The sequence below is a fragment of the Arthrobacter sp. zg-Y40 genome, assembly GCF_020731535.1.
Classification (GTDB): Bacteria; Actinomycetota; Actinomycetes; order Actinomycetales; family Micrococcaceae; genus Arthrobacter_B.
Genome location: NZ_JAJFZS010000003.1, coordinates 55,175 through 246,714, shown reverse-complemented (window position 1 = coordinate 246,714; position 191,540 = coordinate 55,175). Strand labels below are relative to the sequence as shown.

Here is a 191,540-nt window from a genome sequence, read left to right as displayed (position 1 = left end):
CCGCCCCGGGGCGGCGCAGCCTTCGTCAACAGCTGGGGCCGCAACCCCGCGGGTGGCCGGCCACTGCTGCACTGTATTCCCTAAACCTCAGGGCCGCCCGTTGAGCTTGGTCAGCAGGTCCGCGAGCTGCTGTACCTCGGCCGGATCCCACGTTTCCAAACGGCCCCGCAGGCGGGATCGCTTCGTTGAATGCGAGGACTCGAACCGGGCCCGTCCCTCGGGGGTCAGGTCCAGGAGCTGGGCCCGCCCGTCAGAAGGATCCGCGCGCCGGCACACCAGGCCCAGGGCCTCCAGCTGTGAGACGGTCCTGCTCAACAGCGCCTTGTCCACCTGCAGGGCTTCCGCCACCGCCCCCTGCTGGCATTCCGTGCCCTGGTACAGGGTCATCATGACCGTGAACCCGAGCGGCTGCAGCGAGGGGTGGACGGCCAGGGCTGCGTCCTTGAAGGTCCGCCGCGTTGCGGTCAGCATGTGCGCAAACTGCCGCTCGACTGCCGCGATCGAGGATTCCATGGTCGCCTCAGCGGCTTCCTCGGCCGCCGGCGTCGTCACGCTAGTTCTCGCGCTTTCCGGCAGGAACATCCGGATTCTGGCCGGCAGCGGCCTGCGCATCCGCGGTGATCCGATCTGTGGTGTCTCCCGCGGTGTGCTCAGCGGTTTCGAGGGCTGCTTCGCCGTCGACGGCGGTGGTGGCACCCTTCGATTCCGCCTGCATCTTCTCGTGCCGGGTCATGCTGCCCAGTTCCAGGTTTGGCAGGAACAGCACGGCCAGCAGCGTGAGGAGGCCCAGCGGAGCGGCGATCATGAAGATGTGCGCAACGGAGGAACCGTAGACGGATTCCACGATTACCCGCACCGGCTCCGGCAGGGCGCTCACAGCTGGGATGGCCCCGGAAGTCAGGGAAGCGGCAACTTCCTTGCCCTGTTCGCCCAGCGACATGATGGCGCCCATCAATTCGCCCTGCTTTTCCGCCATCCGGTCGGTGACCTGGGTGGCAAGCACGGCGCCCAGCGCCGAAACGCCGATGGTGCCGCCGATGGTGCGGAAGAAGTTGATGCCGGAGCTGGCCACACCCAGGTCACGGGTGGGGACATCGTTCTGCACCACCAGCACCAGGTTCTGCATGACCATGCCCACGCCGGCACCCAGCAGGAACATGTAGAGGGAAACCAGCCAGAAGTTGGTGTCGTATTCGATGGTGCCCATCAGCACCAGGGCTACCGTGAGGATGACCGCACCGGAGACGACGTAGGCCTTCCACTTGCCGGTCTTGGTGATCATCTTGCCTACGAGGGTAGAGACGATCAGCAGGCCGCCCATCATCGGAATGGTCATGATGCCGGACATGGTTGCCGAAGCACCGCGGGCCAGCTGCATGTACTGGGACAGGAACACAGAGGTGCCGAACATTGCCACGCCGACGGCGAGGGAGCCGATCACCGAGAAGGTGAAGGTGCGGTTACGGAACAGGGCCAGGGGGATGACCGGCTCGGAGGACTTCAGCTCCACGAACACAAAGGCGGCCAGGCCCACCAGGGAGCCGCCCACCATCCATGCGGTGGCAGCACTGATCCAGTCGAAGTCGGTGCCCACCAGGGAGACCCAGATCAGCAGTACCGAGACCGAAGCGGCCAGCAGGATGATGCCGGCGTAGTCAATGGTGACCTTGCGCTTCTTCAGGGCGGGCAGGTGCAGGGTCTTCTGAATCATAAAGAGCGCGACGGCGGCCAGCGGCACCGCGACGTAGAAGTTCCAGCGCCAGTTGACGGAGTCGGTGATGACGCCGCCGATCAGCGGGCCGCCCACGGTGGACAAAGCCATCACCGCGCCGAACAGGCCCATGTAGCGGCCGCGCTCACGCGGGGAAATGATGTCCGCCATGATGATCTGGGTCAGCGCGCCCAGACCGCCGGCGCCGATGCCCTGGATCACGCGCATGGCGATCAGCCAGTCCGTGTTCTGCGCAAAGCCTGCCGCGGCACTGGCGACAATGAAGATGATCAGTGCCAGCTGGACCAGGACCTTGCGGTTGAGCAGGTCGGCCAGTTTGCCCCAGACCGGAGTGGACACAGCGGTGGCCAGCAGCGTGGCGGTGACCACCCAGGTGAAGGCGGCCTGGTCGCCTTCGAGGTCGGAAATGATCACCGGAAGCGAGGTGCTCACCACGGTGCTTGCCAGCATCGAGACGAACATGCCCAGCAGCAGGCCGGTCAGGGCCTGGAGGACTTCGCGGTGTTTGCGTTTTGCCGCGGCTTCAGCCTCGGCGCGGGCATCCTGCAGGGCAGGGGAGACGGACATGCACACTCCAAAAGTGGTTGACGGATGTCAAAGGTTGATTTAAGTCAACGATACGCCGCCGCCCGGTGTGCGCTGTACATATCCGGCGCCAGTGTGAGGGAACTAATACCCCTTCGTAGGCAAGTTTCCAGGGGTCGGTGGCGAGGGCCGCAGCATTGGCCCCGGCGGTGCCGCTTCCTATCAAACCGCTGATTTGGCTGTCCTTGCGTTAAACCTGCGCCTTTCTTGAGAGTTCCGTGCAAGTATCGGTGCCCCGTGGGAGGTAGAGACCCCGCGGAGAGGCGGTGCCGTTCTGTGCCCCGCGCGCGGTGGGCTCCGTCTGAGAAACGGAGCCCTCCGCGCAAAACCCTGTCCCGGCCAAAACTGCCGATTTCGTTGCCGTGCGGCAGTCTGCAAGAATTTCAGCGGGGATAAGCGTACTTACCAAGTGCGTCTCCACTGCCGGCCTCTCATCGGCAGCAGGCACAGTCTCAACGTAAGGTCTCTACTTCAATGCGTACCGCTGTCCGCAGGCTCTCCGCCGCCGCGAGCCCCTGCGCTTCGCTGCCCTTTTTCCCGCCAAACCTTTCGGCGGCAGCATGAACGCTGATGCAGTCATCCGGAGAAACAACGTCCGGGTGCTTGGACGCCCCGACGGCCCGGTGCTCGTGCTGGTACAAGGCTTCGGCTGCGACCAGGTGGTCTGGGACCCAATCCTGCCGGAATTCACCGATACCCACCGGGTGGTGCTGCTGGACCACGTCGGCACCGGCGGCGCGGATCCGGAGGCCTACGACCCGCTCCGGTACGCATCCCTGGAGGCGTACCTGGCAGACCTGATGGAGGTCCTGGAGGTCCTGGACCTGCAGGACGCGACCATTGTGGGCCACAGCATCGCGGGCATGATGGGATTGTCCGCAGCCACCCGGACCCCGCGGATCGGACGGTTGGTCCTGCTGGGCGGTACGGCCCGCTATCTGAACGACGACGGTTATGTGGGCGGTTTCGAGCCCGCAGAAGCTGAGGAGCTGCTGCGCTCCGTGGACGCGAACTACCCGCTGTGGGTGGCGGCCGTCGCGCCGGGAGTGGCCGGCAAGGAGCCCGGCCTCAGTTCATACTTTGCCGACCGGCTGTGCCGGTTGCACCCGGACTATGTCCGCGACTTCCTGCAAATGTCCCTGGCCGCGGACGTACGGCACCTGCTGCCCCGGGTACGGGTTCCGGCCTTGGTCCTGCAAACCCGGGATGATCCGCTCAGCCCTGCGTCGGCCTCCAACTATCTGTTCGAACATCTTCCCGCCGGCACCCGCACGATGCTGGCGGTCCGGGGAAACCTGCCCCATCTCAGCGCACCCCGCCTGACGGCGCAGGCCGTCCACGACTTCCTGAAGACGGAACGACATGCCTAACGACTACGAGGCCCATTTCCACGAAGCGGCTTCCGGATATCTCGTCCTCGAAACGGACGGCACGATCCTGGACGTCAACCGCAAGCTGCTGTCCTGGACCGGGCATACGCGTGAACACCTCCTGGGCGGCAGCATCCTTGACCTGCTGCCGGTGGGGGACCGGGTGCTGTTTGCCTCCCACGCCGTGCCGCAGCTGGCGGTGTCCGGCTGCTTCAACGAGATGGCCGTGGAGCTCGTGGCTGAGGACGGCAGCCGGATTCCGGTGCTGCTCTCCGGTGTCCGTGCCCCCGGAGCCGGCAATGACGGCGACGCCGGCCCGGACCGGATTTCCGTATTCAATGCCTCCGAGCGCACACGCTACGAGCGGGATCTGGTGGAGGCCCTGCGGAAGGCCGAAGCGGCCGACAATGCCCGCGCCGCGGCAGAGGCAGAAGTGCGAAAGAACCAGAAGGCCCTGGTGGAAAAAGACGCCATCCTGCAGGAAAACCTGGCCGCGAGCCGGAAGAGCCAGGCGCTGCTGGAAACGATCCTGAACGCCGCCGACGTCGGCCTGCTCGTCCTGGACGCACACGGCGAAAAAGTGCTGGCCAACACGCACCTCATGTCCACCTGGGGCCAGATCATGGGGAACACGGAGGTCTTCGATCGAGGCAGGATCCTCTTCGGTCCGGACCGGGTGACCCCCGTCCCAGCCCTCGAACGGCCCGTACGCCGTGCCGTCGCGGGCGAGTCCTTCTCCGACGAAGTCGTCTGGTTTGGTCCCGGCAGCGGCAACCAGTTGGCCCTGAACATTTCCGCCCGCCCCATCCGGACGGACGAAGAGCTCACCGGCACCGTGATCGCCTTCACCGACGTCACCCGATTGGTGCACGCCGTCACCGCGCAGGAGGAATTTGTAGCCAGCGTCTCGCATGAACTGCGCACCCCGCTGACCTCGATCCTGGGCTACCTGGATCTCGCCCTGGACGAAGAAGGGCTGCCGGAGCACGTCGGTGCGGCGTTAAAGGTTGCACTCCGCAATGCGGAACGCCTGCTCGGCCTCGTTTCGGACCTGCTGTCCGTGGCGTCCGGCAATACCAAGATGGAGCGCCGGCCGGTGAACCTCGCGGAGGTGGTGCGGGCCGGCATTGTGTCGGTTGCGCCCAAAGCCCGGTCCAACCTGGTGGAGCTGCAGCCGGACCTGCCCGAGTCCCTCACTGCTGATGTGGACCCGCACCGGCTGGCCCAGGTGGTGGATAACCTGCTGTCGAATGCGGTGAAATATTCGCCGGGCGGCGGCATTGTCAGCGTGCGGCTGTGGCAGGACGCGGGGAATGTGCTGCTGGAAGTGGCAGACACCGGGATCGGCATGAGCCAGGCCGAGCAGGAACAGGTCTTCACGAAGTTCTTCCGCAGCCGCGGGGCGGTGGCCTCGGCGGTTCCCGGCGTCGGGCTGGGCCTGGTGATCACCAAGAACATTGTGGAAGCGCACGGCGGTACCCTGACCTTCACCAGCGCGCCCGGACGGGGGACGACGTTTACGGTTTCCCTGCCCCAACCCTGAGTGGAAGCGGCGCCGGCTTCCGGGCAGACTGAAGGTACGCGAAAGTCCCACCTTTAGAGAGGCTCCGATGGCTCAGCCAGCGCATGGTTCCACCACCGCCGCACCCGGTCCGCGTGTTCCCGAGCCGCGGTTCCGGATCACCCGGGACGGACTGCGCGCGTCCATGTGGTTCTGGCCGAGCTGTGCTTCCCTGGCGGCGCTGCTGGTCACCCTGCTGCTGATGCCGGTCCGGCCGGGCGACGACGTGGCCTGGGCCCGCTGGATCTGGCCCACCGGCGTCGACGCCGCGTCCAGCCTGCTGCAGACCGTGGCCACCAGCGTGATGACCGCCGCGACCGTGACCTTTTCCCTGACCGTGGTGGCGCTGCAGCTGGCTTCACAGCAGTTCTCGCCCCGGCTGCTGCGCGAATTTGCCCGCGACGTACGCACCCAGGCGGTCCTGGGCGTGCTGCTGGGAACGTTCCTGGTCAGCATCACCGGCTTGCACGGGATGGACGCGGACCGGCCGGTGCCCGTGCTGGTGGTGGGCCTGGTCTACGTGCTGGGCATCGCCTCCGGGATTGTGCTGCTGCTCTTTATCGGGCACATTGCCCGGTCCCTGCGGGTGGACACCATGATGCGCAGCGCGCACCAGAGCTGCCTGGCCGTGCTCCGCGACACGTATCCGCTCTCCGAAACGGGCGAGGTGCAGGAATTCCCGGTGCCCGACGGCGGCACCCTGGTTCCCGTGGGCCGCAGCGGGATTGTGCAGACGGTGGACTGGAAGCCGCTGATGGCCGCCCTGGAAAAGCACGGGCTGAAAATGCGGATTATGGTCCAGCCCGGCGACCACGTGACGCTCGGCTCCCCGGTGGCCCGGGTGTGGGCCGACGACGGCGGCACCGTGCCGCTTGCAGCGGTCCGGAACGCCTTGGCCGAGTCCCTGGAAATCGGGTACGAACGCACTCCCGAGCAGGATGCGGCGCTGGGGCTGAGGCAGCTGACCGACATTGCGGTGAAGGCCATCTCGCCGAGTATCAATGACCCCATCACTGCAGCCCATGCCACCGGGTACTGCGCGGACCTGCTGGTGGACCTGCAGCGCCGCCGGCTGGGACCCGAAGCGCACCAAGACGCCCACGGGGTGCAGCGCCTGGTCACCGACGGCCGGGACTACCGCTATTTCCTGGACCTGGTCTGCGGCCCGGTGCGCCGCTTCGCCCATTCCGAACCTATTGTGCTCACCGCCGTGCTGCGGCTGCTGCGCGACTGTGCGGCCACCGCCGTGAACGAATCGCAGCGGGCGGAGCTCCGCCGGCAGAACTCGCTGGTACTTGAGACCGCGCGCAACCAGATGGTGGCTGCCGACGACGAGGAGATCCGTGACATGGGCCGCCGGGTGGAGGAGGCGCTCGCGGGGAACCTGACGGCCGCTTTCACCGACCGGGCCGGCGAGACCCGGTCGGTCTAAAAGGGCTCGCCGAGGTTCCCACGGAGTGTGGCTGCAAGGCGGTCAGCACGGCGAAAAGGCAAAACTTACCGATATTCGGCTTCAAAACGGTAAATTTTGCCTTTTCGATTCCCGGGACGGCCCCCGTGCCGGCTTGGGACGCTCCTAGCGCAGGCCCAGCAGCTCCTGGGCCAGGACGAACATCCCCATGACCAGCACAAAGATGCCGAAGCCGCGCCGAAGTGCGGCTTCCGGAATCTTTCCGGCCAGCCGGGCGCCGATGAGGGAGCCGAGGACGGCCAATACGGTAACTGCGCCTACCAGCGGCCAGTTAAGGTTCACGGTGGTGAGGTAGCCGCCCAGTCCGGCCAGCGACTGCAAGGAAATCACCACCAGCGACGTTGCGACGGCGGCTGGCATGGTCAGCCCGCCCAGCAGCGCCAGCGCGGGCACAATCAGGAAACCGCCGCCTGCACCCACTAGTCCTGCCGCCAATCCGATGACCAGCCCATCAGCAGTACCTTCGGCGCCGGTTGCTCGCCCGTCCGACTGTCGGCCGGGGCACCCCTGCGGCCGCGGATCATGGCCACGGAGGCAGCCAGCATCATGGCGGCGAACGCCACCATCAGGACGGTCTCCGGCAGGCGGCCTCCCACCTGGCCGCCGCCGAAGGCGCCGACCATGCCGGCCGCGCCGAACAGCAGCCCGGTGCGCCACATCACCCTGCCCTTGCGGGCATGCCCGAGGACACTCACCGCGGAAGTCGCGCCGACAACGAACAGCGAGGAGGCAATTGCCTCGCGGGGATTCAGCCCGGCGACGTAGGTGAGTATCGGCACGGTGAGGATGGACCCGCCACCGCCGAGCAGGCCGAGCGAAAGCCCGATCAGCACGGAGAGCAGCAGGGTTGCCGCGAAGGCGACTGTCATGGAACGGTCCTTAAAGAGGGAGGAACAAGAGCGGAAACGCCGCTTAGCGGACGGCGGGCAGCTGGGCGATGGCCGAGGAAGCCGTGGGATCGGCGGCGCTCTTGTTCCAGGGCATCTTGGACAGGGCCTGGCCCATGGCGCAGGTGTTGGTCGCAGCCGAGAAGGCCAGCCCGGCTCCGATGCCGCCGGCAAGGAACCCTGGATGATGGAACAAGTGCTTTAGCAAGTCGAAGAAGGAGTTCAAAATGTGCCGAGCAGTCAGCTGCCGCAAGTGCGGCAAGACCACCTGGGCCGGATGCGGCAACCACGTGGACCAGGTCATGAACAATGTCCCCAAGGCGGACCGCTGCACGTGCAGCACCAATGCCGCGACGTCCGTGGGCGCCCAGGCGGGCGGATCGAGCTGGCTCGGAAAGCTGTTCGGCCGCAAGTAAACGCACCAATACCGGGAATGCCGGCGCCGGGCGTGGCAAGCTATGCCCATGGAATCCAGCACCGGCATCCCGCCCTGGCCCTCGACCGACCCGCAGTACGGCAATGTGCGCCTGGTGGCTTTCCGCGATGAGGACGCCCCAATGGTGATGGAGATGGCCCGGGACGAGTACTTTCCCACCGTCGGCAGCCTGCCCGCCAACGCGGACCACGAGCAGGCGCTGGAGTGGCTGGAGCGGCAGCGGCAGCTCCACGACAAAGGATCGGGTTTCTCCTTCGCCATCACCGACGCGGAGACGGACACGGTAGTGGGACAGGTCGGCCTGTGGGGCTGGGAACTGCCGCACGGCCGCACGCAGGCGGGCTACGGAATCATCCCCGCTGCCCGCCGCCGCGGCTACGCCGGAAACGCCCTGCGCGCGGTGGCGGAGTTCGCCTGGTCCATTCCCGAAGTGCAGCGCATGGAGCTGTACATCGAGCCGTGGAACGCCGCTTCCATCCGCACCGCCGAATCCGCCGGTTTTGAGCGTGAAGGCCTGCTGCGCAGCTACATGGTGATCGCCGGGCAGCGCCGGGACCTGCTGGTTTTCTCGTCGCTCAGACAGCCTTAGGGTACGGAGTGGCTGCCGTCGCCCGGCATGTCCGCCAGGCCGCGGCCCCACACCCCGTGGAAGTGATTGACGGGTCCATGGCCGGTCCCGACGTCCAGCTCATCAGCGGTTTCCAAGGCCTCCTGCAGCCAGGTCTTGGCCGCCTGCAGCGCCACTTCCCAATTCCCGGACCGCGCATACAGCGTGGCGAGTGCGGAGGACAGCGAGCAGCCGGTGCCGTGCGTGTTCACGGTGTCCACCCGGGCCGAGCTCACCTCGGCGGTGCGTACCGCGCCGTCGCCGCCGATGCTGACCAGCGCATCCGGGGCCGCCGGGCCGGCAAGGTGACCGCCCTTCACCAGCACCGCCACCCCGTGGGCCCGCGCCAGGCGGACGCCCTGGTCCAGCGCCTCGTCCCAGCTGCCGGCGCAGGCGTCCCCCACCAGTACCGCGAGTTCGGGAAGGTTGGGGGTCACCAGATGCACCCCGCCCAGCAGCCGCCGCATGGCATCCTCGGCATCGGCGTTCAGCAGCCGGTCACCGCTTGTGGCAATCATGACCGGATCCAGCACCACGGCGGGCGGACGGACGGCAGTCAACCATTCAGAGACGGCCTCAATAGTTTCCACATTGCCCAGCATGCCGATCTTCACGGCGTCTATAACGACGTCGTCGCTGACGGCGGTGAGCTGCTCGCGGAGGAACGCCACCGGAGGCGTGTGCACCGAGCGCACGCCAACGGTGTTCTGCGCCACGAGGGCGGTGATTACGGCCATACCGTAGCCACCGGTGGCCGCAATGGATTTCAGGTCGGCCTGAGTGCCGGCTCCGCCCGTGGGATCGGTGCCGGCAATGCTCAGCACCCGGGGGACTTTCACCGGTTCCATGCCGCCACCAGTTCCTCTGCCGCCCTGCGGGGATCAACAGCAGCGCAGACAGCTGAAACCACGGCAATTCCGGAAGCGCCGGCGGCGCGCAGCGCAACGACGTCGGCGGGCTGGATTCCGCCGATCGCAACGCACGGCAGCGGCGAGGAGGCAGCGAAGGATCGGAAACCGCTTATTCCCAACGGTTCGGGGTGGTCCGGTTTGGTGCTGGTGGGCCGGATGACGCCGGCACCCAGGTAGTCCACGGTCCCGGCGGGGAGCGCGCCAACGGCAGCCAGATGCCGCTCCGTGTTGGCGGTCAGCCCGACAACGGCGTCCGGTCCCACCAGCCGCCGCACCGCGCCGGCGGGCAGGTCGCTTTGGCCGACGTGCACCCCGTGCACTTCGGCGCCCGCGGTCCGGGCAGCCAGGTAAATGTCCACCCGGTCATCAACCAGTACCAGGGCGCGGTCCCCGACCGCTGAAGCCACGGCCAACACCAGTTGGTAAAAGTCGGCAGCGGAAGCCTGCTTTTCCCGGACCTGCACCGTTCGGATGCCGCCGGCCACGGCGGCCCGCACGGTTTCGGTCACGCCCCGGGCCCCGCACAGGAGGGTGTCGGTAACGAGGTAGATGCCGGTGTTCCGAGCGCGTTCGCGGAGGCGGCCGGAGTCCGGGAAAGATGCAGTGTTCACGCGGCGGCCAGCCGTTCGGCTACGAGCTCCGCATCCAGGTGCCAGAGTGTGTCGAGGAAGATCGGAGCGAAGCTGCCCGGGCCGGACGCGGAGACTGCGGCATGCTCGGCTGCCACGGTATAGGCCGCAGTGGCGGCGGCCGCCGCCACCAGCCCGCCGCCGTCGGGCCCGGCGTCGCCGGCAACTGCAAGGAACGCCGCGGTAACCGCGCCCAGCGCGCAGCCGCCGCCGGTGACCTTAGTGAGCAGGGAGGTCCCGTTGCTCAGCCGCAAGGTGTCCGTGCCGTCAGTGATGACATCGGTGGCGCCGGAGACGGCCACGATGCAGCCGTACTTGGCTGCAAGCAGGGACGCGGCAGGCAGGGCGTCCTCGGGGTTATCGGTGGCGTCAACACCGCGGCCGCCCGAGCCGAGCCCGGCGAGGGCCATTATCTCCGAGGCATTGGCGCGGACGGCGGTGGGGCGCAGGGCCAGCAGTTCCGCGGCCAGGGCGGTGCGGACCGGAAGGCTGCCCACGGCCACCGGGTCAAGCACCCAAGGCGTTCCGGCGGCATTGGCTGCTTCGGCGGCTTCGAGCATGGCTGTGCGCTGGTCGGCATGCGGAGTGCCAAGATTAATCAGCACGGCGGAAGCAACCCGGGCAAACGGGCCCGCCTCGCCGGGGATATCCGTCATGGCCGGTGCGGCGCCGAGTGCCAGCAGCACGTTGGCAGTGAAGTTGGTGACCACGGCGTTGGTCAGGCACTGCACGAGCGGCGGTTCGGCGCGCAGGCGCGACAGGTGGTCGGAAACGGTTAACGGTGTCAGGCGAATAGTCATCCGCGACATCCCTTCGCTAGTTCTAACTAGATCAGGTTCAACGGGTTTCATCTCAGCCTTACGGCACCCCGTGTCACTGGAACCGACTCTACGAGCACGGCTGGGGAAAGGCAAAGGGGCGGTGCCTATGCCCGGCGGCCCTCCACCGGCACCAGACCCAGGCCGGCGCAGCCGCTGGCCAGATCCTCGAGGCCGAAGGCGCTGAGGGGACTGGCCACACCCGGGTCCAGGTCCTGCCGGTCCCGCAGCTGCTCCGCTCCCCAAGCGATCAGCTCACCGGTCAACGTGTAGACATTGGGCCCGGTGAGCTGCACGGCCGAGAGCAGGCTTCCGTCCCTCCCGGTCACGGCGGCCACCACCTGTGTACGGGTTTTTGCGCGCCGGGCGCTGTCCGGTCCGCCGGGTTTCCCGATCAGGGGAGCGGACAGGTTCTCCAGCAGGCGGCGGCCCCGGGCCGACTTTCCGATCGCATGGCTGGCTGCGGATGCCAGGCTGATTGCCCGGCTGAGGGAAGGGAACCAGCCGTTGTACACCGACACGCTATCCAGCTGGGGGAAGGCATCGGGTAGGAACAGGACTTCCGTTCCGGGAACCAGGAAGCCCGCTTTGTGTCCCCGGCGGGAACCGCTCACCGGGAAAACATGGACATCTGCTGCCGCCCGTTCTTCCACCAGATGCCCGTCCCTCAACCGCACTGCGGGCAGGAACAAGCCGTCGCGCATGGTGGTCCGGGTACCCTGGCTGAGCCCTGGACTCAGCGCGCCCGCGGTGAAGTATCCGACGTCGAGCCTCCGTCCGGCTTCTCCGGCCTGCTGCGCCGCCAGGGCGCCGGCCAGGATGCCCGGTACGTAGTCATATCCGAACGCAGGCAACAGCACGGCGCCGGCTTCCTCTGCCTGCCGTCCGAACCGCTCCTGCAGGGTGCGGACAAACCCCACCTCGCCGGTGGTGTCGATGTAGCGCGCACCGGCCTGCACGGCAGCTTCCGCCACCCCCAGGCCGAACCGTTCAAAGGGCCCCACGGTGGTGATCAGCACGTCGCCGGGATTCAGCAGCCGCCGGATACTGCCGGTATCGCCGGCATCTGCGGCAGTGAACTCCAACCCGCCGTGGTCCCGCGCCAGGGAAGACAGTGCGGCGGTATTGCGTCCGGCGAGGACGGGACGCACGCCGCGCCGGATCAGCGCGTCCAACACCAGGGTGCCGGTATATCCGCTGGCACCGAGAAGGACGAGGCGGCCGCTCACTTCCGGTCCTGTGCCTTCGGTTCGTAGCCGATCAGCCAGTGCAGTCCGTATCGGTCAATGACCTGACCGTCCGAAGCGCCCCACGGCTTGGGGCCAAGCGGGTCCACGATCCGGCCGTCGGCCGCAAGCCGGCTAAACCAGCTATGCAGGAGTTCCGGTTCGCCGGTCCCGAGCAGGGAGAGCATGACCCCCTCCATCCGGACGTTCTGTTCCGGCCCGTCGGTATCTGCTCCGGCCAGGGCGACAGGGCCATCCAGGACTCCGTGCGCAACCGCGTCCGGCGCGCCGCCGCTGCCGAAGTCCCGGTTCGTATGCAGCGATAGCTCACCGCCGAACACTCCGGCATAAACGGTGAGGGCTTTGCGCGCAGTGCCCGGAAACAGGACGTAAACCATGGGTGCCGTCATGCCGCACAGCATACGCTGCCGATACCGCTGCGGGGACCGTGGCCGTTGACTCCCCGGCATGGCCAGCGGACAGTGGACCCATGCCAGGCATCGGTGCACCGCTGTGGGACAAACTGTCCGAGACCGTTGAATCCGGCTGGTGCCCGGGGCTGGTGGCGGGTATCCGGCTTAACGGGCAGACAGAGATCTTCGCGACCGGTTCGCTGGGTGTTGGGCGGTCCGCGCCAATGGGCGAGGACACCCCGTTCCGCATTTCCTCATTGAGCAAGCTGCTGGGCGGCGCCCTGGCCCTGAGCCTGCTCGCAGACGGCACCCTGGAACTGGATGAGGACGTGTCCCGCATGTTCTCCGTGCTGGGGCACCTGCGCGTGCTCGCCACACCCGATGCGCCACTGTCCGTCTCGGTCCCCGCCCGCGGGCCGATCACCCTGCGTCACCTGCTGACCTTCACCGCAGGATTCGGCATCGACTTCGCGCCCACACCCTACGCCGCCGCCACCCGCGACCTGCTGTGGGGTCCGAACCCGCCGGACCTGACTCACGAGGAGTATCTGGCCCGCCTCGCTGCTCTGCCGCTGGCGCATCAGCCGGGGGATCTGTGGATGTATCACTCATGCGCGGACCTCCTCTCGGTCGTGATGGCCAAGGCCGCCGACAGCTCAGTTGGTCAGTTGCTGCAGGAGCGGGTCAATGGACCCTTCGGGCTCACCGGCACCGGGTTTCCTACCGGAAAGGACACGTTCCCTACCGTGTACGAGGCAGTGGACGGTCAATTGAAGGAAGCGGTCTCCTACCGGGACGCCATGGCAGCGCCCCCGATATTCGAATCACTGGCCGGTGGCCTGGTGTCCACCGTGCCCGACTATTTGCGGTTCCTGGCACAGCTGGCCGACGACGCCGTGCTGCCCGCGTCCCTGCGGCAGCAGATGACCGATGACCAGCTCACCTCCCCGCAGCGGACCGGCATGATCGAGATGTCCGGGCCGGATGAATCCTGGGGGTTCATGACCGCGGTGCAGACCGGGCCGGGCGCCCCGTGGTCCGAACCCGGGATGTGGGGTTGGGCCGGCGGTTCCGGCACCAGCGCCGCGGTGTATCCCAACGGCGACGCGGGTGTGGTTTTCACCCAGCGGTTTATGAGCGGACCGCAGGACAGCTTCGACTACTTCTGGGAACCGTTCGGTGCGCTGCGGGCGAGCGTCTGCCGGTAAGGACTATCACCAGGGCGCCGTCACCACGGAGCGAGAGCCGGGGCGGCAGCCAAGGGCCCGCGGCCCGCAAGCCAGGCCATGAACATCCGCCGGTCCGACGCCGAGCCAAGCCGCTCCGGAACCGTGGCCAGCAGCACCGGCAGGTCCCATTCCACGTATTCTTCGGGCCAGTCAGCCGGTCCGTATCCCAGTCCGAGGTCGGCATGGTGCATCTCCACTTCGCGCAGCCGGTGCGCCGGACAGGCCGCCACCCCGTAGTGCTCGCCGCCCAGGAAGTGTCCGTTGGGGAAACCTGCCTCGGCATATCGGGCCAGGACGGTCTCGAGCATTGTTTGGCTGGACGCCAGATCGCTGATGATTTCCTGTGCGGACCTGCCCGCCCCGGCCTCGATGTCACCTTCCCGCTGCGCTGTGCCGCCCGGGTACTTGGGGACATCCCGGCCGTCGAGGGCGCCGTCGATCCGCCGGCCAAGGCCGTCGGCGTTGCGTGCCAAATGGGTGAGGACGTGTCCAACGGTCCAGCCCGGCAACCTGCTGGGCCCGCGGACCTCGGCGTCGGTCAGGCCCGCCACCGAAGCCATCAGCCGCTGCTGCGCCTCGGCGCACAGCTGGGCTGCGCGTTCGGGATTCGCGTCAAGGGTGAGATTCCCGTCAAGAGTCATGGGGCCACCAGTTTTCCTCCCTCACCGCCCGCGTTGGCAGTGACGGACGCCAGCCTAGCGCGGGCGGCCGGGCGCGTGTCCCGTTGCACCACCTCGGGATCCGGGCGGAGCAGGGATAACCCCCCGTGTGAAGCTTGCGCGACGCGATACTTGACCCTGACACAGTGGCAGGCAGGAGAACTGAAGCATGTTATCCATCGGAGCGTTCGCACAGATCGGGCAGGTGACCCACCGCATGCTGCGGCACTGGGACACCGCCGGGCTGCTCGTTCCCGCCCACGTGGATGAGTTCAGCGGTTACCGTTCCTACGATCCCGCACAGCTGGAGCGGCTGCACCGGATTGTCGCCCTCCGTCAGCTCGGTTTCGGCCTGGAGGACATTGCCTCCATCCTCGAAGCCGGTGTGGACGCAGGCCGGATTGCGGACATGCTCCGTGTCCGGCGCGCCGAGGTGGAACGCGAGCAACGGACGGCAACCGCACGGCTCATCGACGTCGAGCGCAGGCTCCACCTCATTGAAAAGGAAAATGCCATGTCCCAGATCGAAATCATCTCCAAGTCCCTGCCCGCCGTCCGCCTGGCCGCCCGCACCGCCGTTGTTGCCGAACAGCCGGAGGTGGCCGGCGTTGTTGGGCCGCTTTTTGATGCAGTGGGGGCGGCGCTGTCCGCGGCGGGTGCTTCCCTGGATACACCGATCGCCCAGTACGAGATGGGCGAAGAGGGTATGCGCATCCTGGCCGGCTATGTCGTCGGCCCGGCCACTCCCGAGGGCGTGGAAGTGGTGGACCTGCCCTCGGTGCCCGCGGCCATCTGCGGTGTGCACTTGGGCGCCATGGACCGGATTGGGGAAAGCTGGCAGGCCGTCCATGCCGAGATCGTTGCCCGAGGGTTTGCACCCTCCGGACCGTGCCGTGAGGTGTACGTCCGTGCGGTATCCGATGACCAGGCGGACTGGGTGACGGAGCTGCAGCAGCCGGTGGAACGGGTCTAATCTCCCGCGGGCCGGCGTGCCGGCCTGCGGACCTCCCCGAGGGGGAAGGCACTGATAAACACCCCGGGTTTCCGGCAAAAACAGTGCTGTGCGTAGACAGAAATCGTGCATTTCAAATACGCGTAAAAAAGTTAGAACTGCTCGAAGCAGTATGGGCAAATACTCTATTGCGCTACTTGGCTCCCGCGTAGTCTCAATCCCGCTACCAGCAATTCACCCGGTTTCTGTCACCACTGCCGGGCCGGCGGATTAGCGAACGGGCCGAACTCCGACATCGGTGCTGGGCCCATTCCCCGCCAGGCCTGCATCCGGCCATGTCTACCGCCTGGTGGGCATGGCTCACGAAGCGCACCCTCGTCGGTAGGAGCATCCCCGCCATGAAACGAACCCGCCAAATCCCTGTCTTCAGTTTTCTAGCTGTTTTTGTGCTCGCTCTACTTGGCTTGGCCGGACCCGCACAGGCCGTGACTCTTCCGGCACAAACGTCCCCCGCCCTGGGGGCCGGCAAAGTCAGCATTTGCCACCACCCGCAGGGCCAGCCGGAGGATGTCTACAACTATCAAAACGTGAGTACGTCCAGCGTGTTCGGCGGCAACGGGCATGACAGCCATCAGGGGGACGTAGTGCCGCCGTTTGAGGGCTACAACGGAAGCGCGAAGTGGCGTGAGGACCCGGCCCGGGCCGCGCAATTCCTGGCCAACGGCTGCTCTGACACGCCACCTACCACCTCACCCGCTCCCACCCCCTGCCCCACAACGGATACGCCGACGCCGAGTCCGACCACGGGCACGCCGACGCCGGGTCCGACCACGGGCACGCCGACGCCGGGTCCGACCACGGGCACGCCGACGCCGGGTCCGACCACGGGCACAGCGACGCCGGGCCCGACCACCGGCACAGCGACGCCGGGCCCGACCACGGGCACAGCCACCCAGGGTGGCGGGGGTGCAGCATCTGGCGGCGGAGGCGCAGCCAACTGCACCTGTCCGGACGCTGCAGCGGCAATTTCAGCTGCTGAAGCTGCAGGGCTTCCGGTTGCCACGGTGGGACCTGATGGTGCGCTGGTTGACCCGGTAAGCGGCAACACGGTGCGACCCTGCCGCAGTGCGCTGGCCTATACCGGCACCGACGCCAGCGGCTCCCCCTCCCAGATGGCGGTCCTGGGTCTGGGCGCTCTGGCGGCCGGCGTTGTGGTCATTGCGCTCACCCTCTTGCCACGCGGGCGGCACGGCTAAGCGCCGGAGCATCTCCGGGAGAACGCGGCAGCCGGGGCCACAGCGCGCCTCCCCCCTCCCGCATCAGCCCGCACGCTTGTAGTGTCGGAGGGGTCCACGGAGTCCCGTGCCGGTTCAAACGGCACGCCGGCTGCCGCATCCCCAAGGGAGATCCCATGGAAGTGGAACCGCGCCACCCGAGCGTCAAAGGTCCGGCCAACATGTTCACCGGCGACGTCTGGTTTGAGGTCATCGCAGCACCGAAGCCGGCCCCCTCGCGGATGCGGGTGAACGCCGTGCATTTTGCCCCCGGTGCCCGCACTGCCTGGCACGCCCACGCCGTCGGGCAGACCCTGCACGTCACCGAGGGGTACGGGCTGGTCCAGTCCCTGGGCGGACTCATTGTCCAGGTGCGGCCCGGCGACACCATCTACACGCCGCCGGGGGAGTGGCACTGGCACGGTGCCGCCCGGAACAGCCTGATGACTCATCTGGCCATGTGGGAGGCGCCGCCGGTGGGCCAGGAATCCGAATGGGGAGAGCTGGTCACCGACGCGGAATACGGCGCCCTGTAACCACGGGCAGTATCCGCTGCAGCCCCGCCACGAAAGGAAAACCCCGATGGATACCTTCACCCTGAATAACGGCGTGGAAATGCCGGTCCTTGGTTTCGGCGTTTACCAGGTCCCGCCGGAGGACACCGAGCAGGTGGTGGCCAACGGGCTGGAAGCGGGTTACCGCTCCCTGGACACGGCGGCCGCCTACCAGAATGAGGACGCCGTGGGGCGGGCCGTCCGCAGCAGCGGCATCCCGCGGGACCAGCTGTTTATTACCACCAAGCTCTGGATCCAGGACAACGGAGAGACGGGCACTGGCCCGGCGTTCCAGAATTCGCTGCAGAACCTGGGCATGGACTACGTGGACCTGTACCTGATCCACCAGCCCTTCGGCGACGTGTACGGGGAGTGGCGGGTGATGGAACAGATCTACAACGACGGCGGCGCCCGGGCCATCGGGGTCTCCAACTTCACCTCGGACCGGCTGCTGGACCTGATCATCCACAACGAGATCACCCCGGCCGTGAACCAGATCGAAACGAACCCGTTCTATCAGCGGGCGGTCGAAAACGAGATGATGACCGAGCACGGTGTCCGGCAGGAGTCCTGGGCCCCGTTCGCGGAGGGAAAGAACAACCTGTTCTCGCATCCGACACTTAGTGCCGTTGCGGAAGCCCACGGCAAGTCCATTGCCCAGGTGGTGCTGCGCTGGCTGATCCAGCGCGGCATCGTGGTGATTCCCAAGACCGTGAACCCGGACCGGATGGCAGCGAACCTGGACTCGTTCGGTTTCGAGCTCAGTCCGCAGGAAATGGCAGCCATCGCCGATCTGGATACCGGGAAGTCCATGTTCTTCGACCACACCGACCCGGAGGCCGTGGCCCGGCTCAGCGGCGTGAAGATGGAGTGATTACTCGCGTACGGGCGATATATGCAGGTCCCGCACCAGATACAGCCAGGGAAAGGCCCGGCAGCCCAGCTGCCAGCCGTCCGTTTCGTAGTAGTGGACCGGACGGGTCCAGAGGACACGGCGGTGCTCCCACTGGGTGTCGGTCTGCAGCATCCGGTGCCGCAGCAGCTCGGCCCCCACGGTCCGCCAGCCCCGCCGCCCCGCGAGCTCCAGTTCGCGCAATTCGTCGAAGGCGGTGACGGGACCAAGCCAGCGCTCGCGGGCATCGGGCTCCGCGGCGTCCGGGTGTCCGCCGAACCGCTGCTGGACCGCCTGCCGCGTCATGCCAAGCTCCCGGCCCAGGGCAGCCCAGCTGACGCCTGCACCGCGGGCCGCCATGACGGCCCGCCGCTGCAACTCCTGGCTGGCCCGCTCCGCTGCGGCGGCCCGTGCTACCAGGGCTAGATGCTCCTCCTCACTGAGGGCACCGGCTTCGCCGCGGTCCCCGAGGATCAGGCTGCCGATCTGTTCCTGCAGATCGGTGACCGGTTTGCTGCCGCTCACGGCTGCCCGCCGCCCTTGGGACCCGGCAGCGGCCCGGCGGAACCGCCGGTGTCCCGGCTGGGCAGCCAGTATTCGGTGCCGCTGGCGTCCGTGCTTCCCTTCCACACGAAGGCCGCGGCGACGTAAATCCCGGCCGCAAGCAACGTAATCCCGGCGCCCAGGCAGAAGCCCTCCCACAAGCTGGCCATGTCCAGCAGCAGCCAGGCAGCCAGGAGCGCGGCGCCCACAAGGATGAGGGCGACGGCGTAAACAATGTTGAAGGTTCGGGATGCTCTCATGTGTCAATTAGAACTTGACATCACGCAGGCGTCAACGGTTTCTTGACATCGTTTCTTGGCATCGACTGATCCTGGACGAGTCCGGGACAGGCGCCGCCTGCCGGGTTAGGGTAGGGGCGTCGAGGCGATACGCCGGGACGGAAAGGGTCAGCATGGAACGATCGGTGTTATCGCTGTGGTCCTCGGGGTCGGTGCTGTCCGTCGGTTCCAAGAACTCCGTGCTGTCCATTGGCAGTGTGGGATCCGTCTGCTCTATTGGGTCGATCGGTTCCTTCGGGTCCCTGCTGGCGATCGGCTCCGCCCTGTCCGCCGCCGCAGTGATGTCCTGGCTGTCCGTTGGGTCCGTGATGTCCTCCAGGTCCAGGGCGGGGATCATGGCCTCCGGTGCTGGAACCCCTCCGCGTATCCAGCCGGGCCCCCGTACTCCGGCGCAGTCCCGCTCTCAGGCACGGTCTCGCTCTCAGGGACAGTCCCGCCGTCGTACGCGCTCGCGCCGCCGCCGTTCCGCCGCCCCGAACCGCTGATCGAAAGGAACCACGTGCCGCAGCAGGACATGTCCCGGCAGGACACCCCGGCCCACCCATATGCTCCGCAGCAGGGAGCCCCCGCAAGCGCGCCGGACGAACAAACGCCCGGGACCGAACCGGTCCGGCTGGGCTGGTCCGGCGGGATTGCGCTGACACTGGGATTGGCCGGTTTCTTGCTCACCATGCCGATTGCGTACGGCTTGTTCCGGCTGTCCCTGGAGGTGGACGGCTGGACTTTCGGCACCGTGTGGATGGGGCCGGGATGGCTGGCCGGGCTGCTGATCAGCGGTGTGGTCCTGCTCCTCTCCTGGCGCGGCGGCAATCCCAAGGCCGGTGCCTGGTTGTTCCTGGGCATGTTCCTGCTCTGGGTCCTGATGTGGCCGCTGATGGCACTGGCCGGCACGCCCTAGCCCGCCTGCTGTGCAGGAGCCAGTGCCCGGCGCAGCTCACTGCATAGTTCTGCCAGCGCCTGCGGTGCGCTGCGGAACAGGCGCGGAAACGCGAGGTAGCCGTGCGGCATGCCCACGTAGGTGCTGACGCGCACCGGTACACCTGCAGCCCGCAGTGCCGCCCCATAGCGCAGGCCGTCGTCGCGCAGCGGGTCGTGCTCGGCAACCTGGATCAATGCCGGCGGCAGACCGGTGTGGTCGGGAGCGAGCAGGGGAGAGGCATAGGGGTGCTTCCGGTCCTCCTTGTCCGGCACGTAGAGGTTGCCGTAGCGGTGCATGTCGGACTTCGTGAGGATGGGGGCTTGCGCGTTCTCCTCAATGGAGGCACTGCCCATGGTCAGGTCCGTGGCGGGATACACCAGGCCCTGGAAGATGATTCCGGGCCCGGACCGGTCCCGGGACATCAGCGTCAGGACCGCAGCCAGGTTGCCGCCGGCACTGTCGCCCACCACGGCGAGGCGGCCGGCGTCGGCGTTCCATTCCGCGGCCCGCCCCGCGACATCACAGAGCGCGGCGTAACAGTCCTCCGCCGCGGCCGGCCACGGGTGTGTCGGGGCCAGCCGGTAGGCCAGGGAGACGACGACGGCGCGCGCGTCCCGGGCAATGGTGCTGGCGATGCCGTCATAGACATCCAACGTCCCGGTGGTCCAGCCGCCCCCGTGAATCAGGACTACCAGCGGCAGTGCTTCCGCGGAGTCCGCCGGCCGGTAGACGCGGACGGGGATGCGGCCCTCGTCGCCGGCGGCAGCGTCTTTCCGGACGTCGACTCCGGGTGCAAGGCCGCCCAGCAACCAGTCGGTCACGGGGTTGTGCCGGATGCTCCGCTGCTGGTTCGCCAGGATCTGCTTCTCGCTCAGGCGTGAAACCGAGACCGCCCCCAGCACCTTGCCCACCAACCGGACCCGTAAATCAAGCTTCACCATGCCCGCGCCTTTCGTTGCACCCGTCCTGCCGTGACAGGGCTGAATATAGCCCTACTGCATGGAGGTGCCGGGTTCCGGCAACGGCACCGCGTGGCCGAAGCGGAAGAGGTTCTGCGGGTCATAGACGGCCTTGGCCTCCTGCAGCCGCTCGAAGGCTGCCGGCGCCCATGCGCGCCGCCGGTCCCGGGGATCCCCGGCCGGTCCGTGCATGTTCACCATGGTGCCGGTGGAGTACGCGGCCGTGGCCGCACTGAGCCGTTCCATAGCGGAAGCAGTCGCGTCAGCGACGGGCGGTGCGTTGAGCCCCACTGTAAACAGGTGGAACGCGGATCCGCGGCCGGGCACCACATCCTCAATGTCCGGCTCAGTGTCCATTGCCCCTCCCATCAGCCGGATCTCGGTCATCATCAGCGGGGTGTCCGAGCCCGGGCCCACCTGTTCCAGCAGCTCCGCAGTGGGCAGCGAGGACAGCAGGGCGCCGCGCTCCATAGTGGGCATCGGGCCGTCCGGATCCATGTGGATGCTGCCAATGCCTGAGTAGTCCATGGGGCCGGTGGTGTCCATAAACGGGACGGACACCCTTCGCATGGGTTCAATCAGCAGGTCTCCCTCTTCGCGGCTGCCGAAGAGCGCGAACCGCACGTGCACCGGCGCCGTGCCGCGCAGTTCCTCGGGCAGGAACGGGACATCCGGCAGATGCAGGAAGGCGAGAGATGCGGAGGCGTCCGAGGGCAGCTGCGCCGTCCAATCCAGGAAGGCCTGCAGCACCTCCGGTCCGGCGGCTTCCGGATACATCAGGCCGCCGCCGTAGAAATCCTGGAACGGTGTCAGCTCGTGCGTCATGGCGGTGATGATGCCGAAGTTTCCCTTGCCGCCGCGCAGCAGCGTGAACAGCTCGGCGTCGTCGCCCTCCGATTCCACGTGCCGCATCCGGCCGTCCGGGGTCACCACCTCGATGCTGCGCACATGGTCGCTGCCGAAGCCCAGGGCGCGGCCCATCACCGGCAGCCCGCCGCCGGCGGAATATCCCACAATGCCCACGGTGCCGGAGGAGCCATGGGCTCCGGTTAGGCCCAGCGGCACGGTCTGCTGCAGCAGGGTGCGCCACCGGACGCCGGCCCCTACCGTGGCGGTGCCGTCGTCGGGGTTGATCACCACGTCCTGCAGCCGGGAGGTGTTAATCAGCAGGCCCTCCTCCATGGGCGAGGAAACGGAATGTCCGGTGGCCTGGACCGCCAGCGGAATGCCGCGCTCGCCGGCCCAGCGGACCGCGGCCTGCACGTCGGTTGCGCCGGCCGCGCCGAGCACCGCCTCGGGATGGTGCATCAGGGTGGGGTTCACTGTCATGGTGTCAGTGTCATAACCCGGATCCCCGGGGAAACTGACGGGTCCCCGGACGGCGACGCGGAGGTCTTCGAGGTCGGTGTCGGTAAGCATGGTCGTTTTCCTGGGTCGGGCGCGGCTGCGCGGTGCGGGAGACCACCCCGGGGCCGGTTAAACGCTAAACATGATGCGGCCGCCCTGTACATATCCCCTCAAAAACTGGGGTCAAGCCAGGCGGGATATGCCCCGGTTTCGCAAGCCGTTGCCGCGCCCTCCGGGACCGGGCAGAATCGGAACGACGACGGGGCGGGTCCCGGCGGCGGAGGGAGCACCAATGAGCACGGACACCGGCGCGCGCACGGAAACCGAAGCGGGGCATGCAGCGGACCGCCATGACGTGATCCGGGTCCAGGGGGCTCGGGTGAACAACCTGCAGGACATCAGCATTGAGATCCCCAAACGGCGCCTGACCGTGTTTACCGGCGTGTCCGGGTCCGGGAAAAGTTCACTGGTGTTCGGCACCATTGCCGCAGAATCCCAGCGGCTGATCAACGAAACCTACAGTGCCTTTGTGCAGGGTTTCATGCCGTCCCTGGCCCGGCCGGACGTGGACCTGCTGGAGGGGCTGACCACGGCGATCATTGTGGACCAGGAACGGATGGGCTCCAACCCGCGCTCCACCGTGGGCACTGCCACCGACGCGAACGCCATGCTGCGGATCCTGTTCAGCCGGCTGGGGCAGCCGCACATCGGCCCGCCCAACGCCTACTCCTTCAACGTGCCCTCCGTGCGCGCTTCCGGTGCCATCACGGTGGAGCGCGGCGACGGGAAAACCCGGGCAGAGAAAGCCACCTTCAACCGGCTGGGCGGCATGTGCCCGCGCTGCGAGGGCACCGGAGCAGTCACCGACTTCGACCTCACCGCGCTGTACGACGATGCGAAGTCCCTGTCCGAGGGGGCCATCACCATCCCGGGCTACAGCATGGAGGGCTGGTTCGGGCGGATCTTCGCCGGCTCCGGCTTCTTTCGGATGGACAAACCCATTGCGAAGTTTTCCAAGCGCGAGCTGCATGATCTGCTGTGGAAGGAACCCACCAAAATCAAGGTGGAGGGCATCAACCTCACCTATGAGGGCCTGATCCCCAAGATTCAGAAGTCCATGCTGTCCAAGGACCCGGAATCCATGCAGCCGCACATCCGCGCCTTCGTTGACCGGGCCATCACCTTCAGCACCTGCCCGGACTGCGGCGGCACCCGGCTGGCCCCGGAAGCGCGGTCCTCGAAAATCGGCGGGAAAAACATTGCCGATGTCTGTGCCATGCAGATCAGCGACCTGGCCGGCTGGGTCCGCGGGCTGAAGGAACCCTCGGTGGCGCCGCTGCTGGCCGGACTGCAGCACCTGCTGGACGCGTTCGCGGAGATCGGGCTGGGCTACCTGTCCCTGGACCGGCCCTCGGGCACCCTGTCCGGCGGCGAATCGCAGCGGACCAAGATGATCCGCCACCTGGGCTCCTCCCTCACCGACGTCACCTACGTGTTCGACGAACCCACCATTGGCCTGCATCCGCATGACATTGCCCGGATGAACCTGCTGCTGCTGCAGCTGCGGGACAAGGGCAACACCGTGCTGGTGGTGGAGCACAAGCCCGAGACCATTGCGATTGCCGACCACGTGGTGGACCTGGGTCCGGGCGCCGGAACCGGCGGGGGCACAGTCACCTTCGAGGGGAGCCTGGCCGGGCTGCGGGACAGCGGCACCCTGACCGGCCGGCACCTGGGGGACCGGGCGCGGCTGAAGGAGGCGGTGCGGCCGGCGTCGTCGTTCTTCCAGGTCCGCGGCGCGGACACCAACAACCTGCGCAACGTCGACGTCGACATTCCACTGGGCGTGCTGGTGGTCCTCACCGGGGTGGCCGGCTCGGGCAAGAGTTCGCTGATTTCCGGGTCCGTGTCCGGGCGGGAGGATGTGGTGACCGTGGACCAGGGCGCCATCCGCGGCTCCCGGCGCAGCAATCCGGCCACCTACACGGGCCTGCTGGAACCCATCCGCAAAGCGTTCGCCAAGGCCAACGGAGTCAAGCCGGCCCTGTTCAGCTCCAATTCCGAGGGTGCGTGCCCAACCTGCAACGGCGCCGGGGTGGTCTATACCGAGCTGGGCGTGATGGCCACGGTGGAATCGGTGTGCGAAACCTGCGAGGGCCGCCGGTTCCAGGCTTCCGTGCTGGAGTTCCGGCTGGGCGGCAAGGACATTGCCGAGGTGCTGGCGCTCTCGGTCACCGACGCGCAGGAATTCTTCGGCGACGGCGAGGCCCGCACCCCGGCCGCGCATAAGATCCTGACGCAGCTGGCCGACGTCGGGCTGGGCTACCTGCACCTGGGCCAGCCGCTGACCACCCTGTCCGGCGGCGAGCGGCAGCGGCTGAAACTGGCCACGCACATGGGCGGCAAGGGCGGCATCTACGTGCTGGACGAGCCGACCACGGGCCTGCACCTGGCCGACGTCGAGCAGCTGTTGGCGCTGCTGGACCGGCTGGTGGAGTCCGGGAAGTCGGTGATTGTCATTGAGCACCACCAGGCGGTGATGGCGCACGCGGACTGGATCATTGACCTGGGTCCGGGAGCCGGGCGCGACGGCGGCACGATCGTGTTCGAGGGAACGCCGGCGGACCTGGTGGCCCAGCCGTCCACGCTGACCGGAGAGCATCTGGCCGCATACGTGGCCGGCTAGCTTTTCCCTCCGTTTTGGGATTCTGCTGCCGGTTTGGGAAATCCCTCCGCTGCGGAACGGCAGGAATTTCCCAAACCGTACGGTTTTCCCCAAACCGCGGGGTTTACCCCGACGTATGCCGGAAACCGGCCCAGAAGAAGCCGTACTTGTCGCTGCCGGCCCCGGGCAGGTCGTCCTTGAACTCGCGCACCACCGCCGCCAGCTGGGCCCGGAAGGCTTCGAGCCGGTCCGGGGTCAGGTGCAGGGTGTAGGACGCTTCGCCGAAACGGTCCGCTTCCGGTGCCGCCGCATAGGAATCCAGTCCGGAGCGCAGGATGGCGTTGCGGACGCTCATCGACTCTGCGCTGGTGCCCGGGAAGGACAGGGTAGCCGTTTTGCCGGTGGCCAGATACGGCACTTCCCGCGCTCCGCGCCTGCCGGTGCGCTCGGCCTGGACCACGATGAACCCCTGGTCCACAAGGCGGTTGATGTGGTGCAGGGTCGCCCCCGGCGTGGTGCCCAGCTCGGCGGCAATTTCCTTGTTGGTTTTGGCTTCCCCGCGCAGTGCCTGCAGAATCCGGATGCGCACCGGGTGCGCCAGTGCTTTTGCTTCCGCTGCCGTGGCGTCCCTGTCCCGCTCCATGGGAAAAGCATAGACGGCACCGCCGAACTGATCTATTGTTCTGGATCACAAGTGATCTGGACGTCTGGATCAGTTCAAAATGGGGGGATACGCATGAGCTCTGCCAGCACGGACCTGCGCGCTGCGCACCAACCCACCCGGCTGCCGGGGGCGTACCGCTGGTGGCTGTTCGGGTTCATCTGGACGGTGGCGGGCAACGCCGTGCTGACCTTCGGCTTGGCCTGGGTGGCGGCCGGGACCAGCGGCACCGCAGCCGGACTGGTGCTCAGCGCCGGACTGTTGCCTCGCCTGCTGCTGTCGCTGTGGGGAGGGTCGGTGGCGGACCGGTTCGGGGCCTGGGCGGTGATGGTTACGGCAGACGGTCTGATGGCGGTGGTCTGTGCCGCACTGACCGTGGTGGTGCTGTTGGTGGGAACGCCCTTGTGGGTCCTGATGACGGCTGCCGGGCTGATGGGTGTTGCGGATGCGTTTTACCGCCCGGCCTCTGGCGCCTTCCCCCGCTATCTGGTCCCGCCCGGCCAGATGCGGCAGGCCGCCGCAGCCCGGCAGATTGTGCTCCAGCTGATCGGCGTCGCGGGACCGGTGCTGGGAGGAGCGGTGGTGATGGTGCTGTCCCTGCAGGGCGGCACCGCGGCAGCCGCGGCCGGGTTCGCCGTCATGTTCCTGATACTGCTGACCCTCCGGACCCGGCGGCTTCCCGTGGCCCGTGCCTCCAGCGGCAGGAACCTCTCGGTGGCGGTCCGGGACGGCCTGGCCTATGCCCTCCGGACACCGGCGGTCCGGGTGATCCTGGTGCTGCTGGCCTTCATTGCCGGCTTCGTCATTCCGCTGACCGGGCTGCTGCTGCCGCTGCTGGCCCGGGACCAGGGCTGGCCCGGCGCCGCAGCCGGCAGCATGGCCGGAGCCTACGGCGCGGGCGTGCTGCTGAGTTCGGTCCTCTTCCTGCTCCGCCCGCACTCCCGCCTCACCCGGATGCCTGCACTGGCCGGCACCGCGGTCACGGGACTGGCCATGCTCGCCGTCGCGGTGGTTCCGACGCCGGGGTGGGCCGGGGCGGCCTGCGTGGCGGCAGGCTGCGGAACCGGGTACTTCGTGGCGAAGGCGGCGCCGGTGCTCCTGACCGAGGTGCCGGACGAATACCTTTCCCGGATCCAGTCCATCAGCCTGTTTGTGCAGACGCTGCCGGTGCTGTTCGCGAACAACCTGCTGGGCTGGCTCAGCGATACAAGCGGTGCCGGCACTGCCGTGCTGGTTTCCGGCGGCGCACTGGTGGCCGTAACCCTGACATGCGGCACCTCCGCTGCAGCCCGCCGGTTGTAGTGCGGGCAGCTGATTTTCCCTGCCGGTTCGGGCTTCTGCTGCCGGTTTGAAGCGGCAGCAGAAGCGGGAGACGGCAGCAGAAACGGGAAGCTGCAGCGTCACGCCGTGTGCGGACCGATCCCGGCGTTTGCCCCACCACCCGCAGGAAGGCCCGGGCGGAGGATGCCCCGGATCGGTAGCCGAGCTCGCCGGCCAGGGCGGAGATCGACGTCGAGCCCTCCAACAACCGGGACTGCGCCAGACCCATCCGCCACCTGGTCAGGTAACTCATGGGCGGTTCGCCTACCAGTGCGGCGAAGCGCGCGGAAAACGCGGTGCGTCCTTCCCTGCGGTTTGGGATTCTGCTGCCATTTTGGGAAATCCCTCCGCTGCAAACCGGTCGATTCTTCCCAAACCGGTCGATTTCCGTCCCAACGGAACGGGCTGGGAAATTGTGACCTGCGTCATGCCTCCCGTACAGTGGCTACACCCCTCCGGCTATCGAACGGCGTGCCCGAATATCGAACACGCTTGAAGAAAGCCGTGTGGCGGCACCTACGGCACAACGAAGTGAGGACATCCGTGCAGTTCCACCACCACGGCTACGTATCCGGCGACCCGCGCATCGAACCCGCCGCCGGCGTCGGCGTCGACCGGCCCGCAGACTTGCCCGGGGAAGTGGACGTGCTCATTGTCGGCACCGGCCCCGCCGGCATGCTCGCCGCGGCGCAGCTGTCCCAGTTCCCCAACGTCACCACCCGGATTGTGGAACGCCGTGACGGGCGGCTGGTGATCGGCCAGGCCGACGGCATCCAGGCCCGCAGCGTGGAAACCTTCCAGGCCTTCGGATTCGCTCAGGAAATCACCGCCGAGGCGTACCGGATCACCGAAATGTGCTTCTGGCGCCCGGACCCCGAGGACCCCTCGCGCATTGTCCGCGCCGGCCGCGCCCTTGATGATCCGGCCGGGATCAGCGAATTTCCGCACCTGATTGTGAACCAAGCCCGCGTGCTGGACTACTTCGCCCGGTTCATGGCCAACTCGCCGGCGCGCATGGCCCCGGACTACGGCCTGGAATTTGTGGGACTGGAGGTCGACGACGACGCCGAGTACCCGGTCACCGTCACCCTCCGGCATACCGCCGGCCCGCTCGAGGGCACCGAGCGGACGGTGAAAGCCAAGTACGTGGTGGGCGCCGACGGCGCGCGCAGCAAGGTCCGCGACTCCATCGGTTGCACCCTGGACGGTGACCAGGCCAACCACGCCTGGGGTGTCATGGACGTGCTGGCCACCACGGATTTCCCGGACATCCGCACCAAGTGCGCCATCCAGTCCTCCAACGGCGGGTCCATCCTGCTCATTCCGCGCGAGGGCGGGCACCTGTTCCGCATGTACGTTGACCTGGGCGTGGTCCCCGACGACGACAACGGGGCGGTCCGGAAGACCACCATCGACCAGATCATCACCAAGGCCAACGGCATCCTCGCCCCCTACACGCTCGATGTCCGCAACGTGGCCTGGCACAGCGTGTACGAGGTGGGCCACCGGCTCACGGACCGGTTCGACGACGTGCGGCCCGAGGACCTCGGCGCCCGCAGCCCGCGGGTGTTCATTACCGGCGACGCCTGCCACACGCACAGCGCCAAGGCCGGGCAGGGCATGAACGTGTCCATGCAGGACGGCTTCAACATCGGCTGGAAGCTCGGCCACGTGCTGGACGGCCGCAGCCCCGAGGCGCTGCTCTCCACCTACTCGGCCGAACGCCAGGTGGTGGCAAAGAACCTCATCGATTTCGACAAGGAATGGTCCAGCCTCATGGCCAAGAAGCCCGAGGAGTTCGAGAACCCCTCGGACCTGGAGGACTTCTACGTGCGCACCGCCGAATTCCCGGCCGGGTTCATGACCGAGTACACGCGCTCCCTGCTGGTCGCCGAGGGTACGCACCAGGATTTGGCCGCCGGCTTTACCCTCGGCAAGCGCTTCAAGTCAGCGCCGGTGCTGCGGGTCAGCGACACCAACCCGGTGCAGTTGGGCCACCAGGCCCGGGCCGACGGCCGTTGGCGGATCTACGTGTTCGCGGACGCCGCGCCGGCCGGCACGGACTCGGCCCTCACCGCGTTGGCCGACTGGCTGGACACCGCCCCGGAGTCGCCGCTGGCCGCTACCCCGGCAGGCCTGGACCGCGACGCGTGGTTCGACGTCAAGGTTATTTACCAGCAGGACCACACCGGCATTGACATCAACGCCGTGCCGGCCGTGTTCAAGCCGCAGGTCGGACCGTTCCAGCTGCGCGACCTGGCGAAGGTCTACGGCACGGACCCGGCGGCGGACATTTTCGAGGCCCGCGGCATCTCCCGCAGCGGCGCCGTAGTGGTGGTCCGGCCGGACCAGTACGTGGCCAACGTGCTGCCGCTGACGGCCACCGCGGAACTGGCGCAGTTCTTCACCCCGCTGCTGCCGGCCCGCCAAGTGCAGCACTAGGCAAGTTCCACCGCTGACGACGACGGCGGCACCTCGGGCGGTACCGCCGTCGTCGTCGAAGTGGTCAGTATTTTGTGGAGTCGTCCAGGAGGGCAGCTATTGCGTCCAGGGTTTCATTGTCGACTTCGGCCAGCGTCCGCGTGGCGAATTCCTTGACCTTGGCGCGGCGCATGGCGGCCAGCAGTTCCAGTTCATGCTGGATACGCTCAGGTACTTTGCCGTCCGATTCGAGCAGGTAATCGGGATTAACGTCGAAGAATTCGGCCAGGGCCGCCAGGACTTCCGAAGGCTGCCGGACGGTCGCGTCCCCGGCCTTGATGTGGTGCCAGCGGGTGCGGGACAGTTTGACGCCTTTGTCCGCCAGGGCGGACTGGATGTCCTGGAATTCGTAGGGCCTGCCCTCGGCGGCGACCACCACGTCCAACAGCAGATCGATTTTCCGGGCAAGGATCTGGGCGTCTTTTAGGTTGCGCTGGGCGGCGCTCTCACCGGTCACGGTTTTATTTCGCCTCCGAAAAGTCTTCGATGGAGTGTTCTCCTGCCAGCCCGAGGGAATGGCACCAGGCAGTGACGGCCTCATCCCATAACGCCGGGGCGGAATTCCATTCCAGCGTGTGATGGGCACCGGCAAACTCAATGAGCTGCACAGAGGCCAAGTGCTTGGATGCGAATATCCGGGAAAGCTCTACGGGAACTGATTGATCATCTGAGCCATGAAAAATCATAGTCGGGGTCGCTGGATAGCTTTGCATGGTGACGCCCGGCATCTGGTGCCACCGGATTACCGGTTCGCCCCGGGGGCGAAGAATATTGACGGTAGACGGCAGCCAACGGGCGGCGAATTCCGGGCAGCCGGCCTTCCGCAAATGTGCGGTGATGATGGCGGGCCAGTCCAGGGCGGGGGAGACGAGGAGGGCACCCGCCGTGCTCCCGCCCGGAGATTCCTGCAGAACGCGCGCGACAATGGAGGCGCCCAGCGACCAGCCAACGAAGATGATCCTGCGGGCTCCACGGGCCAGAGCGTAGCGGCGTGCCGCTTCGATTTCGGTCCACTCGCTGACGCCCAGGTGGCTGCGCCGCGGCCGCCCGGGAAGGTCCAGGGATGTCCGGTAGGAGGGAAGCAGCGAGGTGTAGCCGAGCCGGGAAAACGCCCGGACTCCACGCAGGCACTGGCTCCGCGAGCTCCCCAGTCCGTGGACGTGAATGACCCATACATCACCGGGACCTTCGGCGGGGAGAACCCAGGCGGGCAAGCCGCCGATCTGCACGTCCTCGTACCGGAAACCGAAATCGGCCGGGGTTTCCCCGAGGTGGCCGCTGAGTTGTCCCTTGCCGTCGCGGAGAACACGGGCGGGATCGCCTCGTTCCACGGTCCGCCGCAGTCCCCGGAGCGGCTGTCCAGGGAAAACCCGGGGTGGGGTGGCACGGGTTGCGGCGGGCGGTTCGAGGACGGGAGGCCCGAGGACGATGAGTTCGCCCCCGGACGCGGCGCGCATGCTCAGGCGCCCGGGGTGGGCCGCGAACCCGGCGGGATCAAAATCCAGGTACACGCCTGAATCCTGTTGGCCGTGGCCGTGGCAGTGGCCGTGGCCGCGGACCGGAACCAGCCGCCTGCTCTGCGCGGCATCGGTTGCCTGGGCGCGGATGAGAGGCCCGGCCAGCAGCGGGAGCGCGGCGACGGCTGCGGCGGAGGCCAGAAGCGCCGCCTTGAACCGGTTCACCGGACGGCCCGGCCCTGCTGCAAGCAGAGCGCTTCCGCTCGGGCCAGGACGGACTGATGCTCCACGGACAGTGCGGGCTGGCCGCTGACATTCATCCAGTCATGGATCTCGATCACCAGGCGGTGAATCGTGTCGGTGGCGTCCCGCGCGGTTTTCTCGGGACCAGCGGCAACACTCCCCGCCGTGGTGCCGAGCAGGCTGACCGCCGGAGCCATGGCTACGGTGGACAGCCACAGGGCTTTTACCTGCGGTTCCAGTTCCTGAATCTGCCGGCGGACGCTGAATTCGCTCAGGACCCTGCCCAGTGGCGGAACGGCCAGGCCGGACGCCAGCAGCAGCACCGTCAGGGCATAGGAGATGTCATAGACCGTGCCGACAGCCCGCATCAGGCTTTCGGCACCCGCTACGTGGGCTACATCCATCACGATCACCGATGAGCACAGCACCATCCCGGCGCAGCAGCCCCAGCCGATGATCCTAAACCCGGCCCGGAAGCGCCGTCGCCGCATGTGCGGCACATTCCGGATGCAGGTGAGCAACGTTCCCGCCAGCACGGCAAAGAGGTACAGGTACTGGATACCCGAATAGATCGCCGCGGCCGTCTGATCCCCGTAATCCAGCATAAAAGTGGTTGATACAGCCGGATCGTCAATGAAAGCGAAGCTCACCACCATAACGAGGATGGTGGCGCCAGCAGCGGCGGGAATCCAGTGCTGCCCCGGAGCCGCGCCGGTGTCTCCGGCCGCTGCTCCGCGGGCGATTGCGCGGGACAGATAGTAAATGCCGGCAATCAGGAAAATATTCGAGACCAGGTCCAGGGCATTGGGCCAGGGCAATTGATGCGCCGCCCACAGATAAACGCCATTGATGTTGGTGGTAAGCGACGCAGCTATGACGACGGCGGCTTTCAGCATGGTGTTGTCGGGTCGGGAACGCGCCCGCAGCAGCAGGGTCAGGACAAGCAGCCACATAAAGACGGAAACAAGAATAGTGATCATTCGAAATAGGCCTCGTAGCTGTAGATTTCCTGGCTGGATTCCCTGATGGCGGCGGCTAGGAGGTCTGCCAGGTATTCGGCGGTGGCTTCCAGATCGGACCGGAAATCCCCGCGGGCCAGGGCCTTTGCCACCACTTCACCGGAAAGCTCCTGGAAAGCCTTGATGCCCTGCCAGGTGGCGCCTTCAGCTTCATCGTGCCTGAGGATCATGTGGGCCAGTTCGTGGAGGATCATTTGCTGGCGGTGCAGCACGCCCCTGGTGGCGGAGTGATAGACCACGTCCACATGCTCCCGGGGAATCCACAGTCCGCAGATCTTGGTGCCCGTGAGTTTGTCGCTTTCAATGATCACCATCCGGCGGTTACGCAGCACCTGAACACGTTCAATCAGGGAATCAAGGGTGACACGGGCAGGCAGCCGGAGGCGCTGAAACGCTTCCTGTGCCGTTTCGTGCAGGGTCTTGGACAAATCTGGATCCTCAATTTCCGGGCTGAGCAATTAGTCTATTTCGGAACATGTTCCGATCATGTACGGTGAGGGTGTCGGCCCGCAGCAAATCGTCGCGAAAGTTGGGGGACTTGCGAGTTTTCGCAGCCACGGTCATTTGCGGGCCGACATCCTTCTCCGGCATGTGCTGAAAATAGCGCACTTTGATGCGGAAAGGGTTCAAGGATGGCTTTGTCCAGGCCGGGAGTAACGGCAGTGGCAGACTTGCCGGTATGAATGAGCCTTTTTCGCCGGAGCTGGACTTCGACGCCGCCGCGAACCTCTGGGATGCCTATGCAGCAGCTTTCCCTGCCCAAGCGGCTGCCGCCGGAACCTACAACGTCGAGGCGTTCGGTGACTCTCCGGCCCTGGCCGACGAACTGCTGGCCCTGGTGCTGGACGGCACCAAATGCGCCACTTCCTCGCACGTTGCCGAATACGTGGACGAGGGCGAGCCCCTGCCGCGCATCGGGCTTCACTGGATTGTGTGCGACGGCGACGGCGTGCCGCGGGTGATCCTGCGGACCACGGAGCTTAGGCTCGGCACATTCAACGATGCTGATGAAGCTCTCGCCCGCGATGAGGGGGAGGACGATCTCAGCCTGGACTCCTGGCGGCGGGAACATCAACGGTTCTGGGAGCGCACCGCAGCCGCGCGGGGCGGCAGCTGGTCCGAGTCCGACGAGTTGGTGTTCGAGCGCTTCGAGGTGGTTTGGCCCGCCCAATAGGGCGGTGTCATCGGGAACACGCTCTTCCCGATTCAGTTTGCGGCCGGCTCCAGCCCGCGTTGGGGGAGCCTGAACCTGGTCCCGCTGCAGAACGCAGAGTGGGATGACATTTTGCAAAACATCCTGGTGTTCATCCCTCTGGGCATGCTCCTGCCGCTCATCTCCCGCATCCGTTCGGCACCACGGGTGTTGCTCGTGGGGTTCCTGGTCAGCCTCACCATGGAACTGCCGCAGTACGCCAACGCCGTTTTGTGGAACGGCGGTCATGTTGCGGACGTGAATGACCTGCTGGCCAATACCGGAGGAGCTCCCCTCGGGTACGGCATCTACCGGGGAATGCTGCTCCTGCCCGCCTTTCGCCGAAGGCTTCCGGCCGGAGCGGGCCGCCCCGGTTAGGATCCCGGATGCGCCGCCCGTTGAAAGGCCGAGCAGCTGCCCTTGTAGTACTCCCGGAGTTTTGCGGGATTCCCGGCCCTGGCAGGCTCAACTACGGCTGCGTCAAAGACCTCCGGGTTAACCATGTATTCCCGGGATGCCGGCAGGCTCGTGTACTTGGCCAGGTAACCCATGCTTTGTTCCTGTGCTGCCGCGTCACCGGCGTCTGAGGCTGAGATATAGGCGTCCATCCAGGCGCAGAGCCAGTAGGCGGCCACATCGTTGTCCTGGTTGCCGTCCGCGATGCTGATGTCGCCCAGCTTCGCCCGGACCTCGGGGTCGCTGAAGTCGGTGGTTTCAACCTGCCATTCCACACCGGCAGGCAGCGGCTCCGGGAATTCGGCGATGGCTTCGGCAACGGCCTGGTCGTAGCATTCCGGCCTAATGCTCTGCATGCCGGACGGTTCCGTACGCAGAATTTTCCCGCCCGGGCAGGGACGCAGGGTCCTTTTTGCCTGCGACGGGCTTGCACTGGCCTCGGCGCGGGCGCGGGCCTCGTTCATCTCGGCATCGGTGGCACCGCACCCGGCGAGCAGACCGGCCAGCAGCAGCGCCGCGAAAATACCTGAACTCCGAGTTTCCAAGCCGATCCATCCCCCGATAGCGGAGCCCACGGCGGGAACGCGTCCGGCACGTCCGGCACAAGCGTGCCGCAGGCTATCCAGACCCTAACCGCCCGGCGTCGGCATGGCTAGTACCGGTTTTGAGCGGACACGGCGGCAAGGCCGCCTGGTCCGGACCACCCTGCCCCGCCGCCCCAATCCGGTACGCCGTTACCAGGGCAGCGGGCCGTCTTCGTCGCTGAACGTGCCGGTGGGACCGTTGGCGGGAATGGTGGACATCCGCACCGCAGCCCGAGCGCCCTGTTCCGGGGTGCGGGTACCGCGGAAACCATTCAAGTCCGTGGCCACAAAGCCGGGGCACACCGCATTGACCAGGATCCCTTCCGGCGCAAGGCCCTTCGCGTACTGCAGCGTCAGCGAGGTCAGTGCCGTCTTGGAGGGGGCGTAGCCGGCCGCGATCGGGTCGGTATTAGCCGGATCGGAGACCGCCGTGAGCGATCCCGCCACGCTGGAGACGTTGACGATCCGCGGGGTCCGGGACAGGCGCAGCAGTGGCAGGAACGCCGAGGTTACGTTGATGACGCCGAAGAAGTTGGTGTCGAAAACGGAACGGATCTCATTGACGTCCACCGAGCCGGGCTGCTGGGCGGCAAAGCTGACCCCCGGCGTCGCGACGATGCCGGCGTTGTTGACCAGGGCATCCAGACGGCCGAAGCGGGTTTTGACCGCGTCGGCGGCGGCTTCCACCGAGTCGCGGTCAGTGACATCCAGGACCACGGCAAAGGCGTCGCCGCCCTCGGCCCGCAGCTCTGCCGCTGCCCGTTCGCCGGCGACGGCGCTCCGTGCGGCCACCACCACGGTGTGGCCAAGCGCGGACAGCTGCCCGGCGATCTGCCGGCCAATGCCCTTGTTGGCGCCGGTGACGAGGGTAATCATGCTGTCATTCATGGGAACTCCTAAAGAAAACCTTTCCTCCGAACTGGAGGACGCCTCCCAGTCTGCCCGCGAAAATCTGTACGCGGAATAACTTAAAGTCCGCATTTATTGCTCTAGAGTACAAACATGGCGAATGACCGGTTGTCGGAAGTGCTGGACTTCATTGAGGTGCGCGGGATCATCTCGGGCAGTACGGCGGTGCACGGGCGCTGGGAGTCGGAGACCCTGCTGGAGGAGGACCTGAAGTTCTTCGCCGTGGTGCAGGGGTCCATGCGGGTGTCCACCAACGGCGCAGAAACCCCGCTGCTTTTGGAAGCCGGCGAGGTGGCCGTGCTCAACGGCCGCACCTGGCTCCGGTTAGAGGGCTGCACGGGGGACGGCGCCGGGGGCGGCGCCGGGGAAGGCGCCGGGGACAGCGTGCCGGTCCGGCTGGATCCGCCGGCCAGCGGCACCTTTGTCCGCGTGGGGGAGGGGGAACCCGGCGAGGAGGACATCATCATCGGCGGCCGGATTGCCGTCAATGATGCCGGGCGGGAACTGCTGCTGCAGGCCCTGCCGCCCGTGGCGCACATCCGCTCCGGCTCCGCAGCCGCCCCGCAGATGCACGGGCTGATCGAGCGGCTCTTCGCGGAGGTGTCCAACGCGCGGATGGGATCGGAGTTCGCGGTCCGGCAGTACGGGCAGCTGCTGCTGGTGGATGTGCTCCGGGCCTTCCTGGAAGAGGCGGAGCTGCCCATCGGCTGGCTGAAACTGCTGACCGATGACCGCCTGCGGCCCGCCGTCGCCCTGATCCACTCCCGGCCGGACAAACCCTGGTCCCTGGAAGAGCTGGCGCGTGCGGCAGCGATGTCCCGCACCGCCTTCGCTGAACGGTTCCGTGAGGTGGCCGGCACCCCGCCGCGCACCTACCTGAACAACTGGCGGATGCTGGTGGCGCAGCGGGAGCTGCGCTCCGGGGACGTCCGGATCCGGTCCCTGGCCCTAGACCTGGGCTTTTCCTCGGAGAGCTCCTTCAGTACGGCGTTCAAGCGCAGCATCGGGGAGTCCCCGCTGCGCTACCGGACCAGGATGCGCGGGCTGGCGGCGTCGAACTAGGCGGCTGGCGCCGTTAGGCTGTCCGCAGCACTTCCGGGAGCGGTCCGGCGCGGTGCCCAACAGCGGGGGGAATTCCATGAGTCACAGCGCAGCGCAGCCGGGCCGGCCCACTCACGACGACGACGAAGCCCGCCCAGGCAAGGCCGGCGGACCGCAGCACCCGTTCCCTGCGCTGGTGCTGATCGCGCTGGGAATCGGCGTGTTTTCCGGGCTGGCGGGATTGGCGCCCTGGGCCGGTACCGGCATGGTGCTGCCGTTGCAGAATCTGTGGGCCTTCCAGACCATGCCCGAGGATATGCCCGTGGCATTGCTGCCGCTGAGCCAGTACATGGCCATCCGGATCGTAGGCCTAATGGTCACCGGCGGACTGGTGGCAGCCATGGCACTGCGGCTTTGGGCTCCGGCCCACCATTGGGTGGCGGTCGGCTGGGCGGCCACGGGACTGCTGCTGGTGCAGGTCATTGCCGCGGTGCAGGCCTTTACGGTCCTGGGTGACGGGCTGCTCATGGGCAGCCTTGGCGACCTGTACTTCTACGGGCTGCTGGCCGGGGTGGTCGCGGCAATGGCCGCCGCGGTGCTGGTACTCCTGGCCGTTCGGTCGCGGAGTAAGGCCGTGGCGGCGCTGGGGATCGGGCTGGCGGCGGTGCCGACGGGGGAGTGGTTGTTTGCGTGGGGTGAGGTGTTCTGGGAGTCCTTCGCCCTGCCTCCGGTGGTCTCGATGCTGGGCCACTGGTTCCCGGCGGTGCTGGCGGGGCTGGCACTGGCCTGGTGCCCGCCGGACCGGATGGGCCGCGCGGCAGTATGGGTGGTGGATCTGGCACTGCTGTGGACGGTCCCGGTCCTGTTCGACGCCGTCGCCGGGGCACTGGGCACACGCGTTTTCCGGGGTGACCTGGCGCTGATGCAGGAATACGCCGCCGGAACCTTTACGGCAGCGCTGGATTCGCCCGGAGCCGTGGGGACGGTGGTGCTGGCCGCAGCGCTGGCTGTGGCCGGGGTGCTTGTGCGCATGGTTTCCCGCCGCACTGCCTAGCCGGTCTGCCTAGCCGGTCTACGCCGCCTCGCCCGCCTACCCAGTCTGCTGCGCACGCCGGTGCAGGTGGCGGCGGCCGTGCATACGGGCGTAGATCCTGGCCCGGCTGCTGGACAGGGCCAGGATCAGCAGGATGTCGAAGGAATACCCGAACAGGTTCGAGCCCAGCGGCACCCCGGGCTGGCTGAACACCGTAACCATCTGCAGGATGATGGCCGCGCAGCTCAGGGACATGGCCGTGACCCGGGCAACGTTGCTGCCGCGCAGGATCAGCACGGCCAGCACCGCTTCCACGCCGGCGAACACAGTCAGCGAGACGCTGGCCGGAGCGTAGGCGCTGCCCATATCCGCGAGCCCCTGGCTGTCTTCGCCCAGCAGTTGGGTCACCCAGGGCCCATTGGCAAACCGGGCCAGGAACGGCGAGGCCACCGTGAAAGCCGCGACTCCGCGCAGGAACACCAGGACGGCGCCGAAGACCACCGGAGCAGGCCGGTGAAGTGGCAGCCGGGAGAGGGCGCCGGAACCGGTCCGGTTGATCGCCGCCAGCTCCTCCTGTTCTCCGGCCTCCTCCGGTATGCGGGCCAGGTCTACCACCGGCAGGTCACCGTCGGTGGCGATCGAATCACCGCCGCCGTTGCGCGAGTGGTAGCCCGAGGAGAAGTTCTTGATGACCTGCACCGAGATCTCCGGGGAGTTCTCTTCCATGGTGGAGACGAGGTAGTCCCGTTCGGCGTCGATGTTTTCGCCGACCCGGTGGGTGATTTGCAGCGTGAACAGGGACAGGCCGACGGCGCGGTCGAAGGACGCTGCCGCCAGCCAGTCGCAGGCAATGCCTCCAGGCAGCATCCAGCCCTCCGGGCAGCGCCAGAACCGCACATGGTGGCGTTGCCGCGGGTTGCCGTCCACTTCCTGCTCGTAGGCGAAATCCTGTTCCCGGCCAAACAGCAGCAGCGGACTCACCGGCGCATACGGGTAGCTGCGGTGCAGCAGGGTCGAGGAGACAATCCGCCAGCTGCTGGACAGCGTCACCGGGTCCGCCAGATGCCAGCCGGCCCGGCCCAGCGCTCCGCGGAGCTGTTCCCCGGTGCCCAGGAACGCAAGGTTGACGGCGTCCCCGAACAAACCGGCATTGGTGCGCGTCCGTCCCATGAAGTAGTCCGGGATGAAGATCTGCGTCAGGATCCGGTCCACCCGCGGCAGCACCAGGTAGGCCAGCGCCGCCCAGAACACGATAAGGAACCCGATGTGCCCCAGCCCCAGCTCCAGCGATCTTTGGAACAGCAGGACGGCGAACCAAATCGCGGCGAGGCCGCTGAAGGCGAAAAAGGCTGAGTCCAGTGCGGTAGCCGCAGGCCCCGGCCCCGGCCCCGGGTCAGTGTCCGGGCCTGGGGCGGCGGCATTTCTGCCTGCGCCTGCAGCGTCCGGTTCTGTCATGAATCCACGCTGACCGCCGCCCCGGCTCACGTCAATGCGCGGTGCTTCCTGCAGGGGCCGGACGTGTCAGAGCTTCAGCCCGCGGTGCCTGGACCCGTGGAGATGACGTACTTCCGCAGTATCGCGCCGCTGCCGCCGCCGCCAGTGGCGCCGACATCGGGACCGGCGTCGGGACGGGCCGGGATGCCGCCGGCCCGTTCGATGGTGCGGGCGGAGGCGGTGTTCTCCTTCCCGCAGATCAGCAGCACTTCGGGCAGGCCCAGCTCCCGTGCTTCGTCGAGCATGGCCCGCAGCGCGGCCACCGCATGGCCCTGCCGCCGGGCGGAGGGGCGGAGGGGCGGATGCCGTAGCCGATGTTCCCGGCCCGGCGCACCGCGTCGGCGTCGCCGTGACGCAGGGCGATCCCGCCCAGCACCTGCCCGCCGGAGACGATCCACCGGTAGGTGCAGCCGGTGTCCGCCGCCAGCCGCCGGAGCCAGGCCGAAAACCCGGCGGAGGTCTCGACGTCGTCCTCCGGCCGCAGCCCGAACCCGTCCTCGTGGATACCCGGGCCCCACTCCGCGCGCGCCTGGCGCCAGGCACCCTCCAGCGCTGAAGTGGGGGCGATCAGCTGCGGCATGCGGCCACTCTAGTTGCTGCGGGTGTCGCCCGGTCGAAACGAGAAGGCACAAATTACCGGTTTTCGACCCGGAAACCGGTAATTTGTGCCTTTTCGATCCCCGTGACGGTAATTTTTGCCTTTTCGTCCGCACCGGCAGCACGCCTCGCCCCGAGTTGCCCCCGGCACCCGTGCGTGCGACCGTGGAAGGGAGGCCGCGACACGGTCTCCCGGACGAGGGGTGCCGTACCCGGTGTGCGACAAGACGGCCCGTGGGAGATTGCCATGTCATGGATTGTTCTAGTTCTGTCCGGTGTCCTGGAGGCAGTGTGGGCCACCGCCCTTGACAAGTCGCAGGGGTTCAGCCGGTTCTGGCCGTCCGCCATCTTCGTCACCGCGCTGGTCGCGAGCATGGCCGGGCTCGCGTACGCCATGCGCGAACTGCCGCTGGGCACGTCGTACGCCGTGTGGGTGGGGATCGGCGCCACCCTGACCGTCATTTACGGCATGGCCACCGGCGCCGAATCCGTGTCCCTGCTGAAGATCCTGTTCCTGGCCATGATTGTGGGCGGCGTGATCGGGTTGAAGTCGCTGCACTAGACATGTCCTTGGCCTGAACGGCCCGCCCGTCCCGCTACATTGGTGGGCATGACTGCTGCCGGGCCCGTGCTCGAGATTTCCCAACTGCTGGTGGGCTACGCCGGCGCTCCCGTCTGCGGGGCCATCACCGCCTCCGCGTCGCCCGGGGAGATCCTCGGCGTCGTCGGTTTCAACGGGGCCGGAAAGTCCACTGCCGCCCGCACGATTGCCGGCAAACAGTTGATGCTCGACGGCGAGGTGCGGGTGCACGGCCTGCCCGCCAATGAGGACGCCATCCCCTTCCGCCGCCAGGTCGCCGCCCTCTTTGATGAGGACGCCTTCTTCCCGTCGCTGTCGCTCCGCGAACACCTGCAGCTGGTGGCCCGCGGCCATTCCGTGCCGGACCCGGACGCCGCCGTCGACGCGGAACTGGACTTCTTCGGGCTGCAGGACCGCGCCGACGCCGTGCCGGATTCCGTCTCCTCCGGCCAGCGCCGCCGGCTGCTGCTCGCCTCGGCCCTGATCCGCCCGTCCTCGCTGCTGATCCTCGATGAACCCGAACAGCGCCTGGACCCGGTGATGCGCGAACGCGTGGGAGTCCGCATCCGGGATTACGCCGACGACGGCGGCACGGTCCTGCTGGTGACCCACGATCCGGCGCTGCTCCTGGCGACGGCGGAGCGCTGCCTGCTCATAGATGACGAGGTGCGCGAGATCGAACCCGCCCGCGCCGCCGCCGAGATCGCCGGTAAATAGCGCATGGCCCGCACCACCGCGCCTGCTCCGCCGCAGTTCAACCCAGCCAGCTACACCCGTACCGTGTCGCGGAGCCACCGCCGCGGCAGCACCCGCCTCCGGGACGTGCTGCTGGAGGCTTACACCACGCTCCTGGGGGTGGGCACCATCCTGGCGCTAGCCGGGGGACTGGTCCTCGCGCTGCGGAACGAGGTGGCGCGGGCCCTGGGGTCCGGTGCCGGCGGCCGCCGCACCATCGTTGCCGCTGAATGGACCGGCCTGCCCGACGGCGCGGCCGTCACCGTCCTGCTGTTCGCTGCCCTGGCGGCGGTGCTCACCGGGGCCCGGAAGCTGGGGCCGGTGGCGGTGACTTCCGCCGAGGGGTACTGGTGGCTGGGCCTGCCCGTGGACCGCCGGCCGTTCCTCACCGGGAGGCTGCTGCGCCGGGGCGGCATGGTGTGGGCGGCCGGTGCGGTGCTGTATCTGCCGGTCGGGGTGATTACCGACCTGCAGGCGGCATTCGCCGGCCAGCTCGCCGGGGCAGCCGTCTTCGGCTTGGCCGCGGTATGCGCGTTGCTGCTGGCGGCCGTGGGGCAGTCGGCCGGGAACGGCCAGGTAGGCGGGCAGCAGGTAGACGGACAGCCGGGCGGAAACCGCCCGGCCGCAGGACATGGCATCCCGGCCGGACCCTTCGGTACGGCCGGTGCGTTGGTGCTGCTGGCATTGCTGGGTTTCCTTCCCCGGCTGGCTGCCGCCGGCGAGTGGTGGCCCGTCCCCGCGGCGCTGGCCGCCGTCGTCGGACTGGGGCTGTGGGTCCAGACGCGGTTGGAGCGGATCCCGGGAGGTGAACTGATCCGCGGCGGGGGAGTGTCCGGCCACGCCGGGGCGGCGCTGTATTTGATGGACACCAATGAGCTGGGGCGGGCGTTCGCCGCCGCCCCCGGCGCCCGGACCTCCGGCCGCGCCCGACGCTGGTATGCCAAGGGTGCCCGTACACCGTTCGGCGCACTGCTGCGCGCCGATGCCACCGCGTTCCTGCGCACCCCCGGACTATGGGGGCGTCCGGTGCTGCTGCTCCTGCTGTGCGTCGCTGTCCTGCTGGCAGCCGGACAGCAACCGGCCCTGATGCAGCTGGCCGTCATCCTGCTCACCATCGGCGCGGCTGTCCCGGCCATGGGCGCCCTGGCCCGGCAAACCGCCATCACCCCCGGCCTGGACGCCCTGCTTCCGCTGTCCCCGGCACTGGTGCGGTTGAGCCGGATGACGCTGCCCGCCGCTGCTATGGCCCTGTGGTCCGCCGCGTTCTGTACCGTCCTGGTCCTGCTGGGGGCGGGCAGCCCGGGGCTGATCGGGCTCGGCGCACTCGCCGGAACCGGGCTCGGCGCCGCCGCGGTGCGGGGCGCCTACCGGCCGCTGCCGGACTGGACGGTTCCGCCGTCGGACACCGTATTCGGCCCGGTCCCGACGGCGCAGGCCGGGTCCCTCGCCCGCGGCCCGGACACCATTTTGCTGGCAGCGGTGCCGTTGCTGCTGGGCCTGTTCCTGGGCTACGTTCCGGGTGCGCTGCTGCTGGGCCAGGCTGTGTTTTCCGCCGGCTGCGTCCTGCTGGTGATGTTCTCGAACCCTCGATAGGACGGCCAAATAGGACCCACCACGTAAAGCGGCTTACGGTGCGCCGGGGAACTCGTCATTGCCGGCGTCCTCGATCCAGTCGATGCCGGCGTCCGAGAAGTAGAAGCCGTCGTCGTCGCTGGTGCCTACCCACCAGTCCTCCCCAACCACAGTGCCGCCCGCACCGATAATCTCCTCCTGGATTTCCAGCGGCACCGCTTCACCGTTGTGGTTCACCAGCCACCGCTGGGCCGCGGCCGGCAGCTGCGGCCACCAATGCTCCATATCAGGGTTCGAATCAGCCATGCCAGCACTGTGCCACCGCCACAGTTGACCGGTCCAGACCCGGCGGGCTGCGGCCGGTAAACAGGCCGGTAATTCGCTGGCCGGGACCTGCGGCACCCTTGTGCAGGGCGGGTCCGGGCGCTTTGCTGGGCCGATGGGATCCCTGATGTATTCGTTTAACTGTTCACTGGACGGCTACAGCGCCGACGCCAATGGTGACTTCTCCTGGATGCCGCCCTCCGAGGAAATGGTTCTCTCCCACACCGAAGACATGGAAGACGCAGCCGCCGTCCTGTACGGACGGCGGATGTACGAAAGCATGGCCGTGTGGGAAACGGATCCGGCCGCCGTGGCGGGCTCACCCGGGGCCGAACGGTTCACCGCAGCATGGCAGGCGACGCCGAAAATCGTGTTTTCCTCCACCCTCACCGAGCCTTGGACGGACCGGACTGAACTGGAACCGGCGCTGACCCGGGAGGCGGTGGAGCGGGCCAAGGCGGCCGGGAATGTCACCATCGGCGGGCCGACGCTGGCCAAGAGCGCCCTGCAGATGGGACTGGTCGACGCCGTCTCGCTGGTGGTTTATCCGGTGATTGTTGGCGGCGGCACCCGGGTGCTGCCGGACGGCCTGCGCCTGAACCTGCGCCTGCTGGGGGAGCGACGCTTCGGGAACGGAGCGGTGCGGCTCAACTACGCGGTGGAATGACCGCCCAGGGCAAGCACCCGCTCGGCAGCGCGCAGCATGGCGACGTCGATAAAGGTCCCGTCCGCCAGCACAAAAGCGCCGGTGCCCTCCCGGGCTGCTGCACGCACACGCTCCACAATGCCCTGCGCCCGGGCCAGCTCCGCTGCATCCGGGGTGAAGGCCCGGCGGATCACCTCCATCTGGCGCGGATGCACCGCGGTCCGCCCGGAGAAACCGAGCGCCCGGCCCGCACGGCAGCTGGCGGCCAGCCCGTCCACGTCCCGGACGTCGGCGTAAACCGCCATCAGCGGAGCGGGCAGGCCCGCCGCGGCAGCAGCATTGATGATGCGGCTGCGCGGCCAGGCCAGGCCCGCCTCGCCGGCCGGCCCGGCAGGAACCCCCAGCTCGGCCCGCAGATCCGCTTCACCGGCGGCGATCGAGGCAACACCGGAACCGGCAATCTCAAACGCACGCTCAATGGACAGCGCCGATTCGAGCAGGGCATGCACCTGCCGCCCCGGCAGCACCGCGCGGAGGGCGGCAACGTCCGCGCCCGACTGCGTTTTCGGCAGCCGCACCCCGAACTCCGGGGGCAGTGCTGCAACGGCGGCGAGGTCGGCGTCGTGGGCCCGGGACCCGCGCGCGTTCACCCGGACCTGGACCGCCGGAGCATCCCCGCCGCCCGCATCCCCGCCCGCTTCCCGGCACTCTTCCCAGCACGCCGCGAAGTCGGTCAGCGCCGCGCGGGCAGCGTCCTTGCGGGAGGCGGCGACGGCGTCTTCCAGGTCCACGATGACCGCATCCGCCCCGGCCTGCAGCGCTTTGCCGAACCGCTCCGGCCGGTCCGCCGGCGCATATAAGGCCACCATGACCGGCCGGCTCATCCGATGCTCCCGTCCGCCCGCAGCGCGGCGAGTTCCGCGGCCGTGTACCCCAGCCCGGTCAGCACATCGTCCGTGTCCGCGCCGTGCGCCCGCCCGGTGAACGCAATGGTTGCCGCATCCCGCGACATCCGGAACAGCGGCCCCTGCATGGCCAGGTCGCCGAGCTCGGGGTCCTTGATCCGGTGGATGGTGCCCAGTGCGTTGAACTGCGGATCGGCAACAATGTCCGCGGGATCGTACACCGGCGCCACGGCGGCTTCGGCGGCGTCGAACGCGGCGATGACCTCCGCACGGGAGCGCCGGGCAATCCAGGCGCCGACGACGTCGTCCAGCAGGTCCGCGTGCCCGGCCCGTCCCGCGCCGCTGGCGAACCACGGCTCGTCGGCGAGTTCGGGCCGGCCGACCAGGGCGACGACCCGCTCCGCAATGGACTGCGCACTCGTGGACACCGCCACCCAGGACCCGTCCTTGGTGCAGTACGTGTTGCGCGGTGCGTTGTTGACGGACCGGTTTCCGGTGCGCGGCTGCACGGTGCCCAGCTGGTCCCAGCGGGTGATCTGCGGGCCGAGCATCGCCAGGATCGGTTCGATGATCGCGACGTCGAGCTCCTGGCCCCGGCCGTCCGGGTCCCGGTCCCGGGCGTGCAGGGCCACCATGACCGCGTACGCGGTGGCCAGGGACGCGACGCCGTCCGCCAGGCCGAAGGGCGGCAGCGTGGGCGGCCCGTCCGGCTCCCCGGTGGAGGACGCGAACCCGCTCATCGCCTCGGCGAGCGTGCCGAATCCGGGGCGGTTCCGGTACGGCCCGATCTGCCCGAATCCGGTGACCCGCGCCAGGACCAGCCCGGGGTTCTGTGCGGACAGCGCGGCATAATCCAGCCCCCAGCGTTCCAGCGTCCCGGGGCGGAAGTTTTCAATCACGACGTCGGCGGTGCGGGCCAGGCGCAGGAACGCGCCGCGTCCACCCGCCGTGTGCAGGTCGATGGCCACTGTGTGTTTGTTCCGGCCCAGCGTTTTCCACCAGAGGTTCTGCCCGTCCTTGGCTGGTCCGTGGCCGCGTGCCGGGTCCGGGCGGCGGGGATGCTCCACCTTCACGACGTCGGCGCCCATGTCGCCCAGATGCATGGCGGCCATCGGGCCGGCAAACAGGGTGGAAACGTCCACGACCCGCAGGCCCTCCAGCGGACTCATTGGGGGCCTCCACCGTCGTCGGACTGGTCCCGGCAGATCCGGAACCCGATGGATGCGGAGGCGTCCAGCCCCAGTCCGGGCAGGAGCAGCTTGGCCGTGAACTCCGGCGGCTGCACCCCGCCGTCGAAATACCAGTTCGAGCCCCTGCTGCGGTGGGCGCTGCCGCCCTTGAGCATCACGAAGCGGGTGCGGCCGTCGGAGTGCTCGGACTCGGTCCAGTTCCACACTTCCGGGGTCCTGCGCCGGAAACCCGGATCGGCGGCCGCGAGCTGCCACTCATCCTCACTGGGCAGCCGGCCTCCGGCCCAGGCCGCGTACTCCCGGGCCCGGGCCAGCGTCACCTTGGTGGCGGGACGCTCCGGATCACGGGCTTCGGCGTGCTCGCCGACGGCGTCGAGGAAGCGGGCGTATTCCGCTTCGCTCACCTCCTCGGCGGCAACATGCACCGGCCGTGGGAGCGTCACGAACCGGTCCAGCGTGCGCTGGTCATGGAGCCGCGGGGACAGCGGCTTCCACTCGTCTACGTAGGGCGCTCCGCCGTACATCCCGGTTTCCCGCATCCGGTAACGCACGGTCAGCGTGTACTCACCGGCCGGCACAGTGACGGCCGAAACGGCGGCGGCCGAAAAGGCAGCCGGTGCCGCCGGTCCCGGCCAGGGCGGGGCGCTGAGCCGCCGGGCGCGGCGGTGCCGGAAGGAGGAATTCCGGACGGCAGGCTCACCGGCGAGGGCGGTTTGAACGGCAGCGATCTCCCCGGGAACCGCGGCGCCGGCGCTGACCTGGACCGCTGCGGCTATGCCGTTGGCCGGCACGGTGACCACCTCGGAAGTGTCGCCCGGGTGCAGCGGATCCCACCCCGTTCCGGCCAGCTGATGCTTGGCATCGGTGTCCGAGGTGTTGGCCAGGAGCAGCAGTTTGACGCCGTCGAGGTCGAAGCTGGAGCCCACCACCGGCCCCTCGGTCACGGTGAGCGGTGTCCATTCGCCGTCCACGAGCCAGCGGTGGAAACCGCGCTGGACGGGAACCATGCGGCGCAGCGTGGCCGAATCCCGGTCATTCCAGCCCACCCAGGCGCCGAACACCACTTCCCACACCAGGACGCCGACGCCGTTGAGCCAGGCGGCGCGGAGCTCTTCGGCGTGGTCCCGGTGCCAGCGGCGGATGTGGTGCTGCATGTGCCGGCGTTCAAACCACCGCGCCCGCAGCACGCCGGGAACCTCGGAATCCGCGAACCACTGCGCCCAGGACAGAGTGTGGTCGGCAATGCGGTCGGTGGAGAGTTTCGATTCGCCCTCCAGACCGATCCCGGGACGGGCCGCATCCAGGGCCGCGACGAGCGAGCGGTCGGCCTTTTTCAGGGTGTCGAGGAAAACGCTGTCCGCCCTGAGCCGGCGGACGGTGGCGGTGAGCTCGGCCGCGTCGTCGCCGCTGCGGCGCGTGCCGATGTCCCAGGGCATGTAGCTCAGGAACACGGCAACGCCGGCGCGGCGCAGCGCGGCCGAAACATCCGCGAGGCCGGGCACGTTGTAGTAATCCCACTGGTTCCGGTCATCGATGCCGATCACCGGATACGCATGCCACAGCACAATGCCGTCCAGCCCGCCGAAACGCTCGCGGGCATCGGCGAGGAACCGTTCGGGCGTGAACCGCTGTGCCTCGAAGTCAAAGAACAACTCGTCCCACAACCAGACCTGCGCCACGGTGAAGCACCGGCTGGCCCAGGCGGCGGCGCCGTCGTTGTACCGGGTGGGTTCGCCGTGCCGCTTCCGTGCCCCGTCCCGCCAGGCCGTGAGCTGCAGGCGCCACTGCACCAGATCACCGGCGTCCGCCGGCGCGGCAAAAATCTTGGCGTCGTCCAGCGAGATCGCCACATCCCCGGTGCTCAGGTCCCCCTTGAGCGGCACCCGGGTGGGCAGGTCGACGTCGCGCGGATGCAGGGGATCGAACCCGCCACTCATGCGTTAGTCCTTTCGATGAGACCCGTTGCGTCCGGTACCCCGGTCCGGGACAGCCGGAGTGTGCGTTCGGCCAGGTTCCGGATGGACCGTTCCGCGCCGCCGGGAAGCGATGTTGCGATGCGGTCCTGCAGCGGATCCGTCCACTCCGCACCAATTGCGCCGGCGCCCAGCAGCCCGCCGGCCACGGAGCCAACGGTTGCGCCGTCCGAGTCGGTGTCCCACCCGCCCGCGACGGCGAAGGCAATGGCCGCGCCGAAGTCGCCGCCGTGTGCCTGCAGGGCGCAGGCAATGAGTGCCGCGTTGTTGAGGCAGTGGACCCAGTGCATCCCGGCGAACCCGGCGTGCAATACGTCCAGGGCGGCAGCGTCCGTGATGGTTTCGCGGGCGAGTGTACGCCCGGTGTTCCGCCCCAGGCGCACTGCGGCGGCCAGCCGCGACGACGGCGGCACCACCGTGTCGGCGGCGTCCAGCACGGCGTCGGCGCTGGTTTCGGTGAGGGACGCGGAGCACAGCGCGGCGGCCCACATTTCGCCGTAGATGCCGTTGCGGGTGTGGCTGAGCCGGGCATCGGCCCAGGCTGAAGCAGCAGCGGCGCGGACGTCTCCGGGATGGACCCAGCCGTGCACGTCGGCGCGGATAAGTGCACCGATCCATTCGCGGAACGGATTGTGGTGGGTTGCCGTCTCCGGCGCCGGCCGGGCGTCGAGGATGTTCCGGTACGCGGCGCGCTCGGCGGTGAACACCCGTCCGGCGGGCAGCGCCGCCAGCCATGCCTGCGCGAACTGGTCAGTGGCCAGGGCCCGGCCGGAGGTTTCCATCAGCTCCAGGGCGAGGATGGGAAAGTTCAGGTCATCATCCTCGGGCATCCCCTGGATGTTCTCCAGCAGCGAGTTGGGGGCGGACCGCCGGTTCCACGGCCAGCGCTGCACGATGTCTGCGGGCAGCCCGGCCGCGGTGAAATACGTCCGGATAGGCCAGTTCCCGGTGGCCCGGGCAATCTCTTCAATGCCCTCTCGGGGGATCTTCTCCACCGGTTTGCCCAGCAAACATCCGGCCGCCCGGCCGAGCCAAGCCCCGTGCACCCGCTCGAACGCCGGGGATGTTTTCGCAGCCAGCCCCTTCGCCGCCGGGGCCTTCGCCGCCGCGGCCCCCCGCGCGGCCGGCGGCAGCAGGGCGGCCGGCGGCAGCAGGGCGGAAATCTCCAGCCAGTCATCCGGCTCGGCATCGCTGCGCACCTGCAGGACCGCCAGCTCATCGAGCACCCGCCGGGCCATGGCGCGCACCGCCGGGCCCGGGTCCGCAACCGCGGCCCCGGACGGCTCCAGCCTGGTGGGTCCGCCGGCGGCGGCCCACCGCCGCTCGATCGGAACGAGGTCCTCCTCGGGAACGCCCTGCTCGCGGAGGGCGGCGAACTCGGCCGGAACCAGGTCCTCCGGCTGCGCCCAGGTCAGCCTCACCGTGCCTCCTCCCGGCTGAGCAGCGACTGAAGCGCCGCGGTTCGCCGGGCGGCGCGGTCCAGATCGGCCCGCGCCACCTCCCGCACCGTCTCCGTCATGGCGGTGACCACGGCGTCCAGGTCGAGGCGGCTGGCCGCCGTCACGTCCGCCACCCAGTCCGCCGGGACGGCGTCGATCCCGTGCAGGCCGCCGCAGACGGCGCCGGCCATCGTCGCGATCGAGTCGGCGTCGCGCCCGTAGTTCACGGCGTCGAGCACCGCGGCCCGCAGGTCCCCGCCGCGGGCAAGCGCGAACCCCAGGGCGGCGGGCAGTTCTTCGATCGATTTGGTGCGCGAGGGCAGCCGCGCGTCCATGGCCGGGGCCCGGTACTGCTCGCCCACCGTGTCATAGGGTGCGACGGCGGCGCGCACCATCCGTGCGACGTCGCACGGATCCCCGCCGTCGGCAGTGAAGGCATCCACGGCGTCGAACACGGCCCGGATCGCCGCAGCGGTGCCGTCGTGCGCGACCCCCAGCACCGCTGCGCGCACGTCCTCCATCGCCGCGCCGGGTGCCGCGGCGGCTGCCACCGCCGCTGCAAACACACCGGCCGCCTCCCGCCCGTAGGAGGACTGGTGCGCACCCGCAATGTCGATGGCTTCGGCGTAAGCGCCGCGCGGATCACCGATGTGCACCAGCCCCACCGGTGCCATGTACATGGCGGCACCGCAGTTCACGATGTTGCCCACCCCCGCCTCCCGCGGGTCGGCATGGCCGTAATGCAGCTTCGCCACGAGCCATTTCTCGGCCAGGAAGACGCGCTGCAGGATCAGCGCATGGTCTTCCAGTTCCGGAACCCAGCGGCGCTCGCCGATCATCAGCGGCACCAGGTCGGCGGCAACGTCGTAGGCATCGAGGTGGCGGCGCCGCTTGGCGTACACCTCCACGAGTGCGTGCGTCATAAGCGTGTCATCCGTGACGTGGCCGTCGCCCTTGTGGAAAGGGGCAATGGGCCGCGCGGTCCTCCAATCGGCCAGGAACGGACCCACAATGCCCTCGACCCGGCCGCCGTGGCGCTCCTGAATCTGCTCCGGCGTCCAGCCCTCCGTGGCGCCGCCCAGTGCGTCCCCCACGGCTGCGCCGGCAAGCACCCCTGCCACCCGATCCTGCAACACGTACATTCCCACTCCTTGAGTACCTCTTAAAGTGACGGCGGTTTAAAGGGCCGGGGGCCGAAAGTGGCGGGTCGGGGGCAAACCGGCCGGCTGCCCTGTCCCTCCCCGCGTCCGGGATCAGCTGGCGACGTCGTTCCACCCGTCGGAGAGCCGGGCGGCCAGTTCGTCGCTGGTGATCTTGTCGGCCAGGTACTGCTGGTAGGCCGGCGTGGCAATGGTGTCCTTCCACTCGGTGTACTTCTCCACCTTCAGGAAAGGCGGTCCTTCCAGGCCTTCACCGGAGGCCAACACCTGGGTCCACGCCGGGTCCTCCGCCGCGAGCTTCTCGACGCTGTCGCGGGCCGAGCCGGAGGAGGGGATGAGCGCGTCGGCGTAGGCGATCGAGGCAAGGTTGTCGCCGTTCATCAGGAAGTTGAGGAAGCCGGCCGACTCCTCCACATGCTCGGAATCCACGTTCACCGAATAGGTTTGCGGGTTCGCTGCCTGCACGGCGCCGGCGGAACCCTCCAGCGGCGGCAGCGCCACCCAGTTCAAGCCCTCCGGGGCGTCGTTGGCGATGTTCGTCGCCTGGAACGAGCCCTGCACCGTCATCGCCACCTTGCCGCCGTAGAACGAGGCGAGCACATCCGAACCCGACTGGGTCAGCGAGGTGGGTTCAATGGACTTATCCGTGTAGGCCATTTCGTGGATGCGTTCAGGCACCGCCAGTTCGGAATCCTCCACCTGGATCGAGGCATCGGTGCCTTCTCCGTCGAAGAACCCGCCGTCGAAGCCGAGCGAGAGGCTCATCATCGCCGCTGTGGGCGAGGCGAGGCCCCACCCCAGTCCGTAGGTGCTGTCCGTTGTGGTGGCCTTGGCAATCTCCTGCAGCTCTTCCCACGTCATGGTTTCGCCGCTGGGAATTTCGACGCCGGCAGCCTCCAACAGGTCGGCGTTGGCGAAGACCATGTAGGACTGGAGGGTGGAAGGGTAGGCGATGATCTGCCCGTCCTGCGTGACGGAATCCCAGATGCCTTCGGAAATGTCCGCCTTCAGGTCCGGGTCAATATAGTCGCTCAGATCCGCGAGGTAGCCGTCGGCGGCGAAGGACACAATGGAGCTGGCCTCGTAGTGGATGATGTCCGGGGCGGTGCCGCCGGAGAACTGGGTGATGAGCTTGTCGAAGGTCCCGTCCCAGCCGGCCTGGACAATCTCGACCTGGACATCTTCGTTCTCGGCATTCCACTCATCCACGATGGACTTCACCGCGGCCTGAGTGGCGGGCTGGTCGGAGAGCGACTGGAACTGGAGGGTGACGGCATCGCCTTCGGCGCCGTCGGACCCGCTTGATGTGCTGCCCTGCTGGCAGCCGCTCAGGGCAAGCACGGCTACGCCCGCGAAAGCGACGGCGCCGATGCCTCGGATTCTCTTCATGATGCTTGCCTTCCTTCTGGTGGATGATGCGGGTTTGCGGCGGGCCATCAGCCCTTGACCGCGCCGGCCAGCATTCCGCCGGTCAGTTTCTTCTGCAGAATGGTGAAGATGATGAGCGAGGGGATGGTCGCGAGGATTGCTCCGGCGGCCAGCGGCCCCAGCTGGGTCTGCCCTTCGGCGCCCAGGAAAGAGCGCAGGGCGATGGGCAGGGTGTAGAGCTCCGGGCTTTGCAGCAGGACCAGGGCGAGGAAGAACTCATTCCACGCCGAGACGAACGTGAACATCGCCGTCGCCACGAGTCCCGGTGCGAGCAGGGGGAGGACGATTCTCCGCAGGATGGTGAAGCGGGACGCGCCGTCCATTTCGCCGGCCTCCTCGAGATCCGCCGGTATGGCGGCGACGTAGCCCTGCAGCATCCACAGTGTGAACGGCAGGGTGAAGGTGACGTAGACGAGGATCAGGCCGAACAGGGTGTCATTGAGGTTGATGGAACGCAGCACCAGGAACAGCGGGATGATGATGAGGATGGACGGGAAGACCTGGCTGGTCAGGATCCACACCGTGCCCGCCGCGCGCAGCCGGCCCTTGAGGCGGGCGAGGGCGTAGGCCATCGGCATGGAGAGCAGCACGGTGATCACCATTGTGGCAATGGATACCAGCAGCGAGTTCCCGGCCGCCGGCAGCAGGTTCTGTCGTGCCAGGGCGGAGGCGTAGTTGCTGAAATCCCACTCGGCCGGCAGCAGGTTAATGGCCAGCGAGTTCAGTTCGCCCGATGACTTGAACGACGCCGAGAGCAGCCACAGCAGCGGGAAGCCGAGGAAAACGAGGAAGCCCGCCAGCGCGGCGTACATCAGCGCCGTTCCGTACCAGGGGCGCCGGGTGATCATGGCCGTGCTCCCTTCGCCTGGCGGAACTGGTTGATGAGGTAGAGCGAGAGAGTCAGCAGGATCGCGATCACGAGCACGTCTCCCATCGCCGAGGCATAGCCGATTTCACGGTTCCGGAACGCCTCCAGATAGGTGAACAGCGGCGGGATCATGGTGCGGCCGCCGGGGCCGCCTTCGGTGAGGACGTAGATCAGGCCGAAGGAGTTGAACTGCCAGATGAAGTCCAGGGCGGTGACGGCCAGGACAATGGGGCGCAGGGCCGGGAGGGTGACGTGCCAGAACCGGCGGAACACCCCGGCGCCGTCCACGGCCGCCGCTTCCTGCTGTTCGGTGGAAATGGACTGCATGCCGGCCAGCAGCAGCACAGTGGTCTGCGGGATGCCCGCCCACACGCCCACCACAATGACAGCGGGCAGTGCGGTGGAGAAGTCTCCCAGCCAGTTGGCCCCGGGAATACCCACCGTTTGAAGGGCGCCGTTCAGGGGACCGGAGTTGGGGTTGTAGATCATCCGCCACACAATGGCGGTGACCACCGGCGGCATGGCCCAGGGGATCAGGGCCAGCACCCTGGTCAGGCCCTTCAGCCGCAGGTCGCTGTTGAGCAGCAGTGCCAAGCCCATGGCGGAGACCAGGGTGAGCAGCGCGACGGCGCCGGCCCAGACTATGCCGATGCCGAACGATCCCCAGAAACGGTGGTCGCCGAACAATTCAATGAAGTTCCCGAACCCGATGAAGTTGATCTCTGCGTTGCGCTTCAGGGTGGTGTCGGTGAAGCCGAGGGCCACGCCGCTAACGAGCGGGATGACGGAGAAGATGATGATTGGAAGCAGGGCGGGAATCACCAGGGCCACCGCCTCGCGCCGCTGGGCGCGTTCACGGTGGCCAACCCGCTTCCCGGCCCGTGGCGGCGGTGTTTCGCGGGTGGTCCTGGTGGCGGTGGTGCTCATTCGGCTGCCCCATTGGAAGGGCGCGCCCGCGCTGCAGCCTGTGTGATGGTGACTCGGACCAACGCTCTCCTTTGAGTGTTGTAAACGTTTACAGCCAGTGTCCGCGACTGTGCCACCGGCTCACGGGGGTGTCAATAGTTTCGTTCCTCCCGGCGGCAGTGCGTCGTCGTCGGCAGCGGCGTTAGTTTGGCCCGCCGGCATCAAGCTCACTGAGCATGTTTTCCAGGCGCAGGCGTCTGCGGTTCAACCGCGCCAACGACGCCAGGCCCAGCGCCAGCATCCGCATCTGGGCGCCCACACCGGGCAGCCCCTGTTCGCGGAGGGTTGCGCTGACTTCGACGCGGTCCTCCACGGAGGACTCTTTCACCAGTGCGCGGGCCCTGGTGAATTTCTCGGAGTTCAAAGGGTGGTCTTGGATGCGGCGGTTCATCGAGTCCAGCTGGCGCTGGAGGGAGGACCGTTGGGCGTTTTCGTTCGCCATGGCCCCAACCAACCACATCCGGGGCCGCGCTTCCCTAGCCTGCCGAACAGGTTTGGTCCGGGCGAAAGGACGGGGTGGGGCGGAAGCGTGCCTTCGGCTCCCGCAGCCCTTTAGCTGCCGGTTGAACCGGTGTTAGCTAGAGGCACGGGTTGATTCGATGTGCGGCCGCCTCTGTGCGGGAAGGAGATCGACATGACGGAGCACCTCCACAAATTTGCGGATCTCTATCGGAAGCAGGGGCCGTGGTGTGTTGCCTATGTCGATGCCGGGGCCGGGGGAGCGCAGGGCGCCGAAGCCGCCGCAGCCCGGTCCGGTGACGTCCGGGCGGGGCTGGGGGAGCAGGGGGCGACGCCGGAGGATCAGGAGGCCATGGAAGGTGCGGTGGATCCCGCCCGCGGGCTGCCCGCGCCAATCTCGCGTTTTGTCCTTGTCCGGGACGGCGCGGTGGAACTGAACGAGCTGCTGCCCGGCCCGCTGGTGGCCCCCATGCAGATTGCTGTGGGACCCGTTCCGGACCTGCTGCCGCTGTTCAAGCACCGTCCCGAGGAGTTCCCGTACATCGTTGTGGAAGCAACGCGGGAGGACGCCGAGATCCGGTTGGAATACGCGGGCCGTCCCGGACCCGGGACAGTGGAGGGTGTCGAGGGTTCCATCGACGACATCAGCAAGCTTCCCGCCGGTGAGGGCTGGGCGCAGGACAAGCAGCAGCGCAGGACCGAGCAAACCTGGCGCCGGAACGCTGATGAAGTTGCCGGATCAATCGACCGGATTGTGGACAGCAGCGGCGCCCGGTTGATTGTGCTGGCCGGCGACGTCCGCGCCCGGGGGTTGGTGCGGGACCAGCTGGCCGAGGGCCACAAACCGCTGGTCAGCATGATTGATTCCGAGCTTCGCCCTGAGGACCCGCACCAGCAGCAGTTCGAGGATGAGGTCCAGGAACGCCTTGCCCTGCAGTGGGCGGCCGAACAGGAACAGATCATGGACCGGCTTGCCCTGCAGGAAGGGCAGGCCAATCCCGAGTCGGCCACCGGCATGGGAGCTGTGGTGCAGGCACTCCAGCAGGCCCAGGTGGACACGCTGATCCTGAATGACAGTGCGCTGGCCGACCGCCACCTGCTGGCGCTGGGCGCCGAGCCGTGGCTGGCCACCGCCGAGGAACAGGCGCTGGGCGCGGAAGTCTTGGGGCAGGTTCCTGCCTCATCGGCGCTGCTGCGCGCGGCGGCCCTGACGGACGCGAATCTCCTCTTGGTGCCCGACGGCGTCCTGCCCGGCGGCTCCGACCTCGCCGCACTGCTGCGCTGGCCTGTTGGCCCCGAAGCTCCGGGAGCCAACGCGACCTAGGCGCCGGCGGCGGCATGTCACGCGCGGGTCTGGTCAGGTCAGGACAACGGACCGGGTGAGGGAACGCGGGCGGTCCGGATCCAGGCCCCGCGACACGGCCAGGCCGACGGCGAAGCGCTGGGCCACCACGAGGGCCGCCTGCGGATCCAGGTCATGGTGCACGAACCGCGCGCCCGTCGCGGCGACGTCGTCGGCCAGCCCGGCGGGCGGCTCGCCCAGGCTCCACACCAGCCGGCCGGGTTCTGCGATCGCAATGGGACCGTGCCGGTAGTCCATGGCCGGATAGGACTCGGACCAGTACTGGGCGGCCTCCCGCGTCTTCAGGGCCGCCTCGAACGCGAGGCCGACGGCGAATCCGCGGCCGATGAACGTGCACTGGTTGGCTGCGAGCAGCTTGTCCACGGGGATGTCCAGCGCCAACTGAGCATCTGCGATGAGCGGTTCAACGTCCTCGCCGAGGTGGACGCGCAGCAGTGTCAGCACCGACGTCGCGAACCGGGTCTGCACCACGGACTGCTCATCCGCAAACGGCATGGCGATGACATCATCCGCTGCTTCAGCTCCGGGGGATTCGGCCACGGCCGTGATGAGTGTGGTGGGGACCGGGCCGAGCGTCTTGAGGAGGTCAACGATCTCGGTGGTGGTGCCGGAGCGGGAGATGGCAATAATCCGGTCATAGTCCCGGCCCGCCGGGTATTCACTGCCCGCCCAGGCGTCGGTCACCCCGTGGCCGGCACGCTCCCGCAGCACCGCGTAGGACATGGCCATGAACCAGCTGGTGCCGCATCCAACCACCGCTACCCGCTCGCCGCGGCGGGGCAGCCGGCCGGCAATCTCGGGGACCATCTGGGCGGCAAGCCGCCAGGTTTCGGGCTGGGAGGCTATTTCTGCTTCTACGAAGGAGGAAGGCATGGGCTTCTTTCGGTCTGCTCTGCACCAATAAAAGACTGGTTTTGATCGATATGTGGATAGTTGAGCAGAATCAATCACGATTAGCAAGGCTGGCTGTGAGAATATGAACGGATAACGAAAGGTTGGCCCGAGCATGACCCAGCAGCAGCGCCTGAATGTTGTCCTTGACCTAGTGAGCGAACGGGGAAGTGTGTCGATCGCCGAGGTGAGCGATGTGCTGGGGGTATCCACAGCCACCGTGCGGCGCGACCTCAACACCCTGGCCGAACAGCGCCTGGTCACCCGCACCCACGGCGGCGCTTCCGCCCTCGGTTCCGGTTATGAACTACCGCTGCAGTACAAGATCGCCCGCCAGGCCGACGCGAAGGTGGCCATTGCCCGGGCCGTGGCAGACCTCATCCAGCCTGGGCAGTCGGTGGGCCTCAACGGCGGCACCACCACCAGTGAAGTAGCCCGGATGCTGGGCCGCAGCGAGCGGCTGCACCCCGATGGCGACTCGCCCGGAGTCACCATCGTGACCAATGCGCTGAACATCGCCTACGAAATGTCGGTGCGCGAGCACATCAAAATCGTGGTGACCGGCGGGGTGCCGCGCCGCCAGTCCTATGAACTGATCGGCCCCCTGGTTGCCAACTCGCTGCAGGACTTCAGCATGGACCTGGCCGTCCTGGGGGTGGACGGGCTCAGCGCAGCCTTCGGCGCCACCACCCTGCATGAAGGGGAAGCGGAAGCCAGCCGGGAAATCGCGGCGGTTGCCCGCCGCGTGGTGATCGCCGCCGACTCCACCAAGCTGGGCCGCAGCACCTTCGCCCGCATCTGCCCGCTGGCAGGCATCGACACCCTGGTCACGGACCAGCCCGTTGCACCGGACTTCGCCGCCGAACTGGCCAACGCCGGGGTAGAGGTCATCGTCGCCGACGCCGGCAAGTAGCCGGCCGCCCAAAGGCGCACCCGCCGGCGCCCGCCGCGGGGCGTGCACAGTGCACGGTTGCGCCCGCGTTCCTGCCAGAAGATGATCAATTTGAGATAGTTAGTGACAAATCCGTGCATCTAATGCAGGATGACGTCATGCACATCGACCGGGACACCCAGCGCACCAGCGAAACTGCGCCCGCCGAAACCTCACCGCGGGTAGCCGTCATTGGTTTCGGCGCCCGCGCCGCCATTGCCGAACACGTGGCTTCCGCCCGTCCCGGGGCCCGAGTCGTCGCCGTCGTGGAACCGGACGACGCCGGCCGCGACCGTGCCCGGCGCGCCTATCCCGACGCCGCACTCCACTTCGACGTTGACTCCCTGATTGCCGGCGGCGGCATCGACGCCGCCCTCGTGACCACGCCGGACCACACGCACGAAGAGATCGCCCTGAAGCTGCTGGCCGCCGGGATCGCCGCCTATCTGGAGAAACCCCTGGCGATCACGCTCGAGGGCGCGGACCGGGTCCTGGCCGCGGCCGCCGAAACCGGCACCCTGCTCTACGTAGGCCACAACTTCCGGCACTCCGGCGTGGTCCGGGCCATGCGCGGGGTCATCAGCCGCGGCGAAATCGGCGAGGTCAAGGCCGTATGGGTGCGCCACTTTGTCGGCAACGGCGGGGACTACTACTACAAGGACTGGCACGCCGACCGGTCCAAGACGGGCACCCTGCTGCTGCAGAAGGCCAGCCACGACCTTGACGTGATCCACTACCTTGCCTCGGGCTACACCCGGCGGGTGGTGGGCATGGGGGAGCTGATGGTCTACGGCGGCATCACCGACCGCCGCAGCCGCCACGGCGAAACCATGCCCGACTGGTTCTCCTACGAGAACTGGCCGCCGGAGAAGCAGACGGGGCTGAACCCGGTAGTGGACGTGGAGGACGTGTCCATGATGCTGATGACGCTGGATAACGGCGTGATGGCCAGTTACCAGCAGTGCCATTTCACGCCCGACTACTGGCGCAACTACACGGTGATCGGCACCGAGGGCAGGCTGGAGAACCACGGCGACACCGCCGGCGGCGTGATCAAGGTCTGGAACCGGCGCCACGAATGGCAGGGCGCCGGCGACGTCGAATATCCCATCGACGGCGCCGCCAGCGGACACGAAGACGCGGACCTGCTCACGATGACCGAATTCTTCGACACCCTGCTGGACGGCACCCCCACACTGGTCAGCCCGGTTGCAGCCCGCGAAGCGGTTGCCGCCGGTTACCTGGCAGCCGAATCCCTGCGCAGCGGTTCGCAGCCGCTGGACGTTCCCGCTCTGCCGGAGCACATCGTCGGGCACTTCTCCCGGCCATCATCCCCGGCGGATCCGCCGCCCCCCGCCTTTACCCACACCTCGCAATCCACCCTTGGAAGGACTTTCCGATGAGAAACATGTTCCCTTCTGCCGTCCGGCGTACCTTTGCCGGGCACGTCCCCGGCCGTCCGCCCGCCCGGCGCGCCTCCGCCGGCGTCGCGCTCGGCGTCGGACTTGCGCTGGCCGCCAGCGGATGCGGCTCCAACGCGGCCTCCGATGAACCCGCGGAGTATGCGGCCCCGGACAAGGACCTGAGCGCGTCCATCACCTACGGGGTGTGGGACAAGAACCAGGTGGACGCGATCGAGGAAAACATCGACGCGTTCAACGAGGAGTACCCCAACATCGAGGTGACCGTGAACGTCACCCCCTACGCGGAGTACTGGACCAAGCTTCAGACCCAAGCCTCCAGCGACACCCTCCCGGACCTTTTCTGGATCAACGGCCCGAACATCGGCCTGTACGCCTCCAACGGCAAGCTGGAGCCGATCACCGGCGCAGTGGAAGCCGGCGACATTGATCCGGCCAACTATCCGGAGGCGCTGGTGGACCTCTACACCATCGACGACGTGCAGTACGGGGTGCCCAAGGACATGGACACCATCGGCATCTGGGCCAACAAGGCACTCTTCGAGAAGGCCGGCGTCGAGCTGCCCAGCGGCGACTGGACCTGGGACGAGTTCCAGAAAACGGCAACGGACATTTCGACGGCGCTGGCGGCCGACGGCGAGTACGGCGGCGCCGGGGGAATGGACGGGCAGACCACGTACTACAACACCATCCTCCAAGCCGGCGGCACCGTGATTGAGGACGGAAAATCGGGGTACGCCTCACCGGAAACGCAGGCCGGGCTCCAGTTCTGGACCGACCTGATCGCCAGCGGCGGCTCCCCGAACATCCAGCAGCTCACCGACACCACCGCAGACCAGTGGTTCACCTCCGGCAAGCTCGCCATGTACTGGGGCGGCAGCTGGTTCCGCTCCGCGCTGACCGACACGGAACTGGAAGAAAACGTTGTGGTCCTGCCGCTGCCGCAGGGCGAGAAGCAGGCCACCGTGATCCACGGCCTGGCCAACGTAGTATCCGCGGGGTCCAAGGAGAAGCAGGCCGCCCAGGCGCTGCAGGCCTTCCTGGCCAGCAAGGACGCGCAGCAGCAGCAAGGCGATGCGGGTGCGGTCATTCCCGCTTTCGAAGGGACGCAGAGCGCATTTACGGGCTCCATGCCCAACGCGAACCTGCAGATCTTCCTGGATGCCCTCGATTACGCGCAGCCGCTGCCGGTGAGCAAGAACTCGGCGGCGTGGAACGCGCTGGAGACCGATCTGCTGCCGCAGGCCTTCTCCGGTGAGCAGCCCGTGGAGAAGATCTCGACGGATCTTGCCAGCCAGATGGACGCGGCCCTGGCCGAGGAATAATCCCATGACAACAGTTGAACGCGGCTCCGGTCCGCCCCCGCTGTCCCCGGCGGTCCGCCGTCGGCGCTTCGGCGGGGACGGACCGTGGCCGTGGCTCTTCATTGCACCCCTGGTGCTCGGAATCAGTGTCTTCTACCTCTGGCCCATTGTGCAGACCGTGGGCACCTCGTTCACCGAGACGGGACCGTTCGGCGGATCCGCTTTCTCCGGCGTCGAGAATTACGTCGAGTTGTTCACGGACCCGCAGCTGTACCGCTCCCTGGGCAACACGCTGCTCTACACCGGCATCGTGATGCTGGGCATCCCCATTGCGGTGTACCTGGCCAGCCTGCTCAACCTGCCGGGCCTGCGTTTCGCAGCGGTGTACCGGGTGCTGTTTTTCCTGCCCTACGTTGCCATGCCCACCGCGGTGGCGATGGTCTGGCGGATGATCTTCAACGGCGACTTCGGGCTGGTGAACTACGGCCTGGGGTTCCTGGGCATCGACGGGCCCTACTGGATCAGCACCCCGTTTTTCGCGATGGTGGCGGTAGCGGTGGTGGGCTTGTGGTCGTCGCTCGGGTTCAGCCTGATTGTGCTGGCCGCCGGGCTGAAGAACATTCCGCCGGAACTGTATGAAGCGGCCGAGCTCGACGGCGCGAGCCGCTGGGGACAGTTCCGGAACATCACCGTTCCGCTGCTCTCACCCAGCGTCTTCTTCGTCACCATCGTGACGGTCATATCCAGTTTCCAGCTCTTTGACCTGCTCTACGCCATCCTGGGCAGCAGCAACCCGGTCCTGCCCAAAAGCATGTCCCTTGTGTACTTCTTCTACCGGGAAGGCTTCGTCAACAACGACAAGGGCTTCGCCGCGGCCATCGCCATGGTGATCCTGCTGATCATCGGCGTCGTCACCCTGCTGCAGTTCCGATTCCAGAAGAAGTGGGTGCAAAGTGACTGACCGACTACTGCCGGCGCGCACGCCCTCCGCTGTTGTGCCCGCGGCCTCCGACGCGGACGTGCGTACCGGCGTCGGGCAGCGGCCGGCCCGGACCGGGAAGGCACAGGAACGGCGGCGCGCACGACGGCGGGGCGGGTCCCACGTTGTGGCGCACCTCGTCCTCGGGGTGGGCGCGCTGGCGATGGCCTTCCCGTTCCTGTGGCAGATTGTGATGTCACTTTCCACCAACGCGGAGGTCCAAAGCGTCACGCCGGTGTTCTGGCCGGCGGAACTGCAGTGGTCCAACTACGCCGAGGTCTTCGAGCGGTTGCCGTTCCTGGACCAGCTGCAGAACTCCGTGCTGATCACCGTGATCCGCACCCTGGCGCAGATCCTCTTCTGCACCCTGGCCGGCTACGCCTTTGCCCGGATGCGGTTCCGCGGCCGGTCGGTCCTCCTTGCCCTGGTGCTGTCCATCCTGATGGTGCCCTCGCAGGTGTACCTGCTGTCCCAGTACCAGATTGTGCAGGGCCTGGGGCTGCTGGACAGTGTGGGCGGCCTGGTCCTGCCGGGGCTGTTCAGCGCCTTCGGGACCTACCTGATGCGCACCGCGTTCCTGTCCATGCCGGCGGAACTGGAGGAGGCCGCCCGCCTGGACGGCGCCAACCCGTTCCAGATCTTCTGGCGGGTGATGCTGCCGCTGGCCCGGCCCACCATCAGTGTCCTGGCCATCACCACGGTGCTCTGGTCCTGGAACGAACTGCTATGGCCGCTGGTGGTCACCACGTTCAGCGACCGGATGCCCCTGTCCGCCGGGCTCGCGACCCTGATCGGTGACCGGACCACTGACTATCCGGTGGTGATGGCGGCAAGCCTGCTCGCCATGGCACCGGTGCTGCTGATGTTCATTTTGCTGCAGCGGCGCGTCATTGACGGCCTGGCTTCGAGCGGCCTCAAGTAACCCTTCCTCAAGCCACTCCCCGAAAGTTTCCCTCCCAAGTAACCCCCCTGAAATAACTAGGTACCTGGAGAATCATGAAACGATCCTTAGCAGTCCTTTTAGTTGCCGGTCTTGTCACCGCAGCGGGCCCGACGGCGGCCGCGGTCGCCGTCGGAATCCCGGGGGAGGGGCCGCCCGGCGTTTCCGTCTCCGTTCCCGGCGACGCGGCCAGCACCGTTGCCTATGAACCCAGCGACTCGGTGATTGCGAATCCGCAGCGCGGTTTCTACCACCACACCGCGACGCACTTCAATACGGCCAAACCGGAGCAGAACACCCCGCTCACAGAAGCCGACCTGGCGGGCCTGCGGTCCAAGGGCATCACCCAGATCCTGCGGGTTGTATACCTGGAGGACTTCGCAGCCAATCCGGTGCTTGATGAGCGGGTCCTGTCACAGCTTCAGGCGGACTATGACACCGCACGTACTGCCGGGATCTCGGTGATTACCCGGTTTGCTTATGTGGGGGATGACGGCGGCGCCACCCCGCCCTACGGCGATGCACCCCTGGACATCGTCCTGGCGCACATCAAGCAGCTGGGGCCGGTGCTGCGCGCAAATGCAGACGTGATTCCTGTGGTGCAGAACGGCTTCATCGGACGGTGGGGCGAGGGGTACTACACGGACCACTTCGTGGCCGATCCGGCGAACCCGGGCGTGGTGACCGAGCAGGACTGGGCTAACCGCTCCGCCGTTACCCAGGCGCTGCTCGACGAGCTGCCTGCGGACCGCGGGGTCCAGGTGCGCACCATGGCCACGAAACAGCATCTGCTGAACGTTCCGCCGGCCGCGTCGAGCGCGGTAACGGCCGAGCAGGCCTTCACTGATACACCCATCGCCCGGATAGGGCACCACAACGACTGCTTCCTCTCGGATTACGACGACGGAGGAACCTACCTGTCGGACCCACGGACCCTGGATTACGAGTATCTCGCCGCGGACAGCGTTTACGTTCCGGTCGGCGGGGAGACGTGCAAGGTGGTCCCCTCCCGCTCCGAGTGGGAGACAGCCTCGGTGGAACTCGCCAGGTACCACTACAGCTACCTCAACACCGACTACAACCGGCTCGTGCTGGATTCCTGGGGCGAGCCGGCGTTGGACGAAACCGCCAAGCGGCTTGGGTACCGCTTCGTGATGGAGTCTTCCACCGTTACACCGGCGGAAGATTCGGTTGAGGTTTCCGTCGATATACGCAATGACGGCTGGGCGGCTCCCTATCTCCCGCGGACAGCCATGCTGCAGCTGACCGGCAGCGACGGTACGTCCGTGTCGGTGCCGTTTACGTCCAATGCCGATGCCCGCCACTGGCTTGCCGGCACCACCACCACACTCTCGACTACCCTCAGCCTGTCTGATCCGGCGATCGCAGCCCTTGCCGAAGGCAGCTATTCCCTTTCGCTTGCGCTGCCGTCGTCGGACGCCCGAACAGCCGGTGATCCCCGGTTCGCCGTGCAGGCTGCGAACCTCGGCACCTGGAATGAAACCGACGGCACAAATGCGCTGAACCAGGCCGTCGTCGTCGGGCCCCGCGCCGCGGCACCCTCCGCCGCGCCCGCTTTCGCCGGGGCCGCTGTGCCCTGACCGGCGGTGCCGTTCTGCCGGGGCGCCCGGTGCAACGTACCTGACGGGGCTCCCTGCCCGCCGGAAGGCAGGCCTTCCGCTTTGTGCGGAGGGCCTGCCTTTCCCGTTGCGGCGGTATCCCATCACTACGCGGGACAAACCTTGCCGCCCTGAAACACACTCTGGTGATGGGTGTAACCGCACCACCATTGGCACGAACAATCTTGGGGTTTAAATGAGCCAAACCGCGCAAGTACAGTTTTTTCCCGGAGTACCGGGAACCCGGCCCGTCCAGCAGCAATCCGGCAGCACCGCCGTGTGGTCCATCCTGGAAATAGCGGCGGATCCGCAGCAGGGGACCCGGCAGCAGAGTGCAGAGCCGGAGTATGCGGGGGATGGAATTATCCGCCATATCGTCATTCCGCTTAGTGCCAAGGCCCAGAGCTGGGGCGGGTACCGGTTCGGTTTTTCGCGGAGCAAGGAACCGGACCATCCGGCGGTGCAGCTGCATCTGCTTGCCGCTCACGAAACCGTCGAACGGGTCTGGAAGTTTGCGCACGCGCTCGCGGAGGGCAGCACAGCCAAGCTCGGAGCAGTGAAGCTCACCCGATCGACGGATGTCGTGTATCCGCCCCGGCCCGGGGAACGGGTACCCGAGCTCATGGAGGCAACGTTTTCGCGGTTCGGCGGTGCGCAGGGCCTGAAACTGGCATCCGATGTTGCCGAAGTGTCCATGGACCTGGCCCTGTGGGCGGTTAACCGCTTTCCCCGGCCCAGCATGCGCTCCATGCTGGCGGCCCTGCTCCTCTTTGACACCGCCCATGCCATGATGCGCGGCCCCCGGTCCGCAGTATGGCCGGACCGCAGAACCACCAGCTGGGACTTTTACTGGAACACGCATTTGCAGGCGTGCACCGCGTCCTTCAGCGGACGGACGGAACAGGGCCGCAAGGTCATGTTGGCGCAGATGGCACCGAGGATTACGCCGGCACACCGGGTGATGGGAGCCCTGGCCTCCGAGCCGTCAGTGGATCTCTGGCGCAAACGCTGGGCGCAGACCATTGATCTGTACTTGTACCGGGCGGACAAGCAGCGGATCAGCCGCAGTGCGCAACGGCTGGCCCTGGCCTCAAGCGGAGTCCTCCAAAACCGCCTCGGCATCCCCCTGCGCGAAGAGGCGGCGCTCGGTATCTACGCCCGTGCGTGGAGCAAGGAGAAGGAAGCCCAGCTTCACGGGCAGGGATAACCAGGACAACCGCCCGGCCCCGGCGGGCCGGGCGCGCGGTTTTAGAGCCGGCCGGCGGGCGGATGCGGGCCGGGGCCGCCGATCAGGCGGGCCAGTGCGTCGGCTGGATCCTCGAGTTCGGCGCCGTGCGCAAACAGGATGCGGGCGGGGCCCAGGTCCGCGATGCGTTCCAGTGATTCCTCGGCACGGGCGGCATCTGCGGTGAACATCGCAGGCCCGCGGATGACGTCGCCCTGATCCGAGGCCGCGGCGTCACCGATGAACAGCGTTCCCGTGGGTTCGTGGAAGAGGCTCACATGGCCCTCGGTGTGGCCCGGGGTGGCAAGGACACTGAAGTCCTGGATGGCGGTCCCTTCGCTGATGGGAATGATTGCGTGCGGTGCCCGGATATCCGGCGCGTCTGCACCGCCCGCGTAAATGGCGGCCAGCGGAGCCCGTGCCGCAACCGCGGAGAGCGAGCCGATGTGGTCCAGATGCAGATGGGTCAGGACAATGTCCCGGACATCGTCGAAGGTCCCGCCCAGGGCCTGGACCGCCGCTGCGATGCCCGCCTCGGTGTCGGGGATGCCGGTATCAATGATGACAATGCCCGCGGGCTGGGCCACGGCGTAGCAGCGCACGTTCATGGCCAGCGGTTCGGGACCTGCAATCCCGGCGGGAACCACGGTCTCGCGCACCGTTTCTTCGACATCCAGGCGGGCGTTTCCGCCGTTGGCAGGTTCGCTCATGGCCACTCTCCTTAGCTGGAATTCGGCCCTTCCAGCCTATTCCGGAGGGACGGCCACAGATACCGCCTAACGCTTTTTCATTCAGTGCGCAGCGGTCAGGACCCTAAGCATTTCAACGAACCCGGGGAAGCGTCCTTCCAGTTCGGCGGCACGCAACGACATCAGGCAGCGCGTCCCTTCGGGATCGTTTTGAACAATGCCCGCTTCGCGGAGGATCTTCACATGGTGGCTCAGCGTCGACTGGCTCACTCCGAAATCGAACTCACTGCCCTGGTGCACCTGTCCGTCCAGAAGCTCCTTTACGACTGCAAGCCGCACGGGACTTCCTAGAGCATGCATTACCTGGTGAACCGGGATGTCCTTCAGGGACGGGTGAACGACGACGCGCATACAGGGATGCTAGCATTCATCGATTATCGACGAACAACGATATAACTCTTCCGTTGACCTGGAGGTCACCCATGAGCACTTCCGAACTTAGCCTCTCCGGCATCACGATCAACGCTGCAAACCCTCAGGCCCTTGCCGCCTTCTGGGCAGCGGCCGCCGGCGGGGAACCGGCCGGCAATGACTCCGACATGTTCCTTTCATCCGACGCCGGGAACGGACTGCGGTTCCACTTCCACCGCAGCACCACCACAACGGCCGACGACGAGCAGAAGATGCATCTGGACTTCCGCGTCGAATGGGGGAAACGGGAGGCCGAGGCCGAACGCCTCATCGGCCTCGGGGCAACACTGCGTTGGGAAGTGCTGGATGAACATCCAGGCATGCGCCTTTCCGTGCTTGCGGACCCGGAGAATAACCTATTCTGCGTCGTAGAAGTCCAGTCCGCTTAGCGGCGGTGCCGGCGCATCCAGACGGCGGTGTCGGGTGGGAGGAACCCTCCCGGGGTCAGGGGTGATGATGACAGCAGGACGCTTCCGTCCGGCAGCGGGCAGGGTCCATCGCCCATCGCCACGGCCAGCAGGATCTGATCGCCGCGTTCGCAGAGCAGCAACCCATCCTCCCGGACCTGCCAGCTGCAGGCGTCGTCGGCCGCGAAAATCCCCTCGGCGAGCAGTTCGGTGCGCAGTCGAAGTGCCCCGGCAACCAGATGCAGGGCCGAATGGGGATCGCCGCGGTGCGCTTCCACGGACCGTGATCCCCAGAACGTCGGCTGCGGCAGCCAAGGCTCAGCTGCACCCGGAGGGGAAAAGCCGTAGGCATTTTCGGGAGCTGTCGTCCAGGGCAGCGGAACGCGGGCCCCGTCACGGGACACCCCGCCGCGCGCCCACATGGGATCCACCCGGGCGTGAACCGGGACGTCGACGTCGGGAAGGCTGAGTTCCTGGCCTTGGTAGATGTAGGCGCCCCCGGGCAGTCCGAGGATGGCAACCAAGCCGGCGCGCGCCCGAAGAACTCCGCGGTCACCGCCGCCGAAACGTGTCACGGAACGGCTGATGTCATGGTTCTCCAGCGCCCAGGTGGGCGGTGCCCCGTGTTCTTTGCGGGCGGCTTCGAGTTCCGTGCCGGCGGCGGCCCACGCGGCGGCGTCCCAGCCCAGTTTGACGAAGGCAAACGCGAAGGCCTGGTGCATTTCGTCAGGGCGGGTGTACCGGGCGGCGCGGTCCGGTGCCAGGTTCACCTCGCCGACAAGCACCCGCCCCGGGGAGTAGGAGTCGGCAACGCGGCGCCAGCGCCGGTAGACCTCGTGCACTTCCTCCTGATCGGAGACTTTCGGGTTGGAACGCAGGCCGTCGACGACGGGGTCCGCGGTTGGCGCGTCCGGCAAACCGTCGGCTTTGAACAGCGCGTGGGCGACGTCGATCCGCAGGCCGTCCACCCCCTTGCCGAACCAGAAGCGAAGCACGCCCTCGAAGTAGTTGCCCACCGCCGGGTTGCGCCAGTTCCAGTCCGGCTGTTCCGGGGAAAAGAGGTGCAGGTACCACTCCCTGTCCGTCTCGGAGCCCGGATTCACCCGGCTCCAGGCGGTGCCGCCGAAGACGCTTTGCCAGTTGTTCGGCGGGGCGCCGTCGTCGCTCCCGGCCGCGAAGTGGAACATCGCCCGTTCCGGTGAGCCGGGCCCGGCGGCGACGGCGGCTTGGAACAGCGGATGCTCCGATGAGCAGTGGTTGGGCACCACATCGAGGAAGATCCGGAGCCCCAGCGCGTGGGCCGATGCGAGCAGTTGGTCGAATTGGTCCATGGTGCCGAAGAGCGGATCGACGGCGCAGTAGTCGCTGACGTCGTACCCCTGGTCCACCTGCGGGGAGGGCTGGAACGGTGTCATCCAGATGCCGTCCACGCCCAGCGAGGCGATGTACGGGAGGCGGTCCAGCAGACCCGCAAGGTCGCCCACCCCGTCGCCGTCGCCGTCGGCGAAGGACCGCGGGTACACCTGGTAGATGACGGCGTCCTGCCACCCGCCGTCCCGCTGGGCGTGCAGCGCGGACCCGCTCATTTGGCGCCTCCGGTATGCGGGCTTTCAAACCCGCGGGCCTGCAGCATGCGCTCGACGGCGGTGACGACGGCCTGCCGGCGGGCGGCAACTTCATCACCTCTTTCGTTGAGGCTGGTAAGCCCTTTCGGCGAGAGCTGCCAGGCCTGCGCGATGGCGTAAATGAAAACCAGAAGGTCAACGGGTGAAAGTGGGCGGGCGGTCGCGGCAGCGACGGCGAGGGTTTTGTCCCGGTAGATGCCGCTCGGCTCGGCGGTGGCCTCCGGCCGCTCGAGCTGGGCCCACATGCTCAGGCGGAGGACTTCCGGGAAGCGCTGATGGTGGTCGAACACTTCTCCGGCCCAGCCGGCCAGGTCCTCGGGGCGCGGGGGGACGTTCGCGGCCATGCGCCGCAGCGCTTCCGCGAGGGTGGCATCAAACAGGCCGCTTTTGCTGCCGTAGTACGCGTAGATCATCCGGACGTTGCTCTGTGCCTGGGAAGCGATCCGCTCCACACGCCCGCCGGCGAAACCGTGGGCGGCAAACTCCGCGGTCGCTGCGGCGAGTATCCGCTCCCGTGTGGCTTCAGCGTCACGTGCCATCTGTTTCCCCTTCGATAGGTATTGACCGGCCGGTGTCCGCACACTAGCTTAGCGGTAAGTATCCATTTACTTACAGGAGAAGACATGACCCGCATAGCCCTCGTGACCGGAGCCAACCGCGGACTCGGACGGGCCACTGCGCTCGCCCTGGCCCGGAATAAGATCAAAGTGGTCGCTGCAGCGCGGGGCGATGCACGCGACGTCGTGGACGAAATCGTCGACGCTGGCGGCGAAGCCATGGCGGTCGGGATGGATGTTGCGGACCTCGCCTCCATTGAGGCGGCCCGCGCCGCAGTGCTTACCGGCATCGGACAGGAATGGGATTCAACCACCATCGATGTGCTGGTCAATAACGCCGGGGTGGGACTGTTCGCACCACTGGGGGCTATTACGGCGGAGGAATTCGACACCACCTTTGCCGTCAACGTCCGGGGGCCGCTATTCGTCACACAGGTCTTCCTGCCGCACCTGGCGGACGGGGCAAGCATTGTGAACGTGTCGAGTTCGCTCAGCCGGCATGTCAGCCCGGCGACCTCCGTTTATGCGGCGTCGAAGAAGGCGCTCGAAGCGCTTACCCGGAGCCTCGCCGCCGAACTGGGACCGCGCGGCATCCGGGTCAACACGATCGCACCGGGGCCGACCGCGACGGACTTCAACGGCGGAGCCATGCGCGACAGTGAGGCCATGCGGGAGGCGCTGTCCGGGCAGACCGCCCTGGGGCGGGTGGGCGAGCCGGAGGACATTGCCGACGCGATCGCTGCCCTGGTGTCGCCTGAGTTCCGCTGGGCAACGGGGGAGCGGATCGAGGTATCCGGGGGTGTGCTGATGTGAGGAATGGGTGCAGCGTGCGCCCGGGCAGAAGTGGAGCCTGTGCGATGCCGCCCCTTGGCATGCTTCGTCGGGGATTCAGCCCTCAACGAGTGGGGCGGAGGCGGCGGCAGTTTCTGTTGTGGTGCTGCAGCCGCTCAGAACCAGCATGCCGGTTATCAGTGCTGCTGCTGTTATTGGTCCGCGTATCTTCACTGGTTCCCCCCCCACGCGATTGGTGTTCGAGCACGACCCTAGCAAAGCGGTGCACGATTGGACTTCAGCTATCTGCGCCCTGCTCCCGCGGGCCGGCCATCTGCTGTGTGCCCAGCACCACGGCCAGGGCCAGACGGTCGGCATCGGCGCTGCCGGGCTCGGCCGTATAGACCATCACGTGCAGTCCGTCGCCGGCAACGGTGAGGGTGTCGCAGTCCAAAGCGAGATCGCCGACGTCGGGATGCCGGATGATCTTGCGCCGCGGCTGATCCCCGCCCAAACCGATACTTCCCGCCTCCCAGAGCCGGGCAAAGCGCTCGCTGTCTCTGGCTATGGTCCGTGCCAGCTGCCCGGGGCGCGGGTCGGCGGGGTAGCGGGCGGCGGCCATCCGCAGGTCCGACGTCAGCCGGGCCTCCAGATCGGCGAGTTCAGCCGACGTCGAGACGGCCCGGGAGCCGGAGCCGACGAAAAACCGCCACAGGGTGTTGCGCTCAATGCCCCGCCAGGAGGAGGTGTCGCCCATCAGTGCGTTGTACGGCTGATTGGCGGTGAGCAGGGTCCAGGTGGCATCGAATACGGCAACGGGGTTGTTGCCGAGCCGGTCCAGCAGCCGCTGAATGCTCGGCGGGATCCGGGTGGGGATCAGTTCCACTCCCGGAACAGCCTGTCCGGCGAGCCGGAAGATCAGTTCGCGTTCCGTATCCGTCAGCCGCAGTGCCCGGGCGAGGGCTTCGACCACCTGCGCCGAGGGTGAGGTTGCCCGGCCCTGTTCCAGGCGGACCAGATAGTCCACGCTGATCCCGGCCAGCACCGCCAGTTCCTCCCGGCGCAACCCGGCCACGCGGCGTCGTGCGCCAACCGGCACGCCAACTGTTTCGGCGGTGAGGCGGTTCCGCCAGCGGAACACCGCCCGGCCCAGATCCAACGTTTCCATCAGGACAGTCTGCCGTGGCCGGACAGGCTTGTCATGGGACTGGCGTTCCTAGGAAAACCAGGAGCCTGCCTATCGGATCGGACAGGGATCAGGATGGCGGTATGACAACCACACTGATTACCGGTGCCAACAAGGGCCTCGGCAAGGAAACCGCCCGCCGGCTGCTCGCCGCCGGGAACACCGTCTACATCGCCGCACGGGACGAGGAGCGCGGGCGGAAGGCCGCCGCGGAACTCGGCGCCCGCTTTGTGCAGCTTGACGTGACCGACCAGGCTTCGGTGGACGCCGCCGCCAAGCAGGTGGAGTTCGACGGCGGGCTGGACGTGCTCATTAACAACGCCGGCGTGGAGGGCAGGCAACCGGATAACTCCATCCTGGGCGCGGCCGAAACCACTGCCGACGCCATGCTGCAGATTTTCGATACGAACGTTTTCGGCCTGGTGCGGGTCAGCCACGCCTTCCTGCCGCTGCTGCAGCGTTCCAGCACCCCGGCTATCGTGAATGTCTCCAGCGGACTGGGTTCCCTCGCCATGCTCAGCGATCCGGACAGCTACACCCACTTCTATCCCGGCATCGCCTATCCGGCGTCCAAAGCTGTGGTCAACGCCGTCACCATCCAGTTCGCCAAGGCTTTTCCCGGCATCCGCGTCAACGCGGTGGACCCGGGCTACACGGATACGGACCTGAACGGCCATACCGGCACCCAGACGGTGGCAGAGGGTGCCGGCATTATCGTGGCCATGGCCCAGGCGGGACCGCAGGGACCGTCCGGTACCTTCACCTCGAAGGACGGCCCCGTGGTGTGGTGACGAAAAGCAGCTTAGAAGACGCGTTCGGCCACGTTCACGCGGGCGGCCGACGCCAGCGCGGACCGGACCTTCTCCGCGGGGGTCGTGCCGGGAACCGAGCTCATCAGCTGGTCATCGGGTGTGCTGGGATCCGCGAGGTAGAGGCGGGTGTAGCCCGCGGAGTCCGGCTCAAACCGCCAGCTTTCGGCAAGGGTGCCGGCGTCCACGGCGTCGTAGCCCAACGCGTCAATGAGTGCCGCCGCCTCAGCCTTGGCCGCACCGTCGTCGGAGGCGATGGGCAGGGCGGAGCGGTCCGCGGCACCGCTGGGGCGGGCAAGAAGCGGAATGTGGTGCGCCAGGATGTTATTGAACGCCTTGACGTACTGCGCTCCGGGAAGCCAGCTCTGCACCAGTTCACTGGTGGTGACGGTGCCGTCATCGAGTGCGGCGATGCGCCCGTCCCGGGACGGGTAGTAATTGCTGGTGTCCAGGGCGATTTTCCCGTCCAGCAAGCCGGCCGGAAGCTCGGAAACCGCTTTGAGCGGAATGGACAGTACGACGGCGTCGCCGAGTTTCGCGGCATCTTCCACCGTTCCGGCCGTGGCTCTCGGCCCAAGTTCCGCGACCAGGTCCGAGAGCGTCTCAGGTCCCCGCGAGTTGGCGATAACAATGTTCATGCCCGCGGCAACCGCGAGCCGGGCGACGGCCGATCCGATGTTTCCGCTTCCGATGATTCCCAGTGTTGCCATTACATATTCCTTCGATAGTGTTCAGCTAAACGGACCGCGGTGTCCTGCGTCTGTCCCTAGGGGAGCAAACAGCCCCGGCTGTGCTGGAATTCCCCTGGCGGCGGCGTCCCGGCGGGTGCTTCCGTCCGGTGGAAGTGCTAGGCGAACCGTGCCCCGGCGGACATTGCGAGGTTTCGGGCTCCGGTGAAATGCTCGGCCGTTCCGACTCGGTTCAGCAGCCGCGCCGCTCGGACCATAAGGTTTCCCCGCCGACGCCGGCCGGCGTCGTAGCGCTGCAGGCCGGCGGCAACGTCGGGAGCCGAGGTGAGTGCATCGATCAGGGCAACCGCGTCCAGAAGTGCCTCGCAGGCGCCGCGGCCAAGGTTCGGGGCCATGCCGTGCGCCGCGTCGCCCAGCAGTGCCATGTTGCCGAAAATGTAGGACGGGAGCGGCGGGACGTCGAACAGTTCCCGGTAATCTATCGGGCTTCCGTCCAGTTTCCCCAGGACCCGGAGGACGTCCGGATGCCACCCGCGGTAGAGGCTGCGCAGCAGGTCTGCCCCCTGGGCGCCGATAGCGTCCGGGGAGCCCAGCGCGGGAAGGTCTGTGGAACGGAGGCAGGCAAACCAGTTGGTGCTACCGGCATCGAGCGGGGTAATGCCGAACAGGCGGCCGGGCCCCCACGTCTCGCTGACTCCACCGGCCGGGCCGGGGACAACGCCGCGAAAGGCCACTGTTCCCAGCGCCCGGGGCGATATTCCGTTGCAGGCGGTGCGCAGGCGGCTGAAGATTCCGTCGGCGGCCACAACAACATCGGCAGGGGGCAGGGCTGAGGGCCCGGCGACCGGTGAATTCCATTCGATAACCCCGGCGGGCAAATCCCCGGCCAGCGCGTCGAGCAGGACGGTGCGTGGGACCAGGCGGGCGGTCCGGCTGCGGCCCATGGCTGCGATCTGGCTGCCGTCGGGTTTCAGGATCCGCGCGCCGTGCTCTTCCACCGAACCGCTGCGGACTGCGTCCCCGGCTCCCAACGCGTCGAGGGCTCGCATCGCCTCGGGCCACATGGCCAGTGCCGTTCCGCTGCCGGGCAGGTTTGCGCCGCGTTCGAGCAGCTGGACCGACCATCCTGCCCGGAGCAGCCCGCGTGCAACGGCGGTTCCTGCGATACCCGCTCCGACAACCAGTGCTGAACCGCGCATGGCCTCTCCTCCTCGATGGTCCGGTTTCAGACGCACTTGAGCCGGCGTTGCGGACCGGCAGGAACCTCGGCGCGGATCCCGTCGTCGATGCTCACCAGTCCGCCGGTCAGTACGATGCCCATGATTCCCGTTTTGCGCACGACTTTTCCTTCGCTGTCGCGGGGCAGCACCGCTTTAAGCAGCCCGGTCTGGAAGCGGTCAATCTGCCGGCAGGGATTCCGCAGGCCGGTTACCTGAACGACGGCGTCGGGTCCTATGCGCAGGAGTGTTCCCTCGGGCAGGTTCAGGAGGTCGATGCCGCGGGTGGTGATGTTTTCCCCGAGGTCGCCGGCACGCACCTCGAAGCCGTCCTGCTCCAGTTCATCGAACAGTTCCGCATGGATCAGGTGCACCTGCCGCAGGTTGGGCTCCGTGGGGTGGGACCGCTTCCGAAACACATGCTGCACGGTGGTCCCGGAATGCGCGTCGCCGTCGATACCCAGCCCTTCCACGAGCAGCACCGATTCCACCCGGTCCTTGCTGAAGTTGTGCTTGCTGCTTTGACTGACGGAGAGCACACTCGGTCCTTCGGGATTCCGGCTGACAGTCATGGACGGGATCATTTCATATCCCGCTTCGGCCTGCGGGGAGAGCTTAGAGCGCGAGCAACGGATTCACTGTCCTCGTACACTCTCAGCATGGGCAAAGAAAAATACCTCTCTCGGCCAAAACGAGAGACGGTGCCGGTGTGTGCGTGCGCTTCCGTAGTTCTAGCCCTCCTCATTTCTGGCTGCACTTACGGAAGTGCACCGATGCCTCCTGAGGGACACGTTTTCTTTACCGTTGTTGTTGGGGAACCGGTGGGAAACGGTGTTGTTGCAGACTGCGTAGTCGAACTCAAACCACTAGGCAGTCAGGCTCTATCGCCCGAAATCTCGACGAGCGCGAAATCAGACAGTCAAGGAAAGGTCGAGTTCGTTCAGCCGCACGGCAGCTATGAGCTCACCACAAAATGTCCAGGGCGAGAGCCCTCCGATCCAATAGTTGCTGATCTTGACGGCCCCGGTCTCACCTATGCCACCCAAGAGGTCGCCAGCGGTCCCGCGATCAGTCCCGCTCCGAAGTAGTTAACGAACCGCCCACGGACCCCGTCCCCCGGCGCCAAGCCGTACCAGCGGCTCATAAGCTAGGGCTTTCTCAAGCAGAAGACCATGGAAGCCATACCGCGTGCAGGCGCCCTAGCTCGACGGCCTCGCCAACGCCACCGCCACCGCTAACTGGATTCCATCTCACTCGCAGTAGTGCGGACGTAGCTCTCGAGCACGGATTGCAATTCGTCGGCAGCACGGTTCACGACGTCGATCTCGTCAGGCGCGAACGCCGCTAGGGCAGCGTCGAGCTCCTGGGCTAAGGGTTGGAAGAAGGCGTCGGCGGCGTCGTTGATCGACTTTGTGGAGCGCAGCGTCACGACGCGCCGGTCGGTGTGCTCCCGTGTCCGGCTGATGAAGCCCGCCTCCTCAAGGCGTGCCAGCAGGATCGACGTCGCTCCCGGGGACAGCCCGATGCGCGCCGCAAGACCGGCGGGAGCGAGCGGCCGGTCCTGGTCTTCGTGTTCAATGATCTGCACTACCGCCGCGGCGTCGGTGGAATGCATGTGGTTACTGCGTGCGAACAGGCGGACGAGTTCGTTCTGCGCCGCGGTGAAGGCCAGGAGGCTGGCAATGATCTGTCCACGCTGGGTCGGGGGTCCGGCAACATCTGCCATCGCTGCACGCTCACTTCCTGGATCGTTGATGCCCATAGTTTATTCGCAAAATAGTTTTGCGTCAGGGGGCATACACCCTTTGCAAAATAATAGTTTTGTTACATAATCATTTTGCAACAGCACAAGTTGAGGGGCCCGGCAGGTCTCCTCGTTCCAACGAAGGAGATTGATCATGAAGCCCATCGTCATCATCGGAGCCGGCCTTGCAGGATTGACGCTCGCACGCGTCCTGCACCTCAACGGCATCCCGGCGGCCGTGTACGAGGGGGAGCCATCGATAAACGCACGTACACAGGGCGGCCAGCTCGACATCCACGACTTCAACGGCCAGGCCGCCCTCGAGCAGTGCCAGCTCATGGACGAATTCCGGTCAATCATCAACATGGGCGCCGAGGCCATGCGGTTCCTCGACTCTGCCGGGGAACTCGTCGGTGAGATCCCCGACGACGGGGAACTGACCAACCCCGAGGTACTGCGCGGCGAGCTGCGCCGCATCCTGGTGGAGTCGCTGCCGGACGGTGTCATCCATTGGGGCCACAAAGTTGCATCGATCCACGGCAGCGGCACCAGCCACACCGTCGTCTTCGCCAACGGCTCATCGATCGACGCGGATATCCTGATCGGCGCGGACGGCGCCTGGTCACGGGTCCGGTCCTACCTCAACGGCGCAGCCCCGGAATATCTCGGCACCCTCTGGGCCGAAACGTTCCTGCACGACGTCGAAGCCCGCCACCCGGGCAGCGCGCAACTCGTCGGCCGGGGCGCGATGCTTGCGATGCAGCCCGGCCGGGGTATTTTCGGTCACCGCGAAGCGAACGACATCATCCACAGTTATGCCGTGCTCAAAAAGCCGCTGTCCTGGGTGGAAACGTTCGACCTCACGGACCGTAGCCGGGCGTTGCAGGTGATTGCCGACCAGCTCGGTGAAGGATGGTCGCCCGAACTCCGGCAGCTGCTGACGGCCGGCGACGCGGACCCCGTCATCCGTCCGATCTGGGGCCTCCCGCTCGGCCACACCTGGGACCGGGTGCCGGGAGTGATGCTCATCGGCGACGCCGCGCACCTGACACCGCCGGACGGCGACGGCGCGAACTGGGCCCTCTACGACGGCGCGGAGCTGGGCAGGCTGATTGCCGCATCGACGGATGACGTCGATGCCGCGTTCGATGCGTTCGCCGAGGAGATGCTGCCGCGCAGCGCCGCGTCCTCCGAGGAGGGCTACCAGTCCTTCGAGAGCACCTTCGGCTACAACGCACCGGCCACCCTGCGGAACATGATGGCGGGCGCCAAAACCTATGGCCGCGAGTACCACGACTAACCGGAGCAGCTGGGCGGCCATTTCAGAGCTGTCATACTATTTGCCGCTGAAAACCGGGAACCGGCTGGACCTGCCGTAGTCGCTGATGCGCAGGCGCCACAGGGCGCTGATGTCCTCGTCGGAAATGGTGAAGTCCACCTGGGCGTTCTCCCGCATATGGTCCGGATTGGCCGTCTTGGGTAGCGGGACCGTGCCCATCTGCAGGGCATAGCGGATGCACAACTGCGGAACGGTCACCGAGTAGCGCGCTGCCATGTCGGCGACGTCGGTGTTCTCCAGGATCTCTCCGTGCGCAATGGGGGAGTAGGCCTCAATGAGGACGCCCTGCCCGGTGCAGTAGGAGAGGAGGTCATCCGGGGTGTTGCCCACATGGAACAGCACCTGGTTCACCTGCGGGGCCACCGTGCAGACCTCGATGATGTTCTCCAGGTCCGACTGTTCGAAGTTGGAGACACCGATGGAGCGGAGCTTGCCCGCCTGCTGGGCTTCCTCCAGTGCCCGCCAGGCCTGCCGGTTGCCTTCGGCGTAGGTGCCGCCGCGCCAGTCGTTCCAGGGCTGGGGGCTGTGGATCAGCATCAGGTCCAGATACTCCAGGCCCATCGTGGCCAGGGACCCGTCAATGGCGGCCACGGCGCCGTCGTAGTCCTTGATCTCGGCGGCCAGCTTGCTGGAGACAAACAGCTCACCGCGGGGAACCCCGCCCGTGCGCACGCCCTCGCCCACCCCGCGCTCGTTGCCGTAGGCCTGCGCGGTGTCAATGTTCCGGTAGCCGATCTCGACGGCGTCCCGGACCGCTTGCGCCGCGGCGCCGTCGTCAATAAACCAGGTGCCCAGACCCAGCTTCGGAATGGGCTGGCCGTTGGCCAAGGTGTACGTGTCGTCCAGGACCATGGTTCCTGCTCCTCACCGATCAGCGGAACACGCTCTTGCCTGCCATGGTCCCGCAGTCTGCGGTGAAGGGAACGCGCATTGAGGCGGGACGCGGCTCATCTGAGCGTATTCCGGCACGGGCCGGATGGACCCGGCCGGCGGCAAGTTTTTCCCGGCTGCTGGCGGGCGCCGCGGCGGAGTGCTTGCGTGGGAAGGGGCGGGCCGGGCATAAGAAGCGCACCATGACGGCACAGGATCTCCCTCCCGCGTCAGCGTGGCGTCGAGAGGGCGGTAGCGGTGCCGGTCAGGTGCCGGGTGAGCAAGTCGGCTGCTTTCTCGGCCTCCCGCGCCAGTGCTGCCTCTTCGAGCGCGCGGTGCTCGCCAGCCCCGTCGCGGTGCGGTGCGATTGCGGCTGACCAGCGCCGGGCGAGCTCAGTGGCGGTCCACATGCGATCGAAGGTTTCCATCAACACCTCGTTGCCACAGGCGTCCAGCAAAGTGCGGTGGAAATCATGGTGCGCAGCCGCCCAGGCATCCGAGAAATAAGCGTCACCCTCGTGCTCATACGGAGGCGTGCCGGAGAGCCGATGATGGGCCGCCCGTACCCGGGCCTCCCACTCCAGATCTCCCCGCTCGATAGACATGCGCAGCATCGCGGGCTCGAGAAGTGCCCTGGCCTGCGCCAGTTGCTGCCACCGGTCATCGCCGACGGTGGGGACCGCGAAACCGCGGTTCGGCAGCCGCTCGGCTAGACCCTCGCCCACAAGCCGCAAGAGCGACTCCCGGGCGACGGCGAGGCTCACGCCGTGCTGGTCGGCCAACTCCTGGGGGCGGAGCGGCTGCCCAGGCTTAACGGCTCCGTGCAGCACCGCTGCCCGTAGGAGCGAGTAGACGCGTTCGGAGGGCGCTTGTCGCTTGGCGTCGGCGGTGGGTGTCATCCGTCCATCATAGAGCTCCTTGCAGATAATCGATTATTAACGCAATAATCGACCAACGAGCACGCCGACCACGGACAGGAACACCATGATCGAAAACAACCCATATGCCCGACTGCCGGAAGTTCCGACCTTTTCACTCACCAGCGAGAACCTCAGCGACGGGCAGTCGCTGGCTCTCGCGCAGTGGTCGGGCATGTCCGGAGTATCAGGGGGCCTTGACGCATCTCCGCAGCTTTCCTGGTCGGGCGCACCGGCAGAAACCAAGAGCTACGCGGTCACTGTCTATGACCCGGACGCGCCCACCGGGTCCGGGTTCTGGCATTGGGCAGTGGCCAACATCCCTGCCAGTTCAACAAGCATCCCGGAAGGAGCCGGCGACGACGACGGGTCGCGCCTGCCTGAAGTCGCCGTGCAGCTTCCCAATGATGCGCGTGCAGCTCGGTTCATCGGGGCCGCGCCGCCCGCCGGCCATGGACGGCACCGCTACTTCATCACGGTAACGGCCCTCGACGTCGACGACATCGAGGTCTCAGCCGAAGCCACCCCGGCAACCTTGGGCTTTCTGATGGCCGAACACACGGTTGGCCGCGCCTGGCTTGTGGGAACCGCCGAGACGCCAGCGGTCTGATCGCGATGCCGATAAACGAAGTACACCTGCCTCGGGATGATCGGGGAGGTACGCCCACAATCGTTATCACCGGCGCCACAGACGGACTCGGCAAGGCGCTGGCGTTCGAACTCTCCGGCCACAGCGGGATTCGGTTGGTCCTTAACGGTCGAAGCCCGGAGCGGCTGGAAAAGCTCGAAAAGGAGCTGACCGGCGGTCCGGCGGACATCACCACAGTGCAGGGCGATTTCGCGGAGCTGGCACAGGTAGCCAAGCTCGCCGACAGGATCCGTGGCCTGACCGATGACATATCCGTTCTAGTAAACAATGCCGGTGTGAGCGCCGGCCACGCCCGCCAGCTCAGCGCGGACGGCCACGAACTGTGTTTCGCGGTCAACCACCTTGCACCCTTCCTGCTGACAAAGCGCCTGCTGCCCCTATTGCGGGCGGGTGCGCCGCGGGCAGGTGCGCCGGCCCGTGTGGTCAACGTGGCGTCTCTCAGTCAGACCTCTCTCGACTTTGACGACCTGGCGATGGCTCACGGATACACCCGCCAGCGCGCGTACTCAGCGTCGAAACTCGCCCTGGTTATGGCGGGAATGGAACTGGGGGAACGTTACGACCCCGGAGTCCTCACCGTTAACAGCGTCCATCCCGGCACCTACCTGCCGACAAAGATGCTCGATTCACCGGAACTCAGCATCGACAGCCTGGACACCGGTGTGCGGTCCACACTGCGGCTGGCCTTTGCCCCCGAGCTCGCGCACCTCACAGGACGGTTTTTTGACCGCGGGACCGAGACGCACGCCCACCCCGATGCGTACCGGTTAGAGCTCCGCACGAAGCTATGGGAAATCAGCAACCAACTCACGGCTGACTGACACGACGACGGCGTCGACCAGGTCCCAAACCTTGCCAACTCGGTTGGTGGAATCGCGAAGACGGTGCTGCCTGGAAAAGGGTGGAAAACGGTGGAACAAGGTGGAGCAGTGTGGACTGGACGCGCGAAGGTCCTGGCGCTAGGATTCAAAAAACGTCAAAACGAAAAAAACGAAAACACAGAGAAGTGGGATAGGGATGAGTCCGAACGCCGCAGCCAAGGAGACCTTCTTCGCTCCCGAAGCCCCCGGAACGGGGAAGCTTTACAACTTCATTGAGGCGCATGCGCAGAAGAACGGGGCAAAGCCCAAGCCGCAGTTCTTCCTGTCTGGCACCGGCGAGGGCGATCAGGTTGAACTCCCCTATGAAATCTACGAAGTCTTGGTTAAGGCCGTGGATGCCATGCGCAAGGGCCAAGCGGTAACACTCACTCCTCGATCAATGACGCTGACCACCCAGCAAGCCGCCGAACTTTTGGGCGTGACCCGTCCCACTCTCGTCCGTCTCCTGGATACCGGAAAAATCCCGTACGAAAAGCCAGGTACGCACCGACGCGTCAAGCTTGAAGACGTCCTGGACTTCAAGGAAGTCCGGAAGGCGGAGCAGTACGCGGCCCTCGATTCCCTGGGCGAGATTGAAGATGAGAATCCGGCTAGCGTCGTCGAAGACATGAAAGAAGCTAAGAAGGAAGCGGCACGCCGCCGCCAGCGCGCTCCTAAGTAGTGCCCGAATACGGGCATGTTCACCGCCCTCCTGGACAGCTGCGTGCTGTGGCCGAGCACGCAGCGGGACTTCTTACTGTCGCTGGCTTTCGAGGGGTCCTACCGGTTCATTTTCAGTGAAGCGGTTCTCGCTGAGGTGGAGGTCAACGAAGAACGGAAGCGCATAAAGCGAGGCGACAGCCAGCCGGCTGCGGAAGCCAAAGCCCGCCATCTTGCCGAGCAAATGCGGAACCACTTCGCTGATTCGATCGTGACGGGTTGGGAAGGCTTGGAGGGGACCTATGGACTGCCGGACCCTGACGATGAGCACGTGTTAGCCGCGGCGGTAGTCGGAGGGGGCCGGATGTATCGTGACTGATAATTTCCGGGATTTCCCGTCCGATAAGGTTCCTGACGGAATTCAGATCACTGGCGTTCAAGATTTCGCTTACGAAACCGTCTCGGTCCACCTTGAGCTTGGACTGGCTGCGGTCCGTGCAATGTCTGAGCGCTCGGGACGAAAAGGAACCAAGCAGACGCCAGTGGACATTCTTGACGAACTGGCAAAGACATACTCCTTGGACGCAACGACCGACCTACTCAGAGGGCTGCTTTAGAAACCGTTCCGCTAAAGAAACGGCGGGCCCTCCACACTCGGGAGGGCCCGCCGTCGTTCGCTCCTGCTAGGAAGCGACAGCTTCCAGCAGGGGGTAGTCCGTGTAGCCAGCGGCGCCGTCGGTGTAGACGGTGGCCTGGTCGATCTCGTTCAGCGGGTGGTCTTCCTGCCAGCGGCGGGCCAGGTCGGGGTTGGCGATGACGGGACGGCCGACGACGGCGGCGTCGGCCAGGTTCTCCTCCAGCAGCATGATGGCGTCCTCGCGGCTGGTGACCGTGCCGAAGCCGGTGTTCATCAGCACCGGGCCGCCGAAGCGGTGGCGCAGGTCCTGAATCATTGCGTCGGCCGGGTCGGCGTGCAGGATGGACAGGTAGGCCGGCTTCAGATCGGCAATGCCGTCCACCAGGGCGGTGTAGGTGGCGGTCACGTCGGCACGGTCAGTTTCCAGCACACCCTGGATGTTGTGTTCCGGGGAGATGCGGATGCCAGTGTGCTCGGCGCCGACGGCCTCGGCCACGGCACGGAAGGCTTCGATGACCATCCGGGCACGGTTCTCCGGGGATCCGCCGTAGTTGTCGGTGCGGGTGTTGGAGACGGGGGAGAGGAATTCCTGCAGCAGGTACCCATTGGCACCGTGCAGCTCCACGCCGTCGAACCCTGCCTTCATCGCGTTCTGCGCGGCGGAGACGAAGTCCTGCACGATGCCGGGGAGTTCGGCTTCGGTGAGGGCGTGCGGCACCGGGAAGGGCTGCTTGCCGTCGTAAGTGTGTGCCATGCCTTCAACGGCGATGGCGCTGGGGGCGACGACGGGACGGCCGCCGTTGATGTTCTCGTGCGCGACGCGTCCGGAGTGCATCAGCTGGGCGACGATCCGGCCGCCGGCGGCGTGGACGGCGTCGGTGACGCGCTTCCAGCCGGCGACGTGTTCCTCGGTGACCAGGCCGGGCATCAGGGCGTTGCCCTGGCCGGTGAAGGAGGGGTAGATGCCGTCAGTGATGATCAGGCCCATGGAGGCGCGCTGGCGGTAGTGCTCGACCATGATGTCGGTGGGCACGCCGTTGCGGTCGGCGCGCACGCGGGACATCGGTGCCATGACGAGGCGGTTGGGCAGTTCCATGGTGCCGACGGTGAGGGGGGTGAAGAGTTTCAAGTGTGGTTCCTTTTGTTGCACGGCTGGGGGCGAGGATGCTCCGGGCCTGTAGATCCATATATGCACCAACAACCGCGAGGGTGCCCGCAGATATTCCGCTGACGTTGCACCTCACACTCGGAAGGCTCTAGATACTGCAGCGGAGGGCTGGCGTTTCGCTCAGCTAGTCCGTCTCTGGACGCTGCTTGTTTTCAATCCGGAGGAACCCTGTCGTAGGCTGCCCGGATGGGGAAATATGTAAAAGCGGGCATAGTTTTTTAGGACTCTGTGCGACTCTGGTCGGCGCTGGTTGTGAAAGTGATGTCGAAGACACGGCGATATCTCATGCTTGTACTCAGGCGTTTGAAGATCTTCGCAAAATATCCGTCGCTATGTATGCAGCTGAAGCTGCAGGAAGGACCTTCACTGACGCTGAGTGGAATTCGATAGACGTCGCACCTCTGCAATCATGCACATCAGCGAATGAGTGGCTAGCCGCCGGGAAGCAGAATCCTGATGCTTTAGGGTTCACACATCCGGATGCAACTGATGAAACGGTGTTAGGCGTCTTCTGCTATGACGATGATGTCACTAGGACGCCAGTCTGCGTGGATGCAGCTGCCAAAGGTATCAAGACTCCGTGACTGGCACGTTCATCTTTCCTTAATATCAGATAAGCCGACAGTCAATTAAAGGGTCTCCAGAAGTCGTTTGCATGAGGGCGTGCAGGGTCCCCAGTAGAACCCACCGTATCCCCGAGCGGGCTGAGGAGAACAGGTAAAGACCCGTCACATGGGACGGATCAGCAAACGCATCCTCGAGGTGCGAAAGCTGACATATGCGCTGTTATCGGCAATCAGCCCCGTGTGGCATCCCTAGGAAGTCCTTCGGAGGCCCGGATAGAAAGAAGCGCACTCAGTCCAACTCTTGCGCGCTGTTAGCCAATCGTCTCAGCGAGCGTTTGCGTGGCACTCGAGCTCTAGCCCTTAAGCCGGGACCCAGCGATGTCTGAGTACCCTGAGATGTAGCCGGCGTAGCCTGCGTACCCAGGATAGCCAGGGTAGCCCGCATAGCCGGGGTAGCCGGGGTACCCGGGATAGCCCCTGTAGGGATGAGAGTCATGGCTCAGCAGACGATTGCCAACAATCGTTCCGAGGTATTTTCCCTGCTTGTCGACGGCGTCGGCGTCGCCCCAGGGAAACCAGCCGATCCAGTGTCCGTGGGTGTCGAAGAGGAATCTGTCACTATCCTGACGGCGAAAGGCAACAGGGTTTCCGGTTGTGTTGAAGTAGAAGATGGTCAAGGCGTTGTCCCTCTCGGATGGACTTCGGACAGTTCGATTTGTTAGCACCGGGGAGTCTGCTGTAGCTCAGCAATGCCAGGGAAAGATTGGGGGCGGGATTTCTCCCCGCCCCCAACCCGTCATTTCAGACCTTCTGGGTGATAGTCCCGCCGGGGTTCCGGCGCGCCGTTGCCTGCGTGACGAAGCGGCCGGTGGCAGCCGACCGGTTCACGCTTCGGCTATTCGCTGTGCCGGAGCCGACCCGCTCAGTTGTCGTCGTCCGCGGAGATCTGGCTGCGGTGGCCTTGGTGACAAAGCGGCCAGAGCGCGCGCTGCGGTTAACGGATCTTGCCATGGTGTCCTCCTCAGAACACTCATCCGAGGGGAGGGAAGCCATTTTGGCCGCCTAAGACTCCGTTAGAATCGCTACTACCACTAACCATGGAACTTGCGGTTCTTACCTCGAGTTGTTGGGCGGGCCCGGTGCAAACGGGTCCGCCCTTTTTCGTGTCAGTGATGCTGACACGTTCAATCTACTCGTTTCACCTCATCACCACAACCATGAAGCCAGTTAGCGAGTTTTGCGTTATGATTAGTGCATGACATGACGCACCTGGCTTGTCCTGTAGCCTGAAGTTCACGCGAGGGGTGAAGGACGGCATACCGCATGCAGGTGGACTATGAGGATGAGGATCTTAGGAGCCTCGCTTATATCCCCGACCACCGAACCTCCCGCTGGGCCCCCAACGTTACGAAGGCTTATCGGCGAAGGATCCAACAGCTGCACGCAGCGGCCAATGATCAGGATCTGAGAGCCCTCAAGTCTCTTCACCTTGAAAAGCTAAAGGGCGACCGTGACGGGACCTGGTCCATTCGCATCGACCAAAAATACAGACTTATTCTGCGGTTTGAAACCAACGATGGTGGGCGAGCGGCCGTCGTCATTGAAGCCGTTGACTACCACTGAAGGAGTGATACCCGTGGCCCCCGAGCTCGTTGAAGCGTTCCCTCCCGGAGAATTCCTTGCCGAGGAGCTTGAAGCGCGCCATTGGTCGCAGAGTGACTTTGCCCAGATTCTCGGGCGACCTGCCCAGTTTGTCTCAGAGATAATTGCGGGGAAGAAGGAAATCACCAGGGAGTCGGCAGCCCAAATAGCTGCAGCGCTCGATACGACTCCGGACTACTGGTTAAACCTTCAGAACTCCTATCTGCTCTGGAACCAGGCGCAGGATGGCGATATTCGCCAGGAACTCGACGATGTTCGCCTCAGGGCTCGAATGAACGAGCTCGCCCCAGTTTCTCTGTTGCGAAAGCGCGGAATACTTTCTGGGGAATCTCTGGCGGAACAGGCCCACGAGCTGATTGAGCTGTTTCAAATTGATCACATTGAGGAAACTCCAAGTTTCCTCGCGGCAGCTCGACGCTCCAATCGTGAGGAAGAACCCACACCCACGCAGAAGGCATGGTTGGCATGCGCCCGTAAACAGGCCCAAAAACTCCACGTTGGTAAATATGATGAAGGGGGCCTGAGAAAACTTGCGGAGGAGCTATCCAGGTTCGTCGCGAATCAAGAAAATTTTGCGGATCTTCCCGACAAGTTTGCGACAGTGGGCGTCCGCCTGGTTTATGTCGAGGCCTTTCCGGGAAGTAAGCTCAACGGCGCATCTTTCCTTTTGGATGGCGACCACAAGCAGCCAGTGATCGCTCTTTCAGGACGCGGCAAGCGCCTCGACGTCGTCCTCTTTACGCTGCTGCACGAGGTGGCGCATATCGTGCTGGGACACGTCTCTCCAGAGCGACTGATGATCGATGAAGACTCTTCTGAAGAGCCGGCTGAGAAGGAAGCTGATCAGAAGGCCGGCCAGTGGCAAATTCCCGGTGGACTTCCAACTGCCCCTGCCGCCGTGCGCAGGGGTTGGATTCAAGCCCAGGCGGAGCGAATCGGGGTGAATCCAGTTGTTGTGCTCGGCAGGCTCCAGCGCGACAAAGCGGTAGACTACCGAACCGCTCTGGCGAAGGGAGCTCCGACGGTTACAGCCCAGCTAGAGCGCTGGGGTGGGGTGTAGAAAACATAGGGGACACGACGGCCAAGACCAGGGCCGAATGGTTCGCCCATGGTCATATGCGCTGTTATTGGCGCGGATGTCTCACGGTGGATGTATATACGTGGGCATAGGATTGGCCAAGTCAATCGATGGTAACCGTTCTGGAACTGGCCTGTTCGGCTGGGTCGTGCAGATATATGTGCCGCCGAGAGCCATGGGCATTCACCTCTCTGTGCCACGCCCTAGGTCTGCACTTTTGACGGTGAATATTCGATGTTGCTTCGAGTTATTCGTGAGCGACTCGAGGAGCATGATGACCTAGGCTGGAAGAAAGAGCTACAAATACCTCTTCGCGGCTAGATTCAAACGGACCCGCGGCAATGGCTAACGGTGACATAGATTGGAAAAGTATGAGCCACGACTATTCAACTGCATGGGACGCACTCTCCGAGGCCATCGGTGCTGCAAAGGGAGAAAGTGCAGGCTCTATCACTGATCAGGATCACCTCACCGTAGACCAGCGTCTCAAGGTCGCGGAGGTAGCGGCGTTGCTTTCTATTGCTCAGGAGATTTCGGCGTTGAACCCCCAGAACACGACAACCAGTGACGACCAGGGAAACCAAGTCAATGGTTGGGGCATCATCATGAAGAAAGCGAAGCCGAAACCGGTAAATTAACGCAGATCTAAGCGCGACTACGTTATCTATATTCGCCGGGTCTCCTCCTTGTAGGAACGATCGTACTTGGGAGCCGACAACCACGGCCCACGTTGCGGCCCGGAGCGCCCCGTGAACGTGTGGTTTCCTGGAAGGCGTCATCCTCATCGCATGCAGTGCCTACTTATCGACCCGTCATGAGCCGAAAGAATTCATCCATCGATCTGATCGGTCGGAGGTGGGTGAGGAACCCGAATTGACGGTATAGAAGCATTGCTTTGACTCCACTGAGGTCATGCCTAGCGTTCATATAGCGCACCACTTTGGCAATATCTGAACGACGAATTTCCTTGACCTTGAAGTGGGTATAGGGCAACACTCCGGTCTTGTTCATTACTCGTAGTGTAAATCGCTGTTCAGGAAGCTCTTCAGCTAGACGTGCACTAAGCCGCGGCAGATGCAATAGGAAGGCCCCATAGGAGGAAGCAGCATCCTCCCTTTCCTCTCTTGTGCTTGATGTAGCCCGTAACAGGATTTCGACGAAAACGGAGGGTTTGTAGGGGTCGAGTACTCGATCATTGAGTATTTTCTCGAAAATTCGAGCTTTGGCTTGAACGAAGACAACGTAGCTTACAAGGGTCGACGCCACTCCCTGGAGGTAGCCCCAGTTCTCCTGGACCCAGTTTAATAACTCGTAGAAGGGTGGCGCTCCGGTCGCCGAAGACCCGACACCTGGAAGTCCACAACGGCGTGTGGCGAATCCTGCCTTCGCCAACTCCTCCTCAAGAAGTCGCATGACCAGGTCTTCAGTTAATTGCCTGTCATAGATGGAAGGACCGCGAACAGAAGCGGCGAAATCGACTCCCGTAAAACCATCGGAGGGAGCTCCATTGAGCGGAACAATGTCAAACCCGGGATACATAAGAAAGACCTTATGTCACGAATGCATCATTGAAGGTGTACCGCACCGATGATACTCGGACGAGATTGAGGCCCGTTCTTACGTAGGCATGCGAAGCATTTTCTGGGCTCGTGATACATCTCTGCGGTGAAGCAGCCTTTCAGGCGCTGAGTGTCCTGCAGTTATGTACCGCAACTCATCGCCGGGCATTTGGTGCGATCGCTGCATGCAAGACACCTCAGGTTCATAGCAGCGGTGGGTTTATATCGAGCCCCAGGTGGAGAGGGGTCTCGGGTGGTCCACCATAGTCCCTTGACGTGACCCACACCATATGTGACCCTGATCATATACGATTTCGTACTTGATCCAGGAGAGACATGGGCAACGACGCCACCACGGACACGCTCAAGCAGGCCGGCAAGGTCATCGCCGTCCACATCAACTACCCCTCACGGGCAGCAGAACGCGGACGCACCCCGGAACAGCCCTCCTACTTCCTCAAGCCCAGCTCCTCCCTGGCCCTGACCGGCGGCAGCGTGGAACGCCCGGCCGGCTGCGAACTGCTCGGCTTCGAAGGCGAAATCGCCCTCGTCATCGGCAAGACCGCCCGCCGCGTCAGCATCGAAGACGCCTGGAGCTACGTCGGGGGAGTGACCGCCAGCAATGACCTGGGCGTGTACGACCTCCGCTGGGCAGACAAGGGCTCCAACCTCCGCTCCAAGGGCGGTGACGGCTTCACCCCCGTGGGCCCCGCCATCCTTGACACGGCCGAAGTCGACCCCGCCAACCTGCGCGTCCGCACCTGGGTTAACGGCGAACTCGCACAGGACGACACCACCGCAGACCTCATCTTCCCCTTCGCCCAGCTGGTGGCCGACCTCTCCCAGCTGCTCACCCTGGAACCGGGCGACCTGATCCTCACCGGCACCCCCGCCGGCGCCTCCGTGGCCGTCCCCGGCGACCGCCTCGAAATCGAAGTGGACGTCCCCGGCACGGACATGACCACCGGCCGCCTCACTACCACCGTCACCGACGGCACGACGCCGCTGGCCTCCTTCGGCGCGCAGCCGAAGATTGACGACACGCAGCGCGAAGAAGCCTGGGGTTCCGCGGAAAAGGCCGGCCTCGCGCCGCAGCAGAAGGAAAAAACCCTCACCCCGGAACTTCGGGCCAAGCTGGAATCCGTCGCCACCGCCACCCTCAGCTCCCAGATGCGCGCCCGCGGCCTGAACAACGTCTCCATCGACGGCCTCACCGGCACCCGCACCGGCCGCAAGGTGGTGGGCACCGCCCGCACCCTGCGCTACGTGCCCAACCGCGAGGACCTCTTCAAGTCCCACGGCGGCGGCTACAATGCGCAGAAACGCGCCATCGACTCCGTGGGCGAGGGAGAAATCCTGGTCATGGAAGCCCGCGGCGAAAAGGGCACCGGCACCCTGGGCGACATTCTCGCCCTGCGCGCCAAGCACAACGGCGCCGCAGCCATCATCACCGACGGCGGCGTCCGCGACTACTCCACCGTGGCCGGCATCGACCTGCCCGTCTACTGCGCCAACCCGCACCCCGCCGTCCTCGGCCGCAGGCACGTCCCCTGGGACACCGACATCACCATCGCCTGCGGCGGCGCCACCGTGCAGCCCGGCGACATCATCGTGGCCGACGACGACGGCATCCTGGTCATCCCGCCGGCCATCGCCGAGGAGCTGGTGGAGGCCTGCATCAAGCAGGAACACCAGGAAGAGTTCATCGCCGAAATGGTGAAGGCCGGCCACGGCGTCGACGGGCTGTACCCGATGAACGCCGCGTGGAAGGAAAAGTACGAAGCCTGGGCAGCGGAACAGGTATGACAAAAGAACCCATGAGCGCCGCCGACACCAGCACCGCCACCGGTTCCAAGTCGGAACAGGCCTATACCCAGCTGAAGGACCGAATCCTCGGCGGGGAACTCGTTCCCGGCTACCGGCTGGTGCTTAGCAGCATCGCCACCGAGCTGGGCTTCAGTGTGGTCCCGGTGCGCGAGGCCATCCGGCGGCTGGAAGCCGAAGGCCTGGTCCACTTTGAGCGCAACGTGGGCGCGACGGTGGCCGGCATCGACCCGGACCTGTACCTGCACACCATGCAGACCCTCAGCATCATCGAGGGAGCAGCCACCGCCCTGGCTGCCCCCAGCATCGGCGCCGAGGAATTACAAAAAGCCCGCGACCTGAACGAGCAAATGCGCGAGGTCCTGGCCAGCTTCGACCCGGTCCGGTTCACCCAGCTGAACACCGAGTTCCACGCCCTGCTCTACGCCCGCTGCCCCAATCCGCACATCCTGGACCTGGTCCACCGCGGCTGGAACCGGCTTGGCCGCATGCGCTCCTCCGTCTTCCGCTACGTCCCGGACCGCGCGCACGCTTCGGTCCGGGAACACGACGCGCTGCTGGACCTGATCGACGCCGGTGCCCCGGCGGCCGACGTCGAGCACGCCGCCCGCGCGCACCGCACCAACACGCTCAACGCCTTCCTGGCGCAGGCCCACCAGCCGCCGTCGCCGATCTAACGACCACGCCCGGACTTCCACGACATTCAATGACGAAAGAGGAACACCCATGAGCACGCACTTCGTCCCCGAGAACCTTCCCTCCCACATCCAGCACTTCATCAACGGCAAGTTCGTGGACTCCGTCAACGGCGCCACCTTCGAGGTGCTGGACCCGGTCACCAACAAGACCTACGCCACCGCCGCCGCCGGGCAGAAGGAAGACATCGACGCCGCTGTCGCCGCCGCCCGCGAAGCCTTCGTCAACGGCCCGTGGCCCAAGATGAAGCCGCGCGAACGCGCCCGCATCCTCAACAAGATCGCCGACGCCGTCGAGGCCCAGGAAAACCGCCTGGCCGAAATGGAAACCTTCGACACCGGCCTGCCCATCACCCAGGCCAAGGGCCAGGCCCTGCGTGCCGCCGAGAACTTCCGCTTCTTCGCGGACCTCATCGTCGCCCAGTTCGACGACGCCATGAAGGTCCCCGGCAGCCAGATCAACTACGTGAACCGCAAGCCCATCGGCGTCGCCGGGCTGATCACCCCGTGGAACACCCCGTTTATGCTCGAGTCCTGGAAGCTCGCCCCGGCACTGGCCACCGGCAACACCGTGGTACTCAAGCCAGCCGAATTCACCCCTCTCTCCGCCTCCCTGTGGGCGGACATCTTCACCGAAGCCGGCGTCCCCGCCGGTGTCTTCAACCTGGTCAACGGCCTGGGCGAGGAAGCCGGCGACGCACTCGTGAAGCACCCGCAGGTCCCGCTGATTTCCTTCACCGGCGAAACCACCACCGGCAAAACGATCTTTCGCAACGCCGCGGAAAACCTGAAGGGCCTGTCCATGGAGCTCGGCGGCAAGAGCCCCTGCGTGATCTTCGCCGACGCGGATCTGGACGCCGCCCTCGACTCCGCCCTGTTCGGTGTCTTCTCACTCAACGGCGAACGCTGCACCGCCGGCTCCCGCATCCTGGTGGAACGCGCGGTCTACGACGAGTTCTGCGAACGCTTCGCCGCCCGCGCCAAGACCATCGTCGTCGGCGACCCGCATGACCCGAAGACCCAGGTGGGTGCCCTGGTCCACCCCGAACACTTCAAGAAGGTTGCCTCCTACGTGGAGATCGGCAAGACCGAAGGCCGCCTGCTCGCCGGCGGCGGCTGCCCCGAAGGCCTGGAAGAGGGCAACTACATTGCCCCCACCGTCTTCGCCGACGTCGCCCCGGACGCCCGGATCTTCCAGGAGGAAATCTTCGGCCCCGTCGTCGCCATCACCCCCTTCGACACCGAAGCCGAAGCCCTGGAACTGGCCAACAACACCAAGTACGGGCTGGCCGCCTACATCTGGACGTCCGACCTCACCCGCGCGCACAACTTCGCGCAGAACACCGAGGCCGGCATGGTCTGGCTCAACAGCCACAACGTCCGGGACCTGCGCACTCCGTTCGGCGGCGTGAAGGCCTCCGGCCTGGGCCACGAGGGCGGCTACCGCTCCATCGACTTCTACACCGACCAGCAGGCCGTGCACATCACCCTGGGCAAGGTCCACACCCCCAAGTTCGGGACCGACGACGCCGCCAAGGTCGACGGCTAACCCCTCCCGACACTTCGCCCGCCTTTTGCAAAGGAGCAAAACCCCATGACCTTTGAAGTTGCCAACCCCATCCCCACACCCAGCATCGCCCCGCCGGACATTGTCCGCTGCGCCTACACCGAACTGGTGGTCACGGACCTGGAGCGGTCGCGGAAGTTCTACGTGGACGTGCTCGGCCTGCACGTCACCGAAGAGGACGAAAACGCCATCTACCTGCGCTCCCTGGAGGAGTTCATCCACCACAACCTGGTGCTGCGCAAGGGCCCGGTGGCCGCCGTCGCCGCCCTGGCCTACCGGGTCCGCACCCCCGAAGACGTGGACGTAGCCGAGGCGTATTACAAGGAACTGGGCTGCCGCACGGAGCGCCGGGCCGACGGCTTCGTGAAGGGCATCGGCGACTCGGTGCGCGTGGAGGACCCGCTGGGTTTCCCCTACGAGTTCTTCTTTGAGACCGAGCACGTGGAGCGCCTCACCCAGCGCTATGACCTCTACTCCGCCGGCGAACTGGTGCGCCTGGACCACTTCAACCAGGTCACCCCGGACGTGCCCCGCGGCCGCGCCTACCTGGAGGATCTGGGCTTCCGGGTTTCCGAGGACATCAAGGATTCCGACGGCGTCACCTACGCCGCCTGGATGCACCGCAAGCAGACCGTCCATGACACTGCCCTGACCGGCGGCGACGGCCCGCGCATGCACCACCTGGCCTTCGCCACGCACGAAAAGCACAACATCATCCAGATCTGCGACAAGATGGGCGCCCTGCGCATTTCCGATCGGATCGAACGCGGCCCCGGCAGGCATGGCGTGTCCAATGCCTTCTACCTGTACATCCTGGATCCGGACGACCACCGCATCGAGATCTACACGCAGGACTACTACACCGGCGACCCGGACAACCCCACCGTCACCTGGGACGTCCACGACAACCAGCGCCGCGACTGGTGGGGCAACCCCGTGGTCCCGTCCTGGTACACCGAGGCCTCCCGCGTCCTGGACCTGGACGGCAACCCGCAGCCGCTGACCTCCCGCACGGAGACCTCCGAAATGGAAGTCACCATCGGCGCCGACGGTTTCTCCTACACCCGCGAACCGGGCGAGGAAAAGGGCTTCAAGGTAGGCTCCCAGCTCTAACGCACGACGACGACGGCGGGCGCGCGCCGCCGTCGTCGTCGCGCCTTGAGCGCAACTACCCGCAACAAACCTCCCCGCTTCAGCGAACAGAAAGCAGCACGGTGCTAGATCAATCAACTCTCCAGGCGGTGGCCGACGAACTGGTCGAAGCCAAGCGGACCCGGACCCCGGTGCCGCTGCTGACCGCCCGCTACCCGGATATGACCATCGAGGATTCCTACGCGGTGCAGAACCTGTGGGCGGACCGGCTGCTGGCCGAGGGCCGGCAGCTGGCCGGGCACAAGATCGGCCTCACCTCCAAGGCCATGCAGGCCGCCACCGGCATCACCGAACCGGACTACGGCATCATCCTCGATGACATGGTGCTGGAAAACGGCGCCACCCTGGACTGGGATGCCTACACCCATCCGCGGGTGGAGGTGGAGCTCGCGTTTGTGCTGGGCAAGCCGCTGGCCGGTCCGCACTGCACGCTGTTCGACGTCCTGGACGCCACGGACTACGTGGTGCCGGCGCTGGAAATCCTGGATTCACGGATCGAGATGGAGGGCCGCACCATTGTGGACACCATCTCGGACAACGCGGCGATGGGCGCCATGGTGGTGGGCGGCAACCCGGTGCGGGCCGCCGACGTCGACCTGCGCTGGGTTTCGGCGCTGCTTTACCGCAACCAGGGCATCGAGGAAACCGGCGTGGCAGCCGGGGTGCTGAACCACCCGGCCGCCGGAGTGTATTGGCTGGCGAACAAGCTGGCCGTGCACGGCACCTCGCTGCAGGCCGGGGAAATCATCCTCGCCGGCTCCTTCACCCGGCCCATGTGGGTCTACAAGGGCGACACCGTGTTCGCCGACTACGGACCGTTGGGAACCATCACATGCCGCTTCGAATGAGCCCCGAGGAAACCTTTGCCGCCCGGCTTGCCGCCGGCGGCCGCCAGACCGGCATGTGGGTGTGCTCCGGCAGCCCGCTGGTCGCCGAAATCTGCGCCGGCTCCGGCCTGGACTGGCTGCTGATCGACGCCGAGCACAGCCCCAACGGGCTCGAATCCCTGCTCGCCCAGCTGCAGGCCGTACATGGCTACCCGGTGAGCGCCGTGGTCCGCCCGCCGTCCGGGGATGCGGTGCTGCTCAAGCAGTACCTGGACCTGGGGGCGCAGAACCTGCTGATCCCCATGGTGGATTCCGCCGAGCAGGCCGCCGAACTGGTCCGCGCCGTGCGGTATCCGCCGCAGGGCATCCGCGGGGTGGGCAGCGCGCTGGCCCGCGCCTCGCGCTGGAACCGGATTGATGGGTACCTGGAAAACGCCGCGGAGTCCGTGACCTTGCTGGTGCAGATCGAGTCCGCGGCCGCCGTCGAAAATGTTGCCGAGATTGCTGCCGTGGACGGGGTGGACGGCCTGTTCCTCGGGCCCGCGGATTTGGCTGCTTCCATGGGGCACCTGGGCCAGCAGGAGCATCCCGACGTGGTCGCCGCCGTCGAGCACTGCATCCGTGTGGCCCAGGCCGCCGGGAAACCGGTGGGTGTGAACGCGTTCGCGGAGGCCACCGCCCGCCGCTACATTGCCGCCGGTGTGGACTTCATTCTGGTGGGCGCCGACGTCGCCCTCCTGGCCCGGGGGAGCGAGGGGCTGGCTGCGAAGTACCTCCCTGCCGCTGAGGACGAGGCCCGCGCGAGTTACTGAGCGGGCCGGAGGGTTCGCGGGAATCGAGAAGGCACAAATTACCGTTTTTCGGCTGAAAATCGGTAATTTGTGCCTTTTCGTTTGGCTGCCAGCCTCGGGGTGAGTCGGTTTTCCCACGCTCTGGTACGGGTGGGGCGGATGTTTCCCCACGCGCCGCACCAGTAACATTCGGGGGGAATCTGTGCGGCCGGGGCGGAGGTCCGGCCTGCAAAATCGACCGGTTCGGGATATTGCTGCCGGTTTGGGTTTCTGCTGCCAGATTGCACCGGCAGCAGAAACCCGAACTGGCAGAAAGTTCATGCACAGGTCAGGGGTTCGATTCCCCTAGGCTTGGACTAACCGGACCGGACGTCCTGCCCGCACCGGACCGGCCGTTCCGGGAGTGGCGTTGCCTAGGATGGGCGCATGTCCCAGAATCCCGCCGACCAGAACCCTTCCGATTGGACCCCCGCCACCACGGACCGCCTGCTGCTGCGCCGGTTGGCCCCCGAGGACCGTGACGCCGCGCTGCGCATCCATCTGGATCCGCGGACCAACCGGCACAACCCCAAACAGCCCAGCCGGGAACGGTCCGAGCAGCTGATCCGGGACTTTCTGGCGCACTGGGAGCGGGAAGGCTTCGGCTACTGGTCGGTGGCCGAACGCTCGGCGCCGGACACCGTCATCGGCTTCACCGGCCTGCAGCGTGCCGTGGTGGACGGGCAGGAGATCCTGAACCTGTACTACCGCTACGATCCCTCCGCTTGGGGCAAGGGGTACGCCGCCGAAGGGGCGCGCGAGGCCGTGCGGCGCGGCCGGGAACTGCTGCCCGCCCTGCCGGTCATGGCCCGCACCACGGACGCCAACGTCGGTTCGCAGCGCACCGCACTGGCCGCCGGGCTGCAGCGGATCCGCAGCCTGGACCGGCCGTACGCCGGCGAGCTGGAGGTCTACTTCGCCCTCGGCTGGGAGGCGGGCAGTAGGTCAGTGGGCCGAGTTGCCGGCTAATCCTGCGGCCCAGGCGCGTGCGGCGGAGGAAGCAATCCCGTCGAGGCGCTCCGGGCCCATGACATGGCGGAGATTGCCGCCAATAGCCAGGTCGGTCACCCCGTGGGCAATCGACCACAACTCCGCTGCACGCTGAACAACGTCCTCCGCCGGGACAAAGGGGGCAACCGCTGCCTCGAGCAGCACCTGCACGCGTCCGGCCTGCTCCAGCAGCTCCGGGTAGGCATCCTTGTTGATGCCCGAACCGAACATTACGGCGAACCGCGTCGGGTCCTCGCGCGCAAACACCAAATAGGCCACCGCGATCTGCTCGGCCCGCTCACCGAGGCTGGATTCCAGCCGCAGACCGGCGAAATAGGTTTCCAGTTCCGTGAAGGCTTGCTGTGCGACGGCGGCCAGCATGGCGTCCCGGTCAGCAAAATGCCGGTAGGGGGCACCCGATGACACCCCGGCCCGGCGGGCAGCCTCGGCGACGGTGAACCCCCGGGGACCCCGTTCCCGGACCAGCGCAATGGTCGCTTCCAGCAGCGCGCTGCGCAGATTTCCGTGGTGGTAACTCGATCGTTCGGCCACAAACACCCCTTCCATGTATGAGGTTCTCACATTTGCGGTTAGGGTGCATGTAATAAGCACTTACATGGCCGCTTTGTAACCGTTGGAGGAAGCATGCAGTTCGAGAACACCACCGCCCTGATCACCGGAGCCAGTTCCGGGATAGGTGCCGAGTTTGCCCGTCAGCTGGCCCGCCGCGGAGCCGATGTTGTGCTGGTGGGCCGCCGTGAAGACGCCCTCACGGCGGTTGCAGCTGAAATCACCGCCGACACCGGCCGAAAGGCCCACGCGGTGCCTTTCGACCTGGGCGTGGACCGGGCCGGCATCCTCCTGAAGGAACGCCTCGACGACCTGGGCATCACTGTCGACACCGTGGTCAATTGCGCCGGCGTAGGCCTGACCAAGGCTTTTGCGGAGTCCAGTGAACAGGAAATCCACATGCAGCTGCAGGTGAATGCCGAGGTGCCGCTCGGGATCACCCGGGCGTTCCTGCCGGACCTGCTTGCTGCAGGGCGCGGGGTGCTGGTCAACGTCGGAAGCATGACCGGTTACATGCCCGTCCCCGGCATGGGGGTGTATGCCGCCGCGAAGGCGTTCCTGATCCGGTTTACCGTGGCACTTGCACATGAGGTCCGCGGCTCCGGTGTGGTGGTGATGGTGCTGTCTCCGGGGCCGACCCGCAGCGGGTTCTACGCACGCAGCGGCACCAGCACCGACGGAGCCCGGTTCCAGACCCCCGAGCAGGTGGTCCGCACAGCCCTGAAGGCCCTCGATCGCCGCAGGCCTCCGGTCAGCGTCATCGCGGGCCGTTCCAACCGCGTGGTCCGGCGCCTGGTCGATTTTCTGCCAGTCCGCACAGTTCTGCGGCTGGCCGAATCCCGGCCGGCGGCCTAAGCCGGGACAGCGCTCCGGGCCGACGAGCCCTCTGGCACAGCCGGCACGGCCAATAGGTAAACCAGCGCCGCGACCGGCAGCACCACGCCCAGGCTGGTGAACAGCTCCAGCGCCGGCGGGCCGGTGCCGCTCACCACGCCGGTCAGCGTGAAGGTGATGGTGATGGAGGAGAGCATAAACACCGGCACCAGCACCACCGCCAGCCCGACGCCGACCGCTCGGCCCGCTCCGCGCCGCCGTCGGGCGTGTACCCACAGCACGGGCAGCAGCAGTGCGATCCAGACCCAGTGGTGGAACCAGGAAATGGGCGAAATCGCGAGCATCACCACGGCGTTCGCGGTGACCGCTGCGACCCGGTCCCCGGCGCGGTCCATCCGGCGGATCACCAGGAAGCCCAGGACGACGACGGCGGCGCAGGCCATCAGCCACAGCGGGCGCTGCAGGGACTCGGGGACGCCCAGATGCGGGAGCAGCGAGTTCAGCGACACGTTGTACATTTCGGACGAATCGCCCACCCGGCTGGGATCGGAGAGCGAGTCGAACCAGAACTTCCGGGCCTGCTCCGCGGCGGCCAGCCAGCCGACGGCCACCGTGGCGGCGAAGGTGGCGCCCATGGTGAGGATGGCCCGCCAGTCCTTCCGGGCCAGGAAAATCAGGCCGAACGCCAGCGGGGTGAGCTTGATGCCCGCCGCCAGCCCGATCAGCACGCCGCGCGGCAGCTTCGACGACGCCGGCCGGAGCAGATCGGCCAGGACCAGCAGCATCAGCAGAGGGTTCAGCTGGCCGAAGCCCATCCCTTCCCGCCACGGCCCCAGCACCCCGATCAGCAGGGTCGCCAGAACGGTTAGGCCGGGCAGCCCGCCGAGTGCGGTAACGGCGCGCTCCGGCAGCGCGTTGTTGCTCATCAGGTAGCGGGCCGCGAGGAACGCCACCGCCACCAGGCACGCACACGCCGTGGCGGTCAGCAGCACCAGGCCCAGGGTTTCGGGCAGGAATGCGAACGGCACCAGCAGTACGGCCGCGAACGGAGGATAGGTGAACGGCAGGCCGCGGGTGTCGGTCTGCACCAGGCTCGGATCATAGAGCCGGTGCCCGCCCTGGCCCAGCAGGGCGCGGGCGCCTTCGCGGTAGACGGTGAAATCCAGTCCGTGGATCTGCGCGCCGAGGACCACCAGGAACAGCGCCACGGGCAGCCCGAGCCACAGCCAGAGGGCCTGCGCGCGGGTGCGGGGGCGGAGCTCCGCCGTCGTTAAAGCCATGCCTGCCAGTTTAGGCGGGAAGCGGACTAGCGGGCGGCGGGACCATCAGGGCGCCGCGGGTTGCCGCTGCAGGTCCAGGCGCATAAAGGTGCTGTGCGGGTCCTCGGTGTAGCTGCCGAACGGCGGGCAGTCGGTGAAGCCGTGCCGGGCGTAGAGCCGGCGGGCCGGGGCGAAGAAGTCCTCAGTGCCGGTTTCCAGCAGCAGGCGAAGGTAGCCGCGTGCGGTCGCTTCCCCGATGATGCCCCGCAGGAGCGTCCCGGCGACGCCGCGGCCCCGAACAGCCGTGGCCGTGCGCATGCTCTTGATTTCACCCTGCTGCGAATCGAGTTCCCTCAGCGCCCCGCAGCCCAGCAGTAACCCGTCTTCCCGCACCGTCCAGAACGTGACCGCGGGATCGAGCAGGGCCGCTGGGTCCAGGGCATGCACGCTTTCCGCAGGCGACGTGGCATACATGTCCGCCAAATGCTCCTGCATCAGCGCCAGGACATCGGGAGCCGCGGGGTCGCCGCGGCCCAAGTCCATGCCCTGCGGTCCCGACGCGATCACCGTGTGCGCGGGTTCGGCTTCGCGGCCAGGGCCCGCTGCGCGGCGAGGATCGCCGACAGGGTTCCGGCCTTGGCGTGGTTCTTGTCCTGCTCGGCGGCCGCGCCGGGGGAGCCTGCTGCCGCAGTGGAACCGGACTCGGCGCCGGTCTCCGCCGGGGCCTGCAAAGCCAGTCGCATGAAAATGCTGCCCGGATGCGCCTGGTACTTCCCGAACGGCGGGCAGACCACAAAACCGTGGCGCTGGTACAGGCGCCGGGAGGAGGCGAAGAAGTCCTGGGTGCCGGTTTCCAGCAGCAGGGACGCATACCCGCGGGTCCGCGCATCCGAGATGATCTGCTGCAGGATCACCTGGCCCACACCCAGGCCGCGCGCGTGCGGGGAGGTGCGCATGGAGGTGATTTCAGCGCAGAATTCGGTAATGCCGTTTCCGGGAGCCGGGCGGAACTCCTTCATGGCACCGCAGCCGAGCAGTGTGCCGTTCTCGCGCACGGTCCAGAAGGTCACCGACGGGTCCTTCAGGTACGGCGGGGTGAGGCCGACGGCGCCGGCTCCCAAGCCGGGGTACAGCAGGTCGCGGTTCTGCGCCAGGAGGGAGATGACGTCGGGCTTGGCCGGATCGTCGCGGAGCAGGCTTACCTGGCGCGGCTTCTGGTCTCCGGACTGGGTGGGCCGGAGGGTGCGCAGGGTGTCGTGGAGCGAGGGCTGCGGGGCAGCCGGGGCGGCCCGCTGGCCCGGGGCGGCCCGCTGGCCCGGGGCAGCCCGCTGGCCCGGGGCGGCAAAGGGAACGGGTGCCGGGGTCTTGATCGGCGGCGTTGGGATGAATTGGGACATTGTTGCTACTTCTTCTTCCAACGAGGGGACGGAGAGGGGAGGGGTTTCCGGCGGAACGGCCGGTGCTGGTGACGATGCCGGGTCAAGCGAAAGTGCTGGGGCAAGCGAAAGTGCCGGGTCGGGGGCAAGGGCTGGCGCCGGTGCAGGTGCCGGTTCGCCCGAGGGAACCGGGGCGGCCGTGGACTGCGGTGCAGGCACGGTTGATGCCTCGGGGGCGGAGTGGACAACCTCGCCGGGCTCGCGCCGTCGTCGTGCCCAGTTCCGCACCGGCACCACCAGCAGGGCGCCCGCTGCAGCGGCACTGACGCCGTACAGGACCAGGTCCCACCGCGAACCCCCGCGCACCGCATACGTTTCCCGGAGCGCGGCGGCCGCGCTGAAGGAGGCGATATAAAACGCCGGCGCGCCCAGCGCCAGCAGCCCCAGGTGCCAGTTCGCCGTGCCCCGCGCCGAGGGAAGCTTGCCGCGCAGGCCGGCCACGAGCACTGCCAGTGCAGCCAGGCAGCCGAACCCCGCCCACGCCATGACCAGCGGAGCGGAGAGGCTGGTGCCGGCGTCGGCCAGCGTGCGGGAAATGTCGTCCAGGGACGCTCCGGGAACCGCGGCCCGGGGATTCCAGACGAGGATGTGGAACAGTCCGACGGCGGCGTAGGCGCACACAGCGGAGCAGCCGGCGATACCCCACCAGACTGCTGCAGCTGTTGGGCCCCCGCCACGTCTCATGCGCTGAGTCTAACCGCTGCTCCCGGCCGTTCCGCGGCGCCCCTCCAACGTGTCAGGGCGGTGTCACAAACGGGAAAATGCGGGGAGAGCCGGCGGCGGTCCGCCCCCGGGTACACGGCTCAAACCGCCGCTTACCTTTCCGCCGGTTTCTGGGCCGTGACCGCTTCCAGGACCCGCTGGAATCCCGGCTCAATCCGGACGCGCATCCGGCGGTCCTCACCTGCATGGGTCAGCTGGTCGTAGCCGGTTCCGTTCCACCAATAAACGTATGGACTGATCTGGCCGGGCGAATCGCTGTATCCCCTGGCGGTAAGGATGGCCATGTTGTTGAGCGCGGCCAGCACTGAGTCATCCTCAATGACGTGGAACATCAGCTGGTGCCGGCTGGGGATGCTCATCAGCCAGCCGAAGTCCTCGCGGACCTGTTTGCCGGTGAGCTCCGTGGCCAGCCCCGGAAGGAGCAGAGCCCTGCTGGCGGTGTAGAAGGACGAGCCCATCAGGATGTTGAAAGACGCGTTTTCCGGTGAGGTCACTTTTTCCAGGAGCTCGGTCTTCAACCCGGCAAGGTTCGCCATGCCCTGTTTCCGGAGTGCCTCCCAGCCACCGAAGGTCCGCGCATTTTCGTGCCGGAACACAGCGACGCTCTCCGGAAGGTCCAAGGCGAGCATCTCGACCACACCGGGCGCGAACTCCCGGTAGGGATGGTTGCCGAGTCCGGGAATGCTGGATTCATCGTAGAGGCGGGCGAAAGTGTGGCCGGGAATGTCCGCGGCGGGCACGGTATCGAAGGGTGAGGGGGCGTCAAAGCTCCTCAACAGCTGCTGGAGATGGACGCTGATCAGGGACCGCCATGCCGGTTCCGGCTGCGGGCTGCAGGTGGCGGCTATGTTCCAGAATCCGAACTTGCGGCCTGTGCCGTCCACTGCATGATCCGGGTAAACGGTCACCTCGTACCCCAGCTCGGCGAAAACCTGCCGGGTGAGCGCCCGGAAATGATTCGCCGTGGTGACGGAGAAGAACGTCAGGTGCGGATCCGGGCTCTCTGCTCCGCCCGGCTGCCTTTTCTTAAAAATTCCCACGGGGACTCCCCTTCGCTGAGCCGGTCAATAGAATTCCCATCAAGCCAATTCACGTCGCGCTCAGCCTAAGGAGTCCTGCACCCTGCGCCGGGATAGACATGCGGAACACCCGGGGGAATTCTTCGGCCCGGCCGGTCAGGTGTCCAGCTTGGCCAGCAGGCCCGCCAGTGTCTTCCGTTCGTCCTCGTCCAGGGGTGCGAGCAGCCGGTGTTCGGTGGCCACATGGTCCGGCAGGGCGGCGTCGACGGCGGCGCGGCCGGCATCGGTGAGCGCCACCTGCTTGCCGCGCCCGTCGGCGGCGTTGGGGGAGCGGCGCACAAACCCCTGTGCCTCCAGCCGGTTCAGCCGCTGCGCGATGGCGGCGGAGGTAACCATGGAACTGGCGGTGAGCTCGCGGGGGCTGAGCGTGTACGGCGGGCCCGAGCGGCGCAATGTGGCCAGCACGTCAAAGGACGCCGCATCCAGGCCGTGCGCAGCGAAAGTTTCCGCCAGCTCGCCGTCGAACCGGCGCGCCGTCCGCGACAGCCGGCCCACCACGGCCATCGGTGAGACGTCGAGGTCCGGGCGCTCGGCCGCCCACTGCTGCAACACCCTGCCCACATGATCAGTCATGCCCCGACCCTAGCAATTCGCTAAGCACTTAGCTACATTGGCTAAGTGCTTAGCAAAACATGGACACTGACCGCGACGACGGCCCTGGCGCCGGTCGTCTGGGGTACCACCTACATTGTGGCCTCGGAGCTGCTGCCGCCGGACCGGCCGCTGCTGGCGGCCCTGCTGCGCTCGCTGCCGGCGGGGCTGCTGCTGCTCCTGCTGGTCCGGCGCCTGCCCCGTGGCGGATGGTGGTGGCGTTCGGCGGTGCTGGGGACGCTCAATATCGGGCTGTTCTTCGCCCTGCTGTTCGTTGCCGCCTACCGGCTGCCCGGGGGAGTGGCCGCCACGGTCGGTGCGGTGCAGCCGCTGCTGGTGGCGCTGTTTGCCTCGCGCTGGATCGGCGAGCGGCTCACCGGGCGGAAAGTGGCGGCCGGCGCGGCCGGACTGGCCGGCGTAGGGCTGCTGGTGCTGCAGGCCGACGCGCGGCTGGATGCGCTGGGCGTGGCGGCCGCGCTGGGCGGCGCAGTGGCCATGGCCGCCGGGGTGGTCCTGACCAAGAAATGGGGCACCCCGGAGACGCTGCTGGCGACTACCTCCTGGCAGCTGGTGGCCGGTGGCCTGTTCCTGCTGCCGGTGGCCCTGCTGGCGGAGGGGCCGCCGCCCGCCCTGACAGGCACCAACCTGGCCGGGTACGCCTATCTGGGTCTGGTCGGCACCGCGCTGGCGTACTCGCTATGGTTCCGCGGCCTGCACCGGCTGCCCGCTTCCGGGATGGCGCTGCTCGGGCTGCTCAGTCCGGTAGTGGCGGCCGCGGCCGGCTGGCTGCTCGTGGGGCAGGCGCTCAGTCCGGGCCAGTGCCTGGGTGCCGCGGTGGTCCTGGCCACCCTGGTGCTGGCGGGCCCCGCGGGTGTGCGGCGGGGCGCTCCGGGTCCCTCCGGTTTGGGAAATCCCTGCCACTGCGCAGCGGAGGGATTTCCCAAACCGGCAGGAAATACACAATCCGACACGCCAAGGTCGCACTTCCCCGCATAGTCATGTGCAATACATATATTGCTCACATGACTAACCGGGAAATGCGCGAACCCACGTTCCTGATCCTCACAGCCCTGGCCCGCAGCAGGCAGCACGGCTACTCGCTGCTCACCGAAACCAAGAAACTCTCCGGCGGGCGGGTGGCACTGAAGCCGGGCAGCCTCTACACCAGCCTGGACCGCTTGCAGGAGGAAGGCTTGGTGCAGGACGCCGGCGAGGAAGTGGTGGCCGGACGCCTGCGCCGCTATTACGCGCTGACGGATGCCGGGGCCGAAGCCCTGCACGTCGAGGCCGCAAGGATGGACGCCGCGGCGAGCGCCGCCCGGCAAAGCCTGAGCCTGCGGGCCAAGGGGGCAACTGCATGAGCGACGCCCTGGAACGCCGGTACCGCCAGATGCTGCGGGCCTACCCGTCCCGCTGGCGCAGCAGGCACGGTGAGGAACTCGTCGGGGTGATGCTCGACGTCGCCGCCGCCGAGGGAAGGCAAAAGGCCACGCGGTCCGAACTGGCGCACGTTGTGCTGCACGGAGCGGCGGCCCGGGTGAACCAGTATCTGCCCCGACGACACCGGGACCGGCTGGCCGCCGTCGGCTGCATCGGCGGCGCCTCGCTGGCGCTGGTGATGCTGGTCCTTGGCGAACTCGGACGCTGGTTCCGGTGGAACAGTTACAACTTGGTGGATCATCCGTTCGGGGCCTTCACTACCCCCGCGGTGATCGTGTTTATCCTCACCCTCACGGCCTTCGGCGCTGTGGCTGCACACCGTCGGACCACCGCGAAGATCCTGCATGGCGCCGCCCTCGCGGCCGCGGTCGGCGTGGGGATTACCCTCGCGGTGACCGAGCCAAGCATTAAAGTCCATCCGCTCGTGTTCTGCTTCTTCGCTGCCGCAAACCTGCTGGCACTGCTGGGCAACCCCGTCCGGACCGCACGGCTGCATGTGTTCATCGGTGCACCGGCGCTGGGCGTCCTCATCACGGCAACCAGCTACCTGCAGGGCGGCGGCGCGCAGCGGACCTTCTGGGGCGGGCCGTACCTGATCAACGACCAGCGGCTGGCGTTCTGGTTCCTGGAACTGCTGGTAATCGCGGCGCTGCTGGCCGCTGTCGGACCACGAATCCGGCCATGGGCCTGCCTGCTCCTCGTCCCATTGACGTCCCTGCCGCTGTCCGGATTGTTCCTCTGCTTGGGTGGCAGCAGTTCCATCGGGCTGATCGGGATCCCGCCGGAATTCTTCTACGGGCTGTGTTCCGTAGCCGGCCTGGTCAGTGCCTGGGCGGCTTGGAAGAGCCCGGTCATCAGCTTTTCCAGGAACAGCACCGGCACCACCACGGCCTGAACCGACCGGTTTGGGAAATCCCTGCCGGTGCGCTGCGGAGGGATTTCCCCAAGCGGCAGGGAACGCGCAAACCGTAGGCATTTCGCGCTCCAAATCCCCGCCGTTTGTGCATTTTCCCGCGGTGCGCAGCGCGGGAAAACGCACAAACTGCGGGGAAATGCCCATCACCTTCGCGCTTGCGGCCCCAGCGAGTCCTCCGTCCGGGCAGGCCCGCGCTGCCGCAGGCTCCGGCTATGGAACCGGTGCCGGCTCCGGTGCCGCGAGCTGGGCGCGGATTTCCTCGCCCAGCCGGTCCGTCATGTAGTGCCGCCACTGCGGCAGGCCGTGCACGTCGTCGTGCCAGAGACTGGCATCAATCGTCTCGTTCAGTTCCGCGCGCAGCCCGGCTGCGTCCGGCAGAGTTGCAAAGCGCAGCTGGACCGGGCGCTTGGTGGCGGCGGTGACGGTGAGGACAAACCCGCCGTCCTCATCCAGCCGACCAATCAGCAGCACCCCCGAGCGGCCCAGCCGGGTCAGGGACAGCTGCCGGAACGCGGTCCGGGCGCGCAGCGCGGCGGCGGGCACGCTGATACTGCGCAGCAGTTCGCCCGGTGCCAGCGCGGTGCGGCAGTCTCCCACCACCAGCTCGGCCACGGGAACCCGGCGGGACGTGCCGTCGGGGGAGTGGATCAGGGCAACGCCGTCCAGGGCCGCGGTCAATGCGGTCATGGGCCCGGCGGGCAGCCCGGTGCAGATGTTCCCGCCCACGGTGGAGACATTCCAGACCTTAAAGGAGGCCACAAAGGACTCACAGCACGGCCGCACCAGGTTCAGGGCCTGCCATTGGCGGTCCGCGGGGACGGCATCGGGAAATGCGTATAGTTCGGCGATGGTGCAGGTCGCAGCGATCTCCAGACCGGCGTCGGACACCGTCAGCGGTTCCCAGCCTGCGCCGGTGATGTCCAGCAGCCGCTGCAGGTCTTCGCTTCCGTTGGAATACAGCACCGTGCCCCCGGCGAGCCAGGCATCGCCCGGGCGCCACTGCTGCGGGTCCGCGGTGCGGACCAGCTCGGAAACGGTGGATATGTCCATGATGTCCCTATGAGGTTAATGAGGTGTGCGGGTGGATGGGGCCGCTCACGGCCCGCAGGGGCCGCCCGCTGGCAGCGGTCCCGGATCGGGCGGCCACGATCTCGGCGAAAACGGACACAGCCGTTTCCTCGGGCGTAGCGGCGCCGATGTCCAATCCTAGAGGTGAGTGCAGGGCCTGCAGTTCCGCCGCGCCCAACCCCGCAGCATGCAGGGCCGTCACGCGCTGGTCGTGGCTGCGCCGCGAGCCCATGGCCCCCACATAGCCCAGATCCAGGCGCAGCGCTTCGGCCAGCGCCGGCACGTCGAACTTCGCGTCGTGGCTGAGCACGCACACCACGGTGCGGGCATCCAACCTCCCCGCCGCCGCCTCCCCACGCAGGTACCGGTCCGGCCACTGCACCTGGACCGAGTGGGCGGCGGGAAAACGCTCCGGGGTGGTGAACACCGGGCGGGCGTCGCAGACGGTGACGTGGTAGCCCAGTAGCCGGCCCTGCCGGGCGAGGGCGGCCGAAAAATCATTGGCGCCGATCAGCACCAGCCGGGGCGGGGCCAGCCGGGACTCCAGGAACAGTGCGGGAGCGCTGCCTTCGCATGTCCCGCTACCCGGACCGTCCAGTTCGACGACGCCGGTGCGGCCCGCAGCGAGCAGGGGCGACAGCCGGGCGGCGGCACGTTGCAGGACACCCTTAGGGAGGGCAGCTTCTGGGCGGACATTGAGCAGCGCGGCCAGCTCCGGGCCGTGCGCGGCGAGCAATGCGGCCGGGGCGGCGGCAGCGGCGGGGCTGGCAACCAGCAGCGGAAGCTGGCGTGCACCGTCGCCGTCTCCGGCGGGGAGCGCACGGATCAGGGCGCACGGGGCGCCGGCCAACGCGGGGAACGTCCCCGCAGCCACGGGCTCCACCAGGACGTCCAGCGTTCCGCCGCAGCTGAGCCCGACGGCGAAGGCATCGTCGTCGCTGTAGCCAAAGACCTCCAGCCGCGCGCGTTCGTCCGCAAACACGTCCTCGGCCACTGCTATAACGGAGGCTTCCACGCAGCCGCCCGATAGCGACCCGGTGACCTGCCCGCTGCCGCTGATGAGCATGGAGGTGCCCACCGGCCTCGGCACCGATCCGGAAGCACGCACAATGGTGGCTGCGACGCATGGTTCCCCTGCGGACGCCAGCACCTCGAGCATCTCCAACACTGCGGCCTACCCTCCAAATTGCAGGGAAGCGTACCACGCTGTTCAGGCGGGCGGGATACCCCGGAGGTCAGCCCGAACCGGGTGCGGCGTCGGCATCGCTCCCGGCATCGCTCCCGGCTGCGGGCCCGGTCCGCCGCCCGGTCCGGGTGAGCAGCAGATAGCCGAGCAGCGCAGCACCCCACAGCAGGAACAGCGGATCCCACAGCCAGGCATGGCCGATCATTGCCGCCCTGTCATAGCCGGTTTCCGGGCGCACCAGCCCGCTCAGCACCGCATGGCTGACGGCCATGTTGGCGCCGCCGTAGAGCACCAGCAGCACCGCACCGGCCCAGCAGGCTGCCCGCCAGTAACCCGCCACGGACAGCTGGCCGTAGGCGAGGGCCACCGGAAGAAGTGCAGCGGCAATTTTGATCAGTGCCACCACTGCCAGGATCAGCCCGGTCCGCAGCGGCTCCAAGACGGACTGCTCAACCGCCCAGCGACCCACCGTGTCCAGCAGCCACTGCCCGCCCACCGCCCAGTACAGACTGAACGCAGCGTGCACCAGACCGGCTGCGCACGCCGTCCAGATGCACCAGAGGCTCAGATCCCGGCGGGTGTCGGCGTCCATCGCCTTCCATTGTGAGAAGCAGGCCAGGGCACCGGAACCCGCGCCGGGCAAACGCCGGACGGTGTTGACAGAAAACTACCGGCCGGTAACGCGGGGGGCTCCCGAAGGTGCCGGACAGAGCCCGGCACACAGAGGAGCGACATGAAGAACGCGACGAAAAGAACGGCCGTCCTATTGTCCACCGCCGGCCTGATGGCCGGCTCCGCGGTCCTGGCACTGCCGGCAACGGCCGCGATGACCGAGTGCGAACCCGGTGATATTCGAACAGTCTTCGAGCCCGGTTCGGTCATTCCCGGCATGGGAGCGCCGCGGGAATCGGCGACCCTCACCAACTCCTCCGCAGAAGCCACGCCGGTTCCGGCGTCCCGGATGGCTGCTGCCGCGTCTTCCGTCAAGGTCCCCGAGTCCGTCTCCCTGACGGACGTCCTCTCTACCCTGAAGTCGGACCATGGCATGGATGCCTTCGAGGAGCAGACTTGGAGTGCCGGCCAGAAAATTGGCGCCATCACACTGTCCCCGGGCCAGTCGATGGATGTCACTTACGGGTTCAACGAAGTTGCCTTTACCGGCGCGCAGCAGAGCTGCCAGCTGGACGGCCGGTTCGGTTCTGAGACGAGCTTCAGCGGGACGGCGCCTACCGGAGAGTACGTCCGGTACGCGGACCCCTATACAAATCCTTGACACCTTCGGCGCCGCTCGCCCAGACTGTCCGGAATATCAATTGCGTCTGCCGGAAAGATCGATTCAAGTCGGCGCAGCCGATGGTCAAGGGCGTTCAGCGCCGGCTGCCGACGCAGCCCTAGGGAAAGCTGACACCCGTGTCCTCAGAACCAGCGCCGGACGCCCCGGATCACAGGGCGTCCGGACCGGACTTCCTCACCGCATTCAACACCGCACGCTTCGCTGAGGCGGAAGCCATGCTGCGCCCCTGCCTGGACATTCCCCGCTGGTGCAACGAGATTGCCGCAGCCCGGCCCTTCGCCACCGCCGGGGAGCTGCTGAGCTTTGCTGAACTGGCGGCCCCGGACTTCACCGAAGCCGAAGTCGACGGCGCCCTGGCGCACCATCCGCGGATCGGCGAGCGCCCGGCCGGCTCCGGGGTTGAAGGCGCCTTTTCCCGCAGCGAGCAGGCCTCCGTCAGCGGCTTGTCCGGCGTCAGGGACCGGCTGGGTGCAGGCAACCGCGCCTATGAGGACCGGTTCGGCCGGGTGTTCCTGATCCGCGCCGCCGGCCGCAGCGCCGAGGAGATCCTGGCCTCGCTCCAGGACCGCCTGCAGCACACGGTAGAAGAAGAACTGCCCGTCATCGCTGCCCAGCTGCGCGATATCGCCATCCTGCGCCTGGACGGACTGCTCCACCCATGACCCGCCGCCGCGTCACCGAGGCCGAAGTGCAGGACGGCACCGGGCTGCGCGGCGTCGAACTGGCGGCGCCGGCGTATCCAAAGGCCTCGTCGCCGCCCTCTCCGCCCGCCAGATTCGCTGCTTCCGAAAAGGTCCAGTCATGAGCACCCCGCCCCCGAATACCCCACGGCCCGGCACCTCCGCACCGCGCTACTACGCCCCCGGTGGCGGCCTGCCCGCCCAAACCGAACTGCCCACCGGCCGGGCCGTGGTCACTGAGGCCTACACGGTGATTCCCCGCGGGGTGCTGCGCGACATTGTCACCAGCGTCCTGCCCGAATGGACGGACACCCGCACCTGGATCCTGAATCGCCCGGTGGCCGGCGGCACCACCACGTTCGCGCAGTACCTGGTGGAGGTGGGCCCGGGCGGCGGCTCGCGTGCTCCGGAACCGGAAATGGAAGTGGAGTCCTTCGTCTTTGTCCTGGAAGGCACGCTCACCGTGCGGCTGCTGGGCACCGACCACCCCCTTCCCCCGGGCGGGTTCGCCTACCTGCCGCCCGAAGCACTCTGGGGCGCCTTCAACGATACGGACGAAACGGCCACGTTCGCCTGGATCCGCAAGGCCTGGCAGCCGCTGGCCGGGCGCACCCCGCAGCCGGTGTTCGGCAACGAGGCGGAGATTGAACCGGTGGGCATGCCGGGCGCGGACAACAAGTGGCGCACCACCTCGCTGATCCCCGTGGACGACGTCGCCTATGACATGCACATGAACGTGGTGACCTTCGAACCCGGGGCAGTGAGCCCGTTCGCCGGAACCCACGTGATGGAGCACGGGCTGTACGTGCTGGAGGGCAAGGCCGTGTACCGGCTGAACCAGGACTGGGTGGAGGTGGAAGCCGGCGACTACCTGTCCCTGCGCGCCTTCTGCCCGCAGGCCTGTTACGCCGGCGGGCCCGGCAACTTCCGCTACCTCCTCTATCAGGACGTGAACCGCCAGGTCCTGCTGGGCGGCCGGCGATGAGCGGGCCGGTTTCGGTCCCGGTGGGAGATGCCCGGGCCGCTGGTTCCCGGACCGGCTATTCGGTCAACTGCTCCATCCTCTTCACCGAGCTGCCGCTGCTGCAACGTCCCGCCGCGGCCCGGGCGGCGGGGTTCGACACCGTGGAATTCTGGTGGCCGTTCGCCGAACCCGTCCCGCCGGAAGCGGACGTGCGCGCCTTCGAGGCAGCCATCCGTGATGCCGGGGTGCAGCTGGGTGCCCTGAATTTCGACGGCGGAACCATGGAGGCCGGGGAACGCGGGCTGCTCTCGCTGCCGCACCGCGGGGCGGATTTCCGCGCTAACGTGCAGGTGGTGGCCGGGATCGGCGAACGGCTGGCCTGCCGGTTGTTCAACGCCCTGTACGGCAACCGGAGCCCGGAGTATTCCCCGGCCGAGCAGGACGCCGAAGCGCTGCGGAACCTGCGCGAAGCTGCCGCCGCCGTCGCGCCGTTCGGCGGCACCGTGCTGCTGGAACCGCTCAGCGGCGCCCCGGACTATCCGCTGAAAACCGCCGCGGACGTCTTCGCGGTGCTCGCGGACCTGCACGGCGCCGGAACGGACAACGCGGCGCTGCTCGCGGACCTGTACCACCTGGCCGTGAACGGCGACGACGTCGCGGCGCTGCTGGCCGGCGGAGCCGCTGCCCGGTTCGGGCACGTGCAGATAGCCGATGCGCCCGGCCGGGGTGCACCGGGTACCGGGCAGCAGCCGCTGGTGCAGTGGATCTCCGACCTCCGGGCCGGCGGCTACCGCGGGGAGGTTTCCCTGGAGTACCGGGCACCGCTGCGGGATGCGTTTGCTTGGCTGGAGGACCCCGGCGCCTGTGTGGGGAGCTGACGTGGAAGGGGGCCGCAACAGAGGCCCCGGCGCGCCCAATGAGGAGGGACCCTACTGATACCGGCGTCACACAGGTGAGGGTGCCCACAATGACGGCCGTCGCATTTTAGGAACCGTGCGCCCTGAAAGTAGGGTCTACTTATGGCCCCATTTCGAAACAGCCGCGCGGCTGCGCTCCCCGCAAAACTCTCCCGTTCCTGGCTGCTGGCCTCCGCAGCCAACGAAGCGAACTTTGCACCGGCGCTCGCTTCTGAGGCTGATTCCGTGGTCTTCGACATGGAAGACGCCGTCCCCGCGCTCGGCAAGGCCGAAGCCCGTGAACGCGTTGTCGAGGCACTGTCCACCGGCATGACCGCCTGGGTGCGGGTCAACGGCATCGAAACCGATTACTGGGCTGATGACCTGGCCGCCCTGTCCAAGGCTCCGGGCCTGCGCGGCGTGATGCTGGCCATGACCGAAAAGCCCGAGCAGGTCACCCACACCGCCATGCGGCTGCAGGCCGGCACCCCGGTGCTCGCCCTGGTGGAATCCGCCCTCGGCATTGAAAACGCCACCGCCATTGCCAGCGCACCCGGCACCTTCCGGCTCGCCTTCGGCGTCGGCGACTTCCGCCGCGACACCGGCGCCTCGGACGAGCCGATGGCCCTGGCCTATGCCCGCTCCAAGCTCGTGGTCGCCTCCCGCGTGGGCCAGCTGCCCGGCCCCATCGACGGCCCCACCGTCGGTGCCCTGGGCGAGAAGCTGCTGGACGCCTGCAAGGTCACCCAGAGCATGGGGATGACCGGCAAGCTCTGCCTGATGCCCGAGGCCGCGGACTTCATCAACCAGGGACTGTCGCCGAGCGAATCCGAAATCACCTGGGCACACGAGCTGCTCGAAGCGCACGCGGCCGGCGCCGTGGTGGGCGACGGCTCCTACCTGCCGCGCCTGGCCCGTGCACAGAAGATCTCCTCGCTGGCCGATTCCTACGGACTGTGGAACGCCTAAGCGGTTTTTAGCCGGCTGACCAGCGGCGGTTTCTCACCAGCTGGTCAGCCGGCCGCGTCCGCCCGGTCCAGCAGCCGCAGCACCATCCGGGTCAGGGCAAAGGCAGCGTCCATGTCATAGTCCGGCTGGCTGATGTCCGCGAACAGATGCGCCGCGCCCGCATACAGGATCAGGTCCGCGTCCGGGCTGGCCGCGGCCAGGTTCTCCGCGGCGTCCAGGTCGCCCTCCTCCACGAAGTACGGGTCGGCGTCCATGCCGTGGATTTGCACCGGCACCGCTGCGGGCCAGCTGTCGGCGAAGGTGCCCAGCGGTGCGCACGCGCTAATCAGCACCGCACCGCGGGCGCCGGGCCGGGTCTGCGCCAGCCGCTGCGCCGGCATCACGCCGAGTGAAAAACCGATGTAGACCATCTCCGGCGGAAACCGCTCGGCAATCCGCACGCCCAACTCTTCGACGGTGTCCATACCGAGCTCGGCGGCGTACTCGATCCCCTCGTCCAGGTTCCCGAAGATCCGCCCGTCATAGAGGTCCGGCACGGTCACGGTGTGCCCGGCCTCGCGCAGCACCTCAGCGAAGGCGTCCATCCCCGCGGTCAGGCCCAGGGCGTGGTGGAAGAGCAGGACGTTTGCCATCGGTTCTCCTAGGGCTCGACGAGGATGCCATCCTCGTCCGCGTACAGCACCGCACCGGGACGGAAGGTGACGCCGCCGAACTCTACGGGCACATCCACCTCGCCGACAGAGTTCTTGGCGCTCTTGCGCGGGTTGGATCCCAGCGCCTTCACGCCCAGCGGCAGCTTGGCGACGGCGGTGCGGTCGCGGATGGCGCCGTTGATAACGACGCCGGCCCAGCCGTTCTCCACGGCGGCCCCGGCAATCAGGTCCCCCATCAACGCGGTGTTCAGCGACCCGGCGCCGTCGATCACCAAGACCGCGCCTTCGCCCGGGGAGTTCAGGAGCGACTTGATGATGCCGTTGTCCTCCAGGCAGCGCACGGTCCGGATGGGGCCGGTGAAGGCGGTGTGTCCGCCCAGGTCCTGGAACTGCAGGGGCACGGAGGCCAGCTCGTCGCCGCGCTCGTCATAAAGGTCAGCTGTGCTCAGTCGGGTTTCCATGGCACCTACTGTGGCAGAGGCCGTGGCCGCAGCCGCGCTGCCACGCCGCCGCCGGCCAGGTGCGAGGCTAGGCCGTGGCGGGCTGGGCGTGGTCCTTGAGGACATCCACAATCTGGAGCAGGTCGCCCACGGAGCTCGAGCGGTTGTCCCGTGTGGACTGGGGCCAGCCGCCGGGCAGCCCTTCGTTGTAATACAGTCCGTCGGCCAGCAGCGTGATGGCCCGGGCGATGGCCGGATCGCCCACTTCCTGCTGAACCATGTCGAACCAGCTGCTGTGGATCTGCTGCAGCAAGTCGGAGGCCGTGGGATCCGAAGCCTGCGCCAGCCGGACCACGCCGATCAGCGCCCGGTCCAGCGGGCTGCCCACGTATACCGAGCTGCGGACGAGGTACCGGGCGGGACCTTCGGGATCCTCCCGCATGGCCTGCAGATCGACGTCGGCCAGCTCGCGCAGCCGCTCGATCAGCGCCCCGGCCATCGCTTCCTTGTTCTTGAAGTGGTACAGCAGGCCACCCTTGGAGACCTCGGCGCGTGCCACCACGGCGTCCAGGGTGGCACCGCGGGGGCCTTCGTTGATCAGCAGTTCCTCGTAGGCATCGAGGATACGGTCCCGGGCGGGACGAGAGTTGGGCATGCTTTTACGCTACGCCATGAGCGGACTCAAATGCGGGCATTTGGAACCATACAGTCTAGACGGTACAGTAGCTAGTCGAGGTTTTCCCTCACGAAATCCAAACACTTCAGAAGGAGGATGCCGTGCTGGCGGTTCAGGAAAGGCCCGCAGAAACGCGCGCTGGTAAGCGCGAATGGTGGGGACTTGCTGTCCTGATGCTGCCGGTTCTGTTGATCTCCATCGACAACAACGTGCTCAGCTTCGCCATCCCGTCGCTGTCCCAGGCGCTGGCCCCCAGCGGCGTGCAGCTGCTGTGGATAGTGGACATTTACGCCCTGATCCTCGCCGGACTGCTGGTTCCCATGGGCAGCCTCGGGGACCGGATCGGACGCCGGCGGCTGCTGATGATCGGCAGCGTGGGATTCGGCGTGCTCTCCCTGGTGGCGGCGTTCTCCGTTTCGGCCACCATGCTGATCCTGGCCCGCGCCCTGATGGGTGTCTTCGGTGCCATGCTGATGCCCGCCACGCTGTCGCTGATCCGCAACATCTTCACCGTGCCTTCCCAGCGCCGCGTGGCGGTGGCCATCTGGGCAGCCGGTTTCTCCGGCGGCGCAGCCCTGGGCCCGATTGTGGGCGGCGTGCTGCTGGAGCACTTCTGGTGGGGCTCGGTCTTCCTGCTCTCCATCCCCGTGCTGCTGCCGCTGCTGATCTTCGGCCCCATCCTGCTGCCCGAATCCAAGGACCCGAGCCCGGGCGCGGTCGATATCCTCGGCGTCGTCCTGGTTATGGGTTCGATGCTTTCGATCACCTACGGCATCAAGACCTTCGCGCACGACGGCGTGGTGCCCGGCCTGCCGATCATCCTCGCCGGCCTGGTGCTCGGCACCTTGTTTGTGCGCCGCCAACTGCACCGCGAGAAGCCGATGCTGGATGTGCGGCTGTTCCGCAACCCCATCTTCACCGGCTCCATCAGTGCCAACCTACTCAGCCTCTTCGCCATGGTGGGCTTCATCTTCTTCCTCTCCCAGCACCTGCAGCTGGTGGTGGGGCAGTCGCCCATCGAAGCCGGCCTGACCATGCTGCCCGGACTGGTGCTGACCATCATCACCGGCCTGGCCGTGGTGCCGCTGGTGAAGCACTTGAAGCCTGCCTACGTGGTGGCCGGCGGGCTGCTCTTCAACGCGGCCGGCTACGCCCTGGTGTTCTTCGCCGGGGAATCGGTCACCGTGATGGAACTGGTGGTGGCGTTCCTGTTCCTCGGCGTTGGCGTGGGTGCGGCGGAAACCATTTCCAATGACCTGATCCTTGCCAGCGTGCCGCCGTCCCGGGCCGGCTCCGCGTCGGCGATCTCCGAGACCGCCTACGAAATCGGCTCCGTGCTGGGCACCGCGGTACTGGGCAGCATCCTCACCTCCGCCTACCGCACCCACGTCACCGTGCCGGACGGGCTGAGCCCCGAGCAGGCGGCTTCCGCCGGGGAAACCCTGGGCGGGGCCTTCGACGCGGCGCAGTCCCTGCCGGCGGAGAGCGCCTCGGCCCTGCTGCACTCGGCCCAGGCCGCGTTCGACTCGGGTGTCAGCCTGACCTCGCTGATCGGCGTGCTGGTGATGGTGGCGGCCGCTGCCGGCGCCGTCGTGCTGCTGCGCAAGGCACCCGCCGGGCACTAAAAGGCCGGGCCTCCCGGTGCCCTGCCGCGCGGTGCCCGCTAGTCCCGGTGCGGCCGGGCCGGGAAGTCTTACGTCTGCAACAAGAAATCATTCAAGACGTTGACTTCTTTCACACCACGACGCTTGTGCCCCGCTGGGTGACACTCAATACTCGTGATCCCACAGCCCGTACGGATCGAGCTGGGTGACCAGAGGAGTTGACTCAATGAAGAGTTCACATCGAGGACTGCGTCAGTTCGGGTTTCGGCGGCGGGCCGCCAAGGTGGCGGGTGCAGCCGTCCTGGGTGCAGCGCTCGTTGCAGGTGCCTCGGCCCTGCCCTCAGCGGCAACGGCTTCGCACGGCCACGAGCAGGGTCATCAGGGCCTCGAGGTGCAAACCCCTTTTGGGAAGGTGCGGGGTGAGGAACGGGGGAATTCGCAAGCCTTCCTCGGTCTCCCCTTCGCACAGGCTCCCGTGTATGACCTGATGTGGAAGGCGCCAGTGGCCCCGGAGAAGTGGAAGGGGGTCCGGGATGCCACCGAGCAGGCACCCGCATGCCTTCAGTTCGAGCCGACAGGCGTCAAGAACGATCAGCCGACCAGTCTGGATTGCCTGTATTTGGATGTGTACCGTCCGGCACGGATTCCGCGGGGCACCCAGCTCCCAGTGATGGTTTTCTATCATGGTGGCGCCGGAACCCAGGGATCAGGCGTGCTGTACGGCGGCCAGACCCTCGCCGACCGGGGAGACGTCATTGTTGTCAGTACCAACTATCGCCTCGGCGCTTCGGGGACCCTTGCCCTGCCCGCACTCGACGCAGAGAACCCGGACGTGGGCGGGAACTTCGCACTCCTGGACCAGATTGAAGCGCTGAAGTGGGTGCAACAGTCCATCTCCTCCTTCGGCGGTGACGTCAACAATGTGACCATCTTCGGGCAGTCAGCAGGCGGCGGAGCGGTCTGCCGGCTGCTGGCGACACCGCTCACCGAGGGACTCATTGACCGTGCCGTGATTCAGAGTTCGGCCTGCACTGCCGGTGAGATCACCAAGGAAGAGGCTCACGCCAGCGGACAGTCCTATGCGGTTGCAGCAGGGTGTGCCGACGGCCCGAACCAGCTCGACTGTCTCCGAAAGGCCTGGCCCGCCGCCCTGGTCAAGGCGCAGGCAGTGGTCAACCGGACCAGTGCCTACACTGGCACGGCGGTGCTGCCCCAGTCGGCGGGGGCTGCAATCGCTGACGGCAACTGGCACAAGGTTCCCGTGATCGTAGGCAACACCCGATGGGAGCAGAAGCTCCAGAACCAGCAGCTGGCAGACATTACCGAGGCCGAATACGAGGCGATGGTGATGGAGGACTATGGAGACATTGCCGGTCCGCTGGTTTTGGCCGAATATCCGGCAAGCGCGTATGAGGCGCCCTTCTATGCACTGGCGTCCATGCGCACGGATGCTGGAGCCGGTTGTTCGGTGGATAGGAACGCGAAACTGTTCCTCGGACAGGGCGTGCCCGTCTACCGGTATCTCTTTGAGGACCCGGGCAGCCCAACGCTGTTTGGGTTCCAACCCGAGGGAATAGATATGTCCAGCGCCCACAGCGCCGAGTTGGCCTACCTGTTCGACTTCACGTTGGGAGATCGCCCGCTCACCGATCAGGAGCAGGAGTTGGGCCATTCGATGCAGGACTACTGGGCTGCGTTCGCCAAGTCGGGAGCACCCACTGCGCGGGGCGAGCTGAAGTGGCCGGCTTACACCCTGGCAGGCGACCAGGCGATCGTTTTTGCGCCGGAGGTTTATGTCACGACCGGGCTGTACGACCTCCACAACTGCGCGTTCTTCGAGTCGCTGCCGGCAGCATAGTTGCGCAGCCGGGCGGCGGGAGGGTGCGTCAAGGCTCTCCCGCCGCTCTGACTTTCTTTTGGACCCGCCAGGGCCGCATCGCCGTCGTCGGCCGTAAGGGCTTCCGCCCCGCTGGACCCGGCCGAGCTAGTCCCGGTGCGGCCGGGCGATCAGGACCGAGCAATAGGCGTGGGACGCGACCGCGGCGCTTACGGAGCCAAGCAGCAGTCCGGCAAAACCGCCCCGGCCGCGGTTGCCCACCACCAGCATTTCCGCTCCCCGGCTGGCTTCCATCAGCACCCTGGCGGGCTGGCCGGCCACCGCTTCCTGGGTGAGGTCCTCCGGAGCTCCGCTGCCCTCGAACGCCGCGTCCACCGCCTCGGCCAGTGCCCGCTCCGCTTCCACCCGCGGTGAGAACTCCGAGGTGGGAAACGGCATGGCCAGCATGGCCGGGTACTCCCAGACGGTGACCGCCTGGATCCGGCAGCCGAGCAGCTCGGCGAGCCGGGCCGCCATGCGCAGCGCGGCAATGGACTCCTCCGAGCCGTCCATGCCCACCACAATCCGTTTCCGGTGTGCCTCAGCCATGGGGGCTCCTTCCAATGTTTGCGTCCAGATACCCAGCAGTGTGCGCTTTATGAAGCGGTAATGGCCAGAGCACGGCGGCCCGGCCCAAATAGGATGTGGCATATGCCTGCCCTACCCGGATCCGCCCGGACAACCACCGCCATGACCACCGGGCTCCTATTGGTCCTCGCCCTGCTCTCGGCCACCGGCCCGTTTGCCACCGACCTGTACCTGCCCTCCTTCCCGCAGATGGCGGACCAGCTGGGCGCTTCGGCCACAGGGGTGCAGTTCACCCTCACCGCGTTCCTGATCGGCATGGCCGCCGGGCAGCTGGTCTTTGGGCCGTTCTCGGACCGGTACGGCCGGTCCCGTCCGCTGCTGCTCGGCTCGGTGCTGTTTGTGCTCGCCTCAGTGGTCTGCGCCGTGGCCCCGAACCTGCCGGTGCTCATTGCCGGCCGGCTCTTCCAGGGCCTGTTTGCCTCCGCCGGCGTCGTGATTGCCCGTGCCATCGTGGCGGACCTGACCTCCGGGCTGCCGCGGCCCGCACCTTCAGCCTGCTCATGACCATCGGCGGCGTTGCACCGGTGCTTGCCCCCACCGTTGGCGGCATCCTGGCCGGCAGCGTCGGCTGGCGCGGAGTGCTCTGGGTGCTGGCAGGCCTGGCCGCTGCCATGCTGGCCGGGGTGGCCGGCGTCGTGCGGGAAACCCGGCCGGCGGAAAAGCGCAGCAGCGGGCCGATCCTGGGCGGTCTGGCCTCGGTGCTGCGCCGCCGACGGTTTGTAGGTTACGCGGTGCTGTTCGCCTCCACCTTCGGCGTGCTGATGGGCTATATTTCTGCGTCCCCGTTCATTTACCAGAGCCTGATGGGCCTTTCTCCGGCCGGTTACGGGGTGGCCTTCGGCATCAATGCCCTTGGCCTGGTGCTGGCCGGATTCATTTCCGCCCGGCTGGCCCGCACGGTGCCGCCGCGCCGTACTGTCAGCATCGCCGTTCCGGTCCTGCTGGGTGCGTCCGCCGTGCTGCTGCTCTTGGTGCTGCTCGATGTTCCGCCGCTGCTGCTGGCCGTGCCGATCTTCCTGGCCGCCTCTTCGGTGGGCTTCATCATGGGCAACACCACCAGCCTGGCCCTGGCCGAGGCGGGGTTTGCCGCTGGCAGCGGTTCGGCCGTGCTGGGCAGCGGACAGTTCCTGTTCGGTGCGTTGGTCTCCCCGCTGACCGGGATTGCAGGCGAAGACACCGCCCTGCCGCTGGCCCTGGTCATGTGCGGCTCCGGGCTGGTGGCCCTGTTGGCGTTGCTGGCCACCCGCGCGCCGTCGTCGGCTCCCGACTTGAGCCGGAACGGGAACCGGGCATAGGGTGATAAGCATACTTACGTTCGCGTGAGTGACCGCCTTTTACGGCGGCCCGTATCCGGACCGCCCGAATGGACTGACCTACCGAAAGTGGGAACTTCTGTGACAAACGGCAACAAGACGGACCAGTACACCTTCCAGAACCCCGTGGACCGCTACCCGAGCATCGCTCCGCCCGTGCAGGACCAGTCGGAGCCCGGCCTGGACAAGGACATGGCCCCGCATGTGGACCACGGCGAGGACACCTACCGCGGCACCGGGCGGCTCGAGGGCCGCAAGGCACTCATTACCGGCGGCGATTCCGGCATCGGCGCGGCCGTGGCCATCGCCTTCGCCCGCGAGGGTGCCGACGTCGCCATCTCCTACCTCCCCGAAGAGGAGCCCGACGCCGCGCACATCGCCGAGGTGGTGGAGGCAACCGGCCGCAAGCTCGTGAAGCTGCCCGGTGACCTGAAGGACCCCGCGTACTGCAGCCAGCTGGTGGAAGATGCGGTGTCTGCCCTGGGTGGGCTGGACATCCTGGTCAACAACGCCGGCAAGCAGATTGCCGTGGAGAACCTCGAGGATCTCTCCGACGAGCAGCTGGACCACACCTTCAAGACGAACATCTACTCGTTCTTCCGGGTGACCAAGGCAGCACTGAAGCACCTACCGGCCGGTTCCAGCATCATCAACACCACCTCGATCCAGGCCTACCAGCCCTCCGCTGACCTGCTGGATTACGCCAGCACCAAGGCCGCGATTAACAACTTCACCAAGGGCCTGGGCCAGCAGTTGGCACCCAAGGGCATCCGCGTGAACGCCGTGGCTCCGGGTCCGTTCTGGACCCCGCTGCAGCCTTCGGATGGACAGCAGAAGGACGCCCTGCCGACCTTCGGCCAGGACACTCCGCTGGGCCGCGCGGGCCAGCCGACCGAACTGGCTCCGGCCTACGTCTTCCTGGCCTCCCCGGAATCCAGCTACGTGATCGGCGAGACGCTGAACGTCAACGGCGGCACCCCCGCGCCGTAAGCGTTGGTTTCCGCTTAACCACAGGAAGGGCCCCGCAGTTGCGGGGCCCTTCCTGTGTGTTGTGCGCTGGGTATTAGCGGTTAACCGTCTCTTCGGTGCGGAAGTCGGCGCGGTCAATGCGGCGGTGGAACCGCATGCCGGCCAGGCCACCAAGGATGGCGCCGATCAGGGTGACCACCAGGCTCGCGGCCACGGCAAGCCAGGTGCCGGCGCTCACGTTCTCCAGGTTCTCCGGCAGCGGGGCCACGGAGTTCAGCTGGCTGATGCTGCGGATATCGCTGCCGTAGATCAGGCCGAGGATGACGACGACGGCGGCGGCGATCAGCGCCCACAGCCAGACGGCGAGTCCCTGCTTAAGCCCGTTGAAGCGTGCCATCCGGCCGGCCACATAGCCGCCGGCGTAGTAGGAGAGCAGCAGCACCACAAGCATGATGATGGCGCCGATGATGCCCGCGGACTGGTTGGCGGCGGCTGATTCCAGTGCCGCACCCAGATTCGTTTCAGCGGAGAGGCCGATGGCGGCGCCGATAGCCGCGGCCAGTGCCGAAAGCAGCACCACCATGCCGGTGGCGGTCAGCCAGCCGAAGAAGGCCGAGCCGAACTTCATGCCGCCGAAGCGCTCCTTTTCCCGGGCCAGCAGTGCTTCCCGGTTGGGGAGGGCAGCTTCGCGGACCACGCCGTCACGGTCGGCGTCGTCGTGACGGGTGCCGTGGGCGTCGCGTACATCCCGGTCTGCGCGGTCGGTGTGCCGGTTGTGGTCCGTCTCCTCCGGGAGGTCCCGGCTGGCCGTTACCGGGGCAACCCGCGTGCGGGTGTCTTCGGCGTGGCGGGAGTCCGTCGCGGGGACCGCGCGCGTGGCGGTGTCCTCGGTGGCGGGGACCGCGCGCGTACGGGTGTTCTCGTCGGCGGTGTGGCCAGCGGTCGGGTGCTCATTCGAGACGGCCGATGCAACCCGCGAGTCCTCATATCCGTCTGCGGGCTGGGCCGTGTGGCTGCCCGTGTGGCGGCCGGTACCCTCAACCGGAGTGGTTGCAGGTGCGGAGTCCGTGCGGATCACCCTGGTGCCGGTATCTTCGGTGCCGTGTTCCGGGGCAGTGCGGGCGGCGTCATCGGCAGCGGGCCGGTCTGAGCGGTCCCGCATCGGACCGCCGTCACCGGCGCCGCGGCCGGCCGCGGAAGCGTTAGAGGTGTTCCCTGGTTCGGTGCTCATTACTGCATCTCCTGTTTTCCGTCCGGTGATTCGGGCTGAAGATGCCACCATATAAGCATCCTTACTAATTTCTCCACCCGGCGGGCTGGGCAGTTTGCGGAATTTCCGGGCACCGGGCCGCCGAATCGCTCCGTTTTGGGGAAATTCGACCGGTTTGGGAATTCCCTGCCACTTCAAAACGGCAGCAGAATCCCAAACTGGCAGCAGAATCCCAAACCGGACGCCAAACCACTCCCGGGAACCAAAATGCGCAGGTGGCCCGAAACCGGTGGAAGACTGGTGCCATGGATCCCGACCTTCTGATAACCCTCGTCGCAGCCCTGGTGATCGCCGTGGGGCTGACCGGCATTGTGGTGCCCGTGCTTCCCGGCAGCATCCTGATCATCATTGCCCTGCTGGGCTGGGCCTACGGCGTGCAGAGCCCGGCCGGCTGGTGGACCTTCGGGATCGGCGCGGTGCTGCTGGTCGCCGGCATGCTCGCCAGCACGTTCCTCACCGGGAGGCGGCTGAAGGAACGGAAAATCCCCACCCGCTCCATCGTCGCCGGTGTGGTGCTGGGCGTCGTCGGTATGTTCACCATCCCGGCAGTCGGGCTGTTCGTGGGATTCGCCGTCGGCCTGCTGCTGAGCGAGTGGCTGCGCCAGCGGGACCTGCGCACCGCATGGTCCTCCAGCCTGGCCACGCTGAAGGCCATGGGGATCGGCATCCTGGCCGAACTCGCGCTGGCGCTAACCGCCGGCGGTATCTGGGGTGCGGGCGTCTGGGTGCACTTCGCCACCCGCTAGGTCGACGACGACGACGGCCAGCCAGTACCGGTGCCGGCAGCACCCTTCCCGCGCCGCAGCACCCTTCCCAGGCGGCAGCACCCTTCCCGCGCCGCAGCACGGACCAGTAGGCTCTGGACATGAATGAGCCCGGGATCAACCGCCGTCTCCGGGCAGTGGAGGACCTCCTCACCTTGATGGACGGCCTGTTTGTCCAGGACGCAGTGCGGTGGACCGAAACGGCCGGGGGAGCATGGTGGAACTCCTTTTACTCCGACCGGAGCCGTCCTGTCCCGTTCTTCGCGGACAAACCAGATGAAAACCTTGCCGCACTGGTCCGGAACACCCTGCGTGCACCAATCCGAGTCTTGGATCTGGGCTCTGGACCGGGACGCAACGCCCTGTTCCTCGCGGAGCAGGGCTGCACTGTCGACGCCGTGGACCTCTCGTCCACCGCGGTCGAGTGGGGGAAGGAACGGGCCCGGGACCGAAATCTCGACGTCGCTTTCACCTGTGGCGACGCGTTTACGCTCCCGCCGGAGGCAATCCCCGGACCTTACGGACTGGTCTACGATTCCGGCTGCCTCCACCATCTTCCGCCGCACCGGCGGATCAGCTACCTGCAGCTGCTTGAGCGCACGCTAGCCCCGGGCGGCTACTTCGGCCTGGCCTGTTTCGCCAGCGGGCAGATGGGGTCCGAGCTCCCCGATGACCAGCTGTACCGGGACGGACAGTTCGAGGCGGGCATGGCCTTCAGCCCGGCAGATCTCCGCTGGATTTTCGAGGACTTCGAAGAAATCGCGATTCGGCCCATGATTCCCCAGGGCAAAGACTCGCCCTTGTTTGGAGAACCGTTCCTGCTCACCGCACTTTTCCGCAAGCCCGAGGCCTAGAGGCCCGCTGCCCCCGCCCCGACTACTCCGCCGCGGTCACGAATTCCGCCAGGTTCCGCAGCTGATCCACCCGGCACTCGGGCTTCACGTACATCATGTGCCCGGCCTCGTAGTAGTGGTGGCTGAACCGGGCCCGGGCGGCGTCGTCCATCCGCAGGTGCGCCCACACGTATTCCGCGGCGAAATGCGGGGTCGCGCCGTCGTAATAGCCGTAGTCCACATGCACCCGCAGCGCCGGAATGTGCACCAGCAACCGTTCCAGGGTGCCGGTGACATCCACCGGGACGCCCTCGAAACTCTTGTAGCTCCACGGCCGGACCCGGCCGGTAAGGATTTCGTAGGGCAGGTCATTCTCGTAACCCAGTTCGGCGCGCAGATAGTGGTTGACCGCTGCCGAGTAGGGACCGTTGATTGCCGTCATGCTCGGATCGTCCCAGTTGATCCAGTCCTGCTGGTGCGCCGGCGCCGCGGTGAACCGCCCGTCGATTCGGCCCACCGCCAGATTCTCTTCCCGCAGCAGCTCGGCCGAGAACATGGAGTAGTCCCAGCGCAGGTTGGTGCGGCGGATGAACCCCTCGCTCAGGGTGGTGATTTCCGCGAGCCGGCGGACGACGTCGTCGTACTCCTGCGCGCCCAGCCGGGACCCCTTGTGCAGGGCCAGCACGTAGTCCCCGGACGCGTACTCTTCGGCTTCCCGCACGACGTCGGCCAGCTCCCGGCCCGGATGGCGGCCGTGGTAGTGCGCAATGGCGGCGTACGTGGGCAGGTGCAGCGGATACGGGGTGTCCCGGCCCGGCGCGAAATCCAGGGTCGCCATGTTCAGCACCGTGGAGACCAGGCCCAGGCCGTTGACCGCCAGCCCGTAAGCGTCAAACAGTTTCCCCGCCACGGCGACGGCGCGCAGGGTGCCGTAGGACTCGCCCACCAGGTACTTGGGGCTCAGCCAGCGGTTGTTGCGGGTGGTCCATAGCCGGATCACCTCCGCCACCAGGTCCCGGTCCTCTTCGAAGCCGTGGAACTCGCCGGCGTCGTTGCCGTCCACTACGCGGGAGAAGCCGGTGTTCACCGGGTCGATCATCACGAGGTCCGCGTGCTCGAGCAGGGTGTCCGGGTTGTCCACCAGGCCGAACGGCGGCGGAGCCAGCGCACCGGCGTCGCCGGAAACCACCATCCGCGGACCGAGCAGGCCCATGTGCAGCCAGACCGAGGCGGACCCGGGCCCGCCGTTGAACGCGAACACCACCGGACGGCGGTTGGGGCCGGTCTCGGGAGCATCCGCAGTGTAGGCGACCATGAAAATTTCCGCCTTGGGCCGGAAGCCGTCCGACTTGCCGTCCTTGACCTCTTCCTTGCGGAACACCAGCCGGCCGGCGGTGGTGGTGTATTCCCGGCCTGAGGGCAGCGTGTGGCGGCGGACGGCGAAGTCGTCGCTCACGTCCACCCGGGCCCCGGCCGCGGCGGTGCCGGATGCGGAGGAGGCGCCGGGTGCGGAGGAGGCGCCGTCGCCGGAGATGCCGGAAGCCGGCGGGGCAGGGGTTTCGGGATGTTCCGGGGAGACCATGGCAAGCACACTACCTGCCCGGAACCGGTTAACCCGGGATCTCACGGACGGTTTCACTTTTCGGGGCGGGCAGCGTCCGCTTTGCTCTTCCATGCCTCCGGCCATCGGTCTACGTTGGGACCACCGTGACCGGCCGCGGCTCCCGACATGCGGGTTCTGTCTCGCGCGGCGGTCCCCAAGGTGCGGAGGAATTGCATGTTTTTCCATAAACAGGAACTCCAGTTCAAGTCCACCCCGGACAAGCCAGACGCCGTTTATGCCCGGAAGCTACAGGAGGTCCTGGGCGGCCAGTACGGTGAAATCACTGTGGCCATGCAGTACGGCTTCCAGTCGTGGAACTCCCATATACCGGGCAAATACCGGGATCTGCTCTACGGCATCGCCGCAGAGGAAATGGGCCACGTCGAAATGCTTGCCATCATGATTGCCCAGCTGCTGGAAAAGGCTCCGCTGGGAATTACCAATGACGCCGTCCAATCCGATCCGACGGTAGCGGCAGTGATGGGCGGCATGGACGTGCAGCACGCGATTGTTGCCGGTGCGGGTGCCCGCCCGGTGGACAGCAACGGCAACCCGTGGACGGGCGGTTACATCACGGCCAGCGGCAACATGCTGGCGGACTTCACCTCCAACGCCAACATCGAGATGCAGGGCCGCCTCGCCGTGGCTCGGCTCTATCACATGACCGATGACCATGGGATCCGGGACCTGCTGTCCTTCCTCCTGGCGCGGGACACAATGCACCAGAACCAGTGGACCACCGCGGCCCTGGAACTTCAGGCGGAGAACATGGAACAGCTTCCGGTCCCCAGCAATTTCCCGCTGAGCAAGGAATACCGGGAGGTGTCCTACCAGTACCTGAACTTCTCCGACGGCCAGCATGCGTCCGAGGGCTCCTGGGCGAAGGGCCCCACCCCCGACGGGCACGGTGAGTTCAGCTACCACGACGGACCCACGACATCGGCCCCCATGCCGCCGCCCACCCACCCCGATGTTCGGTTCTACGGCACCACGGAGGTGCCCAACACCGTGGAGAAGGCAGCGGGCAGCGCGCAGGACAAGCTCAAGAAGGAGTAGCGGCCCCGGGGGCGGCATGACCGGCAGAACCGGGCGCGGCAGCACGGCGCCCGGTCCTGCCGTGCCCGGACACGCCCGGTCTTGCCGTGCCCGGGCAAGCCGGACAACCTGCCCACTGGCTGTTTCCCGCCGCGGCGGGCCCCTCGGTAGGCTGGGAAACAAAGCACCCTGACTATCGAGGACGTCCTTTGATTCCGAAACTGCCCTCACCGGACAGCTCCCTGGCCTTCCTGCGCGAGGGCTACACGTTCATTTCTTCCCGCTGCGACCGCCTGGGCACCGACCTGTTCCGGACCCGGATTGCCGGCCGCCCCGTGTACTGCATGCGCGGTGCCGAAGCGGCGCAGATCTTTTACGACGGCGACCGGTTCAGCCGCAAGGGCGCCCTGCCGCCCACTGTGGTGCACCTGCTCCAGGACAAGGGCAGCGTCCAGACGCTCGACGGCGCCGCGCATCATCACCGCAAGGCTATGTTCACGGCCATGATGGCACCCGAGTCCATTGCCCGGATCGGCTCCATCTTTGAGGACGTGTGGTGCCGCCGCACCGCCGGCTGGTCCGGGAAACCCGTGGTGCTGCACGAGGAAGCCCGCTGGATGCTTACCGCCGCCGCGTGCGAATGGGCCGGCATCCCGCAGCCCGACGCCGTGGTGGACCGGCGGGCCGCCGAGTTCGGCCTGATGGTGGACCAGGCCGGGTCCTTCGGCCCGGCCAACTGGTGGGCGCAGCTGCGCCGCCGCAGTACCGAGAGATGGGCGCAGGGAATCGTCAGCGCCATCCGCTCCGGTTCGCTGGAGGTGTCGCCGACGTCGGCCGCCGGCTTGGTAGCCGGGCACCGGGACCCGGAGGGGCAGCTGCTGCCGGTGGACATTGCCGCGGTGGAACTGCTCAACGTGCTGCGCCCGATTGTGGCCGTGGCCCGCTTCATCACCTTCGCCGGCACGGCGCTGGTGGAACACCCGCAGTGGCGGCAGCAGTTCGCCGGCGGCAGCGACGACGACCGAGCCGACCTGGAACCGTTTGCGCAGGAGGTCCGGCGCTTTTATCCGTTCTTCCCGGCCATCGCCGGCACTGTGCTGAAGGACTTTTCCTGGAACGGCCACGACTTCCGGCCAGGTTCCTGGGTGATGCTGGATATCTACGGCACCAACCACGATTCCCGGCTGTGGCCGGATCCGGAGGCTTTCCGCCCCGAACGGTTCCGCACCTGGGATGACAACCCCTACCGGCTGGTGCCGCAGGGTGCCGGGCAGGTGTCCACGGCCCACCGCTGCCCGGGGGAGGGGCTGACCCTGGAACTGGTGAAAACCGCCGTGCGGCTGTTGGCCGAAGGCGGGTACGGGGTTCCGGCGCAGGACCTGAGCATCTCGCTGTCCCAGCTGCCCTCAATCCCGCGGTCCGGGCTGCTGCTCACCGCGGCCGGGCCCGCCGGCAGGGGTACGGTCTAGCCGGCCGCGGGCCCGGGCCCGGGTACGGGGTCGGCCGCCGGCCCGGTGCCGGTCCCGGTTGCAGAATGGCTGCTGTTCTTCCCGAAGTAATGCGCCAGGAAGAAACCCATCGCCACGGCTCCGGCGGTCACGGCCGCGCGGTTCCGCTGGTCCAGTCCGCCCCGGCCCAGCAGCGCGGCGCCGCCCACGGCGTTGACGGCACTCCAGGCGGCGTTGGTTACCGGACCGGAGAGGCCTACGCCGGGCGGCGAGGCAAACGGTGATGGAAACTGCCGGCCCTGCACGGCGCTGACGCCGTGCGGTACAGCGTTGGCCAAGAGCACCCCGGCGAAGAACTTGGAAACCATAGTCATGGGGCGAGCGTACCCCGGAGGTTCTGCCGCCGGTTTACGTTTCTGCTGCGGGTTTGAACCGGCAGCAGAAACCGAAACCGGCAGCAGAAGCGGAATGCTAGGCGACAGTGTTCTCTGCGGGACTCTTCGCGCTGCGGGCCCCGGCAGAGGTGAGGTGCGGAGCCGGCTTGGCGTAGAACAGCGACGCCAGCAGCGCCACGACAATCACGGCTGCCGGGAGGTACAGGGACTGGCCCATGGCCTCGGAATAGCCGGCCTTCAGCGCCTCCGGGAACGCGCCTGCGGCAGGTGCAGTGCCGCCGTCGGCCGCCCCGCCGCCCAGGTGCGCGGTCAGGCGGGACTGCATGATCGCAGCAATGGCGCTGCTGCCGATCACCGCACCGAACTGGCGCGTGGTGTTGTAGACGCCGGACCCGGCACCGGCGACGTTGGCCGCCAGGTTGCGGGTGGCGGTCAGCGATACGGAGGGCCAGATGCAGGCGTTCGCCAGGCCCATCAGCAGCATCGGCAGGACCAGCTGCCAGTAGGGGACATCCGGGCTGAGCAGTGCGCCGAGCCAGATCAGCGACGCCGCCATGGCCGCGAAGCCGAACACGGCGATGAACTTGGGATTGCCGCGCTGCACGGTTTTGCCCGCGAGCGGGGCCAGCACACCGGACAGCACCGCCATCGGGGCGAGCAGCAGGGCTGCCTGCGTGGGGCTGAGGCCGCGCACGTTCTGCGCAAAGAGGATCAGCGGCAGGGAGAACGCCGTCACGGCGAAGCCCATACCGGTGATGGAGATGTTGGCCAGGGAGAAGTTGCGGTCCCGGAAGAGCTTCAGGGGCAGCAGCGGCTCGGCCCGGTTCAGGCGCTGCCAGAGGACAAACAGGGCCAGCAGCACAATGCCGGCAATGATCAGCGACCAGACCGAAATGGGACCGGCAATGGTGCCCCAGTTGTAGCTTTCGCCTTCCTGGATGCCGAAGACCAGGGCGAACATGCCCGCGGCGCTGAGCAGGACACCCAGGTAGTCGAAGCGGTGCACTGAGGTGGAGAGTTTCGGTACCAGCCGGTAGGCGAGGATGAAGCCCACAATGCCCACGGGGACGTTGATGAAGAAGATCCATTCCCAGCCCAGGCCGTCCACCAGGACGCCGCCGAGGATTGGCCCGACCAGGGTCGCGACGCCGGCCGTGGCGCCCCACAGGCCCAGGGCGGTGCCGCGCTTTTCCGGCGGGAAGATCCGGGTGATCACGGACATGGTCTGCGGCGTCATCAGTGCGGCGCCGAAGCCCTGGAAGACACGGGCCAGGATGAGTCCGTCAACGCTGCCCGCAAAACCGCACCAGAGGCTGGAGAGGGTGAAGACCACCAGGCCGATCAGGTAGACGCGGCGCGGGCCGAAGCGGTCGCCGAGCCGGCCGGTGATCAGCAGCGGCACGGCGTAGGCCAGCAGGTAGGCACTGATCACCCAGATGACCTTGTCCAGGCCGGCGCCCAGGTCCTCCATGATGGCCGGGGTGGCGATGTTAACGATCGTGGAGTCCACCAGGATCATGAAGAATCCGATGACCAGGGACCACAGGGCAGGCCAGGGCCTGACGGTGTCCGGGGAGAGGTTTTTCAAGGTGCGTCGCTGCCGTTCGGAATAGTGGTGTCGGAAAAGGCCGAAGTCCATTCTTGCCCTGCGTGCCCTAGAGGCAAACCCGTGACGGTGCCCGCATATTCCGGCCTCCGGTAATCCGTGCAATCACCAGGCGTTGAAGACCGTGCCGTTGCGCGGCAGCCACGGCCCGGGACCGCCGTCGGGATGCCGGAAGGCCAGCGGCAGGCCGCGGCAGGCGGACCAGTCCGTTGAGTCCGTGACCTGGAGGTGGACATGCGGTTCGGTGCTGTTGCCGGAGTTCCCGCATCCACCGATCCGTGCACCTTCGGCGACCAAGGCGCCCGGCACGGCGGCAATCGATCCCCGGCGCAGATGGGCCAGCAGCACGTACGGGCCGTCGGGGGCGAGGGCGATGACCACGTGGTTGCCGGCAATGGCATTCGGTCCCTGCCGCACCCGGCCCGCCTGCGTCAGGGCGTAGGCGAGCAGCGCGGGCTGCGAGCGGCGCGCTTCGTGGTCGGGCTCGCCGTCGTGCACGGAGGCCACGGTGCCCGACGACGGCGCCAGCACCGGTGTGCCGAACCCGCGGAAATCTTCCGGCGCCTCGGTGGCGAACAGTGCCCGCCAGCCCGGCGGACCGGACCGGCCATGCCCGTCCACGGCCACGAAATCTATGGCGTAGGTAGTTCCGAACAGGTCCGTGCCGTGGCTGGGGACGCGGTTCGCCGGGCTGTTCTGCGTGAGCCAGCGGCCGGTGAACGGCAGGCCCAGGACAGTGGGTGCCGGTTCCGCCGGCGGCGGTGGCGGCAGGGCGGTGGACATGAGGACCTTCCGTGACTCGCCCGGGTCCTGCAGGGCTCTGCCGGTTGCATCCGGGCTGGGCTTAGGATGCGTGCAACCGGATTCCTGCAGCAAGGGTCTCAAATCGGGGTCCGTCGCACCACACTGTCCGTCTCGAACAATGGAGTTTCAGATGAGCGTCAACGCCGCCTCCGCCGCGCCTTCCGCCGGCCGGATGAGCCGGGAGGAACGCAAAGTCCTCGCCGGAACGCTGGTTGGCACCACCATCGAGTGGTACGACTTCTTTATTTACGCCCAGGCCGCGGGTCTGGTGCTGGCAACGCTGTACTTCGGTCCCATCAATGACGGCCCGCTGGGCCAGGTGGTCTCCTTCGCCACCATCGGCATCAGCTTCCTGTTCCGTCCGCTGGGAGCCATTGTCGCAGGGCACCTGGGGGACCGGATCGGCCGGAAAAAGATGCTCGTGTTCACTTTGATCATGATGGGCGCCTCCACCGCCCTGATCGGGGTGGTGCCCACCTACGCGCAGATCGGTATCGCCGGCCCGATCCTGCTGATCCTGCTGCGCATCCTGCAGGGCTTCTCCGCCGGCGGGGAATGGGGCGGAGCTGCCCTGCTGTCCGTGGAGCACGCCCCGGTGGCCAAGCGCGGGCTCTTCGGTGCGTATCCGCAGATTGGCGTACCCATCGGCATGATCCTGGCAACCTTCGTGATGTACGTGCTGAGCACGAGCCTCACCGAGGACCAGTTCGAAAGCTGGGGCTGGCGTATTCCGTTCCTGCTTTCCGTGGTGCTGATTGCCGTGGGCTACGTCATCCGCCGTTCCGTGTCCGAAAGCCCAATCTTCAAGGAAATCCAGGAGCGGAAGAAGGAGTCCTCCGCCCCGCTGCGGCAGCTGTTCCGGCACAACAGCCGGGAAGTCATCCTCAGCGCCCTGATCTTCGTGGCGAACAACGCGGCCGGCTACCTGGTCATCGCGTTCTTCGCCTCCTATGCCAGCGGCAAGCCCAATCCCGACGGCGGCGGGCTTGGCATGGACCGCCCCTCGGTGCTGTTGGCCACCACCCTGGGCTCTTTCGGCTGGCTGATCTTCACCCTGTACGGAGGCATCCTCTCGGACCGGATTGGACGGATACGCACCTTCCAGCTTGGCTACGTCTGGGTGTTCCTGTGGTCGGTGCCGATGTTCCTGCTGATCGACACCACCAACATTGTCCTGTTTGCGGTCGCGATCTTTGTGCTGACCATCGGCCTGGGCCTGTCCTACGGGCCGCAGTCCGCCCTGTATGCGGAGATGTTCCCGGCCCGGGTGCGCTACTCGGGGGTGTCCATCGGATACGCCCTCGGCGCCATCCTGGGCGGTGCCTTCGCGCCCACCATTGCCCAGGCACTGCTGAACGGGACGGGCTGGTCCCCGGCCATCGGCCTCTACATCATGGTGCTGTGCGTCATTTCCTTCGCGGCAGTTTCGATGGTGAAGGAAACCCGGGGCACGGACCTGCATGTGGAGACCGCGGCCAAGCGGCGTCCGCGCTAGGACCCGGGCTTCGGGCGCTCCAGGACGCCTATTTCGGTGCCCGCCTGGTCATAAATCCGCAGGGTGTCGCCGTCCACGTCGGCGGCGGCACCGCCGGAAAGCCAGGTGTCGATGCCGTGGCAGAGCATCATGGTGGAGGCCATGTCCTGCATGGTGACCCGGTTGCCTTTGACGCTCCAGTGGCCCATCAGCCGGTTGCAGCCGTCGGTTCCGCTGACCCGCCCGTTGGGATCGAAGTCCAGCGACGGTGCTTCGGTGTTGGCCGTGTCGCCCCAGGCCCCGGTGACGTCGGCATCCGGGGTGGCACCGCCGTCGTCCGGGGAAGTACTGCCTGCGACGTCCCCGCACGCCGCGAGCGGCAGCAGCGCGGGCAGCAGCAGGACGGACAAGAGGGCCGGAACCGGCAGGCGGCGCGTCACAGCCACTTGTTCCGTTTGAAGGTCAGGTACAGGACGATGCCGGTGACCAGCATCCCCAGCAGTGCCAGCGGGTAGCCGAACTGCCAGGACAGCTCGGGCATGTTGTCGAAGTTCATCCCGTACACGGTGCCCACCAGGGTGGGAGCGAACAGGATGGCGGCCCAGGAGGAAATCCGCTTGACCTGTTCGTTCTGCTCAATGCTGGTTTCGGCCAGCCGGTTCGAGGCCAGCGTGGAGGACAGGGTCAGCGCGTTTTCCAGGATGGCGCGGTACGCGTTGGCCCGGTCGATCAGGCGCAGCACATGGTCCAGGACGTCGCCGAGGTTGTCCCGCAGTTCGGGCGGAACCCCGTACTGGTCTGCGGCATGCCGCAGTTCGCCCACCACGGTCTGCAGCGGGGAGATGGCGCGCTGGAACTGGATGACCTCACGGGACAGTTCGTAGATGCGGCGGGATACTTCGGCGTCGCCGCTGAACAGCTGGTCTTCGATCTCGTCAATGTCGTTTTCCAGCCCTGCAGCGACCGGCGCGTATTCGTCCACCACCTGGTCCAGCACTGCGTACAGCACGGCCTGCGGCCCCAGGGCCAGCAGATCCGGTTCCTGCTCCACCCGTTTGCGTACCCGGGCCAGGTCCGGGGACTCGGCGTGCCGCACGGTGACCACGAAGTTCGGGCCCACAAACAGGTGCAGCTCACCGAATTCCACCCGTTCGACGTCGTCCAGGTAGCGGGCGGGGCGCAGCACCACAAACAGCTGGTCGTTGTACTGCTCCAGCTTCGAACGCTGGTGTCCGGCGAGGGCGTCTTCGACAATGAGCAGGTTCAGGCCGAATTCCTCGGCGACGGCCAGCAGCTCCACCTCGTCCGGGCGGTACAGGCCGATCCAGGCCATGCCGTCGGAGGTTCGGGTCAGCTCGAAGGTCTCATCCAGGTTGTCCGGGTCGTGGACACGCTTGCCGTCCACGTACACCGCGTTGTCGATCAGCGTCATGGACATACCCCTAGCGTCGAATCCTTGATTACCGTCAGCGGAGCGGCACTGCCGGCCGGACCACTGACCATTATCCCCGTTCCCGGCTCCGCCGGGATCAGAACCGCCAGATGAGCGGCACATACAGCACCGCGGCGGCGAGGAAGACGAAGGAGAGCGGCAGCCCAAGGCGCCAGTAGTCGCCGAAACGGTAGCCGCCCGGCTGCATCACCATGAGGTTGGCAGGGGTTGCGATGGGAGTGAGGAAGGCTGCTGCCCCGACCACGCTGAGCCCCATCATGAACGGGAGCACGCTGACCTCGAGCGTTTGGGCGAAAGTCACTGCTACGGGTCCCATCACGAGCACGGTGGCCACGTTGGAGATGAACTGGCTGAGGATGAGCGCGAGAACGCAGATCACCAGGAGGGCGAGGTGCGGGGACATGCTGCCGGTCGAATTCAGCACCAGCGAAGCGATCGCATCTGCGGCCCCCGAGGACACAAACGCGGAGGACAGCGGGATGAGCGCCCCGATCAGGACCACCGTGTTCCACGAAATAGCCCGGAACCCCTGGGGTACGGTCACCACTCCAAGGAGCACCAGGGCGGCCGCGGCGAGGAGCCCCACGATCACCGGCGGGAGGAGCCCGGTGGCCAGCAGCGCGATCGTGGCGGCCAGCACCGCGAGGCAGCGGCGCCATCCGCGGCCCAGCGGCACTCCCCGCTGGAGGGTATGCGGAGGTTCGACGGCGATGACATCGGAGGACTGGACGTATCGGTTCAGGGCATCCCAGGGGCCGTGGACCAGCACCGAGTCTCCGGCCCGCAGCGTCAGCGTGCCGGGAGGCGCGGGGGCGTCGGGGCGCACCGCGGTGGTTCCGCCGCGGTGCAGGGCGACGATCACCAGGTCCTCGTCGCGCGTGGTCATGCCGGGACTGACGATGCGCCCGATCAGCGTTGAACGGGGCGCGATGAGAACCTCCACCACGCCCAGCCGTCCCGTGAACAGCCGCTCCGTGTCAAGGTCGGCTGTGTACATCTCCCGCCAGGACCGCACCCGCTCCCGCGGGTCGGAGCCCGCCTTTGCCAGCTGCTCGGGTGCACGCTTCGGCAGGAGCCTTCGCCCCAGCAGTACAACGAGGAGGGTCGTAACGGCGACGAGGGGAAGCCCCACCAGTGCGAACTCGAAGTACCCGAACTCGCGTCCTCCGGAGCTGGCGGAGAGCTCGGAGACGATGATGTTTACCGGCGTTCCCGTAAGGGTCAGCAGCGATCCCGCACTGGCAGCGAAGGCCAGCGGGATGAGCATGTGCGAGGGAATGACCCCGGCCCGCGCCGTTGCAACGACGACCACGGGCAGGAGCGCCGCGACGGCACCGTTAATGCTGATGACCGCGGAGAGGAGCGCGGCGGCAGCCATGATCGTGACGAGCAGGCCGGTGCGGCTCAGCGACGAGCGAAGTTCCAGCTGCTGCCCAACCCAGGCGGTGATCCCCGTGGCGTCCAGGGCCTCGCTGAGCACAAACAGCGAGGCGATGAACAGGGTGATCGGGTCGCTGAAACCCTGCAGGGATTCGTTGAGGGGAAGCACTCCGGTGGCCCACAGTGCCACCGGAACGAAGAGCGCGACGACCACGAGGGGCAGCCGGTTGGTCATGAAGCCCGCTACCGCCAGGGCCAGGACCACAAAGGTGGCGAGCATTGGCGGGATCATGCGGCCGGGCTTTCGGTTGTATCCACGTCTCACCCCTGTGTGTGGTCCCCGACGGTTCGTGCACGCGGTGTTCCCCCGCTTCAATAGCCTGCCCCCGGAACCTTTGCAATGCCATAGCGGCGCCTGCTGAGCCGGCTTAGGCGGATCAGCCGGCCCGGGGGACCGGCTTCGGCCGCGCTGCCGCGACGCTGTCCGCCGCGGAGGGCGTTTCGCGGGCGGTACCCGGAAGTTGCCGGCCGCCGTGCAGGGCGCGCAGGGCGTTGAGGATGGCGGCCAGGTCCACCAGCTCCTGGGTCAATGCCCCGGCTACCGCCGGGATGAACCCGAAGGCGGCGGTCAGCATCAGTGCCAGGCTGAGCGCGATCCCCAGCCAGATGCTGCCCAAAGCCACCCGCATGGTCCGGCGGCCAATCTGAACCGCGTCGGCCACCTTTGAAATGTCATCCGCCACCAGCACGACGTCGGCGGACTCGCTCGCGGCGGTGGATCCGCGCGCTCCCATGGCAATGCCGACGTCGGCCACCGCCAGTACCGGAGCGTCATTGACGCCGTCGCCCACCATGATCACCGGCCGCGGCGCGAGCGTCCGCACGGCGTCAACCTTGCCGGCGGGCAGCAGGCCCGCCCGCGCATCGGTTATGCCGAGCCCCGCGGCTACGGCCTCCGCGGTCGCCGCACTGTCACCGGTGAGCATGACCGTGCGGCCGATGCCCAGTTCCGCCAGCCGGTGCAGGGTCGCGGCGGCGTTGTCCCGCACGGCATCGCTCATGATCAGGGTGCCGGCAAAGTGTCCGTCCACGCCGATGTAAACCACCATCTGGCCCGGCTGCAGGTCTGCCGGCCGGGTATCCGGGGCGGTTTCGGCCACGAAACGTTCCTTGCCCACCCGGACAGAATGCCCGTCCAGCACGGCCTCCACACCGTTCGTGGCCGTTTCCCGCGCGTCCGCGGCGGAGTGTGGTTCCAGTCCGCGGGCGGCAGCGGCCTGCTGCACGGCGGCAGCCAGCACATGGGAGGAATACTGTTCGGCGGAAGCGGCCAGGCCCAGCACGTCCTCGGCGCTGAAGCCGGGCTGCGGGCGGACCTCCACCAGTTCGGGATGCCCGTGGGTGAGTGTTCCGGTCTTGTCGAACGCCGCGGTGCCGGCCTTGGCGAGCTGTTCCAGTACGGATCCGCCCTTGACGATGATCCCGGTGCGGGCCGAACGGCTCATACCGCCCAGGAACGCGACCGGGGCTGCAATCAGCAGCGGGCACGGGGTTGCCAGGACCAGCACTTCCGCGAAACGCACCGGATCCCCGCTCAGTGCCCAGGCCAGGGCGGCGATCAGCAGCGACACCACGGTGAAGGGCACCGCAAACCGGTCGGCCAGGCGGACCACCGGCGCCTTCGACTCGGCGGCCTCCGCCACCAGGGCCACGATGCGCTGGTACTGGCTGTCCGCCGTCGTCGCCGTGGCCTGCAGCAGCACGGCGCGGGCACCGTTGACGGAACCGCTCATCACCGGATCCCCGGCGTGCCTGCCCACGGGAAGGGATTCGCCGGTGAGTGAGGATTCGTCGAAGTCCGCTGCAGAAGAGACCAGAATGCCGTCCACGGGAACCACTTCGGCGGGCCGGATTAGCAGCAAGTCGCCCGGCCCCACGTCGGTGGCCGGGACATCCACGGCACCGCGCTGGGTGTTTCCGCCCGGAAACCGGTGCGCCTGTTGGGGTGCCCGGGTGAGCAGGGCGTCCAGCTCCCGGCGGGCCCGGCCAGCGGCGTAGTCCTCCAGCGCCTCACCGCCGGTGAGCATCAGCACGATGATCAGCGCGGCCAGGTACTCGCCGACGACGACGGTGCTCAGGATCGCGATTACGGCCAGGATGTCCAACCCGTAGCGTCCGGCGCGGATGTCCCGGATCATGCCCGCTCCGGTTTTTGCCGCTACTGCGCAGGCATAAACGCCGCCGGTCCAGTCCGCGGCGGTGCCCGCGCCGGCCGCCTGCAGTACGAGGAACGCCACCCCCACCAGCACGGTGGCGACCACCAGCGGATAACGCCGGATCAGGGTGCGGCTTCGGTTCATGCGAACAGTGACCATGCCTCTGTTGTAAGCCCGCCGGCACCGCGGTTTCCAGCAAGAGAAAGCTAACCTAACCTCCGCGGAGCGGCCGTTGTGTTCGTTGCGTCCGGAGCGGGCCGGGGCGGGCCGTTGCCGCGGAAGCGGGTGGGGCCGGGGCGGGCCGGGGCGTGCCGCCGGGGCTCCGGAGCGGGCCGGGGCGCTAGGCGCCGCGGCGCCGGCTGAGCAGCCCGGACATCAGCAGCAGCAGGCCGATTGCCAGCGGCCAGAGCAGGTACATGCTCAGCAGGGCGCCGAATGCGGCGATGACCAGGCAGGTGACCATGCTCGCGCAGACCAGGATCATGCCCAGCGTGATCCGGATCAGGCCGCGGTGCGGGGACGGAATGGGCGGAAGCCATGCGGGCCGCTCGTCAGTCCAGCTCATCCGGCAATTTTAGGACCGACGGAGTGCCGGCGCACCGGGTAGGCCGGCTTTTTCTGCTGTCGCACACGACCCCCGGCTCTTCCCGGCGGCGGGGTGGCGTGAAAGGATGGCCGCACCCTGCCGCCGACCTTCGGGAGCCTGCCACCATGGACCAAAGTGATCTGCTGATTGACGCCTTCGGCCGGCTGCCCGGCACCGTCCGGCGCACGGTGAAGGACCTGGACGCGAAGGCCCTGAACCACCGCCCCTACCCGGAGGGAAACTCCATTTCCTGGCTGATTTGGCATCTGGCCCGGGTGGAGGACGCCCAAGTGGCCGATGCCGCCGGGCAGGAACAGGCCTGGACGGCGGACGGCTGGGCGAAACGCGTGGGGCTGCCGTTATCGGTGGAAGACACCGGCTACGGACACACTTCCGAGCAGGTGGCACAGGTGCAGGTATCCTCGGCCGAGGTTTTGCTGGGCTACTACGACGACGTGCATTCCCGCACTGCCGCGTTTGTTTCCGGACTGTCCGCGGCGGACCTGGACCAGGTGGTGGACCGGGCCTGGGATCCGCCGGTCACCCTGGGCGTGCGGCTGGTGAGCATCCTGGCGGACTGCCTGGAGCATGCCGGCCAAGCCGCGTATCTGCGCGGCCTGGTGCTCGCGGAAGGTTCCTAGGGCCCTGTCGGAGGACCAACTCAGCCCATCGAGGTCAGCAGTTCCTCGCAGGCGTTGACGCAACGGCGGCATGCCTCCGCGCAGATCCGGCAGTGTTCATGCATGGACGCGTGCTGCATGCATTCCTCGCCGCAGGCCGCGCAGGCGGCCATGCAGGCGCGCAGCAGGGTTGCCGTTGCGGGGCCGGACGCTGCGGTACGGGACAGTACCGCCGAGGTAACCGCGCAGATCTCCGCGCAGTCCAGGTCAATGCGGATACACGCCACCAGGTCACCGAGCATGTCCTCGCCCAGACACGCGTCTGCGCAGGCGCTGCAGACCTGGGCGCACTCCGCGCAGGCCTGCAGACATTCGGCGAGTTTACGGGGGTCCGAAGTGCGGGGTCCGCCGGGATGGTTCTTGAGCATTTCGGTGATCAGGGCCATGGGATTCTCCTTCGTTCCGCAGTGCGTTGGCAGGTCCCGGCCGCCGGTGCGGATGGACCCATTGCCCCACGGTAACGACGCCGGCAGGACATCCCAAGGGTGCCGCTCGTTTGGCCGCTGCGCGACGGCGTGATTAGAATCGGTGTAGCCTAGCGGGGTCGGTTGATCGGCAGAGTTGATCAGGAAAAATGTTGGTCGTTCCGACGCCGTACGGTGCAGTTTGGGGCCTTAGCTCAGTTGGTAGAGCGTTTCGTTCGCAATGAAAAGGTCAGGGGTTCGATTCCCCTAGGCTCCACAGATTCGAAGGGGTCTGTTTCCCGGTTTACCGGGAAGCGGGCCCCTTTTCTGCGCCCCGGGGCCAGGGGTTGCGGGATCGGGATTACGGGTTCGGGGTGGGACGGAGGCAGTGGGGTCCGCCCCGGAAACGAAAAAGCACAATTTACCGATTCTGGGCCAAAAATCGGTAAATTTTGCCCTTTCGTTCGTATGCCAGCCCGCCCGCGAGCGGAACTTCCCACGCAGTGTTAACGGTGGGGCCGGTGTTTCCCCATAGGTCACAGCAGCCCCACTCGGTGGGATCCTCCGCGGGGGGCCTCCTGACACCGGTTGCCGTGGTCCTTATAGTCGTGAGCGGGAAAGTCGTGAGCGGGATGCACGCGGCAGGGGGGACGGGGATACCTCGTGCAGTGCCGGCGGCCCTGGCGGCCAGCGTTGGGCGGGCAACCGGGCAACCGGGCAACCGGGCAACCTGGTAATCCTGGCAACCTGGCAACCCCGGCAACCGGGCAATCCGGGCAACCCCGGCAACCTGGCAACCGGACAGCCCCAGCAGCAGCCGGTGGTCAGTGTTTGCCGAAAACGGTCAGTATTCGCGGAAGGTGCGTTCCATGAGGATCCTCGTAACCGGTTCAGCCGACGGTCTCGGGCGCGCTGCCGCCGATGCGCTGCTCTCCCAGGGGCACGACGTCGTAGTGCATGCACGCAACCGGGACCGTGCAGCCAGCCTGGCGCCCCTTGTCAGCCGCGGGGCGGAGATTGTGGTGGGAGATTTCGCCGACCGCGACGCCGTCCGGGAGGTTGCTGCTGAATTGAACAGCGGGGCGCCGCTGGACTCGGTGATCCATAACGCCGGAGTCTGGAGGGGCCCGGCCGTGCTGCCGGTGAACACGGTCGCGCCGTATCTCCTTACCGCGCTGCTGGAAGGCCCGCAGCGGCACGTGTACCTGAGCAGCGGTTCCCACTTCGCCGGACAGCCGTCCTTGGCCGGCGCGGACTGGTCCGGCGGCAGGCCCGGGTCCTACGCGGACAGCAAGCTGTTTGTGACCGCTTTCTCGGCTGCGCTCGCACGCCTGCGGCCGGAGGTGCTGAGCAACGCGGTGGACCCCGGCTGGGTGCCGACGCGGATGGGCGGCCCCGGTGCTCAGGATGATTTGGAGCTGGGCCATCAAACCCAGGAATGGCTGGCCGCCAGCGACCAACCTGAAGCCCTCACGAGTGGCGGCTACTGGTATCACCGGCAGCGGCAACAGCCCCACGCTGCAGTCCATGACGAAGCGTTCCAGGATGAGCTCCTGTCCGCCTTGGCTCGGGAAACCGGCACTTCGCTGCAGTCCTAGCCGGGTCAGTACAACTAGGCCTCTTCCAAAGCCTCTATGCAGGCACCCAGTGCCTGTGCCAGTGCCTTGGCCTGCCCATCGCTGAGCCCGGAGACGATCCGCCGGTCCACGGTATCCACCACTGCTTCGGCACGTGCCAAGAGATCCGTGCCTTCGGGGGTCAGTACAGCGGGCAGTGATCTGCCGGATTCCGGCCGTGCCGGCCGCTCGGTGCGCCTGTGATTCAGGAGCCCTTCGAGGGTCCCTCCGGCACCACCTTCACTTTCTGCGACCCGGAAGGCTATGCGATCACCGTGCACGACAAGGCTTAGGGCCGGGCGGAGCACGAGATCCTGGCCGCTGGCGACCCGCCGGGTGGTGGACACAACAGGGCAACCGGTTTTCGCTCCCGGTGTCCGGTGCCTAGGCTGGAACCATGAAGGTTACTGGCATCATGCGCCCCATCGAAACCCGGGAACTGGAAGCGGAGGGCGAGAATTTTCTTGACGCCCGGGAAGCCCTGCAAAAGCAGGTCCCGGAAGGCTGGCAATTGATTATGGTTACCACCCACCCGTAAAAGGTTATTAGGCAGTACCGGACGTCCCTAATACTATCTTTTGAGTGATACCCAAGGTTCTGCTAACCCCCGGAATCCGCGGATTTCCGGGGATTAGCCCGTGTTTGGTGAATAGTCAATAACTGACCTGGAAATCACCTCCCAAAACGTTCGTTTTATTCGGTGACACAGCCCCGCCGGCATGTCATGATTTGGCCATGCCGACCCGCGAAGAAATCGATGCAGCCCGTACGCCCTCCGGTGGTTTCACCAAGCAGCAGCTTGCCGAGTGGGGAATCTCCTGGCCTCCGCCGCGCGGTTGGCGCCGCAAGCTGGAGGAAGAGGTCGAGGCAGCGGCGGCAGCCGGGAACCAGGACCGCATCGGCGCGCTCTAGCCGTACGGAACCCCCCGGCTAGACTCGCGGTCATGACGTTCACCTTCCGCAGGATGACCGCCGGCGACGCCGATGTCCTTACCTCTTTCCTGACCTCCAACACGTTTCCTTTTCATGCGTCCCCCGCGCCCACCGCGGCGCAGGTGCGGGACCGGGTGCAGCAGGGGCACTTCTGGTCGACGGCGGCGCAGGGGTACTGGATCCAGGATGGCAATCAGGACCTCGGGCTGGTGGTCGTTGAGGATCCTGAGGATGAAAACCCGATGTTCGACCTCCGACTGGCTGAGGAACACCGCGGGCAGGGCCGGGGCGCGGGTATTTTGCGGGCGCTTTGTGGGCTCGTGTTTACCGGGCACGCCGGCAGTGTCCGGTTTGAAGGCCAGACGCGGGAAGACAACATTGCCATGCGTAAAACGTTCTTGCGCGCCGGGTTCGTCAAGGAGGCCCATTACCGTCAGGCATGGCCGACGGCGGACGGTTCCCGGGTGGCATCGGTTGCCTATGCGATACTTCGGTCGGATTGGGAAACCAACACAGTAACCGCGCTGGAATTCGACGATTTCCCCTTTTGTGATCCCCAGTAACCGAGGAAACCCTTTGGCAGCTACCACTCCCGCTATTTCTGTACGCGGATTAACGAAACGCTTCGGTAGCGTGGCCGCTGTCGATGATCTGTCCTTCGAAGTGGCCGCCGGAACCGTCTTTGCTTTCCTCGGGGCCAACGGCGCGGGGAAGTCCACCACCATCTCCTGCCTCACCACGGTCCTGCCGTTCGACTCCGGCACGGTGGAAGTGGCCGGAAATGATGTGCTGCGCAGCGGCACCGGAGTCCGTGAAACCATCGGGGTGGTGTTCCAGGACTCCATGCTGGACCCCATCCTGACCGGCCGCGAGAACCTGCAGACCAGGGCGCGCTTCTATTCCCCTGACAAGGCGGCCAACAATGCCCGCATCGAGGAGCTGAGCCGGATGGTCGGATTGGAGGACTTCCTTGACCGCCGCTACAGCACCTATTCGGGCGGGCAGCGCCGGCGGGTGGACATTGCCCGCGCCCTGCTGCACGCGCCGTCGATCATTTTCCTGGACGAACCCACCGCCGGCCTGGATCCGGCCAGCCGTGCTCTGGTCTGGTCCACCATCCACGACCTGCGGGAAAACCACGGCCTCACCGTTTTCCTCACCACGCACTACATGGAGGAAACCGAGGAAGCGGACCGGGTCTGCGTGATCGAGAAGGGCCGGATCATTGCGGACGGAACACCCACCGAGCTGCGGGCAAAGTACAGCCGCAGCATCCTCTCGATCAGTTCCGCCGACCCGGAGGCACTGCGGCTCCTCGCGCGCGGCGCCGGAGTCGACGTCGTGGGTGAGGAGTCGAACGTGCTCCGGCTGGCGGTGGACCGCTCCGACACTGCCCGGGAGCTGCTGGCCGGGCACGGCGAAAACGTACTGGACTTCGAGTTCCGCCACGGCACCATGGACGATGTGTTTCTGGCCCTGACCGGCCGTCGGGGGGAAGCGGAATGAACGTAGTTATGGACATCACCGGACGGAACTTGCGCCTGTACTTCCGGGACCGGCTGAACGTCTTCTTTTCCCTCCTCGGGGCGCTGGTCCTGTTCCTGCTGTACACCCTGTTCTTGGGCAACCAGCAGACTCAGGGGCTGGCCGAGAGCTTTCCGCAAGCCGCCGAAGAGGACATAAAGGGCTTCGTGGACGCCTGGATGTTCGCCGGGATTGTGGGCATCACCGCTATCACCACCGGACTTGCCGCCGTGAACGTGATTGTGGACGACACCGCCACCGGCCGCTTCCGCGACTTCCTGGTGTCGCCCATCAGCCGCGGCCAGCTGGTGCTGGGGTACCTGCTGTCCACGGTGGTGATAGCGCTGATCATGACCACGGTGGTGTTCGCCGTGAGCCTGGCCTACCTGGGCTTAGTGGACGGGGTGGTGCTCGCTGTGGGGCAGGTGGCCCGCTCCTACGGCTATCTGGTTCTCAGTTGTGTTGCGTTCGGGGCGTTGAGCTGCTTTGTGGTGACGTTCGTCCGCACGCCGGGGTCCTTCGCGGCTCTGTCCACGCTGGTGGGCACCATTCTCGGTTTCGCAGCCGGGTCCTACATTCCGGTGGGTGCCTTTCCCGAGGGTGTGCGGAACTTTGTCAGCGCGCTGCCGTTTATGCAGGCGTCCATGGTGGTGCGCCAGGAAATGACCGAAGGGCCCATGGGGGCGGTGACGGACAAGCCGGGGGCGGTCGCGGAGGTAGAGCGTCTCTTCGGCATCACCGCCTATGTGGGGGACTGGGCCGTGCCCACCGGATATGTGCTGTTTGTCCTGGCGGCGATGGTGGTGGTCTTTTCCGTCCTGGCCGCGCTTCGGATCCGGTCCCGCATTCGCTGAGCAGGGTCCGACGCCGGTACAGGTTCGAGGCGCGGCAGGCACGACGGCGCGGCAGGCACGACGACGGCCGCTGACGGATCCGTTCGGCGCTTCCGTCAGCGGGCTGCCTCGATCCGCAGGGCCAGATTTTCCAAGCCTGCACGGATCATTGAGCCATAGCCGTCGTTGCCCAGCACCTCTGCGGAGGCGAGTCCCAGAACAAGGTGGCGGCGTGCCGGTTCAGGCTCGCCGCGGCGGAGATAGCCATCCCCGAGGTTCAGATGCAGTGAGGGTGCAAACCCGCGGGCGGAGGGGATGCCGAGCGGCACCAGGTCCTCGTCCCTGACGCCTGCATGCTCGGCCAATGCGGCCTCGTCCCAGGCGATTTCCGCTGCCAGGTCAGTTTCCGTGTCCGCCAGATAGTGCGCCAGGACGCAGCGGTGGGCGTGCTCGCCCGGAACGGTACCCTCCCAGCACTCGAGGAGACGGCGTTTGCCCTCGGTCCGGTCCCCGCTCAGGGCTACCCCCACGGCGTCTGTGATTTCTGCCCACGATGTCATCCGGGAAGCCTAACCGACTCCAGTCAGAAACCCGCAGGCTCAGAACGGTGCAGGCTCCGCACTTGGATGGTCAGCGGTGGGGCGTTCGGTTTCCAGGAAAGGATCAGTGCGGTAGGTGCGTCCGGCCGGTGAGGTCCACTCGATCACGCCCGGCGTGGGCTGGCGGGCCTTCCAATAACCCAGGGTCTTGAACCGGTGATGCCGGCGGCACAGGTGTTCAAGGTTGCCGTGCTCGGTGGGACCGCCTGCCGCCCAGTCGATGGTGTGGTCGATTTCCGTGACGGCGGTGCTGACCCTGCAACCGGGGAATCGGCATGTCCCGTCCCGGGCGCGTAGCCAGCGGGCCAGTCCGGAGGGGACTTTCCGGCGCCTGCCCACGCCGAGGATTTCACCGGTCTTCGGATCCTGGGCCAGACCCGTCCACCCCACCGCGTTGCGGGCCAGTCGGCGGGCTTCTTCGGCGCTGATCGGACCGTAGCCGTGGAGCTCAGCCGGCTCCTCGTTGGCGCCGAAGAGGGTTTCAGCATTGATCAGGACCATGATTTCCGCCCGAGGAAGGACTGTTGAGGCGTCGGGATCGGCATCGGCAGGTCCACTGCCTGCTCCACTTCGTGCACCTGACGGGGCTGAGCCGAGGCCGCCCATCAGCAGCTGGACCAGGACATCGGCGCGCAGCTGGTCCGCAGTCCGGGAGTCACCGGCGGCCTGTTCACCGCGGGCAGCAGTGCTCAAGGCCGTGTAGATCTGCTGGGCTTCCGCGGCCCGCAAATGCGCCGACAGCCACGACATGCCGTCCTCGTCCCGGTCCAGGACGACGCGCCGTTTATCAAAGGCCGTCAAATGCCGTTCGGGAATGGTTTGGGGATATTTCCTCTCCCTTAGCCGCCTGGCCTTGGCACAGAACTGGCTCCTCGTTACGCCTTCTGCCTTGCCCAGCAGTTCGGACTCGAACCCGGGAAGCTCCGACGCCGGAATGTTCTCACACTGGTCCAGCACCACTTGAGCGTGCCCGTAGCTGAAGCGTCCTGCTTCCAGTCCGGCAAGGGTGGCGGTATGGGTGCTGCAGAGCCTGTCCGCTTCGAACATCATCCCCTGCGCGGTGGTCTGCGGAACGTTCAAAATAGCTGCACATTCAGAGGCTGCCAGGCTGAACGCCAGCCCGGCTTCTTCCCGGCCCAAATCCTTGCCGAGACCGGACCGGAAGAGTTCCTCCAGATGGTGGATCAAGCGGGCCTCCTGTGCCTGGGCCCACCGAACCAGATGGACCACGCGGGCCAAAACATCGCAGGTGGCCTGTTCGTCAAAGGATTCAAGGTTCTGCAGGGCCAGCACCCCGCTGAAGCCGTCCGGAAAGGCGGTGGCAGCATCCGCGCCTGCGGCAGAAGCGCCGGACCGGGAGCCGCCGTCGACGGTACCGGCACCCGCCTGGAACACAGCGAGCGTGCACCCCGCACCTGACGCATCCTTGGTACCAGCCTGGCCTTTAGCCGACTGGTGTTCAGACCCTGCTTCTTCGGTTATCCGTTCGGTGTTCCCGAGCTGATCCATGCCCCAAGGATTTCATCCGGCACTGACATTTCCGGCCCCAAAACAGGCGGAAAAGGGAGCATGCTCACACCAGAAATACCTGTCTTGAGGACCTGGCTACTTACCTTCCCCTGCCGCCGTCCTTGCGGCCGCTGCCGGCTCCTTTGCCTGATCCGGCAGCGCGAATATGCGGCCGGGGTTCCGACCCTAACCGGTTCCCCGCCAGACTTGAAGAAACCCGCGACGCCGCAGCGAAGGGACACCCCATGGCCACCGACTCCGTCCTCATCATCGGCTCCGGACCCGCCGGGTACACGGCCGGGATCTACGCGGCGAGGGCCGGGCTGAAGCCGCGCATCCTGGCCGGCTCGGTCACCGCTGGCGGGGCGCTGATGAATACTACCGAGGTGGAGAATTTTCCCGGCTTCACCGACGGCATCCAAGGCCCGGACCTGATGGAAAACCTGCGTCGGCAGGCGGAGAAGTTCGGTGCGGTGGTGGAGTACGACGACGTCGTCTCGGTCGAGCTGGCCGGCCACACCAAACGGGTGGCCACTGGAGGCGGGAAAACCTACAAGGCCCGCAGCGTCATCCTCGCCACCGGTTCCGTATACAAGGAGCTGGGACTGCCTGAGGAGAAACAGCTCAACGGGCGGGGCATTTCCTGGTGCGCCACATGTGACGGCTTCTTCTTCCGGAACCAGCCCATTGTGGTGGTGGGCGGCGGGGATTCGGCCATGGAGGAGGCACTGTTCCTGACCCGGTTCGGGGAGTCGGTGACCGTCGTCGTACGCCGCGATGCCCTGCGTGCCTCGCGGATCATGGCCCAGCGCGCCCGCGACCACGGCAAGATCCGCTTCGAGTTCAACAGCGAGGTCACCGCCATCCACGGCACGGACAAAGTCACCGGAGTGACGCTGACGGACACCGTCACGGGGAGCACGCGGGAGGTGCCGGCTACCGGGATCTTCGTGGCCATTGGCCACGCGCCGCGCACCGATCTGCTGGCCGGGCAGGTGGACCTGGACGAAAACGGCTACATCCGGGTGGCCGCCCCCACCACGCAGACCAACCTCGACGGCGTGTTCGCGTGCGGCGACGCGGTGGACCACCGGTACCGGCAGGCGATCACCGCGGCCGGCACCGGCTGCTCGGCGGCGCTCGACGCCGAGCGGTACCTGGCAGCAGTGGAAGATGCGGACAGCATTGCCACCGCGCTGGTGGAAGGCTCCCTGCAGGGCTAGGCATGCGGGCCGAGCCCTGTCCGGACGTACCGGGCCCCTCCTCAGCTCAGGCGCCGGTAAAGGTCAGCACCAGCAGCGTGATGTTCAGTGTGACCAGCAGCAGTGAGACCAGCACGCCCAGTGCCGTGGTCCACCAGTGGTTGCGGTGCACACCCATCACCGCCTGCTGCGCGGTCAGCCAGACCAGCGGTATCAGGGCAAACGGGATGCCGAAGGAGAGGATGACCTGGCTGAGGATCAGGGCCCAGGTGGGATCGATGCCGACGGCGAGTATCGCCAGGGCCGGAATCAGCGTGATCAGGCGGCGCAAGAGCATCGGGATGCGGATTTTCAGCAGCCCCTGCATGATCTCCGCTCCCGCGTAGGCACCCACCGACGTCGACGCCAGCCCGGACGCGAGCAGCCCCACGGCGAACAGTGTGGCCACCACTCCGCCCAGGGACCCGGCAATGGCGGCATGCGCGCCCTGCAGTGTGTCGGTCCCGTCCACTCCCTGCAGGGCACTGGCGGCCAGCAGCAGGATGGCCAGGTTCACTGACCCTGCCACCGCCAGGGCAATGGTGACGTCCACCTTGGTGGCCTTGATCAGCCGCGGGGTGGTCAGCGTGTCGGTGCGTCCGGGGAACCGGTCGCGGGTCAGGGCCGAGTGTGCGTAGATGGCGTGCGGCATTACGGTGGCGCCCAGGATGGAAGCTGCCAGCAGCACCGATTCGCTGCCTTCAAAACGCGGGACCAGGCCTTCGGCCACCCCGCCAGCGTCCGGCGGGCTGACGAACACCCCTACCGTGAACCCCACCACGATCACCGCCATCAGGGTGACAATGACGTATTCGAAGCCGCGCTGGCGGCCGCTGTTCTGCAGCTGCAGCACCACAATCGAAATGATGCCGGTAATCAGTCCGCCCAGGAACAACGGCAAGTCAAAGAGCAGCCAGAGGGCGACGGCGCCGCCGATTACCTCCGCCACGTCGGTTGCCATGGCCACCAGCTCGGCCTGCAGCCAGTACAGCCGGCGGGCGGGCTTCCGGCCGATCCGCTCACCAAGCAGTTCCGGCAGGCTGCGGCCCGTGACCAGGCCCAGCTTGGCTGAAAGGTACTGGATGAGCCAGGCCATGATGTTGCCGACTACCACCACCCAGACCAACAGGTAGCCGAACCGGGCCCCAGCGGTCATGTTGCTGGCAACATTGCCCGGGTCCAGATAGGCCACACCGGCTACGAGCGCGGGCCCGAGCAGCCACAGGATATTGCGCGGCCGTCCTGCCGAGCGGGTGCCGGGGTCCGGCACAACGGTCTCTGGGGAAGGGACTGTACGAGCCATGACAGCAACCTAACACTCAAAGTTCGGTGCGCCTAACAATTTTTCCAGGTCTGCCTTGGCACCGGGTGGATTGGTGTTCCGGACGCTGACTAACCAAGTGGCCTTGGATCGGTTCAGGAGTGCTTTGGCGCACCGGATGCCCGGGGCGCTTAGGGCTGGGGTGCGTAGGCCTGCTGACCGGGCTGGTTGGCGAGACCGAAGGGGCCCTTGCTGGCCTGCGGACTGAAAGGACGGAACTGTTTCGGTGGACTATTCGCTGACATTTGATAATTCGCCGGGCGGGCGCTTCCACGGCAGATATCCCGTGACCTCCAGCTGCAGCGAATAACTCAGAAAGGTCCGGATCAGCACAATGACCGCCAGCACTCCCAGTGATTCAAACGTGGGGGTCACGGCTACGGTGCGGATGATGTCCGCAGCGACGAGGAGTTCCAGTCCCAGCAGGATGCTGCGGCCCAGCCGCTGCCGGTAATCCGCGTAGACCCGGGGCTTCCTTTGAGCCAAGGCGACGACGGCGGCAACGCTTGCGGCAATGGCTCCCAGCACTATGGCGGCAACCCCGGCCAGGTCCACCAGCTCCCCGACCGTCTCGATAAAGTGCTTGAAATCCATTCCAACTATCAGCTCCTCCCGGTGCGCCTGCGTCAAGGGTCAGGCGGCTGCGGGGGAGGGGCTGTAGTAAAAACGGAAATCGTCGTACGGATCCCGCCAGGCGGAGTCGTCGCGGGGAATGCGCTGCACCGCCGGTGCCGGTACCCAGCGGTTGTGGGCCACGCCGTCGTCGTCAATCCAGTGCAGGAGCACCTGGGTGCGGGTCCAGGCCACGGCCTTGCCGTCCACGGTTCCGCCGCCGCGGGTGGTGCACCGAACGTACGGTTCCCGGCGGTAATGGGCGTGGGTGACAGGTGTGGTGGGAACAGCGGAGAGGGCGGAGGTGCCGGCGGAGGAGCTCATGGATAAACCATGGCAAGTGGCACTGACATTTCTGCCGGTGCGGAGGAGGGGCGGCTAGGAAGCCAGGTCCCGCCATTTCGCAGCAGCACGGCCGGTGAGCTCCGCGCCGCGTTCAGCAGCTCGGCGGGGCATCATGCGGATCACGGGTGCTAGGCCTGCAGCGGGTGCGGTGCCCTCGTGCCGCTCGGCGGCGTTCGCCGGCTTCCCGGGGGCCTTCATGGCAGACCGGTTCAGCACCAGGTAGGCAACGCAAATCGGTAGGAAAAGCAGCGAAATCAGGGTGAGGGCACCGAGCGCGAAGACAGCCAGGGCGGCATGCACGGGGGAACCGAACAGGGCGCCGACCAGGTCAGCGGCCCCGAACAGCATCCACAGCCAGAAGACGCCGATCAGTACAAGACCGCTGCGCGCCCGGCGGTAGAGCATGGCCGACCGCTTCCGGGTGGAAGGCATGGCCTGAGACTGACTGCCCATTTCGGTTTTCTCCCCAACTAAAGGTCCCTATCTGGACCTATGCAGATAATAGCCGTTTTTGGCCGAATTGGGAGATGGGCTTTTACCGCCGAGGCCACAAGGGCGCTTCCCGCCGGCTCAGCTTCCTGGCTGGGGATCTGCGCGCAGCTGGGAATGCCGCGGACTGTTGGGGTTCAGCAGGGAGTGGCGGTAGCCGTAGAACCCGTACACGGCCATGCCGATCACCAACCAGATGGCGAACCGCAGCCAGGTTTCCCAGTGCAGCTGCAGCATCAGGAAGCCGGAGGACAAGACCCCGAATGCCGGGATCCACGGCATCAGCGGCAGCCGGAATTCCCGCGGGGCTTCCGGCTGGCGGTAGCGGAGCACAATCACGGCAACACTTACCACCACAAAGGCGGCCAGGATGCCGATGTTCGTCAGGTCGGCCACGGCGCGGATGGGGAAGAACCCGGCGAGCAGGGCCGAGGCCCCGCCGGCAATCCAGGTAACCCGCTGCGGAGTGCCGCGCCGGTCGGTGCCGGCGAACCAGCCCGGCAGCAGCCCGTCCCGGCTCATGGAGAACCACACCCGGGTGACGCCCAGCAGGAACGTGAGCATCACGGTCAGGATGGAGAGCACCGCGAAAGCCGAGATGACGGTGGCAATGACCGGCAGCCCCACGGACTGGAAGGCCGACGCGAACCCGGCCGTTGGGCTGATGTCCCCGTAATTCTGCATCCCGGTGAGCACCAGGGTGGCCAGGATGTACAGGACCATGGCCACGCCCAGGGACAGCAGGATGGCCTTGGGCATGTGTTTTTTGCCGTCCTTGGCTTCCTCTGCTGCAGTGCTCATGGCGTCGTAGCCGAAAACGGCGAAGAACACAGTGGCGGCACCGGTGAACACGGCGCCGAATCCGCTGGGCAGGAAGGGCGTGTAGTTGTCCGTGTTGATGAAGAAGAAACCAAGACCGACGATGAACAGGATCAGCAGCACCTTCAATCCCACGGCCACCAGCTCGAACCTGCCGAAGGTCTTGGTGCCGCGGCTCAGGATGAAGGTGATGAACAAGCAGACGACGGCGGCGGGCAGGTTGATCAGCCCGCCCTCCACGGTGTCACCGGTCCCCTGCATCCACACCGGCATGTCGATACCGAAGCCCGCCAGGAACTCGGTGAAGTACCCGGAAATACCAATGGCGACCACCGCCACGATGGCCGTGTACTCCAGGAGCAAATCCCAGCCGATGAACCAGCCGATCAACTCTCCCAAAGCCACGTACCCGTAGGTGTAAGCAGACCCGGCCCGCGGCACCATGCCGGCGAACTCAGCGTAGGAAAGCGCGGCAGCCGCACTGGCCAGACCGGCGACGAGGAAGGAAATCAGCACGGCCGGACCCACCGGGGCAGCGTCCGGTCCACCGTTGGCCACCAGGCCGGCGAGGGTGAAAATGCCGATGCCGATAATTCCGCCCACCCCGATGGCGGTCAGCTGCCACAGGCCCAGGCTTTTGAACAGCTTGTTGCCGGTCTTCTCGTCGTCGATCTCTTCGATGGGCTTGCGGCGGAGGACGGAACCTCCGCGGCCCGCAACTGTGGACATATCTGCTCCGTTCCGTACGCGGCAGTGCCTGGACCGGGTGCCGGGCACCCGCTAGGGCAGAAGTATGGACCCCTGCACTGCTATCCGGGTACCCCTGCGCCGCTATCTGTTCACCCCGGCCCCGGCGCCGCCGGGAAACGGGCAGGCAGCAGGGCCCGCAGGCGTTGCGGGCCCGGGAGCCGGAAGACCGGATCGGACGGGCCGCCTAGCGCTGGCCGCGCAGGGCCGCGGCGGCGTCGCTGGCAGTGGTCCGGATCCGGTAGAGGCTCGACGTCGCGGTCATGTACAGCGTGCGGCCGTCGGCACCGCCGAAGCAGACGTTGCTGACCGTTTCCGGCACCGGAATGTGCAGGAGCACTTCCCCTGCGGGGGAGAAGACCCGCACCCCGTCGCCGCCGGAAGACCAGATATTGCCGTCGGTATCCACCCGGAAACCATCCGGCACGCCCGGGGCCACCCGCACGAAGACGCGGCCGTTTTTCGCCTGCCGCCCGTCGACGACGTCGTAGGCGCGGATGGGGTTTCCCGCAGGCTGCGCCGGCCCGGCGGGGGAGACGGTTTCCTCGGCGGTATCCGAAACGTACAGGACGGACTCATCCGGCGAGAACGCCAGGCCGTTGGGCGCCATGATGTCCGTGATGACGGCGGTCAGTTCCCCGCTGGCCGGATCGAAGCGGAACACGTACCGGTCCCCGTATTCCAGCTCTCCGCCGTGGCCTTCCGCCGGATTGTCGATGCCGTAGGAGGGATCCGAGAACCAGACGGTACCGTCGGACTTGACCACGACGTCGTTGGGGGAGTTGAAGCGCACCTCGCCGAAGCGGTCCACCAGGGTCTGAACGGTGCCGTTGGTATCGCGCTCAATGGCCCGGCGTCCGTGCGAGCACTGGACCACGGAGCCGTCGGCGTCGAGTGCGCGGCCGTTGGTGAATTCCACATCCCGGCCGTACACGCTGAGCTCGCCCGTGGTTTCGCTGTATTCCAGGATCCGGTTGGACCGCACGTCGCTGTACCGGACAGCATTGCGCTGCGGAACCCAGGTTGGTCCTTCGGCCCAGACCGCCCCGGTGCCCACCTGCTCCAGCTCGGCTCCGTCTTCCAGCAGTGCGTCCATGCGTTGTCTCCTTTTCGCAGCCCCTGCGGGCCCAAGCGTGTGCGGTCTGCGTCCTTTTATACGCGAGGCGGCCGCCGGTCCCAAGCCGGGCAGCACCGCGGATGTGCTCCGGGGTTGCGAAGCGCGCGCAAGGCTAGGCGACCCAACCGTGGATCAGGAGGTCGGCGTGCTGCCGAAAAGTGCGCACCAGGTCCGCGTTGGGCTGGTCCACGTCCTGCACCCACGCTGCTGCCGTCACCGGGTCCTTGCCGAAACGGATGTGCCGTTCCACCAGGCGTTCCACCCGCAGTTCCTCCTCGGGTTCGCAGAACCAAACCTCAGCGCAGCGGGAACGGACCTGCCGCCACTCCGGCCGGTCCAGCAGCAGGTAGTTGCCTTCGGTGAGGATGACGCGTGCGGCGGGGAACACCGGGATGTCCCCGGCCAGCGGCTGCTCCAGGGTCCGTTCAAACCCCGGGGCGTAGACGACGGCGGTGCGCGGAGCGGCCAGCCGCTCCAGCAGTGCGGCGTACCCGCCGGCGTCGAAGGTCTCCGGTGCGCCTTTGCGCTGCAGCAGGCCCAGGCGGGTCAGTTCCCGGTCGGAGAGGTGGAAGCCGTCCATGGGAACATGGGCAAAGCGGTGCGATTCCAGGGGTTGGTCCTCCGGATTCAGGGCTTGGACCAGTGCTTCCACCAGGGTGGTTTTTCCAGCTCCGGGCGCACCGGTGACGCCGACGATCACGGGCCCGTCCGTGGTCCCGGCCAACGCCAGGAGCCGCGTTTTCAACTCGGTCAGGGTGGTAGCACTGGACACGGTCCTTCCGCTCCTCCTCCGTCCCGGTCTGCTCCGGACAGGTCTTTTCTTCATGCAGGTTCCGGTTCGGCCAGTCTAGGCGGCGATGCCGGTCCACCCGCAGGCGGAAAGGCCGAACAGGCACTGAACCGCCGTGTGCGGGCCGCGCCCGTCCCGGCCTAAGCTGGGGATGTTGCCTATCCGAGGAGAAATACGTTGTCCCTGCTGACCCCCTTGATTACCAGCGCCGGCCTGATCGGCGGCTACAAGACCGCCCGTGATACCGGGAACCGCCAGCTCGGCGGAGCCGTCCTCGCCGCGGCGGGCGCCGCCGCCTTCGCCCTGTGGAAGCGCGACGCCGGCACGGGCACCGCTGCCGCACTCACCACCGGCTACGTTGCCGCCTTCGGCCTGTCCCACCCGCTGGCCAAGAAGATGGGCGCCTGGCCGTCCGTCTTCACCGTAACCGGGGCCGTCGCCCTGGCTTCGCTGGTCTTCGGCCGGAAGCGCTAGCCGCAGCGAAAACCCAAGTACCCATAGGGCCGGACAGGAATACCTGTCCGGCCCTATCTGTGTGTGGCGGCAGCGGCAGAAAGTAATTCTATTTATCTATTGTGACGATCGTCATAGTCTGTCAATAATGGAGCGTCCAAGCACTGCAACGCAAGGAGCACCGTGGCTACACAGGCACCATCATCGACTGAATGGAACATTCCCCGCCGCACCACGGGCCTGGTGCTGTTTGCCTGCTGGCTGGCAATCCTGGCTGAGGGATACGACGTCGGCGTCCTCGGCGCCGTGCTTCCCGCACTCGCGGAATACAAGGAATGGGACCTCTCACCCCTTGAACTGGGCGGGCTGGGCGCTTACGCACTGGTAGGCATGCTCTTTGGCGCCCTGTTTATCGGCACCCTCAGCGACATCATCGGCCGCAAGAAAATGCTGCTGCTGTCCATGCTGATCTTCACCGTGACGCAGGCGGGCGCCGCGATGGCCCCCACCCCGGAAATGTTCGGCCTCTTCCGCTTCCTGGGCGGACTCGGCATGGGCGGCGTCATCCCGGTGGCCGCCGCGCTGACCATCGAGTACTCCGCACCGAAGAAGCGCTCTTTCAACTACGGCTTGATGTACTCGGGCTACTCGCTGGGCATTGTTGCCTCGGCACTGGTCGCCATGGCCCTGCTGCCGGCATTCGGCTGGCGGGCAGTCATTGCCGTGGGGGCGCTGCCGGTGGTCATCCTGCCCGTCGTGGCCTACCTGCTGCCCGAATCGCTGGAGTACCTCGTCTCCAAGGGCCGGATCACGCAGGCCAAAGCCCTCGCCGCACGCCAGAACATCCCCAACTACAACCCCGCACCGCCTGCCCGCGGGACGGCGGCAATTCCCTGGCGCGAAGTCATGGCCACCATGTTCTCCAAGCGGTTCCTCCGGTCCACGGTCTTCTTCTGGATCTCGCTGTTCTGCGGCATGGTCCTGGTCTACGGCCTCAACACCTGGCTGCCGCAGATCATGCGCAAGGCCGGCTATGACCTGGGATCCTCGCTGACCTTCCTTCTGGTCTTCAGCCTGGCCTCCGCCATCGGTGGCCTGGTCCTTGGATACGCCGCAGACCGGGTGGGGCAAAAGCGCATCCTGGTGGTCTTCTACATCCTCGGTGCAGCGGGAATCCTGCTGCTGATGTTCCCCAACTCCATGGTGGTGAACCTGGCCTTCGTTGCCTTCGCGGGCATTGGATCCATCTCCACGTCCTTGGTCCTCACCGGCTATATTGCGGACTACTACCCGGCGGCCACCCGAGCCACGGCCACGGGCTGGGCGCTCAGCTTCGCGCGGATCGGTGCCATCAGCGGTCCAATCATCGGCGGCTGGATCGCCGGTGCCGGAGTTCCCTTCGAATGGAACTTTGCCGTCTTTGCCGTCATCGGCCTGGTTGCCGCCGGCGCGGTCGCCATGATCCCCAAGCGGGTTCCCCAGTTGGACGGCCTGGCTGCGGATACTGCCGTACCGGCTGCCTCCCCTGCGGCCGGTTCCACCAAATAAAACCTACGGTTGGTGCCCGGCCGCGTGCCGGGCACCAACCCTGTCGGCGGAGGACCTGCATGAACGTAGCGCAGTTGGTGGGCCGGACCTTGGCGGAACTGGGTGCCGGGCACTGCTTCGGCGTGGTGGGGTCGGGAAACTTCACCCTGACAAATTCTCTACGCGAGCACGGAGTAGCGTTTACCGCCGCACGGCATGAGGGCGGCGCTGCCACCATGGCCGATGCCTATGCCCGCATGTCCGGCCGGGTGGGCCTCGTCTCGGTGCACCAGGGGTGCGGGCTGACAAACGCGGCAACAGGAATAGGCGAGGCGGCCAAGTCCCGGACACCGGTGATCGTGCTGGCTGCCGAGGCCCCGTCCGCATCCGTGAACTCAAACTTCAGCATGGATCAGGACAGCTTCGCCCGGTCCGTCCTGGCCGTTCCCGAACGGATCCACTCTGCCCGGACCGCAGTCGCGGACACGGTCAGAGCCTATCGCCGGGCAGTTAATGACAGGCGCACGGTTGTGCTGAATCTTCCCCTGGACGTACAGGCCCAAGCAGTGCCGGAAATTCCTTCGCAGCCGGTCCCCGCCCTGCGGCGGCCGGATCCGGTGCGGCCGGGTGCAGGATCTGTTGCCGCGCTCGCGGACCTGCTGGAAAAGGCCCGGCGTCCGGTAATCATTGCCGGCCGGGGAGGCAGAGGGGCACGGAACGAACTGCTGGCGTTGGCCCGCCGCAGCGGTGCCCTGGTGGCTACTTCCGCGGTGGCCAAGGGGCTGTTCAACGCAGACCCGTTCAGCCTGGGCATTTCCGGCGGGTTCGCCTCACCCTTGGCCGCTGAGCTGATCACGGACGCGGATCTGCTGGTCGGTTTCGGCTGCGCCTTGAATATGTGGACCATGCGGCACGGGCATCTTGTGGGCCCCGACACCGCCGTGGTCCAGGTCGATCTGGAGGACGAAGCACTCGGCGCCAACCGTCCGATCACCTTGGGGGTGCAGGGCGACGCAGCCGAAACGGCGACGGCGGTACTCGTGGAACTGTCCAGCCGCGGGAGCGCTGCGCGCACCGGGTACCGGACCGACGGCGTCCGCCGGCGCATCGCCGCCTCCATCCGGTGGCGGGATGAGCCGCTGGTGGATTCCTCAGCCGGCGGCAGGATCGATCCGCGTGTCCTGACCCGCAGGCTAGACGAGCTGCTGCCGGCAGAGCGGATTGTTGCCGTGGACTCCGGCAATTTCATGGGCTATCCAAGCCAGTTCCTCGAAGTTCCGGACGAGTTCGGGTTCTGTTTCACGCAGGCGTTCCAGTCCGTTGGCTTAGGCCTGGCCACCGCGATCGGAGCAGCTGTAGCCCGCCCGGACCGCCTCCCGGTCCTCGGGACCGGAGACGGCGGCTTCCACATGGCCCTGGCGGAACTGGAAACCGCCGTGAGGCTCCACCTGCCGTTGGTCTGCGTTGTGTACAACGATGCCGCCTACGGGGCAGAGGTCCATCACTTCGGTGCGGACAATCCGCATGCTGACATGGACACGGTGGTGTTCCCGGAAACGGACGCGGCAGCCATCGGACGCGGTTTCGGTGCAGACGGGCTCACCGTCCGAAAGGCCGAGGACCTGGACGCCGTAACTCAGTGGCTGGTATCAGGCCCGCGCCGGCCGCTGGTCATCGACGCCAAAATCACGTCGGACAACGGTGCCTGGTGGCTCGCCGAGGCCTTCAGCAGCCACTAAGCAGCCCGGCTCCGGAGAGCATGCCGAAAGCCCGGCTGGAAGCACAAAGGGAAAGGTCCCGTCTGCTGTAGACGGGACCTTTCCCTTTGGAAGGGGCGGTCTATACGCCCGAAGCCAGGACTTCCGCAGACCGGGCGGCGGTTTTTGGTGTCCACCGCACGTGCGTCGCAGCGGATTCCGGTTCCAGTTCACGCAGCAGCGACAGCCGGGGCCGGACGGCGTCGGTCCGGGCGCTGGGCGGCTTGCGCCGGCCGGCCTTGAACGGCAGGGGCCAATCCGCTCCCGGCCCCCGGTAGTCCTGCTCCGCCGCGGCCTGCAGCGTCCACTGCGGGTTGTACAGGTGGGTGCGGCCCAACGCGCAGAAGTCGGCGCGCCCGGCGAGCAGGATGGAATTCACGTCGTCGTAGGAGGAAACAGCGCCGACGGCGATAACGGCCACGCCGGCAGCAGCTGCCGCCTGGTTGCGGATTTTGTCCGCAAAGGGTGTCTGGTAGCTGCGGCCGAACGCCGGCTTTTCCTCCTTCGAGACCTGGCCGGAGGACACGTCGATTCCGTCTGCCCCGTGGGCGATGAACGCACGCGCGATCTCCACGGCGTCGTCGTCGGTGTTTCCGCCCTCAACCCAATCCGTGGCGGACAGGCGGACGGTGAGCGGGCGCTCGGCCGGCCAAGCCGCCCGGACGGCGTCGAAAACTTCGAGGGGATAGCGCAGCCGGTTCGCCAGGCTGCCGCCGTATTCATCCGTGCGCCGGTTGGAGAGCGGGGAGAGGAAGGAGGACAGAAGGTATCCGTGCGCGGCGTGGAGTTCGAGCAAATCAAAGCCGGCGTCGGCAGCACGGCGGGCCGCGTCGGTAAACTCCGCCAAGACCTGCTGCATGTCGGATCGGTCCATTTCCCGCGGCACGTTGCAGTTCTCGCCGTAGGGAAGCGCCGACGGACCCATCACGTCCCAGCCGTCCTCCAGCGGAACATCAATACCCTCCCACATGAGCCGGGTGGACCCCTTGCGTCCGGAGTGCCCGATCTGCCCACCGATCTTGGCCGTGGACTGCTGGTGGACAAAGTCCACGATCCGCCGCCAGCCGGCAGCTTGCTCATCCGAGTACAGGCCGGTGCAGCCCGGGGTGATCCGGCCGACGTCGGACACGCAGACCATCTCGGTCATCACCAGTCCGGCGCCGCCCATCGCCTTGCTGCCCAGGTGGGTGAGGTGGAAGTCCCCCGGCAGTCCGTCCACCGCCGAATACATGTCCATGGGGGAGACCACTATGCGGTTCTTGAGTTCCAGGCTGCCGATGCGGGCCGGCTGGAACATGGCCGGTGCCACGTCCTGCACGCCGGCGGACTCGGCGAAGGCCTTGTCCGCCAGGGCGGCGAAGCCAGGGTCGCGGAGCTTGAGGTTGTCGTAGGTGATGCGGCGGCTGCGGGTGAGCAGGTTGAAGCAGAACTGCACCGGATCCTGGCCCGCATACTGGCCGATGTTCTCAAACCATTCGAGCGAAGCCTGTGCGGCACGCTGGGTGGATTCCACCACGGGACGCCGCTCCGCCTCATAGGCCGCCAGCGCGGTCTCCACATCGGGATGCTCGTGCAGGCAGGCAGCCAGCGCCAAGGAGTCCTCCATGGCGAGTTTGGTGCCTGAGCCGATCGAGAAATGCGCGGTGTGGGCGGCGTCGCCAAGCAGGACGATGTTCCCGTGCCGCCAGTTTTCGTTGCGCACGGTGGTGAAGTTCAGCCACTTGGAGTTGTTGGACAGAACGCTGTGTCCCTGCAGTTCGTCCCGGAAGATTTCCGTGATCCGGGCGATTGCTGCTTCGTCGCTGACGCCGGGAGGGAACACCTGCCCTTCAGTTTCGTCGAAGCCGGCCGAACGCCATACATCCTCATGCATTTCGACAATAAAGGTGGAGCCCTGGTCCGAATACGGGTAACCGTGGATCTGCATGACGCCGTGCTCGGTGTCCTTGATGAAGAACTTGAAGGCCTCGAACACAAGGTCGGTTCCCAGCCACATGTACTTGGAACGGCGCAGGTCCAGCGACGGTTTGAAGGAATCCGCGTAGGCGCCGCGGATGGCGGAATTGAGGCCGTCGGCGGCGAGGACCAGGTCATGGGTGCGGCTGAGCTCGGCGACGTCGGGGGCCAGCGTGGAGAACCGGACGTCGACGCCGAGGTCTCCGCACCGCTGCTGCAGCAGTTCGAGCAGTTCCTTGCGGCTCATGGCGGCGAAGCCCTGTCCGCCCACGGTATGCTGCTCACCCCGGAAATGGATGTCGATGTCCGTCCAGCGGGCAAAACGCCGGGACATGGCGGCGGCAATCTCGGTGTCCGCGTTCCCGATGCCGCCAAGGGTCTCGTCGGAGAACACGACGCCGAACCCGAACGTGTCGCTCGCGGCGTTGCGCTCCCACACGGTCACCTCGTGCGCAGGATCCAGCTGCTTCATCAATGCGGCAAAGTAGAGCCCTCCGGGGCCGCCGCCGACAACTGCGATCTTCATGGTGTGTCCTTTCAATACCGGGTGTCCGGTGTGGATCTAGGCCTGGGCCGTTTCAACGATTTCGCGGAGCTTGAAATGCTGGAGCTTGCCGCTGGGGTTCCGGGGCAACTCGTCGACAAACGAAATGGCGCGGGGATACTTGTACGGCGCGATCACCTGTTTGACGAAGTCCTGCAGTTCGACGGCCTTCGCATCCCCCGGCGGAACGTTCTCCCGCAGCACCACAAAGGCGAGGACTATGGATCCCCGTTCGGGATCGGGGCGGCCGATCACAGCGCTTTCCAGTACGTCGGGGTGCTGGTTCAGGGCGGCTTCCACTTCCGGGGCGCCGATGTTGTAGCCAGAGGAGACAATCATGTCGTCGGACCGGGCCTGGTAATAGAAGTAGCCGTCGGCGTCCTGGCGGAAGGTATCCCCGGTGACGTTCCAGCCGTTGACCACATAGTTTTCCTGCCGCGGGTCATCCAGGTACCGGCAGCCGGTGGGACCAATGACGGCCAGGCGCCCGATCTCCCCGGGGGCCACTTCCTCGTCGTCGGGTCCCAGGATGGTGGCCCGGAAACCGGGCACGGTACGTCCGGTGGCACCCGGGCGGATATCGCTGCCTGCAGCGGAAATGAAGACGTGCAGCATTTCGGTGGAGCCGATTCCGTTGACCAGTTCAAGACCGGTCTCCTTCTTCACTTCCCGCCACGTTGCCTCCGGCAGATGCTCGCCGGCCGAGACGGCCATGCGCAGCGGGCGCAGCAGATCGGAGAGCCCTTCCTTGATGATGGCCCGGTAAGCGGTGGGCGCGGTGAACAGCACGGTGGCACCGGCCTGCCGGCTCAGTTCGGCCAGCTGGGCCGGAGTGGTGCGCTCGGTCAGCAGGGCACTGGCACCGAACCGGAGCGGAAAAACCACCAGTCCGCCGAGGCCGAAGGTGAAGGCCAGGGGCGGGGAGCCTGCGAAGACATCATCGGTAACCGGCTGCAGGATGTGCCGCGCGAAAGTGTCGGCATTGGCCAGGATGTCGCGGTGGAAGTGCATGGTGATTTTGGGTGTGCCCGTGGTTCCGGAGGTGGGCCCCAGCAAGGCAACATCGTCGGCGGCGGTCTGCACGTTGGTGAAGCTGGCGGGTTTGGCTGCCGACAGGACGGTGAGGTCGCCGTCGTCGTCGCCGCCCACCGGGACCACCGGCACCTCGCCGGCCGCGGTCCTCATGTCCGCCAGGAACCGGTGGTCGCAGAGCACCGCCGTGGGGCGGGTCAGTTCCATCAGTGTGCCGATTTCCCCGGCACGCAGGGCGGGCATGGTGGTCACCACAACGGCGCCCGCCTTCAGTACGCCCAGCCAGCAGGCCACGAGCCACGGGTTGTTGGGCGCGCGCAGCATCACCCGGTTGCCCGGAACAACGCCAAGGTCTTCGGCCAGTACCCGGGCAACCTGGTTGGACCGCTCAAGCAGCAGTCCGTAGCTCCACCGCTCACCGTCCGGGGTCAGCAGCGCGGTGCGGTCGGCGCCCATCGCGGCAGCGGTGTCATCAATCAGTGCTTCAGCAGCGTTGAGCCGGTCGGGGTACTGCAGTTCGGGAAGGGTGAACTCCAGCACCGGCCATTGTTCCCCGGGCGGAAGGTGGTCGCGCGTGAAGGTGTCCTGGTGGGCCGAGGGGGATAGTTCCATGGTGCCTCTTTCCGTAGCTGGGCTGGTGTCCCTGGGATGGGTTAGGAGCGGGGACCGCGGATCATGCCCTCCTGGGCCACCGTGGCCAGCAGGGTTCCGTCCCGGGTGAAGAACCGGCCCGCTGCCAGCCCCCGGTTGTTTTGGGAGGAAACGGCGTCCTGGGCGTAGAGCACCCAGTCATCGACCCGGCCGTCACGGTGGAACCACATGGCGTGGTCCAGGCTTGCGGTGGTCAACCCGGGGGTTGCCCAGGCCAGTCCGTGGGCCCGGAGCAGGGGTTCCAGGATGGTGTAGTCACAGACATAGGCCAGGGCCGCACGCTGGATCGCCGGATCATCGGGGAGCTCCGAAAAAGCCTTGACCCACACGGCCTGGTGGGCGGTGACGCCGCTGCCGGTTTCCAGGTACAGCGGTCCCGGAACATGGCGCATGTCGAAGCTGCGGCCGGCCGACCAGTAGCGGGCGTCGTCGCCGTCGTGGCCGTCCAGCACGTCGGCGGCGCTGGCGAGGGACTCAGGATCCACGCCTGCGTACGACGCCGGCAGGTCCGGCTCATACTCCGGGCCGTCTTCGGGCACGTGGAAGGACCCGAGTGCTGCGTAGACCGGCTTTCCGTTCTGGTAGCCCCGCACCTGCCGCGTGGAGTAGCCGCGCCCGTCGCGCAGGAGCTCCACCTCGTACCGGACCGGAATCCCCACATCCACCGGCCGCAGGAAGTAGCTGTGCATGGAGTGCAGCCGGCGGTCCGCGGCGGCTGACTGCATCATGGCCAGCGCACCCTGCGCCACCATGTCCCCGCCGTAGGCCTTGGGCCAGGGAACGTACTGGGGCATGGCGGTGTAGGCCTGGTCAAAGATCTCCGCCACGGTGGGCTTGAGCTCGATGGCCTGCAGGAAGGTGTCCGAGTTCACGAGCGGCGGTATCCGTCCAGCGTTTCGTCCGGCACGTCGTCCAGGTTGACCACAATGTTTTCCGGGGTCCGCGCGGTGAGCCAGACGAGCTCCTCTGTGACCGACATGTTGGCCTCCACATGGGGCATGAAGGGGGGCACGAAGACCCAGTCTCCGGCTTTCATATCCAGGTACTCGGAGTAGTCCGCACCGAAATAGATGCGTCCGTGGCCGCGGAGGACATAGCCGCCGGTTTCCGCTTCGCCGTGGTGATGCGGGAGCGACCGGTAACCGGGCACATTGGATACCTGCCCGAACCAGATTTTGGTGGCCGGAGTGTGCTGGATGCTTACGCCGGAGACCCGGACGCAGTCCCCGGACTGGGCGGTGTTGGTGTCTTCCTCCCCGGCCCGCGTCACCACGGGCACCACCTGCCCGTCGGGGCCGGCATAAACGGAGTTGTCTCCTTCGACGCTGTACGCGGTCATGATTTTCCTTTCCTGGCACCGTGGGTGCCGGTGGGTGGATGCTCTAGGCGGTGACCCGGGAGGAGACCCGGATGTGGTTTTCCAGCCGGCCGATCCCGCCCACCTCGGTGGTGAGGACATCGCCGTCGGACAGATAGCGGGGAGGATTCATGCCCATGCCCACTCCGCCGGGGGTCCCGGTGAGGACAATGTCGCCCGGACGCAGCTCGGTGAAGGTGGAAATATAGGAGAGCAGGCGGGCGGCGCTGAAGACCAGGCTGGCCGTATTGCCGTGCTGCATGCGCTCGCCGTTGAGGTAGCAGCTGACCTCCACTCCGGCCTCCGGATCCAGTTCGTCGGCGGTGACGAGCACCGGCCCCAGGGGCGTGCTCCGGTCAAAGGCCTTGCCCTGGAACCACTGCAGTGTCCGGTTCTGCCAGTCCCGCATGGAGATATCGTTCGCCGCGGTGTAGCCGGCAATTCCTGCTGCTGCTTCAGCCTCGTCGGCATGGCGGAGCGCGGTTCCCACCACTACTGCAAGTTCGCCCTCCCAATCCACGCTTTCGCTGCCGCTGATGTCCAGGTCCGCGAAGGGGTCGGTGAGGGTGTCCGCGAATTTCGCGAAGAGTGTGGGGAACCGGGGAAGCTCCCGGCCCATTTCCAAGATGTGCTCGCTGTAGTTCAGGCCGCAGCAAATGACCTTGGCCGGCACCGGGAGCGGGTTGAGCAGCGTGGTCCCTTCCCGCGGGACGGAACGGGCGACGGCGTCCGGTGCGGCGGCCTGCCGGGTTGCCTCTTCGCGCCATTGGTCCTGCTGAAGCAGGGCGCTGAGGTTTGGTGCGTCCAAGGGGAGGTAGCTTCCGTCCGGCAGCACAACGGCCGCGCTTGTGCCGCCCCCGGCGGCTATGGTTGCCAGCTTCATATGCTCTCCCTGCCTGTGTCTTCCCCGGCCGTGGAAGCAGTCCCGAGGAATATGTCGACTTTGTGACTGGCGTCACGTAGGCTCAATGTAGCACGGTGCAAATGGCTTGAACAGAGGCATTTTCACGCAGGAAAGTGATCCGCTCAGGAGGAAAAACCGCAATGCAGAATAAGGTCATCAACCCCTCTTCGCTGCCCAAACCGTCGGGGTATGCGCACGGCGTGCTGTCGGGGAACACGGTCTATCTGGGCGGGCAGACTGCCCTGGATGCAGAGATGCGGATTGTGGAAGGCGGGGTGGTTGCACAGTTCCGGCAGGCCTTCGGCAATGTGCTGACGACGCTGGCCGAGGCGGGCGGCCGTCCCGAGGATCTGGTATCCGTGACTATTTACCTCACGGATGTGGACGACTACATGGCCAACGGCCGCGAAATCGGCCGTATCTGGCGTGAGATGGCGGGGTCGGAGTATCCGGCGATGGCCGGGATCGGTGTCAGCCGGCTGTGGCAGAAGGAAGCGGTCATCGAGATCCAGGGCGTCGCCGTAATCCAGGACCGGGACTAGCCGGGACGAGCCGGAACTAGGGAACGTCGTCGATGACGGCGGTCGCGTGCTCTTCGGCCAGCGGACCCAGAACGGAGTGCAGCCGGGAAAAGAGGTCGTGTGCCTCCAGCGCATTCCAGTCCTTGGAGAGCAGCTCCACCGGCAGCCCCGGGTCCAGGTACGGGAGCCGGCGCCATTCGGTGAGCAGTAGCAAGTGGTCCACGAACGCGCGGGCCATGCGGTCCGCAACGGGCTGCCCGCCGTCGAGCCAGCGTTCCAGCAGCGGTTGCTGGAGGCGGATGAACTCGGCGTACTGAAGCTCGAGCGCCGGCAGGTCCCACCACTGCGCCACATTGGCCCGCATGTCACTGCTGCCAACGTGGTCGGCGAGGAAAAACTCCAGGTACTGGCCCATACCGCGGTTTTCGAAGTAGGACAGAACCGAGGGACGCAAATGTCCGGGGGCAATCCATAGCCCGGGGGTGACTGATCCGAAACCCATCCGCACCAGTGAGCTGCGGATCTTGTGCCGGATATTGCGCTGGGATTCAGGGACGGTGAAGGTGGCGAGCAGCCAGGGATCCTCAATGCCGGCGCGGCGGGGATGGAAAATCCTCTCGTCACCTTCGCGGAAGGTGTCCTGCATCCCGGACGACAGGGCGTATCCGCTGCGGCCCTGGACGGTCACACTTTCCAGGACACCCCGCTTCTTCAAGCGTGAGATGGAGGAGCGCACCCCCGCCGGACCGACACCGGCGTCCTGTAGAAGCCGGATGATGGTGGCCACCTGAATGCCTGCTCCCGGGGTCCGGGCATAGAGGCCAAACAGCGTAACGATCAATTGGTGGTGCCGGGGCACCGTGCCTTCCTGCATTTCCGCCGCAGGCGGCACTTCCTTGATCATTCCGTTATGGTACAACGCGCCGGACCTGCGGCTTGACCCCCGGCCGCCGGGCAGCGCAGCATGTACTGCCGGCCCGGAAATCTGCCGCAAACGGCGGGAATCATCCGCACGCCGTCGTCGTTATACGCAGTGCCGGACCGAGAGGGCCGGCAGTTGAGGCAACACGCAGTTGAAGAAACACCGGAAGTACTTGGCAACTGAACACGGGGATGATCGGTTTCGACGATGTTTGTTGAGCCAGGGGAAGCGGGCCGAGAACGCAGAGTTATCTCGTTAACGCTCTCTGCAAAAAAATAAGTGCCAAACCTATGCGCACTGACTTCGCTCTCGCTGCCTAAGCAGCCGGAGTAGTCCGTCAGCCCGGAGTCGCTCTCGCTCCGGATCCTGGCGTCGTTTAGAGGGCCACTGCTGAATACCTCCGCCGTCGGGGTGTTCGGGACTTTATGACGGCTGGGCCCGGATCAGCCACTCGTTTGCAAGATGGCTGGGGCCGAGAAAATCCGACGCATACTGCGCCCGGAGAAGCCCTGACAATACAACACCGGACGGGGGTTCGATTCCCCCCATCTCCACCGTATGTTGCGCCGAGACATCCTTTACGGGTGAGTCGGGTCAACGTTGACGCCCCGGTCTTCGGACCGGGGTGTTTTTCTTTGTCCGGCGGCATGCGCTTCCAACGCCGCGTTGAGCGGGCGCTAATCTGGGGGGAAGAAACTCGGTACGCGTGAAGGGACACCCATGCAGGCATTGACCATTACCCCCGGGCAGAAGGATTCGCTGGACCTGGCGGACCTGCCGGAGCCGGAAGCGGCCGAAGGCAGCGTACTGGTGGAAACGCTTGCCGTGGGGCTGTGCGCCACGGACCGGGAAGTGATCGCGGACGAGTTCGGTACTGCTCCCGAGGGCCGGGACTACCTGGTGATGGGCCACGAGAACCTGGGCCGGGTGCTGGAAGCGCCGGAAGGCTCCGGGCTGACCGCGGGGGACCTGGTGGTGGGGATTGTCCGCCGTCCCTGTGCGGAGAACTGCCGTGCCTGCGCTGCCGGTGAATGGGACATGTGCCATACCGGCAATTACACCGAGCACGGCATCGAAGCCCTGGACGGCTTTGCCCGCGAACGCTGGCGGGGTGAACCGGAGGACATGGTGAAGCTGAAGCCTTCCCTGGAACGCGTGGGCGTGCTGCTGGAACCGGCCACCATCCTCGCCAAGGCATGGGAACAGGTGGACCGGATTGGCAGCCGCGCCTATTTCCGCCCGCACGTGGTTGCCGTAACCGGTGCAGGACCGGTGGGCCTGCTGGCCGCGCTGCTGGGCATCCAGCGCGGAATGGAGGTGCATGTCTTCGACCTGGAAGAAGGCGGACCCAAGGAAGCCCTCACCAAGGAACTCGGTGCCGTATTCCACACCGAATCCCTCGCCGAATCCGGCGTCAGTGCCGATATCACCATCGAGTGCACCGGTGCTCCCGCCGTGATTCGCGAGGTGTTGCAGAACGGCGCCAAAAACTCCGTCACCTGCCTGACCGGAGTCTCCGAGGAAGGCGGTGAAGAGCCTTTGGACCTGGGGGCACTCAACCTGTCCCTGGTGATGGACAACCGGGTGGTTTTCGGAACCATCAACGCCAACCGCCGGCACTACCTCAAGGCGGCGGAGGCACTGGCCAAAGCCGACACGTCATGGCTGGACAAGATAATTTCCCGCCGGGTTCCCCTGGCCGACTACGAGCAGGCCTTCGAAGACCGCGACGGCGACATCAAGGTGGTGCTGGACCTGGCCTGATCCGTCCGGGAGGGTATTCAGCGGGGCCGGCTTCGGTGGTAGACAGGAAGCACCAGGGCCGCCCGGCGGCCGCGGCAAACCGCATTGGAGGGACGCTGATGACCAAGGAAACCGACCTTCCCATCATGCCCGGCGGATCGGACGCCGACCGGGCAGACCAGGACATTCCCACCGTTCCGGGCGCCGGTGACGCCGGCCCGGCCGGGGAAATCCACCGCGACGGTTCAGAGGCGGACGGAATGGACCAGGACATGATTCCCGGGGCGGGCGACGCCGGCCCCAGTGGCCCGGTCTATCCCGAGGGGTCCGAGGCCGACATCCTGGAACAGAAGGCGGAGGTCCCGGTGGATGACGACGGCTATCCGCAGGGATCCGAAGAAGACGATTCAAACGAGCGCTAGCGGGGGTCAGGCACCGTCGGGGTAGTACAAGTCGCTTATGCCGTAGGTGGGATCCAACGGGGAGCGTTGCATCTGGTGGTCCGCGGGGTGTTCCAGGCAGCTGGTGCGCAGGAAGACCGTGACGAAGTGCTCCGGGTTGGATTGGCCGCGTTCGTAGGTGACCGTGGCGCGAAGGCCTCCGTTGCTCAGCACTATTTCGCGGACAACGCCATCGGTTTCCTCGGAATCTCCGGCCTCGCGGGAGAAGGTCCATCCCTCCTGTTCCAAGGTGGAGACAACTTGCTCCAGTGCCGCGTTGGCTGCGGTGGCGTCCTGCGGCGTCGCGCTCAGTTCCGACATCCAGCTTGTTTGCTTTTGTTGTTCCTTGTTTTCGGGGCGAAGGCAGGAGATTTCCCGCAGTTTGTCGACCGCCAGTTCTGCGGCGCCTCCCGTCCCCTGCTGCAGCAGGGGAACCAGTTTCTCCAGCTCCTGCTGAATGTCCGCGAACTCTTCCGCGGAAAGAGGTGCTGCCGTGGATGTCTCCGTTTCTTGGGATTCTGCCTGCACCGAGGGCGCGCATCCTGCGGCAGCGGCGGTGATCAAAAGTGCCAGTATGACGGCGCCGGAGCGGCCGCGGGACCGTGGAGTCAATTCGCTCACTGTTCCAGGCCTTTCACTCTGACCGTGTCCAGTTTTCCATTCGCATAACTCCGGGTGCTCTTCGAAATCAGAAGCCACAACGGTACCGATGGCATTTTGAATGCGTCTGTCCTCCACATCATTTTCATCCCCTGGACCTGACCGAATGACTGGCCCCGAGCATTGCATGAGTTCCATTTGTGCGGCCATGGGCAGAACTGCCCATGGCCGCCCCGCTGCGGACGCCCTGGATCCGCCTGGAGCCGCAGACCACCGTAGAATGAACGGCGGCAACACGGCCGGAGGAAACAGCAGGAGCGGCGTGAACTTATTCGACCCGGCGGAGGTTTTCGACGCCGTTGACCTCGCCGGAGTGCTGGCCAACGGGGTGTTGGGCGGAGCCGTGGCACGACAGCTGCGGATGGACCCGGTGGGCTTCATTGTGCTGGCCCTTACCTCCGCCCTGGGCGGCGGTGTACTCCGCGATACCTTGCTGCAGGCCGGTACACCCGTGGCCCTGACCAACCCCGCCTACCTGTTCACGGCCATTGCCGGTGCTTTCATCGCGTACGCCATTGAACTCAAGGGCAAATGGGCCAACCGCTTCCTGATTGTGATCGACGCCCTCGCACTTGGCTGCTGGGCAGCAACCGGTACCGCCAAGGCCCTGGCCGTGGACCTGGACTGGCTGCCTGCCATCCTGATCGGCGTGGCGACGGCGGTGGGCGGCGGCATGATCCGCGACATTGTGGTGGGGCGCGTCCCGGCAATCTTCGGCGGCAACACCCTGTACGCCACCGGCGCGCTGGTGGCGGCCGCCGAAATGGTGGTCCTGTACAGCCTGGGAATGCAGAACGTGGGCATGGGCGTGGCCATCGGCACCTGCGCGGTCCTGTGCATCATGGCCCGGCGCCGCGGCTGGCGGCTGCCCGGCCCGGGCGAGTTCACCGTCAAGCTGCCCCGCCGCACCCGCCCGGCCGAGCGGCAGGCAGCAGGTTGGCCGCGGCCCACACTCCGGCGCCCCCGCCTGAGGCCACGGCCCCGCCCTGCATCCGGGGAAGGCGCGGAAGGAACCGGGCACAAGAACCCGGACCAAGATGACACCGGACGCGAATAACTGCGCTTATTTGCGCTAAAACGCTGATTCCGGACGATTTAGTCCCGAAAAAATCCACTTTTGCAGACTCGCTACGCCGGAGTAGCGTGGCCGTTATGACTGCTTACAAAAGCGTAAATCCCGCCACTGGAGAGACCCTCCAGGAATTCCCCGAAGCCACCGATGCTCAGATCAGCCAGGCCGTCACGTCCGCCCACGAGGCGTACCTCGCCTGGCGCAACGAACCGGTAGCGAGCCGGGCAAAGGTTGTTGCCCGGGTTGCCGAACTGTACCGGGAGCGCGCCGACGAACTGGCCGCACTCATTGCCACGGAAATGGGCAAGCCGCTGACCCAGGCGAAGGGCGAGGTAGCCCTCTCCGCGAACATCTACGAGTACTACGCCACCGAGGGCCCCGGCTTTATGGCCGACGAACAGCTGGCACCCAAGGGCGGCGGCACCGCCGTCGTCCGTACCCTGCCGGTCGGCCCCCTGCTGGGGATCATGCCCTGGAACTTCCCCTACTACCAGGTGGCCCGCTTCGCCGGCCCCAACCTGGTGCTGGGCAACACGGTGCTGCTCAAGCACGCCAACAACTGCCCGCAGTCCGCGCTGGCCATGGCACAGATCTTCGCCGACGCCGGCGTGCCCGAAGGTGCCTACATCAACCTGTTTGCCACCAATGAGCAGGCCGCGGACATCATCGCCGACCCGCGTATCCAGGGTGTATCCCTGACCGGCAGCGAACGGGCAGGCGCCGCCGTTGCCGAGGTGGCCGGCCGGAACCTGAAGAAGTACGTGCTGGAACTGGGCGGCAGCGATCCGTTCATTGTCCTGGACAGCCCGGACCTGGATGCCACCGTCAAGGCGGCCGTGGCCGGCCGCATGAACAACGCCGGGCAGGCGTGCAACGCCGCCAAGCGGTTCATTGTGATGGAGGACATCTACGAGGAGTTCGTGGAGAAGTTCACCGCAGGGATGGCGGCCATGGAACCCGGCGACCCGCTGGATCCGGAAACCCGGTTCGGCCCGCTTTCCTCGCAGGCCGCAGCGGACGGGCTGGTGGAACAGATCCGCAACGCCGTTGAGCAGGGGGCAACGCTGCGCACCGGCGGCGGACACATCGACGGCCCCGGCGCTTACGTGCAGCCCACCGTGCTCACCGACGTCACCCCGGACATGCGGGCCTTCTCCGAGGAGCTGTTCGGACCGGCCGCCGTCATCTACAAGGTGGCCAGCGCGGATGAGGCCGTGGAGCTGGCCAACAACTCACCGTTCGGCCTGGGCGGCACCGTCTTCAGCGCAGATGAGGACAAGGCACTGGAGGTGGCGGACCAGCTGGAAAGCGGCATGGTCTGGATCAACGGCACCGCCAGCACCCAGCCTGACCTGCCCTTCGGCGGCGTCAAGCGGTCCGGCGTCGGCCGCGAGCTGGGCCGCTACGGCATGGACGAGTTCGTCAACAAGAAGCTGGTCCGCACCCCGGCCAAGCGCTGAGGACGGACTAGGCCGCGCGGGTGCTTTCCGGTTCCGCGCTTTCGGGCTCCGGCCGGGAAGCATCCGCGTGGTCGCTGGGTCCGTTGAACACCACGTAGCGGTAGGCGAAGTACCGGAAGATGTTGCCCAAGGCTATGCCGACGATGTTGCCGGAGATGTTGTCCGCGAACTGGCTGCGGTAGCCCAGGACGTAGTGGGAGACGTACAGGCAGCCGGTGGCGATGAACAGGCCCACCAGGTTCGTCAGGCCGAAAAGCAGGGATTCGGTGCGGATGCTGCGGGTGCGCAGCTTGCGGAAGGTGATGTAGCGGCTGCCCAGCCAGGAGACGGTGGTCGCTGCCAGGACGGAAATGGTCTTGGCCAGGATGGGGCTGTCCTGGATCAGGGTGGAGGAGAGGATGTTGAACAAACTCACATCCACCACGAAGGCCACGGCTCCCACAGCCGAGAAGGAGCCGAGGCGGCGGGCGATCGCGCGCACCTTGTTGGTTTTAGCCATTACCGAATCCGTTCAACGCGTTCGCACCGGGACGCAGCTTCCTGCCCAAGCCGTGCAATCACGCAGGTGTGGGACTTTTACCTTCGGATGATTGCACACCGTGCATTTGGCCGCAAAATCGGGTCAAACGCAAGCGGAATCAGGGCAGTGTGACCGTAAAGACAGTTCCCTTGCCGGCTTCGCTCTCCATGGCGATGGTGCCCCCGTGCTCCTCCACAATGCGCTTGGTGATGACCAGACCCAGCCCCACGCCGGGGATCTGCGCGCGGCGGGCGGTGCCGGAGCGGAAGAATTTGGTAAATACCTCCGCCTGCTCGGCTTCGGTCATGCCGATGCCGCAGTCGGCCACCTGCAAAATGGTGGCGCCCGCGTCAGTGCGCCAGGCGCGGATCGTCACCTGGCCGCCGTCGGGCGAGTACTTGACCGCGTTGGAGAGCAGGTTGTCCAGCACCTGCGAGATGCGCTTGGGATCCACCATGGCCGGCAGGGACTCCGGGACCTGGGCGATCAGCTCGACGGCGTTGATTTCAGCCCGCGGCTCGGCGGAAGTGATGCAGGAGCGGATCAGTTCGCTGAGGTCGGTGACTTCCTGCTCCACGCTGGTGGACCCCGCAGCGGCGGAAAGCAGGTCGGAAACCAGATGCAGGAGCTTCTCCGAGTTCCGCTGGGCGACCTTCAGGGATGACGCCACATAGGACGGAATGGAATCTTCTTCGTCCAGCGCCAGCTCCAGGTAACCCATGATCGAAGTCAGCGGGGTACGCAGCTCGTGTGAAACGTTGGCCACGAAGTCGTCCTTGGCTGCCACGGCGTTGACCAGGCCGGTGACATCGCTGTAGGCGATCACCGAGCCCCGGAACGCGTCGTCGTCGCCCTTCATGGACCGGGCAGATACGCTCAGGGCCTTCTGTTCCTCGCCCTCGCCGTACCAGACCAGCTGGTCCGAGAAGGACTGTCCGCGGCCCGCGCGCTGCACCGGACGCTGCTCCAGCGGGACCGGCGTAGAGCGGTCGGGGCCGAAAATCAGCATTTCGCCCTCGGTGGGACGCTTGGTGAAGTAGGGGGCGGCCAAACGCTCATGCAGGCGCTGGCGCGAGTTGGTCAGGATCCGCCGTCCGTCCTCGTCAATAACCACCACACCCACCCGGACCGTGTCCAGGATGGTCTCCAGCATGGATTCCTTGCGCAGGCTCTCCAGCAGCGAAGCCTGCAGCACCACGTCCTTTTCCTGCAGCACCACGGCCTGGGCGGTAAGGCTCGCTTCCGCCGCAGCACGGGCAGACTCGGCGTCCTCAGCCGTGCGCAGCGCCGAGATCAGGTCCCGTTCGTACAACCGGCGCTCGTGCGCGTAAAACGCGACAATCTGGTCAAGGGCGGGCCGGTCGCCGGCTGCCGGCGTGCGGGTGGCGGAAAGCAGTACCGGAATGCGCTGGCCTCCGGGTCCCATGAGGTCGACGGCGAGTTCCGCGAACGCCTTGTTCATCCCCAGCTGGGGCATGGCGTGCGTGGTGTAGACAATCCGGTCACCCACCGGCAGCAGCTTCAGCAGGCTGGTGCCGCGCAGCTCCTCAATGGATTTACCGATCCATTTGAGCACCATGGCGTTGGCGGACACCACGGTGCCGTCTTCCAGGGTGAGGATGTGCCCGGCGGGTGCGTTGTTGAACAGTTCCTCGTAGTCGAGCGGGAAAAGCCGGTCCACCGCGGGCTACTTTGGCTGCTGGAGGAAGTCGAGGATGATGTCTGCGGTCTCGTCGGGGGCGCTGACGTGGGGAAGGTGCCCGGTGGCCTTCATCTGCACCAGGGTGCTCTGCGGCATCCCGTCACGGAGGTACCGGCCCACGTGCTCGGGGCAGAGCAGGTCCGAGGAGGCCTGCATGATCAGGGCCGGAACGGCAACCCGGGCCAGGAGGTGGCGGACGTCGGAGAGGAACGCCACCCGGGCGAACTGGCGGGCGATGGTTGGGTTCACCCGGCAGAAGCTGCCCTCCAGCTTGGCGCCGAGGGCGGGAGTTTCCGGGTTGCCCATAATGACCGGCGCCATGTTTGCCGCCCAGACCAGGTAGTTGGCGTCCAGGGACTCCAGCAGATCATCGAGGTCGGCCCGGCTGAAGCCGCCTTCATAGCCTTCCTCCGGGTGGTCCATGTAACTGGGGGACGGGGCCACGAGAACGACCCGGCCCAGCCGTGCGGGTGCTGCGGCGGCGGCAGCAATAGCCATCATGGCGCTTACGCTGTGGCCGATAAACGTGACGTCCTGCAGGTCCAGTTCCTCGCACAGTTCCAGGACGTCATCCACATAGCCGTTCAGGCTGGAGTACTTGGCCGGAGAATAAGCAGCGGCATCGGAATTGCCGGCGCCCACGTGGTCGAAGACAACCACTTTGTACTCATCCGTGAAGCGGGGAAGAACGCCCTCCCACATGCCCTGGTCGCAGCCGAATCCGTGGGCGAAAAGCAGTACCGGGCCGTCGGCGCGTCCCAGCACTCGAACATTGTTCCGAGTGCGGATATCAGTTGTCATGTACGTTTGCGCCTGCTTTTCTTCTGATGCAATGTCCGCCCCTGCCCCACAGCGGATTCAACTGCACACTTTACAGGTTCCCGGCAGCTTTAGACGCCATATTGGTTCCGTTCGGAAATGCGTTTAGCGTGCAGCTCCGCCGGGGATTTCCGATCTTCAGGCCACTTGTTATCCGCGGCTTCCCGGGCAACCCGGATGGTGGCTATCCATCCCCACACGCTCGTGGTTTTTCCGACGTAGCCGGGCCCGTACCAGCGTTCCTGCCCGGCGTCGTTGGGCTGCGCATTCCCGGTCACCTGCAGGCTTCCACCACCTGCAAACATGCCCAGGCGCCCGACGGCGACTGTACGGGAACAATGTCGCCCACCTCGAGCGCGGTGGCAGTGTGCGGGGAAAAGGGAAAGGTCCGGGCCGGCATGCTGCCATGGTGGCACGGAGGTGCGTAATTCGAATTGCGCAAAACACGGGAATTCCTGTTTTTGGTACTGGAGGCAGGCGGCCTCAATTGCTGCTGCGATCCTGCTCCTTAGCCCACGGCAAAGCGGAGTTCAGCCGCTCCGCCGTTGAACTGCGTGGTGGCCACCAGGTGCATGGGCGGAGTGGGCCCGTCCACCGGCAGCAGCCGCCGGCCGTTGCCCAGGGCAACGGGCATGTAGGTCACCCACAGTTCGTCCAGCAGTCCGGCGTCGGCAAACTGGGCGGCCACATTGCCGCCGCCCACCACCCAGACGTCGCGTTCACCGGCAGCATCCCGGGCTGCGGCAAGCACCTCGCGCACGTCGCCGGACGCGAACCGCACGTCGGCCTGCGGGGGAGCGGACTCTTCCCGGCTGGTGAGCACCCAGCACGGCTGCCGGTAGGACCAGTTGTCCGGTTCCTCCGTGCGCAGCCAGCGGTAGGTTTCCCCGCCCATCACCACCGCCCCCACGCCGGCAATGAACCGGTCATAGTGCGCCTGGAACGCTTCGAAACCGAACTGCAGCAGCCAGTCCAGGCTGTTGTCCTCGGTAGCGATGAAGCCATCCAGGGACGAGGCGACGTAATAGATGACCTTGGGCATGCCGAAAGACTACCGGCGCCCCCGCAGTGCCGGGCAGTGGACGGTCCCAAACGGTAGCCCCGGGCACCGGATTGCGCCCGCCTTCCGGCGCGCTCCGCCAGCTTCTGGGATAGGTTGAGAAGCACGCACCATAAGCAGCCTGACTATTTTGGATCCGGCCGGCGGACGGCACCGGGCGGGACGCGGAAGGAAGAACATATGAGCGAGCGGCTCGTAGCTGACCTGATTGTCGACCGGTTGAAGGCCTGGGACGTCCAGCGGGTGTTCGGGTACAGCGGAGACGGCATCAACACCGTGCTGGGAGCCATGCGCCGCAGCGGGGACCCCGAGTTCATCCAGGTCCGGCATGAGGAAAACGCCGCCTTTATGGCCGTGGGGCACGCCAAGTACACCGGCGGCGTGGGCGTGGTGATGTCCACCCAGGGGCCGGGGGCCATCCATCTGCTCAACGGACTGTACGACGCCCGGCTGGACGGGGTGCCCGTGGTGGCCATTGTCGGCCAGCAGTCCCGCAGCGTCCTGGGGTCCTCCTACATGCAGGAGGTGGACCTGATGAACCTGACCCGGGACGTGGCCTCGGCCTTCCGGCAGCAGATCAATTCCCCCGAACAGGTTCCGCTGGTGCTGGACCGCGCCTTCAAGAAGGCACTGGCCACCGGTACCCCCGCCGTCGTCATCATTCCGCATGACGTGCAGCAGGCGCCGGCGCCGGAACTGGAGCAGGAGCACGGCATCCTGGACACCGTCCCGGTGTTCCGCCCGGCCCGCATCCAGCCGCTCGAAGCGGATGTGCGCGCCGCCGCGGACCTGATCAATGCTGGAGAAAAGGTGGCGCTGCTGGTGGGGCAGGGCGCCCGGCATGCCCGCGCCCAGGTGGCTGACCTGGCCGAAAAGATAGGCGCCGGCATCACCACCAGCCTGCTGGGCAAGCCGTACGTGGATGAAACCGCGCCGCTGGCTGCCGGCACCATGGGCCATCTGGGCACCGCCTCCGCAGGGTACGTGCTGGACAACTGCGACACGCTGCTGATCATCGGCTCCAATGACCCGTGGACCGAGTTCTATCCGACGCCCGGATCCGCCCGCGCCGTGCAGATTGACCGGGACGCCTCGGCCATCGGCAACCGCTATCCGGTGGAGGTAGGCATCACCGGAGACGCCGGTCCAACACTGGATGCCCTGCTTCCGCTGCTGGACGCCAAACCCAACGCACCGTGGCGCGGCAAGGTGGAGGAAAGCGTACGCCGCTGGCACGAACTGGCCCGCGTCCGCGCCATGACCGAAGCGGACCCAGTGAACCCCGAACGTGTGGTCTATGAGCTGAACCGGCGGCTGCCGGCCAACGCGCAGGTGGCGGTCGACGTCGGCAGTTCGGTCTACTGGTACGCCCGGCACCTGCAGCTTCCCGAAGGCGTGCCGGCGCACCTCTCCAGCACCTTGGCAAGCATGGGCTGTGCGGTGCCGTACGGCCTGGCCGCCAAGCTCGCTGCCCCGGACCGTCCCGTGGTGGCGCTCTCCGGTGACGGTGCCATGCAGATGGCCGGGGTGGCCGAACTGATCACCCTGAGCAGGCTATGGCAGAAGTGGGAGGACCCGCGGTTTGTCATCTGCGTGCTGAACAACCGGGAGCTGGCCGAGGTGACCTGGGAGCAGCGTGAAATGGAGGGCGACCCGCGGTTTGAGGACAGCCAGTCGCTGCCGGACTTCAAATACGCCGAATACGCGAAGCTGCTCGGCCTGGAAAGCATCCGGGTGGAGGATCCGGAACTGCTGGGAGAAGCCTGGGACGTGGCGCTCGCGGCCAAGCGGCCGTTCCTGATCGAGGTTGTCACCGATCCAGCCGTGCCGCTGCTGCCGCCCTTCCCGGCCGGTGCGGCGCAGGCGGAAACCATGAAGGACGGACTGGACCAGGAAGGCGCCGCCGGTGAACACTCCCGCCGGATGCTGGAAATCTACCTGGCCCAGGAAGAGGGCTTGTACGGGGACCTCTGAGGCCTGGCGCTAGGCCCGGCGCTCCGCCCGTTGCTGAGCCCGTTGCTGCGAAGGCCCCGATAACGGAACGGGCGCACCCCGGCGGGGTGCGCCCGTTCCTCCTTTCGGCGGACCGGACCTGCCTTCGAGGGGGCTAGGAGCGGGTCGGCGCGCCGAGTTCCACGGGTTCTTCGTCATTGAGGTAGGCGGATTCGGAGTGGGCAATCAGGTCAATGCCCTTGAGCTCGCTCTCCTCCGGGATGCGCAGGCCAATGGTCAGCTGCAGCACCTTGGCAATAAGCCACGTGACCGCGAACGAATAGGCCAGCACCGCGAGGCAGGCCACCGCCTGGATGCCCAGGAGCGAGAAACCGCCGCCGTAGAACAGGCCGCTGACCCCGTTGGGGGCGGCGTCCGTGGCGAACAGGCCGATCAGCAGGGTGCCGAGCAGGCCGCCGACAGCGTGGACACCCACCACGTCCAGGGAGTCGTCAAAGCCGAGCCGGAACTTCAGCTCGATGGCCAGCGAGCAGACCAGTCCCGCAATAGCACCGATGGCCACGGCGCCCAGCGGGCTGACCGCGCCGCAGGCCGGGGTGATGGCCACCAGCGCTGCGATCAGGCCCGACGCCGCGCCCAGGCTGGAGGACCGGCCCAACCGCATGCGTTCCATCAGGGCCCAGCCGAGCAGTCCCGCGGCGGCCGCGACGGCAGTATTAAGGAATACAACCGCGGCGGAATGTCCGGCGCTTAGGGCAGATCCGGCGTTGAAGCCGTACCAACCGATCCACAGCAGGCTGGCCCCCAACAGGATCAGCGGGCGGCTGTGCGGCTGGCCGTGGCTGTGCGGCCAGCCCTTGCTGCGGCCCAGGACCAGGGCCAGGGCCAGGGCGGCCACCCCGGCGTTCAGGTGCACGGCGGTGCCGCCGGCAAAGTCGATGGCGCCCAGCTGGTTGGCGATCCAGCCGCCCACCACGGTGCCGTCCTCGTTGTCGAAGGCGAAGACCCAGTGCGCGAGGGGGAAGTAAACCAATGTGGCCCATAGTCCGGCAAAGACCATCCACGCACCGAACTTCATCCGGCCGGCGGCGGAACCGGCCACCAGGGCGGTGGTGACGCAGGCGAACATCAGCTGGAAGGCGGCAAACAGCGCCAGGGGAATGGACGCTGCCGGGTCCTCGGTGAGCAGCGAGGAAAGGCCGAAGAACTCTGCCGGGTTACCCAGCAGGCCCAGGCCCCCGAGCGAATCGCCAAACGCTGCGGAATACCCATACAGCACCCATAGGACGGCGACCAGGCTGGCTCCGCCGAAGCACATCATCATCATGTTCAGGATCCGCCGTGAACCCACCATGCCGCCGTAGAAAAAGGCGATCCCGGGGATCATCAGGCAGACCAGTGCCGAACTGGCCAGCAGCCAGGCCGTGTTTCCAGAGTCCATGGAGGTACTCCCGTTCGGGTCGGGGGCCCGGGTCTGCATGGGCGCTGCGTCAACAGGGCCGGGCAACAGCCGGGCGGGGGATGATGGACGGATCAGCCCCCCGGTACTGACCGGCGCCCCCGGTGGATGCGGGGCACTGGTTCCATGGTGGTGCCGGGATGTTACGAACGGGAGCGCCGCCGGGTTAGCGCTGTGTTAACGCTGGCTGGGCACCTGCTGGGAGCTTGCTGAACGTCAGGCGTTGCGGGGCATGCCGCGGCCGAAGGTGAAGGCCCGGACAATCTGGATGATGCCCAGCACCACCAGGAAGATCCCTCCGTAGATCACCAGGACAGCCAGGGATTCCACCGGGATAAAGAGGACCACAATACCGGCGAGGATGCTCAGGACACCGAGCACAATGGCGAACCAGCGGGAGCCCCCGCGGTCGGACTCGGCCAGGCTCATAACGCCTTCCACAATCCAGGCAATACCTATGACCAGGGCCAGCGCGGTCAGGGATGCAGCGGGATTGCGGATGGCGATCACACCCACGGCCACCAGGGCCAGCCCCACCAGGATGTTCAGGATCTTCAGCCCCGGGCCCAGTCCGGTGAAGACGCCCAGCAGGATGCGGATGGCGCCGGCCACCACAAAGTAGAGGCCAAAGAGGACGGCCAGGACCTCAAGGGTTGCCCCGGGCCAGAACAGGACCAGCAGGCCCAGGACCACCGAGACCACCCCGATGGTTGCCAGTCCGAGGCGGATCCCGCGGATAGCGGATTTGGCCAGGGTGAGGGCGTCCAACGCGAACCCGCCCTCTTGATGGAAAGCGCTGCCTGATGTGGACATCAAGACCTCCTGAGAGTTTCCCCCAAGCGGCTCCGGCAAATACCGGCCTGTCCAGTATCTGCCGCGGGCCGCGCCTTTCTCTAGGGAAGGCTGTCGGAACCGGTCAGCACGGCCCGGATCATGCCGGCGACGGCGGCCATGCCCTCTTTATTGGGATAGTCAGGACAGGCGCGGTGCCCCTGGCATGCCAAGCAGTTCGCGCACCTGCGCGTCGGTGGTCTGCGGGAAGGAGCGGTAGGCAAGTCCGACGGCGGGCAGTCCGCTGGGCGCCCACGGCACCACGACGTCGTCGGCCCCGAATGCGGGCAGCTCTGCGGCACCGCCGCAGGACATCGGCGCCGCAGCCACCAGCCGGGCAGGGTCCAGCTGCCGCACGGCGCCCAGCGCGGCGCGCATGGTGGCCCCGGTGGCGATGCCGTCATCCACCACAATGACCGTGCTGCCCCGCAGCCGGCGGGGCGGGGCACCCTGCCGGAACAGCTCCTCCCGCCGCCTCACCTCGGCCAGCTGCTCGCCCGAAGCTGCGTCGAACAGCGCCTCGGCCTCCGGATCGCGGGTCCGCCAGTACGCCAGGACATCCTCGTTGCGCACCATGCTGGTCACCCCCGCAATTCCCGCCACCGCTCCGGCCGCCAGCTCCGGCTGCGGCGGATATCCGACCTTGCGCACCACCACCACGTCCAGGGCGGCTCCCAGGCTGCGGGCCACTTCGGCTGCCACCGGGACCCCGCCGCGCGGCAGTCCCAGCACCAGCAGATCCGTGCTGCCCGCATACCCGGCCAGCGCCGCGGCGAGCTGGCGTCCGGCGTCGGCCCGGTCCTGCCAGCCCGGGCGGGGATTGTGCTGCTGAGGGGGATCCGGCATAACCAGCCATTTTCCGGAAAAGGGGATGGTCCTTTCACGCTAGGCGCGGACGCAGCCGGCCGGTAGGGGCCCTCGTTGCCAAAGCCGCGCCGGGCATAGCAAAGTGGCCGGTATGACGCAGACCGCAGTAATTACAGGAGCAACATCGGGTATCGGGGCCGAGTTCGCCCGCCAACTGGCCGAGCGGGGCTACAACCTCGTGCTGACCGGACGGAACACCGAACGGCTGGAGGCCTCCGCCGCTGAACTGGCCCGGCGGTACTCCGTCAAAACCGAGTACCTCGGCGCCGACCTGTCCACCGACGACGGCGTGGCCGCGGTCGCCGCGCGTGTGCGGGAACCGGACGTGCGCGTGCTGGTGAACAACGCCGGCTACGGACTGAAGAACGATTTCGCGCACAACAGCTTGGACGCCGAAGTGGACCACCTCAATGTGCTGGTCACCGCACCGCTGAAGCTGACCCACGCCGCGCTGAACAGCATGCAGGCCGGCGGGGGCGGACGAATCATCAACGTGGCCTCGCTGGCCGGCTTCCTGCCGCGGGGAACGTACAGCGCCGCGAAGGCCTGGGTCATCAACTTCAGCCGCTGGGCCAACATTTACTACAAGGACCGCGGGATCACCGTGACGGCGGTATGCCCGGGGTTTGTGCACACCGAATTCCACCAGCGCATGCAGATGGACAAGACGGTCTACCCAGGCTGGATGTGGCTGCAGCCCGAACGCGTGGTGCGGGAGGGGCTGGCCGCAGCCTTTGCCGGCAAGGGAGTGTCGATTCCGTCCAAGCGGTACCGGGCGCTCGCCGCGGTCAGCGGTCTCGCCCCGCAGGGGACGGTGGCCCGGATCGCCGGCCGGGGTCGGTAACGGGAAGCGGACGACGACGCGCGGAGCGGGGCGGGGGGTCGGCTGGGGGCTGGGGGTCGGCTGGGCCTGGGGTCGTTTGGTCTGGCAGCTCGAAAAGGCAAAAATTACCGGTTTTCGGCCGGAAATCGGTAATTTTTGCCTTTTCGTTGGGTGGGCCGGTGTTGGGGAAGCGGTTTTCCCACGCTCTGGTGCTGGTGGGACGGGTGTTTCCCCACGCGGCGCAGCAGTAACACTTCGTGGGAAATTGGATGCGGCAGGAAAGGCGGGGCGGGACACCCACCCAGACCGGCCAGCGCCTGTGACTCGGGACGTCATGCGGGCTGGCCGTTGCCCGGCCACGGGCCTAGGGTGACTGTGCGGTTCCCGCGCCGCCCCGGCCAGGCGTGACCCGGACCCGGGATGCTGTTCCCCACGGCTGTTCCCCACGGCGAAAGCGAGTCCCATGAGCACCCCCACGATTTACGCGCTGCACGAGAACCCTGAATGGTTTCCGCCCTTCGCCCGGGCCTTCGAGGCCGAGGGCGTCCATGTGGAGGAATGGCTGCTGACCGACGGTGTGCTGGACCTGGATGCGGTCCCGCCGGAGGGAATTTTCTGGTCGCGGATCAGTGCGTCGTCCCATACGCGGGACCACGGATTGTCCAAGGACTATGCCCGGGCCGTGCTGTCCTGGCTTCAGGCGCACGGCCGGCGGACCGTAAACGGCCGCCGGGTCCTGGAACTGGAAATGAGCAAGGTGGACCAGCTGACCGCCCTGCGGGCTGCCGGCGTCGACACCCCGCGCACCGTTGCCGCCGTCGGACGCCACCAGATCGTGGCGGCGGCCAAGGAGTTCGAGACCCCTTTCATCGTCAAGCACAATCAGGGCGGCAAGGGCCTGGGCGTGCGGAAGTTCGAGTCCCACGGTGAGCTGGCGGACTACGTGGCGTCAGCGGAGTTCGAGGAACCGGCGGACGGAATCACCCTGGTGCAGGAGTACATTTCCGCTGCCGAACCGTTTATCACCCGCGTTGAAATTGTGGGCGGGGAGTTCATTTATGCGATCAAGGCGGACACCGCCCGGGGCGGCTTCCAGCTCTGCCCGGCCGACGCCTGCGCCATTGACCCGGCCACCGGGAGGCCCATCATGCCGCCGGGCGCCACCATTGCCCCGGACGCCGACACGCAGCTGTTCAGCCTGCGGAAGGACTTCGACTCCCCAGTGATCGGGAAGTACCTGGAGTTTGCCCGCCGCAACGGGCTGGAGGTGTGCGGGATCGAGTTCATTGAAGCTGCCGACGGCCGGCTGCTGACCTACGACGTGAATACCAACACCAACTACAACGCCGCAGTGGAGGCCGTTGCCCCGCGGTCGGCACCGCGCGCGCTGGCCCGCTACCTGGCGTCCCTGACCGACTAGCTGCGTCCGCTTGGACCCGTTGACTGTTCCCCCACACCTCGGCGGCGGGACGGAACCGGCGTGGTTTGGACCTCGTTATTTATCGGTGGAAGCGAGGCCTCGCTATAGTCAGTTTTAGCCAACTTAAGGAGCAACTCCATGTCCGTCGCCGCTGAGCGTGCCTCTGAACCCCTGTGGGTCAAGAACTATCAGAGCGGTGTTCCGGCGCAGATTGAACTGCCCACGGAATCCCTCACCGCAATGATGGAAGAAGCTGTAGAACGCTTCGGCAGCAAGGTGGCATTGGAGTTCTTCGGCGCCGAGACCACCTATAAGGATCTGGGGGACCGGATCAACCGTGCAGCCGAGGGACTGCGCCGGCTGGGAGTGCGCAAGGGCCACCGGGTGGCCATCATTCTGCCCAACTGCCCGCAGTACCTCATCGCGTTCTACGCCGTGCTGCGGCTGGGCGCCGTCGTCGTCGGGCACAACCCGCTGTACACGGAGCGCGAACTCCGCCACCAGTTCGAGAACCACGGTGCCAAGGTTGCCATCGTGTGGGACAAGGCAGTGGAGAAGGTCCAGGACTTCCCCGGCGACGTTGCCGTGGAAACCATCGTGGCCGTGAACATCACCAAGGCCATGCCGCGCCTGAAGCGCATCGCCCTGACCCTGCCGCTGCCCTCCGTCCGGCGCACCCGCGAGGGACTGACCGCCAAGACCGAGCGCACCACCTCGTGGGAAGACCTGCTGGACAACGCCCCGCTGGCGCAGGACCACCCGCGCCCGCAGGTCACCGACCTGGCCGCGCTGCAGTACACCTCCGGCACCACCGGCGCTCCCAAGGGCGTCATGCTCACGCACTACAACCTGCGTTCCAACGCCCTGCAGGGCAAGGCCTGGATGCACGGCGCGCAGGAGGGCAAGGAAGTTATTTACGGCGTGCTGCCGATGTTCCATGCCTTCGGCCTGACCCTGTACCTGACCTTCTCGGTGCTCACCGGCTCCCGGCTGGTGCTGTTCCCCAAGTTCGACGTGGACCTGGTGCTGACGGCAGCGAAGAAGTCCCGCCCCACCGTCTTCTGCGCCGTGCCGCCGATCTACGAGAAAACCGCCACCGAATCGAAGAAGCGCGGCGTGGACCTGTCGACCATCCGCTACGCGATCTCCGGCGCCATGACCCTGCCGGCCGCCACGGTCAAGCTGTGGGAAGAGGTCTCCGGCGGACTGCTGGTGGAAGGCTACGGCCTCACCGAATCCTCACCGGTGGCACTGGGCAATCCGTTCGCCGAATCGCGGCGCAACGGCACCATCGGTGTGCCGTTCCCGAGCACCGAAATGCGGGTAGTGGACCCCGAGGCGCCGGAAAACGACGTCGAGCCCGGAGCTGCGGGCGAACTGCTGGTCCGCGGTCCGCAGGTCTTCGCCGGCTACTGGAACAACCCGGAGGGCACCGCGGAGGTGCTGCTCGACGGCGGCTGGCTGCGCACCGGCGACATTGTCACCGTGGATGAAGACGGCTTTGTGAAGGTGGTGGATCGGCGCAAGGAACTGATCATCACCGGCGGCTTCAACGTTTCCCCCACCGAGGTGGAGGACGTGCTGCGCACCCAGCAGTACATCCTCGACGCCGCCGTGGTGGGCTTGCCCCGGGCAGACGGCGGCGAGCAGGTAGTGGCCGCCGTCGTCCTGCAGGAAGGTGCCGAGCTGGATGAGGCCGCGCTGCGCGCCTACTGCCGGGAGCGGCTCACCCCTTACAAGGTGCCGCGGAAGATTGTCGCCATCGACGAACTGCCCAAGTCCATGCTGGGCAAGGTGCTCCGGCGCCAGGTGCGGGACTCCCTGCTGCAGGACGCCTAGCTTCCATCATCGTTTTCGCGGGGGCAAGAGGTTTACGCCTCGCGCTTCGGGTACCTATTGACGGTTCTCCGGCTGAGGGGCTGGAATTGTAAGTGGGCTTGGTATGTGTGCCAGGTCACTCACAAGTCAACCAACCGGCCACCCGGAGCTGCAGGCGGAAACCGACCGCTTCGCTGTTTTCCTCCACCGGCCGGGGGTGAATTACCGCCGGTCAACCGACTCGGCGGATTCGCTGTCGCGAGGAGAACAAGATGATCACGAATCAGCAGGTCGAAGGACTTATGACCGGTTCGGGCAACGTACTGGGCCCGAATGGTGACAGGATCGGTTCCGTCGGCACCTTCTACCTGGATGACCAGACCGACGAACCGGCATGGGTCACGGTCAACACCGGCCTTTTCGGCACGTCTGAAACGTTCATTCCCCTGAGCGAGGCAACCGTTGAGGGCGTTGACGTCCTGGTGCCCTATTCCAAGGAAGAGGTCAAGAACGCGCCGCAGATCGAAAGCGACGGTTCGATCAGCCCCGAAGAAGAAGTCACGCTGTACCGCTACTACGGGTTCAGTTACGACGACGGTTCCACCGAGTCCTTCAGCGAGACGGACACCATCACCACGGACAGCGGAACCAGCGGCATGAGGGACGCCGACATGAGGGACGCCGACGCCGGCCTGGTTTCGGATGAGCGCACCGCCGGTACATCCACCGGGTCGGGCACGTCCAACCTGTCGGACCACTCGCGGTCGGGTGCAAACATCGACGATGCCATGACCCGGTCCGAGGAGCGGCTGAACGTCGGCACCGAAAACCGTGCGGTAGGCAAGGCCCGGCTGCGCAAGTACATCGTTACCGAGACCGTCACCCAGCAGGTGCCGGTCAGCCACGAGGAAGTCCGGATTGAGCGCGAGCCCATCACGGACGCCAACGCGGGCGATGCCCTCTCCGGTGCCGAACTCACCGAGGACGAGCACGAGGTGACCCTGCACGCCGAGGAGCCGGTGGTGTCCAAGCACACCGAGCCGGTGGAGCGGGTACGGCTGGACACCGAGACCGTTACTGATACCGAGAGCGTTTCCGAAGAGGTCCGCAAGGAGCAGATCGACACGGACGTCAACGACAGCGACATCCGGCGCGGGAAGTCGGGCGGGTCCGGGTCCGGCGGGTCCGGGTCCGGCGGGTCCGGGTCGGGCGGCAGCTCGGGCTCGGGTTCCGGGTCCGGCCGCGGCCGCTAGCATCCGGCACAGCAATTTAGTACGCACGACGACGGCGGGTCCCGGGTTTTCCGGGGCCCGCCGTTTCGTTGCGGCTCCAGGCGGCACGTCGGAAGGTTCCCCGTCCCCGTTGTTACCCGCTAGGGTGGGGCAACTGTCTTCGATTCCCGGGGGAACCATGCGAAAAACCGCCGCCATTGCGGCCCTTGCCCTGATGCTCACCACCGGTTGCAGTGCGGCAGGTCCGGAAACCGAACCCGCCGCGGCACCGGCAGCGCCTTCCGCTACCCCCGCGCCTTCCGCCACTCCGACGGCGTCGGCAAAGGATTCACTGGAGCAGTCCTGCCGCAAACTCCTCGGGCCGGAGGGCAAAGGGGTGCTTTCCCAGGCCAGCTATTTCGTGCGAATCAATGAGGGTACCTACGGATTCAACGGGCCGGCAGAAAGCGCCCGCACAGTGGAGAAGCAGATCCGCAGCATCGCCCTCACCGCGCCGGAGGGCCTGGATGTGCAGTTGGATGAGCTGGTCTCGTCCTTGGGTAAGGCCATCATTGCGGCCGAAAGCCAGGCTGCCGGATCGAGCTTCGACATGTTCGCCTGGCAAAGCACCATTGCGGACCTCCAAGCAACGTGCGCGCCCTACGAGGTGGGCTGAGCCCGGCGTTGTACCAGGCGTTGGCGCTGGCCCACCACTCACGGTCTGTCAATGGATGGAATCCGTGCAGGTCTGCTGTCGCATCCCGGCCACCCCTGCGATGGAGTCTCCGGAAATGTGGCCGGTTTGGGGAAACGCTGCCACTTTGGGAAATCCCTGCCGGTTTGGACTGGCAGCAGAATGCCAAACCGGCAGGAGAATCCCAAACCGGCAGGAGTACACCCCAAGCCCCTACGCCACCAGCCGGGCCGTCCGTTCCAGCACTTCCCGGCAGGCACGGATGGCCGGACGCTGGCTGCCGGCCTCACGCACCGAAGTGAAGATGGTCCGCCGTGGTTTGCCCGGCAAATCCAGCAGCCGCACGGTCGGGGGCCGGCCCGTCCAGACCAGCTCCGGCATCAGCCCGACGGCGTTGCCGGACTCGATCAGCCGAATCTGCGCCTGCAGGTCCGCCGTTTCATACCGCACATCCGGTTCAAACCCGGCTTGCCGGCAGGCCTGCTCAGCCCAGTGCCTGGAAGCTGCACCCCGCGGCTCCATGACCCAGGCCAGGGAGGCAGTGTCGGCAATGGAGCGGATATCCGGCCCGCCCAGGTTCTCCGCAGGCACGGCCAGATGGATGGCGTCGGTGGTCAGCTGTTCCCGGTCCAGCCCGGGATGCCTCGGAGCGGCGTGCCCGGGGTACTGCTCGGCAATCACCAGGTCGAAGTCCCGGGCCCAGGTTTCATACAGTGCCGTTTCCGGTTCCCGCTGGGTCATTTCAATACGCACCTCGGGGTAGTCCCGGCCCAGGATGGTCAGCGCGTCCGGCATCAGCGCCAGCGCCGCGGACTGGAATACGGCCACCCGGACCGTGCCGGCAACCGTGGTCAGCGACTCGGCCAGATCTGCCTCGGCCGCTTCCATGGAGTCCAGGATGCGGGCGGCGTGGTCCACCAAGATTTCCGCCTGCGGCGTCAGTGTCACCCGGCGGCCGGTCTTGCGCAGCAGCTCCACTCCCACCTCCTTTTCCAGCAGGGCCAGCTGCTGGGATACGGAGGACGGACTGAAGTTCAGGGCGGTGGCCACAGACGCCAAGGTACCCCGGACCTTCAATTCACGCAGAAGCCGCAGCCGGCGGATATCGAGCACGGGAACCCCTCGTAGAACGTTCAGAAAAGCTGACCAGTATTGGTCGGAAAAGATCGCTTTATCTAATTGAACTACAAGCGGATACTGAGTCAGTACCTCGGGGGAACCCCACTTGTTAGACGAAAAGAGCACCAGGAAAATGACCGACACCTTTGAGGACCGCGCCACCGCCGACGCCGTCCCCAACGCCGCGCTGGCAGAGCAGTCCGTAGCCCTCGTCCGCCGCTGGCTCACCGAGGCCGCAGCCGTCCCCGTGGACGCCTCCGCCGCGCAGCTGGCCGGCGTCCTCAAGGACCCCGACGGCCTCGGTTTCACCGTGGGCTTCGTGGACGGCGTCGTCCGCCCCGAAGATATCCGCGTCGCCGCCCGCAACCTGGCTGCCTTGGCGCCCCGCGTCCCCGGCTTCCTGCCCTGGTACATGCGCGCGGCCGTCCGCGCGGGCGGCATCCTGGGCCCGGTGGTGCCGCAGATCGTCATTCCTGCCGCCCGCAGGGTGCTGCGCGAAATGGTCGGCCACCTGATTGTGGACGCCACCGACGCCAAGCTGGGCAAGGCCATCGCCGGCATCCGCAAGGAGAACATCCGGCTGAACATGAACCTGCTGGGTGAAGCCGTCCTGGGCCAGCATGAAGCCGCCCGCCGGCTCGAGGGCACACACGCGCTGTTGGCCCGCGACGACGTCGATTACGTCTCCATCAAGGTCTCCGCCACCGTGGCCCCGCACTCGCCGTGGGCCTTCAACGAGGCCGTGCAGCATGTGATCGAGTCGCTGACTCCGCTCTTCCGCCGTGCCGCGCAGTCTCCGGTGAAGAAGTTCATCAACCTGGACATGGAGGAATACAAGGACCTGGAGATGACCATGGCGGTCTTCACCGGGCTCCTTGCCAAGCCTGAGTTCAAAGAACTGGAAGCCGGCATCGTGCTCCAGGCCTACCTGCCGGACGCCCTCTCGGCCATGATGCGGCTGCAGGAATTCGCTGCCGCCCGCCGTGCCGAGGGCGGAGCCGCCATCAAGGTGCGCGTGGTCAAGGGTGCGAACCTGCCCATGGAGCAGGTGGAAGCCTCCCTGCACGGCTGGCCGCTGGCCACCTGGCACTCCAAGGCGGACAGCGACACCAACTACAAGCGCGTCATCAACTACGCCCTGCACCCGGACCGGATCTCCAACGTGCGGATCGGCGTGGCCGGGCACAACCTGTTCGACGTCGCGTTCGCCTGGCTGCTGGCCGGGGAACGCGGCGTGCGGGACGGCATCGAATTCGAAATGCTGCTGGGCATGGCCGCCGGCCAGGCCGAGGTGGTGCGCCGCGACGTCGGCAGCCTGCTGCTCTACACCCCGGTGGTGCACCCGGCGGAGTTCGACGTCGCCATCGCCTACCTGATCCGCCGCCTTGAAGAGGGCGCCAGCTCCGAGAACTTCATGTCAGCCGTCTTCGAGCTGGCCGAGAACGAGGCCCTGTTCGAGCGGGAAAAGCTGCGTTTCCTGGCCTCGCTGGAGAACCTGGACACCGCCGTTCCCGCACCGCACCGCGTGCAGGACCGCAGCATGCCGGCCGCCGCTGCCGCCGCGGACAGCTTCGACAACACTCCGGACAGCGATCCGTCGCTGCCCGCCAACCAGGCCTGGGGCCGCGGCATCCTGGCGCGTGTGCCCGGCTCGGACCTGGGCGAGGCCGCTGTGGCCGCCGCCGCAGTCAGCACCGAAGCCGAGCTGGAAGCCGTCATCAACACCGCCGTCACCCAGGGCAAGGCCTGGGGTGCGCTCAGCGGTGCGGAGCGGGCCGAAGTGCTGCACCGCGCCGGTGAAGTCCTCGAGGCCCGCCGCGCCGACCTGATGGAGGTCATGGCCGCCGAGACCGGCAAGACCCTGGACCAGTCGGACCCCGAGGTTTCCGAGGCCATCGACTTCGCGCACTACTACGCCGAGCTGGCCCGTGAACTGGACACCGTGGAAGGTGCCCGGTTTGTGCCCTCCCGCCTGACCGTGGTCACCCCGCCGTGGAACTTCCCGGTGGCCATTCCCGCCGGCTCCACCCTGGCAGCGCTCGCCGCCGGGTCCGCGGTCGTCATCAAGCCCGCCCGCCAGTCCGCGCGCTCCGGCGCCGTGATGGTGGAAGCCCTCTGGGAAGCCGGCGTCCCGCGCGACGTGCTGCAGATGGTCCAGTTGGGCGAAAAGGAACTGGGCCGCCAGCTGATTTCCAACCCGGCCGTGGACCGCGTGATCCTCACCGGCGGCTACGAGACGGCCGAACTGTTCCGCTCCTTCCGCCCGGACCTGCCGCTGCTGGCCGAGACCTCCGGCAAGAACACTGTGATTGTCACCCCGAGCGCTGACTTCGACCTGGCCGCGCGCGACGTCGCCGCCTCCGCCTTCGGGCACGCCGGGCAGAAGTGCTCGGCCGCCTCGCTGGTAATCCTGGTCGGCTCCGTGGCTAAGTCCCCGCGCTTCCGCAACCAGCTGGTGGACGCCGTGCAGTCCCTGAAGGTCGGCTACCCGGAGGATCCCACCACGCAGATGGGCCCGATCATCGAACCGGCCGCCGGCAAGCTGCTGCGCGGCCTCACCGAGCTGGGCGTGGGGGAAACCTGGCTGCTGCAGCCCGAACAGCTCGACGAGAGCGGCCGGCTGTGGAGCCCGGGCATCCGCACCGGCGTGCGCCGCGGCTCCGAGTACCACCTCACCGAGTACTTCGGCCCGATCCTGGGCGTCATGACGGCGGACACGCTGGAAGAGGCCATCGAGATGGCCAACGACATCGACTACGGCCTCACCGCCGGCCTGCACTCGCTGGACCCGGCGGAAATGGATGTCTGGCTGAACCGCATCTCTGCCGGCAACCTCTACGTGAACCGCGGCATCACCGGCGCCATTGTGCGCCGCCAGCCCTTCGGCGGCTGGAAGAAATCGGCCGTGGGCGCCGGCACCAAGGCGGGTGGCCCCAACTACCTCATCGGGCTGGGCAACTGGGAAGCGGTAGACGGCACCTCCGAGGCAGCCCTTGAGCTACCCGCAGCAGCGCCGGCGGCGCGACTGGTAGCTGTGGCGGAATCGGCCGGGTCGTCCTTCAGCGCCGACGACGCCGCCTTCCTCCGCCGCGCGGCGAACCGTGACGCGCAGGCCTGGAACAGCGAATTCGGCACCGCCAAGGACATCTCCGCACTCTCCGCCGAGCGCAACGTGTTCCGGTACGTTCCCGTGCCGGTGACCGTCCGCCTGTCCGAGGGCCAGCCGGCGGCCCGGCTCGTCCGCGTGCTGGCCGCAGCGCTGACGGCAGGGTCAACGGTGGCCGTATCCACCGCCGTCGACCTCCCCGCCGGCGTGCGGGCGGTCCTGACCGAACTCGGGCTCCAGTTCCGGGTGGAGGACGACGCCGCCTGGCTGGCTTCCGCCGCTGCCTCGCTGAAGAACGGCCGGGTCCGGCTGATCGGCGGTTCCGCCCGGGCCTTGGCCGAGGCGACCGGCGGCACCCCGGATATTGCCGTGTACGCCCAGCCGGTCACCGAATCCGGCCGCTTGGAGCTGCTGCCGTTCCTGCATGAGCAGGCCGTCAGCATCACGGCGCACCGCTTCGGCACGCCGAACCACCTTTCGGATGCGCTGATCTAGCTCCGCAGCCGCCTGCCGGGAAAAGCACCGCAGAAAAGTACAGAAGGGCGGGAAGCCGTAAGCTTCCCGCCCTTCTGTACATTCGCCCGGGCCCGCCCTTGTCCCCGCTGCAATGGCGGCTGATGATGGGGTGGCCGGGGTGTATCGGGCTTCGGCACGCCGTCAGGGAGGCAAACATGCAGCCGCTGCTTATGGGCAAGAACGCCGTCATCTACGGTGGAGGCGGGGCTATCGGCGGCGCGGTGGCTCAGGCCTTCGCCCGGGAAGGGGCCCGCGTGTTCCTTGCCGGGCGCACCCCGGAGCCGCTGCAGGCGGTGGCTGCGGCGATTAGGGCGGCCGGGGGAGTGGCGGACACGGCACTGCTGGATGCCACCAACGAGCGGGCCGTGAACCAGCATGCCGACGACGTAGCGGCCGCGGCGGGAAGCCTGGACATCTCCCTGAACGTGATTCAGCACGGAGACGTGCAGGGCACCCCCATGGTGGAAATGCCCGTGGCGGAGTACCTGCGCCCGGTGGACACCGCGGTGCAGACCTTTTTCCTCACCTCGCAGGCCGCAGCCCGGCACATGATGAGGCAGCGTTCGGGGGTGATCCTGGCCTTCGGCGGGTCCGGGGACCCCGTGCCGGGTCTGTACCTAGGCGGATTGCAGACCGCGTTCGAAGCCATGGAAGCGATGCGCCGGCAGCTCTCCAGTGAGCTGGGGCGCTACGGCATCCGGGTCCTGACCCTGCGCACCGGGGGCATTCCGGAAACCCTGCCGGAAAATATGGAAGGTGCCGGCGAGATTGCCGACACCATCACCAACGCCACCATGCTGGGCCGTGCCGCCACGCTGGACGACGTCGGCTATGCGGCGGCGTTTGCGGCCTCGGACCGCGCTGCCAGCATGACTGCCGCCACGCTGAACATCAGCGCCGGTGCGCTGATTGACCGCTGAGGTGTTGCCGCTCTGATCCTCGAAGCGGCACTAGACCTTCCAGAGCGAGAAGTCATCCATGCTGACGGCGGTCCGCACGTCCGTGGATTCGTCGCGGATCCAGACCGTGGCCAGTCCCGGGGCAGTCTCCTGGACGGAGCCGCGGAAATAGGTTTCCCCGCCGCTGCGGGCTTCCACGGTGTCACCGCGGTGAAGGGAGCGGATGCTGCGTACGCGCTTGGCACGCACGGTTCGGGCCGAGGGGGCTGAAGGTTGGGCGCTTGCTACCGGCAAAGGGCGTCTCCTAGTGGGTTGATTCCTAGCGGGCTGATATTTATGCCAACAAACGCATATGCATCAAATATTCCCGATCACGCATGCAACCCTCACCCCCGGACGGCAGCCGCGGGTAGGATTCGGCCATGGATATCGTGGATTTCCTGGTCACACGCTTCCAGGAAGACATCTCCGAAGCCCGCAAACTCCTCGCCTCCCCGAACGTTTCCCTCTCCGACCGCTGGTATGAAGACCGCCTGCTGAAGGAATGCGAAACCAAGCTCATGCTCATTGAGATCATCGGCGGAGCACGCCGGCATGCCCTCTCCCGCATGATCCTGGACGAAGAGGACGAGGATGATCCCCGGTTCCGGGAAGAACTGGAATGGACGCGGCTGGCCCTGTCCGCCCTCGCCGCCGTGCACGAGGACCACCCGGATTTCCAGGACGCGTGGCGGCTCACGCAGGAACGCCCCTAACCGGCCACCAGGCGGGCTGTGGGGCCCGCGTATGCGCTGAAGCGCTTTGGGCAATAGATTGGTTCCATGAGTGCAAAGCCTACTGATCAATCTGTGCCGGACACCGATCTGCTCCACCAGCTCGCCGACGCCCACCACGTCGCCACCACGTTCAAGGGCTGGGACGGGTCCGAACAACAGGTTACGGACGCCACCCTGCGCCGGGTGCTGTCCGCGATGGGGCTGGACACCGCCACGGACAAGGATCTGGAACGGTCGCTGGCACAGTCCCGGGCCGCCGACTGGAAGCGGCCGCTGCCGCCCACCGCCGTCGTCCGGCAGGGCTCCCCGGGTACTGTCGCCGTGCACCTGCCCGCCGGGACTTCCGCACAGCTGACTCTTCGGCTGGAAGACGGCGGCGAACAGGAACTGGACTGGCCGGACACCCCCGAAGCGGAACTGGAGGTGGACGGCACTTTGGTGGCCCGCACCGCGGTGCCGCTGCCCGAGGGGCTGGAACTGGGCTGGCACCGACTGGAGCTGACGAGCGGAGCTACCCGGGCTGAGGCGGTCCTGGTGGTGACGCCGGACCGGCTGGGTACCGCCGACGCATTGCTGGCCAAGCGGGCCTGGGGAGTGCAGGCCCAGCTGTATTCGGTGCGCTCCTCCAGGTCCTGGGGCATCGGTGACCTGACCGACCTGGCGGACCTGGCCGCCGTCGCCGGCTCGGACTATGACGCCGGATTCGTCCTGATCAACCCGCTGCACGCCGCCGAGCCTGCGCCGCCCATTGAACCGTCCCCTTACCTGCCCACCACCCGGCGGTTCTTCAACCCGCTGTATATCCGGGTGGAAGCCGTGCCGGAGTACGCCTACCTGGGCGATGCGCAGCACCGGGCGGCCGAGGACACCGCCCGCAGCTTGTATGAGGCCAACACCTCGGCTGCCGAACTGGACCGGGACGCCAGCTTCGCCGGGAAGCTGAAGGTCCTCGAAGACGTCTACCGCGTCCCGCGCAGCCCGGCCCGGCAGCGGCAGTTCGAGGAATTCACGGCCGACGCAGGCCGTGGCCTTGAGAACTTCGCCCGCTGGTGTGCGCTGGCCGAGGAACTGGCGCCGGGCGCCCCGGAATGGGACGACGCCTCCGGTCCGGACAGCGAGTACGTGCTGGCGCAGTTGCCCAGGCTCCAGGAACGGATCGGCTTCTTCAAGTGGCTGCAGTGGATCCTCGACGAACAGCTCGAAGCCGTGCAGCAGGCGGCCCGGAAGGCCGGCATGGGAATCGGCGTCATCCATGACCTGGCGGTGGGGGTACACCCCGCCGGCGCGGATGCCTGGATGCTGCGTGACGTGCTGACCTCCGGCATTTCCGTGGGAGCCCCGCCGGACATGTTCAACCAGCGCGGACAGGACTGGAGCCAGCCGCCGTGGCATCCCGGACGCCTGGCCGAGTCCGGCTACGCCGCATACCGGGACATGATCCGCACCATCCTCCGGCACGCCGGCGGCATCCGGGTGGACCACATCCTGGGCCTGTTCCGGCTGTGGTGGATCCCCCAGGACGCCGAGTTGCCCGGTGAGGGCGCCTACGTCTACTACGACCATGAGGCACTGATCGGCATTCTGGCCCTGGAAGCGCAGCGTGCCGGCGCCGTCGTCATCGGCGAGGACCTGGGCGTCTTCGAGCCGTGGGTGCAGGATTACCTGGCTGAACGCGGGGTGCTGGGCACGTCCATCCTGTGGTTCGAGCAGACCGAGGACGGCCCGCTTGCTCCCGAGGAGTACCGGGCGGGCGCGCTGACCAGCGTGAACACCCATGACCTGCCGCCCACCGCGGGATATCTGGCCGGAGAGCACGTGAACCTGCGCGAGGAACTGGGCCTGCTGAACCGGCCCGTGGAAGAAGAGCGCCAGGCGGACAGCGAGGCGCAGGAAGCCGTACTGGAGGCGCTGCGGCAGCGCGGCCTGCTGCCCGCCGCCGCCGAGGGGGAGGCCGCGGGGCAGCTGCGCGGCGAGCAGATCCAGCAGACGGTGGAGGCGCTGCACGAGTTCATCCTGCAGACGCCCTCGGTGCTGCTCGGGGTTGCCCTGGCGGATCTGGTGGGGGAGAAGAAGACCCAGAACCAGCCCGGGACCGCCGATGAGTACCCGAACTGGCGGAT

General features: G+C 66.7%; 195 protein-coding genes, 1 tRNA gene, 1 other RNA gene, 2 pseudogenes and 2 riboswitches (1 of these 201 cut by a window edge). Of the genes and pseudogenes, 97 read left to right on the top strand and 102 right to left on the bottom strand.

Annotated features, from left to right (window positions below; translation table 11 throughout):
- Positions 1-87: 87 nt before the first annotated feature.
- Both LJ754_RS16915 and LJ754_RS04915 read right to left on the bottom strand, forming a co-directional pair.
- A complete protein-coding gene (locus LJ754_RS16915) occupies positions 88-552 on the bottom strand; it encodes a MarR family winged helix-turn-helix transcriptional regulator (protein WP_227925770.1) in 465 nt (154 codons plus the stop codon).
- Position 553: 1 nt separating this feature from the next.
- The gene (locus tag LJ754_RS04915) at positions 554-2,299 is read right to left on the bottom strand and encodes an MDR family MFS transporter (protein WP_227925769.1); all 1,746 of its coding nucleotides are present in this window, start codon (positions 2,297-2,299) and stop codon (positions 554-556) included.
- A gap of 578 nt (positions 2,300-2,877) precedes the next feature.
- Between LJ754_RS04915 and LJ754_RS04910 the strand changes: the two genes are divergently transcribed.
- The 3 genes from LJ754_RS04910 (at position 2,878) to LJ754_RS04900 (ending at position 6,680) form a co-directional block, all read left to right on the top strand.
- A complete protein-coding gene (locus tag LJ754_RS04910) occupies positions 2,878-3,687 on the top strand; it encodes an alpha/beta fold hydrolase (RefSeq protein WP_227925768.1) in 810 nt (269 codons plus the stop codon).
- Positions 3,680-5,230: an ATP-binding protein gene (locus LJ754_RS04905; RefSeq protein WP_227925767.1), complete on the top strand. Its 1,551-nt coding sequence runs from the start codon at positions 3,680-3,682 to the stop codon at positions 5,228-5,230. Before LJ754_RS04910 ends, LJ754_RS04905 begins: the two co-directional genes overlap by 8 nt.
- A gap of 67 nt (positions 5,231-5,297) precedes the next feature.
- Positions 5,298-6,680, top strand: a complete 1,383-nt coding sequence (locus LJ754_RS04900) for a DUF2254 domain-containing protein (protein ID WP_227925766.1) — start codon at positions 5,298-5,300, stop codon at positions 6,678-6,680.
- Positions 6,681-6,824: 144 nt separating this feature from the next.
- Here the strand turns inward: LJ754_RS04900 and LJ754_RS04895 are convergent.
- Positions 6,825-7,588, bottom strand: a pseudogene (locus tag LJ754_RS04895) (sulfite exporter TauE/SafE family protein).
- Positions 7,589-7,631: 43 nt separating this feature from the next.
- A pseudogene (locus LJ754_RS04890) lies at positions 7,632-7,781 on the bottom strand (rhodanese-like domain-containing protein); the annotation flags it as partial.
- 52 nt (positions 7,782-7,833) lie between these two features.
- On the opposite strand from LJ754_RS04890, the gene LJ754_RS04885 reads away from it, so the two are divergent.
- Positions 7,834-8,022: a hypothetical protein gene (locus LJ754_RS04885; RefSeq protein WP_227925765.1), complete on the top strand. Its 189-nt coding sequence runs from the start codon at positions 7,834-7,836 to the stop codon at positions 8,020-8,022.
- A 48-nt stretch (positions 8,023-8,070) separates the two neighbouring features.
- Positions 8,071-8,631: a GNAT family N-acetyltransferase gene (locus LJ754_RS04880; RefSeq protein ID WP_227925764.1), complete on the top strand. Its 561-nt coding sequence runs from the start codon at positions 8,071-8,073 to the stop codon at positions 8,629-8,631.
- On the opposite strand, the gene thiD is transcribed toward LJ754_RS04880, so the two are convergent.
- From thiD to LJ754_RS04855, 5 genes are all read right to left on the bottom strand, one after another.
- A complete protein-coding gene (gene thiD, locus LJ754_RS16910; RefSeq protein WP_227925763.1) occupies positions 8,628-9,497 on the bottom strand; it encodes a bifunctional hydroxymethylpyrimidine kinase/phosphomethylpyrimidine kinase in 870 nt (289 codons plus the stop codon). The two genes, LJ754_RS04880 and thiD, sit on opposite strands and share 4 nt — an antisense overlap.
- On the bottom strand, positions 9,485-10,171 hold the full coding sequence (thiE, locus tag LJ754_RS16905; protein WP_227925761.1) for a thiamine phosphate synthase: 687 nt from the start codon (positions 10,169-10,171) through the stop codon (positions 9,485-9,487). The genes thiD and thiE overlap by 13 nt, the downstream gene beginning before the upstream one ends.
- The gene (gene thiM / locus LJ754_RS04865; protein WP_442860306.1) at positions 10,168-10,989 is read right to left on the bottom strand and encodes a hydroxyethylthiazole kinase; all 822 of its coding nucleotides are present in this window, start codon (positions 10,987-10,989) and stop codon (positions 10,168-10,170) included. The genes thiE and thiM overlap by 4 nt, the downstream gene beginning before the upstream one ends.
- A riboswitch (TPP riboswitch) is annotated at positions 10,981-11,070 on the bottom strand. It overlaps the preceding gene by 9 nt.
- A gap of 44 nt (positions 11,071-11,114) precedes the next feature.
- Entirely contained in the window at positions 11,115-12,236 is a 1,122-nt protein-coding gene (locus LJ754_RS04860; RefSeq protein WP_227925759.1) for a saccharopine dehydrogenase family protein, read from the bottom strand.
- On the bottom strand, positions 12,233-12,643 hold the full coding sequence (locus LJ754_RS04855) for a VOC family protein (RefSeq protein WP_227925758.1): 411 nt from the start codon (positions 12,641-12,643) through the stop codon (positions 12,233-12,235). Before LJ754_RS04855 ends, LJ754_RS04860 begins: the two co-directional genes overlap by 4 nt.
- An 80-nt stretch (positions 12,644-12,723) precedes the next feature.
- Here LJ754_RS04855 and LJ754_RS04850 point away from each other — a divergent pair, with 80 nt between their 5' ends.
- The gene (locus LJ754_RS04850; protein WP_227925757.1) at positions 12,724-13,854 is read left to right on the top strand and encodes a serine hydrolase domain-containing protein; all 1,131 of its coding nucleotides are present in this window, start codon (positions 12,724-12,726) and stop codon (positions 13,852-13,854) included.
- A gap of 20 nt (positions 13,855-13,874) precedes the next feature.
- Here the strand turns inward: LJ754_RS04850 and LJ754_RS04845 are convergent, their stop codons facing one another.
- On the bottom strand, positions 13,875-14,516 hold the full coding sequence (locus tag LJ754_RS04845) for a maleylpyruvate isomerase N-terminal domain-containing protein (RefSeq protein WP_227925756.1): 642 nt from the start codon (positions 14,514-14,516) through the stop codon (positions 13,875-13,877).
- A gap of 187 nt (positions 14,517-14,703) precedes the next feature.
- Between LJ754_RS04845 and LJ754_RS04840 the strand changes: the two genes are divergently transcribed.
- Positions 14,704-15,507 carry a MerR family transcriptional regulator gene (locus tag LJ754_RS04840; RefSeq protein WP_227912026.1) on the top strand — a complete coding sequence of 268 codons (804 nt, stop codon included), beginning with the start codon at positions 14,704-14,706 and terminating at the stop codon, positions 15,505-15,507.
- Positions 15,508-16,147: 640 nt separating this feature from the next.
- Here the strand turns inward: LJ754_RS04840 and LJ754_RS04835 are convergent.
- Positions 16,148-16,549 carry a hypothetical protein gene (locus tag LJ754_RS04835; RefSeq protein ID WP_227925755.1) on the bottom strand — a complete coding sequence of 134 codons (402 nt, stop codon included), beginning with the start codon at positions 16,547-16,549 and terminating at the stop codon, positions 16,148-16,150.
- A gap of 1 nt (position 16,550) precedes the next feature.
- Between LJ754_RS04835 and LJ754_RS04830 the strand changes: the two genes are divergently transcribed.
- The 3 genes from LJ754_RS04830 to LJ754_RS04820 all read left to right on the top strand — a co-directional run bounded on the left by LJ754_RS04830 (position 16,551) and on the right by LJ754_RS04820 (position 18,188).
- Positions 16,551-16,742, top strand: a complete 192-nt coding sequence (locus LJ754_RS04830) for a hypothetical protein (RefSeq protein ID WP_227925753.1) — start codon at positions 16,551-16,553, stop codon at positions 16,740-16,742.
- A 155-nt stretch (positions 16,743-16,897) separates the two neighbouring features.
- Entirely contained in the window at positions 16,898-17,296 is a 399-nt protein-coding gene (locus LJ754_RS04825) for a (R)-mandelonitrile lyase (protein ID WP_227912021.1), read from the top strand.
- A 46-nt stretch (positions 17,297-17,342) separates the two neighbouring features.
- Positions 17,343-18,188 carry an aldo/keto reductase gene (locus tag LJ754_RS04820; RefSeq protein WP_227925752.1) on the top strand — a complete coding sequence of 282 codons (846 nt, stop codon included), beginning with the start codon at positions 17,343-17,345 and terminating at the stop codon, positions 18,186-18,188.
- Here the strand turns inward: LJ754_RS04820 and LJ754_RS04815 are convergent, their stop codons facing one another.
- Positions 18,189-18,731: a hypothetical protein gene (locus tag LJ754_RS04815; RefSeq protein WP_227925751.1), complete on the bottom strand. Its 543-nt coding sequence runs from the start codon at positions 18,729-18,731 to the stop codon at positions 18,189-18,191.
- Positions 18,728-19,009, bottom strand: coding sequence for a hypothetical protein (locus LJ754_RS04810; protein ID WP_227925750.1), 282 nt, complete (start codon positions 19,007-19,009; stop codon positions 18,728-18,730). The genes LJ754_RS04815 and LJ754_RS04810 overlap by 4 nt, the downstream gene beginning before the upstream one ends.
- 152 nt (positions 19,010-19,161) lie before the next feature.
- Between LJ754_RS04810 and LJ754_RS04805 the strand changes: the two genes are divergently transcribed.
- Together LJ754_RS04805 and LJ754_RS04800 are read left to right on the top strand one after the other, a co-directional pair.
- Positions 19,162-19,533: a hypothetical protein gene (locus LJ754_RS04805; protein ID WP_227925749.1), complete on the top strand. Its 372-nt coding sequence runs from the start codon at positions 19,162-19,164 to the stop codon at positions 19,531-19,533.
- Positions 19,534-19,547: 14 nt separating this feature from the next.
- Positions 19,548-19,946, top strand: coding sequence for a hypothetical protein (locus LJ754_RS04800; RefSeq protein ID WP_227912010.1), 399 nt, complete (start codon positions 19,548-19,550; stop codon positions 19,944-19,946).
- On the opposite strand, the gene LJ754_RS04795 is transcribed toward LJ754_RS04800, so the two are convergent.
- Both LJ754_RS04795 and LJ754_RS04790 read right to left on the bottom strand, forming a co-directional pair.
- Complete coding sequence (locus LJ754_RS04795) at positions 19,943-20,908, bottom strand: alpha/beta hydrolase (RefSeq protein WP_227925748.1); 966 nt, start codon at positions 20,906-20,908, stop codon at positions 19,943-19,945. The genes LJ754_RS04800 and LJ754_RS04795 overlap by 4 nt on opposite strands.
- 51 nt (positions 20,909-20,959) lie before the next feature.
- Positions 20,960-22,345, bottom strand: coding sequence for an FAD-binding oxidoreductase (locus LJ754_RS04790; protein ID WP_227925746.1), 1,386 nt, complete (start codon positions 22,343-22,345; stop codon positions 20,960-20,962).
- Between the two features lie 220 nt (positions 22,346-22,565).
- On the opposite strand from LJ754_RS04790, the gene LJ754_RS04785 reads away from it, so the two are divergent.
- A complete protein-coding gene (locus LJ754_RS04785) occupies positions 22,566-24,959 on the top strand; it encodes an ATP-binding cassette domain-containing protein (protein ID WP_227925745.1) in 2,394 nt (797 codons plus the stop codon).
- 103 nt (positions 24,960-25,062) lie between these two features.
- Here LJ754_RS04785 and LJ754_RS04780 read toward each other — a convergent pair whose 3' ends face one another.
- Positions 25,063-25,581 (bottom strand): ArsR/SmtB family transcription factor, encoded by a 519-nt coding sequence (locus LJ754_RS04780; protein WP_227925744.1) that lies wholly within the window; start codon positions 25,579-25,581, stop codon positions 25,063-25,065.
- A gap of 93 nt (positions 25,582-25,674) precedes the next feature.
- Between LJ754_RS04780 and LJ754_RS04775 the strand changes: the two genes are divergently transcribed.
- On the top strand, positions 25,675-26,901 hold the full coding sequence (locus LJ754_RS04775; RefSeq protein WP_227925743.1) for an MFS transporter: 1,227 nt from the start codon (positions 25,675-25,677) through the stop codon (positions 26,899-26,901).
- On the opposite strand, the gene LJ754_RS04770 is transcribed toward LJ754_RS04775, so the two are convergent.
- Positions 26,798-27,241, bottom strand: coding sequence for a helix-turn-helix domain-containing protein (locus tag LJ754_RS04770; RefSeq protein ID WP_227925782.1), 444 nt, complete (start codon positions 27,239-27,241; stop codon positions 26,798-26,800). The two genes, LJ754_RS04775 and LJ754_RS04770, sit on opposite strands and share 104 nt — an antisense overlap.
- 221 nt (positions 27,242-27,462) lie before the next feature.
- On the opposite strand from LJ754_RS04770, the gene LJ754_RS04765 reads away from it, so the two are divergent.
- Complete coding sequence (locus tag LJ754_RS04765) at positions 27,463-29,361, top strand: FAD-binding monooxygenase (RefSeq protein WP_227925741.1); 1,899 nt, start codon at positions 27,463-27,465, stop codon at positions 29,359-29,361.
- A 64-nt stretch (positions 29,362-29,425) separates the two neighbouring features.
- On the opposite strand, the gene LJ754_RS04760 is transcribed toward LJ754_RS04765, so the two are convergent.
- The 4 genes from LJ754_RS04760 to LJ754_RS04745 are packed head-to-tail and all read right to left on the bottom strand — an operon-like array spanning position 29,426 to position 32,547.
- Complete coding sequence (locus LJ754_RS04760) at positions 29,426-29,857, bottom strand: hypothetical protein (RefSeq protein WP_227925740.1); 432 nt, start codon at positions 29,855-29,857, stop codon at positions 29,426-29,428.
- 4 nt (positions 29,858-29,861) lie between these two features.
- The gene (locus tag LJ754_RS04755; RefSeq protein WP_227925739.1) at positions 29,862-31,082 is read right to left on the bottom strand and encodes an alpha/beta hydrolase; all 1,221 of its coding nucleotides are present in this window, start codon (positions 31,080-31,082) and stop codon (positions 29,862-29,864) included.
- A complete protein-coding gene (locus LJ754_RS04750) occupies positions 31,079-32,080 on the bottom strand; it encodes a hypothetical protein (RefSeq protein ID WP_227925737.1) in 1,002 nt (333 codons plus the stop codon). The genes LJ754_RS04755 and LJ754_RS04750 overlap by 4 nt, the downstream gene beginning before the upstream one ends.
- Positions 32,077-32,547: a hypothetical protein gene (locus LJ754_RS04745; protein WP_227911998.1), complete on the bottom strand. Its 471-nt coding sequence runs from the start codon at positions 32,545-32,547 to the stop codon at positions 32,077-32,079. The genes LJ754_RS04750 and LJ754_RS04745 overlap by 4 nt, the downstream gene beginning before the upstream one ends.
- A gap of 251 nt (positions 32,548-32,798) precedes the next feature.
- On the opposite strand from LJ754_RS04745, the gene LJ754_RS04740 reads away from it, so the two are divergent.
- Together LJ754_RS04740 and LJ754_RS04735 are read left to right on the top strand one after the other, a co-directional pair.
- Positions 32,799-33,293 (top strand): ASCH domain-containing protein, encoded by a 495-nt coding sequence (locus LJ754_RS04740; RefSeq protein ID WP_227925736.1) that lies wholly within the window; start codon positions 32,799-32,801, stop codon positions 33,291-33,293.
- A gap of 9 nt (positions 33,294-33,302) precedes the next feature.
- Complete coding sequence (locus tag LJ754_RS04735; RefSeq protein WP_331461508.1) at positions 33,303-33,689, top strand: VanZ family protein; 387 nt, start codon at positions 33,303-33,305, stop codon at positions 33,687-33,689.
- Here the strand turns inward: LJ754_RS04735 and LJ754_RS04730 are convergent.
- Together LJ754_RS04730 and LJ754_RS04725 are read right to left on the bottom strand one after the other, a co-directional pair.
- Positions 33,686-34,312, bottom strand: coding sequence for a hypothetical protein (locus LJ754_RS04730; RefSeq protein ID WP_227925735.1), 627 nt, complete (start codon positions 34,310-34,312; stop codon positions 33,686-33,688). The genes LJ754_RS04735 and LJ754_RS04730 overlap by 4 nt on opposite strands.
- Positions 34,313-34,501: 189 nt before the next feature.
- The gene (locus tag LJ754_RS04725) at positions 34,502-35,239 is read right to left on the bottom strand and encodes an SDR family oxidoreductase (RefSeq protein WP_227925734.1); all 738 of its coding nucleotides are present in this window, start codon (positions 35,237-35,239) and stop codon (positions 34,502-34,504) included.
- 114 nt (positions 35,240-35,353) lie between these two features.
- Here LJ754_RS04725 and LJ754_RS04720 point away from each other — a divergent pair, with 114 nt between their 5' ends.
- Together LJ754_RS04720 and LJ754_RS04715 are read left to right on the top strand one after the other, a co-directional pair.
- Positions 35,354-36,322, top strand: coding sequence for an AraC family transcriptional regulator (locus LJ754_RS04720; RefSeq protein ID WP_227925733.1), 969 nt, complete (start codon positions 35,354-35,356; stop codon positions 36,320-36,322).
- A gap of 76 nt (positions 36,323-36,398) precedes the next feature.
- Entirely contained in the window at positions 36,399-37,355 is a 957-nt protein-coding gene (locus LJ754_RS04715; RefSeq protein ID WP_227925732.1) for a hypothetical protein, read from the top strand.
- Between the two features lie 36 nt (positions 37,356-37,391).
- On the opposite strand, the gene LJ754_RS04710 is transcribed toward LJ754_RS04715, so the two are convergent.
- From LJ754_RS04710 to LJ754_RS04700, 3 genes are all read right to left on the bottom strand, one after another.
- Positions 37,392-38,789, bottom strand: coding sequence for an LssY C-terminal domain-containing protein (locus LJ754_RS04710; protein ID WP_227925730.1), 1,398 nt, complete (start codon positions 38,787-38,789; stop codon positions 37,392-37,394).
- 74 nt (positions 38,790-38,863) lie between these two features.
- Positions 38,864-39,073 (bottom strand): hypothetical protein, encoded by a 210-nt coding sequence (locus tag LJ754_RS04705; RefSeq protein ID WP_231706074.1) that lies wholly within the window; start codon positions 39,071-39,073, stop codon positions 38,864-38,866.
- The gene (locus tag LJ754_RS04700) at positions 39,028-39,408 is read right to left on the bottom strand and encodes a GNAT family N-acetyltransferase (protein ID WP_227925728.1); all 381 of its coding nucleotides are present in this window, start codon (positions 39,406-39,408) and stop codon (positions 39,028-39,030) included. The genes LJ754_RS04705 and LJ754_RS04700 overlap by 46 nt, the downstream gene beginning before the upstream one ends.
- A 187-nt stretch (positions 39,409-39,595) precedes the next feature.
- Positions 39,596-39,662, top strand: a riboswitch (guanidine-III (ykkC-III) riboswitch).
- A 10-nt stretch (positions 39,663-39,672) separates the two neighbouring features.
- Between LJ754_RS04700 and LJ754_RS04695 the strand changes: the two genes are divergently transcribed.
- The 3 genes from LJ754_RS04695 to LJ754_RS04685 are packed head-to-tail and all read left to right on the top strand — an operon-like array spanning position 39,673 to position 42,333.
- Positions 39,673-39,987: a DMT family transporter gene (locus LJ754_RS04695; RefSeq protein ID WP_227911989.1), complete on the top strand. Its 315-nt coding sequence runs from the start codon at positions 39,673-39,675 to the stop codon at positions 39,985-39,987.
- A gap of 48 nt (positions 39,988-40,035) precedes the next feature.
- Complete coding sequence (locus LJ754_RS04690) at positions 40,036-40,722, top strand: ABC transporter ATP-binding protein (RefSeq protein WP_227925727.1); 687 nt, start codon at positions 40,036-40,038, stop codon at positions 40,720-40,722.
- 3 nt (positions 40,723-40,725) lie between these two features.
- Complete coding sequence (locus tag LJ754_RS04685) at positions 40,726-42,333, top strand: DUF6297 family protein (protein ID WP_227925725.1); 1,608 nt, start codon at positions 40,726-40,728, stop codon at positions 42,331-42,333.
- A gap of 33 nt (positions 42,334-42,366) precedes the next feature.
- Here LJ754_RS04685 and LJ754_RS04680 read toward each other — a convergent pair whose 3' ends face one another.
- Positions 42,367-42,618 carry a hypothetical protein gene (locus tag LJ754_RS04680; protein WP_227911986.1) on the bottom strand — a complete coding sequence of 84 codons (252 nt, stop codon included), beginning with the start codon at positions 42,616-42,618 and terminating at the stop codon, positions 42,367-42,369.
- A 145-nt stretch (positions 42,619-42,763) separates the two neighbouring features.
- Between LJ754_RS04680 and LJ754_RS04675 the strand changes: the two genes are divergently transcribed.
- Positions 42,764-43,303: a dihydrofolate reductase family protein gene (locus tag LJ754_RS04675; protein WP_231706072.1), complete on the top strand. Its 540-nt coding sequence runs from the start codon at positions 42,764-42,766 to the stop codon at positions 43,301-43,303.
- On the opposite strand, the gene LJ754_RS04670 is transcribed toward LJ754_RS04675, so the two are convergent.
- The 9 genes from LJ754_RS04670 to LJ754_RS04630 all read right to left on the bottom strand — a co-directional run bounded on the left by LJ754_RS04670 (position 43,288) and on the right by LJ754_RS04630 (position 53,653).
- Positions 43,288-44,166 carry an HpcH/HpaI aldolase/citrate lyase family protein gene (locus LJ754_RS04670; RefSeq protein ID WP_227925723.1) on the bottom strand — a complete coding sequence of 293 codons (879 nt, stop codon included), beginning with the start codon at positions 44,164-44,166 and terminating at the stop codon, positions 43,288-43,290. The genes LJ754_RS04675 and LJ754_RS04670 overlap by 16 nt on opposite strands.
- Positions 44,163-45,356, bottom strand: a complete 1,194-nt coding sequence (locus LJ754_RS04665; protein WP_227925722.1) for a CaiB/BaiF CoA transferase family protein — start codon at positions 45,354-45,356, stop codon at positions 44,163-44,165. Before LJ754_RS04665 ends, LJ754_RS04670 begins: the two co-directional genes overlap by 4 nt.
- A complete protein-coding gene (locus LJ754_RS04660; protein WP_227925720.1) occupies positions 45,353-47,314 on the bottom strand; it encodes an SUMF1/EgtB/PvdO family nonheme iron enzyme in 1,962 nt (653 codons plus the stop codon). The genes LJ754_RS04665 and LJ754_RS04660 overlap by 4 nt, the downstream gene beginning before the upstream one ends.
- The gene (locus LJ754_RS04655; RefSeq protein ID WP_227925719.1) at positions 47,311-48,771 is read right to left on the bottom strand and encodes an ADP-ribosylglycohydrolase family protein; all 1,461 of its coding nucleotides are present in this window, start codon (positions 48,769-48,771) and stop codon (positions 47,311-47,313) included. Before LJ754_RS04655 ends, LJ754_RS04660 begins: the two co-directional genes overlap by 4 nt.
- The gene (locus LJ754_RS04650; RefSeq protein WP_227925718.1) at positions 48,768-49,931 is read right to left on the bottom strand and encodes an ADP-ribosylglycohydrolase family protein; all 1,164 of its coding nucleotides are present in this window, start codon (positions 49,929-49,931) and stop codon (positions 48,768-48,770) included. Before LJ754_RS04650 ends, LJ754_RS04655 begins: the two co-directional genes overlap by 4 nt.
- 111 nt (positions 49,932-50,042) lie before the next feature.
- The gene (locus tag LJ754_RS04645; RefSeq protein WP_227925717.1) at positions 50,043-51,338 is read right to left on the bottom strand and encodes an ABC transporter substrate-binding protein; all 1,296 of its coding nucleotides are present in this window, start codon (positions 51,336-51,338) and stop codon (positions 50,043-50,045) included.
- A gap of 47 nt (positions 51,339-51,385) precedes the next feature.
- Positions 51,386-52,225 (bottom strand): carbohydrate ABC transporter permease, encoded by an 840-nt coding sequence (locus LJ754_RS04640; protein WP_227925716.1) that lies wholly within the window; start codon positions 52,223-52,225, stop codon positions 51,386-51,388.
- Positions 52,222-53,172: a carbohydrate ABC transporter permease gene (locus tag LJ754_RS04635; RefSeq protein ID WP_227925714.1), complete on the bottom strand. Its 951-nt coding sequence runs from the start codon at positions 53,170-53,172 to the stop codon at positions 52,222-52,224. Before LJ754_RS04635 ends, LJ754_RS04640 begins: the two co-directional genes overlap by 4 nt.
- Positions 53,173-53,353: 181 nt before the next feature.
- Positions 53,354-53,653, bottom strand: coding sequence for a hypothetical protein (locus tag LJ754_RS04630; RefSeq protein ID WP_227925712.1), 300 nt, complete (start codon positions 53,651-53,653; stop codon positions 53,354-53,356).
- Between the two features lie 192 nt (positions 53,654-53,845).
- Between LJ754_RS04630 and LJ754_RS04625 the strand changes: the two genes are divergently transcribed.
- Complete coding sequence (locus LJ754_RS04625; RefSeq protein ID WP_227925711.1) at positions 53,846-54,994, top strand: baeRF2 domain-containing protein; 1,149 nt, start codon at positions 53,846-53,848, stop codon at positions 54,992-54,994.
- A gap of 33 nt (positions 54,995-55,027) precedes the next feature.
- Here the strand turns inward: LJ754_RS04625 and LJ754_RS04620 are convergent, their stop codons facing one another.
- On the bottom strand, positions 55,028-55,906 hold the full coding sequence (locus LJ754_RS04620) for an SIS domain-containing protein (protein ID WP_227925709.1): 879 nt from the start codon (positions 55,904-55,906) through the stop codon (positions 55,028-55,030).
- Positions 55,907-56,039: 133 nt separating this feature from the next.
- On the opposite strand from LJ754_RS04620, the gene LJ754_RS04615 reads away from it, so the two are divergent.
- From LJ754_RS04615 to LJ754_RS04585, 7 genes are all read left to right on the top strand, one after another.
- Complete coding sequence (locus LJ754_RS04615) at positions 56,040-56,837, top strand: DeoR/GlpR family DNA-binding transcription regulator (RefSeq protein WP_227925708.1); 798 nt, start codon at positions 56,040-56,042, stop codon at positions 56,835-56,837.
- A gap of 137 nt (positions 56,838-56,974) precedes the next feature.
- Complete coding sequence (locus LJ754_RS04610; protein ID WP_227925706.1) at positions 56,975-58,258, top strand: Gfo/Idh/MocA family protein; 1,284 nt, start codon at positions 56,975-56,977, stop codon at positions 58,256-58,258.
- Positions 58,255-59,601 (top strand): ABC transporter substrate-binding protein, encoded by a 1,347-nt coding sequence (locus tag LJ754_RS04605; RefSeq protein WP_227925705.1) that lies wholly within the window; start codon positions 58,255-58,257, stop codon positions 59,599-59,601. Before LJ754_RS04610 ends, LJ754_RS04605 begins: the two co-directional genes overlap by 4 nt.
- A 4-nt stretch (positions 59,602-59,605) precedes the next feature.
- Positions 59,606-60,541, top strand: a complete 936-nt coding sequence (locus LJ754_RS04600; RefSeq protein WP_227911968.1) for a carbohydrate ABC transporter permease — start codon at positions 59,606-59,608, stop codon at positions 60,539-60,541.
- Positions 60,534-61,481 (top strand): carbohydrate ABC transporter permease, encoded by a 948-nt coding sequence (locus LJ754_RS04595; RefSeq protein ID WP_227925704.1) that lies wholly within the window; start codon positions 60,534-60,536, stop codon positions 61,479-61,481. The genes LJ754_RS04600 and LJ754_RS04595 overlap by 8 nt, the downstream gene beginning before the upstream one ends.
- A gap of 74 nt (positions 61,482-61,555) precedes the next feature.
- Positions 61,556-63,100, top strand: a complete 1,545-nt coding sequence (locus LJ754_RS04590) for a DUF4832 domain-containing protein (RefSeq protein WP_227925703.1) — start codon at positions 61,556-61,558, stop codon at positions 63,098-63,100.
- Between the two features lie 214 nt (positions 63,101-63,314).
- Positions 63,315-64,325 (top strand): lantibiotic dehydratase C-terminal domain-containing protein, encoded by a 1,011-nt coding sequence (locus LJ754_RS04585; protein ID WP_227925702.1) that lies wholly within the window; start codon positions 63,315-63,317, stop codon positions 64,323-64,325.
- Positions 64,326-64,366: 41 nt separating this feature from the next.
- On the opposite strand, the gene LJ754_RS04580 is transcribed toward LJ754_RS04585, so the two are convergent.
- Entirely contained in the window at positions 64,367-65,053 is a 687-nt protein-coding gene (locus LJ754_RS04580; RefSeq protein WP_227925701.1) for an MBL fold metallo-hydrolase, read from the bottom strand.
- A gap of 81 nt (positions 65,054-65,134) precedes the next feature.
- The gene (locus tag LJ754_RS04575; protein WP_331461507.1) at positions 65,135-65,371 is read right to left on the bottom strand and encodes an ArsR/SmtB family transcription factor; all 237 of its coding nucleotides are present in this window, start codon (positions 65,369-65,371) and stop codon (positions 65,135-65,137) included.
- A gap of 143 nt (positions 65,372-65,514) precedes the next feature.
- Between LJ754_RS04575 and LJ754_RS04570 the strand changes: the two genes are divergently transcribed.
- Positions 65,515-65,892, top strand: coding sequence for a VOC family protein (locus LJ754_RS04570; protein WP_227925700.1), 378 nt, complete (start codon positions 65,515-65,517; stop codon positions 65,890-65,892).
- On the opposite strand, the gene LJ754_RS04565 is transcribed toward LJ754_RS04570, so the two are convergent.
- Positions 65,889-67,496 (bottom strand): alpha-amylase family glycosyl hydrolase, encoded by a 1,608-nt coding sequence (locus LJ754_RS04565; protein ID WP_227925699.1) that lies wholly within the window; start codon positions 67,494-67,496, stop codon positions 65,889-65,891. The two genes, LJ754_RS04570 and LJ754_RS04565, sit on opposite strands and share 4 nt — an antisense overlap.
- Complete coding sequence (locus LJ754_RS04560) at positions 67,493-68,074, bottom strand: TetR/AcrR family transcriptional regulator (protein ID WP_227925697.1); 582 nt, start codon at positions 68,072-68,074, stop codon at positions 67,493-67,495. The genes LJ754_RS04565 and LJ754_RS04560 overlap by 4 nt, the downstream gene beginning before the upstream one ends.
- Before the next feature lie 84 nt (positions 68,075-68,158).
- On the opposite strand from LJ754_RS04560, the gene LJ754_RS04555 reads away from it, so the two are divergent.
- Positions 68,159-68,905 carry an SDR family NAD(P)-dependent oxidoreductase gene (locus LJ754_RS04555; protein ID WP_227925696.1) on the top strand — a complete coding sequence of 249 codons (747 nt, stop codon included), beginning with the start codon at positions 68,159-68,161 and terminating at the stop codon, positions 68,903-68,905.
- 256 nt (positions 68,906-69,161) lie between these two features.
- Here LJ754_RS04555 and LJ754_RS04550 read toward each other — a convergent pair whose 3' ends face one another.
- Positions 69,162-70,031: a helix-turn-helix transcriptional regulator gene (locus LJ754_RS04550; protein ID WP_227925695.1), complete on the bottom strand. Its 870-nt coding sequence runs from the start codon at positions 70,029-70,031 to the stop codon at positions 69,162-69,164.
- Positions 70,032-70,132: 101 nt separating this feature from the next.
- Between LJ754_RS04550 and LJ754_RS04545 the strand changes: the two genes are divergently transcribed.
- On the top strand, positions 70,133-70,840 hold the full coding sequence (locus LJ754_RS04545) for an SDR family NAD(P)-dependent oxidoreductase (RefSeq protein WP_227925694.1): 708 nt from the start codon (positions 70,133-70,135) through the stop codon (positions 70,838-70,840).
- 11 nt (positions 70,841-70,851) lie between these two features.
- Here the strand turns inward: LJ754_RS04545 and LJ754_RS04540 are convergent, their stop codons facing one another.
- From LJ754_RS04540 to LJ754_RS04525, 4 genes are all read right to left on the bottom strand, one after another.
- On the bottom strand, positions 70,852-71,568 hold the full coding sequence (locus LJ754_RS04540; RefSeq protein ID WP_227925693.1) for an NADPH-dependent F420 reductase: 717 nt from the start codon (positions 71,566-71,568) through the stop codon (positions 70,852-70,854).
- Between the two features lie 137 nt (positions 71,569-71,705).
- Positions 71,706-72,746 (bottom strand): FAD-dependent monooxygenase, encoded by a 1,041-nt coding sequence (locus tag LJ754_RS04535; protein ID WP_227925692.1) that lies wholly within the window; start codon positions 72,744-72,746, stop codon positions 71,706-71,708.
- Between the two features lie 26 nt (positions 72,747-72,772).
- Positions 72,773-73,336 carry an MOSC domain-containing protein gene (locus tag LJ754_RS04530; RefSeq protein WP_227925691.1) on the bottom strand — a complete coding sequence of 188 codons (564 nt, stop codon included), beginning with the start codon at positions 73,334-73,336 and terminating at the stop codon, positions 72,773-72,775.
- Between the two features lie 662 nt (positions 73,337-73,998).
- Positions 73,999-74,526 carry a MarR family winged helix-turn-helix transcriptional regulator gene (locus LJ754_RS04525; protein WP_227925690.1) on the bottom strand — a complete coding sequence of 176 codons (528 nt, stop codon included), beginning with the start codon at positions 74,524-74,526 and terminating at the stop codon, positions 73,999-74,001.
- A 136-nt stretch (positions 74,527-74,662) separates the two neighbouring features.
- Here LJ754_RS04525 and LJ754_RS04520 point away from each other — a divergent pair, with 136 nt between their 5' ends.
- Positions 74,663-75,808 carry an FAD-dependent oxidoreductase gene (locus LJ754_RS04520; RefSeq protein WP_227925689.1) on the top strand — a complete coding sequence of 382 codons (1,146 nt, stop codon included), beginning with the start codon at positions 74,663-74,665 and terminating at the stop codon, positions 75,806-75,808.
- Between the two features lie 36 nt (positions 75,809-75,844).
- On the opposite strand, the gene LJ754_RS04515 is transcribed toward LJ754_RS04520, so the two are convergent.
- Positions 75,845-76,699 (bottom strand): aldo/keto reductase, encoded by an 855-nt coding sequence (locus tag LJ754_RS04515; protein WP_227925688.1) that lies wholly within the window; start codon positions 76,697-76,699, stop codon positions 75,845-75,847.
- 248 nt (positions 76,700-76,947) lie between these two features.
- Positions 76,948-77,616 carry a GntR family transcriptional regulator gene (locus LJ754_RS04510; protein WP_227925687.1) on the bottom strand — a complete coding sequence of 223 codons (669 nt, stop codon included), beginning with the start codon at positions 77,614-77,616 and terminating at the stop codon, positions 76,948-76,950.
- Positions 77,617-77,701: 85 nt separating this feature from the next.
- Between LJ754_RS04510 and LJ754_RS04505 the strand changes: the two genes are divergently transcribed.
- The 4 genes from LJ754_RS04505 to LJ754_RS04490 all read left to right on the top strand — a co-directional run bounded on the left by LJ754_RS04505 (position 77,702) and on the right by LJ754_RS04490 (position 80,182).
- Positions 77,702-78,244, top strand: coding sequence for a YbhB/YbcL family Raf kinase inhibitor-like protein (locus LJ754_RS04505; RefSeq protein WP_231706070.1), 543 nt, complete (start codon positions 77,702-77,704; stop codon positions 78,242-78,244).
- A gap of 5 nt (positions 78,245-78,249) precedes the next feature.
- Entirely contained in the window at positions 78,250-79,104 is an 855-nt protein-coding gene (locus tag LJ754_RS04500; RefSeq protein ID WP_227925686.1) for an SDR family NAD(P)-dependent oxidoreductase, read from the top strand.
- Positions 79,105-79,300: 196 nt separating this feature from the next.
- Positions 79,301-79,825 carry a helix-turn-helix domain-containing protein gene (locus LJ754_RS04495; RefSeq protein WP_227925685.1) on the top strand — a complete coding sequence of 175 codons (525 nt, stop codon included), beginning with the start codon at positions 79,301-79,303 and terminating at the stop codon, positions 79,823-79,825.
- 15 nt (positions 79,826-79,840) lie between these two features.
- Positions 79,841-80,182 (top strand): PIN domain-containing protein, encoded by a 342-nt coding sequence (locus tag LJ754_RS04490; protein ID WP_227925684.1) that lies wholly within the window; start codon positions 79,841-79,843, stop codon positions 80,180-80,182.
- Between the two features lie 304 nt (positions 80,183-80,486).
- Here LJ754_RS04490 and LJ754_RS04485 read toward each other — a convergent pair whose 3' ends face one another.
- Both LJ754_RS04485 and LJ754_RS04480 read right to left on the bottom strand, forming a co-directional pair.
- Positions 80,487-81,569, bottom strand: coding sequence for an alkene reductase (locus LJ754_RS04485; RefSeq protein WP_227925683.1), 1,083 nt, complete (start codon positions 81,567-81,569; stop codon positions 80,487-80,489).
- A 958-nt stretch (positions 81,570-82,527) separates the two neighbouring features.
- On the bottom strand, positions 82,528-82,851 hold the full coding sequence (locus LJ754_RS04480; protein ID WP_227925682.1) for a 4-fold beta flower protein: 324 nt from the start codon (positions 82,849-82,851) through the stop codon (positions 82,528-82,530).
- A gap of 646 nt (positions 82,852-83,497) precedes the next feature.
- Here LJ754_RS04480 and LJ754_RS04475 point away from each other — a divergent pair.
- The 3 genes from LJ754_RS04475 to LJ754_RS04465 all read left to right on the top strand — a co-directional run bounded on the left by LJ754_RS04475 (position 83,498) and on the right by LJ754_RS04465 (position 85,552).
- Positions 83,498-83,797, top strand: a complete 300-nt coding sequence (locus LJ754_RS04475; RefSeq protein ID WP_227925681.1) for a type II toxin-antitoxin system RelE/ParE family toxin — start codon at positions 83,498-83,500, stop codon at positions 83,795-83,797.
- A 13-nt stretch (positions 83,798-83,810) separates the two neighbouring features.
- Complete coding sequence (locus tag LJ754_RS04470; protein WP_227925680.1) at positions 83,811-84,896, top strand: HigA family addiction module antitoxin; 1,086 nt, start codon at positions 83,811-83,813, stop codon at positions 84,894-84,896.
- 389 nt (positions 84,897-85,285) lie between these two features.
- Complete coding sequence (locus LJ754_RS04465) at positions 85,286-85,552, top strand: hypothetical protein (protein WP_227925679.1); 267 nt, start codon at positions 85,286-85,288, stop codon at positions 85,550-85,552.
- A 163-nt stretch (positions 85,553-85,715) separates the two neighbouring features.
- On the opposite strand, the gene LJ754_RS04460 is transcribed toward LJ754_RS04465, so the two are convergent.
- On the bottom strand, positions 85,716-86,453 hold the full coding sequence (locus tag LJ754_RS04460; protein WP_227925678.1) for a hypothetical protein: 738 nt from the start codon (positions 86,451-86,453) through the stop codon (positions 85,716-85,718).
- Positions 86,454-86,809: 356 nt separating this feature from the next.
- On the opposite strand from LJ754_RS04460, the gene LJ754_RS04455 reads away from it, so the two are divergent.
- From LJ754_RS04455 to LJ754_RS04425, 7 genes are all read left to right on the top strand, one after another.
- On the top strand, positions 86,810-88,279 hold the full coding sequence (locus tag LJ754_RS04455) for a fumarylacetoacetate hydrolase family protein (protein WP_227925677.1): 1,470 nt from the start codon (positions 86,810-86,812) through the stop codon (positions 88,277-88,279).
- The gene (locus LJ754_RS04450) at positions 88,276-88,974 is read left to right on the top strand and encodes a GntR family transcriptional regulator (protein WP_227925676.1); all 699 of its coding nucleotides are present in this window, start codon (positions 88,276-88,278) and stop codon (positions 88,972-88,974) included. Before LJ754_RS04455 ends, LJ754_RS04450 begins: the two co-directional genes overlap by 4 nt.
- A gap of 49 nt (positions 88,975-89,023) precedes the next feature.
- On the top strand, positions 89,024-90,541 hold the full coding sequence (gene hpaE / locus LJ754_RS04445; protein ID WP_227925675.1) for a 5-carboxymethyl-2-hydroxymuconate semialdehyde dehydrogenase: 1,518 nt from the start codon (positions 89,024-89,026) through the stop codon (positions 90,539-90,541).
- Between the two features lie 45 nt (positions 90,542-90,586).
- Positions 90,587-91,672 carry a 3,4-dihydroxyphenylacetate 2,3-dioxygenase gene (gene hpaD, locus LJ754_RS04440; RefSeq protein WP_227925674.1) on the top strand — a complete coding sequence of 362 codons (1,086 nt, stop codon included), beginning with the start codon at positions 90,587-90,589 and terminating at the stop codon, positions 91,670-91,672.
- Positions 91,673-91,773: 101 nt separating this feature from the next.
- Positions 91,774-92,559, top strand: a complete 786-nt coding sequence (gene hpaH / locus LJ754_RS04435; RefSeq protein WP_227925673.1) for a 2-oxo-hept-4-ene-1,7-dioate hydratase — start codon at positions 91,774-91,776, stop codon at positions 92,557-92,559.
- Positions 92,544-93,350 (top strand): HpcH/HpaI aldolase family protein, encoded by an 807-nt coding sequence (locus tag LJ754_RS04430; RefSeq protein ID WP_227925672.1) that lies wholly within the window; start codon positions 92,544-92,546, stop codon positions 93,348-93,350. The genes hpaH and LJ754_RS04430 overlap by 16 nt, the downstream gene beginning before the upstream one ends.
- Positions 93,351-93,755: 405 nt before the next feature.
- A complete protein-coding gene (locus LJ754_RS04425; RefSeq protein ID WP_227925671.1) occupies positions 93,756-94,337 on the top strand; it encodes a GNAT family N-acetyltransferase in 582 nt (193 codons plus the stop codon).
- On the opposite strand, the gene LJ754_RS04420 is transcribed toward LJ754_RS04425, so the two are convergent.
- Positions 94,314-94,910 carry a TetR/AcrR family transcriptional regulator gene (locus tag LJ754_RS04420; protein WP_227925670.1) on the bottom strand — a complete coding sequence of 199 codons (597 nt, stop codon included), beginning with the start codon at positions 94,908-94,910 and terminating at the stop codon, positions 94,314-94,316. The genes LJ754_RS04425 and LJ754_RS04420 overlap by 24 nt on opposite strands.
- Positions 94,911-95,003: 93 nt before the next feature.
- Between LJ754_RS04420 and LJ754_RS04415 the strand changes: the two genes are divergently transcribed.
- Positions 95,004-95,783, top strand: coding sequence for an SDR family NAD(P)-dependent oxidoreductase (locus LJ754_RS04415; RefSeq protein WP_227925669.1), 780 nt, complete (start codon positions 95,004-95,006; stop codon positions 95,781-95,783).
- Here LJ754_RS04415 and LJ754_RS04410 read toward each other — a convergent pair.
- From LJ754_RS04410 to LJ754_RS04390, 5 genes are all read right to left on the bottom strand, one after another.
- The gene (locus tag LJ754_RS04410; protein WP_227925668.1) at positions 95,780-97,042 is read right to left on the bottom strand and encodes a glycosyltransferase 87 family protein; all 1,263 of its coding nucleotides are present in this window, start codon (positions 97,040-97,042) and stop codon (positions 95,780-95,782) included. The genes LJ754_RS04415 and LJ754_RS04410 overlap by 4 nt on opposite strands.
- Positions 97,043-97,087: 45 nt before the next feature.
- Positions 97,088-97,564 carry a GNAT family N-acetyltransferase gene (locus LJ754_RS04405; protein WP_227925667.1) on the bottom strand — a complete coding sequence of 159 codons (477 nt, stop codon included), beginning with the start codon at positions 97,562-97,564 and terminating at the stop codon, positions 97,088-97,090.
- A gap of 20 nt (positions 97,565-97,584) precedes the next feature.
- Positions 97,585-99,141, bottom strand: a complete 1,557-nt coding sequence (locus tag LJ754_RS04400; RefSeq protein WP_227925666.1) for a GNAT family N-acetyltransferase — start codon at positions 99,139-99,141, stop codon at positions 97,585-97,587.
- A gap of 131 nt (positions 99,142-99,272) precedes the next feature.
- Entirely contained in the window at positions 99,273-100,220 is a 948-nt protein-coding gene (locus LJ754_RS04395) for a hypothetical protein (RefSeq protein WP_227925665.1), read from the bottom strand.
- A 135-nt stretch (positions 100,221-100,355) separates the two neighbouring features.
- Positions 100,356-100,832 carry a MarR family winged helix-turn-helix transcriptional regulator gene (locus LJ754_RS04390; protein ID WP_227925664.1) on the bottom strand — a complete coding sequence of 159 codons (477 nt, stop codon included), beginning with the start codon at positions 100,830-100,832 and terminating at the stop codon, positions 100,356-100,358.
- Between the two features lie 45 nt (positions 100,833-100,877).
- Between LJ754_RS04390 and LJ754_RS04385 the strand changes: the two genes are divergently transcribed.
- Genes LJ754_RS04385 through LJ754_RS04375 form a run of 3 tightly spaced genes read left to right on the top strand, consistent with a single transcriptional unit; the run spans position 100,878 to position 103,185 of the window.
- Positions 100,878-101,846, top strand: a complete 969-nt coding sequence (locus LJ754_RS04385; protein WP_227925663.1) for an EamA family transporter — start codon at positions 100,878-100,880, stop codon at positions 101,844-101,846.
- A gap of 26 nt (positions 101,847-101,872) precedes the next feature.
- Positions 101,873-102,211, top strand: a complete 339-nt coding sequence (locus LJ754_RS04380) for a PadR family transcriptional regulator (RefSeq protein WP_227911924.1) — start codon at positions 101,873-101,875, stop codon at positions 102,209-102,211.
- A complete protein-coding gene (locus LJ754_RS04375; RefSeq protein WP_227925662.1) occupies positions 102,208-103,185 on the top strand; it encodes a hypothetical protein in 978 nt (325 codons plus the stop codon). The genes LJ754_RS04380 and LJ754_RS04375 overlap by 4 nt, the downstream gene beginning before the upstream one ends.
- A 231-nt stretch (positions 103,186-103,416) precedes the next feature.
- On the opposite strand, the gene LJ754_RS04370 is transcribed toward LJ754_RS04375, so the two are convergent.
- The 3 genes from LJ754_RS04370 to LJ754_RS04360 all read right to left on the bottom strand — a co-directional run bounded on the left by LJ754_RS04370 (position 103,417) and on the right by LJ754_RS04360 (position 106,052).
- Positions 103,417-104,256 carry an FAD binding domain-containing protein gene (locus LJ754_RS04370; protein ID WP_227925661.1) on the bottom strand — a complete coding sequence of 280 codons (840 nt, stop codon included), beginning with the start codon at positions 104,254-104,256 and terminating at the stop codon, positions 103,417-103,419.
- A 7-nt stretch (positions 104,257-104,263) separates the two neighbouring features.
- A complete protein-coding gene (locus tag LJ754_RS04365; RefSeq protein ID WP_227925776.1) occupies positions 104,264-105,433 on the bottom strand; it encodes an XdhC family protein in 1,170 nt (389 codons plus the stop codon).
- Positions 105,434-105,509: 76 nt separating this feature from the next.
- The gene (locus tag LJ754_RS04360; RefSeq protein ID WP_227925660.1) at positions 105,510-106,052 is read right to left on the bottom strand and encodes a DUF3995 domain-containing protein; all 543 of its coding nucleotides are present in this window, start codon (positions 106,050-106,052) and stop codon (positions 105,510-105,512) included.
- 141 nt (positions 106,053-106,193) lie between these two features.
- On the opposite strand from LJ754_RS04360, the gene LJ754_RS04355 reads away from it, so the two are divergent.
- The 6 genes from LJ754_RS04355 to LJ754_RS04330 all read left to right on the top strand — a co-directional run bounded on the left by LJ754_RS04355 (position 106,194) and on the right by LJ754_RS04330 (position 110,263).
- The gene (locus tag LJ754_RS04355; RefSeq protein ID WP_227925659.1) at positions 106,194-106,733 is read left to right on the top strand and encodes a hypothetical protein; all 540 of its coding nucleotides are present in this window, start codon (positions 106,194-106,196) and stop codon (positions 106,731-106,733) included.
- A 137-nt stretch (positions 106,734-106,870) separates the two neighbouring features.
- On the top strand, positions 106,871-107,416 hold the full coding sequence (uraD, locus tag LJ754_RS04350; protein WP_227925658.1) for a 2-oxo-4-hydroxy-4-carboxy-5-ureidoimidazoline decarboxylase: 546 nt from the start codon (positions 106,871-106,873) through the stop codon (positions 107,414-107,416).
- On the top strand, positions 107,413-107,559 hold the full coding sequence (locus tag LJ754_RS04345; protein WP_227925657.1) for a hypothetical protein: 147 nt from the start codon (positions 107,413-107,415) through the stop codon (positions 107,557-107,559). Before uraD ends, LJ754_RS04345 begins: the two co-directional genes overlap by 4 nt.
- Positions 107,556-108,419 carry a bifunctional allantoicase/(S)-ureidoglycine aminohydrolase gene (locus LJ754_RS04340; protein ID WP_227925656.1) on the top strand — a complete coding sequence of 288 codons (864 nt, stop codon included), beginning with the start codon at positions 107,556-107,558 and terminating at the stop codon, positions 108,417-108,419. The genes LJ754_RS04345 and LJ754_RS04340 overlap by 4 nt, the downstream gene beginning before the upstream one ends.
- Positions 108,416-109,276 carry a hydroxypyruvate isomerase family protein gene (locus tag LJ754_RS04335; protein ID WP_227925655.1) on the top strand — a complete coding sequence of 287 codons (861 nt, stop codon included), beginning with the start codon at positions 108,416-108,418 and terminating at the stop codon, positions 109,274-109,276. The genes LJ754_RS04340 and LJ754_RS04335 overlap by 4 nt, the downstream gene beginning before the upstream one ends.
- Positions 109,277-109,417: 141 nt before the next feature.
- Entirely contained in the window at positions 109,418-110,263 is an 846-nt protein-coding gene (locus LJ754_RS04330) for an HpcH/HpaI aldolase/citrate lyase family protein (RefSeq protein ID WP_227925654.1), read from the top strand.
- Between the two features lie 44 nt (positions 110,264-110,307).
- Here LJ754_RS04330 and LJ754_RS04325 read toward each other — a convergent pair whose 3' ends face one another.
- From LJ754_RS04325 to LJ754_RS04315, 3 genes are all read right to left on the bottom strand, one after another.
- Positions 110,308-110,895, bottom strand: a complete 588-nt coding sequence (locus tag LJ754_RS04325) for a dienelactone hydrolase family protein (protein WP_227925653.1) — start codon at positions 110,893-110,895, stop codon at positions 110,308-110,310.
- Between the two features lie 8 nt (positions 110,896-110,903).
- Positions 110,904-111,377 (bottom strand): ribonuclease E activity regulator RraA, encoded by a 474-nt coding sequence (gene rraA, locus LJ754_RS04320; RefSeq protein WP_227925652.1) that lies wholly within the window; start codon positions 111,375-111,377, stop codon positions 110,904-110,906.
- 67 nt (positions 111,378-111,444) lie between these two features.
- Positions 111,445-112,011 (bottom strand): TetR/AcrR family transcriptional regulator, encoded by a 567-nt coding sequence (locus LJ754_RS04315; RefSeq protein WP_227925651.1) that lies wholly within the window; start codon positions 112,009-112,011, stop codon positions 111,445-111,447.
- A gap of 122 nt (positions 112,012-112,133) precedes the next feature.
- Between LJ754_RS04315 and LJ754_RS04310 the strand changes: the two genes are divergently transcribed.
- Entirely contained in the window at positions 112,134-113,657 is a 1,524-nt protein-coding gene (locus LJ754_RS04310; RefSeq protein WP_227925650.1) for an MFS transporter, read from the top strand.
- A 205-nt stretch (positions 113,658-113,862) separates the two neighbouring features.
- Positions 113,863-115,494, top strand: coding sequence for a carboxylesterase/lipase family protein (locus LJ754_RS04305; protein WP_227925649.1), 1,632 nt, complete (start codon positions 113,863-113,865; stop codon positions 115,492-115,494).
- 126 nt (positions 115,495-115,620) lie between these two features.
- Here the strand turns inward: LJ754_RS04305 and LJ754_RS04300 are convergent, their stop codons facing one another.
- Positions 115,621-116,061 (bottom strand): universal stress protein, encoded by a 441-nt coding sequence (locus LJ754_RS04300; RefSeq protein ID WP_227925648.1) that lies wholly within the window; start codon positions 116,059-116,061, stop codon positions 115,621-115,623.
- 102 nt (positions 116,062-116,163) lie between these two features.
- On the opposite strand from LJ754_RS04300, the gene LJ754_RS16835 reads away from it, so the two are divergent.
- The 3 genes from LJ754_RS16835 to LJ754_RS04290 all read left to right on the top strand — a co-directional run bounded on the left by LJ754_RS16835 (position 116,164) and on the right by LJ754_RS04290 (position 118,403).
- Complete coding sequence (locus tag LJ754_RS16835; protein WP_269439684.1) at positions 116,164-116,604, top strand: MFS transporter; 441 nt, start codon at positions 116,164-116,166, stop codon at positions 116,602-116,604.
- Positions 116,601-117,395 (top strand): MFS transporter, encoded by a 795-nt coding sequence (locus LJ754_RS04295; protein WP_269439683.1) that lies wholly within the window; start codon positions 116,601-116,603, stop codon positions 117,393-117,395. Before LJ754_RS16835 ends, LJ754_RS04295 begins: the two co-directional genes overlap by 4 nt.
- 99 nt (positions 117,396-117,494) lie before the next feature.
- Positions 117,495-118,403 (top strand): SDR family oxidoreductase, encoded by a 909-nt coding sequence (locus LJ754_RS04290; protein ID WP_331461505.1) that lies wholly within the window; start codon positions 117,495-117,497, stop codon positions 118,401-118,403.
- A 73-nt stretch (positions 118,404-118,476) separates the two neighbouring features.
- Here the strand turns inward: LJ754_RS04290 and LJ754_RS04285 are convergent, their stop codons facing one another.
- Complete coding sequence (locus LJ754_RS04285; RefSeq protein WP_227925647.1) at positions 118,477-119,613, bottom strand: TIGR04086 family membrane protein; 1,137 nt, start codon at positions 119,611-119,613, stop codon at positions 118,477-118,479.
- Positions 119,614-119,897: 284 nt separating this feature from the next.
- On the opposite strand from LJ754_RS04285, the gene LJ754_RS04280 reads away from it, so the two are divergent.
- The gene (locus LJ754_RS04280; RefSeq protein ID WP_227925646.1) at positions 119,898-120,398 is read left to right on the top strand and encodes a DUF456 domain-containing protein; all 501 of its coding nucleotides are present in this window, start codon (positions 119,898-119,900) and stop codon (positions 120,396-120,398) included.
- A 119-nt stretch (positions 120,399-120,517) separates the two neighbouring features.
- Positions 120,518-121,270: a class I SAM-dependent methyltransferase gene (locus tag LJ754_RS04275; protein ID WP_227925645.1), complete on the top strand. Its 753-nt coding sequence runs from the start codon at positions 120,518-120,520 to the stop codon at positions 121,268-121,270.
- A gap of 22 nt (positions 121,271-121,292) precedes the next feature.
- Here the strand turns inward: LJ754_RS04275 and LJ754_RS04270 are convergent, their stop codons facing one another.
- On the bottom strand, positions 121,293-122,831 hold the full coding sequence (locus tag LJ754_RS04270) for a S10 family peptidase (RefSeq protein WP_227925643.1): 1,539 nt from the start codon (positions 122,829-122,831) through the stop codon (positions 121,293-121,295).
- Positions 122,832-123,026: 195 nt separating this feature from the next.
- On the opposite strand from LJ754_RS04270, the gene LJ754_RS04265 reads away from it, so the two are divergent.
- Together LJ754_RS04265 and LJ754_RS04260 are read left to right on the top strand one after the other, a co-directional pair.
- Entirely contained in the window at positions 123,027-123,908 is an 882-nt protein-coding gene (locus LJ754_RS04265; RefSeq protein WP_227925641.1) for a manganese catalase family protein, read from the top strand.
- Between the two features lie 188 nt (positions 123,909-124,096).
- Entirely contained in the window at positions 124,097-125,356 is a 1,260-nt protein-coding gene (locus tag LJ754_RS04260) for a cytochrome P450 (protein WP_227925639.1), read from the top strand.
- Here LJ754_RS04260 and LJ754_RS04255 read toward each other — a convergent pair.
- The 3 genes from LJ754_RS04255 to LJ754_RS04245 all read right to left on the bottom strand — a co-directional run bounded on the left by LJ754_RS04255 (position 125,353) and on the right by LJ754_RS04245 (position 128,119).
- Positions 125,353-125,709 carry a hypothetical protein gene (locus tag LJ754_RS04255; RefSeq protein ID WP_227925636.1) on the bottom strand — a complete coding sequence of 119 codons (357 nt, stop codon included), beginning with the start codon at positions 125,707-125,709 and terminating at the stop codon, positions 125,353-125,355. The two genes, LJ754_RS04260 and LJ754_RS04255, sit on opposite strands and share 4 nt — an antisense overlap.
- Positions 125,710-125,806: 97 nt before the next feature.
- Complete coding sequence (locus LJ754_RS04250) at positions 125,807-127,369, bottom strand: DHA2 family efflux MFS transporter permease subunit (RefSeq protein ID WP_227925634.1); 1,563 nt, start codon at positions 127,367-127,369, stop codon at positions 125,807-125,809.
- 72 nt (positions 127,370-127,441) lie between these two features.
- Positions 127,442-128,119, bottom strand: a complete 678-nt coding sequence (locus LJ754_RS04245; RefSeq protein WP_227925633.1) for a M23 family metallopeptidase — start codon at positions 128,117-128,119, stop codon at positions 127,442-127,444.
- Between the two features lie 151 nt (positions 128,120-128,270).
- Between LJ754_RS04245 and LJ754_RS04240 the strand changes: the two genes are divergently transcribed.
- A complete protein-coding gene (locus LJ754_RS04240; protein WP_227925631.1) occupies positions 128,271-129,635 on the top strand; it encodes an MFS transporter in 1,365 nt (454 codons plus the stop codon).
- Here LJ754_RS04240 and LJ754_RS04235 read toward each other — a convergent pair.
- From LJ754_RS04235 to LJ754_RS04215, 5 genes are all read right to left on the bottom strand, one after another.
- Entirely contained in the window at positions 129,632-130,060 is a 429-nt protein-coding gene (locus tag LJ754_RS04235; protein WP_227911898.1) for an META domain-containing protein, read from the bottom strand. The genes LJ754_RS04240 and LJ754_RS04235 overlap by 4 nt on opposite strands.
- Positions 130,051-131,046 (bottom strand): magnesium/cobalt transporter CorA, encoded by a 996-nt coding sequence (corA, locus tag LJ754_RS04230; protein WP_227912407.1) that lies wholly within the window; start codon positions 131,044-131,046, stop codon positions 130,051-130,053. The genes LJ754_RS04235 and corA overlap by 10 nt, the downstream gene beginning before the upstream one ends.
- A 97-nt stretch (positions 131,047-131,143) precedes the next feature.
- A complete protein-coding gene (locus tag LJ754_RS04225) occupies positions 131,144-132,727 on the bottom strand; it encodes an SLC13 family permease (protein WP_227925629.1) in 1,584 nt (527 codons plus the stop codon).
- 157 nt (positions 132,728-132,884) lie between these two features.
- Positions 132,885-134,822, bottom strand: coding sequence for a heavy metal translocating P-type ATPase (locus LJ754_RS04220; protein ID WP_227925627.1), 1,938 nt, complete (start codon positions 134,820-134,822; stop codon positions 132,885-132,887).
- 181 nt (positions 134,823-135,003) lie between these two features.
- Positions 135,004-135,228 (bottom strand): hypothetical protein, encoded by a 225-nt coding sequence (locus LJ754_RS04215; protein WP_227925625.1) that lies wholly within the window; start codon positions 135,226-135,228, stop codon positions 135,004-135,006.
- Between the two features lie 146 nt (positions 135,229-135,374).
- Here LJ754_RS04215 and LJ754_RS04210 point away from each other — a divergent pair, with 146 nt between their 5' ends.
- Positions 135,375-135,890: a mycothiol transferase gene (locus tag LJ754_RS04210; RefSeq protein WP_227911894.1), complete on the top strand. Its 516-nt coding sequence runs from the start codon at positions 135,375-135,377 to the stop codon at positions 135,888-135,890.
- Between the two features lie 20 nt (positions 135,891-135,910).
- Here LJ754_RS04210 and LJ754_RS04205 read toward each other — a convergent pair whose 3' ends face one another.
- Entirely contained in the window at positions 135,911-136,315 is a 405-nt protein-coding gene (locus LJ754_RS04205; protein WP_227925622.1) for a four-helix bundle copper-binding protein, read from the bottom strand.
- A 222-nt stretch (positions 136,316-136,537) separates the two neighbouring features.
- Here LJ754_RS04205 and LJ754_RS04200 point away from each other — a divergent pair.
- Both LJ754_RS04200 and LJ754_RS04195 read left to right on the top strand, forming a co-directional pair.
- Positions 136,538-136,610: transfer RNA gene (locus tag LJ754_RS04200), tRNA-Ala, on the top strand.
- Between the two features lie 592 nt (positions 136,611-137,202).
- On the top strand, positions 137,203-137,931 hold the full coding sequence (locus LJ754_RS04195; protein WP_227925620.1) for an SDR family NAD(P)-dependent oxidoreductase: 729 nt from the start codon (positions 137,203-137,205) through the stop codon (positions 137,929-137,931).
- A 14-nt stretch (positions 137,932-137,945) separates the two neighbouring features.
- Here the strand turns inward: LJ754_RS04195 and LJ754_RS16830 are convergent, their stop codons facing one another.
- The gene (locus LJ754_RS16830; protein ID WP_269439682.1) at positions 137,946-138,071 is read right to left on the bottom strand and encodes a hypothetical protein; all 126 of its coding nucleotides are present in this window, start codon (positions 138,069-138,071) and stop codon (positions 137,946-137,948) included.
- Between the two features lie 275 nt (positions 138,072-138,346).
- Between LJ754_RS16830 and LJ754_RS04190 the strand changes: the two genes are divergently transcribed.
- The 5 genes from LJ754_RS04190 to LJ754_RS04170 all read left to right on the top strand — a co-directional run bounded on the left by LJ754_RS04190 (position 138,347) and on the right by LJ754_RS04170 (position 141,260).
- The gene (locus tag LJ754_RS04190) at positions 138,347-138,487 is read left to right on the top strand and encodes a hypothetical protein (RefSeq protein WP_227911891.1); all 141 of its coding nucleotides are present in this window, start codon (positions 138,347-138,349) and stop codon (positions 138,485-138,487) included.
- Positions 138,488-138,684: 197 nt separating this feature from the next.
- Positions 138,685-138,861 (top strand): hypothetical protein, encoded by a 177-nt coding sequence (locus LJ754_RS04185; protein WP_227911890.1) that lies wholly within the window; start codon positions 138,685-138,687, stop codon positions 138,859-138,861.
- 32 nt (positions 138,862-138,893) lie between these two features.
- A complete protein-coding gene (locus LJ754_RS04180; RefSeq protein WP_227925618.1) occupies positions 138,894-139,445 on the top strand; it encodes a GNAT family N-acetyltransferase in 552 nt (183 codons plus the stop codon).
- Positions 139,446-139,515: 70 nt separating this feature from the next.
- Positions 139,516-140,388: an ABC transporter ATP-binding protein gene (locus tag LJ754_RS04175; protein WP_227911888.1), complete on the top strand. Its 873-nt coding sequence runs from the start codon at positions 139,516-139,518 to the stop codon at positions 140,386-140,388.
- Positions 140,385-141,260, top strand: a complete 876-nt coding sequence (locus LJ754_RS04170; RefSeq protein WP_227925617.1) for an ABC transporter permease — start codon at positions 140,385-140,387, stop codon at positions 141,258-141,260. Before LJ754_RS04175 ends, LJ754_RS04170 begins: the two co-directional genes overlap by 4 nt.
- 95 nt (positions 141,261-141,355) lie before the next feature.
- Here the strand turns inward: LJ754_RS04170 and LJ754_RS04165 are convergent, their stop codons facing one another.
- Positions 141,356-141,799, bottom strand: a complete 444-nt coding sequence (locus LJ754_RS04165; RefSeq protein ID WP_227925615.1) for a hypothetical protein — start codon at positions 141,797-141,799, stop codon at positions 141,356-141,358.
- 39 nt (positions 141,800-141,838) lie between these two features.
- Entirely contained in the window at positions 141,839-143,347 is a 1,509-nt protein-coding gene (locus LJ754_RS04160; RefSeq protein ID WP_227925614.1) for an HNH endonuclease signature motif containing protein, read from the bottom strand.
- 245 nt (positions 143,348-143,592) lie between these two features.
- On the opposite strand from LJ754_RS04160, the gene trxB reads away from it, so the two are divergent.
- Positions 143,593-144,570, top strand: a complete 978-nt coding sequence (gene trxB / locus LJ754_RS04155; RefSeq protein WP_227925612.1) for a thioredoxin-disulfide reductase — start codon at positions 143,593-143,595, stop codon at positions 144,568-144,570.
- Positions 144,571-144,616: 46 nt separating this feature from the next.
- On the opposite strand, the gene LJ754_RS04150 is transcribed toward trxB, so the two are convergent.
- The 7 genes from LJ754_RS04150 to LJ754_RS04120 form a co-directional block, all read right to left on the bottom strand.
- Positions 144,617-145,891, bottom strand: coding sequence for an Nramp family divalent metal transporter (locus LJ754_RS04150; RefSeq protein ID WP_227925611.1), 1,275 nt, complete (start codon positions 145,889-145,891; stop codon positions 144,617-144,619).
- A gap of 249 nt (positions 145,892-146,140) precedes the next feature.
- A complete protein-coding gene (locus LJ754_RS04145) occupies positions 146,141-146,503 on the bottom strand; it encodes a DUF1622 domain-containing protein (RefSeq protein ID WP_227911882.1) in 363 nt (120 codons plus the stop codon).
- A gap of 39 nt (positions 146,504-146,542) precedes the next feature.
- Positions 146,543-146,845, bottom strand: coding sequence for a hypothetical protein (locus LJ754_RS04140; RefSeq protein WP_227911881.1), 303 nt, complete (start codon positions 146,843-146,845; stop codon positions 146,543-146,545).
- Positions 146,846-146,899: 54 nt separating this feature from the next.
- Complete coding sequence (locus LJ754_RS04135; RefSeq protein ID WP_227911880.1) at positions 146,900-147,298, bottom strand: hypothetical protein; 399 nt, start codon at positions 147,296-147,298, stop codon at positions 146,900-146,902.
- 138 nt (positions 147,299-147,436) lie between these two features.
- On the bottom strand, positions 147,437-148,903 hold the full coding sequence (locus LJ754_RS04130) for an amino acid permease (protein ID WP_227911879.1): 1,467 nt from the start codon (positions 148,901-148,903) through the stop codon (positions 147,437-147,439).
- A 205-nt stretch (positions 148,904-149,108) separates the two neighbouring features.
- The gene (locus LJ754_RS04125; RefSeq protein WP_227911878.1) at positions 149,109-150,017 is read right to left on the bottom strand and encodes an SMP-30/gluconolactonase/LRE family protein; all 909 of its coding nucleotides are present in this window, start codon (positions 150,015-150,017) and stop codon (positions 149,109-149,111) included.
- 133 nt (positions 150,018-150,150) lie between these two features.
- A complete protein-coding gene (locus LJ754_RS04120) occupies positions 150,151-150,810 on the bottom strand; it encodes a nucleoside/nucleotide kinase family protein (protein WP_227925610.1) in 660 nt (219 codons plus the stop codon).
- A 195-nt stretch (positions 150,811-151,005) separates the two neighbouring features.
- Between LJ754_RS04120 and LJ754_RS04115 the strand changes: the two genes are divergently transcribed.
- The 3 genes from LJ754_RS04115 (at position 151,006) to LJ754_RS04105 (ending at position 154,547) form a co-directional block, all read left to right on the top strand.
- Positions 151,006-151,302: a hypothetical protein gene (locus LJ754_RS04115; RefSeq protein WP_227911875.1), complete on the top strand. Its 297-nt coding sequence runs from the start codon at positions 151,006-151,008 to the stop codon at positions 151,300-151,302.
- A 162-nt stretch (positions 151,303-151,464) separates the two neighbouring features.
- Positions 151,465-152,829 carry an MFS transporter gene (locus tag LJ754_RS04110; protein ID WP_227925609.1) on the top strand — a complete coding sequence of 455 codons (1,365 nt, stop codon included), beginning with the start codon at positions 151,465-151,467 and terminating at the stop codon, positions 152,827-152,829.
- A gap of 59 nt (positions 152,830-152,888) precedes the next feature.
- Entirely contained in the window at positions 152,889-154,547 is a 1,659-nt protein-coding gene (locus LJ754_RS04105) for a thiamine pyrophosphate-binding protein (protein WP_227925607.1), read from the top strand.
- A 100-nt stretch (positions 154,548-154,647) separates the two neighbouring features.
- Here LJ754_RS04105 and LJ754_RS04100 read toward each other — a convergent pair whose 3' ends face one another.
- Genes LJ754_RS04100 through LJ754_RS04080 form a run of 5 tightly spaced genes read right to left on the bottom strand, consistent with a single transcriptional unit; the run spans position 154,648 to position 160,988 of the window.
- Positions 154,648-157,047 carry a bifunctional salicylyl-CoA 5-hydroxylase/oxidoreductase gene (locus LJ754_RS04100; protein WP_227925604.1) on the bottom strand — a complete coding sequence of 800 codons (2,400 nt, stop codon included), beginning with the start codon at positions 157,045-157,047 and terminating at the stop codon, positions 154,648-154,650.
- A gap of 36 nt (positions 157,048-157,083) precedes the next feature.
- Positions 157,084-158,709 carry an AMP-binding protein gene (locus LJ754_RS04095; RefSeq protein WP_227925603.1) on the bottom strand — a complete coding sequence of 542 codons (1,626 nt, stop codon included), beginning with the start codon at positions 158,707-158,709 and terminating at the stop codon, positions 157,084-157,086.
- A gap of 41 nt (positions 158,710-158,750) precedes the next feature.
- Entirely contained in the window at positions 158,751-159,620 is an 870-nt protein-coding gene (locus LJ754_RS04090) for an acyl-CoA thioesterase (RefSeq protein WP_227911870.1), read from the bottom strand.
- On the bottom strand, positions 159,617-160,087 hold the full coding sequence (locus LJ754_RS04085) for a cupin domain-containing protein (protein ID WP_227911869.1): 471 nt from the start codon (positions 160,085-160,087) through the stop codon (positions 159,617-159,619). The genes LJ754_RS04090 and LJ754_RS04085 overlap by 4 nt, the downstream gene beginning before the upstream one ends.
- 43 nt (positions 160,088-160,130) lie before the next feature.
- Positions 160,131-160,988 carry a fumarylacetoacetate hydrolase family protein gene (locus tag LJ754_RS04080; RefSeq protein ID WP_227925601.1) on the bottom strand — a complete coding sequence of 286 codons (858 nt, stop codon included), beginning with the start codon at positions 160,986-160,988 and terminating at the stop codon, positions 160,131-160,133.
- A 161-nt stretch (positions 160,989-161,149) separates the two neighbouring features.
- Between LJ754_RS04080 and LJ754_RS04075 the strand changes: the two genes are divergently transcribed.
- Positions 161,150-161,551, top strand: a complete 402-nt coding sequence (locus tag LJ754_RS04075; protein WP_227911867.1) for a RidA family protein — start codon at positions 161,150-161,152, stop codon at positions 161,549-161,551.
- A 16-nt stretch (positions 161,552-161,567) separates the two neighbouring features.
- On the opposite strand, the gene LJ754_RS04070 is transcribed toward LJ754_RS04075, so the two are convergent.
- Positions 161,568-162,434, bottom strand: a complete 867-nt coding sequence (locus LJ754_RS04070) for a PaaX family transcriptional regulator (RefSeq protein WP_227925599.1) — start codon at positions 162,432-162,434, stop codon at positions 161,568-161,570.
- Positions 162,435-162,639: 205 nt separating this feature from the next.
- Here LJ754_RS04070 and ssrA point away from each other — a divergent pair.
- The 3 genes from ssrA to LJ754_RS04055 all read left to right on the top strand — a co-directional run bounded on the left by ssrA (position 162,640) and on the right by LJ754_RS04055 (position 164,617).
- Positions 162,640-163,009, top strand: a transfer-messenger RNA (tmRNA) gene (gene ssrA / locus LJ754_RS04065).
- Between the two features lie 163 nt (positions 163,010-163,172).
- Positions 163,173-164,216, top strand: a complete 1,044-nt coding sequence (locus LJ754_RS04060; RefSeq protein ID WP_227925597.1) for a glucose 1-dehydrogenase — start codon at positions 163,173-163,175, stop codon at positions 164,214-164,216.
- Between the two features lie 98 nt (positions 164,217-164,314).
- Positions 164,315-164,617 (top strand): hypothetical protein, encoded by a 303-nt coding sequence (locus LJ754_RS04055; RefSeq protein ID WP_227911864.1) that lies wholly within the window; start codon positions 164,315-164,317, stop codon positions 164,615-164,617.
- 6 nt (positions 164,618-164,623) lie between these two features.
- Here the strand turns inward: LJ754_RS04055 and LJ754_RS04050 are convergent, their stop codons facing one another.
- Positions 164,624-165,256, bottom strand: coding sequence for a hypothetical protein (locus tag LJ754_RS04050; protein WP_227925595.1), 633 nt, complete (start codon positions 165,254-165,256; stop codon positions 164,624-164,626).
- Positions 165,257-165,557: 301 nt separating this feature from the next.
- Here LJ754_RS04050 and LJ754_RS04045 point away from each other — a divergent pair, with 301 nt between their 5' ends.
- Both LJ754_RS04045 and LJ754_RS04040 read left to right on the top strand, forming a co-directional pair.
- A complete protein-coding gene (locus LJ754_RS04045; protein ID WP_227925594.1) occupies positions 165,558-166,352 on the top strand; it encodes a trimeric intracellular cation channel family protein in 795 nt (264 codons plus the stop codon).
- 95 nt (positions 166,353-166,447) lie between these two features.
- Positions 166,448-167,827 carry an NAD-dependent succinate-semialdehyde dehydrogenase gene (locus LJ754_RS04040; RefSeq protein WP_227911861.1) on the top strand — a complete coding sequence of 460 codons (1,380 nt, stop codon included), beginning with the start codon at positions 166,448-166,450 and terminating at the stop codon, positions 167,825-167,827.
- A 7-nt stretch (positions 167,828-167,834) separates the two neighbouring features.
- Here the strand turns inward: LJ754_RS04040 and LJ754_RS04035 are convergent, their stop codons facing one another.
- The 5 genes from LJ754_RS04035 to LJ754_RS04015 form a co-directional block, all read right to left on the bottom strand.
- Positions 167,835-168,326: a GtrA family protein gene (locus LJ754_RS04035; protein WP_227925592.1), complete on the bottom strand. Its 492-nt coding sequence runs from the start codon at positions 168,324-168,326 to the stop codon at positions 167,835-167,837.
- A gap of 139 nt (positions 168,327-168,465) precedes the next feature.
- Positions 168,466-170,028: a PAS domain-containing sensor histidine kinase gene (locus tag LJ754_RS04030; RefSeq protein WP_227925590.1), complete on the bottom strand. Its 1,563-nt coding sequence runs from the start codon at positions 170,026-170,028 to the stop codon at positions 168,466-168,468.
- A gap of 6 nt (positions 170,029-170,034) precedes the next feature.
- Entirely contained in the window at positions 170,035-170,814 is a 780-nt protein-coding gene (locus LJ754_RS04025; RefSeq protein ID WP_227925589.1) for an alpha/beta fold hydrolase, read from the bottom strand.
- Between the two features lie 125 nt (positions 170,815-170,939).
- Complete coding sequence (locus LJ754_RS04020) at positions 170,940-171,146, bottom strand: hypothetical protein (RefSeq protein WP_227925588.1); 207 nt, start codon at positions 171,144-171,146, stop codon at positions 170,940-170,942.
- A 230-nt stretch (positions 171,147-171,376) separates the two neighbouring features.
- Positions 171,377-171,910, bottom strand: a complete 534-nt coding sequence (locus LJ754_RS04015; protein ID WP_227925587.1) for a dihydrofolate reductase family protein — start codon at positions 171,908-171,910, stop codon at positions 171,377-171,379.
- 198 nt (positions 171,911-172,108) lie between these two features.
- Between LJ754_RS04015 and LJ754_RS04010 the strand changes: the two genes are divergently transcribed.
- Complete coding sequence (locus tag LJ754_RS04010; protein WP_227925585.1) at positions 172,109-173,902, top strand: thiamine pyrophosphate-requiring protein; 1,794 nt, start codon at positions 172,109-172,111, stop codon at positions 173,900-173,902.
- Positions 173,903-174,035: 133 nt separating this feature from the next.
- On the opposite strand, the gene LJ754_RS04005 is transcribed toward LJ754_RS04010, so the two are convergent.
- The 3 genes from LJ754_RS04005 to LJ754_RS03995 form a co-directional block, all read right to left on the bottom strand.
- The gene (locus LJ754_RS04005) at positions 174,036-175,322 is read right to left on the bottom strand and encodes an ammonium transporter (RefSeq protein WP_227925584.1); all 1,287 of its coding nucleotides are present in this window, start codon (positions 175,320-175,322) and stop codon (positions 174,036-174,038) included.
- A gap of 234 nt (positions 175,323-175,556) precedes the next feature.
- A complete protein-coding gene (locus LJ754_RS04000; protein ID WP_227911853.1) occupies positions 175,557-176,153 on the bottom strand; it encodes an HdeD family acid-resistance protein in 597 nt (198 codons plus the stop codon).
- 159 nt (positions 176,154-176,312) lie between these two features.
- Positions 176,313-177,017: a phosphoribosyltransferase gene (locus tag LJ754_RS03995; RefSeq protein WP_227925582.1), complete on the bottom strand. Its 705-nt coding sequence runs from the start codon at positions 177,015-177,017 to the stop codon at positions 176,313-176,315.
- A 112-nt stretch (positions 177,018-177,129) separates the two neighbouring features.
- Here LJ754_RS03995 and LJ754_RS03990 point away from each other — a divergent pair, with 112 nt between their 5' ends.
- The 5 genes from LJ754_RS03990 (at position 177,130) to LJ754_RS03970 (ending at position 182,986) form a co-directional block, all read left to right on the top strand.
- Entirely contained in the window at positions 177,130-177,882 is a 753-nt protein-coding gene (locus tag LJ754_RS03990; protein ID WP_227925581.1) for an SDR family NAD(P)-dependent oxidoreductase, read from the top strand.
- Between the two features lie 442 nt (positions 177,883-178,324).
- On the top strand, positions 178,325-179,281 hold the full coding sequence (locus LJ754_RS03985; protein ID WP_227925580.1) for an ATP-grasp domain-containing protein: 957 nt from the start codon (positions 178,325-178,327) through the stop codon (positions 179,279-179,281).
- 138 nt (positions 179,282-179,419) lie between these two features.
- Positions 179,420-181,120 (top strand): long-chain-fatty-acid--CoA ligase, encoded by a 1,701-nt coding sequence (locus tag LJ754_RS03980; protein ID WP_227911849.1) that lies wholly within the window; start codon positions 179,420-179,422, stop codon positions 181,118-181,120.
- A gap of 251 nt (positions 181,121-181,371) precedes the next feature.
- The gene (locus LJ754_RS03975; protein ID WP_227925579.1) at positions 181,372-182,352 is read left to right on the top strand and encodes a YsnF/AvaK domain-containing protein; all 981 of its coding nucleotides are present in this window, start codon (positions 181,372-181,374) and stop codon (positions 182,350-182,352) included.
- 157 nt (positions 182,353-182,509) lie between these two features.
- Entirely contained in the window at positions 182,510-182,986 is a 477-nt protein-coding gene (locus LJ754_RS03970; protein WP_227925578.1) for a hypothetical protein, read from the top strand.
- Between the two features lie 231 nt (positions 182,987-183,217).
- Here LJ754_RS03970 and LJ754_RS03965 read toward each other — a convergent pair whose 3' ends face one another.
- Complete coding sequence (locus LJ754_RS03965) at positions 183,218-184,117, bottom strand: LysR substrate-binding domain-containing protein (protein WP_227925577.1); 900 nt, start codon at positions 184,115-184,117, stop codon at positions 183,218-183,220.
- 139 nt (positions 184,118-184,256) lie between these two features.
- Here LJ754_RS03965 and LJ754_RS03960 point away from each other — a divergent pair, with 139 nt between their 5' ends.
- Together LJ754_RS03960 and LJ754_RS03955 are read left to right on the top strand one after the other, a co-directional pair.
- Positions 184,257-187,724, top strand: coding sequence for a bifunctional proline dehydrogenase/L-glutamate gamma-semialdehyde dehydrogenase (locus LJ754_RS03960; protein ID WP_227925575.1), 3,468 nt, complete (start codon positions 184,257-184,259; stop codon positions 187,722-187,724).
- A 176-nt stretch (positions 187,725-187,900) separates the two neighbouring features.
- Positions 187,901-188,665: an SDR family NAD(P)-dependent oxidoreductase gene (locus tag LJ754_RS03955; protein WP_227911843.1), complete on the top strand. Its 765-nt coding sequence runs from the start codon at positions 187,901-187,903 to the stop codon at positions 188,663-188,665.
- A 30-nt stretch (positions 188,666-188,695) separates the two neighbouring features.
- Here the strand turns inward: LJ754_RS03955 and LJ754_RS03950 are convergent, their stop codons facing one another.
- Complete coding sequence (locus LJ754_RS03950; RefSeq protein ID WP_227911842.1) at positions 188,696-188,938, bottom strand: hypothetical protein; 243 nt, start codon at positions 188,936-188,938, stop codon at positions 188,696-188,698.
- 128 nt (positions 188,939-189,066) lie between these two features.
- On the opposite strand from LJ754_RS03950, the gene LJ754_RS03945 reads away from it, so the two are divergent.
- Both LJ754_RS03945 and malQ read left to right on the top strand, forming a co-directional pair.
- A complete protein-coding gene (locus LJ754_RS03945; RefSeq protein WP_227911841.1) occupies positions 189,067-189,399 on the top strand; it encodes a DUF6221 family protein in 333 nt (110 codons plus the stop codon).
- Between the two features lie 66 nt (positions 189,400-189,465).
- Positions 189,466-191,540: the 5' portion of a 4-alpha-glucanotransferase gene (malQ, locus tag LJ754_RS03940; RefSeq protein ID WP_227925574.1), read on the top strand. 100 nt of this gene lie beyond the right edge of the window; the window shows 2,075 of its 2,175 coding nt (coding positions 1-2,075); its start codon is at positions 189,466-189,468; its stop codon lies beyond the right edge, outside the window.

Excerpts from the sequence above, each read along its gene's own strand:
- LJ754_RS04915 (WP_227925769.1), bottom strand. The coding sequence starts at position 2,299 with ATGTCCGTCTCCCCTGCCCTGCAGGATGCCCGCGCCGAGGCTGAAGCC.
- LJ754_RS04910 (WP_227925768.1), top strand. The coding sequence starts at position 2,878 with ATGAACGCTGATGCAGTCATCCGGAGAAACAACGTCCGGGTGCTTGGA.
- LJ754_RS04905 (WP_227925767.1), top strand. The coding sequence starts at position 3,680 with ATGCCTAACGACTACGAGGCCCATTTCCACGAAGCGGCTTCCGGATAT.
- LJ754_RS04900 (WP_227925766.1), top strand. The coding sequence starts at position 5,298 with ATGGCTCAGCCAGCGCATGGTTCCACCACCGCCGCACCCGGTCCGCGT.
- LJ754_RS04885 (WP_227925765.1), top strand. The coding sequence starts at position 7,834 with ATGTGCCGAGCAGTCAGCTGCCGCAAGTGCGGCAAGACCACCTGGGCC.
- LJ754_RS04880 (WP_227925764.1), top strand. The coding sequence starts at position 8,071 with ATGGAATCCAGCACCGGCATCCCGCCCTGGCCCTCGACCGACCCGCAG.
- thiD (WP_227925763.1), bottom strand. The coding sequence starts at position 9,497 with ATGGAACCGGTGAAAGTCCCCCGGGTGCTGAGCATTGCCGGCACCGAT.
- thiM (WP_442860306.1), bottom strand. The coding sequence starts at position 10,989 with ATGACTATTCGCCTGACACCGTTAACCGTTTCCGACCACCTGTCGCGC.
- LJ754_RS04855 (WP_227925758.1), bottom strand. The coding sequence starts at position 12,643 with ATGACGGCACCCATGGTTTACGTCCTGTTTCCGGGCACTGCGCGCAAA.
- LJ754_RS04850 (WP_227925757.1), top strand. The coding sequence starts at position 12,724 with ATGCCAGGCATCGGTGCACCGCTGTGGGACAAACTGTCCGAGACCGTT.
- LJ754_RS04845 (WP_227925756.1), bottom strand. The coding sequence starts at position 14,516 with ATGACTCTTGACGGGAATCTCACCCTTGACGCGAATCCCGAACGCGCA.
- LJ754_RS04840 (WP_227912026.1), top strand. The coding sequence starts at position 14,704 with ATGTTATCCATCGGAGCGTTCGCACAGATCGGGCAGGTGACCCACCGC.
- LJ754_RS04825 (WP_227912021.1), top strand. The coding sequence starts at position 16,898 with ATGGAAGTGGAACCGCGCCACCCGAGCGTCAAAGGTCCGGCCAACATG.
- LJ754_RS04820 (WP_227925752.1), top strand. The coding sequence starts at position 17,343 with ATGGATACCTTCACCCTGAATAACGGCGTGGAAATGCCGGTCCTTGGT.
- LJ754_RS04810 (WP_227925750.1), bottom strand. The coding sequence starts at position 19,009 with ATGAGAGCATCCCGAACCTTCAACATTGTTTACGCCGTCGCCCTCATC.
- LJ754_RS04805 (WP_227925749.1), top strand. The coding sequence starts at position 19,162 with ATGGAACGATCGGTGTTATCGCTGTGGTCCTCGGGGTCGGTGCTGTCC.
- LJ754_RS04795 (WP_227925748.1), bottom strand. The coding sequence starts at position 20,908 with ATGGTGAAGCTTGATTTACGGGTCCGGTTGGTGGGCAAGGTGCTGGGG.
- LJ754_RS04790 (WP_227925746.1), bottom strand. The coding sequence starts at position 22,345 with ATGCTTACCGACACCGACCTCGAAGACCTCCGCGTCGCCGTCCGGGGA.
- LJ754_RS04785 (WP_227925745.1), top strand. The coding sequence starts at position 22,566 with ATGAGCACGGACACCGGCGCGCGCACGGAAACCGAAGCGGGGCATGCA.
- LJ754_RS04780 (WP_227925744.1), bottom strand. The coding sequence starts at position 25,581 with ATGGAGCGGGACAGGGACGCCACGGCAGCGGAAGCAAAAGCACTGGCG.
- LJ754_RS04775 (WP_227925743.1), top strand. The coding sequence starts at position 25,675 with ATGAGCTCTGCCAGCACGGACCTGCGCGCTGCGCACCAACCCACCCGG.
- LJ754_RS04750 (WP_227925737.1), bottom strand. The coding sequence starts at position 32,080 with ATGATCACTATTCTTGTTTCCGTCTTTATGTGGCTGCTTGTCCTGACC.
- LJ754_RS04740 (WP_227925736.1), top strand. The coding sequence starts at position 32,799 with ATGAATGAGCCTTTTTCGCCGGAGCTGGACTTCGACGCCGCCGCGAAC.
- LJ754_RS04725 (WP_227925734.1), bottom strand. The coding sequence starts at position 35,239 with ATGAATGACAGCATGATTACCCTCGTCACCGGCGCCAACAAGGGCATT.
- LJ754_RS04720 (WP_227925733.1), top strand. The coding sequence starts at position 35,354 with ATGGCGAATGACCGGTTGTCGGAAGTGCTGGACTTCATTGAGGTGCGC.
- LJ754_RS04715 (WP_227925732.1), top strand. The coding sequence starts at position 36,399 with ATGAGTCACAGCGCAGCGCAGCCGGGCCGGCCCACTCACGACGACGAC.
- LJ754_RS04710 (WP_227925730.1), bottom strand. The coding sequence starts at position 38,789 with ATGACAGAACCGGACGCTGCAGGCGCAGGCAGAAATGCCGCCGCCCCA.
- LJ754_RS04705 (WP_231706074.1), bottom strand. The coding sequence starts at position 39,073 with ATGCTCGACGAAGCACGGGAGCTGGGCCTGCCCGAAGTGCTGCTGATC.
- LJ754_RS04700 (WP_227925728.1), bottom strand. The coding sequence starts at position 39,408 with ATGCCGCAGCTGATCGCCCCCACTTCAGCGCTGGAGGGTGCCTGGCGC.
- LJ754_RS04695 (WP_227911989.1), top strand. The coding sequence starts at position 39,673 with ATGTCATGGATTGTTCTAGTTCTGTCCGGTGTCCTGGAGGCAGTGTGG.
- LJ754_RS04690 (WP_227925727.1), top strand. The coding sequence starts at position 40,036 with ATGACTGCTGCCGGGCCCGTGCTCGAGATTTCCCAACTGCTGGTGGGC.
- LJ754_RS04685 (WP_227925725.1), top strand. The coding sequence starts at position 40,726 with ATGGCCCGCACCACCGCGCCTGCTCCGCCGCAGTTCAACCCAGCCAGC.
- LJ754_RS04680 (WP_227911986.1), bottom strand. The coding sequence starts at position 42,618 with ATGGCTGATTCGAACCCTGATATGGAGCATTGGTGGCCGCAGCTGCCG.
- LJ754_RS04675 (WP_231706072.1), top strand. The coding sequence starts at position 42,764 with ATGTATTCGTTTAACTGTTCACTGGACGGCTACAGCGCCGACGCCAAT.
- LJ754_RS04670 (WP_227925723.1), bottom strand. The coding sequence starts at position 44,166 with ATGAGCCGGCCGGTCATGGTGGCCTTATATGCGCCGGCGGACCGGCCG.
- LJ754_RS04665 (WP_227925722.1), bottom strand. The coding sequence starts at position 45,356 with ATGAGTCCGCTGGAGGGCCTGCGGGTCGTGGACGTTTCCACCCTGTTT.
- LJ754_RS04660 (WP_227925720.1), bottom strand. The coding sequence starts at position 47,314 with ATGAGTGGCGGGTTCGATCCCCTGCATCCGCGCGACGTCGACCTGCCC.
- LJ754_RS04650 (WP_227925718.1), bottom strand. The coding sequence starts at position 49,931 with ATGTACGTGTTGCAGGATCGGGTGGCAGGGGTGCTTGCCGGCGCAGCC.
- LJ754_RS04645 (WP_227925717.1), bottom strand. The coding sequence starts at position 51,338 with ATGAAGAGAATCCGAGGCATCGGCGCCGTCGCTTTCGCGGGCGTAGCC.
- LJ754_RS04640 (WP_227925716.1), bottom strand. The coding sequence starts at position 52,225 with ATGATCACCCGGCGCCCCTGGTACGGAACGGCGCTGATGTACGCCGCG.
- LJ754_RS04635 (WP_227925714.1), bottom strand. The coding sequence starts at position 53,172 with ATGAGCACCACCGCCACCAGGACCACCCGCGAAACACCGCCGCCACGG.
- LJ754_RS04630 (WP_227925712.1), bottom strand. The coding sequence starts at position 53,653 with ATGGCGAACGAAAACGCCCAACGGTCCTCCCTCCAGCGCCAGCTGGAC.
- LJ754_RS04625 (WP_227925711.1), top strand. The coding sequence starts at position 53,846 with ATGACGGAGCACCTCCACAAATTTGCGGATCTCTATCGGAAGCAGGGG.
- LJ754_RS04620 (WP_227925709.1), bottom strand. The coding sequence starts at position 55,906 with ATGCCTTCCTCCTTCGTAGAAGCAGAAATAGCCTCCCAGCCCGAAACC.
- LJ754_RS04615 (WP_227925708.1), top strand. The coding sequence starts at position 56,040 with ATGACCCAGCAGCAGCGCCTGAATGTTGTCCTTGACCTAGTGAGCGAA.
- LJ754_RS04610 (WP_227925706.1), top strand. The coding sequence starts at position 56,975 with ATGCACATCGACCGGGACACCCAGCGCACCAGCGAAACTGCGCCCGCC.
- LJ754_RS04605 (WP_227925705.1), top strand. The coding sequence starts at position 58,255 with ATGAGAAACATGTTCCCTTCTGCCGTCCGGCGTACCTTTGCCGGGCAC.
- LJ754_RS04600 (WP_227911968.1), top strand. The coding sequence starts at position 59,606 with ATGACAACAGTTGAACGCGGCTCCGGTCCGCCCCCGCTGTCCCCGGCG.
- LJ754_RS04590 (WP_227925703.1), top strand. The coding sequence starts at position 61,556 with ATGAAACGATCCTTAGCAGTCCTTTTAGTTGCCGGTCTTGTCACCGCA.
- LJ754_RS04585 (WP_227925702.1), top strand. The coding sequence starts at position 63,315 with ATGAGCCAAACCGCGCAAGTACAGTTTTTTCCCGGAGTACCGGGAACC.
- LJ754_RS04580 (WP_227925701.1), bottom strand. The coding sequence starts at position 65,053 with ATGAGCGAACCTGCCAACGGCGGAAACGCCCGCCTGGATGTCGAAGAA.
- LJ754_RS04570 (WP_227925700.1), top strand. The coding sequence starts at position 65,515 with ATGAGCACTTCCGAACTTAGCCTCTCCGGCATCACGATCAACGCTGCA.
- LJ754_RS04565 (WP_227925699.1), bottom strand. The coding sequence starts at position 67,496 with ATGAGCGGGTCCGCGCTGCACGCCCAGCGGGACGGCGGGTGGCAGGAC.
- LJ754_RS04560 (WP_227925697.1), bottom strand. The coding sequence starts at position 68,074 with ATGGCACGTGACGCTGAAGCCACACGGGAGCGGATACTCGCCGCAGCG.
- LJ754_RS04555 (WP_227925696.1), top strand. The coding sequence starts at position 68,159 with ATGACCCGCATAGCCCTCGTGACCGGAGCCAACCGCGGACTCGGACGG.
- LJ754_RS04550 (WP_227925695.1), bottom strand. The coding sequence starts at position 70,031 with ATGGAAACGTTGGATCTGGGCCGGGCGGTGTTCCGCTGGCGGAACCGC.
- LJ754_RS04545 (WP_227925694.1), top strand. The coding sequence starts at position 70,133 with ATGACAACCACACTGATTACCGGTGCCAACAAGGGCCTCGGCAAGGAA.
- LJ754_RS04540 (WP_227925693.1), bottom strand. The coding sequence starts at position 71,568 with ATGGCAACACTGGGAATCATCGGAAGCGGAAACATCGGATCGGCCGTC.
- LJ754_RS04535 (WP_227925692.1), bottom strand. The coding sequence starts at position 72,746 with ATGCGCGGTTCAGCACTGGTTGTCGGAGCGGGTATCGCAGGAACCGCC.
- LJ754_RS04530 (WP_227925691.1), bottom strand. The coding sequence starts at position 73,336 with ATGACTGTCAGCCGGAATCCCGAAGGACCGAGTGTGCTCTCCGTCAGT.
- LJ754_RS04525 (WP_227925690.1), bottom strand. The coding sequence starts at position 74,526 with ATGGGCATCAACGATCCAGGAAGTGAGCGTGCAGCGATGGCAGATGTT.
- LJ754_RS04520 (WP_227925689.1), top strand. The coding sequence starts at position 74,663 with ATGAAGCCCATCGTCATCATCGGAGCCGGCCTTGCAGGATTGACGCTC.
- LJ754_RS04515 (WP_227925688.1), bottom strand. The coding sequence starts at position 76,699 with ATGGTCCTGGACGACACGTACACCTTGGCCAACGGCCAGCCCATTCCG.
- LJ754_RS04510 (WP_227925687.1), bottom strand. The coding sequence starts at position 77,616 with ATGACACCCACCGCCGACGCCAAGCGACAAGCGCCCTCCGAACGCGTC.
- LJ754_RS04505 (WP_231706070.1), top strand. The coding sequence starts at position 77,702 with ATGATCGAAAACAACCCATATGCCCGACTGCCGGAAGTTCCGACCTTT.
- LJ754_RS04500 (WP_227925686.1), top strand. The coding sequence starts at position 78,250 with ATGCCGATAAACGAAGTACACCTGCCTCGGGATGATCGGGGAGGTACG.
- LJ754_RS04495 (WP_227925685.1), top strand. The coding sequence starts at position 79,301 with ATGAGTCCGAACGCCGCAGCCAAGGAGACCTTCTTCGCTCCCGAAGCC.
- LJ754_RS04490 (WP_227925684.1), top strand. The coding sequence starts at position 79,841 with ATGTTCACCGCCCTCCTGGACAGCTGCGTGCTGTGGCCGAGCACGCAG.
- LJ754_RS04475 (WP_227925681.1), top strand. The coding sequence starts at position 83,498 with ATGCAGGTGGACTATGAGGATGAGGATCTTAGGAGCCTCGCTTATATC.
- LJ754_RS04465 (WP_227925679.1), top strand. The coding sequence starts at position 85,286 with ATGAGCCACGACTATTCAACTGCATGGGACGCACTCTCCGAGGCCATC.
- LJ754_RS04460 (WP_227925678.1), bottom strand. The coding sequence starts at position 86,453 with ATGTATCCCGGGTTTGACATTGTTCCGCTCAATGGAGCTCCCTCCGAT.
- LJ754_RS04455 (WP_227925677.1), top strand. The coding sequence starts at position 86,810 with ATGGGCAACGACGCCACCACGGACACGCTCAAGCAGGCCGGCAAGGTC.
- LJ754_RS04450 (WP_227925676.1), top strand. The coding sequence starts at position 88,276 with ATGACAAAAGAACCCATGAGCGCCGCCGACACCAGCACCGCCACCGGT.
- hpaE (WP_227925675.1), top strand. The coding sequence starts at position 89,024 with ATGAGCACGCACTTCGTCCCCGAGAACCTTCCCTCCCACATCCAGCAC.
- hpaD (WP_227925674.1), top strand. The coding sequence starts at position 90,587 with ATGACCTTTGAAGTTGCCAACCCCATCCCCACACCCAGCATCGCCCCG.
- LJ754_RS04430 (WP_227925672.1), top strand. The coding sequence starts at position 92,544 with ATGCCGCTTCGAATGAGCCCCGAGGAAACCTTTGCCGCCCGGCTTGCC.
- LJ754_RS04425 (WP_227925671.1), top strand. The coding sequence starts at position 93,756 with ATGTCCCAGAATCCCGCCGACCAGAACCCTTCCGATTGGACCCCCGCC.
- LJ754_RS04415 (WP_227925669.1), top strand. The coding sequence starts at position 95,004 with ATGCAGTTCGAGAACACCACCGCCCTGATCACCGGAGCCAGTTCCGGG.
- LJ754_RS04410 (WP_227925668.1), bottom strand. The coding sequence starts at position 97,042 with ATGGCTTTAACGACGGCGGAGCTCCGCCCCCGCACCCGCGCGCAGGCC.
- LJ754_RS04405 (WP_227925667.1), bottom strand. The coding sequence starts at position 97,564 with ATGGACTTGGGCCGCGGCGACCCCGCGGCTCCCGATGTCCTGGCGCTG.
- LJ754_RS04400 (WP_227925666.1), bottom strand. The coding sequence starts at position 99,141 with ATGAGACGTGGCGGGGGCCCAACAGCTGCAGCAGTCTGGTGGGGTATC.
- LJ754_RS04390 (WP_227925664.1), bottom strand. The coding sequence starts at position 100,832 with ATGACTGATCATGTGGGCAGGGTGTTGCAGCAGTGGGCGGCCGAGCGC.
- LJ754_RS04380 (WP_227911924.1), top strand. The coding sequence starts at position 101,873 with ATGACTAACCGGGAAATGCGCGAACCCACGTTCCTGATCCTCACAGCC.
- LJ754_RS04375 (WP_227925662.1), top strand. The coding sequence starts at position 102,208 with ATGAGCGACGCCCTGGAACGCCGGTACCGCCAGATGCTGCGGGCCTAC.
- LJ754_RS04370 (WP_227925661.1), bottom strand. The coding sequence starts at position 104,256 with ATGGACATATCCACCGTTTCCGAGCTGGTCCGCACCGCGGACCCGCAG.
- LJ754_RS04365 (WP_227925776.1), bottom strand. The coding sequence starts at position 105,433 with ATGCTCGAGGTGCTGGCGTCCGCAGGGGAACCATGCGTCGCAGCCACC.
- LJ754_RS04360 (WP_227925660.1), bottom strand. The coding sequence starts at position 106,052 with ATGGACGCCGACACCCGCCGGGATCTGAGCCTCTGGTGCATCTGGACG.
- LJ754_RS04355 (WP_227925659.1), top strand. The coding sequence starts at position 106,194 with ATGAAGAACGCGACGAAAAGAACGGCCGTCCTATTGTCCACCGCCGGC.
- LJ754_RS04345 (WP_227925657.1), top strand. The coding sequence starts at position 107,413 with ATGACCCGCCGCCGCGTCACCGAGGCCGAAGTGCAGGACGGCACCGGG.
- LJ754_RS04340 (WP_227925656.1), top strand. The coding sequence starts at position 107,556 with ATGAGCACCCCGCCCCCGAATACCCCACGGCCCGGCACCTCCGCACCG.
- LJ754_RS04335 (WP_227925655.1), top strand. The coding sequence starts at position 108,416 with ATGAGCGGGCCGGTTTCGGTCCCGGTGGGAGATGCCCGGGCCGCTGGT.
- LJ754_RS04330 (WP_227925654.1), top strand. The coding sequence starts at position 109,418 with ATGGCCCCATTTCGAAACAGCCGCGCGGCTGCGCTCCCCGCAAAACTC.
- LJ754_RS04325 (WP_227925653.1), bottom strand. The coding sequence starts at position 110,895 with ATGGCAAACGTCCTGCTCTTCCACCACGCCCTGGGCCTGACCGCGGGG.
- rraA (WP_227925652.1), bottom strand. The coding sequence starts at position 111,377 with ATGGAAACCCGACTGAGCACAGCTGACCTTTATGACGAGCGCGGCGAC.
- LJ754_RS04315 (WP_227925651.1), bottom strand. The coding sequence starts at position 112,011 with ATGCCCAACTCTCGTCCCGCCCGGGACCGTATCCTCGATGCCTACGAG.
- LJ754_RS04305 (WP_227925649.1), top strand. The coding sequence starts at position 113,863 with ATGAAGAGTTCACATCGAGGACTGCGTCAGTTCGGGTTTCGGCGGCGG.
- LJ754_RS04300 (WP_227925648.1), bottom strand. The coding sequence starts at position 116,061 with ATGGCTGAGGCACACCGGAAACGGATTGTGGTGGGCATGGACGGCTCG.
- LJ754_RS16835 (WP_269439684.1), top strand. The coding sequence starts at position 116,164 with ATGCCTGCCCTACCCGGATCCGCCCGGACAACCACCGCCATGACCACC.
- LJ754_RS04295 (WP_269439683.1), top strand. The coding sequence starts at position 116,601 with ATGACCATCGGCGGCGTTGCACCGGTGCTTGCCCCCACCGTTGGCGGC.
- LJ754_RS04285 (WP_227925647.1), bottom strand. The coding sequence starts at position 119,613 with ATGAGCACCGAACCAGGGAACACCTCTAACGCTTCCGCGGCCGGCCGC.
- LJ754_RS04280 (WP_227925646.1), top strand. The coding sequence starts at position 119,898 with ATGGATCCCGACCTTCTGATAACCCTCGTCGCAGCCCTGGTGATCGCC.
- LJ754_RS04275 (WP_227925645.1), top strand. The coding sequence starts at position 120,518 with ATGAATGAGCCCGGGATCAACCGCCGTCTCCGGGCAGTGGAGGACCTC.
- LJ754_RS04270 (WP_227925643.1), bottom strand. The coding sequence starts at position 122,831 with ATGGTCTCCCCGGAACATCCCGAAACCCCTGCCCCGCCGGCTTCCGGC.
- LJ754_RS04265 (WP_227925641.1), top strand. The coding sequence starts at position 123,027 with ATGTTTTTCCATAAACAGGAACTCCAGTTCAAGTCCACCCCGGACAAG.
- LJ754_RS04255 (WP_227925636.1), bottom strand. The coding sequence starts at position 125,709 with ATGACTATGGTTTCCAAGTTCTTCGCCGGGGTGCTCTTGGCCAACGCT.
- LJ754_RS04250 (WP_227925634.1), bottom strand. The coding sequence starts at position 127,369 with ATGGACTTCGGCCTTTTCCGACACCACTATTCCGAACGGCAGCGACGC.
- LJ754_RS04245 (WP_227925633.1), bottom strand. The coding sequence starts at position 128,119 with ATGTCCACCGCCCTGCCGCCACCGCCGCCGGCGGAACCGGCACCCACT.
- LJ754_RS04240 (WP_227925631.1), top strand. The coding sequence starts at position 128,271 with ATGAGCGTCAACGCCGCCTCCGCCGCGCCTTCCGCCGGCCGGATGAGC.
- corA (WP_227912407.1), bottom strand. The coding sequence starts at position 131,046 with ATGACGCTGATCGACAACGCGGTGTACGTGGACGGCAAGCGTGTCCAC.
- LJ754_RS04225 (WP_227925629.1), bottom strand. The coding sequence starts at position 132,727 with ATGCTCGCCACCTTTGTGGTCCTGGCCCTGGCGGTAGCGGGCTTCATG.
- LJ754_RS04220 (WP_227925627.1), bottom strand. The coding sequence starts at position 134,822 with ATGGTCACTGTTCGCATGAACCGAAGCCGCACCCTGATCCGGCGTTAT.
- LJ754_RS04215 (WP_227925625.1), bottom strand. The coding sequence starts at position 135,228 with ATGAGCTGGACTGACGAGCGGCCCGCATGGCTTCCGCCCATTCCGTCC.
- LJ754_RS04210 (WP_227911894.1), top strand. The coding sequence starts at position 135,375 with ATGGACCAAAGTGATCTGCTGATTGACGCCTTCGGCCGGCTGCCCGGC.
- LJ754_RS04205 (WP_227925622.1), bottom strand. The coding sequence starts at position 136,315 with ATGGCCCTGATCACCGAAATGCTCAAGAACCATCCCGGCGGACCCCGC.
- LJ754_RS04195 (WP_227925620.1), top strand. The coding sequence starts at position 137,203 with ATGAGGATCCTCGTAACCGGTTCAGCCGACGGTCTCGGGCGCGCTGCC.
- LJ754_RS04190 (WP_227911891.1), top strand. The coding sequence starts at position 138,347 with ATGAAGGTTACTGGCATCATGCGCCCCATCGAAACCCGGGAACTGGAA.
- LJ754_RS04185 (WP_227911890.1), top strand. The coding sequence starts at position 138,685 with ATGCCGACCCGCGAAGAAATCGATGCAGCCCGTACGCCCTCCGGTGGT.
- LJ754_RS04180 (WP_227925618.1), top strand. The coding sequence starts at position 138,894 with ATGACGTTCACCTTCCGCAGGATGACCGCCGGCGACGCCGATGTCCTT.
- LJ754_RS04170 (WP_227925617.1), top strand. The coding sequence starts at position 140,385 with ATGAACGTAGTTATGGACATCACCGGACGGAACTTGCGCCTGTACTTC.
- LJ754_RS04165 (WP_227925615.1), bottom strand. The coding sequence starts at position 141,799 with ATGACATCGTGGGCAGAAATCACAGACGCCGTGGGGGTAGCCCTGAGC.
- LJ754_RS04160 (WP_227925614.1), bottom strand. The coding sequence starts at position 143,347 with ATGGATCAGCTCGGGAACACCGAACGGATAACCGAAGAAGCAGGGTCT.
- trxB (WP_227925612.1), top strand. The coding sequence starts at position 143,593 with ATGGCCACCGACTCCGTCCTCATCATCGGCTCCGGACCCGCCGGGTAC.
- LJ754_RS04150 (WP_227925611.1), bottom strand. The coding sequence starts at position 145,891 with ATGGCTCGTACAGTCCCTTCCCCAGAGACCGTTGTGCCGGACCCCGGC.
- LJ754_RS04145 (WP_227911882.1), bottom strand. The coding sequence starts at position 146,503 with ATGGATTTCAAGCACTTTATCGAGACGGTCGGGGAGCTGGTGGACCTG.
- LJ754_RS04140 (WP_227911881.1), bottom strand. The coding sequence starts at position 146,845 with ATGAGCTCCTCCGCCGGCACCTCCGCCCTCTCCGCTGTTCCCACCACA.
- LJ754_RS04135 (WP_227911880.1), bottom strand. The coding sequence starts at position 147,298 with ATGCCTTCCACCCGGAAGCGGTCGGCCATGCTCTACCGCCGGGCGCGC.
- LJ754_RS04130 (WP_227911879.1), bottom strand. The coding sequence starts at position 148,903 with ATGTCCACAGTTGCGGGCCGCGGAGGTTCCGTCCTCCGCCGCAAGCCC.
- LJ754_RS04125 (WP_227911878.1), bottom strand. The coding sequence starts at position 150,017 with ATGGACGCACTGCTGGAAGACGGAGCCGAGCTGGAGCAGGTGGGCACC.
- LJ754_RS04105 (WP_227925607.1), top strand. The coding sequence starts at position 152,889 with ATGAACGTAGCGCAGTTGGTGGGCCGGACCTTGGCGGAACTGGGTGCC.
- LJ754_RS04100 (WP_227925604.1), bottom strand. The coding sequence starts at position 157,047 with ATGAAGATCGCAGTTGTCGGCGGCGGCCCCGGAGGGCTCTACTTTGCC.
- LJ754_RS04095 (WP_227925603.1), bottom strand. The coding sequence starts at position 158,709 with ATGGAACTATCCCCCTCGGCCCACCAGGACACCTTCACGCGCGACCAC.
- LJ754_RS04085 (WP_227911869.1), bottom strand. The coding sequence starts at position 160,087 with ATGACCGCGTACAGCGTCGAAGGAGACAACTCCGTTTATGCCGGCCCC.
- LJ754_RS04080 (WP_227925601.1), bottom strand. The coding sequence starts at position 160,988 with ATGAAGCTGGCAACCATAGCCGCCGGGGGCGGCACAAGCGCGGCCGTT.
- LJ754_RS04075 (WP_227911867.1), top strand. The coding sequence starts at position 161,150 with ATGCAGAATAAGGTCATCAACCCCTCTTCGCTGCCCAAACCGTCGGGG.
- LJ754_RS04070 (WP_227925599.1), bottom strand. The coding sequence starts at position 162,434 with ATGATCAAGGAAGTGCCGCCTGCGGCGGAAATGCAGGAAGGCACGGTG.
- LJ754_RS04060 (WP_227925597.1), top strand. The coding sequence starts at position 163,173 with ATGCAGGCATTGACCATTACCCCCGGGCAGAAGGATTCGCTGGACCTG.
- LJ754_RS04055 (WP_227911864.1), top strand. The coding sequence starts at position 164,315 with ATGACCAAGGAAACCGACCTTCCCATCATGCCCGGCGGATCGGACGCC.
- LJ754_RS04040 (WP_227911861.1), top strand. The coding sequence starts at position 166,448 with ATGACTGCTTACAAAAGCGTAAATCCCGCCACTGGAGAGACCCTCCAG.
- LJ754_RS04035 (WP_227925592.1), bottom strand. The coding sequence starts at position 168,326 with ATGGCTAAAACCAACAAGGTGCGCGCGATCGCCCGCCGCCTCGGCTCC.
- LJ754_RS04015 (WP_227925587.1), bottom strand. The coding sequence starts at position 171,910 with ATGCCCAAGGTCATCTATTACGTCGCCTCGTCCCTGGATGGCTTCATC.
- LJ754_RS04010 (WP_227925585.1), top strand. The coding sequence starts at position 172,109 with ATGAGCGAGCGGCTCGTAGCTGACCTGATTGTCGACCGGTTGAAGGCC.
- LJ754_RS04005 (WP_227925584.1), bottom strand. The coding sequence starts at position 175,322 with ATGGACTCTGGAAACACGGCCTGGCTGCTGGCCAGTTCGGCACTGGTC.
- LJ754_RS04000 (WP_227911853.1), bottom strand. The coding sequence starts at position 176,153 with ATGTCCACATCAGGCAGCGCTTTCCATCAAGAGGGCGGGTTCGCGTTG.
- LJ754_RS03995 (WP_227925582.1), bottom strand. The coding sequence starts at position 177,017 with ATGCCGGATCCCCCTCAGCAGCACAATCCCCGCCCGGGCTGGCAGGAC.
- LJ754_RS03990 (WP_227925581.1), top strand. The coding sequence starts at position 177,130 with ATGACGCAGACCGCAGTAATTACAGGAGCAACATCGGGTATCGGGGCC.
- LJ754_RS03985 (WP_227925580.1), top strand. The coding sequence starts at position 178,325 with ATGAGCACCCCCACGATTTACGCGCTGCACGAGAACCCTGAATGGTTT.
- LJ754_RS03980 (WP_227911849.1), top strand. The coding sequence starts at position 179,420 with ATGTCCGTCGCCGCTGAGCGTGCCTCTGAACCCCTGTGGGTCAAGAAC.
- LJ754_RS03975 (WP_227925579.1), top strand. The coding sequence starts at position 181,372 with ATGATCACGAATCAGCAGGTCGAAGGACTTATGACCGGTTCGGGCAAC.
- LJ754_RS03970 (WP_227925578.1), top strand. The coding sequence starts at position 182,510 with ATGCGAAAAACCGCCGCCATTGCGGCCCTTGCCCTGATGCTCACCACC.
- LJ754_RS03960 (WP_227925575.1), top strand. The coding sequence starts at position 184,257 with ATGACCGACACCTTTGAGGACCGCGCCACCGCCGACGCCGTCCCCAAC.
- LJ754_RS03955 (WP_227911843.1), top strand. The coding sequence starts at position 187,901 with ATGCAGCCGCTGCTTATGGGCAAGAACGCCGTCATCTACGGTGGAGGC.
- LJ754_RS03945 (WP_227911841.1), top strand. The coding sequence starts at position 189,067 with ATGGATATCGTGGATTTCCTGGTCACACGCTTCCAGGAAGACATCTCC.